General features: G+C 55.3%; 203 protein-coding genes, 7 tRNA genes and 1 pseudogene (2 of these 211 running past the window's edge). 138 read left to right on the top strand and 73 right to left on the bottom strand.

Annotated features, from left to right (window positions below; translation table 11 throughout):
* The 3 genes in view from tehB to ppk1 are tightly spaced (at most 6 nt apart) and all read right to left on the bottom strand, a layout consistent with a single transcriptional unit that may run on beyond the window.
* Positions 1-345: the 5' portion of a tellurite resistance methyltransferase TehB gene (gene tehB / locus EA20_RS0102670; protein ID WP_024965358.1), read on the bottom strand. The gene continues 264 nt to the left of window position 1, outside the view; the window shows 345 of its 609 coding nt (coding positions 1-345); its start codon is at positions 343-345; its stop codon lies beyond the left edge, outside the window.
* Between the two features lie 2 nt (positions 346-347).
* Positions 348-1,880 (bottom strand): exopolyphosphatase, encoded by a 1,533-nt coding sequence (ppx, locus tag EA20_RS0102665; protein WP_024965357.1) that lies wholly within the window; start codon positions 1,878-1,880, stop codon positions 348-350.
* Between the two features lie 6 nt (positions 1,881-1,886).
* Positions 1,887-3,947, bottom strand: coding sequence for a polyphosphate kinase 1 (gene ppk1 / locus EA20_RS0102660; protein WP_024965356.1), 2,061 nt, complete (start codon positions 3,945-3,947; stop codon positions 1,887-1,889).
* Between the two features lie 168 nt (positions 3,948-4,115).
* Between ppk1 and EA20_RS0102655 the strand changes: the two genes are divergently transcribed.
* From EA20_RS0102655 to pstB, 3 genes are read left to right on the top strand one after another with little or no spacing between them, the layout of a single operon-like run.
* Entirely contained in the window at positions 4,116-6,245 is a 2,130-nt protein-coding gene (locus EA20_RS0102655; protein ID WP_024965355.1) for an ABC transporter permease subunit, read from the top strand.
* On the top strand, positions 6,242-7,888 hold the full coding sequence (pstA, locus tag EA20_RS0102650) for a phosphate ABC transporter permease PstA (RefSeq protein WP_024965354.1): 1,647 nt from the start codon (positions 6,242-6,244) through the stop codon (positions 7,886-7,888). The genes EA20_RS0102655 and pstA overlap by 4 nt, the downstream gene beginning before the upstream one ends.
* A gap of 22 nt (positions 7,889-7,910) precedes the next feature.
* Positions 7,911-8,678: a phosphate ABC transporter ATP-binding protein PstB gene (gene pstB / locus EA20_RS0102645; protein ID WP_024965353.1), complete on the top strand. Its 768-nt coding sequence runs from the start codon at positions 7,911-7,913 to the stop codon at positions 8,676-8,678.
* A gap of 85 nt (positions 8,679-8,763) precedes the next feature.
* Here the strand turns inward: pstB and purN are convergent, their stop codons facing one another.
* Together purN and purM are read right to left on the bottom strand one after the other, a co-directional pair.
* Positions 8,764-9,402 (bottom strand): phosphoribosylglycinamide formyltransferase, encoded by a 639-nt coding sequence (gene purN / locus EA20_RS0102640; protein ID WP_024965352.1) that lies wholly within the window; start codon positions 9,400-9,402, stop codon positions 8,764-8,766.
* Positions 9,399-10,439, bottom strand: a complete 1,041-nt coding sequence (gene purM / locus EA20_RS0102635; RefSeq protein WP_024965351.1) for a phosphoribosylformylglycinamidine cyclo-ligase — start codon at positions 10,437-10,439, stop codon at positions 9,399-9,401. The genes purN and purM overlap by 4 nt, the downstream gene beginning before the upstream one ends.
* A gap of 243 nt (positions 10,440-10,682) precedes the next feature.
* On the opposite strand from purM, the gene upp reads away from it, so the two are divergent.
* From upp to hda, 3 genes are all read left to right on the top strand, one after another.
* Positions 10,683-11,309, top strand: coding sequence for a uracil phosphoribosyltransferase (upp, locus tag EA20_RS0102630; RefSeq protein WP_024965350.1), 627 nt, complete (start codon positions 10,683-10,685; stop codon positions 11,307-11,309).
* Positions 11,310-11,528: 219 nt separating this feature from the next.
* Complete coding sequence (gene uraA / locus EA20_RS0102625; protein WP_024965349.1) at positions 11,529-12,806, top strand: uracil permease; 1,278 nt, start codon at positions 11,529-11,531, stop codon at positions 12,804-12,806.
* 89 nt (positions 12,807-12,895) lie between these two features.
* Positions 12,896-13,597 (top strand): DnaA inactivator Hda, encoded by a 702-nt coding sequence (gene hda, locus EA20_RS0102620; protein WP_235192631.1) that lies wholly within the window; start codon positions 12,896-12,898, stop codon positions 13,595-13,597.
* 23 nt (positions 13,598-13,620) lie between these two features.
* Here the strand turns inward: hda and arsC are convergent, their stop codons facing one another.
* Together arsC and EA20_RS0102610 are read right to left on the bottom strand one after the other, a co-directional pair.
* Entirely contained in the window at positions 13,621-13,977 is a 357-nt protein-coding gene (gene arsC / locus EA20_RS0102615; protein WP_024965347.1) for an arsenate reductase (glutaredoxin), read from the bottom strand.
* A gap of 14 nt (positions 13,978-13,991) precedes the next feature.
* Positions 13,992-15,452: a M48 family metallopeptidase gene (locus EA20_RS0102610; protein ID WP_024965346.1), complete on the bottom strand. Its 1,461-nt coding sequence runs from the start codon at positions 15,450-15,452 to the stop codon at positions 13,992-13,994.
* Positions 15,453-15,790: 338 nt separating this feature from the next.
* Between EA20_RS0102610 and EA20_RS0102605 the strand changes: the two genes are divergently transcribed.
* The 8 genes from EA20_RS0102605 (at position 15,791) to EA20_RS0102570 (ending at position 24,316) form a co-directional block, all read left to right on the top strand.
* Positions 15,791-16,801 (top strand): LacI family DNA-binding transcriptional regulator, encoded by a 1,011-nt coding sequence (locus EA20_RS0102605; RefSeq protein WP_024965345.1) that lies wholly within the window; start codon positions 15,791-15,793, stop codon positions 16,799-16,801.
* 27 nt (positions 16,802-16,828) lie between these two features.
* Positions 16,829-17,848, top strand: a complete 1,020-nt coding sequence (locus EA20_RS0102600) for an ABC transporter substrate-binding protein (RefSeq protein ID WP_024965344.1) — start codon at positions 16,829-16,831, stop codon at positions 17,846-17,848.
* Positions 17,848-18,726, top strand: a complete 879-nt coding sequence (locus EA20_RS0102595; RefSeq protein WP_024965343.1) for an iron ABC transporter permease — start codon at positions 17,848-17,850, stop codon at positions 18,724-18,726. The genes EA20_RS0102600 and EA20_RS0102595 overlap by 1 nt, the downstream gene beginning before the upstream one ends.
* The gene (locus tag EA20_RS0102590) at positions 18,726-19,547 is read left to right on the top strand and encodes an ABC transporter permease (protein WP_024965342.1); all 822 of its coding nucleotides are present in this window, start codon (positions 18,726-18,728) and stop codon (positions 19,545-19,547) included. The genes EA20_RS0102595 and EA20_RS0102590 overlap by 1 nt, the downstream gene beginning before the upstream one ends.
* Positions 19,547-20,527, top strand: a complete 981-nt coding sequence (locus tag EA20_RS0102585; RefSeq protein ID WP_024965341.1) for an ABC transporter ATP-binding protein — start codon at positions 19,547-19,549, stop codon at positions 20,525-20,527. Before EA20_RS0102590 ends, EA20_RS0102585 begins: the two co-directional genes overlap by 1 nt.
* 16 nt (positions 20,528-20,543) lie before the next feature.
* The gene (locus EA20_RS0102580; protein WP_024965340.1) at positions 20,544-21,377 is read left to right on the top strand and encodes a phosphodiesterase; all 834 of its coding nucleotides are present in this window, start codon (positions 20,544-20,546) and stop codon (positions 21,375-21,377) included.
* A gap of 184 nt (positions 21,378-21,561) precedes the next feature.
* Complete coding sequence (locus EA20_RS0102575) at positions 21,562-23,142, top strand: diguanylate cyclase (protein ID WP_369699778.1); 1,581 nt, start codon at positions 21,562-21,564, stop codon at positions 23,140-23,142.
* A 100-nt stretch (positions 23,143-23,242) separates the two neighbouring features.
* Positions 23,243-24,316 (top strand): AI-2E family transporter, encoded by a 1,074-nt coding sequence (locus EA20_RS0102570; protein ID WP_024965338.1) that lies wholly within the window; start codon positions 23,243-23,245, stop codon positions 24,314-24,316.
* 35 nt (positions 24,317-24,351) lie between these two features.
* Here EA20_RS0102570 and bcp read toward each other — a convergent pair whose 3' ends face one another.
* Positions 24,352-24,819: a thioredoxin-dependent thiol peroxidase gene (bcp, locus tag EA20_RS0102565; RefSeq protein ID WP_024965337.1), complete on the bottom strand. Its 468-nt coding sequence runs from the start codon at positions 24,817-24,819 to the stop codon at positions 24,352-24,354.
* A complete protein-coding gene (locus EA20_RS0102560) occupies positions 24,797-25,390 on the bottom strand; it encodes a glycine cleavage system transcriptional repressor (RefSeq protein WP_024965336.1) in 594 nt (197 codons plus the stop codon). The genes bcp and EA20_RS0102560 overlap by 23 nt, the downstream gene beginning before the upstream one ends.
* A gap of 158 nt (positions 25,391-25,548) precedes the next feature.
* Between EA20_RS0102560 and dapA the strand changes: the two genes are divergently transcribed.
* From dapA to EA20_RS0102535, 5 genes are all read left to right on the top strand, one after another.
* Positions 25,549-26,427, top strand: coding sequence for a 4-hydroxy-tetrahydrodipicolinate synthase (gene dapA, locus EA20_RS0102555; protein ID WP_024965335.1), 879 nt, complete (start codon positions 25,549-25,551; stop codon positions 26,425-26,427).
* Positions 26,428-26,442: 15 nt separating this feature from the next.
* Positions 26,443-27,477 carry an outer membrane protein assembly factor BamC gene (gene bamC, locus EA20_RS0102550; protein ID WP_024965334.1) on the top strand — a complete coding sequence of 345 codons (1,035 nt, stop codon included), beginning with the start codon at positions 26,443-26,445 and terminating at the stop codon, positions 27,475-27,477.
* A gap of 141 nt (positions 27,478-27,618) precedes the next feature.
* Positions 27,619-28,332, top strand: coding sequence for a phosphoribosylaminoimidazolesuccinocarboxamide synthase (gene purC / locus EA20_RS0102545; protein ID WP_024965333.1), 714 nt, complete (start codon positions 27,619-27,621; stop codon positions 28,330-28,332).
* 178 nt (positions 28,333-28,510) lie between these two features.
* Complete coding sequence (locus EA20_RS0102540) at positions 28,511-29,374, top strand: neutral zinc metallopeptidase (RefSeq protein ID WP_024965332.1); 864 nt, start codon at positions 28,511-28,513, stop codon at positions 29,372-29,374.
* An 8-nt stretch (positions 29,375-29,382) separates the two neighbouring features.
* Positions 29,383-31,437 carry a tRNA(Met) cytidine acetyltransferase TmcA gene (locus EA20_RS0102535; protein WP_024965331.1) on the top strand — a complete coding sequence of 685 codons (2,055 nt, stop codon included), beginning with the start codon at positions 29,383-29,385 and terminating at the stop codon, positions 31,435-31,437.
* A 10-nt stretch (positions 31,438-31,447) separates the two neighbouring features.
* Here EA20_RS0102535 and EA20_RS0102530 read toward each other — a convergent pair whose 3' ends face one another.
* The 3 genes from EA20_RS0102530 to EA20_RS0102520 are packed head-to-tail and all read right to left on the bottom strand — an operon-like array spanning position 31,448 to position 33,136.
* A complete protein-coding gene (locus tag EA20_RS0102530) occupies positions 31,448-31,636 on the bottom strand; it encodes a YpfN family protein (RefSeq protein ID WP_024965330.1) in 189 nt (62 codons plus the stop codon).
* A gap of 10 nt (positions 31,637-31,646) precedes the next feature.
* On the bottom strand, positions 31,647-32,774 hold the full coding sequence (gene dapE, locus EA20_RS0102525; RefSeq protein WP_024965329.1) for a succinyl-diaminopimelate desuccinylase: 1,128 nt from the start codon (positions 32,772-32,774) through the stop codon (positions 31,647-31,649).
* Positions 32,775-32,776: 2 nt separating this feature from the next.
* Positions 32,777-33,136: an ArsC family reductase gene (locus EA20_RS0102520; RefSeq protein ID WP_038381473.1), complete on the bottom strand. Its 360-nt coding sequence runs from the start codon at positions 33,134-33,136 to the stop codon at positions 32,777-32,779.
* Positions 33,137-33,273: 137 nt separating this feature from the next.
* Between EA20_RS0102520 and EA20_RS0102515 the strand changes: the two genes are divergently transcribed.
* Both EA20_RS0102515 and ypfM read left to right on the top strand, forming a co-directional pair.
* Positions 33,274-33,468, top strand: coding sequence for a hypothetical protein (locus tag EA20_RS0102515; RefSeq protein ID WP_024965327.1), 195 nt, complete (start codon positions 33,274-33,276; stop codon positions 33,466-33,468).
* Positions 33,469-33,756: 288 nt separating this feature from the next.
* Entirely contained in the window at positions 33,757-33,819 is a 63-nt protein-coding gene (ypfM, locus tag EA20_RS21260; RefSeq protein ID WP_152540207.1) for a protein YpfM, read from the top strand.
* A 93-nt stretch (positions 33,820-33,912) separates the two neighbouring features.
* On the opposite strand, the gene acrD is transcribed toward ypfM, so the two are convergent.
* Positions 33,913-37,032 (bottom strand): multidrug efflux RND transporter permease AcrD, encoded by a 3,120-nt coding sequence (gene acrD / locus EA20_RS0102505; protein ID WP_024965326.1) that lies wholly within the window; start codon positions 37,030-37,032, stop codon positions 33,913-33,915.
* Positions 37,033-37,279: 247 nt separating this feature from the next.
* The gene (gene narQ, locus EA20_RS0102500; RefSeq protein ID WP_024965325.1) at positions 37,280-38,953 is read right to left on the bottom strand and encodes a nitrate/nitrite two-component system sensor histidine kinase NarQ; all 1,674 of its coding nucleotides are present in this window, start codon (positions 38,951-38,953) and stop codon (positions 37,280-37,282) included.
* A 528-nt stretch (positions 38,954-39,481) separates the two neighbouring features.
* Here narQ and ansP point away from each other — a divergent pair.
* The 3 genes from ansP to EA20_RS0102485 all read left to right on the top strand — a co-directional run bounded on the left by ansP (position 39,482) and on the right by EA20_RS0102485 (position 43,597).
* Positions 39,482-40,957, top strand: a complete 1,476-nt coding sequence (ansP, locus tag EA20_RS0102495; RefSeq protein WP_024965324.1) for an L-asparagine permease — start codon at positions 39,482-39,484, stop codon at positions 40,955-40,957.
* A 148-nt stretch (positions 40,958-41,105) separates the two neighbouring features.
* Entirely contained in the window at positions 41,106-41,687 is a 582-nt protein-coding gene (nudK, locus tag EA20_RS0102490; protein ID WP_024965323.1) for a GDP-mannose pyrophosphatase NudK, read from the top strand.
* Between the two features lie 818 nt (positions 41,688-42,505).
* Positions 42,506-43,597, top strand: a complete 1,092-nt coding sequence (locus EA20_RS0102485; protein WP_024965322.1) for a DUF1176 domain-containing protein — start codon at positions 42,506-42,508, stop codon at positions 43,595-43,597.
* A 55-nt stretch (positions 43,598-43,652) separates the two neighbouring features.
* On the opposite strand, the gene tkt is transcribed toward EA20_RS0102485, so the two are convergent.
* Both tkt and tal read right to left on the bottom strand, forming a co-directional pair.
* Positions 43,653-45,653 (bottom strand): transketolase, encoded by a 2,001-nt coding sequence (tkt, locus tag EA20_RS0102480; protein WP_024965321.1) that lies wholly within the window; start codon positions 45,651-45,653, stop codon positions 43,653-43,655.
* 107 nt (positions 45,654-45,760) lie between these two features.
* Positions 45,761-46,711: a transaldolase gene (tal, locus tag EA20_RS0102475; protein ID WP_024965320.1), complete on the bottom strand. Its 951-nt coding sequence runs from the start codon at positions 46,709-46,711 to the stop codon at positions 45,761-45,763.
* A gap of 592 nt (positions 46,712-47,303) precedes the next feature.
* Between tal and maeB the strand changes: the two genes are divergently transcribed.
* On the top strand, positions 47,304-49,583 hold the full coding sequence (maeB, locus tag EA20_RS0102470) for an NADP-dependent oxaloacetate-decarboxylating malate dehydrogenase (RefSeq protein WP_024965319.1): 2,280 nt from the start codon (positions 47,304-47,306) through the stop codon (positions 49,581-49,583).
* A 34-nt stretch (positions 49,584-49,617) separates the two neighbouring features.
* On the opposite strand, the gene hemF is transcribed toward maeB, so the two are convergent.
* Together hemF and amiA are read right to left on the bottom strand one after the other, a co-directional pair.
* Complete coding sequence (hemF, locus tag EA20_RS0102465; protein ID WP_024965318.1) at positions 49,618-50,526, bottom strand: oxygen-dependent coproporphyrinogen oxidase; 909 nt, start codon at positions 50,524-50,526, stop codon at positions 49,618-49,620.
* A 47-nt stretch (positions 50,527-50,573) separates the two neighbouring features.
* Entirely contained in the window at positions 50,574-51,440 is an 867-nt protein-coding gene (gene amiA, locus EA20_RS0102460) for an N-acetylmuramoyl-L-alanine amidase AmiA (RefSeq protein WP_024965317.1), read from the bottom strand.
* Positions 51,441-51,648: 208 nt separating this feature from the next.
* Here amiA and EA20_RS0102455 point away from each other — a divergent pair, with 208 nt between their 5' ends.
* The 16 genes from EA20_RS0102455 (at position 51,649) to EA20_RS0102375 (ending at position 68,862) form a co-directional block, all read left to right on the top strand.
* Entirely contained in the window at positions 51,649-52,074 is a 426-nt protein-coding gene (locus tag EA20_RS0102455; RefSeq protein WP_024965316.1) for a GNAT family acetyltransferase, read from the top strand.
* Positions 52,075-52,124: 50 nt separating this feature from the next.
* Positions 52,125-52,580, top strand: coding sequence for a DUF2919 domain-containing protein (locus EA20_RS0102450; RefSeq protein ID WP_024965315.1), 456 nt, complete (start codon positions 52,125-52,127; stop codon positions 52,578-52,580).
* Positions 52,581-52,640: 60 nt separating this feature from the next.
* Positions 52,641-53,255, top strand: coding sequence for an RpoE-regulated lipoprotein (locus tag EA20_RS0102445; RefSeq protein ID WP_024965314.1), 615 nt, complete (start codon positions 52,641-52,643; stop codon positions 53,253-53,255).
* A 612-nt stretch (positions 53,256-53,867) separates the two neighbouring features.
* Positions 53,868-54,452: a DUF2913 family protein gene (locus tag EA20_RS19950; protein WP_024965313.1), complete on the top strand. Its 585-nt coding sequence runs from the start codon at positions 53,868-53,870 to the stop codon at positions 54,450-54,452.
* Positions 54,453-54,956: 504 nt separating this feature from the next.
* Positions 54,957-57,929 carry a formate dehydrogenase subunit alpha gene (gene fdhF, locus EA20_RS0102435; protein WP_024965312.1) on the top strand — a complete coding sequence of 991 codons (2,973 nt, stop codon included), beginning with the start codon at positions 54,957-54,959 and terminating at the stop codon, positions 57,927-57,929.
* Positions 57,929-58,411, top strand: a complete 483-nt coding sequence (locus EA20_RS0102430) for a DUF1641 domain-containing protein (protein ID WP_024965311.1) — start codon at positions 57,929-57,931, stop codon at positions 58,409-58,411. The genes fdhF and EA20_RS0102430 overlap by 1 nt, the downstream gene beginning before the upstream one ends.
* The gene (locus EA20_RS0102425) at positions 58,404-59,750 is read left to right on the top strand and encodes a cytochrome ubiquinol oxidase subunit I (RefSeq protein WP_024965310.1); all 1,347 of its coding nucleotides are present in this window, start codon (positions 58,404-58,406) and stop codon (positions 59,748-59,750) included. Before EA20_RS0102430 ends, EA20_RS0102425 begins: the two co-directional genes overlap by 8 nt.
* 1 nt (position 59,751) lies before the next feature.
* On the top strand, positions 59,752-60,699 hold the full coding sequence (locus EA20_RS19500) for a cytochrome d ubiquinol oxidase subunit II (protein WP_038381472.1): 948 nt from the start codon (positions 59,752-59,754) through the stop codon (positions 60,697-60,699).
* A gap of 130 nt (positions 60,700-60,829) precedes the next feature.
* The gene (locus EA20_RS0102415; protein WP_024965309.1) at positions 60,830-61,846 is read left to right on the top strand and encodes a sulfate ABC transporter substrate-binding protein; all 1,017 of its coding nucleotides are present in this window, start codon (positions 60,830-60,832) and stop codon (positions 61,844-61,846) included.
* Positions 61,846-62,679: a sulfate/thiosulfate ABC transporter permease CysT gene (gene cysT / locus EA20_RS0102410; protein WP_024965308.1), complete on the top strand. Its 834-nt coding sequence runs from the start codon at positions 61,846-61,848 to the stop codon at positions 62,677-62,679. Before EA20_RS0102415 ends, cysT begins: the two co-directional genes overlap by 1 nt.
* Positions 62,679-63,554, top strand: coding sequence for a sulfate/thiosulfate ABC transporter permease CysW (cysW, locus tag EA20_RS0102405; RefSeq protein WP_024965307.1), 876 nt, complete (start codon positions 62,679-62,681; stop codon positions 63,552-63,554). The genes cysT and cysW overlap by 1 nt, the downstream gene beginning before the upstream one ends.
* On the top strand, positions 63,544-64,632 hold the full coding sequence (cysA, locus tag EA20_RS0102400; protein WP_024965306.1) for a sulfate/thiosulfate ABC transporter ATP-binding protein CysA: 1,089 nt from the start codon (positions 63,544-63,546) through the stop codon (positions 64,630-64,632). Before cysW ends, cysA begins: the two co-directional genes overlap by 11 nt.
* Before the next feature lie 345 nt (positions 64,633-64,977).
* The gene (cysM, locus tag EA20_RS0102390) at positions 64,978-65,853 is read left to right on the top strand and encodes a cysteine synthase CysM (RefSeq protein WP_024965305.1); all 876 of its coding nucleotides are present in this window, start codon (positions 64,978-64,980) and stop codon (positions 65,851-65,853) included.
* 232 nt (positions 65,854-66,085) lie between these two features.
* Positions 66,086-66,766, top strand: coding sequence for a response regulator transcription factor (locus EA20_RS0102385; RefSeq protein ID WP_024965304.1), 681 nt, complete (start codon positions 66,086-66,088; stop codon positions 66,764-66,766).
* Positions 66,763-68,109, top strand: coding sequence for an ATP-binding protein (locus EA20_RS0102380; protein WP_024965303.1), 1,347 nt, complete (start codon positions 66,763-66,765; stop codon positions 68,107-68,109). The genes EA20_RS0102385 and EA20_RS0102380 overlap by 4 nt, the downstream gene beginning before the upstream one ends.
* Before the next feature lie 60 nt (positions 68,110-68,169).
* Positions 68,170-68,862 (top strand): GntR family transcriptional regulator, encoded by a 693-nt coding sequence (locus tag EA20_RS0102375; RefSeq protein WP_024965302.1) that lies wholly within the window; start codon positions 68,170-68,172, stop codon positions 68,860-68,862.
* 61 nt (positions 68,863-68,923) lie between these two features.
* On the opposite strand, the gene crr is transcribed toward EA20_RS0102375, so the two are convergent.
* From crr to cysZ, 5 genes are all read right to left on the bottom strand, one after another.
* Entirely contained in the window at positions 68,924-69,427 is a 504-nt protein-coding gene (crr, locus tag EA20_RS0102370; protein WP_024965301.1) for a PTS glucose transporter subunit IIA, read from the bottom strand.
* A gap of 43 nt (positions 69,428-69,470) precedes the next feature.
* Positions 69,471-71,198: a phosphoenolpyruvate-protein phosphotransferase PtsI gene (gene ptsI / locus EA20_RS0102365; protein ID WP_024965300.1), complete on the bottom strand. Its 1,728-nt coding sequence runs from the start codon at positions 71,196-71,198 to the stop codon at positions 69,471-69,473.
* Positions 71,199-71,420: 222 nt separating this feature from the next.
* Entirely contained in the window at positions 71,421-71,678 is a 258-nt protein-coding gene (ptsH, locus tag EA20_RS0102360) for a phosphocarrier protein Hpr (RefSeq protein WP_004158914.1), read from the bottom strand.
* Positions 71,679-72,069: 391 nt separating this feature from the next.
* Positions 72,070-73,041 (bottom strand): cysteine synthase A, encoded by a 972-nt coding sequence (gene cysK, locus EA20_RS0102355; RefSeq protein WP_024965299.1) that lies wholly within the window; start codon positions 73,039-73,041, stop codon positions 72,070-72,072.
* Between the two features lie 169 nt (positions 73,042-73,210).
* Positions 73,211-73,957 (bottom strand): sulfate transporter CysZ, encoded by a 747-nt coding sequence (gene cysZ, locus EA20_RS19495; RefSeq protein WP_038381471.1) that lies wholly within the window; start codon positions 73,955-73,957, stop codon positions 73,211-73,213.
* A gap of 219 nt (positions 73,958-74,176) precedes the next feature.
* On the opposite strand from cysZ, the gene zipA reads away from it, so the two are divergent.
* From zipA to EA20_RS0102335, 3 genes are all read left to right on the top strand, one after another.
* Positions 74,177-75,175, top strand: coding sequence for a cell division protein ZipA (zipA, locus tag EA20_RS0102345; protein WP_024965298.1), 999 nt, complete (start codon positions 74,177-74,179; stop codon positions 75,173-75,175).
* Positions 75,176-75,261: 86 nt separating this feature from the next.
* Positions 75,262-77,280 (top strand): NAD-dependent DNA ligase LigA, encoded by a 2,019-nt coding sequence (gene ligA, locus EA20_RS0102340; protein ID WP_024965297.1) that lies wholly within the window; start codon positions 75,262-75,264, stop codon positions 77,278-77,280.
* A 1-nt stretch (position 77,281) separates the two neighbouring features.
* Positions 77,282-77,497, top strand: a complete 216-nt coding sequence (locus EA20_RS0102335; protein ID WP_024965296.1) for a DUF3820 family protein — start codon at positions 77,282-77,284, stop codon at positions 77,495-77,497.
* Positions 77,498-77,499: 2 nt separating this feature from the next.
* Here EA20_RS0102335 and EA20_RS0102330 read toward each other — a convergent pair whose 3' ends face one another.
* Positions 77,500-78,522 (bottom strand): bile acid:sodium symporter family protein, encoded by a 1,023-nt coding sequence (locus tag EA20_RS0102330; protein ID WP_024965295.1) that lies wholly within the window; start codon positions 78,520-78,522, stop codon positions 77,500-77,502.
* A gap of 96 nt (positions 78,523-78,618) precedes the next feature.
* On the opposite strand from EA20_RS0102330, the gene EA20_RS0102325 reads away from it, so the two are divergent.
* Complete coding sequence (locus EA20_RS0102325) at positions 78,619-79,539, top strand: LysR family transcriptional regulator (protein ID WP_024965294.1); 921 nt, start codon at positions 78,619-78,621, stop codon at positions 79,537-79,539.
* Here EA20_RS0102325 and EA20_RS0102320 read toward each other — a convergent pair.
* The 5 genes from EA20_RS0102320 to EA20_RS0102300 all read right to left on the bottom strand — a co-directional run bounded on the left by EA20_RS0102320 (position 79,536) and on the right by EA20_RS0102300 (position 80,415).
* A complete protein-coding gene (locus tag EA20_RS0102320; protein ID WP_024965293.1) occupies positions 79,536-79,874 on the bottom strand; it encodes a FlxA-like family protein in 339 nt (112 codons plus the stop codon). The genes EA20_RS0102325 and EA20_RS0102320 overlap by 4 nt on opposite strands.
* A 148-nt stretch (positions 79,875-80,022) precedes the next feature.
* Positions 80,023-80,098, bottom strand: a tRNA-Lys gene (locus EA20_RS0102315).
* A 4-nt stretch (positions 80,099-80,102) separates the two neighbouring features.
* A tRNA-Val gene (locus EA20_RS0102310) sits at positions 80,103-80,178 on the bottom strand.
* A 35-nt stretch (positions 80,179-80,213) separates the two neighbouring features.
* Positions 80,214-80,289: transfer RNA gene (locus EA20_RS0102305), tRNA-Val, on the bottom strand.
* A gap of 50 nt (positions 80,290-80,339) precedes the next feature.
* Positions 80,340-80,415: transfer RNA gene (locus EA20_RS0102300), tRNA-Val, on the bottom strand.
* Positions 80,416-80,689: 274 nt separating this feature from the next.
* Here EA20_RS0102300 and gltX point away from each other — a divergent pair.
* Positions 80,690-82,105: a glutamate--tRNA ligase gene (gene gltX, locus EA20_RS0102295; RefSeq protein ID WP_024965292.1), complete on the top strand. Its 1,416-nt coding sequence runs from the start codon at positions 80,690-80,692 to the stop codon at positions 82,103-82,105.
* Between the two features lie 48 nt (positions 82,106-82,153).
* Here gltX and EA20_RS0102290 read toward each other — a convergent pair whose 3' ends face one another.
* Positions 82,154-82,513, bottom strand: a complete 360-nt coding sequence (locus EA20_RS0102290; protein ID WP_024965291.1) for a YfeC-like transcriptional regulator — start codon at positions 82,511-82,513, stop codon at positions 82,154-82,156.
* A gap of 154 nt (positions 82,514-82,667) precedes the next feature.
* Positions 82,668-83,456 carry a formate/nitrite transporter family protein gene (locus EA20_RS0102285; RefSeq protein WP_024965290.1) on the bottom strand — a complete coding sequence of 263 codons (789 nt, stop codon included), beginning with the start codon at positions 83,454-83,456 and terminating at the stop codon, positions 82,668-82,670.
* A gap of 418 nt (positions 83,457-83,874) precedes the next feature.
* Here EA20_RS0102285 and EA20_RS0102280 point away from each other — a divergent pair.
* Together EA20_RS0102280 and EA20_RS0102275 are read left to right on the top strand one after the other, a co-directional pair.
* Positions 83,875-83,950, top strand: a tRNA-Ala gene (locus EA20_RS0102280).
* 45 nt (positions 83,951-83,995) lie between these two features.
* A tRNA-Ala gene (locus EA20_RS0102275) sits at positions 83,996-84,071 on the top strand.
* 234 nt (positions 84,072-84,305) lie between these two features.
* Here the strand turns inward: EA20_RS0102275 and EA20_RS0102270 are convergent.
* Positions 84,306-85,493, bottom strand: coding sequence for a NupC/NupG family nucleoside CNT transporter (locus EA20_RS0102270; RefSeq protein WP_024965289.1), 1,188 nt, complete (start codon positions 85,491-85,493; stop codon positions 84,306-84,308).
* 363 nt (positions 85,494-85,856) lie between these two features.
* Here EA20_RS0102270 and EA20_RS0102265 point away from each other — a divergent pair, with 363 nt between their 5' ends.
* On the top strand, positions 85,857-87,101 hold the full coding sequence (locus EA20_RS0102265) for an Nramp family divalent metal transporter (protein WP_024965288.1): 1,245 nt from the start codon (positions 85,857-85,859) through the stop codon (positions 87,099-87,101).
* A gap of 49 nt (positions 87,102-87,150) precedes the next feature.
* On the opposite strand, the gene EA20_RS0102260 is transcribed toward EA20_RS0102265, so the two are convergent.
* Together EA20_RS0102260 and mgrA are read right to left on the bottom strand one after the other, a co-directional pair.
* Positions 87,151-87,537 carry a DUF2502 domain-containing protein gene (locus tag EA20_RS0102260; protein WP_024965287.1) on the bottom strand — a complete coding sequence of 129 codons (387 nt, stop codon included), beginning with the start codon at positions 87,535-87,537 and terminating at the stop codon, positions 87,151-87,153.
* Positions 87,538-87,699: 162 nt separating this feature from the next.
* Entirely contained in the window at positions 87,700-88,689 is a 990-nt protein-coding gene (gene mgrA, locus EA20_RS0102255) for an L-glyceraldehyde 3-phosphate reductase (protein ID WP_024965286.1), read from the bottom strand.
* Positions 88,690-88,895: 206 nt separating this feature from the next.
* On the opposite strand from mgrA, the gene EA20_RS0102250 reads away from it, so the two are divergent.
* Together EA20_RS0102250 and glk are read left to right on the top strand one after the other, a co-directional pair.
* Complete coding sequence (locus EA20_RS0102250) at positions 88,896-90,566, top strand: alpha-keto acid decarboxylase family protein (protein ID WP_024965285.1); 1,671 nt, start codon at positions 88,896-88,898, stop codon at positions 90,564-90,566.
* Between the two features lie 140 nt (positions 90,567-90,706).
* The gene (glk, locus tag EA20_RS0102245) at positions 90,707-91,672 is read left to right on the top strand and encodes a glucokinase (protein ID WP_024965284.1); all 966 of its coding nucleotides are present in this window, start codon (positions 90,707-90,709) and stop codon (positions 91,670-91,672) included.
* A gap of 33 nt (positions 91,673-91,705) precedes the next feature.
* Here the strand turns inward: glk and EA20_RS0102240 are convergent, their stop codons facing one another.
* From EA20_RS0102240 to EA20_RS0102230, 3 genes are all read right to left on the bottom strand, one after another.
* Positions 91,706-92,437: a LytTR family DNA-binding domain-containing protein gene (locus tag EA20_RS0102240; RefSeq protein ID WP_024965283.1), complete on the bottom strand. Its 732-nt coding sequence runs from the start codon at positions 92,435-92,437 to the stop codon at positions 91,706-91,708.
* Complete coding sequence (locus EA20_RS0102235) at positions 92,418-94,148, bottom strand: sensor histidine kinase (RefSeq protein ID WP_024965282.1); 1,731 nt, start codon at positions 94,146-94,148, stop codon at positions 92,418-92,420. The genes EA20_RS0102240 and EA20_RS0102235 overlap by 20 nt, the downstream gene beginning before the upstream one ends.
* Before the next feature lie 185 nt (positions 94,149-94,333).
* Positions 94,334-95,572, bottom strand: a complete 1,239-nt coding sequence (locus EA20_RS0102230) for a DUF1479 domain-containing protein (protein WP_024965281.1) — start codon at positions 95,570-95,572, stop codon at positions 94,334-94,336.
* 120 nt (positions 95,573-95,692) lie between these two features.
* On the opposite strand from EA20_RS0102230, the gene EA20_RS0102225 reads away from it, so the two are divergent.
* Positions 95,693-96,220, top strand: coding sequence for a GNAT family N-acetyltransferase (locus tag EA20_RS0102225; protein ID WP_024965280.1), 528 nt, complete (start codon positions 95,693-95,695; stop codon positions 96,218-96,220).
* A 120-nt stretch (positions 96,221-96,340) separates the two neighbouring features.
* Positions 96,341-97,576 carry an alanine transaminase gene (gene alaC / locus EA20_RS0102220; RefSeq protein ID WP_024965279.1) on the top strand — a complete coding sequence of 412 codons (1,236 nt, stop codon included), beginning with the start codon at positions 96,341-96,343 and terminating at the stop codon, positions 97,574-97,576.
* A gap of 48 nt (positions 97,577-97,624) precedes the next feature.
* Here alaC and ypdK read toward each other — a convergent pair whose 3' ends face one another.
* From ypdK to EA20_RS0102205, 3 genes are all read right to left on the bottom strand, one after another.
* Positions 97,625-97,696, bottom strand: coding sequence for a membrane protein YpdK (ypdK, locus tag EA20_RS20720; protein WP_152540206.1), 72 nt, complete (start codon positions 97,694-97,696; stop codon positions 97,625-97,627).
* A 186-nt stretch (positions 97,697-97,882) separates the two neighbouring features.
* The gene (locus EA20_RS0102210) at positions 97,883-98,905 is read right to left on the bottom strand and encodes an HlyD family secretion protein (protein WP_024965278.1); all 1,023 of its coding nucleotides are present in this window, start codon (positions 98,903-98,905) and stop codon (positions 97,883-97,885) included.
* A 4-nt stretch (positions 98,906-98,909) separates the two neighbouring features.
* Positions 98,910-100,511 carry an MFS transporter gene (locus tag EA20_RS0102205; RefSeq protein WP_024965277.1) on the bottom strand — a complete coding sequence of 534 codons (1,602 nt, stop codon included), beginning with the start codon at positions 100,509-100,511 and terminating at the stop codon, positions 98,910-98,912.
* A gap of 167 nt (positions 100,512-100,678) precedes the next feature.
* Here EA20_RS0102205 and EA20_RS0102200 point away from each other — a divergent pair, with 167 nt between their 5' ends.
* The 3 genes from EA20_RS0102200 to EA20_RS0102190 all read left to right on the top strand — a co-directional run bounded on the left by EA20_RS0102200 (position 100,679) and on the right by EA20_RS0102190 (position 102,625).
* Positions 100,679-101,461, top strand: a complete 783-nt coding sequence (locus EA20_RS0102200; protein ID WP_024965276.1) for an IclR family transcriptional regulator — start codon at positions 100,679-100,681, stop codon at positions 101,459-101,461.
* A gap of 12 nt (positions 101,462-101,473) precedes the next feature.
* Positions 101,474-101,944 carry a universal stress protein gene (locus EA20_RS0102195; RefSeq protein ID WP_024965275.1) on the top strand — a complete coding sequence of 157 codons (471 nt, stop codon included), beginning with the start codon at positions 101,474-101,476 and terminating at the stop codon, positions 101,942-101,944.
* Positions 101,945-102,337: 393 nt separating this feature from the next.
* A complete protein-coding gene (locus EA20_RS0102190; protein WP_024965274.1) occupies positions 102,338-102,625 on the top strand; it encodes a hypothetical protein in 288 nt (95 codons plus the stop codon).
* Between the two features lie 223 nt (positions 102,626-102,848).
* Here EA20_RS0102190 and EA20_RS20955 read toward each other — a convergent pair whose 3' ends face one another.
* A complete protein-coding gene (locus tag EA20_RS20955) occupies positions 102,849-103,004 on the bottom strand; it encodes a hypothetical protein (RefSeq protein ID WP_200868302.1) in 156 nt (51 codons plus the stop codon).
* 297 nt (positions 103,005-103,301) lie between these two features.
* Here EA20_RS20955 and EA20_RS0102180 point away from each other — a divergent pair, with 297 nt between their 5' ends.
* On the top strand, positions 103,302-104,204 hold the full coding sequence (locus EA20_RS0102180; RefSeq protein WP_024965272.1) for an SMP-30/gluconolactonase/LRE family protein: 903 nt from the start codon (positions 103,302-103,304) through the stop codon (positions 104,202-104,204).
* Positions 104,205-104,381: 177 nt separating this feature from the next.
* Here EA20_RS0102180 and EA20_RS0102175 read toward each other — a convergent pair whose 3' ends face one another.
* From EA20_RS0102175 to EA20_RS0102155, 4 genes are all read right to left on the bottom strand, one after another.
* Positions 104,382-105,608: an MFS transporter gene (locus tag EA20_RS0102175; protein ID WP_024965271.1), complete on the bottom strand. Its 1,227-nt coding sequence runs from the start codon at positions 105,606-105,608 to the stop codon at positions 104,382-104,384.
* Positions 105,609-105,894: 286 nt separating this feature from the next.
* Entirely contained in the window at positions 105,895-107,148 is a 1,254-nt protein-coding gene (locus EA20_RS0102165) for a mechanosensitive ion channel family protein (RefSeq protein ID WP_024965270.1), read from the bottom strand.
* A 257-nt stretch (positions 107,149-107,405) separates the two neighbouring features.
* A complete protein-coding gene (locus EA20_RS0102160; RefSeq protein ID WP_024965269.1) occupies positions 107,406-107,618 on the bottom strand; it encodes a hypothetical protein in 213 nt (70 codons plus the stop codon).
* 268 nt (positions 107,619-107,886) lie between these two features.
* Positions 107,887-108,579 carry a DUF421 domain-containing protein gene (locus tag EA20_RS0102155; RefSeq protein ID WP_024965268.1) on the bottom strand — a complete coding sequence of 231 codons (693 nt, stop codon included), beginning with the start codon at positions 108,577-108,579 and terminating at the stop codon, positions 107,887-107,889.
* A gap of 1,020 nt (positions 108,580-109,599) precedes the next feature.
* On the opposite strand from EA20_RS0102155, the gene tssB reads away from it, so the two are divergent.
* From tssB to EA20_RS21040, 26 genes and pseudogenes are all read left to right on the top strand, one after another.
* Positions 109,600-110,097: a type VI secretion system contractile sheath small subunit gene (tssB, locus tag EA20_RS0102145; protein WP_024965267.1), complete on the top strand. Its 498-nt coding sequence runs from the start codon at positions 109,600-109,602 to the stop codon at positions 110,095-110,097.
* 34 nt (positions 110,098-110,131) lie between these two features.
* Complete coding sequence (gene tssC, locus EA20_RS0102140; protein WP_024965266.1) at positions 110,132-111,679, top strand: type VI secretion system contractile sheath large subunit; 1,548 nt, start codon at positions 110,132-110,134, stop codon at positions 111,677-111,679.
* 17 nt (positions 111,680-111,696) lie between these two features.
* The gene (tssK, locus tag EA20_RS0102135; protein WP_024965265.1) at positions 111,697-113,037 is read left to right on the top strand and encodes a type VI secretion system baseplate subunit TssK; all 1,341 of its coding nucleotides are present in this window, start codon (positions 111,697-111,699) and stop codon (positions 113,035-113,037) included.
* A complete protein-coding gene (tssL, locus tag EA20_RS0102130) occupies positions 113,034-113,723 on the top strand; it encodes a type VI secretion system protein TssL, short form (protein ID WP_024965264.1) in 690 nt (229 codons plus the stop codon). The genes tssK and tssL overlap by 4 nt, the downstream gene beginning before the upstream one ends.
* Positions 113,720-115,432: an OmpA family protein gene (locus EA20_RS0102125; protein WP_024965263.1), complete on the top strand. Its 1,713-nt coding sequence runs from the start codon at positions 113,720-113,722 to the stop codon at positions 115,430-115,432. The genes tssL and EA20_RS0102125 overlap by 4 nt, the downstream gene beginning before the upstream one ends.
* A 3-nt stretch (positions 115,433-115,435) precedes the next feature.
* Positions 115,436-115,927: a type VI secretion system effector Hcp gene (gene hcp, locus EA20_RS0102120; protein WP_024965262.1), complete on the top strand. Its 492-nt coding sequence runs from the start codon at positions 115,436-115,438 to the stop codon at positions 115,925-115,927.
* Positions 115,928-116,100: 173 nt separating this feature from the next.
* Positions 116,101-118,755, top strand: coding sequence for a type VI secretion system ATPase TssH (gene tssH / locus EA20_RS0102115; protein WP_024965261.1), 2,655 nt, complete (start codon positions 116,101-116,103; stop codon positions 118,753-118,755).
* Positions 118,752-121,103: a type VI secretion system Vgr family protein gene (locus EA20_RS0102110; RefSeq protein ID WP_024965260.1), complete on the top strand. Its 2,352-nt coding sequence runs from the start codon at positions 118,752-118,754 to the stop codon at positions 121,101-121,103. Before tssH ends, EA20_RS0102110 begins: the two co-directional genes overlap by 4 nt.
* Positions 121,104-121,117: 14 nt before the next feature.
* A complete protein-coding gene (locus EA20_RS0102105) occupies positions 121,118-123,310 on the top strand; it encodes a M23 family metallopeptidase (protein WP_024965259.1) in 2,193 nt (730 codons plus the stop codon).
* A gap of 10 nt (positions 123,311-123,320) precedes the next feature.
* Positions 123,321-123,776: a hypothetical protein gene (locus tag EA20_RS21050; RefSeq protein WP_024965258.1), complete on the top strand. Its 456-nt coding sequence runs from the start codon at positions 123,321-123,323 to the stop codon at positions 123,774-123,776.
* 329 nt (positions 123,777-124,105) lie between these two features.
* A complete protein-coding gene (locus EA20_RS21045; RefSeq protein WP_235192622.1) occupies positions 124,106-124,549 on the top strand; it encodes a hypothetical protein in 444 nt (147 codons plus the stop codon).
* Between the two features lie 434 nt (positions 124,550-124,983).
* A complete protein-coding gene (locus tag EA20_RS0102085; protein ID WP_024965255.1) occupies positions 124,984-127,197 on the top strand; it encodes a M23 family metallopeptidase in 2,214 nt (737 codons plus the stop codon).
* Between the two features lie 14 nt (positions 127,198-127,211).
* The gene (locus tag EA20_RS0102080) at positions 127,212-127,814 is read left to right on the top strand and encodes a hypothetical protein (RefSeq protein ID WP_024965254.1); all 603 of its coding nucleotides are present in this window, start codon (positions 127,212-127,214) and stop codon (positions 127,812-127,814) included.
* 121 nt (positions 127,815-127,935) lie between these two features.
* Positions 127,936-128,682, top strand: a complete 747-nt coding sequence (locus EA20_RS20710; protein ID WP_152540198.1) for a hypothetical protein — start codon at positions 127,936-127,938, stop codon at positions 128,680-128,682.
* Between the two features lie 31 nt (positions 128,683-128,713).
* Positions 128,714-129,922 (top strand): hypothetical protein, encoded by a 1,209-nt coding sequence (locus EA20_RS0102070; RefSeq protein ID WP_024965252.1) that lies wholly within the window; start codon positions 128,714-128,716, stop codon positions 129,920-129,922.
* Positions 129,919-133,401 (top strand): ImcF-related family protein, encoded by a 3,483-nt coding sequence (locus EA20_RS0102065; protein WP_024965251.1) that lies wholly within the window; start codon positions 129,919-129,921, stop codon positions 133,399-133,401. The genes EA20_RS0102070 and EA20_RS0102065 overlap by 4 nt, the downstream gene beginning before the upstream one ends.
* The gene (locus tag EA20_RS0102060; RefSeq protein ID WP_024965250.1) at positions 133,401-134,750 is read left to right on the top strand and encodes a TssA family type VI secretion system protein; all 1,350 of its coding nucleotides are present in this window, start codon (positions 133,401-133,403) and stop codon (positions 134,748-134,750) included. Before EA20_RS0102065 ends, EA20_RS0102060 begins: the two co-directional genes overlap by 1 nt.
* A 33-nt stretch (positions 134,751-134,783) precedes the next feature.
* Positions 134,784-136,055 (top strand): PAAR domain-containing protein, encoded by a 1,272-nt coding sequence (locus tag EA20_RS0102055; protein ID WP_024965249.1) that lies wholly within the window; start codon positions 134,784-134,786, stop codon positions 136,053-136,055.
* A gap of 2 nt (positions 136,056-136,057) precedes the next feature.
* Positions 136,058-136,486: a hypothetical protein gene (locus tag EA20_RS0102050; RefSeq protein WP_024965248.1), complete on the top strand. Its 429-nt coding sequence runs from the start codon at positions 136,058-136,060 to the stop codon at positions 136,484-136,486.
* Between the two features lie 89 nt (positions 136,487-136,575).
* Entirely contained in the window at positions 136,576-138,330 is a 1,755-nt protein-coding gene (gene tssF / locus EA20_RS0102045) for a type VI secretion system baseplate subunit TssF (RefSeq protein WP_024965247.1), read from the top strand.
* Positions 138,294-139,379, top strand: a complete 1,086-nt coding sequence (gene tssG / locus EA20_RS0102040) for a type VI secretion system baseplate subunit TssG (protein ID WP_024965246.1) — start codon at positions 138,294-138,296, stop codon at positions 139,377-139,379. The genes tssF and tssG overlap by 37 nt, the downstream gene beginning before the upstream one ends.
* A complete protein-coding gene (gene tssJ, locus EA20_RS0102035; protein WP_024965245.1) occupies positions 139,357-139,902 on the top strand; it encodes a type VI secretion system lipoprotein TssJ in 546 nt (181 codons plus the stop codon). The genes tssG and tssJ overlap by 23 nt, the downstream gene beginning before the upstream one ends.
* Positions 139,902-140,357 (top strand): type VI secretion system baseplate subunit TssE, encoded by a 456-nt coding sequence (tssE, locus tag EA20_RS0102030; protein ID WP_024965244.1) that lies wholly within the window; start codon positions 139,902-139,904, stop codon positions 140,355-140,357. The genes tssJ and tssE overlap by 1 nt, the downstream gene beginning before the upstream one ends.
* Before the next feature lie 14 nt (positions 140,358-140,371).
* Positions 140,372-140,803: a hypothetical protein gene (locus tag EA20_RS19490; RefSeq protein WP_051516327.1), complete on the top strand. Its 432-nt coding sequence runs from the start codon at positions 140,372-140,374 to the stop codon at positions 140,801-140,803.
* A gap of 160 nt (positions 140,804-140,963) precedes the next feature.
* Positions 140,964-141,362: a hypothetical protein gene (locus tag EA20_RS20930; RefSeq protein ID WP_071995369.1), complete on the top strand. Its 399-nt coding sequence runs from the start codon at positions 140,964-140,966 to the stop codon at positions 141,360-141,362.
* 83 nt (positions 141,363-141,445) lie between these two features.
* Positions 141,446-141,941 (top strand): annotated as a pseudogene (locus tag EA20_RS21040) (hypothetical protein); the annotation flags it as partial.
* A 24-nt stretch (positions 141,942-141,965) separates the two neighbouring features.
* On the opposite strand, the gene EA20_RS0102005 reads toward EA20_RS21040, so the two are convergent.
* From EA20_RS0102005 to EA20_RS0101975, 6 genes are all read right to left on the bottom strand, one after another.
* Positions 141,966-142,040 (bottom strand) — tRNA-Arg (locus tag EA20_RS0102005).
* A 215-nt stretch (positions 142,041-142,255) separates the two neighbouring features.
* Positions 142,256-143,332 (bottom strand): fimbrial protein, encoded by a 1,077-nt coding sequence (locus EA20_RS0102000; RefSeq protein WP_024965242.1) that lies wholly within the window; start codon positions 143,330-143,332, stop codon positions 142,256-142,258.
* Entirely contained in the window at positions 143,317-145,710 is a 2,394-nt protein-coding gene (locus EA20_RS0101995; RefSeq protein ID WP_024965241.1) for a fimbria/pilus outer membrane usher protein, read from the bottom strand. The genes EA20_RS0102000 and EA20_RS0101995 overlap by 16 nt, the downstream gene beginning before the upstream one ends.
* Before the next feature lie 32 nt (positions 145,711-145,742).
* Entirely contained in the window at positions 145,743-146,447 is a 705-nt protein-coding gene (locus EA20_RS0101990; RefSeq protein ID WP_024965240.1) for a molecular chaperone, read from the bottom strand.
* Positions 146,448-146,500: 53 nt separating this feature from the next.
* A complete protein-coding gene (locus tag EA20_RS0101985; protein WP_024965239.1) occupies positions 146,501-147,100 on the bottom strand; it encodes a fimbrial protein in 600 nt (199 codons plus the stop codon).
* An 892-nt stretch (positions 147,101-147,992) separates the two neighbouring features.
* Positions 147,993-148,925 carry a formate/nitrite transporter family protein gene (locus EA20_RS0101975; RefSeq protein ID WP_024965238.1) on the bottom strand — a complete coding sequence of 311 codons (933 nt, stop codon included), beginning with the start codon at positions 148,923-148,925 and terminating at the stop codon, positions 147,993-147,995.
* Positions 148,926-149,176: 251 nt separating this feature from the next.
* On the opposite strand from EA20_RS0101975, the gene ccmA reads away from it, so the two are divergent.
* The 10 genes from ccmA to mlaA are packed head-to-tail and all read left to right on the top strand — an operon-like array spanning position 149,177 to position 156,926.
* The gene (gene ccmA, locus EA20_RS0101965) at positions 149,177-149,794 is read left to right on the top strand and encodes a cytochrome c biogenesis heme-transporting ATPase CcmA (protein WP_024965237.1); all 618 of its coding nucleotides are present in this window, start codon (positions 149,177-149,179) and stop codon (positions 149,792-149,794) included.
* Positions 149,794-150,453, top strand: a complete 660-nt coding sequence (gene ccmB / locus EA20_RS0101960) for a heme exporter protein CcmB (protein WP_024965236.1) — start codon at positions 149,794-149,796, stop codon at positions 150,451-150,453. Before ccmA ends, ccmB begins: the two co-directional genes overlap by 1 nt.
* A gap of 56 nt (positions 150,454-150,509) precedes the next feature.
* The gene (locus EA20_RS0101955; RefSeq protein ID WP_024965235.1) at positions 150,510-151,253 is read left to right on the top strand and encodes a heme ABC transporter permease; all 744 of its coding nucleotides are present in this window, start codon (positions 150,510-150,512) and stop codon (positions 151,251-151,253) included.
* On the top strand, positions 151,250-151,483 hold the full coding sequence (ccmD, locus tag EA20_RS0101950; protein ID WP_024965234.1) for a heme exporter protein CcmD: 234 nt from the start codon (positions 151,250-151,252) through the stop codon (positions 151,481-151,483). Before EA20_RS0101955 ends, ccmD begins: the two co-directional genes overlap by 4 nt.
* A complete protein-coding gene (gene ccmE, locus EA20_RS0101945; protein ID WP_024965233.1) occupies positions 151,480-151,959 on the top strand; it encodes a cytochrome c maturation protein CcmE in 480 nt (159 codons plus the stop codon). The genes ccmD and ccmE overlap by 4 nt, the downstream gene beginning before the upstream one ends.
* Entirely contained in the window at positions 151,956-153,911 is a 1,956-nt protein-coding gene (locus EA20_RS0101940; RefSeq protein WP_024965232.1) for a heme lyase CcmF/NrfE family subunit, read from the top strand. Before ccmE ends, EA20_RS0101940 begins: the two co-directional genes overlap by 4 nt.
* Positions 153,908-154,465, top strand: a complete 558-nt coding sequence (locus EA20_RS0101935; protein WP_024965231.1) for a DsbE family thiol:disulfide interchange protein — start codon at positions 153,908-153,910, stop codon at positions 154,463-154,465. The genes EA20_RS0101940 and EA20_RS0101935 overlap by 4 nt, the downstream gene beginning before the upstream one ends.
* Positions 154,462-154,923, top strand: coding sequence for a cytochrome c-type biogenesis protein (locus EA20_RS0101930; protein WP_024965230.1), 462 nt, complete (start codon positions 154,462-154,464; stop codon positions 154,921-154,923). The genes EA20_RS0101935 and EA20_RS0101930 overlap by 4 nt, the downstream gene beginning before the upstream one ends.
* On the top strand, positions 154,920-156,131 hold the full coding sequence (gene ccmI / locus EA20_RS0101925; protein ID WP_024965229.1) for a c-type cytochrome biogenesis protein CcmI: 1,212 nt from the start codon (positions 154,920-154,922) through the stop codon (positions 156,129-156,131). The genes EA20_RS0101930 and ccmI overlap by 4 nt, the downstream gene beginning before the upstream one ends.
* A 33-nt stretch (positions 156,132-156,164) precedes the next feature.
* Complete coding sequence (mlaA, locus tag EA20_RS0101920; RefSeq protein ID WP_024965228.1) at positions 156,165-156,926, top strand: phospholipid-binding lipoprotein MlaA; 762 nt, start codon at positions 156,165-156,167, stop codon at positions 156,924-156,926.
* A 110-nt stretch (positions 156,927-157,036) separates the two neighbouring features.
* On the opposite strand, the gene fadL is transcribed toward mlaA, so the two are convergent.
* Positions 157,037-158,320 (bottom strand): long-chain fatty acid transporter FadL, encoded by a 1,284-nt coding sequence (gene fadL / locus EA20_RS0101915; protein ID WP_024965227.1) that lies wholly within the window; start codon positions 158,318-158,320, stop codon positions 157,037-157,039.
* Between the two features lie 371 nt (positions 158,321-158,691).
* On the opposite strand from fadL, the gene EA20_RS0101910 reads away from it, so the two are divergent.
* From EA20_RS0101910 to sixA, 4 genes are all read left to right on the top strand, one after another.
* Positions 158,692-158,988 (top strand): YfcZ/YiiS family protein, encoded by a 297-nt coding sequence (locus EA20_RS0101910; protein WP_081772545.1) that lies wholly within the window; start codon positions 158,692-158,694, stop codon positions 158,986-158,988.
* Positions 158,989-159,148: 160 nt separating this feature from the next.
* Positions 159,149-160,459 (top strand): acetyl-CoA C-acyltransferase FadI, encoded by a 1,311-nt coding sequence (gene fadI, locus EA20_RS0101905; protein WP_024965225.1) that lies wholly within the window; start codon positions 159,149-159,151, stop codon positions 160,457-160,459.
* Positions 160,459-162,576, top strand: coding sequence for a fatty acid oxidation complex subunit alpha FadJ (fadJ, locus tag EA20_RS19485; RefSeq protein WP_038381470.1), 2,118 nt, complete (start codon positions 160,459-160,461; stop codon positions 162,574-162,576). The genes fadI and fadJ overlap by 1 nt, the downstream gene beginning before the upstream one ends.
* Before the next feature lie 210 nt (positions 162,577-162,786).
* A complete protein-coding gene (gene sixA, locus EA20_RS0101895) occupies positions 162,787-163,269 on the top strand; it encodes a phosphohistidine phosphatase SixA (RefSeq protein WP_024965224.1) in 483 nt (160 codons plus the stop codon).
* 60 nt (positions 163,270-163,329) lie between these two features.
* Here the strand turns inward: sixA and smrB are convergent, their stop codons facing one another.
* The gene (gene smrB / locus EA20_RS0101890; protein ID WP_024965223.1) at positions 163,330-163,881 is read right to left on the bottom strand and encodes an endonuclease SmrB; all 552 of its coding nucleotides are present in this window, start codon (positions 163,879-163,881) and stop codon (positions 163,330-163,332) included.
* 182 nt (positions 163,882-164,063) lie between these two features.
* On the opposite strand from smrB, the gene prmB reads away from it, so the two are divergent.
* From prmB to EA20_RS0101860, 6 genes are all read left to right on the top strand, one after another.
* Complete coding sequence (gene prmB, locus EA20_RS0101885) at positions 164,064-164,996, top strand: 50S ribosomal protein L3 N(5)-glutamine methyltransferase (protein ID WP_024965222.1); 933 nt, start codon at positions 164,064-164,066, stop codon at positions 164,994-164,996.
* 86 nt (positions 164,997-165,082) lie between these two features.
* Positions 165,083-166,168 (top strand): chorismate synthase, encoded by a 1,086-nt coding sequence (gene aroC / locus EA20_RS0101880; RefSeq protein WP_024965221.1) that lies wholly within the window; start codon positions 165,083-165,085, stop codon positions 166,166-166,168.
* Positions 166,169-166,170: 2 nt separating this feature from the next.
* The gene (mepA, locus tag EA20_RS0101875; RefSeq protein ID WP_024965220.1) at positions 166,171-166,995 is read left to right on the top strand and encodes a penicillin-insensitive murein endopeptidase; all 825 of its coding nucleotides are present in this window, start codon (positions 166,171-166,173) and stop codon (positions 166,993-166,995) included.
* A gap of 9 nt (positions 166,996-167,004) precedes the next feature.
* The gene (locus EA20_RS0101870) at positions 167,005-167,811 is read left to right on the top strand and encodes a sulfite exporter TauE/SafE family protein (protein WP_024965219.1); all 807 of its coding nucleotides are present in this window, start codon (positions 167,005-167,007) and stop codon (positions 167,809-167,811) included.
* A gap of 77 nt (positions 167,812-167,888) precedes the next feature.
* On the top strand, positions 167,889-168,434 hold the full coding sequence (locus EA20_RS0101865) for an elongation factor P hydroxylase (protein WP_024965218.1): 546 nt from the start codon (positions 167,889-167,891) through the stop codon (positions 168,432-168,434).
* Positions 168,435-168,460: 26 nt separating this feature from the next.
* Positions 168,461-168,742: a YfcL family protein gene (locus tag EA20_RS0101860; protein WP_024965217.1), complete on the top strand. Its 282-nt coding sequence runs from the start codon at positions 168,461-168,463 to the stop codon at positions 168,740-168,742.
* A 63-nt stretch (positions 168,743-168,805) separates the two neighbouring features.
* Here EA20_RS0101860 and mnmC read toward each other — a convergent pair whose 3' ends face one another.
* On the bottom strand, positions 168,806-170,806 hold the full coding sequence (gene mnmC, locus EA20_RS0101855; protein ID WP_024965216.1) for a bifunctional tRNA (5-methylaminomethyl-2-thiouridine)(34)-methyltransferase MnmD/FAD-dependent 5-carboxymethylaminomethyl-2-thiouridine(34) oxidoreductase MnmC: 2,001 nt from the start codon (positions 170,804-170,806) through the stop codon (positions 168,806-168,808).
* 155 nt (positions 170,807-170,961) lie between these two features.
* On the opposite strand from mnmC, the gene fabB reads away from it, so the two are divergent.
* Entirely contained in the window at positions 170,962-172,182 is a 1,221-nt protein-coding gene (fabB, locus tag EA20_RS0101850; protein ID WP_024965215.1) for a beta-ketoacyl-ACP synthase I, read from the top strand.
* A gap of 219 nt (positions 172,183-172,401) precedes the next feature.
* Here the strand turns inward: fabB and EA20_RS0101845 are convergent, their stop codons facing one another.
* From EA20_RS0101845 to EA20_RS0101815, 7 genes are all read right to left on the bottom strand, one after another.
* Positions 172,402-173,004, bottom strand: coding sequence for an SIS domain-containing protein (locus tag EA20_RS0101845; protein ID WP_024965214.1), 603 nt, complete (start codon positions 173,002-173,004; stop codon positions 172,402-172,404).
* The gene (locus EA20_RS0101840; RefSeq protein ID WP_024965213.1) at positions 173,004-174,638 is read right to left on the bottom strand and encodes an FGGY-family carbohydrate kinase; all 1,635 of its coding nucleotides are present in this window, start codon (positions 174,636-174,638) and stop codon (positions 173,004-173,006) included. The genes EA20_RS0101845 and EA20_RS0101840 overlap by 1 nt, the downstream gene beginning before the upstream one ends.
* Before the next feature lie 16 nt (positions 174,639-174,654).
* Positions 174,655-175,605, bottom strand: a complete 951-nt coding sequence (locus tag EA20_RS0101835; RefSeq protein ID WP_024965212.1) for an ABC transporter permease — start codon at positions 175,603-175,605, stop codon at positions 174,655-174,657.
* A gap of 1 nt (position 175,606) precedes the next feature.
* Positions 175,607-176,593, bottom strand: a complete 987-nt coding sequence (locus EA20_RS0101830; RefSeq protein WP_024965211.1) for an ABC transporter permease — start codon at positions 176,591-176,593, stop codon at positions 175,607-175,609.
* On the bottom strand, positions 176,586-178,079 hold the full coding sequence (locus tag EA20_RS0101825) for a sugar ABC transporter ATP-binding protein (RefSeq protein WP_024965210.1): 1,494 nt from the start codon (positions 178,077-178,079) through the stop codon (positions 176,586-176,588). The genes EA20_RS0101830 and EA20_RS0101825 overlap by 8 nt, the downstream gene beginning before the upstream one ends.
* A 79-nt stretch (positions 178,080-178,158) precedes the next feature.
* A complete protein-coding gene (locus tag EA20_RS0101820) occupies positions 178,159-179,145 on the bottom strand; it encodes an autoinducer 2 ABC transporter substrate-binding protein (protein ID WP_024965209.1) in 987 nt (328 codons plus the stop codon).
* Between the two features lie 714 nt (positions 179,146-179,859).
* Positions 179,860-181,293 carry a PLP-dependent aminotransferase family protein gene (locus tag EA20_RS0101815; protein ID WP_024965208.1) on the bottom strand — a complete coding sequence of 478 codons (1,434 nt, stop codon included), beginning with the start codon at positions 181,291-181,293 and terminating at the stop codon, positions 179,860-179,862.
* Between the two features lie 88 nt (positions 181,294-181,381).
* Between EA20_RS0101815 and EA20_RS0101810 the strand changes: the two genes are divergently transcribed.
* Entirely contained in the window at positions 181,382-181,834 is a 453-nt protein-coding gene (locus EA20_RS0101810; protein ID WP_024965207.1) for a rhodanese-like domain-containing protein, read from the top strand.
* A 6-nt stretch (positions 181,835-181,840) separates the two neighbouring features.
* Here the strand turns inward: EA20_RS0101810 and flk are convergent, their stop codons facing one another.
* From flk to EA20_RS0101790, 4 genes are all read right to left on the bottom strand, one after another.
* Entirely contained in the window at positions 181,841-182,878 is a 1,038-nt protein-coding gene (flk, locus tag EA20_RS0101805; protein ID WP_024965206.1) for a flagella biosynthesis regulator Flk, read from the bottom strand.
* Positions 182,879-183,193: 315 nt separating this feature from the next.
* The gene (locus EA20_RS0101800; RefSeq protein ID WP_024965205.1) at positions 183,194-184,699 is read right to left on the bottom strand and encodes a tripartite tricarboxylate transporter permease; all 1,506 of its coding nucleotides are present in this window, start codon (positions 184,697-184,699) and stop codon (positions 183,194-183,196) included.
* An 11-nt stretch (positions 184,700-184,710) separates the two neighbouring features.
* Positions 184,711-185,142, bottom strand: coding sequence for a tripartite tricarboxylate transporter TctB family protein (locus EA20_RS0101795; RefSeq protein ID WP_024965204.1), 432 nt, complete (start codon positions 185,140-185,142; stop codon positions 184,711-184,713).
* Positions 185,143-185,154: 12 nt separating this feature from the next.
* Positions 185,155-186,138, bottom strand: coding sequence for a tripartite tricarboxylate transporter substrate binding protein (locus EA20_RS0101790; protein WP_024965203.1), 984 nt, complete (start codon positions 186,136-186,138; stop codon positions 185,155-185,157).
* Between the two features lie 118 nt (positions 186,139-186,256).
* Here EA20_RS0101790 and tctD point away from each other — a divergent pair, with 118 nt between their 5' ends.
* Together tctD and EA20_RS0101780 are read left to right on the top strand one after the other, a co-directional pair.
* Positions 186,257-186,922, top strand: a complete 666-nt coding sequence (gene tctD / locus EA20_RS0101785) for a transcriptional regulator TctD (RefSeq protein ID WP_024965202.1) — start codon at positions 186,257-186,259, stop codon at positions 186,920-186,922.
* A complete protein-coding gene (locus EA20_RS0101780) occupies positions 186,919-188,325 on the top strand; it encodes a sensor histidine kinase (RefSeq protein ID WP_024965201.1) in 1,407 nt (468 codons plus the stop codon). Before tctD ends, EA20_RS0101780 begins: the two co-directional genes overlap by 4 nt.
* Here EA20_RS0101780 and EA20_RS0101775 read toward each other — a convergent pair.
* Positions 188,282-189,193: a DMT family transporter gene (locus EA20_RS0101775; RefSeq protein WP_024965200.1), complete on the bottom strand. Its 912-nt coding sequence runs from the start codon at positions 189,191-189,193 to the stop codon at positions 188,282-188,284. The genes EA20_RS0101780 and EA20_RS0101775 overlap by 44 nt on opposite strands.
* A gap of 101 nt (positions 189,194-189,294) precedes the next feature.
* Here EA20_RS0101775 and EA20_RS0101770 point away from each other — a divergent pair, with 101 nt between their 5' ends.
* From EA20_RS0101770 to hisP, 15 genes are all read left to right on the top strand, one after another.
* Positions 189,295-190,080: a helix-turn-helix domain-containing protein gene (locus EA20_RS0101770; protein WP_024965199.1), complete on the top strand. Its 786-nt coding sequence runs from the start codon at positions 189,295-189,297 to the stop codon at positions 190,078-190,080.
* A 78-nt stretch (positions 190,081-190,158) separates the two neighbouring features.
* Positions 190,159-191,295 (top strand): 4-phosphoerythronate dehydrogenase PdxB, encoded by a 1,137-nt coding sequence (pdxB, locus tag EA20_RS0101765; protein WP_024965198.1) that lies wholly within the window; start codon positions 190,159-190,161, stop codon positions 191,293-191,295.
* A 41-nt stretch (positions 191,296-191,336) separates the two neighbouring features.
* Complete coding sequence (locus EA20_RS0101760) at positions 191,337-192,347, top strand: aspartate-semialdehyde dehydrogenase (RefSeq protein WP_024965197.1); 1,011 nt, start codon at positions 191,337-191,339, stop codon at positions 192,345-192,347.
* Positions 192,347-193,165 (top strand): tRNA pseudouridine(38-40) synthase TruA, encoded by an 819-nt coding sequence (truA, locus tag EA20_RS0101755; RefSeq protein ID WP_024965196.1) that lies wholly within the window; start codon positions 192,347-192,349, stop codon positions 193,163-193,165. Before EA20_RS0101760 ends, truA begins: the two co-directional genes overlap by 1 nt.
* Positions 193,166-193,193: 28 nt before the next feature.
* Entirely contained in the window at positions 193,194-193,856 is a 663-nt protein-coding gene (locus tag EA20_RS0101750; RefSeq protein WP_024965195.1) for a DedA family protein, read from the top strand.
* Positions 193,857-194,006: 150 nt separating this feature from the next.
* Positions 194,007-194,918, top strand: coding sequence for an acetyl-CoA carboxylase, carboxyltransferase subunit beta (gene accD, locus EA20_RS0101740; RefSeq protein WP_024965194.1), 912 nt, complete (start codon positions 194,007-194,009; stop codon positions 194,916-194,918).
* A gap of 61 nt (positions 194,919-194,979) precedes the next feature.
* Positions 194,980-196,242, top strand: coding sequence for a bifunctional tetrahydrofolate synthase/dihydrofolate synthase (folC, locus tag EA20_RS0101735; protein ID WP_024965193.1), 1,263 nt, complete (start codon positions 194,980-194,982; stop codon positions 196,240-196,242).
* Positions 196,232-196,948 (top strand): cell division protein DedD, encoded by a 717-nt coding sequence (gene dedD / locus EA20_RS0101730; RefSeq protein WP_024965192.1) that lies wholly within the window; start codon positions 196,232-196,234, stop codon positions 196,946-196,948. Before folC ends, dedD begins: the two co-directional genes overlap by 11 nt.
* Positions 196,949-197,259: 311 nt before the next feature.
* Entirely contained in the window at positions 197,260-197,745 is a 486-nt protein-coding gene (cvpA, locus tag EA20_RS0101725) for a colicin V production protein (RefSeq protein WP_024965191.1), read from the top strand.
* A 35-nt stretch (positions 197,746-197,780) separates the two neighbouring features.
* The gene (purF, locus tag EA20_RS0101720) at positions 197,781-199,298 is read left to right on the top strand and encodes an amidophosphoribosyltransferase (RefSeq protein ID WP_024965190.1); all 1,518 of its coding nucleotides are present in this window, start codon (positions 197,781-197,783) and stop codon (positions 199,296-199,298) included.
* Positions 199,299-199,404: 106 nt separating this feature from the next.
* Positions 199,405-199,986, top strand: coding sequence for a UbiX family flavin prenyltransferase (locus EA20_RS0101715; protein WP_024965189.1), 582 nt, complete (start codon positions 199,405-199,407; stop codon positions 199,984-199,986).
* Positions 199,987-200,258: 272 nt separating this feature from the next.
* Positions 200,259-201,041, top strand: coding sequence for a lysine/arginine/ornithine ABC transporter substrate-binding protein ArgT (argT, locus tag EA20_RS0101710; protein ID WP_024965188.1), 783 nt, complete (start codon positions 200,259-200,261; stop codon positions 201,039-201,041).
* A gap of 242 nt (positions 201,042-201,283) precedes the next feature.
* Positions 201,284-201,970, top strand: coding sequence for a histidine ABC transporter permease HisQ (locus tag EA20_RS0101705; protein ID WP_024965187.1), 687 nt, complete (start codon positions 201,284-201,286; stop codon positions 201,968-201,970).
* Complete coding sequence (locus tag EA20_RS0101700) at positions 201,967-202,680, top strand: ABC transporter permease (protein ID WP_024965186.1); 714 nt, start codon at positions 201,967-201,969, stop codon at positions 202,678-202,680. The genes EA20_RS0101705 and EA20_RS0101700 overlap by 4 nt, the downstream gene beginning before the upstream one ends.
* 5 nt (positions 202,681-202,685) lie before the next feature.
* Positions 202,686-203,459, top strand: coding sequence for a histidine ABC transporter ATP-binding protein HisP (gene hisP, locus EA20_RS0101695; RefSeq protein WP_024965185.1), 774 nt, complete (start codon positions 202,686-202,688; stop codon positions 203,457-203,459).
* Positions 203,460-203,492: 33 nt separating this feature from the next.
* On the opposite strand, the gene EA20_RS0101690 is transcribed toward hisP, so the two are convergent.
* The gene (locus tag EA20_RS0101690) at positions 203,493-204,443 is read right to left on the bottom strand and encodes a sugar-binding transcriptional regulator (protein ID WP_024965184.1); all 951 of its coding nucleotides are present in this window, start codon (positions 204,441-204,443) and stop codon (positions 203,493-203,495) included.
* Positions 204,444-204,637: 194 nt separating this feature from the next.
* Here EA20_RS0101690 and dalD point away from each other — a divergent pair, with 194 nt between their 5' ends.
* The 3 genes from dalD to EA20_RS0101675 are packed head-to-tail and all read left to right on the top strand — an operon-like array spanning position 204,638 to position 208,821.
* Positions 204,638-206,029 carry a D-arabinitol 4-dehydrogenase gene (gene dalD / locus EA20_RS0101685; protein WP_024965183.1) on the top strand — a complete coding sequence of 464 codons (1,392 nt, stop codon included), beginning with the start codon at positions 204,638-204,640 and terminating at the stop codon, positions 206,027-206,029.
* Between the two features lie 11 nt (positions 206,030-206,040).
* Positions 206,041-207,507, top strand: coding sequence for a xylulokinase (gene xylB / locus EA20_RS0101680; protein WP_024965182.1), 1,467 nt, complete (start codon positions 206,041-206,043; stop codon positions 207,505-207,507).
* 33 nt (positions 207,508-207,540) lie between these two features.
* The gene (locus tag EA20_RS0101675) at positions 207,541-208,821 is read left to right on the top strand and encodes an MFS transporter (protein WP_024965181.1); all 1,281 of its coding nucleotides are present in this window, start codon (positions 207,541-207,543) and stop codon (positions 208,819-208,821) included.
* 30 nt (positions 208,822-208,851) lie between these two features.
* On the opposite strand, the gene EA20_RS0101670 is transcribed toward EA20_RS0101675, so the two are convergent.
* Positions 208,852-209,751, bottom strand: coding sequence for a TIGR01777 family oxidoreductase (locus EA20_RS0101670; RefSeq protein ID WP_024965180.1), 900 nt, complete (start codon positions 209,749-209,751; stop codon positions 208,852-208,854).
* Positions 209,752-209,949: 198 nt separating this feature from the next.
* Between EA20_RS0101670 and yfcF the strand changes: the two genes are divergently transcribed.
* Together yfcF and yfcD are read left to right on the top strand one after the other, a co-directional pair.
* Positions 209,950-210,588 carry a glutathione transferase gene (gene yfcF, locus EA20_RS0101665; RefSeq protein ID WP_024965179.1) on the top strand — a complete coding sequence of 213 codons (639 nt, stop codon included), beginning with the start codon at positions 209,950-209,952 and terminating at the stop codon, positions 210,586-210,588.
* Positions 210,589-210,689: 101 nt separating this feature from the next.
* The gene (gene yfcD, locus EA20_RS0101660; protein ID WP_024965178.1) at positions 210,690-211,229 is read left to right on the top strand and encodes an NUDIX hydrolase YfcD; all 540 of its coding nucleotides are present in this window, start codon (positions 210,690-210,692) and stop codon (positions 211,227-211,229) included.
* A 191-nt stretch (positions 211,230-211,420) separates the two neighbouring features.
* Here yfcD and EA20_RS0101655 read toward each other — a convergent pair whose 3' ends face one another.
* The 3 genes from EA20_RS0101655 to ackA form a co-directional block, all read right to left on the bottom strand.
* Positions 211,421-212,425, bottom strand: a complete 1,005-nt coding sequence (locus EA20_RS0101655; protein ID WP_024965177.1) for a TIGR04086 family membrane protein — start codon at positions 212,423-212,425, stop codon at positions 211,421-211,423.
* Positions 212,426-212,722: 297 nt separating this feature from the next.
* Complete coding sequence (pta, locus tag EA20_RS0101650; protein ID WP_024965176.1) at positions 212,723-214,867, bottom strand: phosphate acetyltransferase; 2,145 nt, start codon at positions 214,865-214,867, stop codon at positions 212,723-212,725.
* Positions 214,868-214,937: 70 nt separating this feature from the next.
* Positions 214,938-216,143 carry an acetate kinase gene (ackA, locus tag EA20_RS0101645; RefSeq protein WP_024965175.1) on the bottom strand — a complete coding sequence of 402 codons (1,206 nt, stop codon included), beginning with the start codon at positions 216,141-216,143 and terminating at the stop codon, positions 214,938-214,940.
* 333 nt (positions 216,144-216,476) lie between these two features.
* Here ackA and yfbV point away from each other — a divergent pair, with 333 nt between their 5' ends.
* From yfbV to EA20_RS0101625, 4 genes are all read left to right on the top strand, one after another.
* On the top strand, positions 216,477-216,929 hold the full coding sequence (yfbV, locus tag EA20_RS0101640) for a terminus macrodomain insulation protein YfbV (RefSeq protein ID WP_024965174.1): 453 nt from the start codon (positions 216,477-216,479) through the stop codon (positions 216,927-216,929).
* A 155-nt stretch (positions 216,930-217,084) separates the two neighbouring features.
* Positions 217,085-217,579, top strand: a complete 495-nt coding sequence (locus tag EA20_RS0101635) for a YfbU family protein (protein ID WP_038381468.1) — start codon at positions 217,085-217,087, stop codon at positions 217,577-217,579.
* Positions 217,580-217,593: 14 nt separating this feature from the next.
* Positions 217,594-218,253 (top strand): sugar phosphatase, encoded by a 660-nt coding sequence (locus EA20_RS0101630; protein ID WP_024965172.1) that lies wholly within the window; start codon positions 217,594-217,596, stop codon positions 218,251-218,253.
* Between the two features lie 36 nt (positions 218,254-218,289).
* Entirely contained in the window at positions 218,290-220,167 is a 1,878-nt protein-coding gene (locus tag EA20_RS0101625; RefSeq protein ID WP_200868301.1) for an SLC13 family permease, read from the top strand.
* 76 nt (positions 220,168-220,243) lie between these two features.
* On the opposite strand, the gene yfbR is transcribed toward EA20_RS0101625, so the two are convergent.
* Positions 220,244-220,840 carry a 5'-deoxynucleotidase gene (yfbR, locus tag EA20_RS0101620; RefSeq protein WP_024965170.1) on the bottom strand — a complete coding sequence of 199 codons (597 nt, stop codon included), beginning with the start codon at positions 220,838-220,840 and terminating at the stop codon, positions 220,244-220,246.
* A gap of 123 nt (positions 220,841-220,963) precedes the next feature.
* Positions 220,964-222,178, bottom strand: coding sequence for a pyridoxal phosphate-dependent aminotransferase (locus EA20_RS0101615; protein WP_024965169.1), 1,215 nt, complete (start codon positions 222,176-222,178; stop codon positions 220,964-220,966).
* A gap of 982 nt (positions 222,179-223,160) precedes the next feature.
* Here EA20_RS0101615 and lrhA point away from each other — a divergent pair.
* The 7 genes from lrhA to nuoG form a co-directional block, all read left to right on the top strand.
* Entirely contained in the window at positions 223,161-224,087 is a 927-nt protein-coding gene (gene lrhA / locus EA20_RS0101610) for a transcriptional regulator LrhA (protein WP_024965168.1), read from the top strand.
* A 663-nt stretch (positions 224,088-224,750) separates the two neighbouring features.
* Positions 224,751-225,188, top strand: coding sequence for an NADH-quinone oxidoreductase subunit A (locus tag EA20_RS0101605; protein WP_024965167.1), 438 nt, complete (start codon positions 224,751-224,753; stop codon positions 225,186-225,188).
* Between the two features lie 15 nt (positions 225,189-225,203).
* A complete protein-coding gene (locus EA20_RS0101600; RefSeq protein WP_024965166.1) occupies positions 225,204-225,878 on the top strand; it encodes an NADH-quinone oxidoreductase subunit B family protein in 675 nt (224 codons plus the stop codon).
* A gap of 234 nt (positions 225,879-226,112) precedes the next feature.
* A complete protein-coding gene (nuoC, locus tag EA20_RS0101595) occupies positions 226,113-227,912 on the top strand; it encodes an NADH-quinone oxidoreductase subunit C/D (protein ID WP_024965165.1) in 1,800 nt (599 codons plus the stop codon).
* A gap of 2 nt (positions 227,913-227,914) precedes the next feature.
* Positions 227,915-228,430, top strand: coding sequence for an NADH-quinone oxidoreductase subunit NuoE (gene nuoE, locus EA20_RS0101590; protein WP_024965164.1), 516 nt, complete (start codon positions 227,915-227,917; stop codon positions 228,428-228,430).
* A gap of 2 nt (positions 228,431-228,432) precedes the next feature.
* Complete coding sequence (gene nuoF / locus EA20_RS0101585; RefSeq protein WP_024965163.1) at positions 228,433-229,773, top strand: NADH-quinone oxidoreductase subunit NuoF; 1,341 nt, start codon at positions 228,433-228,435, stop codon at positions 229,771-229,773.
* A gap of 191 nt (positions 229,774-229,964) precedes the next feature.
* Positions 229,965-230,686 carry the beginning of an NADH-quinone oxidoreductase subunit NuoG gene (gene nuoG / locus EA20_RS0101580; RefSeq protein ID WP_024965162.1) on the top strand. 2,005 nt of this gene lie beyond the right edge of the window, so 722 of the gene's 2,727 nt are visible here — the first part of the coding sequence; its start codon is at positions 229,965-229,967; the stop codon falls past the right edge of the window.

Here is a 230,686-nt window from a genome sequence, read left to right as displayed (position 1 = left end):
CGGGATCGTTTCCGGCTGCAGGAACATCATCACTACCGTTGAGAGCACAAAATCCCAGGCACCGTTAAAGCGCAACGTATTGAGATCCTTCTGCGCCGTCGCGATCCGGGTGAGCTTTTCCGCCGCCACGATCTGATCCAGACGCGCCAGGCTTGCGGGATTCAGATCCCATGCCGTCACGTCAAACCCCTTCAGATTGAGGTAGAGCGAGTTGCGGCCATTGCCACAGCCTAAATCGAGCGCGCGGCCTGGCGGGATCAGCTTCACCGCGTCAACCACTTCGGAGTGCGTGGCGGTAAGCTGATACTTTTCGGTGTAATAGTTATCGGGGAGTAAAGCGGTCATAGTTATCCGTTAGGTTCTTCCTGAATCATCAGTTGCCAGCCGGTCACCTCTTTCCAGTAGTGCTGTTCGCGCTCAAGATCGAGCTGCACCAGCGTGTTCTGGCTGAAGTAATCCTGCGGAAAAGTCAGCGTCCAGTGACCATCATCCGTTTCCAGCCGCAGCGATTCAGGGCGGGACGTGGCCTGACGCTGATTATTCAACAGCGCGCCCAGCCGGAGGAGGAAGATCAGCGGCAGGAACTGTTTTTTCTTAAACAGCGTCAGCCGTGGCATATCATCGGGCTTCACGCCTTTGCGGTGATAACGTACCAGCGTGGCGAGCAGCGTTTGTTGATCCTGATTAAAACCGGGCATATTGGTGTTTTGCAGGATGTAAGATGAATGGCGCTGCAGGCCACTGTGGTTGATGGTCAGGCCCACCTCGTGCAGCATCGCGGCCCATTTCAGCAGGGCAGCCAGCTGTGGATTAGCCTGTTTGGGATTCTGATCCCGCCACTGCAGATAGAGCCGCTCGGTCGTGTCCAGCACGCGCTTAGCCTGATCGCTGTCGATGGCGTAATGGTTCGCCAGGCTCTGTGCGGTCCGGCTGCGGATATCCTGATGGCGGAAACGGCCTTCCATTTCATAGAGCACCCCCTCCCGCAGGGCGCCATCGGAAAGGCGCAGTTCACGGATGGCGAGCGCGTCAAACACGCCGCAGAGGATCGCGAGGCCAGGCACAAAGACCGCCTTACGTTCATCCGAAAGACCCGGCAGGCTGAGCGTATCGAAGGATTTAAAGCGGATCACCTCATCAAAGAGCTTTTCCAGCCGCTCCGGGGTAATCAGCTTCTCTTTTTCACCCATTGCCTGCAGCACTTCGCAGGCCGCCTTGATGGTGCCAGAGGCGCCCAGCGCATACTGCCAGCCCTGCAGGCGGTACTGCCAGGCGAGCGTTTCCAGCTTCTGCGTCGCCGCCAGGCGCGCCCGCCGGAAATTGTCTTTAGTGATCACGCCCGCCGGAAAGTAAATATTGGCGAAGCTGACGCAGCCCATCCGGCGGCTTTCCACCAGTTTGGGATCGAAATCCTCACCAATCACCAGCTCGGTCGATCCTCCGCCGATGTCGATAACCAGCTTGCGCCCTTTTTCCGGCTGGGTATGCGCCACGCCCATAAAAATCAGACGCGCTTCCTCATGGCCGGAAATCACCTCAATCGGGTAGGGGATGACTTCTGCCGCCCGCTGAAGAAAGTCTTCGGCATTCACCGCCTGGCGCAGCGTATGGGTGCCGACGATAGTCACGTTGGCCGGACTGAACCCCTGCAAACGTTCCGCAAAAAGCGCCAGGCAGCTCAGCCCGCGCTGGATGGCTTCTTCGCCCAGCACGTTATTATGATCCAGGCCATCGGCCAGCTGGACCCGCTGTTTTAATCTGCCGAGCACCTGCATAGCGCCGTCCACCACGCGGGCAATCACCATATGGAAACTGTTCGAGCCTAAATCAATGGCGGCGAACTCCTGCGGTTTAGGCGTATTTTTCTGGGTTATTGGCATAATGAGTTAGTCAGGTTGTTCCAGCGTTTTAATGTAATCGTAAATAGCCAGCTGCGCGCGCACCTTGCGGCGATTGCCGCGCGGAACATACCGGTTACTGAGCTCTTTGTCTACGAAGCGGGCCTTAAGCGTATCACTGAAGAGGATGGCAATAATATCCAGCACGCGCTGTTTCAGAATCGGGTCAAGTACCGAGACGGCCACTTCAATGCGGTAATCGATATTGCGCGTCATCCAGTCCGCGGAGGAGAGAAAGACTTTTTTATCGCCACCGTTCTCAAAAATATAAACGCGATCGTGTTCAAGATAGCGATCCACAATGCTGATCACGCGAATATTGTCGCTGATGCCTACCAGATTGGGGATAAGCGAACACATACCCCGGACCAGCAGATTCACCTTCACGCCCACGCTGGAGGCGGTATAGAGGCGGTCAACCAGGCCCTTGTCGACCAGGTTGTTTATCTTGAGCGTAATGGCCGCGGGAATACCGTTCTGGGCATTGGCGATCTCATTATCAATAAACTGATAGAGCATCTGGCGTGAATTCTGTGGCGACACCATCAGATGTTCAAAGCTGACCGGGCGATAAGGGTTCTCAATAAAATTAAACACGCGGCGAACTTCATTGGTGATGCGCGCGTCGGCGGTCAGCAACGAGTAGTCGGTGTAAATGCGCGCGGTTTTTTCGTTGAAATTCCCGGTACCGATATGGGCATAGCGCGCCACCTCGCCGTTCTCACGGCGGGAAATCAGGAACAGCTTGGCGTGGATCTTAAGGCCAGGCGCCGAGAAAATCACATGAACGCCCGCTTCGGTCAGCCGTTTTGCCCAGTGAATGTTGGCTTCTTCATCAAAACGCGCCTGTAGCTCCACCACCACGGTCACTTTTTTGCCGTTATAGGCCGCGTGGATCATCGCATCAATAATACGGGAGTTCTTGGCCACGCGGTAAATATTGATCTTGATGGCCAGCACAGAAGGATCGAAAGAGGCCTGGCGCAGCAGCTCCAGAACGTGTTCAAACGTGTGATAAGGATAATAGAGCAGCACGTCGCGGTTACGGATGGCATCAAAGCCGTTGCGGAAGCGATCGAACCAGATGTGGCGCAGCTGCGGCAGCGGTTTGTTCACCAGATTGGCTTTGCCGACATTCGGGAAAGTGATGAAGTCTTTAAAATTATGGTAGCGCCCACCGGGAACGATGGAGTCGTAATTGGAGATATTCAGCTTCTTACGCAGCATCTCAACCATCGCATCCGGCATATCACGCTGATAAACGAAGCGGACCGGTTCCGCCGTCAGACGCTGCTTCAGGCTGGAGGACATCAGTTCGAGCAGACTCGACTCCATCTCCGTCACCAGATCGTACTCTGCGTCGCGCGTCATCTTCATCGAATAGGCATTCAGCGCGTCGTAGTCAAAGAAGCCGCGAAAGATATCACCCAGGCAGTAGCGCAGGATGTTATCAAGCAAAATCATCGGCTTACGGCGGCGAGGCGTTTCCGGCGGCAGATTAACGAAGCGGGGTACCTTATCTGAAGGGATCTCAAGCAGCGCGTAATCGATCGCTTCACCCCGAATGATCTCGACCGCCAGATAGGTGTAATCATCCTTAAGGAACTCGATCAGGTCGGTGTCATGGTTAATCAGGATAGGCGTAATATGCTGGCGGAGTTCATGTTTGAAATAGTGCCGCAGCCAGCTCTGCTGATTTGGTGACAGCTGGCGTTCGTTAATCAAAAAGATCTGATTGCGCGCCATTTCCAGCAGGAGATCGTTATAAAGCCCGTCAAACTCCTGGTCCGCTTTCAGCACCCGCGCCTGAATTTTATTGAGCAGGTGGCGGGGAGGGGAGGAGGTCCCTTGTTCCTCACCGATGATAATGCGGCGTTTCAGATCGGCGAAGCGGACTTTATAAAACTCTTCCAGGTTATTGGAGTAAATTCCCAGAAAACGCATGCGCTCAATCAGCGGATTGGTTTTGTCTGCCGCTTCCTGTAAAACGCGTTCGTTAAAGGACAACCAGCTTAACTCTTTTTCTATATACAGCTTTTCCTGACCCATTTTTACTCCGTATGCTGATTCAGGACCTGATTTGCCTGTGACCGGTCATTGTCTCACCTCATTATGGCGAGAGTATGGCAGCAAAGTCCAACGGACATTGTGGATTGTCTTATTAACCACATACGGGCAACATAGCGGCTTCTGGCATAAAGGAAAGCGACCTGAAGCATGAGTTCAACCCCCATTCCCGCACAGTTTAACGATGGCCGCCGCCGGTTTATCGATCGGCTGACCCGGCGCGTCGTCATGGCGTGTGGGCTGGCGATCCTGCTGGTAATGCTGCTGCTGTTTGTCTGGCTGATCTGGGTCGTGGTACCGCTGTTTGTCTCGCCTTCTGTCAGCGGCAGCCAGACCATTGCGCTGGCTCAGACGCGACCTGCGATTGCCATGGGCATGGATGACGCACAGCAGTGGGGATGGCGCATTGACGAGCGCGGCGAGGCGCATTTTATTCCGCTGGCCGGACAATCTTCTTCCGCGCCGTTAACGCTGGTTGGCAGCAGCACGGTTGCTGCTGTTAGCGCCGATAACCGTAGCGTCCTGCTGAACAGCGCAGCGGGTATGTTGCTGGTGGAGCCCGATTTTCACGGGAGCGAACCGCGCTGGAAGTTCCCGCTGGGAGACAGGCCGCTGGCCGCGCCAGCCTTACGTACGGCACCGCTAAGCCTGGCGCATCCCGACCCGCAAAAATGGCTGGTGGCGCAGGCAAACCCTGAGCGCATTACCGTTCAGCAGTTTCAGACTTCCCAGCCGCCCTTAAGCTTCAGTGTGGACAGCCGTGGGGTGAAACAGCTTCTGCTGACACCAGACGGTAAGCTTTTGTTCGCCCTGTCCGGAGAGACATTGCGCGTGTGGCGGATAACGCCGGACGGTCTGTCACTGCGGGACAGCCATACGCTGACGCCCTCACCGCAAGCGATGATCCTGCTCAGCAGCGGCAGTTCACTGCTGATCGCGGATGAAAAGGGGATCGCTCAGTGGTTTGATATCGCCACCGGAACCGGCCCGCGCCTGCGGCAGATCCGCTATTTCGCCGGTTCATCCGCCAGCGCCAGGCTGTTCAGCGAAGCGCATCGCCGCGTTTTTGCCACGCTGGGCGAAGGGGGAGAACTCACGCTGTTTGCCAGTAAACAGCAAGGGCCGATATTTTCGCACCGGCTGGCACCTGGCATACAAAATGCGGTCTTTGCGCCGCGTGGCGACGGTCTGCTGATTGAACGGCAGAATGGCTGGGAACATATCAAGCTCACCAATCCCTGGCCGGATATCAGCTGGAAAAGCCTGTGGCAGAAAGTCTGGTACGAACACTACCCTGCACCAGATTATGTCTGGCAGTCCACCTCGGCCAACGACGATTACCAGGGAAAATTCAGCCTGGTGCCTGTGGTGGTTGGTACCCTGAAAGCGGCGGCGCTGGCGATGTTGTTTGCCACGCCGCTGGCGCTGGCCGCGGCGATGTATACCGCCTGGTTTATGGCGCCGGGTCTGCGGCGCTGGGTTAAGCCCGCCATTGAGATGATGGGCGCGCTACCCAGCGTAGTCATCGGTCTGATCGCCGGATTGTGGCTGGCACCGCAGCTTGCGGATCGGCTGCTGGGTGTGCTTCTTCTGCCGCTGGCGCTGGCTGGCGTCCTGCTGCTATGTGGCTGGACATCGCAGCGGCTGCCGCCGGTCTGGCGCAGGCGTCTTTGCGCGGAAGGCCGGGAAATCTGGCTGTTGCTGCCGCTTCTGCTGCTGACCACCATTTCCTGCCTGTGGCTGCTGCCGCAGGTGGAGCAACTGCTTTTCGGTGAACGGCTGGCTGAGCGGCTGGGGGACTACCAGCAGCGCAACCTGCTGATTGCTGGCGTGGCGATGGGCTTTGCGCTGGTGCCGTTGATTTTCACCCTCGCAGAAGATGCCATTTTCAGCGTACCCGCGTCGCTGGGACAGGGATCGCTGGCGCTCGGCGCGACGCCCTGGCAGACGCTGACGCGGGTGGTCCTGCCCGGCGCGTCTGCCGGCATTTTTGCCGCACTGATGATCGGTTTTGGCCGGGCGCTGGGCGAAACCATGATTGTGCTGATGGCAACCGGCAACACGCCCGTCACCGACGGCGGCCTGTTAGAAGGCGTACGTAGCCTCGCCGCTAACGTGGCGATTGAGATGCCGGAGGCGGCTGCCGGTAGCGGGCATTACCGTATTCTGTTTTTAAGCGCCTTGGTGCTGCTGATATTCACACTTATCGTCAATACGCTGGCCGAGCTGATCCGCCAGCGGCTGCGCAGACGATACGGACAGCTGGAGGGGCAGGGATGAGTGCGGCCCGTCAAAACGATCGCTGGCGCTGGCTGACGGGCGGCGCTGTCGCGGTCAGCCTGCTCGCTTTTATGCTGTTGATTGCGCTGCTGGGCTGGCAGGGACTGCGCTATTTCTGGCCACATCCGGTAACGCTTTTCACTCTCCAGCAGAAGGTGGGAACAACCCAGCTTCTGGGGGAAATTGCCCAGTCGCAAACGGTCTCCCGGCAGCGGCTCGTCTCCAGCGGCATGCCCGGCGCGGAGGCGCTGCCAGAGGAAGTGACCCGCTACCTGATTAAAACCGGCAACCGGGATTTTGCCGACGCCGATTTTCACAGCGTACTCAGCAGCAATATTCTTCAGCGAGAACAGCCTGCGGGCGCGATTGTTCTGCAAAGACGCGTGGGCGGCATGGCCTATGGCTGGTTTGATGGCCTGCTGGAGAAGGGGCAGCCGCTGGTGGCGAAAAATCTGGCGCTGACGTTACAGGAGCGTATCCGGCAAACCCGCGAGCGGCAGGCGGAAGCGGATACGCTGCGCCAGGTCAGCATGGCACGCCTCAACGGCGAAATGCGCAAGCTTGCCTTACGCCGGCAGCAGCTCCAGGAGACAGACGCCTACAATGCCCAGGCGGAATCGATCTATCAGGCCGATAACGCGGAGCTACAGCGACAGTTCACCCTGCGCGCCGAACGGTTGCAGGAACTGAGTAGTGAAAGCGAACATACGGTGCTGGTGCTGCGCGATGTTTCAGGTCGGCAACACCATATTCCCCTGACCCAGATCCTGGCAGCCTGGTCACCCAATACCATGAGCTACGCTGAAAAGTTTCAGCATTTTGCGCATCAAATCTGGCATTTTGTCAGCAACTCGCCGGGAGAGAGCCTGGGTAACAATGGCGTATTTCCCGCCATCTTCGGCACCGTGCTGATGGTATTACTGATGTCGGTGGTGGTGATGCCGCTTGGCGTGATCGCGGCGATCTGGCTGCATGAGTATGCCGGCAACAGCCTGATGACCCGGCTGGTCCGCATTGCCGTGGTGAATCTGGCGGGCGTGCCGTCAATCGTTTACGGTGTATTTGGCCTGGGCTTTTTCGTCTGGCTGATCGGCGGCAGTCTGGACAAGCTCTTCTTTTCTTCTGCGCTTCCCGCGCCGACATTTGGCACACCAGGGCTGCTGTGGGCCTCACTGACGCTGGCGTTGTTGACGCTGCCGGTAGTGATTGTCGCCACCGAAGAAGGGCTGTCACGCATTCCCCCGTCGCTGCGACAGGGCTCACTGGCGCTGGGCGCGACGCGGGCTGAAACGCTCTGGCACGTCACGCTGCCGCTGGCAGTGCCGGCGATGCTGACGGGCCTGATCCTCGCCGTCGCTCGAGCAGCGGGCGAAACCGCGCCGCTGATGCTGGTGGGCGTGGTGAAAATGGTACCGGAACTGCCGGTTGATGCCGTTTTCCCCTATCTGCATCTCGATCGCAAATTTATGCATCTTGGATTCCAGATCTACGATCTGGCCTTTCAGAGTCCCGATGCCCAGGCAGACAGGCCGCTGGTGTTCGCCACAGCGCTGCTGCTGGTGCTTATTATTCTGTCGCTTAACCTGCTGGCGATGGGGCTACGTCACCGCCTGCGCGAGCGTTATCGCGCGCTGATGAACTGAACCTGACTGTGAGAGAACTGTAATGCCTGAGGAGCTGGATAATGCCCTGGTGCTGGAAAATGTGTCGCTCTGGTATGGCGATAAGCAGGCGCTGAACGGGATCACCATGGCGGTGCCGAAAAACCGCATCACCGCGCTGATTGGCCCTTCCGGCTGCGGAAAATCAACGCTGTTACGATCTGTTAACCGCATGAACGATTTGATCGATAACTGCCGGACCGAAGGCAGCATTCTGCTTAATGGGGAATGCGTGCTGAACCCACGGCAGGATCTCTCCGCGCTCCGCCGCCGGGTAGGCATGGTTTTCCAGCGTCCCAATCCCTTTCCTAAAACCATCTACGAAAATGTGGTCTACGGACTGCGCTTGCAGGGCGTTCGCGACCGCCGCGTGCTGGATGAGACGGTCGAGCGGGCGCTGCGGGCGGCAGCGCTGTGGAGCGAAGTGAAAGATAATCTCTGGCAGAATGCGCTGACGCTTTCCAGCGGGCAACAGCAGCGGCTGGTGATCGCCAGAGCGATCGCCATCGAGCCTGAAGTGTTGCTCCTCGACGAACCCACTTCGGCGCTGGACCCCATCTCTACGCTGGTGATTGAAGAGCTGATGAGCACGCTGAAGCAGCACTTCACCCTGATTCTGGTGACGCATAATATGCAGCAGGCGGCGCGTGTATCGGATTACACGGCGTTTATGCATCAGGGCAGCCTGGTGGAGTTTGACGAAACGGATGCGATCTTTACCGCGCCGAAGCAGCGGCGGACGGAGGATTATATTACCGGGCGCTACGGCTGAAGAAAGGGAGAACCGGAGATTCTCCCGATCATGTTGGCTAAATCAGGGAAGACCTGGAAATGATTTTACGTGCGGCGATGCCGGGTTACTCCCCGGCATAGCCTTCAGGCGGCAGTTTTACGCCATCAAGCCAGGCGGCATCATCACGCATGGCCAGCCGTCCTTCCAGGAACCAGCTCACCACCAGCGGATAGATCGCATGTTCCTGATGCTGGACGCGCGCATGAACATCCTCTTCCGTATCCTCAGCAAATACCGGCACCTTTGCCTGAAGGATCACCGGGCCGCCATCAAGCTGGTCGGTGACGAAATGCACCGATGTGCCGTGCTCTTCGTCACCGTTCTCCATCGCCTGTCGGTGCGTGTGCAGACCCGGATATTTCGGCAGCAGGGAAGGATGAATATTCAGCATCCGGCCCGCGTAGTGCGCCACAAAGGCGGGGCTGAGAATACGCATATAACCCGCCAGCACCACCAGATCGGGCGCATACGCGTCGATTTCCTGCATCAGCTGACGATCGAAGGCTTCACGATCGGCAAACTGTGATGCGGCCAGCGCATGGGCAGGGACCCCGGCTTCTCGCGCCCGCGTCAGGCCCAGGGCCTCCGCCTTATTGCTGAACACGGCGGCGACGCCGCCGGGGATACGCCCTTGCTGACAGGCATTCAGGATCGCTGCAAGGTTGCTTCCCTGACCGGATATCAGCACGACCAGCCGCTTCATGCGTTGATAACCACACGTTCTTCAGCGCTGGAGGCTTTGATCACACCGATTTTCCAGGCCGTTTCACCCGCGTCCTGCATCAGCTGGATCGCTTTATCCGCTTCGCTGGCGGCAAGCGCAATCACCATGCCGACGCCACAGTTGAAAGTACGGTACATTTCAAAACGGCTGACGTTACCGGCCTGCTGCAGCCAGCTGAACACTGCGGGCCACTGCCAGCTTGACTCGGAGAGCACGGCCTGGGTGTTATCCGGCAGCACGCGGGGGATATTTTCCCAGAAGCCGCCGCCGGTCAGGTGAGATATGGCATGCACGTCGACCTGCTCAATCAGGCTGAGGATATTTTTGACGTAAATACGGGTAGGGGCGAGCAGATGGTCCGCCAGCGGCTTGCCTTCCAGCTGGGTGGTTTCCGGATCGGTCTGGCTGACTTCCAGAATTTTGCGCACCAGCGAATAGCCGTTTGAGTGCGGGCCGCTGGAGCCAAGCGCAATCAGCACATCACCATCCTGCACTTTGCTGCCGTCAATAATCTCTGATTTTTCCACCACGCCGACGCAAAAACCTGCCACGTCATAATCTTCGCCGTGATACATCCCCGGCATTTCCGCAGTCTCGCCACCCACCAGCGCACAGCCGGACTGGGAACAGCCTTCAGCGATGCCGGTAATCACGCTGGCGGCGATCTCCACATCCAGCTTGCCGGTGGCGTAGTAGTCGAGGAAGAAGAGCGGCTCAGCACCCTGTACCACCAGGTCGTTGACGCACATGGCCACCAGATCGATACCAATGGTGTCGTGACGTTTTAAATCCATCGCCAGACGCAGCTTGGTGCCAACGCCGTCAGTGCCGGAAACCAGCACGGGTTCGCGGTATTTTTGCGGCAGCGCACAAAGGGCGCCGAAACCGCCCAGTCCGCCCATCACTTCCGGACGACGGGTCTTTTTCACCACGCCTTTAATACGATCGACTAACGCATTACCCGCGTCGATGTCTACGCCGGCGTCTTTATAGCTGAGAGAGGTTTTGTCGGTCACTGCGAAATCCCCACGCGGTTTGCGGTTGGTGGTATGGAAAATGAAGCGCGGCAATTCTACCAGTCGGGGCAAACGTTTGCGAGCGCCATGTGCTGATGTATTGCGTATGGCCGGGTTTTAGCCAATCCTTATCAAATCGCGGCAGATTTTGCAGAAGTTGCATTAAGTAATATGGCGTAGCGCAGAAAGGGCGCTATAATCTCGCGATTTTTTTTTGCAGCTTAACACTCCGGGAGTAAAAGAATGAAGATCGTGGAAGTCAAACACCCGCTGGTCAAACATAAACTGGGTTTGATGCGTGAACATGACGTAAGCACCAAGCGTTTTCGTGAACTTGCCTCTGAAGTGGGAAGCCTGCTGACTTATGAAGCGACCTCCGATCTGGAAACCGAAACGGTGACCATTGAGGGCTGGAACGGCCCTGTCGTCATTGAGCAGATCAAGGGTAAAAAGATCACCGTTGTGCCAATCCTGCGTGCCGGTCTGGGCATGATGGAAGGCGTACTGGAGCATGTTCCCAGTGCCCGTATCAGCGTCGTGGGTGTTTACCGTGATGAAGAGACGCTGGAGCCTGTCCCTTATTTTCAGAAGCTGGTTTCCAATATTGATGAGCGTATGGCGCTGGTCGTGGATCCCATGCTGGCCACCGGCGGCTCGATGATCGCTACCATCGATCTGCTGAAAAAAGCGGGCTGTACCAGCATTAAAGTACTGGTGCTTGTCGCTGCGCCGGAAGGCATTGCCGCGCTGGAGAAAGCGCACCCGGACGTGGAGCTTTACACTGCCTCGGTCGATCAGGGTCTGGATGAGAAAGGTTATATCATTCCAGGACTCGGCGATGCGGGCGACAAGATTTTCGGAACCAAATAGTCAATGCATCAGGCGGGCGTCGCAGTCAGGTTTCATCCGGCAGCCAGAGCGGCGGGCCGGGTTCGCTGTGTCTCCGGCTTGCAGGCCGGGGCCATCCTGCCTGCGACCCGTGCGGGCCTGCCGCATTGCACCCGTGAATGCGGGTTATTCAAATTGCTTCATTGTTCATTAAGCCGACCGCAGAGTCGGCTTTTTATTGGGTAAAATAAAGGGGATATTATGACGCGTCGCGCTATTGGTGTCAGCGAGCGGCCACCGCTGCTGCAAACCATTCCACTCAGCTTCCAGCATCTGTTCGCCATGTTTGGCGCGACGGTGCTGGTGCCTATTCTGTTTCATATCAATCCGGCGACCGTGCTGCTGTTTAACGGCATCGGCACGCTGCTTTACCTTTTTATCTGTAAAGGGAAAATCCCGGCCTATCTCGGCTCCAGCTTCGCCTTTATTTCGCCCGTGTTGCTGCTGCTGCCGCTGGGTTATGAGGTGGCGCTGGGCGGCTTTATCCTTTGCGGCGTGCTGTTCTGCCTGGTGGCGCTGATCGTGAAAAAAGCCGGGACGGGCTGGCTGGATGTGCTGTTTCCGCCTGCGGCGATGGGCGCCATCGTGGCGGTGATCGGTCTGGAGCTGGCGGGCGTGGCGGCCAATATGGCCGGATTGTTACCGGCAAACGGTGCTGCGGTGGACAGTAAAACAATTACCATCTCCATGGTGACGCTGGCGGTGACGGTGTTTGGTTCCGTCCTGTTCCGCGGCTTTCTGGCCATTATCCCGATTCTGGTCGGCGTGCTGGCGGGCTATGCGCTCTCCTGGCTGATGGGCATCGTCGACTGGGCGCCGGTCGCGGCGGCTCCCTGGTTCGCCTTACCGACCTTTTATACACCACGCTTTGAATGGTATGCGATGCTGACGATCCTGCCGGCGGCGCTGGTGGTGATTGCCGAGCATGTCGGACACCTGGTGGTTACGGCCAATATCGTCAAAAAGGACCTGCTGAAAGATCCGGGACTGCACCGGTCAATGTTTGCCAACGGTATCTCCACCATCTTTTCCGGCTTTTTCGGCTCAACGCCCAACACCACTTATGGTGAGAATATCGGCGTGATGGCGATAACCCGGGTTTACAGCACCTGGGTCATTGGCGGCGCGGCGATTCTGGCGATCCTGCTTTCCTGTGTTGGCAAGCTTGCCGCCGCCATCCAGGCCGTACCCGTGCCGGTGATGGGCGGTGTATCGCTGCTGCTTTACGGGGTAATTGGCGCTTCCGGCATCCGGGTGCTGATCGAGTCGAAAGTGGATTATAACAAGGCGCAAAACCTGATCCTCACCTCGGTGATCCTGATTATCGGCGTCAGCGGCGCGACGGTGCATATTGGCGCGGCAGAGCTGAAAGGCATGGCGCTGGCGACACTTGTCGGGATTTCACTCAGCCTGATCTTTAAGTTGATCAGCCTGATACGACCGGAAGAAACCATTCTCGATCCAGAGGATCGCGACTGACCATGGGAGAGATCCGGCCTTCGTTTATTAACCTAATCAAGGTGTGATAAACTTCTGCCGGATTTTGCCCGATCACTACTGAGGTGCTTCTGAACACTCCGGCACAGCTGTCGCTGCCACTCTATCTGCCCGATGATGAAACCTTCGCCAGTTTCTGGTCGGGAGAAAATCCGTCGCTGGTCGCGGCGCTGAGAAATGCGCTGCTTCAGGAACAGGGCAGCTATTTTTATATCTGGTCACGTGAGGGGGGAGGCCGCAGTCATCTGCTGCACGCCGCCTGTGCTGAACTCTCCGCGATCGGCGAAGCGGTGGGCTATGTGCCGCTCGATAAGCGAACCTGGTTTGTACCGGAAGTGCTTGATGGTATGGAGCAGCTGGCGCTGATCTGCATCGATAATATTGAGTGCATTGCCGGCGATGAGATGTGGGAAATGGCGATCTTCGATCTTTATAACCGCATTCTCGAAACGGGCAAAACCCGCCTGCTGATCACCGGCGATCGTCCTCCCCGCCAGCTAAATCTGAAGCTGGCCGATCTCGCCTCCCGGCTTGACTGGGGCCAGATTTACCGGCTACAGCCGCTGTCAGACGATGACAAACTTCAGGCGCTGCAGCTGCGCGCCCGGCTGCGGGGATTCGAATTGCCGGAAGATGTGGGCCGCTTCCTGCTGAAAAGGCTCGATCGTGAGATGCGCACGCTATTTGAAACGCTGGATAAACTCGATCGCGCTTCCATCAGCGCTCAGCGCAAGCTGACCATTCCCTTTGTCAAAGAAGCGCTGAGTCTGTAGTCAGACGAAAGCGCCCTGGCGCTTCAGGCAACGATTTCCAGCACCTGCTCCGGTGTACGACCAAGCCGTGCCTGGTCTCCGGCGATAACGATCGGGCGTTCAATCAGTGCGGGATGGGCAGCCATGGCCGCCAGCAGCTTTTCTTCGCTGATGCTGGTGTTGCCTAACTCCAGCGAGCGGTAGAGCGGCTCTTTAGTGCGCATCAGCGCTCTTGCTGAGGTGAATCCCAGTTTTTCCAGCACGCCTTTCAGCGCTGTCGCATCGGGCGGCGTTTCCAGATAGAGCACTATCTCCGGCTCCACACCGTTCTCCCTCAGTAAGGCAAGCGTCTCACGGCTTTTAGAACAGCGTGGGTTGTGATAGATCGTGACGGTGGTCATAAATTTCCTTCTCATCAGGATTTCTGATACTGGCGGAAGCGCTGCTGAAGCTGGCGCAGCTGATCGATACGCGCATCGTAGCGCGCCTGCTTGAGGCTGCGCAGCGGGACGGCGGCGCTGGCGCTGATCAAACTGCGGATCGCCTGATCCAGCTGACCGTTAAGCGCAAGGCCTTCGGCTCTGGCGGCCTGTTCCTCATCGGTCAGTCCCAGGGCGGCGGAAGCCTGTGCCAGCAGATCCCAGCCGTTCGCATCCTCTTTATGGTTCCAGGTGTAGCGGTTAAGCAACCTGCTCGCCTCGGCAGGCTGCTTCGCCACCAGATACGCGTTAGCCAGGTTAAGCTGCACAACCGGGCTGGCAGCTGCCCCGCGAGCGCCTTTCAGCATGGCAATGGCACGCTGAGGCTGGTTCAGGCCGATCTCAATATCGGTCATGATATCGAGATACCAGACGTTGTCAGGCTGGCTGGCCAGCAGGGGAGCGATGATTTTTCTGGCGTTGGCGAAGCTTTTAGCCTCAAGGAACTGCACCGCTTTGCCGTACTGCGCCGCGGCCTGTTCGCGGGTGTTGCCTTTGCTTAACTGGTTAAGCAGATCGTCGGTCAGCTGATTCTGGCCGGTAGCATACATGCCCAGCGCACGCACTTTCGCCATATAAAAATCCTGGGAAGACTGCACCACCACCGGCTTCATCTGATTGGCGCGGTTACGGGCGTCGGCGAGGCGGCTGTCAGGCAGCGGGTGCGTCAGCAGAATTTCCGGCGGTTTGGACGAGAAACGCGACTGATCGGCCAGCTTTTGCAGGAAGTTGGGCATCGCTTCGGGATCGAAACCGGCGCGTTGCAGCACCTGAATACCGATGCGGTCAGCCTCCTGCTCGTTCTGCTGCGTAAAGCTGATAATGCCCTGTTGTGTGCCTGCCAGCGTGCCGCTCAGCGCCGCCATACCGGCCTGCGGGCTGGCCATCGCCAGCAGGATTGAGCCAAGCGCGCCGACCCAGGTTAACGGCGCATTGCGCTGCTGCGCTTCCATCGCGCGGGCCAGGTGCCGCTGGGTGACGTGGGAAATTTCGTGCGCGACGACCGAGGCGAGCTGGCTTTCATTATCGGCGTAGCGAAACAGGGCGGAATGGAGCACCACGTTGCCGCCGAAGAAGGCGAAAGCGTTGATCTGATCGTTGCGGATCAGGAAAAAGTGGAAGGGCGTTTTTACCGACCAGGCGTGATTCACCAGCCGCATACCCAGCTGATTGATGTAGTCATTCAGCAGCGGATCGTTAATAAGCGGGGCGCTGCCGCGCAGCTGGCGCACGTAAAAATCGCCCATCGCCAGTTCCTGATTGACCGACAGCGTGCTGCCCGCCGTGGTGCCGATATCGGGCAGATTATCACTGATATCGGCGGCGGCGGGCAGAGAAGGGAGCGAAAGCGTGACAATCAGCGAGGCCAGCGCGCATCGCTTTAATCGGTTTAGCATACTGAATCCCATCCTGATGAACTCCTCGTTTGACCCGCAATCCGGCTGATTGTTCGCTACAGGGAGCTTAACCCGTCGCCTGAGCAAGGTATCTTAACCAGTGGCGGAGAGGAAGGAAACGGGCCACGGTGACTATAAGGCGGCAAAAGTGACGGGCGACACGCCTGATAAAGCGATAAAGGCGCTGGCGTGACCGCTAACCCGCGTCCGGCACATAGTTAACCTGTAAAAAGAGCCACATTCTTTTTTAAAAGCGCCATCTGCGGTTCATGTCGCTGTCATAAAGCATTGTTACCTTGCCTGCCATGAGAACGATCTCATGGTGAAAAGGTGAGCAGATGACCGATTTACTCCAGGTGGCGAAACTGGCTGGCGTCTCCAGGGCGACAGCGGCGAGAGCTTTCTCTGCCCCCGAGCTGGTGCGTGAAGAGACCCGGAACAAAGTGCTTGCCGCTTCTGAACAGCTTAGCTTCCGGCCAAACCATATTGCGCGTCAGCTACGCACGCAATCCTCCCGGACGCTGGGCGTGCTTTTACCGTCTTTAAGCAATCCCGTGTTTGCGGAGCAGTTGCAGGCGATGGAAGTCGCCTCGCAGCAGAGTGGCTATGCGCTGCTGATCGCAACCAGTGATTATCAGACCCAGCGTGAGGCCGATATCGTCGAGAACATGCTGCGCCAGCGCGTGGATGGGCTGGTACTCACCGTAGCGAATGCAGACAGCAGCCGGCTCCTGGTGAGTCTTCGCCGGGAGGCCGTGCCGGTGGTACTGGTCCACAATGCGCCGGCCTCCCTTACGCTCCCGTCAGTCTGCGTCGATAACCGGCAGGCGGTACGCCAGGCCACCGATCGTCTGCTCGCTCTTGGGCACCGGCGTATTGGCATGATTGCCGGGCCTGTTGTGCAGTCCGATCGCGCCTTGCTGCGCTACCAGGGCTATTGCGATGCCATGGCAAATGCCGGACTCAACCCCGCCCCCATGCTGGAAATGCCCAGCCATACCCGTTCAGATTTTCAGACCCTGCAACCTGCTTTAAAAGGCAGCCAGGCAATGACGGCGCTGATTTGTACTAACGATCTGCTGGCGATCAGCGTGATGGGGGAATTGCAGCGCGCGGGATATCAGGTGCCTCAGCAAATTTCCATTATTGGCTTCGACGGCATCGACATTGGACGCCTTGTTTATCCTTCGCTGACCTCGGTCGTGCAACCGCTCCAGCAAATGGGAACCGCTGCGATTGCGCACCTGCTGGCTTTAATCGACGAGCAGAAGCCCGAACCGGTTCAGCCGCTACAGACAGCACTGCGGCTGGGGGAGAGCATCGCGCCACCGCCTGCGTTTTTGTTTTAATTTTATAACCAACATCCGGGAAAACTTATGTTACAGCCTAAACAGTTCAGCAAGATTGCCGCCGCCGCGCTGCTGGCGGGAGGAACTCTGTTCAGCCAGGTGGCTTCAGCCGCCGATGCTATTTGTTACAACTGCCCGCCAGAATGGGCAGACTGGGGGACACAACTGAAGGCGATTGCCAGCGACACCGGCATCAATGTGCCTCAGGACAACAAAAATTCCGGTCAGGCGCTGGCACAGCTGGTGGCGGAGAAAGCCGCTCCGGTAGCGGATGTTGCCTATCTGGGCGTGACCTTTGGGATTCAGGCTGCCAAATCCGATGTGGTAGCCGCTTATAAGCCCGCGAAATGGAACGCCATCCCGGACGGCATGAAAGATCCGGCTGGCAAATGGGTGGCGCTGCACTCCGGCACCCTGGGATTTATGGTGAATGTCGATGCGCTGGGCGGTTTACCTGTCCCTCAATCATGGCAGGATCTGTTAAAACCAGAATATAAAGGCATGATCGGCTTCCTCGATCCTTCCAGCGCCTTTGTCGGCTACGTTGGCGCGGTGGCGGCAAACCTTGCGATGGGCGGCAGCCTGCAGGATTTCAGCCCTGGCCTGGCCTACTTCAAAAAACTGTCAGCCAATGAGCCAGTCGTGCCGAAGCAGACTGCCTATGCGCGCCTCCTCTCAGGTGAGATCCCCATTCTGCTGGATTACGATTTCAACGCCTACCGGGCGAAGTATACCGACCATGCCAATGTCGCATTTGTGATTCCAGAAGAGGGGACTCTGACCGTTCCCTATGTCATCAGCCTGGTCAAAAATGCCCCTCATGCTGATAACGGTAAAAAGGTGATCGACTATGTGCTTTCTGACAAAGGGCAGGCCATCTGGGCCAACGCTTACCTGCGTCCGGTTCGCACAGAATCCATGTCCGCTGACGCGAAGAAACGTTTCCTGCCGGACAGTGATTATGCCCGTGCCAGAACGGTTAACTATCAGGACATGGCGGATGCGCAGAAAAGTTTTTCCGCCCGTTACCTGAGTGAGATTCGGTAATGTCGGTGCCGTCTCTCAGCACGCGTGACCGCGCCTTCCCCAGGGCGCCCACTTCACGGCTGCTACGCCAGCGGAGAATAGAATGGATGATGGTGCCGGCATTGCTCTTTTTTGCCGCTTTCTGGCTGTTACCTTTTGCTTCGCTGGTGCTGATGGGCAGCCAGCCGGATAACAGTACTGGCGTCAACGCCTACTGGACTATCCTCACCCAGCCTCACTATTTACGTAGCCTCGGTGTGACAGTGCTGCTCTCACTGCTGGTCTCCCTGACGGCGGTGGCGCTTTCCGCTGTTGTCGGCTGTTTTCTGGCCCGTCATCGCTTTGCGGGCCGCTCACTTCTGCTGGCTATCCTCACTTTTCCGCTCGCTTTTCCGGGCGTGGTGGTGGGATTTCTGGTGGTGATGCTGGCCGGGCGGCAGGGATTGCTGGCGCAGATCGGGCTGGCGCTGTTCGGTGAGCGCTGGATGTTTGCCTACTCGCTGACGGGGTTGTTTGTGGGGTATCTCTATTTTTCCATTCCACGCGTGGTGATGACGCTGGTGGCTGCCTGTGAAAAGCTCGATCCTTCACTGGAGGAAGCGGCGCGCTCTCTTGGTGCCAGCCAGTGGCGGGTGATATGGGATGTGATTGTGCCGGGTATGGCGCCTGCGCTTTTCTCCAGCGGCGCGATCTGTTTCGCGACAAGTATGGGCGCGTTCGGCACCGCGTTTACCCTTGGCACCAATCTGAACGTCCTGCCACTGACGATTTATGGTGAGTTTACGAACTACGCCAATTTTGCCACGGCGGCGGCCCTGTCGGTGGCGATGGGCGGTGTGGCATGGCTGGCGTTGATTCTGGCGCGCTGGCTTGCGGGTGAACATAAAGGGGTAGCCTGATGAAACGTACCGGACTTTTCTGGGTCCAGCTCACTGTTACGCTCAGCCTGAGCCTGTTTATGGTAGTACCCATCCTGCTATCGCTGCTGGCTGGCGTAACCGAAAACTACTTTATCGGGCTGAAAAGCGGTCTGACGCTACGCTGGGTCGAACAGGTATGGGAAATGTACGCCGGTACGCTCTGGCTGTCGTTGCTGATCGCCGTCAGCTGTCTGGGCTGCGTCCTGATGATCGGCGTGCCGGCGGCGTGGGGACTGCTGAAAACGCCGCCCCGCTGGGCCAGCCGCATCGAAGAGCTGCTGCTGTTGCCGGTGGCGCTTCCGGGACTGGCGACCGCGCTGGGGTTGATTATCGTCTATGGCGGATTTCACGATCTGCGTCTGAGCTGGCTGTTTATCCTGATAGGCCATGTGCTCTTCACGCTGCCCTTTATGGTGCGGCCTGTACTTTCAGTCATGCGCGCAAGCCACCTTTTACAACTGGATGAAGCGGCTGCCAGCCTGGGGGCCGGTTTCTGGCAACGCTTTTTCAGCGTGATCGTTCCCAACTGCCGTAACGGGATCCTGGCCGGGGCTTTTATGGTGCTGACGCTCTCCATTGGCGAGTTCAATATCACCTGGATGTTGCACACGCCGCTAACCAAAACCTTACCGGTAGGGCTGGCGGACAGCTATGCCTCGATGCGGCTGGAAGTAGGCTCTGCCTATACCCTGATATTTCTGGCAATTATTCTGCCGCTACTGCTGGCACTGAGCGGGATCACCCATTACGCACAGCGTCGGGCAGAAAGGCGGATTTTATCTGTTAAGGAGACAGTCTGATGGCAGACTCCCTGAGTATTCATTTACGTCGCTGTTCCCGCACCTTTACCGGAAACGCGCCAGCCCTGTATCCGCTGGACCTGGATATCGTTGCCGGCGAAACGCTGGTACTGCTTGGTCCCTCAGGCTGCGGAAAGACCACAACGCTCCGCATTATCAGCGGCCTGGAAACGCCTGATGAGGGCGGAGAAGTCTGGTTCGGCGATCGGAATGTGACGGCGCTGCCGATTGAAAAACGTAATGTGGGAATGGTGTTTCAGAACTACGCGCTGTTTCCGAATATGAACGTGGCGGATAACGTCGGTTATGGCCTTCGCATTCAGGGCATCCCGAAAGAGGAGCGTCGGGAAAGAGTCGATGAGCTGTTAGCAATGGTGGATCTGCTGCCTTTCGCGCTACGTCCGGTTGATGCTCTTTCGGGCGGACAGAAGCAGCGTGTTTCGCTGGCCCGCGCGCTGGCCGCCCGGCCTAAAGTGCTGCTGTTTGATGAACCCCTGGCCGCGCTTGACGTCAAGCTTCGGGAGCGGCTGCGCGAGGATATCGCGATGCTGCTGCGTAAGCTCAATATAACCGCAGTCTATGTGACGCACGATCAGCAGGAAGCGATGGCGCTTGGCGACCGGATCGCCATCCTTGAGCAGGGACGAATCGCCCAGATTGGCACACCACGAGAGATCTATCAGCAGCCCGCGACCCGCTTTGTGGCTGATTTTGTCGGGGCTATTAACGGCCTTCAGCCTGTCGGTCCCGGCACCGCGATGCGTTATTGCCGGCCTGAAGATATCCAGCTCGTTGCGCCGGCAGCGGGGATCTGCAACGGACGTATCTGCGGGCAGCTGTTTCTTGGCGCCACCCAGCGGTTGCTGATTGATATTGGCGGCGAAACGCCCATCCAGGTGGACTGTTCTGCCCGCGAGCAGTGGCAGACTGGCCAGAAGGTCGGCATCTCTATTGCCGACGAAAGAATATTGGCGCTTTAAATAAGGGAGATCGGTTATGAATCAGCAGCCTGTTTTACTTGCCCAGATCAGCGATCTGCATATCAAAACCCAGGGGAAACTCTCTTACAGGAAGGTGGATACCCTGGGCGCGCTGCGCCAGGTTATCCGCAGGCTGAACGCGCTGGATCCCCGCCCTGATGCGGTGGTGATCACCGGGGATTTAGTCGATTTTGGCTATGAAGAGGAGTACCTCACGCTGAAGGAGGCCTTACAGCGTCTGGAGCTGCCTTACTGGCTGATGGCAGGGAATCATGACGATCGGCAGATGCTGCGTAAGGTATTTGCCGATCAAGCTTATCTTTTTCAGCATCCTGAATTTATTCAGTGGGAAGGGGAGTGTGGCCCGCTACGCCTGCTGGCGCTCGATTCAACGATTCCGCAGCAGTCGCCGGGAGAGCTCTGCGAAGCGCGTCTCGACTGGCTGGCGGCGCGGCTTGAGGCGCAGCCTGAACGGCCCACGCTGGTTATGCTTCATCATCCTCCTTTTATCAGCGGCATCGCCCATATGGATCGCCAGAGGCTGAAGCAACCAGAGCGACTGGCTGCGGTCATTGCAAGACATCCGCAGACAGAACGCGTGCTGTGCGGTCATATTCATCGCAGTATGCAGATTGCCTTTGCTGGCACGATAGCCTGTAGCGCGCCAGGCGCGTCACACCAGGTGGCTTTTGATCTTAGCCCGGATGGACCGGCGAACTTCTGCCTGGAGCCTGCGGGCTTCCTGTTGCATCGCTGGACACCTGACCAGGGCGTCATTACTCATCAGTGTGTGGTCGATCGCTTTGACGGGCCTTATCCCTTTTACGATGTGAACGGCCTCATCGATTAATTCAAATTATTATTGGCCTTACTTCACGCAAATTATTCCCAAAATGACAGGGACGTGTACAATCCAGCTCGTTCTGACCAGGAGCACTGCACAGTTAAATTAAACGCGCATAAAAAATAATAAGGCGCTTCATAATGAAAAAACGCACCGGAGTAGGTCTGTGCTGAGGCTAGAACGCCCCAGGATGGATTTGCGTTCACTTATTACCCTGTTGGCCGTGGCCAGCATTGTCATCACGCTGGCTAACTCTCTCTACGCCACCTGGCGGGTGCAGCGTGAGGTGCTGATCGGCAACACGCTTGAGGCTAACCGCGTTTATGCGACCAAGCTGGCGTCCACGGCGGAGATGTTCTTCCAGCTGGCACAGCCCCAGCTCGCCTACAGCGCCAGGCTGCTTCAGGATGGGCTGGACGACGACGCGGTCATCGTGGGGGAAGTGGAGCGGCTGCGTGAACAAACCAACAGTTTTAATTCGGTTGTTGTCGTCGATGCCGGAGGATGGGTGAAGGCCGTTTCGCCAGAATCGCTGAAGCTGAAAGGCCGTCATCTTGCCACCAGCAGTACCCAGGAGGCGCTGAAAGCCCGCAAGCCGCTGATCGGCAAGCCCGCGATGTCCGCGGCGAATAATCTGGTGGTCTTTGTCTCCACGCCCGTCTGGTCGAAAACGGGCCGCTACCTTGGCTTTGTCGGGGGCACCATTTACCTGAAGAAAAAAAGCATCCTGAACGAACTTCTGGGCGAGCAGTTCTACCGTGACGGCTCGTCGCTCTTCGTGGTGGATGGCGATAACCGGGTGCTTTATCATCAGAACAGCGCGCTGATCGGGCAAAAACTGCCGCCCGTTATCCCCGATCCGGTAAAGCAGAAGAACCAGAATGGTTACCTGCAGGTTGGCGAGGCGAGTCGTGAGCCTATGCTGGCAGGCTTTGCGGTCGTGCCTACGCCGGACTGGACAATCGTGGCGCTGAAACCGACCAGAACGACCCTGGCGCCGCTCACCAATCTGCTGATGAAAGTGTTACAGCACTCCGTGCCTTTTGCCCTGCTGACGCTGCTCTGCGCCTGGATCCTGGCGCGGCTGATTGCGCTGCCGCTCTGGCAGCTGGCACGTAAGGCGAGCCGGATGGACGCGGCTGGCGTGTCGAAAGAAATTACGATCATTCGCGCCTGGTACTATGAGGCTTTGCAGATAAAGCGAACGATGCTTGCGGGGATCGGGCTGCTGCAGGACAAAATAGGCCAGTTAAAATTTGAAGTGCAAACCGATCCGTTAACCTCATTACTGAACCGCCGGGGGCTCAGCGCGGTGCTGGAGTACTTCCTCGCCACGCGACAGCCTTTTGCCGTGCTGGCGCTTGATATCGACCACTTTAAGCGTGTGAATGATACCTGGGGACATAATGTGGGCGATGAGGTGATCAAAAGCGTCGCCCGGCAGTTAAGCGCCAGTTCCCGACAAACGGATGTGGTCTGCCGCAACGGTGGGGAAGAGTTCCTGATGATCCTGCCTGGTGCCCAGCGGGATATCGCCGTGGCTATTGCTGAGCGCGTCCGGCAGCAAGTGGCGCAGCAGACGCTGGAAACCGTGGGCCATATTACGCTTTCCGTCGGCGTGGCGTTCTGGGATGCCAAAGGCGAGGCGATGGAGCAGGCGTTTAAGCAGGCTGACGATGCGCTTTACCAGGCTAAACATGCTGGTCGTAACCGGGTGGTCATCTCTCCGGCAACGGACGATGGCAGCGTTACGCCGCCGCAATCCGGCTGAATCCAAAACCAGCTTCATTCAGGATACAGCAGGTGGTCAGGAGACAGCCCGTCCCGCTTTCAGGTAAACTCTTCAACCTTCGTACGCAAGGGTGATTCAGATGCTCGAACTCTTATTACAGTGGTATCGCCGGCGTTTCAGCGATCCTCAGGCTATTGCACTGCTGGCGATCCTGCTGGCCGCATTCACGATTCTGTTTTTCTTTAACGGCCTGCTGGCGCCGCTGCTGGTGGCGCTGGTCGTTGCCTATTTACTGGAGTGGCCGACCGTCAGACTGGAGCGGTTTGGCTGTTCCCGTACCTGGGCGACCGCCATTGTGCTGACCCTTTTTGCCTCAGTGCTGTTGGTGATGGTGCTGATCGTGGCGCCCGTCGCCTGGCAGCAGGGGATCAGCCTGACCCATGAACTGCCTTCCATGCTGACGCGGCTTTATAATACCGCGATGCGGCTGCCGGAGCGTTTCCCGACCCTGGTCGACGTCGGTATCGTGGATATCGTGATTGAAAACCTGCGCAGCCGCCTGAGCGGTATTGGCGATCAGCTGGTGAAATACTCCCTTGCGTCTCTGGTGGGACTGCTGACGTTGGCGATCTACCTGGTTCTGGTGCCGCTGATGGTCTTTTTCCTGCTGAAGGATAAAGCGCAGATGCTGGCCGCAATCAGTCGTCTGCTACCGCGCGATCGCGGCCTGGCAGGCGAAGTCTGGCTGGAAATGAATCAACAGGTTTCCAACTATATTCGCGGTAAGGTGCTGGAGATGATCGTGGTGGGTGTTATCACCTGGATAAGCTTTCTGGCGATCGGCATGAATTATGCGCTGCTGCTGGCTGTGCTGGTGGGCTTCTCGGTGCTGATCCCCTACGTGGGCGCGCTGGCGGTAACGCTGCCGGTTATCGGCGTGGGGCTGGCGCAGTGGGGGTTGGGCGGCGATTTCTGGACGATGATAATTATCTATCTGATCATTCAGGCACTGGATGGTAACGTGCTGGTGCCGGTGCTCTTTTCTGAGGCGGTCAATCTGCATCCGCTGGTGATTATTCTGTCAGTGGTGATCTTTGGCGGACTGTGGGGATTCTGGGGCGTCTTTTTTGCGATTCCGCTGGCCACGCTGATCAAAGCGGTTGTGCACGCCTGGCCTGATGAGCTTTATACGGAAAAAACGCCGAAAGAATAAGAAAAGGCGGAGGTGGCTCCGCCTGACAGGATGATTCAGAGCGCTTTCAGGTACGCCATCACGATATCGTGATGGTTCGCGGTTTTGAAATCGTCGAAGACCTTTTCAATTTTGCCATCCGTACCAATCAGAAAGCTGATGCGGTGGATACCATCATAGGTTTTACCCATAAAGGATTTTTCGCCCCAGATGCCAAACTGCTCGCAGACTTGATGATCTTCATCTGAGAGTAAGGTGAAGTTGAGCAGCTCTTTTTCAACGAAGCGGGACAGCTTTTCGGGTTTGTCGGTGCTGACGCCTAACACTTCAACGCCCGCTTTTTTCAGCTCGTCCATGTTGTCACGCAGACCGCACGCCTGAACGGTGCAGCCTGGCGTCATCGCTTTTGGATAGAAGTACACCAAAACGCGCTGTCCCTGGAAGTCGGTTAAATTAACCTGTTCGCCATCCTGGTCGGGCAAGCTAAATTTCGGTGCAACATCACCGGCTTTCAGTGGATTCATTACTACTCTCCGTTTTCTCATCATGCTGTGGATATGTCACCACGCTAATAGTGCCTTGCGCATGGAGTTCTGTACATAGCCTGTTAAACGCCTGTTCGATCGAGGAGGCATCGTGACTGGCCGGACTGTGGGCAGTGATCTGAATATAGAGCAGAGATGGCTGATTTTCTTGCGCAGGCTGGGTACGTGAGACCAGCTCGGCGATATTCATCTGGTGAGAATCGAACAGGTCGGTGAAACGTTCAATGATATGGGCCGAGTCGGTGACTTCCACCTGTACCCATACCGTGGCAGGCATCGGCGGGCGTTCACGGAAGGTGGTGCGTTTCATCACGATCAGCAATTCAAGCTCCGCCCCTTTCAGCGGCAGCGTGGATTCGATTAAGGTGATGGCGTTCCAGCTGCCGGAGAGCAGCATAATGAAGCTGAATTCTTCACCGAGCATGGCAAGGCGGCTATCTTCAATATTACAGCCGCAGCTGCTGACATGACGGGTGATGGTATTGACAATCCCCGGGCGATCGACGCCGAGCGCGGTGATAACAAGATGATGTTGCTCTGACTGCGGCAAAATAATGCTTCCTGTATGTCTCAGTGATTAGCAATTGTGATAACCCTAAGGTAAACATAAAAAATACCCCATGCCAAGGGGGCTTAGGGCCTTGTCTGCTTGCTTTTCACCAGGCGTAAACCTTACCATGAAGAACTTGTTTGGGGAGGGGATGGCTAATGTTTACGGGAAGTATTGTTGCGCTCGTCACGCCGATGGATGACAAAGGGTATGTCTGCCGGGCGAGTTTAAAAAAACTGATTGATTATCATGTTGCCAGCGGAACGGCAGCAATCGTCTCGGTAGGGACCACCGGAGAATCGGCCACCTTAAGCCATGAAGAGCATGGTGACGTGGTGATGCTGACGCTGGAACTGGCTGATGGCCGCATTCCCGTGATCGCCGGTACCGGCGCGAACGCCACCGCCGAGGGGATCTCCCTGACGAAACGCTTTGAAAACAGCGGCGTGGTGGGTTGTCTTACCGTCACCCCTTACTATAATCGCCCGACGCAGGAAGGCCTCTATCAGCACTTCAAGGCAATTGCTGAAAGTACCGCGCTGCCGCAAATGCTCTATAACGTCCCGTCCCGTACCGGTTGTGATATGCTGCCGGAAACCGTGGGCCGTCTGGCGAAGATTGAAAATATTATTGGAATTAAAGAGGCCACCGGGAACTTATCGCGGGTTAGCCAGATCCAAGAGCTGGTTGATGAAGACTTTGTGCTGGTCAGCGGCGACGACGCGACGGCGCTGGACTTTATGCAACTGGGCGGCCAGGGCGTTATCTCCGTGACGGCAAACATCGCCGCACGGGAAATGGCTGAACTGTGCCAGCTTGCCCAACAGGGCAACTTCGTGGAAGCGCGACGCCTGAACCAGCGTTTGATGCATCTGCATCAGAAGCTATTTATCGAGCCTAATCCTGTCCCGGTTAAATGGGCGGCTAAAAAGTTAGGATTAATTGCAACCGATACGCTGCGTCTACCCATGACGCCGATGACTGATGCCGGTCGTCCGGTTGTTGAGCAGGCACTGAAACACGCAGGCCTGCTTTAAATTTAGGGAGAAGTAATGGCTTACTCAGTACAAAAGTCCACGGTAGCAAAAGCGGTGGGGCTTTCTTTGGTGATGCTGCTGGCGGCATGCTCCAGCGATCAGCGCTACAAGCGTCAGGTTAGCGGTGATGAATCCTACCTGGAAGCGGCTGATATAAGCGATTTGCGCGCGCCGGCGGGGATGATTCTGCCGCTGGAAAACGGCGAATATGACGTGCCTGCCGTGAGCAGCAAGGGTGCCACCGGTAAGCAGCTGGACATTCGTCCACCGGCGCAGCCTCTGGCGCTGGTAAACGGTGCCCGCACGCAGTTTGCCGGTAACTCTGGCGTGCTGCTGCTAGATAGCAGCCGCAGTGCGGGACTCTGGGCGCAGGTCGTTGATGTGGTGCAGGCGCAGAAATATCCGATTGCCAGCAAAGCAGACGCGAACCAGACCCTGACCACCGACTGGGTCGAGTGGCAGCGTGCTGATGAAGATTATCAGTATCGCGGCCGCTATCAGATCAGCGTGCAGCAGCAGGGCTATCAGCAGGCGCTGACGGTTAAGCTGCTGGAGCTTGAGCAGCAGAACAAAGCGGTAACCTCGCCGGTGCAGCAGCAACGCTATACCGCGGAGATGCTGAACGCGCTGAGCGCAGGTCTGGATAAGATCGAAACCAGCCGTCAGGCAGCCGCCGCGCAGCGCAGCACCTCGCAGATGGACGTTCAGAGCGGCGCCGATGAAACCGGTCTGCCTAACCTGATTGTTCGCGCGCCCTTCAATACCGTCTGGGAACGCCTCCCGGCGGCGCTGAAGCGTGTGGGTATGGAAGTGTCTGACCGTAACCGTTCACAGGGCAGCCTGAGCGTGACCTATAAAGCACCGGGCGACAGTACCTGGAATACCCTCGGTGCGAAAGATCCTGAGCTGCCCAACGGCGATTATAAGCTCCAGGTCGGCGATCTTGAGAACCGCAGCAGCCTGCAGTTCCTCGATCCGAAAGGACATTCGCTGACCCAGTCGCAAAACGATGCGCTGGTGGCGGTGTTCCAGGCCGCTTTCAGCCAGTAAGTTTCAGGGCCGGACTTGTCCGGCCTTTTTTATTTCCCTGCGCGTAAACGATTGCTTCGTTTTTTTCGCCGCAAAGAATAGACTATTGCACGATAAGTTTGGGTTGATGACCCGCTGGATTTCACGTTTGGAGTGTAACAGATGAAAAAGCAAGCTGAGTTGTATCGCGGCAAAGCGAAAACCGTTTACAGTACCGATAACCCGGATCTGTTGGTGCTCGAGTTCCGCAATGATACGTCAGCACTGGACGGTGAACGCATCGAACAGTTTGATCGGAAAGGAATGATTAATAATAAATTTAATTATTTCATCATGACCAGGTTGCAGGAAGCGGGTATCCCGACCCAGATGGAGGCGCTGCTCTCCGATAACGAAGCGCTGGTGAAGAAGCTGGAGATGGTGCCGGTGGAGTGCGTCGTGCGTAACCGGGCGGCAGGATCGCTGGTGAAGCGTCTAGGCGTGGAAGAAGGGATGGTGCTGAATCCGCCGCTGTTCGATCTTTTCCTGAAAGATGACGCCAGACACGATCCGATGATCAACGAATCCTACTGTGAAACCTTTGGCTGGGTGAGCAAAGCGCATCTGGCGCGGATGCGTGAGCTGACCTTCAAGGCCAATGAGGTCCTCTGCAAGCTGTTTGCGGATGCCGGACTGATCCTGGTGGACTTCAAGCTGGAGTTTGGCCTGTTCAACGGCGAAGTGGTGCTGGGCGATGAGTTCTCCCCTGATGGCGCCCGCCTGTGGGATAAAACCACGCTCGAAAAAATGGATAAGGACCGCTATCGTCAGAGCCTTGGCGGCCTGATTGAAGCCTATGAAGAGGTGGCCAACCGTCTCGGCGTCAAGCTCGACTGATCGCTGCGGCTGCGGCGCGCTGCCGCAGCCTTCTTCTGCCCGATACTCTTCTGCCCGATTTTCCCCGCCACTGCGTCATTATCAACATGTCTCCCCCAGCTTTCAGGCTGGTGTTCGCCCCGCCGCACGACTAGAATCAATGCATTAATCAGCAGGTGATAATAACAAGGAGTAATTTATGCGTTGGCAAGGGCGCCGTGAGAGCGATAACGTGGACGATCGCCGTAATCAATCCGGCCCAACTATGGGCGGTGGTCGTATGCGGATACCGCGCGGAAAAGGGGGGATAATCCTGCTGATTATCGTCATGATTGCTGGCTACTACGGCTATGACTTATCGCCGTTGCTGACCGGTGATACGCGTTCTGTCACGCAGTCGCAGCCGCGTCAGGGCATCGATCCCAAAGAGGATGAAGCGGCCCAGTTCACGTCGGTGATTCTGGCTACCACGGAAGATACCTGGCAGAAAATTTTCCAGCAGATGGGAAAAACCTATGAGCCGCCGAAGCTGGTGATGTATCGCGGTGCGACCCGCACAGGCTGTGGCACCGGCCAGTCGGTGATGGGTCCCTTCTACTGCCCGGCTGACAGCACGGTCTATATCGATCTCTCTTTTTATGACGAGATGAAAACCAACCTGGGTGCAGGAGGCGACTTTGCCCAGGGATACGTTATTGCGCATGAAGTAGGACACCACGTGCAGCGCCTGCTCGGGATCGAACCGAAAGTTCGCCAGATGCAGCAGCAGGGAAGCCAGACCCAGGCTAACCAGCTTTCGGTGAAAATGGAACTGCAGGCGGACTGCTTCGCGGGCGTATGGGGACACTATATGGAGCAGGAAAAGGTGCTGGAAGTGGGCGACCTGCAGGAAGCCCTGAACGCTGCACAGGCTATCGGTGACGATCGGCTGCAGCAAAAAAGTCAGGGACATGTGGTGCCGGACAGCTTTACCCATGGCACCTCTGAGCAGCGTTATAGCTGGTTTAAAAAGGGATATGACAGCGGCAATCCCGGCCAGTGTGACACGTTCGCAGGCCGCTGATGACGGACATCACCAGGCTGCTGGAACAGACTGAAGCCCTGAAACAGCAGGGTATGCGGCGTCTGGTGGTGGTGAGCGGCGACGCAGAGTGGTGCCTGACGCAGGCGCGGCAGTTTATGTCATGGTTGCCAGGCGACTGGCTCTGGCTGGGTGACGCGCCGCAAAGTCCGCTGAATTGCGCGCCCCAGGCAGCCGCCACGCTGCTGGGGCGCGAATTTCTTCACGCGGTATTTGACGCCCGTGACGGTTTTCACGCCGAGGCGCTGGCCGCGCTTACCGGAACGCTTAAGGCCGGCAGCTGGCTGCTGCTACTGGTTCCCCGCTGGGAGACGTGGGCGATGCAGCCCGATACCGACTCTCTGCGCTGGAGCGGGCAGCCAGTCGCAATAGCCACGCCGCATTTTACCCGCCGGTTGCAGCAGCTGATCCTGCAGGATGATGATGTCGCGCTGCTGCAACAGCAGCAGCCATTCAGCCTGCCTGCCATCGCCGGTAACGCTGACTGGCAACCTGACGATACCACCCAACAGCAGGCACTGCTGGATCAGCTGCTGGAAAGCGAGCCCGGAATTTATGTTCTCATCGCGCCAAGAGGGCGAGGTAAATCAGCGCTCGCCGGATTGCTGGCGTCCCGCTGGCCGGGAGAGGTGCTGATTACCGCGCCCGCGAAAGTCTCCACGGAAGTCCTGGCGTGCTTTGCTGGCGATAAGTTTATGTTTATCGCGCCAGACCGCCTGTTAAGTTTGTCACCTGAGCAACGTCCGCAGCATATCGACTGGCTGCTGATTGATGAAGCCGCGGCCATACCGGCTCCGCTGCTGCATAAGATGGTGGCGCTTTTCCCCCGTGTCCTGCTGACCACCACGCTTCAGGGCTATGAAGGCACCGGGCGCGGCTTTCTGCTTAAATTTATTGCCAGCCTGCCTGGCGCTATCCCGCTCAGGCTTGACCGGCCGCTGCGCTGGTCAGCCGGGGATCCGCTGGAGCGTTTTGTCGGTACCGCGCTCCTGTTTGAGGATGCTGAGCCCGGGATTTCGGAGGCGCCGGTCCGCTATGACACGCCCGGCCAGCAGGCGTGGCAAACGCAGCCTGCGCGACTTGAGGCGATTTATCAACTCCTGACCAGCGCGCATTACCGCACCTCGCCGCTGGATCTGCGGCGCATGATGGATGCGCCCGGCATGCATTTCAGCGCCGCGCTGCAGGATGAAAACGTGGTGGGAGCGATGTGGCTGGTGGAGGAAGGCGGCCTGAGTGACGCGGTTTCTGACGCGGTGTGGGCCGGCGTGCGGCGACCTCGTGGCAATCTGCTGGCGCAGTCGCTTGCCGCCCACGGCGGTTTTCCGGAGGCGCCGCGTCTGCTTTCCCGCCGGATTAGCCGCATCGCGGTAGCGCCCGGGTTACGCCGGCGGGGCACTGGCCGTGAACTGGTGCGGCAAAGCCAGCAGGCCGCTGCCGGGCTGGATTTTCTTTCGGTGAGCTTTGGTTTTACGGCAGCGCTCTGGCAGTTCTGGCGAGCGTGCGGTTTTCAGCTGGTGCGGCTTGGCAGTAAAACGGAAGCAAGCAGCGGTTGTCACGCCGCGATGGCGATACTTCCCCTCAGTGTACCGGGAGAAGCGCTGGCTGACCGGGCATCACGACGGCTGGCCCGCGACTGGCCCTGGTTGCGTATGCTGATTGGTGATGAAGAGGTGCGGTCGGTAATGGATCTGCTGCCGCAGCAAGTTGGCGTGATGCACGATGATCCTGATAAGGCGCTGGATGAAGATGACTGGCGTGAGCTGGCAGGCTTCGCCTGGGCGCACCGGCCATTTGAGGCGAGCATCGGCGCGCTGGGACGTCTGATGATGCAAGGTGATGGGGAAATACCCCTGCTGCAGGCGGCGCTATCGGAGCAGCTCCCGCCCACGGCGATCTGTCAGCGTTTTGCGCTCTCGGGTCGTAAGGCATTGTTAGCAGGATGGCGACTGGAGGCGCAGCGGGCACTGGCAGCGCTGGATGTGCCACGCAGTGAAGCGTGGCGGGAGTCTGTTACCGCTTTAGCCTCAGCGGGCAGTCGCTGAGGCTGCAACGCTATTTCTTTTTCGGCCAGTCGTCCTCATCATCCCATTTATCGTTGAAATCACGGTGTGGCGGCAGTTCCGGTTTGTTCTCCAGGAACTTTTTATGGTCGATGCGTTTCAGATCTTTATAAACGTTTATCAGCACGCCAACCATGACGACGATAATCAGTATCCACCAGTACTCTTTGAACCATTCCATACGTTCACCCTTAAGCGATCAGCTGTTCCATAATACGCTGGTACATGCGGCTGAGCAGCTGTAAGTCAGCCGCCTTAACGCACTCATTGATTTTATGAATGGTGGCGTTAACCGGCCCCAGCTCCACGACCTGCGCCCCCATGCGTGCGATGAAGCGCCCGTCTGAAGTGCCGCCGGTTGTCTGCAGCTGCGGCTTGATTTCATTATAGTGCTGAACCGCATTCACCACCGCATCCACCAGCTTACCCGTTGAGGTCAGGAAAGGCTGGCCGGAGACCTGCCATTCCAGAGTGTAACGTAGCTGATGGCGTTCAAGCAGGGCCTGCACGCGCTGCTTAATCATCTCATCCGTCAGCTCGGTGCTGAAGCGGAAGTTAAACTGCACGAAAAAATCACCGGGAATAACGTTATTGCTGCCCGTTCCCGCCTGTACGTTGGCGATCTGCATACTGGTCGGCGGGAAAAAGGCGTTTCCCCGATCCCATTCGGTTTCCACCAGCTCATTCAGCGCGGGCATGGCGCGATGCACAGGGTTATCCGCCAGATGCGGATAGGCCACATGGCCCTGAACGCCATGCAGCGTCAGGTTGGCTGTCATTGAGCCACGACGGCCATTTTTTACCACATCGCCCACATTCTCCGTGCTCGAGGGTTCGCCGACCAGGCAGTAATCCAGCCGCTCATTGCGTGCCATCAGCGCATCAACCACTTTCACCGTACCGTTGGTTGCGCTGGCCTCTTCATCAGAGGTGATCAGAAACGCCAGCCGGCCACGGTGATCGGGATGCGCCGCCACAAAGCGCTCAGCCGCCACGAGCATCGCCGCCAGCGACCCTTTCATGTCCGCCGCGCCCCGGCCATAGAGCATCCCGTCGCGGATGGTGGGTTCAAAAGGGGGATTGATCCAGCGGCTGGCGTCGCCGGTCGGCACAACATCCGTGTGGCCGGCAAAGGCCAGCGTTTCACCCTGGCCGCGCCAGGCCCAGAAGTTCTGGGTGTCGCCAATATGCATAGGTTCAATGGTGAAGCCGAGCGCCCGGAGCCGCTCGATCAAAATGGCCTGACAACCGGCATCATCCGGGCTGAGGGAAGGGCGACGAATAAGCTGCTGCGTCAGCTCAATGACCGGACAGAACATAATCAGGACTTCTCCATAATAAAGGACGCGTAACTGGCTTCATTAAAACCCAGCAGCATAGAGCCGTCGGCGCGGCAGAGCAATGGGCGTTTGATGATGGCGGGCTGCGCGAGCATCAGTTCCGCCGCACTTGCCGCATCCTTTACCGCGCTCCGTGTCTCTTCGCTCAGCTTGCGCCATGTCGTACCCCGGGTGTTAAGAAGCGGCTCCCAGCCGAGGTTGTCGATAAATTTCTGCAGCAGCGCCGCATCCAGCCCGTCGGCACGGTAATCATGAAACTGATAAGCAACATCGTTAGCTTCCAGATAGTTGCGCGCCTTCCTGATGGTGTCGCAGTTTTTGATGCCGTACATCGTCAGCATAACGGGTTCCCTTCTGTTTTTTATGGGTTTCAACTATATTCGATACTGTTCAGGCGGTTAGTCTACAACGGATGCGCCTGTGAGGCAGCAGGGAAGGCGAGGATATCACCCAGAGAAAACGATATAAGGAGAACCCCGTGAACTATATGCAACCATCTGCCGCACACACGGTAGATGAGACACAGTCGACCATTGTGATTGCCAGAAAAAAAGAGAGCCGCTGTGATGCGTTTAACCGTATCGTCGAGGCGGTACTGAGAGACCATCCCGACGCCAAAACGCATATTGACAGTGAAAGTGGCGGCTACGATAAAGTGATCGTCCTGAAATAGCGCGCATATCAGGGGGACAGACACCCCCTGAGACTCCCTTCCTTTTCATCTAAAGCCACGCACTAACTCCCCATCAGCAAAAAGCCAGGCTCTGCGCTGTGCGCCCTGTAAACGCACTTCTGTATCCCTTTTCTGCTCGCTTATCAGACGCTGAACCAGCCTGAAATTGTGGCCTGCCACACAGATCCACATTTTGCGGGTCATTTGATACGTCTGAGATGAGCGAAAGATATTCACTTTGCATTAGGATTAATCCTATAATAGCGACACAGCAAAGCGAGGTGTACCATGATTGATACAGAACTGGGGAACTGGAAGGACTTTATTGAAGCGATGTTAGCCCGTAAGTAACACATTCAAAAAAAGAAAAGCTCGACGACACAATCAACAAGCTTGACCTACCGCAGACCAAATTAGTGAAGGCAGCCATCCGGCTGCCTTTTTTTATTTTGTGATCGGCTTCACCTCTAACGGGAAGCGCTGGCGCACCAGCACAAAAAAGAGCGGGACGAAGAAAATGGCCAGTATCGTGGCGGAAATCATCCCACCCATCACGCCGGTGCCGACGGCGTGCTGGCTGCCCGAACCCGCGCCGCTGCTGGTTGCCATAGGCAATACGCCGAAAATAAAAGCCAGCGACGTCATCAGGATTGGTCGTAAGCGCTGGCGGGACGCCTCCAGCGTCGCTTCACCCAGATCGCGGCCCTGACGGTTGAGATCGTTGGCAAATTCAACAATCAGAATGGCGTTTTTGGCCGCTAATCCGATAACCGTCAGCAGCCCTACCTGGAAATAGACATCGTTTTCAAGGCCACGCAGCCAGGTTGCAGTCAGCGCCCCAATGACGCCCAGCGGCACCACCAGCATCACCGAGAAAGGGATCGGCCAGCTTTCATACAGCGCGGCCAGACAGAGGAAAACCACCAGCAGCGAAATTGCATAGAGCGCCGGCGCCTGATCGCCCGACATCCGCTCCTGATAGGATGCGCCGGTCCATTGCAGGCCAAATCCGGTTGGCAGTTTACTGACCAGATTTTCCATTATCGCCATAGCCGTGCCGGTACTGACGCCCGCAGCGGACTCGCCAACGATCTCGACGGATGAGTAGCCGTTGTAGCGTTCCAGACGGGGAGAGCCAGTCTCCCACGAGGTGGTAGCAAAAGCGGTAAAGGGCACCATGCCGCCGCTGTTATTGCGCACATACCACTTACTGATGTCATCGGGCAGCATGCGATACTTCGCGGCCGCCTGCACATAAACCTTTTTTACGCGTCCCTGATCGAGAAAGTCATTAACGTAAGTCGAACCCCAGCCGGTTTGCAGCGTGTTATTGATATCGTCAATCGACACGCCCAGCGCCTGCGCTTTACGCTGATCGACGTTAATCCGCAGCTGCGGCGTATCATCCAGGCCGTTATGGCGAACCCGCGTCAGCGACGGTTCCTGCGCCACAGCGGTCAGCAGCTGGTCCCTTGCTCCCATCAGCGCATCGTGGCCCAGTCCGGCATGGTCCTCCAGCTGAAAATTAAACCCTGATGAGTTACCCATTCCCGAGATGGCGGGCGGGCTGCTGGCAATAACGCGCGCTTCTATAATGCGGCTGAACGCTTTCGTTGCGCGTTCAATAATGGCGAAAGCGCTGTTCTCCGCTTCCTTACGCGCCTGCCAGGGCTGAAGGCGGATAAACATCCTGGCGACGTTCTGTCCGTTACCGCCAGGACCGGCGCCGATAGTGGAAAAAACGGAAAGCACGTTCGCTTTCTCCTGCGTCAGATAATAGCGCTCCACTTCGTTGACCACTTTCGCTGTCTGCTGCAGGGTGGAACCGGGTGGCAGCTGGATCTGGGTGGTGAAGACGCCGCGATCTTCCAGCGGCAGAAAGGAGGTCGGCAGATGTAAAAACAGCAGCGCCATGCCGCCAATGATCGCCACGTAGAGCAGCAGCCAGCGTCCCGCCTTCGCCAGGATTCGCCCTACGCCGCGCTCATAGCGCTCAGCGTTACGGTTAAACATGCGGTTAAACCAGCCAAAGAACCCTCGTCTGCCGTGATGCTGGCCCTTCGCCAGCGGTTTAAGCAGCGTGGCGCAAAGGGCCGGCGTGAGGATAACGGCAACCAGCACTGACAGCACCATTGCCGAGACAATCGTAATGGAGAACTGCCGGTAGATGGCGCCCGTTGTGCCGCCGAAGAACGCCATGGGGATAAAGACGGCAGAGAGCACCAGCGCGATCCCTACCAGCGCGCCCTGAATCTGCCCCATCGACTTGCGCGTCGCTTCCCTCGGCGAGAGCCCTTCCTCGCTCATGATGCGTTCGACGTTCTCCACCACGACGATGGCATCATCCACCAGCAAACCGATTGCCAGCACCATGGCGAACATCGTCAGGGTATTAATGCTGAAGCCGCAGAGCGAGAGGACCGTAAAAGTGCCAAGCAGCACCACCGGAACGGCAATGGTCGGGATCAGCGTGGCGCGGAAGTTTTGCAGGAACAGATACATCACCACAAACACCAGAACCACCGCTTCGATCAGCGTCTTGACGACGTCCTCAATCGAGGCTTTAACGAAAGGCGTGGTCTCGTATGCAATCTCCGCTTTCAGCCCAGGCGGAAAATAGGCGGCTAACTCCTTAATTCGCGCCCGCACCAGTTCGTCGGTCCGCAGTTCATTGGCGCCGGATGCCAGTTTGACGCCCAACCCGGAGGCAGGCTGACCGTTATACTGGCTGAGGTAATCATATTGCTCCGCGCCAAGCTCGACGCGCGCCACCTGTCCAAGCGTCACTTCTGAACCGTCCTGATTCACTCTGAGCGTGATATTGCTGAAGGCTTCTGGCGTAGTCAGTAAAGACTGGGAGTTAATCGTGGCGTTGAGTGCCTGTCGATCGAGGGCCGGCAGCCCACCAAGCTGACCCACCGCCACCTGGCTGTTCTGGGAACGGATGGCGGCCACGATATCGGACGTGGTCAGCGCATAGTTAATCATCTTGTTGGGATCGAGCCAGATACGCATGGCGTACTGAGAACCGTAAGCATCAACCTGGCCCACGCCATCAATCCGGCTTAACGGGTCCTGAACGTGACTGGCGACGTAATCGGCAATATCCTGTTTATCCATACTACCGTCTGTCGACACGAAGGCCACCATCAGGATATTGGTATCCCCGGTTTTGGTGACGGTCACGCCCTGTGACTGGACATCCTGAGGCAGCTTACGCAGCGCGGTTTGCAGCTGATTTTGCACCTGCTGACGCGCCTCATCCGGATCGGTGCCCGCCACAAAGGTCAGCGTGATGGTTGCCCGCCCGGTGTTGCTGCTCTGGGAGGACATATACATCAGGTTGTCGATCCCGGTCATATTCTGTTCAATGATCTGGGTGACCGTGTTTTCCAGCGTTTCGGCAGAGGCGCCGGGATAATTCGCGCTGATACGCACGTTAGGCGGTGCGAGATCGGGATATTGTTCGACGGGAAGGGAAAAAATAGCCAGCATGCCGGTCAGACAAAGTAAAATCGCGATCACCCAGGCAAAAACAGGACGATCGATAAAGAAGTTTGCCATTGACGCTATGCTCCCGGCTCAGTCACTCTGAAAGAAATCAACGCTTGCCGCTGCCCGGCGCGCCAGAAATACTCGGTTCACTCTCATTTTTAGTCGTTTATTGACGCCGTGTTGTCAGCTCTCCACTCTACCCGCTGCACTGTGAAGAATCGTGGAGGAAATAAGGAGAAAATGTAAATTATCCTGCAAGATTAACCCGCAGGGTTAATCACTGTTTTCCCTATTTCCCGGCGACGGCGCAGCGCTTTCAGTTGCCGGGAAAGAAAAGCGACACCCTTGTCCCGCCCGTTTCCGGCGCGCTGACCACAAGTCGTCCGTTAAGGCTGGCTGCACGTTCATGCATAATCATCAGGCCGTAGTGGCCAGGCGGGCTTTCAGGATCGGCGAGCCCTTTGCCATCGTCGCTTATCTCAATGCAGTTTTCTCCCTGCGCATTGAGGCCACAATGAACGACAATTTGGGTTGCTTCGGCATGCCGTATGGCGTTAAGCAGCGCTTCGCGCACGATTTGCAGGACGTGTACCTGTTTTTGCGCCTCCAGATGCTGTCCGGCTGGCTGACCTTGCAGCAGGATAGCGGCGCGAGTCTGCTGACGGAGCGGGGCGATCACCTGCTCCAGCGCGGTGGGTAAATCTGCCGGTTCGATAGAGAGACGGAAGGTTGTCAGTAACTCTCTGAGCTGACGATTTGCCTCACTGAGCGCCCGATCGATTTCACTGACGATGGCGCGGGCGGGCGCCGCATCTTCACTCACCACCCGTTTCAGTCGGGCCAGCTGGATACGCAGGTAGGCCAGCGACTGCGCCAGAGAGTCGTGCAGTTCGCGGGCGATGGTGGCGCGCTCCTCCATTAACAGCAGATGCTGCACCTTATGCTGGGCGCGCTCAAGCTGAAGCGAGCGTGCCAGCAAAGTGGCGAACCCCTGCATAAGCTGAGGTTCACTGCGCGTTGCCTGCCAGCGTAGCTCGCCAGCCTGAGCGCCTGCCGCAGGATCAAGCTGAAGGCGCTGCCAGGGAAGCTGGTCATCCGGCTCACCAACCGTCACTTCCCATTGCGGAGGCGCAGTCAGGGAGATAGCGTGCAGCGCTTCGTGCTGAAGCATGCGCTCAAGCACCTGAGGATAGGCTTGCGCACTGTTGATATGACTGCTGAGCATTTCAGAACAGCGGTAGAGCAACGCCAGCCGCCGGTTAGCCTGCCGGAGATCCTGCGTTTTCTCTTTAACGGCATCTTCAAGGTGGTGGTAATGCCTTTCCAGCTCGGATGACATTCGGGTAAAGGCGCGGGCCAGCACCCCCAGTTCGTTTTCCAGCCCGACATCCAGCGGTCCGGGGTGGAAATTGGCCTGTTCGATTTCGTGACTGGCCCTCACCAGTTTATTGAGCGGGAGCACCACCTGCCGTCTGACCGAGCGTAGCGTCCAGAAGACCAGCGCGGCGATGGCGATAAACCCCAGCACGCTCGTACCGGCAACCAGCAGCATTTTCAGTTCAGCCCAGTGCTGGAGTGCCAGCACAAAGCGATCGATCTGCGCCACGTATTGAGAAACATGTTGCCGGTAATAAAGGGTATTGCCCGCCGCCAGATCGGGGCGAAGCTTTTGCCAGGAACTCAGCAGCTCATGGTAGCGTTCGCGGACGCTGGAGGGGACGTAGCGGCGATCGAGCGCGCGCAGCGCAGGCGCATCAAGCGACTGGTGGTAGATCTGGATATTCTTCGTCAGCTCGGCTGAACCGGTGCTGGCATCCCAGGCCAGACGATAGCTCTGCATGCGCAGCGAGCCGGCGATATTGACCGCTTCAGCATCGCGCAGGCTGGCCGAAAGCGTCAGCATCGCCAGGCCGGTAGAGAGAACGGAAAGCAGTGCAATTGCAAACAGGGCGCGGGCCAGACTGCTGGTCACAGAGCGCTTCATCATCATTTATCCCTCAGGCAACAGGCTGCCGAGTATAGCGCTAAAGCGCGCATAAAATACTGACCCAGACCAGGATCACCTTTTGTCGGCGGATGAATACGGCAAGTCAGGGGCTTAGTCCCTGACGGTTTCGGTGGCGGTGCCTGGCGGTATCGCACGACACGCTGGAACGGGCAGGGGAGATAACGTTTCCTCAGGCCGGCAAACGGCCCCAAAATGCGGCTTGTGGTGAACGTCTGCATCATTTTCCTGTTTAGCCTGAAACCGTTACTCCCCGGACGCTCATAACCTGCCCGCGCATTCTCTTTTTGTAAGCAAAACCTTGCCTGTTTCGCGTAACAGTTTTTGCGTCAGAAAGGGGAAACGGGTAGGATGCATCGCCGCGATTTTTCCCTTTTCACAAGAATATAATGACAGAAAGGGGAGTGTTGCCCGGACGTTTGTGCTGAAGCGCAATCGTTTGGTTGGCTATCTGACTCCGGCTGCCCTGGCGGGGCGACCGTACCACTTTGGACAGGATAAACAGGACAGAAAATGAAAGCTGATAAAACAGCGGCGAGCGACAAGCGCGCGGCAAGAAGACGTTGGTTAAATTCTCATGATTCCGGCTATCAAAAAGCGATGGATAATCGTCACGTTCAGATGATTGCTATCGGCGGCGCAATCGGAACAGGGCTGTTTCTCGGCGCGGGCGGACGCCTGCAGATGGCAGGCCCCGCGCTGGCCATCGTCTATTTAGTGTGTGGCATCTTCTCCTTTTTTATCCTCCGCGCGCTGGGCGAACTGGTACTGCATCGTCCTTCCAGCGGCAGTTTTGTCTCCTACGCCCGTGAGTTCCTTGGCGAGAAGGCCTCCTACGTGGCGGGCTGGATGTACTTCGTCAACTGGGCGATGACCGGCATTGTCGACATCACCGCGGTGGCGCTCTACATGCACTACTGGGGCGCGTTTGGCGACGTACCGCAATGGGTCTTTGCGCTTGGCGCGCTGGCGATTGTCGGTACGATGAACATGATTGGCGTAAAATGGTTCGCTGAAATGGAGTTCTGGTTTGCGCTGATTAAAGTGCTGGCCATCGTCGTTTTCCTGGTGGTGGGCGTGGTTTTTCTCGGCAGCGGCAAGCCGCTCGACGGCAATACCACCGGTTTTCATCTGATCAGCGATAACGGCGGCTTCTTCCCGCATGGACTGCTACCGGCGCTGGTGCTGGTTCAGGGCGTGGTGTTCGCTTTTGCCTCCATCGAGCTGGTGGGAACGGCGGCGGGCGAATGCAAGGATCCAAAAACCATGTTGCCAAAGGCGATCAACAGCGTGATCTGGCGTATTGGCCTCTTCTATGTGGGATCGGTGGTGCTGCTGGTGCTGCTGCTGCCATGGAATGCCTATCAGGCTGGCGAAAGTCCGTTTGTGACCTTCTTCTCTAAGCTCGGTGTGCCTTATGCGGGCAGCATTATGAATATCGTGGTGCTGAGCGCCGCGCTTTCCAGCCTTAACTCCGGGCTTTACTGCACGGGCCGCATTCTTCGCTCGATGTCGATGGGCGGCTCGGCGCCGAAGTTTATGTCAAAAATGAGCGGGCAGCAGGTGCCTTATATGGGCATTCTGGTCACCGTCGGCGTCTACGTGATCGGCGTCTGGCTTAACTATATTGTTCCCTCACGCGTCTTCGAAATTGTCCTTAACATGGCTTCGCTCGGCATCATCACTTCGTGGGCCTTTATCATGATCTGTCAGATGCGTCTGCGTAAGGCGATCAAAGAAGGCCGGGCGGAAGATGTCAGCTTCAAGCTGCCAGGGGCACCCTTTACTTCCTGGCTGACGTTGCTGTTTCTGGCCAGCGTCATCGTGCTGATGGCCTTTGACTACCCGAACGGCACCTATACCATAGCGTCCGTTCCGCTGATCGCTTTGCTCCTGTTTCTGGGCTGGTTCGGCGTACGTAAGCGCGTCAATGCCGTGGCGCAGACGGAGCATGACGAGGCACCTTCGCTGGAACCCCGTTCTGAGTAAAGAAACAGTCATACGCTGAGGCGGCCCGTTGGCCGCCTTTTTCTTGCCAGGAGTGCAGTAAACCGGCCGATGTTTCGCCAGTTTCGGATAGTTTTCCCCTCACGTGCACTTTATGATGACAGGCTCCTGAAAACGCAACGGAGCCTGTATGTCAGCCAAAATCGAAGTCATTAAAAATAAAATCCTGTCGGAAAACTGGTTCGTTCTGCGTAATTTCACCTACGATCTCACCACCAAAGATGGCACCACTCTCCGTCACCGGCGAGAGGTGTACGATCGTGGCAATGGGGCAACGATTCTGCTCTATAACCGTGAAAAGAACAGCATCATCCTTACCCGTCAGTTCCGCATCGCCACCTGGGTTAACGGCAACGAAAATGGCATGTTAATCGAAGCCTGCGCGGGACTGCTTGATGATGACTCCCCGGAAGAATGTATCCGCAAGGAAGCGATAGAGGAAACGGGATATGCGGTAGGCGACGTTGAAAAGCTCTACGAGATGTATATGTCACCGGGTGGCGTGACTGAGCTTATTCACTTTTTCGCTGCCGAATATAATGACACGCTGCGTGCTAACGCTGGCGGCGGCGTTGAGGATGAGGATATTGACGTAATGGAAATTCCCTTTCCTCAGGCCTGGGCGATGATAAAAACGGGCCAGATCAAAGACGGCAAAACCGTTATGCTGATGCAGCACGCCTTAATTGAAGGCTGGCTGAGCCTGACCTGACAGGGCGCGTTACGGGATCTGGCTCCCGCCAGATCTCTTCTTCCCCAGCGCAGGTACTGATTACCGGCTTCGGTGCAGGCAGACACACCGTTATTTTATACTCTCTGTCAGGCCAGCATGCGTTAATGGCATTAACAAAATTTATTCTTTAATACCTGAAATAAAATGACTAATAGCGCTGCACTGCTTAATGGCGATAGCACGCAACTTTTAGCCAGAAAGAATAGGCGCGCTCATTTGGGAATGATAATGCTGCATGTTAATAAAATAGTGTCGCCATGCGTGTTGATAATAAGATCAATAAATGAATATTAATAATCTCTGTTCAGCAATGATTTTATCTTACCGGCGTTCAACCTCATAAGTAGTATGGTTTTAATGGCATTCTGGCTGCAAAAATGCGCTAATTTAATGAGAAAATAGCGCCATTTTCACTCTCTGGGAGAAGTAATGCAGTCTATGACGTCTATCAATGATATGTTTCATAATAATAGTGATCGCTGTCACACTATCGCCGGTGTAACGCTATTTTATGGTCGATTTTCGCTTATCCGGTTGTATTAACACCAAGGGGAAGATAAGGGGCAACCGGCATGCATTAAATAAATTTTGCCGTAGGTATGTCCGATTAATCTTATTGAGTCAACCTGAGAGAGGCAAGAAGATGGCTCACAGAAGGCCGGCCCTCACTCGCCATCGCCAGGCTTTTTTACCTCAGCCATGCCCTGTCCATGTGGTCTTTATTGATAAATTCCTCCTTATGCGAGACCATTGCGTTATTATTATTACTCTATGCCATTCGGGGAATCAGGTTAGCAATGTCTTACTGGAATAAATTGGCCCCTCTTTTTCTGTTGTTATTCTCCGCGTGTTTGTACGCTGAACCCTTACAGAAAACGTTTTCTGACTGGCAGGTTACCTGTAACAATCAGAACTACTGCGTCGCGCGTAATTTTCCCGGCGATAATAGCCTGGTGATGACCATCAGCCGCCATGCGGGCATCGACGATCGTTCCCAACTGCGTATCGACTACGGCAATCGCTATACCGGCGAGCTGAAAGGCGCACCTCTGAAAGACAACCTGCTGCTGGACGGGCAGCGGCTTAAGCTGGATCTCAAACACTGGGAGGTCAAACCGCATCATCTGACCACCAGCCATGCCATCTCCATTGATGAGTTTCTGATGCAGGTGATGGAAGCCGATAATATTCAGCTCCTTTACCGGCCAGCCGCGGTCATCTCCCTTGAGGGAATGAAAGCTGCGTTGCTGCTGATGGATGATGTTCAGGGAAGGGTTAACAGCATCAGTGCCTGGGTGAAACGCGGTGAACGCGGCGCCTATGATGTGCCGCCGGAACCTGCTGTTCCGCTTATCACTTCGCCGCGCCGTCCGCCGCTGGCGCTGACGCGCGATGAAACCACGGGCCTGATCGATTATGGCACCTGGCGCATCAATACCGATGAATGTTCGCTGGATCCCCAGCGTCGGGTCGTCAGCGTCGCCCCTCTGACGGATGAGAAGGCGCTGCTGCTGGTCAGTTGTGAAATGGGCGCGTATAACGTTATCGATCTGGCGTTTGAAGTAACCCGCACCCTGCCTTACGTTGCGAAAGGCATTACGCTAACGCTCCCCTTTGTGCCGCCCGGCCGGACGGAAAAACTGCTTGAACTGGTGAACGCGGAGTATGATGTCAGCCAGAGCCAGCTGCTGACCTACAGCAAAGGCAGAGGGATTGGAGATTGTGGCCTGGCGACGCGCTGGCAATATACCGGACGGGAATTCGTGCTGGCAGAATATGTGGAGGAAAGCACCTGCGATGCGTGGCACGGCAGCGATGACTGGCCCATGCTCTGGACCAGCAAAAAAGCGCCTGTGGCACCCACGGCAAGTGTGGAAATCGCGCCATAAAAAAACGCCCCTGAGGGCGTTTTTTTTGCCCGGAGATGACCGGGCTTTACTGCAATCAGTGAGGCTTAAGCAGCTTCTCAGCGTGGCTGGCAATGTTCTCGACCGTAAAGCCGAACTCATTAAACAGTTTTCCTGCCGGCGCGGATTCACCGAAGGTGGTCATCCCGACGATGGCACCGTTCAGACCGACATACTTATACCAGTAGTCGGCAATCCCGGCTTCCACTGCCACACGGGCGGTGACGGTGGAGGGCAGGACCGACTCGCGGTAGCCCACATCCTGCTTATCAAACAGATCGGTTGACGGCATGGAAACAACGCGAACTTTATGGCCGTTGGCTGAAAGTTTATCCGCCGCACCCAGAGTGATTTCCACTTCTGAACCGGTTGCAATCAGGATCACTTCAGGCGTGCCCTCACAATCTTTCAGCACGTAAGCACCGCGGGAAATGTTTTCCAGCTGCGCTTTGGTGCGCTCAGGCTGCGCCAGATTCTGACGGGAGAGGATCAGGGCCGTTGGACCGTGATGACGCTCAATGGCATGTTTCCAGGCCACAGCCGTCTCCACCTGATCGCAAGGACGCCAGACGCTCATATTTGGCGTCACGCGCAGGCTGGCAATCTGCTCGACCGGCTGGTGCGTAGGACCATCTTCGCCCAGACCGATGGAGTCATGGGTGTAGACCATAATCTGACGCGCTTTCATCAGCGCGGCCATACGCACGGCGTTACGCGCATATTCCACAAACATCAGGAAGGTGGCCGTATAAGGCACAAACCCGCCGTGGTGGGCGATGCCGTTGGCAATGGCCGTCATCCCGAACTCGCGCACGCCGTAATGGATATAGTTACCGGCTTGATCTTCGTTAAGCGGTTTGGAGCCAGACCAGATGGTCAGGTTGCTTGGCGCGAGGTCGGCGGAACCGCCCAGCAGTTCAGGCAGGAGTTTACCCCAGGCCTCCAGCGTATTCTGGGAAGATTTACGGCTGGCAATTTTCTGCGGATTAGCCTGCAGCTCTTCAATGAATTTCTGCGTTTCCTGCTCCCAGTTTTCCGGCATACCGCCATTCATACGGCGGGCGTATTCGTTTGCCAGCTCCGGGTGAGCCGTTTTATACGCCGCAAACTTCTCGTTCCAGGCCTGTTCGTACTTCTGGCCCGCTTCTTTCGCATCCCACTGGTCATAAATGTCCTGTGGAATTTCGAATGGCGGGTAATTCCAGCCCAGCTGCTTGCGGGTCAGCGCGATCTCTTCTTCACCCAGCGGCGCACCGTGTGCTTCTTCTTTACCCGCTTTATTCGGCGAACCGAAACCAATGGTGGTACGGCAGATGATCAGGGAAGGTTTATCCGTCACGCTCTGCGCTTCTTTAATCGCGTTCGCGATCGCATCGGCGTCATGGCCGTCTACTTCGCTGATCACGTGCCAGTTATAGGCTTCAAAACGCTTCGCGGTATCGTCGCTGAACCAGCCTTCGACTTCGCCATCGATCGAGATACCGTTGTGATCGTAGAAGCCGATCAGCTTACCGAGGCCCAGCGTACCGGCCAGCGAACAGACTTCATGCGAAATCCCTTCCATCAGGCAGCCATCACCCATAAAGACGTAGGTATGGTGATCGATGATGTCATGGTCGGGGCGGTTGAACTGCGCCGCCAGCGTACGTTCCGCAATTGCCAGGCCGACGGCATTAGCCAGACCCTGGCCCAGCGGACCGGTGGTGGTTTCCACGCCGGGGGTATAGCCGATTTCCGGATGGCCTGGCGTTTTAGAGTGTAGCTGACGGAAGTTTTTCAGCTCTTCGATCGGCAGATCGTAGCCGGTGAGGTGCAGAAGGCTGTACAGCAGCATCGATCCATGACCGTTGGAAAGAATAAAGCGGTCGCGATCGGCCCAGGCGGGGTTGGTCGGGTTGTGATGCATAAAATCGCGCCACAGCACTTCAGCGATATCGGCCATGCCCATCGGGGCGCCCGGGTGGCCGGAATTTGCTTTCTGGACGGCGTCCATGCTGAGCGCACGGATGGCGTTAGCCAGTTCTCTACGTGAAGACATCTATTTCTCCCTGAGTTTGGTGGGATAAAACGGGCGGTTAATCACGCCATGAGCCGCTTTTGGTTTAACACGCAAAAGCGGATTGGCTCCGCCCGTTCAGGAATGGGCTACAGTCGGGCGGCCAGCACGTTTTCCAGGTTCTGCTGGTCAACGGCGAACTGACGGATACCTTCGGCCAGTTTCTCTACCGCCATTGGATCCTGATTATGTTCCCAGCGGAACTCAGGTTCAGACATAGGGGCTGGCTGGTGGAAGCCCTGCGTGGACGGCGTAAGTTTACGTTCTACCGGCGCGTCGCTGGCCTGCAGCTGTTTTAACAGGTCAGGCGAAATAGTCAGACGGTCACAGCCAGCCAGCGCGATGATCTGTTCCGTTTTACGGAAGCTGGCGCCCATAATTACCGTGTTATAGCGATGCTGCTTGTAGTACTCATAGATGTTACGCACGGAAACCACACCTGGATCTTCATCCACGTTGTAAGGGTCAAGCGGCTTACGGGTGTTATACCAGTCGTAGATGCGTCCCACGAACGGAGAGATGAGGAAGACGCCCGCTTCGGCACAGGCGCGGGCCTGGGCGAAGGAAAAGAGCAGCGTCAGGTTACAGTTGATACCGTTTTTCTCCAGCTCTTCCGCTGCGCGGATGCCTTCCCAGGTGGAAGCGAGCTTGATCAGGATACGCGAACGGTCAATGCCGTTATCTTCATACATTCTCACCAGCTTTTCAGCTTTGGTGACGCACATGCCGCGGTCAAAGGAGAGGCGGGCATCCACTTCGGTAGAGACGCGGCCCGGAATGCTTTTCAGAATTTCCATGCCCAGATTGACGGCAACTTTGTCGCTGGCGTTAATAATCTGCGTTTCTTTGCTGCCACCCTGCTTTTTCGCGTAGTCGATGGCGTCGGTGATCAGGTGCTTGTAGGAATCGAGGCCGGAGGCTTTCAGGATCAGAGACGGGTTGGTGGTGGCGTCTTCGGGGTTGTAGTTACGAATGGATTCGATATCGCCACTGTCAGCCACCACGGTGGTGTATTGTTTCAGTGCTTCTAGCTGGTTCATCTCATGGCTCCTTGATATGCAATCTGCAAAGCAAATATAACCGTGGCGGTCACTCTGGCCCTGAGGCTGTCATGAATGGCGTAACTCTCGCCCGGTGCGCTGGGGCTGAAAGCCGGCAACAACAACCGCCCGACATCTGCCGGGAAAGGTTCAGAAGTGACGTCAAAGCTGGCCGACACGGTAGTCTGTTCTCAGGCCAAACATTGCATCAGACGTCCTGTAATGGGAATGCGTTTTCTCTGATTGTTGCAATGGGTTCGCCCAATGAGTGGATCGCGCAACGCAAAATTTGCGGCACCTGAAAGTGTAGCAGTTCTTGAGCATTACGGGATGGAACCCCCTAAAGCAAGATAACTCACACCACTTTTACCTCTTTTCCTCTTTTGATCTTTGCCGTTTAGCGCCTTTATTTTGTTAAGGCATGTGGAAAGTGGCTTTGCAAATGCCTTAACCGCGTCATTTTTATCATCAGTGAATTACTGCGCAGCAGCGCGTTAACTCTCAATTCTTTGGACCGCTTCAAGTTTTTGTCGCACGGCAGGCTCCTATACTGACCTGCTTTATTCTGAAAAAAAACGAAAGGACCCTGACAATGGACGAACAGCTTAAGCAGAGCGCGCTCGATTTTCATCAGTACCCCGTTCCCGGCAAAATTCAGGTTTCACCGACCAAACCTCTGGCAACCCAGCGCGATCTGGCGCTCGCTTATTCTCCCGGCGTGGCGGCGCCCTGTCTTGAAATCGCCGCCGATCCACTGGCCGCGCATAAATATACCGCTCGCGGAAATCTGGTTGCGGTGATCTCTAACGGAACGGCAGTGCTGGGCCTGGGTAATATCGGCGCGCTGGCCGGTAAACCGGTTATGGAAGGGAAAGGGGTTTTATTTAAAAAGTTTGCGGGCATTGACGTCTTTGATATTGAAGTCAACGAGATGGACCCGGACAAACTTATCGATATCATCGCCGCGCTGGAGCCAACCTTTGGCGGCATCAACCTCGAAGATATCAAGGCGCCGGAGTGCTTTTACATCGAGCAGGCGCTGCGGGAGCGCATGAATATTCCCGTTTTCCATGACGATCAGCACGGTACCGCGATTATCTGTACCGCCGCCGTCCTGAATGGACTGCGCGTCGTGGGGAAAAATATTGCGGATGTGCGCCTTGTGGTTTCCGGCGCGGGCGCCTCGGCCATCGCCTGTATGAATCTGCTGGTGGCGTCAGGGATGCAGAAGCACAACATTACCGTCTGTGATTCTAAAGGCGTTATCTATCAGGGCCGCGATGAGAATATGGCGACAACCAAAGCGGCCTATGCCATCAAAGATAACGGTAAGCGCACGCTGGATGCGGTTATTGCAGAGGCCGATATTTTCCTCGGCTGTTCGGGGCCGAAGGTGATGACGCCTGAGATGGTCAAAAAAATGGCCCGCGATCCGCTGATCCTGGCGCTGGCGAATCCGGAGCCTGAAATTCTGCCGCCGCTGGCGAAGGAAGTCCGTCCGGATGCGATTATCTGTACCGGACGCTCTGACTATCCAAACCAGGTCAACAATGTGCTCTGCTTTCCGTTTATCTTTCGCGGGGCGCTTGATGTGGGGGCCACGGCGATTAATGAAGAGATGAAGCTGGCTGCCGTTCACGCCATTGCCGAGCTGGCGCTGGCAGAGCAGAACGATGTGGTGGCCACGGCCTATGGTGACGAGGAGCTTGCCTTCGGCCCTGACTACCTTATTCCGAAGCCTTTCGATCCCCGGCTGATTGTGCAGATCGCGCCCGCCGTGGCAAAAGCGGCGATGGACTCCGGCGTGGCAACGCGACCCATTGAGGATATGGCGGCCTATCGCGAAAAACTGAGCGAATTTGTCTATAAAACTAACCTGTTTATGAAGCCGATCTTTTCCCAGGCGCGTAAAGAACCGAAGCGTGTGGTGCTGGCGGAAGGGGAAGAAGCGCGGGTGCTGCACGCCACGCAGGAGCTGGTCAGTCTTGGTCTGGCGAAGCCGGTGCTGATTGGCCGCCCCGGCGTCATTGATATGCGGCTGAAGAAACTGGGGCTTAAGATCGAGGCCGGACGCGATTTTGAAGTCGTTAATAATGAATCCGATCCGCGTTTCAAAGCCTACTGGAACGACTATTACCAGATCATGAAGCGGCGTGGCGTCACCCCGGCTCAGGCGCAGCGGGCGGTGATTGGTAACCCGACGCTGATTGGCGCGATTATGGTTCAGCGCGGCGAGGCTGACGCCCTGATCTGCGGCACCATTGGTGACTATAAAGAGCATTATGACGTGGTGGAAAAAGTGTTCGGTTTTCGCCGTGATGTCACGGTCGCCGGGGCGATGAATGCGCTGCTGCTACCGAGCGGCAACACCTTTATCGCCGACACCTACGTCAATGAGGATCCCTCACCGGAGGCGCTGGCGGAACTGACCATCATGGCGGCGGAAACCGTTCGCCGCTTTGGCATTGAGCCGAAGGTGGCGCTGCTGTCCCATTCCAGCTTTGGCAGTTCTGACGCCCCCGCCGCTGCTAAAATGCGCGAGGTACTTGCGCTGGTGAAAACGCGGGCGCCGGAGCTGGAAATAGACGGGGAAATGCACGGTGATGCGGCGCTGGTGGAAAGCATTCGTCAGGATCTGATGCCGGACAGTCCGCTGAAAGGGGCGGCTAACGTGCTGATTATGCCGAACGTTGAAGCCGCGAGGATAAGCTATAACCTGCTGCGCGTCTCCTGCTCAGAAGGTGTGACGGTAGGCCCGGTACTGATGGGGATCGCCAAACCGGTTCACGTGCTCACGCCGATCGCGTCGGTCAGACGCATTGTGAATATGGTGGCGCTGGCGGTGGTTGAGGCTCAGACCGCACCGCTGTGAAGCCGGGGCCGGGTTGGGCAACCCGGCCTGCCGCTTAGATCCACGCTTTGACCGGCAGAAAATCGCTGTAGAGCGCGGCTTCTGCCGTGCCCGGCTCGGGCTGGTAATCATATTCCCAGCGCACCAGCGGCGGCATGGACATCAGAATCGATTCGGTACGCCCGCCGGTTTGCAGGCCGAACAGCGTGCCGCGATCCCATACCAGATTAAACTCCACGTAGCGGCCCCGGCGGTAAAGCTGGAATTCCCGTTCGCGCTCCCCCCAGGGCAGCGTTTTGCGGCGCGCCACGATCGGCAGATAGGCAGCAAGGAAGCCGTCGCCAACAGCCTGCATAAAGCGGAAACAGGTCGCAAAATCAGGCGTATTGAGATCGTCGAAGAACAGCCCGCCAATGCCGCGCTGCTCGTTGCGGTGCCGGATAAAAAAGTAGTCGTCACACCATTTCTTATAGGTGGGATAAACCTCATCACCGAACGGCTGGCAGAGATTGGAAGCGGTGCGGTGCCAGTGAACCGCGTCCTCTTCAAAGCCATAATAGGGCGTCATATCAAAGCCGCCGCCGAACCACCAGACCGGTTCAGCACCGGGCTTTTCGGCAATAAAAAAGCGCACGTTAGCGTGGCTGGTTGGCACATAGGGATTTTCAGGATGGATCACCAGCGAGACGCCCAGCGCTTCAAAACTGCGGCCTGCCAGTTCAGGACGATGAGCGGTGGCCGAGGCGGGCAGGGTGTCGCCATGCACATGAGAAAAGTTAACGCCGGCCTGCTCAAAAATGGTCCCCTTACGCAGAACCCTGCTGCGCCCGCCGCCGCCGCCTTCACGTTTCCAGCTATCTTCTTCAAACGTGCCGCCGCCGTCAGCGTCCGCCAGCTGCTGGCAAATGCGATCCTGTAATGCCAGCAGATAGTGCTTAACCTGGGCGATGTTGGGTGCGTTCATATCTCAACCTGACTGTAAAAAATGACGCGCGAAGTATACGTCATATTTCAGCCTCCCGGGCGGCGGTTGTGCGCATCAAACGCATTAAAATAGCTGACGATGCCCTCCACGATGGCGCTGGCAATTTTCTGTCGAAAGGCGGTAGTGCCCAGCAGCCGCTCCTCAGACGGATTAGTAATAAACGACGTTTCCACCAGCACCGACGGGACGGTGGGGGATTTCAGCACGGCAAAAGCGGCCTGCTCCGTCTGCTGGCTGTGAAGGTGATGCACCGGGCGGATCTGGTTAATAACGTGCTTCCCCAGCGTCAGGCTGTTTTTAATGGTGTCTGTCTGAACGAGATCGAACAGCACCTGCTGCAGATAGTGATCCTTTTGCGCCACTTTTACCCCGCCAATATCGTCAGCTGCGTTTTCCCGCTTTGAGAGATAACGCGCCATGCTGCTACTGGCGCCACGGTTTGAGAGCGCGAATACCGATGCGCCATTCGCCTGGGGGCTGGTGAAGCCATCGGCATGAATCGACATAAACAGATCGGCATCGTGCCGGTGAGCGATTTCAACCCGTTCACCCAGCGGGATAAAATGATCGCTTTCACGCGTCAGGCGGGCTTCGATATGAGGATGAGAACTGAGCAGCGCACGGATATGGTTCGCAATCTCAAGCACCACATGCTTCTCTTCCGATCCTTTTTCCCCAATCGCGCCCGGATCTATGCCACCGTGACCCGGATCGATCATCACGATTTTTTTACCCTTTGCCGCAGGCGCTTTACGCTGAGGCTTTTTGATCCTTAATTCGGCCTGTTCCGGTTTGGCTCTGGCAGGCCCGGCGGTTATCAGCGCCAGCGCCACGCCGGAAAGTAACAGACGACGGCGCGCGGTAAGCGGGGTCATGGAACCAACCTTTTTCATTACAACATCCTGAACAACCTGTGAAGCTAGTGTTATATAGTAACAACATGCCAGTGGCGAGCAGGGAACTATTTCAGCGTTTTACTTTTTATTTCAGCAGACTAATGCGGTTTCACGATTTTTTTTGCCATTAATCCCCGCAGAGGGTTGCGCCGGCGAAAGAAAGCGTAATAATCAGCAAATTGTGGTTAACATCCGGGACAACGCCGTGGAAATTCGCGTATTCAGCCAGGAAGATTTAGAAGAAGTCATTACCCTTTGGGAGCGTTGCGATTTGCTCCGCCCCTGGAACGATCCTGAACTCGACATAGAGCGGAAGCTCAGTCACGACCCCGATCTTTTTCTGGTCGCGGTGGTGGGGGGCGAAATTGTGGGCACGCTGATGGGCGGCTACGACGGGCATCGCGGCTCGGCTTATTATCTGGGCATCCATCCCGATTATCAGGGACGCGGCTTTGCCAACGCGCTGATTAACCGGCTGGAGAAAAAGCTGATCGCCCGGGGCTGTCCCAAACTCAACGTTATGTTGCGTGAAGATAATGATGCTGTTCTGGGCTTTTATGAAAAGCTGGATTATGAAATCCAGGACAGCATGCTGCTGGGCAAACGCCTGATTGAAGATCGCGAGTATTAATCCACAGGACGGTGCAGGCCGTCCACCAGCCCCTGTCCGAAGCCGATACCATGAACCTGATCTACTCTCCTGACGATTATGATGCCAGCGGCCAGTTGAGGCTTCCGCTGGGCTTCTGGGCCGTTTTGCTGCTCCAGGCGCGCACCTGGGTGTTGTTTGTGGCAGCGGGAGCATCAAGAGAGCAGGGTTCCGCGCTGCTTGAGCTGTTTTATCCCGATGCCCACGCGTTCTGGTTCGGTCTGGTAATGGGTGTACCCGCGGCGGCAGGTCTGCTGCTGACCGGCTACCGCCAGCGGCTGCCCCGGCTCTGGCAGGCCTGGCGCCAGGTGCTCTGCCTGTCGCTGCTCCTTGTGTTACTCCTGCAGGGTGTCATGCTCTGGCACGGCGAGGCGGAACTCTCACTGCCCGTCATTATCTTTACCGGTTTTGACCTGCTGGCACTGTGCTATCTCAATTTCAATACGCATTTACGTCACTGTTTTGATCCGCAACTGAACGGCGGGTAAACTTTTCGGCATTCTGGCACTCCAACCGGATTGAATGTCTTTATGTTGACAGGAGTTGCAATGAAAACTGTTCGCCCGGCGCTGATCGCCGCTGCGTTACTGCTGACCGGCTGTGCAAGTTCCACTACGGCGCCCCAGGCCAGTAGCGGAGCGACCTGGTGGAATCCGCTGACCTATTCCTGGTCGAGCCTCTCTCCGCTGAACTGGTTTGGTGCCGATCTTGAGGTAAGCGAGCAAGGCGTGGGAGAGGTTAACGGCGCTACGCCAATGGATCTGGACGCGCTCAGCGACGGTTTACAGGGGGAGTACCGGCTGCGTAAAGGCATGCGCGGTGAAAACGGTGAAGTCGTCAATTTCTTCCAGGCGATGAAGGATGGGCAGGTGAAAATGGAAATCACCGGTGACGCGACCGTCAGCCGTATTGATGTGATGGATGGCGACGTTAAATCGGGCGACAGCAAAATCGGCACATCCTTTAGCGAGCTTTACCAAAAGGCGTATGGGGCCTGCCGCAAGGGCACCGGTAGCGATCGCAACGGACTGGAGTGCAAAGCGCCCGGCAGTCAGCATATCAGTTATCTGTTTAGCGGTGAATGGCACGGCCCGGATGGCCTGATCCCGCCTGACGATACGCTGAAAAGCTGGACCATCAGTAAAATTATCTGGCGGCGCTAAACACAATCAAAGACGCCAGCCTGTGCGCATACCTCTCCCGGCTTTTCTGAACTTCAAGCCGGGAGAGGAGGGCGCTCAGAACATTTTAACTGCTTCCCGTAATGCAGGAACAAACTTTGTTCCTGTTCTTGTTTATTACCCGATAATTTCAATTCTGGTCTCTGGCTTCTGAACACTATTATTCGCAGCCTGGCGAAAGGCAATTTTTCGTCAGAAGAGAGCGAATTTTATCAGAGAGAAGCACGGTGAGGGCCATTCTGTGGCGCTGAATCCGACAGAAACGCCAGTATCTGTACAGGCATTAAGGCGTTGTACAAATATAAGCATAACCAGGTTAACTGATTAATAAAAATAACAATATCTATATTTTATGGCGGTTTTAGTAGATCCTGGTCCAATAGGAATATTCTCAATAATATAATCAGGCCGATCTTTTAATTTGAATGAATCCTGTTTGCGTTATTCTACGACTTAACACAAATCTGCATCCGGAAAAGCGCATTTTAATTAAAAATGAGCCGCATTCCTGCGGGATTTAAGAATAAAGAATGCCTCCGGGCGCCCCTGATTACAGTGAAGCGTTTCCGGAACGGTATACAGAGTGCTGTTTAAATGACGCAAACCCGTATTAGCCCTGATATTCGCAATTTCTCCTGGTCGCTGCTGATCGCGTTAGCGTTATATGAGCAGAATGGAAAGAAATCCCCGCTTCAGCAGCATATATTTATTATGCGCTGGCTTGAAACGGCGCTAAAGAAAAAGCTGTTGCCAAAATCAGTTGCCACTGAACTGAACTGGTTTATTGCCGAAGGGCGGCGTCTTGGCTATCGTGCCGGGCTGCACACCAAAGCGGAATACCTCTGGCACACCGGCACTCACGCTCAGGAGAGCCTGAGCGATCGCCGTCGCGTGACCCATTTTTTTGAGGCGATGAAAATGCTTGGCTGGCGGGATATGCTGGTCAGCGATCGGGAGTGGGATTTACTGACGGCGACCTACAGCTCCACGCCCACCGTCTGGCTGCGTAATAGCGCGCTGTACGCTTCGTTTGATACTGACGAAAATATGACGACGCCCATTGAGATAAAACTAAATAAGATTTTTGAGGGAGTCTTCCTGCTCGCAGAAGACGCCAGCCTGAATCTGAAGATGACAGGGGCTGAAAACAATCTGATCGTGATGCTTATTTCATGCTGAGGGCGGCGATCGCGCTTCCCCATTCAAGGTAGAATTAGCGCCGCCCTCCAGATTCAGTAGATCTCCAGTCGGGTTTGCTATTCTCAAACGCGTTATCTCCGGCCTTTACTTCCCTTATCAGTTCACTTTTCCTCAGCATGTATACCGGCCGGTGCGTACCTGTTCGGGCATGCCTGCGATAAATTGTGAGGCTGATAAGGTTGCCCATCTTTATTATCCGTTTTTAGTTATCGCCCGGCGCCTGAATGGTCGGTTCATCGGCGTCATCAACGCAAATACCTGCCAGACGACGGCCTTCGTCAGTACTCCCCGGTTAACAGCGCAAGGGAACTGATTCGACAGCCGCAGACAGAGAAAACCTGGCTGAGCGACACGCATCTCCCTTTACAACGTGACAATCCGGCAAACAGCGTCCAGGCTGAAAGACGTAACTTTACAAAAATAACAGGGACAGGCCTTTCAGCCAGGACGCTTTTTTTGCAATGTCGTCGCAGAGAGAACGTAATGACCAGAGAAAGATGTACGCTGCTTTATAACGGCGAGTCCCTGACGGGCAGCGCTGGCCAGCCTCTTATTGATTTTCTGACCGCGCAGGGGAAAATCCTGCCGCATGTCTGCTATCACCCCTCGCTTCCGCCGCTGCAGACCTGCGACGTTTGCTGGGTGACAGTGAATGGCGAACTGGTGCGTGGCTGTACGCTGAAAGCGGAAGAGGGCATGGCGATATCCAGCCTGGGGACGACTGAGAAGGCCGCGCAGCAGGAAGGAATGGATCGCGTGCTGAACCGTCATGAGCTTTATTGCACGGTATGCGAACATAACACTGGCGACTGTACGCTGCACAATACCGTAGCCGATATGCATATCCCTATTCAGTACTATCCCTACGAGCGTAAACCGGCAGAGAAAGATCACAGCAACCCCTTCTATACTTACGATCCTGACCAGTGCATTCTTTGTGGCCGCTGCGTGGAGGCGTGCCAGAGCGTGGAGGTGAACGAAACGCTTTCCATCGACTATCGCAGCGAACACCCGCGTGTGCTCTGGGACGGCGGTGAAGAGATCGCCGGGTCCAGCTGCGTCAGCTGTGGACATTGCGTCACCGTCTGCCCCTGTAATGCCCTGCTGGAAAAGACCATGCAGCCTGATGCTGGTCCTCTGACCGCTATGCCCGCCGATCTGAAAAGGCCGCTGATCGACTTCGTAAAATCGCTGGAAAACAGCATTGGCGCAGAACCCATTACCGCTGTTTCGATGATGGATATGGCGATACGTCAGCATGAAATTAAAAAGACCAAAACGGTATGCACTTACTGTGGTGTAGGGTGCAGTTTCGAAATGTGGACGCGCGACCGGCATATTCTTAAGGTTCAGCCCGTCGCCGACGCGCCTGCTAACGGTATTTCAACCTGCGTGAAAGGCAAATTTGGCTGGGATTTTGTCAACAGCCCGCAGCGGCTGACCACGCCGCTGATCAGGGAAAATGGCCGCTTCCGCCCGGCCAGCTGGGACGAAGCGCTCAATCTTGTCGCTACGCGTTTACGGGCTGTCAGTGAGCAGCACGGCGGAGACAGCATCGGCTTTATCGGCTCCAGCAAAGCCAGCAATGAAGAGGCTTACCTGACGCAGAAAATTGCCCGGCTGATCTTTGGCACCAACAACGTCGATAACTCCTCCCGCTACTGCCAGAATCCGGCGACGGAAGGGCTTTTCCGGACCGTTGGCTACGGCGGCGATGCGGGCAGCATTGAGGATCTACAGAAGGCCGCGCTGATTATCGTTGTCGGCAGCAATATTGCTGAAAACCATCCGGTAATCGCCTCACGTATCAAACATGCACATAAATATCAGGGGCAGAAACTGCTGGTTGTCGATCCCCGGCGTAACGAAATGGCGGAGCGGGCGGATCGCTATCTGCGTATCAAACCCGGTAGCGATCTGGTCTGGGCCTCGGCAATGTCCCGCTATATGTTCGATCACGGCTATGCCGATGAGGCTTTCCTGGCGGAGAAAGTGAACGGACTTGAGGCGTACCGGGAATCCCTGACGCCGTTTACCCTGGAATATGCCAGTGAGCTGACCGGCCTCAGCGTGGATGAACTGACAGAGGCGGGCGAAATGATTGGCCGCGCGACCAGCATCTGCCTGCTCTGGGCGATGGGGATCACCCAGCACAGCCACGGGGCGGATACCAGTACCGCGCTCTCTAATCTGCTGCTGGTAACCGGCAACTATGGCCGTCCCGGCACCGGCGGCTATCCGATGCGCGGTCATAATAATGTGCAGGGTGCCAGCGATTTTGGCTGTCTGAGTAATGTCTATCCCGGCTATGAAAAGGTGACCGAACCGGCCGTGCGCGAGAAGTGGGCCAGCGCCTGGGGCGTGGATGCGCAGGCGCTTTCCGGCCAGGCCGGTGCGGACAATTTCAAAATGGTACAGGATGCCTGGGCCGGTAAGCTGAAGGCGATGTTTGTGATTGGCGAGGAGACGGCGTTTTCTGATGCGGACTCCACCAAAGTGCATCAGGCTTTTACCGGTCTGGAGTTTATGGTGGTGCAGGATATCTTTATGAGCCGCACCGCCGAATTTGCCGATGTGGTTTTGCCAGGCTGCCCCAGCGTGGAAAAAGAGGGGACCTTCGTTAACACTGAACGGCGCATTCAGCGCTTCTATGAGGTTATGCCGCCGCTGGGTGACAGCAGGCCGGACTGGGCCATCCTCACCGATCTCGCCTCCCGCCTCGGGCATCCCTGGTACTATACCCACCCCAGCCAGATCATGGCGGAAGCCGCCAGCATTGCCACCATTTTTGCGGGCGTCAGCTATGACCGGCTCAGCGGGTGGCAATCACAGCAGTGGCCCGTCAACGCCGATGGCCGCGACACGCCACTGCTCTATACCGACCGGTTTACCTTCCCGGACGGCAAAGCGAACCTCTATCCGCTGCACTGGCGGGCGCCTGACGAAGAAGCCGATGCGGAATTCGATCTGCTGCTGAATAACGGACGAATGCTGGAACATTTCCAGTCCACCAATCAGAGCGGGCGGGGCGGCAGGTTACTCTCCCTTTCGCCTGACTGGTTCGTGGAAGTTGGGCCGGACCTGGCCGCAGAACGCGATCTTCATGAGGGCGACTGGGTTTCTCTCACCTCACGCCGGGGAACGCTGGAGGTACCCGTTGTGGTGACGGAAAGAGCGCAGGGGAACATCCTGTTTATCCCCATTCACCATGGCAAACCGGGTGTCAACGGGCTGACCGGCGATCATCACGATCCCGATGTCAATACGCCCGCCTATAAAGAGATCGCCGTTTCGATGAAGAAGCTGGATCGCTCGCTGAAGCGCAGCCCGCTGCCGCCACATAACTTCCGCAACGGCAGCCGTACGCCGCTCTCCCATCTTCCCGTTGAGGAAAAATGGCAGCAGCAGGGCTATACCCTGCCGCCTGAACACACCGACCATCCGGAGAAATTTTGATGGCTGAACGTATGAAATATGATGTGCCGCCTGCCCGAACCGAACCTGACGCGGGCGAGGCGCTGAACACGCTGCTGGAGAATCTGCACAAGCATGGTTTTCTCCGGCTGGCTAACGATCTGGTATGCGCCAACACCGATATTGCGAAAATTCTGGTCAGTGGATTAAACCGGCCCGCATCGCAGTCCGCCATCCAGAATATTTCGCTGCTGATGATGGCGCTGTCACGTATCCCGCCAGAGCGGTTTAATCAGCTGTTGATGGCGTTAACCGACGGCGTCAATGCGCTAAGCCAGGCGACCCAGGAGGAAAAGAAAAAAGGCGCGCCGGGGATCACCGGCATTATCAGACTGCTCAGGGATGAAGAGTTCTGGCAGGGCGTTTCCCCGCTGCTGGCGGGGCTGCGCGCCTTTAGCAGCTCAATGGAAAAAAGTCCTGAGAAACCCATAACGCGCTACAGCGGTAAGAAAAGCCATGCCTGATGCAGAACTGGCACTGCTGCTGTCGCGCTGGCAGTTTGCCGTTACCGTCGGACTGCATATTGTGCTCGCCGCCTTCGCGCTGGGGCTGGCCCAGTTCCTTGCCTTTCTGGAGGGAGCCTGGCTGTTGCGCAAAGAGAGGCGCTATCTGGATCTCTATCGCTTCTGGCTGAAGGTGTTCTCCCTGACCATCGCCGTCGGGGCGGTGAGCGGCGTGGTGATGGAGTTCCAGTTTGGTACCAACTGGGGACCCTTTTCTCATAAAGCGGGCGGTATTATCGGCCCGCTAATGCTCTATGAAGTGCTGGTCGCTTTCTTTATGGAAGCCGCGCTGGGCGGCGTGATGATATTTGGTATGGATCGCATTAACCCTAAAGTCCATTTTGCGGTGACCTGTCTGGTGGCGGTGGGTGCGCTGATCAGCGCATTCTGGATCCTGGCGGCGAATTCATGGATGCAGACGCCCGTGGGTTTTTTCCGGGATGAGGCCGGGAATTTCCACCCTGAAAGCTGGCTGACTATTCTGCGTTCACCCTCTTTTCCGTGGCGGCTGGCCCATATGGTGATCGCCGCCCTGCTGGCGACGGTTTTTATTGTGGCGGGCGTCGGTGCCTGGCGCCTGCGTAAAAACCGGCAGCCAGCGGACGCCAGACTGATGGTTTCACTCGCCATGTGGGCGGCTGTTATCCTGATGCCGCTGCAGGTTGTTGTCGGCGATCTGCATGGTCAAAACACGCTCAGGTATCAGCCACAAAAACTGGCGGCGATGGAGGGAAGCTGGCACAGACCGCCTTCAGGAGAAGGCGAGCCAATGCGGCTGTTTGCGATTCCCGATCAGACAGCGCAACGAAACTTTGCGGAACTGGCGATCCCACAGATCGGCTCGCTCTATCTACGGCATAACCTTCATGGGCAGATTAAACCGCTCAGTGAATTTCCGCCGGATGAGATCCCGAACGTACTGATTGTCTTTTTCGCCTTCAGGGTGATGGTCGGGCTGGGCGTGCTGATGCTGGCAACAAGCGCAATAGCATTGGTGATGCGGCTGCGTAAAAAACTCTACAGCTCAGATAACCTGCTAAAACTGCTGATAATCATGGCTCCGGCGGGCTTTATTGCCATGCTTGCTGGCTGGGTGGTGACGGAAACGGGCCGTCAGCCCTGGACGGTCTGGGGATTATTACGCACCGAAGAGAGCGTCTCCTCGCTGTCTGCCGCCTGGGTTATCGCCTCGGGAACGGGGATATTAGTGGTTTATCTCATCGCTTTCGCGGCCGGCTTACGTTATTTCATGCGTTATGTGGCGAAGGATCATCACTTCGCTGCGAAAGAGGAAGAATGATATGCCGGATCTCATCAACCTCTCCGCTGCGGTACTGGCCTTTTCGCTGGTGATGTATGTGCTGCTCGACGGCACCGATCTGGGCGTCGGCATGCTTTTCGCCTGGTTTCCCGCCGGGCAGGATCGCCATCACCTCGCCGCGACAATATTGCCGGTCTGGGATGCTAATGAAACCTGGCTGGTCCTGCTGGCGGGAGGGCTGCTTGCGCTTTTTCCGGCGGCTTATGCGCAGTTGCTTACCGGGCTCTACCTGCCGCTTTTTACGATGCTGCTGGCGTTGATCGCCCGCGCCGTTGCGCTGGAGTATCGCAGCCAGGCCTCAACGCGCACGCAGCGGCGGCTGGATGTACTTTTTATTATCAGCTCCGCCCTTGTCAGTTTTCTGCAGGGCGCGCTGGCAGGCACTATTCTGAGCGGTACCACCACCGGCAGCGCTTTTTCCTGGCTCACGCCCTTCACTGTGTTGAGCGGGATTGCGACCGTCGCGGCCTATCTGCTGGCAGGCTGTTGCTGGATACACTGGCGGCTCAGAGGCGACGTAGCAGAAAGATGCCGGCTGCTGGCCACGCTTTTTCTGGTGCTGATGATGGTGCTGGTGATCGGCCTCTGCCTGCTGCTGCCGTCACGCTTTCTGCAGGCATGGGAGCAACCGATCGGCAAAGTCCTGCTGCTGCTGGTGGCCATACTGATAGTGGCAGTGCCGCTTTTGCTGCGCGCCGAAAGACTTATCCTGCCGCTGCTGGCGGTTCTGTTACTGCTTATCTCGCTTTCTGGCCTGGCCTTGCTCGCCATCTATCCCTGGCTTATTCCGGAGGTGCTCAGCCTGGAAGAGGCGGCGGCTCTGCCTGCCACGCAATATTTTGTGCTGGTGGGCTTAGGGGTAATGATCCCGCTGACGCTGTTTTATAACAGCTGGGCATTTTGGGTGCTGCGGGGAAAAATGAAGTAACGGGCAGCCTTATAGCGTTTTAAACTTCCAAATCACCAAACGGTATATAAAACCGTTACAGGTTTTTGCAGCCTTATCCATAAACTGAACACTCTTCAGGCGTGAGCCGGTTCGGATTTCAGGGTGCAAAATGACGTTACCAACGGTGAAAAAAAAGTTAAGTGGATTCGCTTTCCTGCTGATGCTGGCCGGGTCCGCACAGGCCACCGAGCTGCTTAACAGCTCCTACGACGTCTCGCGGGAGCTTTTTGTCGCCCTCAACGCCCCGTTCATCAAACAGTGGGATGCCCAACACGACGGCGACAAGCTGACGATCAAACAGTCTCATGCCGGTTCATCGCGTCAGGCGCTGGCTATTTTGCAGGGCCTTAAGGCCGACGTGGTGACCTATAACCAGGTGACCGACGTGCAAATTCTCCACGATCGCGGACAGCTTATTCCCGCCGACTGGCAGCAGCGCCTGGCTAACAACAGCTCTCCTTTCTACTCCACCATGGCGTTTCTGGTGCGCAAGGGTAACCCCAAAAATATTCAGGACTGGCAGGATCTGGTCAAAGGCGACGTTAAGCTGGTTTTCCCTAATCCGAAAACCTCAGGCAATGGCCGTTACACCTATCTCGCCGCCTGGGGCGCTGCGGAAAAAGCTACGGGTAAAGATAACGCCAAAACTGAACAGTTCATGATGCAGTTTCTGAAGAACGTACAGGTATTTGACACCGGTGGCCGCGGTGCCACCACCAGCTTCGTTGAACGTGGACTGGGGGATGTGCTGATAAGCTTTGAGTCGGAAGTGAATAACATCCGCAATCAGTATGCCAAAGAGGGATACGAGGTCGTCGTACCCAAGACCAATATTCTCGCGGAGTTCCCCGTGGCCTGGGTCGATAAAAACGTGAAGGCCAACGGCACGGAAAAAGCGGCAAAAGAGTATCTGAACTATCTCTACAGCCCGGCCGCGCAAAATATCATTACCAGCTACTACTACAGGGTCAATAATCCTGAGCTGATGGCGCAACAGCAGGCGCGATTCCCGCAGACTTCGCTGTTCCGCGTTGAGGATGTTTTTGGTGGCTGGCCACAGGCGATGAAAACCCACTTCGCCAGCGGTGGTGAGCTGGACAAACTGCTCGCGGCCGGACGTCAGTAATGTTGTTGCGCAAAACGAAACGAGTCCTGCCCGGTTTTGGCCTGAGCCTCGGCAGCAGCCTGTTTTTCACCTGTCTGATCCTGCTGCTGCCGATCAGCGCGCTGTTAATGCAGCTTTCACAGATGACGCTGGCTCAGTACTGGGAAGTGGTGACCGCGCCGCAGATGAGAGCGGCGTATGAAGTGACGCTGCTGGCTGCCGGCGTGGCTTCGCTGTTTAACGCTTTCTTCGGCATGCTGATGGCGTGGATCCTCACGCGTTACCGCTTTCCAGGCCGCGCTCTGCTGGATGGCCTGATGGATCTGCCTTTCGCGCTGCCAACCGCGGTAGCCGGACTGACGCTGGCCGGGCTGTTTTCGGTGAACGGCTGGTACGGTCAGTGGCTGGCACAGTTTGATATCAAGGTCTCTTATACCTGGCTCGGCATTGCGGTGGCGATGGCCTTTACCAGCATTCCGTTTGTGGTGCGCACCGTTCAGCCGGTTCTGGAAGAGTTGGGACCGGAGTATGAAGAAGCCGCCGAGACGCTGGGCGCCACGCCATGGCAAAGCTTTCGCCGCGTTGTGTTGCCTGAGGTGGCGCCAGCCCTGCTGGCAGGTACGGCACTTTCCTTTACCCGCAGCCTCGGAGAATTTGGCGCCGTGATTTTTATCGCGGGGAATATCGCCTGGAAAACCGAAGTCACCTCGCTGATGATCTTTGTGAAGCTGCAGGAATTTGATTATCCGGCAGCCAGTGCGATTGCCTCGGTGATCCTGGCCGCTTCGCTGCTGCTGCTGTTTGCAATTAATACGTTACAGAGCCGCTTTGGCCGTCGTATTGGAGGTCACTAATGGCTGATGTAACCGCGTTTAACGGCGCCCGACGCCAGCCGGTTAACTGGGGTAAGTGGATCCTGATAACCCTGGGCATGGTGATCTCGCTCGGCCTGCTGGTGGTGCCGCTTATTGCCATCTTTGCCAGCGCCTTTTCAGAAGGGCTGCTCGCCAGCCTCAGCAACATTAAAGATGGCGATATGCTGCACGCTATCTGGCTGACGGTGCTGATGGCGCTGATTACCGTACCGGTTAACCTGGTCTTCGGTACGCTGCTCGCCTGGCTGGTGACGCGTTTCGACTTTCCTGGCCGTCAGCTGCTGCTGACGCTGTTTGATATTCCTTTTGCCGTTTCGCCGGTCGTGGCGGGGCTGATGTATCTGCTGTTCTGGGGCGTGAATGGCCCTGCGGGCAGCTGGCTGGATGCGCAGAGCATACAGTTGATGTTTTCCTGGCCCGGCATGGCGCTGGTCACCATTTTTGTGACCTGCCCCTTCGTGGTACGTGAGCTGGTGCCGGTGATGCTGAGCCAGGGCAGTAATGAAGATGAAGCGGCGGTGCTGCTTGGCGCCTCTGGCTGGAAAATGTTCTGGCGCGTCACGCTGCCGAATATTCGCTGGGCGCTGCTTTATGGTCTGGTGCTGACTAACGCCCGGGCCATCGGTGAGTTTGGTGCGGTCTCGGTCGTGTCGGGCTCGATACGCGGCGAAACCTACACGCTGCCGCTACAGGTTGAATTACTCCACCAGGATTACAACACCGTTGGCGCCTTTACCGCCGCTGCGCTGTTAACCCTGATGGCAATCGTTACGCTGTTTGTGAAAAGCGCAGTGCAATGGCGGTTAGAACACCAGCACAAGCGTCTGGAACAGGAGGGAAATCATGAGCATTGAAATCAGTAATATCAATAAATCTTTTGGCCGGACTAAGGTACTGAACGATATTGCCCTGGATATTCCTTCCGGTCAGATGGTGGCGCTGCTTGGCCCGTCAGGATCGGGGAAAACCACGCTGCTGCGCATCATTGCGGGGCTGGAAAATCAGAACAGTGGCCGGCTCAGCTTTCACGGTAAAGACGTGACGCAGCTCCATGCCCGCGATCGCCAGGTCGGTTTTGTGTTCCAGCACTATGCGCTGTTTCGTCATATGACCGTTTTTGACAATATCGCCTTCGGCCTCTCCGTGCTGCCGCGCCGTGAACGTCCGTCGGCGGCCGTTATTAAACAGAAAGTGACCCAGCTGCTGGAAATGGTACAGCTGGGGCATCTGGCTAACCGCTTCCCGGCACAGTTGTCTGGCGGGCAGAAGCAGCGCGTGGCGCTGGCGCGTGCGCTGGCCGTCGAGCCGCAGATATTGCTGCTCGACGAACCTTTCGGCGCACTGGATGCTCAAGTCCGTAAAGAGCTGCGCCGCTGGCTGCGTCAGCTGCACGAGGAGCTGAAGTTCACCAGCGTATTCGTTACGCACGACCAGGAAGAAGCGATGGAAGTTGCCGATCGCGTCGTGGTCATGAGCCAGGGGAATATTGAGCAGGTTGGCACGCCGGACGAAGTATTCCGCGAACCTGCAACCCGCTTTGTGCTGGAGTTCCTGGGAGAAGTTAACCGCTTTGATGCAGAAGTTCATGGCTCCCAGTTCCACGTTGGTGCCCACCACTGGCCGCTGGGATATACGCCAGCGCATCAGGGGGCCGTTGAACTCTTCCTTCGCCCCTGGGAAATCGACGTGAGCCGGCAGAACAGCCTTGAAACGCCATTGCCGGTAGACGTGCTGGAAGTCAGCCCTCGCGGGCACTACTGGCAGATTGTCGTACAGCCGACAGGCTGGGGCAGGGAGCCTGTCACGGCCGTCGTGGAGGGTACCAAAACGGCACCCGTTCGCGGCGAATCGTTGTTCCTCGGGCTGCAACAGGCGCGGCTTTATAAAGGTGAAACGCCATTACGTCAGCTTGCCTTTGCGCAGAGCGCCTGATATTTGCGCGTGGCGCTGACAAACACAAGGCGCGTAAAACAGGGATTGGGAATACGTGGCGGGAAGGATGCGGGGCAGACTATCACAGACGATGCTGTTTGACGTTTTATCACCAGGTCTGTTCCCCGACACCGTCACTTCGCCGGTAATCCCGGCCTGGCCCCGCCTTTTTAGTGAAGATAAAGCCTGAACGGGGCGAATGTTGAGCAACCGCCGGGCAAATATTATGCGAAGGCTTTTCAGCGGATGCTATTATCACGCTGACTGGCAGCCTGTTCAGATGTATAAACCCTGTCGTTAAACTGATCTTTTGGCCAGTTATTCTGGCCTTTCTGGGAAAAAATCGTGACTACGCTTGAAGATACCATCGGTAATACTCCGCTGATTAAATTGCAGCGCCTCGCGCCAGAAGGCAGTGAGGTCTGGCTAAAGCTTGAAGGAAATAATCCGGCTGGATCGGTTAAAGATCGCGCGGCGCTGTCGATGATCCAGCAGGCGGAAGGGCGCGGCGAAATCCGGCCAGGCGATCGGTTAATTGAGGCGACCAGCGGTAATACCGGGATCGCGCTGGCGATGATCGCGGCGATGAAAGGTTACAGGCTCAGATTGCTGATGCCGGAAAATATGAGCCAGGAACGTCAGGCGGCGATGCGCGCCTACGGAGCGGAGCTGATTCTGGTCAGCCGAGAACAGGGAATGGAAGGCGCGCGCGATATGGCGCTGGAAATGGCCGTCCGGGGTGAAGGTAAGGTACTGGATCAGTTTAATAACCCCGACAATCCCCTTGGTCACTATATGACAACCGGGCCGGAAATCTGGCAGCAGACGGCAGGACGGCTGACCCATTTCGTTTCCAGTATGGGAACTACCGGCACCATTACCGGCGTTGGCCGGTTTCTGAAAGAGCAGGGCAGCGGCGTTGAAGTTATCGGACTTCAGCCCAGTGAAGGCAGCAGCATTCCAGGGATTCGGCGCTGGCCCAGCGCCTATCTTCCCGGCATCTACCGGCCTGAACTGGTCGATCGGGTGATTGAAATGTCGCAGCAGGAAGCGGAAGAAACCATGCGCAGCCTGGCGCAGCGTGAAGGGATTTTCTGCGGTGTCAGCTCTGGCGGCGCCGTGGCGGGTGCGCTGCAAATTGCGCGTATGCAGCCAGGCAGCCTGGTTGTTGCCATTGTTTGCGATCGCGGCGACCGCTACCTCTCGACCGGCGTCTTCTGAGCCTGTGTCGGCACAGCCCGGCACATAATTTTCATCTCACTTTTGTGATGCGCTTTTCCGTTGAGGCGCATCAAGCCCTTTCATATTCATCCCTGTGACGAACCTCTGTCCGTTCCGTCATCCTGTATGCCTTCGCTATAGCCGAGTGTGACTCTGTAAGGATTGGGTAAAATTAGCTGCTATTGTGCCGCTGACGGGCGAAAATAGCCCCTGAATTACTGAGAGAGCCCGCATGAAAATTTTACTGGTCGATGACGATTTTGAACTGGGTACCATGCTCAGCCAGTATTTGATCACGGAAGGTTTTGAAACCTCCCTGGTATTGAGTGGTAAAGCTGGGATTGAAGGCGCCATGTCCGGTGATTACAGCGCGATGATTCTGGATATTATGCTGCCTGATATGAGCGGCATTGACGTGCTGCGTCACGTTCGTCAGCAGGGCAGGTTGCCGGTCATTATGCTGACCGCGAAAGGAGATAATATCGATCGGGTGATTGGGCTGGAGATGGGCGCTGATGACTACGTGCCAAAGCCCTGCTATCCCAGGGAATTGGTCGCCAGACTCCGCGCCGTACTGCGTCGGGTGGAAGCGTTGCCGCCACCGGTGGACAGCACCAAGCTGGTCCGGTGGGGTGAGCTGACGCTCAATCCGGCCACGCGGATCAGCGAATGGCGGCAACAGCCCTTTGTTCTGACGGCATCTGAATTCAACCTGCTCGATTTGCTGCTGCGTTCACCCGATCGCGTAGTCTCCAAGGATGAACTGTCCGAAAAAGGACTGGGTCGTCCGCGCGAGGCTTACGATCGCAGCGTAGACGTGCATATCAGCAATATTCGTCAGAAGCTGGCTGCCCTCACCGGTGATACCATCACTATCGAGACGGTGCGCAGCATCGGCTACCGCATCCGATGACGGCTGGCTTTCGCGGATTACTGTTCTGGAAGATTTTGCTGGGTTTCTGGCTGACTTTTCTGCTGATGAGCCAGCTTCTGTGGCTCGGCTTTTCTCTCTACGGCAAGCATCACGAACCCCCTGAAAACCAGTCCACAAGACGTATTGTTCATCTTCAGATGAGCTCGGCGGGCTCGGTACTTAAGCATGGTGGTCTGCCTGCGCTCAATGCGATGCTGGCAGACTGGCCCGCCAGCGAGCGACGTTATATCACCGTTGAGCCTGTGGATGCGCCCGTCCAGGAGCGGCTTCGCAGCATTCCTGAGTTGGATTCGGACGAGCTTCCCGAAGCGGTAGTGGCCTGGGTGAACGGCGCTGACGGCAGAGAGTACCGGTTGCGCTACGATGTTCGCCGTTTACTGCAGGAGAGCAAAAAGGGGCGAGGCCCGCAGCGACATTTTCTTAATGTGCCCGAACCGCTGTTAGTCATGGCCGGTTTTGGTGGTCTGTTATTCAGCTTTTTGCTCGCCTGGAATCTGACCCGGCCGATGCGTCTGCTGCGTAACGGATTTGATCGGATAGCGAAAGGCGATCTCTCCGTGCGGCTTTTCCCGCAGATGCGCCGCCGTCACGATGAGCTCTCCGCCATGGCCCGGGATTTTGATGCGATGGTGGAACGCCTTTCGGTACTGGTACGCGCTCGCGAAGAGTTGCTGCATGACGTTTCGCACGAGCTGCGTTCCCCGCTGGCGCGGCTACAGCTCGCCACCGGCCTGGCCCGGCAGACGCCGGCGTCGATAAGCCAGTCGCTGGATCGCATTGATGAAGAGGCGCGCAGGCTGGATAAAATGATCGGAGAACTGCTGACGCTCTCACGGGCCGGACAGGAAATTATGCCCGGGGAGCACTATTTCGATCTGCTTGGCCTGCTGGAAGCGGTCGTGAACGATGCGCGTTATGAAGCGCAAATTCCCGGCGTCGATATTTTGCTTGATACCGATATGAGCGCTGACTATACGGTCAAAGGGGATGCCGGGCTGATCCGTTCAGCGGTCGAGAACGTGATCCGCAACGCGCTGCGTTTTTCGGCACATGGCAAGCAGGTCAAAATCAGCCTGTGGCAGGAAAACGGCTGGCTGATCCTGACCGTCAGCGATCGTGGGCCGGGCGTCGATCCCGACAAACTGTCGAGTATTTTCGATCCTTTTGTGCGCGTTAACTCTCCGCTTTCCGGTAAGGGATACGGCCTGGGTCTCTCAATTGTGCGTAAAGTTGTGCTGGCCCATCACGGTGAAGTCACTGCGCAGAATGGCCGGAAAGGCGGTCTGGTACTGACGATGCGTCTGCCTCACTGGGTAGTTTAGTGACCCTGCTGGGTGATATGATGCGACCGGTAATCGTTTGCAGCGACGTTGAGGTAAGGAATGAAAGTTGCTACTACTAAGCAACAGGAAGTACAGCGTATCGTTGAGGCACTCTCCATTGCTATTGCGCAGCATCGCCTGAAGCCCGGTGTACGTCTGATTGAGGCGCAAATTGTTGAGGTGCTCAACGCGAACCGTAACCACGTGCAGGCGGCCCTTCAGCGCATGGCCCTTCAGCATATCGTTACCATTGAACCCAACCGCGGTGCGATGGTTGCTCAGCCGGAAGCGCGCGAGGCCCGCGAGATCTTTTCCGCCCGTCGTGCGATTGAAAGCGAAATTATCAGTGCCATTACCGCCGGGAAAATGGCTGCGCATGCTGAAGCCATCACCCAGCATCATCAGCGTGAAAAAGCCGCCCTGGAGCGCAACGACCGCCGTGAGATCGTTCCTCTTTTCAGCCAGTTTCACCGGTTACTGGCGGAGATTGCCGATAACAGAGTGCTGAGTGAAATCCTGGCCAATCTGCTGGTGCGCAGCTCGCTGATTGTAGCGCTATATCAACGCAATGATGGCCACTCCTGTCAGTGCAGGGAGCACAGCACCATTGTTGAGGCGCTGAAAGCGGGGGAAAACGAGCGGGCGAAAACGCTAATGGTCGCCCATCTGGATGCGCTGGAGCAGCAGCTCGATCTCAGCGATGCCTCGGCAGAATCAATGAGCCTGAACCAGGCCCTTCATTTCTCTGACTGACTGTCCGGCGTGCATAAAAAAAGCCTCCTGAATCAGGAGGCTTTTTGCCTGGTACGTGCAGTTACTTCCTGATGCGGATAACCGGCGTTTCGCCTACGGTTACGCTACCCGTCAGCTTAACCAGCTCTTTGATCTCATCCATATTGGAGATGACCACAGGCGTCAGCGTTGATTTTGCTTTTTCTTCCAGCAGCGGCAGATCGAATTCGATGACGACGTCACCTTTTTTCACTTTCTGCCCTTCTTCAGCAATACGCTTGAAGCCTTCGCCTTTCAGTTCAACCGTATCAATTCCGAAGTGGACAAACAGCTCAATGCCGTTGTCAGACTCGATGGAAAATGCATGATTGGTCTCGAAAATTTTACCGATGGTGCCATCGACCGGCGCAACCATTTTATTGCCAGTAGGTTTGATGGCGATACCATCGCCAACAATTTTCTCCGCAAACACCACATCCGGCACGTCTTCGATATTGACGATTTCACCGGACAGCGGCGCTATGATTTCGATGGCGCCAGTAGTGCTATCTGACTTATCGCCAAAAAGTTTTGAAAACAAACCCATGATCTTCTCCTAAGCAGTAATATCGGGCCAGCGACTCCAGGCCTCAGCAGAGTGTTTTTTCTTCAATGAACTTGTTGACCAGGTTCATCAACTCGTCCGCTGTCGGTTGAGCCAGAGCCTGCTCTGCTAACGCCTTCGCATCTTCGAAATTCGTATTACGAATAATCTTCTTAATGCGCGGGATAGAAATGGCACTCATGCTGAATTCATCCAGCCCCATTCCCAATAACAGTAGTGTAGCACGTTCATCGCCTGCCAGCTCACCACACATGCCGGTCCATTTGCCTTCAGCATGAGATGCATCAATGACCTGCTTAATAAGCGTCAGCACGGAAGGGGTCATTGGGTTGTACAGATGGGAAATCAAATCGTTACCGCGATCGACGGCCAGCGTGTATTGCGTCAGGTCGTTAGTCCCGATACTGAAGAAATCCACTTCTTTTGCCAGATGGTGTGCAATCGCTGCTGAAGCAGGTGTTTCCACCATAATGCCCACTTCGATGCTTTCGTCGAAGGCTTTGCCTTCTTCACGCAGCTGCGCTTTCAGCGTCTCCAGCTCCGCTTTCAGCGTCCGCACTTCTTCCACGGAAATGATCATCGGGAACATGATACGTAGCTTGCCGAAAGCGGAAGCGCGCAGAATAGCACGCAACTGGGCATGCAGGATTTCAGGACGATCCATGGCGATACGGATGGCGCGCCAGCCCAGGAAGGGGTTCTCTTCCTTTGGCAGGTTCATATAAGGCAGATCTTTATCGCCGCCGATATCCATCGTACGCACGATCACCGCCTGAGAACCGACGGCTTCCGCGACGGCTTTGTAAGCCTGGAACTGCTCTTCTTCAGAGGGCAGAGAGTCGCGGTCCATAAAGAGGAATTCGGTACGGTAAAGGCCAACGCCCTCAGCGCCGTTACGCTCGCCGCCCGCAACGTCACGCACGGTGCCGATGTTGGCACAGACTTCTACCTGGTGGCCGTCAAGCGTGATAGCAGGAAGATCCTTCAGCTTGGCGAGATCGTTTTTCTCGGTCACGTACTGATGATGAATCGCCTTAAGCTCTTCAATCTCTTCCGGCGTCGGGTTGACGTAAATTTTGTTATTTACACCATCCAGAATCAGGTAGTCGCCGTTTTTAACCACCGAAGTAACGTTACCGGTGCCGACGATGGCCGGCAGCTCAAGCGAACGCGCCATGATGGAGGTGTGCGAGGTGCGGCCGCCCAGATCGGTGATAAAGCCCAGCACTTTATCCAGGTTCAGCTGAGCAGTTTCTGACGGGGTCAGATCCTTGGCCACCAGCAGCACTTCATCTGCAATCGCGCTAAGATCGACGATATGCAGACCAAGAATGTTTTGCAGTAAACGCTTGCCGATGTCGCGAACGTCGGCAGCACGTTCTTTCAGGTATTCATCGTCCAGCTCTTCAAGCGCCTTGGCCTGGCCTTCGATGACGGAGAAGGCGGCGGCGTCTGCGGAAGCCAGATCCTCTTTAATCAGGGCTATGATTTCCTGCTCAAGCTCTTCATCTTCCAGCAGCATGATATGCCCTTCGAAGATGGCTTCTTTCTCTTCACCGAAGGTTTCTCCGGCTTTGATTTTGATCGCTTCCAGCTGCGCGGCAGCCTTGCTACGACCATCAAGAAAGCGCTGAACTTCCTGCTCTACCTGGTCGGCAGAAATTTTCTTCCGGTTAATGACTATCTCATCTTCTTTCAGCAAAAGCGCTTTGCCAAAAGCGATACCCGGTGATGCTAAAATTCCTGAAATCATAACCCTACCTTTTTAATAACTGATCATCACCTGAGGCGATCGATCCGGAAACTGTCGGCTCATCTATGCCGCGAGCCGGTAGATCAGGCCTGCATATCGACGTTTATTGCTAATGTCTGTGAGCGGTGAGGTACTTTACGAAAGCAACAACGCGGACATGCTGTCCGCGATCAATATGTTTGCACTAATTTGCCGGATACTCCGACATGCACCAAGGCTGGCTTACTCGAGCTCAGCCATCAGCTTAACCAGGTGCTCAACGGCTTTCTGCTCGTCTTCACCTTCAGCAGACAGCGTTACCACAGTCCCCTGGGTCAGGCCAAGCGTCTGCAGCTTGAACAGGCTTTTGGCGCTGGCGGATTTACCGTTAGAGGTCACGGTGATGTCAGAGGCGAACGCTTTAGCTTCTTTAACGAACTGAGCTGCAGGGCGAGTGTGAAGACCGTTTGGCGCTGTGATGGTAACTTCTTGCTGGAACATTCTGTTTCCCCAACTTAAATTGATGTGGTGTTATCGACCTAAAGTCTAGCCTGGAGGCGTGACTTTAGCCTGGATGTGTCGCGCTGGCCTGCGTACAAGGACGCGCCAAAAAATGCGCTGGTAAGGGCCGGACGTCGGCGATGCTGAACTGACGCTAGCTCCCGCCATCCCTTTTCCATTATGCCGCGAATCTGGCCGCTTCGCCAAACCAGTAAATCGATTCAGCTTGATCCAGTTCACGCAGCTATTAATTTCGCGGATCGAAATAATTGATTGCTTAGATACCAGACACGCATGGGTAAAATCAATCTACTGAACGACAAAACTTTGATGTACTCCACAAAAAAGCACCCATTTGGGTGCTTTTTTAGACTATTCCGCACTCATAGCTTCACTGTTGCAGTTCTTTCTCGGTAAAGAGGTCAGCAAACAGTGCGGTACTCAGATAACGTTCACCAGAAGAAGGCAGGATGACCACAATGTTCTTATTGGCAAAGCTTTCTTCTTCCTGAAGCTTAAGGGCGGCCGCAACGGCGGCACCAGAAGAGATACCGGCCAGAATACCTTCTTCTTCCATCAAACGGCGCGCGGTTGAAATCGCCTCTTCGTTGGTGATCGCCACCACACGGTCAATCAGGCTCAGCTCTAAGTTGTCCGGAATAAAACCGGCACCGATACCCTGAATTTTATGCGGGCCAGGTTTGATTTCTTCCCCTGCCAGCGCCTGAGCGATAACCGGCGAGTCGGTCGGTTCTACCGCAACGGTAATCAGATCTTTCTTACCTTTGCCGTTTTTGATATAGCGGCTGACGCCGGTCAGCGTGCCACCCGTGCCGACGCCGGAGATGAATACATCGACGTCGCCGTCGGTATCTTCCCAGATTTCCGGACCGGTAGTTTTTTCATGGATTTCCGGGTTCGCAGGATTGCTGAACTGCTGTAACAGCACAGCATTGTCAGGATTAGCGGCCACGAGCTCTTCCGCTTTAGCAATGGCACCTTTCATGCCTTTCGGACCTTCGGTCAGCACCAGGTTTGCCCCCAGCGCTTTTAACAGTTTACGGCGCTCCACGCTCATGGTTTCAGGCATGGTCAGCGTCAGTTTGTAGCCTCGTGCGGCAGCCACATAGGCCAGCGCGATGCCGGTATTTCCGCTGGTTGGCTCGACCAGTTCCATACCGGGTTTCAGAATACCGCGCTTCTCAGCGTCCCAAATCATATTGGCACCGATACGGCATTTAACGCTGAAGCTGGGATTGCGGGACTCCACTTTTGCCAGAATGCGCCCGTTACCGATGCGGTTCAGTCGAACCAGCGGCGTATGACCGATTGTTAACGAGTTGTCTTCATAAATCTTACTCATAGCCCGTCCTTAACTGTATGAAATTTGGGAAACCCTGAGAGCATACCCGGTTCATTTTCTCAAGGAAGTGAAGAAATCGTATATAGATATGTTATGCAGCAATAAGAGTGATGTAAAAGGCATAAGCCCCGGCACGGGCTTATGGCTTTGTACGGTAACTCACGCGCGCTTAGGGCTGACGATAACGGTCAACCCACATTGCCGTTGCGCCGCAAACGGCGACCGGCATGATGACAAGATTCAGTACCGGCACCAGGGTGAAGAGGCTGACTAATGCACCAAACTGCAAATTATCCGCTTTATTCCGCTTCAGCGCCGTGCGCATCTGCGCAAAGCTGATCTTATGATTGTCGAAGGGGTAATCACAGTACTGGATTGAGAGCATCCAGGCGCTGAACAGGAACCAGAGGATCGGTGCCACCGTCTGGCCAAAGCCGGGAATAAAATAGAGCAGCAGGAGTACCAGCGCGCGGGGCAGATACCAGGCAAACTTTTGCCATTCGCGCTTCATAATGCGGGGAATGTCTTTCACCATACCTGCCCAACCACTGTCTGGCAGGGGCACGCCGGTCAGTTTAGCTTCAAGCTGCTCCGACAGAAGCCCGCAAAAGGGTGCGGCTATCCAGTTGGCGAGCGTTGAAAAGAAATAGCTGAAGACCAGCAGGATTGAGAGGACCGTCAGCGGCCACAGCAAATAGCTCAGCCATTGCAGCCACTCAGGCACATGAGACATCAGCGCGGGCAGCCACTGCCCCAGCTGCCAGAATAGCCAGATAAAAGCGCCGCCCATCAGCAGGATGTTAATCAGCAGTGGCATAATAACGAAACGGCGGATACCTGGCAGGGTAACCAGCTTCCACCCCTGGGAAAAATAGTGAATGCCGCTGCCAGAAGCCTCAGAATTTGGTGTCGCCATGAACAGATACTCTCCTTTGTGTCACTGCGTAACGCGGGGTTTACCTGACTTTTAACCTAAACCGGACGCGTTTTGAATGAAAAAACAGCAAAAAACCGTGTTGCCATACGCTTATTTGTCAGAAAATAGTGCATGGACTTGCACTTGTTATCCAGGGCAAATACAGTTAGAGGATAAAGTTTGCCGCGGTGGCAAGGTATTGGAACAACAGAGAATACAATGATGCAGGATTTGCGTCTGATATTAATCGTTGTTGGCGCGATCGCCATAATAGCGCTTCTCCTTCACGGCTTGTGGACCAGCCGTAAAGAGCGCTCATCCGTTTTTCGCGATCGCCCCCACAAGCGTTTAAAACAGGATAGAGAAGAGCCCTTTGACCCTGCCGATGACGGTGTGGGGGAAGTGCGCGTGCAGCCCTCGCGTACGGATGTGGAAGAGGATGACGGTCCCGCCTTTGGTGCCGCTCAGCCTGAAGAAGCCCCGCCGCGTCCACCTAAACCTCGCGCTCAGCCGGAGCCGGTTCGCCACCAGGCGCCGCTGGATGAGCAGCCTGAACTCGATCCGCTTTTCGGTGACGAGCTGCCGCATGCGCCGGCACCCGAGCCTGAGCTTGCCCCTGAGCCGGTCCGGCAGCCTCAGACTCAGCCACAGCCCGCAAGGCAGGCAGAACGCCCACCGCAGCCGGACGTCACACCGCCGCGCAGCGAGCCCGGTTTTGTACAGAATGTGCGAAGTGAACCTGAAGCGCCAGCGGTGAAACCTGCTGCGGAAGCGGCGCCAGCACCTCAGGAACGGCCAAAAGAGACCGTTCTGGTGCTGCATGTTGGCGCTCATGCTGGCGGCGTACTTAATGGTGAAGCGCTGCTTCAGGGCGTGCTCCAGGCGGGCTTCCAGTTTGGTGAGATGAATATTTTCCATCGCCATCTCAGCCCGGCGGGTAGCGGCCCGGTCCTCTTCAGTCTGGCCAATATGGTGAAACCGGGCTCATTCAATCCGGATGATATGGCGGATTTCTCTACGCCAGGCGTCTCGATTTTCATGATGGTGCCCTCCTACGGGGATCCCAATCAGAACTTCAAGCTGATGCTGCAATCTGCCCAGCGTATTGCTGATGACGTCGGTGGCGTGGTGCTTGACGATGAGCGCCGCATGATGACGCCTCAGAAGCTCGAAACGTACAAAAACCGCATTCGTGACGTGATGGAGGCTAACGCCTGAGTCAGCCGGAAGGCGGGCAGAAAGCCTGAATTATCCGTATTCTGAACCCCCGCTCGTCGGGGGTTTTTTATCGCTATGGTGCCGCTATGCAATCCTTACAAGACAAAATTACCTCACTGCAAACCACGCTTCGCCATCATGAGTATCAGTATCACGTACTGGACGCACCTGAAGTGCCGGATGCGGAATACGATCGTCTGATGCAGGAACTGAAGGCCCTGGAAGCTGCACACCCGGAGCTGATTACCCCCGATTCTCCGACGCAACGTGTCGGCGCCGCGCCGCTGAGCGCCTTTGAGCAGGTGCGCCATGAAGTACCGATGCTCTCGCTGGATAATGCGTTTGATGAAGAGAGCTATCTGGCCTTTAACAAACGCATCCAGGATCGTCTGAAAAGTACGGATGAGATCACTTTCTGCTGTGAGCTGAAGCTGGATGGGCTGGCCGTCAGCCTTCTTTATGAGAACGGCCTGCTGGTGAGAGCGGCGACGCGGGGAGATGGCACAACAGGCGAAAACATCACGGCCAATGTGCGCACCATACGTGCTATTCCTCTTCGCCTGCAGGGCGACAACATTCCAGCCCGTGTGGAAGTTCGCGGTGAAGTCTTTATGCCTCAGGCTGGATTTGAAAAGCTCAACGAAGAGGCACGCCGCACCGGCAGTAAAGTTTTCGCCAATCCCCGCAACGCGGCAGCGGGGTCGCTGAGGCAGCTCGATCCCCGTATTACCGCAAAGCGTCCGCTCACTTTCTTCTGTTACGGCTTTGGGCTGCTTGAAGGGGGCGAAATGCCGCGCACTCACCACGCGCGTCTTCAGCAGTTTAAAGCCTGGGGATTGCCCGTCAGCGACCGTATCCGGCTCTGCCACACGCCGGAAGAGGTGCTGGCCTTTTATCGCCAGATAGAAGCCGAACGCGCCACTCTGGGGTTTGATATCGACGGCGTGGTAATCAAGGTTGATTCCCAGGATTTGCAGGATCGGCTTGGCTTTGTGGCCCGCGCACCCCGCTGGGCAGTTGCCTTTAAATTCCCAGCCCAGGAGCAGATGACCTGGGTGCGCGACGTAGAATTCCAGGTCGGGCGTACCGGTGCGATTACCCCGGTAGCAAGGCTGGAACCGGTACAGGTTGCGGGGGTAATGGTGAGTAACGCCACGCTGCATAATGCCGATGAGATCGACCGGCTCGGGCTTCGTATTGGCGATCGCGTTATTATCCGGCGGGCCGGAGATGTTATTCCACAGGTGGTTGGCGTGGTCGAATCTGAGCGCCCGGCGGACGCGCGGCAGGTTAATTTCCCGACGGCTTGTCCGGTGTGTGGTTCAGATGTGGAAAGGGTGGAAGGCGAAGTGGTCGCACGCTGCACCGGCGGCCTGATTTGCGGCGCACAGCGCAAAGGCGCTCTGAAGCATTTTGTCTCGCGACGTGCGATGGATATCGACGGTCTTGGCGACAAGATTATCGATCAGCTGGTGGAAAAAGAGTATGTCAAAACGCCCGCCGATCTTTTCGGACTGACCGCCGGAAAGCTGACCGGCCTTGACCGTATGGGGCCAAAGTCGGGTCAGAATATCGTCAACGCGCTGGAAAAGGCAAAACAGACCACGCTGGCGCGCTTTCTCTATGCGCTGGGGATCAGTGAGGTCGGCGAAGCCACGGCGGCAAACCTTGCTGCGCATTTCGGGTCACTGGATAAGATTATCGCCGCCGATCTGGATGCGCTGATAGCGGTGCAAGATGTTGGTAAGGTGGTTGCCAGCCATATCCGCAATTTTATGGATGAAGAGAGTAATCTTGAGGTCATCCGTCAGCTGATTGAGGTAGCAGGCGTACACTGGCCGGTAGTGGAAGCGATCAACGCAGATGAGATCGACAGCCCCTTTGCCGGTAAAACGGTGGTACTGACCGGCTCGCTGACGATCCTGTCGCGGGATGAGGCCAAAGATCGCCTGACGGCGCTGGGTGCTAAGGTTAGCGGCAGCGTATCGAAAAAAACCGATCTGGTCATTGCGGGAGAAGCTGCAGGCTCCAAGCTGGTGAAGGCGCAGGCGCTCGGCATTGAGGTGATTGATGAAGCAGAGATGATCCGTCTGCTGGGAGAGTGAAATGGAAAAGGAAAACCTGATTGAGATCGCCAATACCGTTATGCCCTTCGGCAAGTACAAAGGGTGTCGGCTTATCGATCTGCCTGAGCCTTATCTGCTCTGGTTTGCCCGCAAGGATGAGTTTCCCAAAGGGCATCTTGGCGATCTGATGCAAATTACTCTGGCGATCAAGGTTGAGGGACTTGAGGGGCTGGTCAGGCCCCTCATTAAAGCGTGATATTACTTCTGTGAGTGCGTAACGCTGGCGACTTTCTCTTTCTCAGACGCTTCTGCGGCAAGCTTTTCGCCCGCTTTTTTATAGCGCTGGGCCAGTAACGAACAGACCATCAGCTGCACCTGATGGAAGATCATCAGCGGCAGAACGATAATACCCACAGCCGCTGAGGGAAAAAGAATATTCGCCATCGGCACGCCATTTGCCAGACTTTTCTTGGAACCGCAGAAAAGCACGGTAATCTCATCAGCACGGTTAAAGCCAAACAGGCGTACAGCCAGCAGGTTAACCAGCAGCACGATGAAGAGAATGCCTAAGCTCACCACCACGATATAGAGCAGCGTTACCGCGCCCACCCGGCTCCAGATACCATTCACCACCGCTTCGCTGAAGGCAGAATAGACCACCAGCAGGATGGAAGCCTGGTCCGTTTTGCCAATCAGCCCACGGTGCCGCTCTACCCAGTTGGCAATCCAGCGGCGGGAGAGATGACCGAGTACAAAAGGCAGCAGCAGCTGCAACATTATTTTCCCGATCTGCTCAAATCCACCATTAGCGGCATCGCTGTGGATATCCATGACCAGTCCGACCAGCAGCGGAGAAATAAACACGCCTAACAGGCTTGATGCAGAAGCGCTGCAGACGGCAGCGGCGACGTTACCTCCCGCCAGCGAGGTCAGCGCAATGGCCGATTGCACCGTTGCGGGCAGAATGCACAGATAGAGAAAACCGGTGTAGATCTCCGCGCTGAGCGGCACAGGATGCCACCAGGCAAACAACAGTCCAACCGCAGGGAAAAGCACAAAGGTGCTGAACATGACCCAGAGATGCAGCCGCCAGTGGCCGCCGCCAGCAATAATTTTTTCGCGGGACAGCTTGGCGCCATGCATGAAAAAGAGCAGGGCGATAGCCGCCGTGGTCAGCCATTCGAAAAATTCCACAAAATGGCCGCGGGCGGGCAGAAATGTTGCCAGCAAAACGACCAGTATCAGTTTCACCATCATGGGATCGAGACGGAAAAATCGCATTGTTAATATCCGGTTAATAAAATCGATGGGTCTATTGTGCGTCGGGTGTGTTTAGAAATAAAATCGATTTATTGAATTTATATATGAATGGTTTCGATGAATTATACGCTTCGTCAACTTCGCGTGTTTGTTGCCGTGGCCCGGCAGGGCAGTTTCAGTCAGGCAGGGCAACTGATCGGGCTTAGTCAGTCCGCAGTCAGCCACAGTATTAAAGAGCTGGAGGGCGAAATGGGGATCCGCCTGCTCGACCGCACCACGCGGGAAGTATTGCTTACCGAAGCCGGCGAACAGCTGGCAAGCAGGCTGGAACGGATGCTGGAAGAGCTGAATACCACATTACTTGATGTGCGCAGCTACGGGCAGCAGCGTAGCGGAACGGTAAGAGTGGCCGCCAGCCAGACTATCTCCGCTCACCTGATGCCACAGTGCCTTGCCGCCAGCCAGCATCACTTTCCGGATATCAAAGTCCTGCTGCGCGATCGTCCACAGCAGTGGGTACTTCAGAGCATCCGTAATGCGGAAGTCGATTTTGGTATCGTCATTGGGCCGCTGGCGGCGGAGGATTTAGAGTGCGAGGCGATTCTGGATGAGCCATTTTTACTCCTTTGCCGTCAGGACGATCCGCTGGCCTCGGTGCGTACCGTCCGCTGGCAGATGCTGAATCATCGCCTCCTTGTCTTGCAGGATTACGCCTCGGGTAGCCGGGTGCTGATCGATGAGGCGCTGCGATTGCAGCAGGTGCAGGCGGAAATCGTGCAGGAGATTGGGCATCCGGCAACGCTTTTTCCGATGGTGGAAGCGGGGATAGGTATCAGCATTCTTCCCGCTCTGGCGTTACCGTTACCGCAGGGCCGACCGCTACTGGTGAGACGGATGGAGCCGGAAATCAACCGCACCATTATGCTGGTGCGGCGTAAAAACCGCTCTCTCACGCCAGCGGCGGAGGTGATCTGGCAGGAAGTCCGTCAGCAGGCAACCCTGCTGACGAAGCAGCGTCAGATCAGACCCGCTTTTTAAATATAAAGATCCAGCGCGTTAATGGCGGTCGGACGGTTAACGCCGTCGGCCACTTTATGCTGAGAGGCCTCTTTCTGCGCGTTGTGCTGTTCCTGAGCTTTTTCTGCCTGCTGTTGTTGAATCTGCGCAATCTGCGCCTGAATCATCTGAATCTGACCTTCAATCAGCTGCTGCTGTTCCGATTTCTGTTCAGCCGTCAGGGTATCGTCCTGGCCCAGTTTTTTAAGCTGGCTCTGAAGCTGGGTAATCTGTTTATAGAGGGCGCTTACCTGTGAGTCTGCTCCACCACCTGAGCTTCCGCTACCGATGGACGCTGTGCTGCCGATAGTTGTCATGATTTTCTCCGTGAGAATAGTCCTGTAGGGTTATCGGACGGAGGGCGGGGTAGCTTGATAAATAAAAGGAAAAAAGAAGTAAAAGCAGGTTCGAACTCTGCCCGGATTGTGCATAGCAGAAAGGCGCCTTTAGGGCGCCTTTCTACATTGGTGGGTCGTGCAGGATTCGAACCTGCGACCAATTGATTAAAAGTCAACTGCTCTACCAACTGAGCTAACGACCCGAAGTGGTGGGTGATGACGGGCTCGAACCGCCGACCCCCTCCGTGTAAAGGAGATGCTCTACCAACTGAGCTAATCACCCACTTCGGTACTTCAAACAAGCATTATTGTGCAGAATGGTGGGTGATGACGGGCTCGAACCGCCGACCCCCTCCGTGTAAAGGAGATGCTCTACCAACTGAGCTAATCACCCATTCTGTACACGCCTGAGACTGCTAACACTGCGGAGCCACCGGTTTAGAGTGGTGGGTGATGACGGGCTCGAACCGCCGACCCCCTCCGTGTAAAGGAGATGCTCTACCAACTGAGCTAATCACCCCCGCTGTGTGGAGTCGCATTATAGGGATCGCTGGAAATGAGTCAACGCTTTTTAAAACGAAAACGATCGTTCGTCTTAATTTTAAACAAGATGTTGGGCTTTTGCGCAAAAACCTGGAAGGCGTGCCGGGTTTTCAGCCGAAGACAACAGGGGAGCGGGGGAATGCCGTTGAGGATTCGTCTCCAGGTGATAGAATGTTGCCCACTTTGTTCAGGTCTTTATCAGACCTCCCCCGGCGATGGCCGAATCTGATAGCGTAATAAGGCAGCTGTTAATGAAAATCAAAACCCGCTTTGCACCCAGCCCGACAGGTTACCTGCACGTTGGTGGCGCCCGTACCGCGCTTTACTCCTGGCTGTTTGCCCGCCATCAAGGCGGCGAGTTTGTGCTGCGTATAGAAGATACCGATCTGGAGCGCTCAACGCAGCAGGCTATCGACGCCATCATGGACGGTATGAACTGGCTGAGCCTGGACTGGGATGAAGGCCCCTGGTATCAGACGAAGCGTTTCGATCGCTACAATGCGGTCATTGATGAGATGCTGGAAGCAGGCACCGCTTATAAGTGCTACTGCTCAAAGGAGCGTCTGGAAACGCTGCGCGAAACCCAGATGGCCAACAACGAAAAACCCCGTTATGACGGCCACTGCCGTGACAGCCATGAACATCATGCTGCCGATGAGCCTTGCGTGGTGCGTTTCCGTAACCCGCAGGAAGGATCGGTTATTTTTGACGATCAGATCCGCGGGCCGATCGAGTTCAGCAACCAGGAGCTTGACGATCTGATCATCCGTCGTACGGATGGTTCACCGACCTATAACTTCTGTGTGGTCATTGATGACTGGGATATGGAGATTACTCATGTTATCCGCGGTGAAGACCACATCAATAACACGCCTCGTCAGATCAATATTCTGAAAGCGATCGGCGCCCAGGTACCTGTTTATGCACACGTATCGATGATTCTGGGTGACGATGGCAAGAAACTCTCTAAGCGCCACGGCGCCGTCGGTGTGATGCAGTACCGTGACGATGGCTATCTGCCGGAAGCGCTGCTGAATTATCTGGTTCGTCTGGGCTGGTCACATGGCGACCAGGAGATTTTCAGCATTGATGAGATGAAAAAACTGTTCGATCTCAATGCGGTCAGCAAATCTGCCAGCGCGTTCAATACTGAAAAATTGCAATGGCTGAACCATCACTACATTAATAGCCTGGCGCCGGAATATGTGGCGACGCACCTGCAATGGCATATTGAGCAGGAAAAGATTGATACCCGGACGGGGCCTGAACTGGCGCAGCTGGTCAGCCTGTTAGGCGAGCGCTGTAAGACGCTGAAAGAGATGGCGGCTTCGTGTCGTTATTTCTATGAAGAGTTTGACGAGTTTGATGCTGATGCGGCGAAAAAGCATCTGCGTCCTGTTGCCCGTCAGCCGCTGGAAGTGGTGCGTGATAAACTCAACGGCATCACTGCGTGGACGGCGGAAAACGTTCACGCTGCCATCCAGGCGGCAGCAGATGAGCTGGAAGTAGGGATGGGGAAAGTCGGTATGCCGCTGCGCGTGGCGGTCACCGGCGCGGGGCAGTCGCCCGCGCTGGATGTAACTGTACATGCGATTGGAAAAAGCCGCTCGGTATCCCGCATTGAGAAAGCGCTGGCGTATATCGCAGCGCGTGAAGCACAGCAGTAAGCAGAAGTTTTATTTCACCAGTAAATGCCGGCCTTCAGGCCGGCATTTTTACTTTTCGCTACGGGTAATATCCAGTCGCGTCAGCAACCCTTGTATGCCTTCACGTAACAACAGCGAGTATAATTTCTCCTGTTCGTCGGCGCTCATCTGCTGAATGGAGGTCATCAGCAGAGCGGGAAGTGAGTTTTGTGTTACCCGATAGGTTGCGATCGGCTCGGCGGCATGCCGTGTAGACTTGAGAAAGGCTTTCACGCGTTCATCAATAAAAATCATTCGCGCTTTTCCACCTTGAACGCCGGGTTTCGGCGCGGTAGTCCACTGCTCTTTCTTGACCCATTTGTTAATAGTCTGGCGACTGAAACCCGTTTCCTGCGCCAGTTCTTCTGGCGTTAACCATTCCTTTTTCATCATGCAATCCCTTTTTGCCGTTTTACGTAACACGAACATATTACAGGAAATTGTTGACTGAACAACTAACAGGAACCAGTAACAGGTTGAGAAGGGAAGGGGATGTTGTGCGAAAGAGAGTAACCCTCTGTCTGAACGACAGAGGGTGAAGAGGTTAGCGTGTTACAGGAGCTGGCTGTACCTGTGGACGGTAAGCCATATAGTAAGCCAGGCCGACAAACACCGCGCCGCCAACGGTATTGCCTAAGAAAACGGCAACAAAGTTAGGCAGGTATTGCATCCAGGTCAGCTCGCCAGCGAAGATTGCCGCAGGGATAATGAACATATTCGCCACCACGTGCTGGAAACCGATCGCCACAAACGCCATGACCGGAAACCACATACCAAAAATCTTGCCCACCACATCTTTACTGGCGAAGGCCAGCCAGACCGCAAGGCAGACCAGCCAGTTACAGCCGATGCCGGAAATAAACGCGTGCAGGAAATCAGCGTTTATCTTGGCCGTGGCGATAGCAACGGTTTTCTTCAGATAATCCCCTTCGGTCATGCCCAGCATATGACCGAAAAACCAGGCGACAGCGATACTGCCAAGGAAGTTAGCGATGGTGACCCAAAACCAGTTGCGCAGTACGCTAAAGCCGCTAACCTGGCGGGCAAACCAGGCGACAGGCATCGTCATCATATTGCCGGTCAGCAGCTCGCCGCCCGCCAGTACCGTCAGTATCAGCCCCACAGGGAACACGGCCGCGCCCAGAAAGCCGCCGAAGGAGCCCCAGTCTGCTGGCAGCTTATTGATGACATGCAGATCCAACAGGAAACCCGTGGCGATGAAAGCACCGGCCATAAAACCGAGGATCAGGAGAGTGGAAATAGAATGTAGACTTTTTGCGACGCCGGACTGAATAGCGATCGCTGCGATTTCTTTAGGTGAATGCAAGGACATAATAGCTCTGTTTCTGGTGTAGTTATTGTTAAAATTATTGGCCGACTCACCGCGCTGAACTGAGACGCATCCAGCGCTGGCAGGGTGCGGCCTTCAAAAGCGCGGGCAGTTTTGCACGGGAAATTAACAAAAACAAGTATAATTAGCGCACTAATTAACTGCCTGTTTACAAGATTGGCCGACCCATATTGTGGATGCAGCAACTTCGTTGTTAAATTTATGCCACCACACCATTTTATCGTTCTTCTCTGCCCGTCACAGGACTATCCTGCTGTCAGAAATTTCCTGTAACCTGCTATTTTTCCAGCGTGCTGGCGGCTTTTTCAGCGATTGGCCGCAGATTGGCAATTTGCCGTTGACACCAACCGCGCCGTTTCATATTATCCCCGCCGTCAAGACGACAAAGGTTTTTCGGCTCGGGGGTATAGCTCAGCTGGGAGAGCGCTTGCATGGCATGCAAGAGGTCAGCGGTTCGATCCCGCTTATCTCCACCAAATCTTCACCAGACGATTTGGCGCGAAAAACCGGTTTTTTGTAGTGGGGGTATAGCTCAGCTGGGAGAGCGCTTGCATGGCATGCAAGAGGTCAGCGGTTCGATCCCGCTTATCTCCACCAATCACTTCTTCTGTTCCGCCGTCCGGCACCTTATCTCTTATCGCTTACTTTTCCGTTTTCTTTTCTGCATTGCATTCCCTGATTTTTCCGTGCGCGTTGAGTAATCTCTGCGGGCAAGTTCGTGGTGTGAGATCGCCAGGCGCATTCACTTTTTAATGCCCGACTTTCTGCGGACGTAAAAAAGGCGAACCTCAAAGGGTTCGCCTTAATCATTTACAGGAACCGGGAAGGGGATTAGCCCAGCACCAGGCCTGCAATTGAAGCGGAGAGTACACTGACCAGCGTGGCACCGTACAGCAGCTTGAGGCCGAAACGGGAAACCACATTACCCTGTTCTTCGTGCACGCCTTTAATCGCACCGGCAACAATACCGATTGAAGAGAAGTTAGCGAAGGATACCAGGAAGACAGAGAGAATGCCTTCCGCGCGCGGTGAGAGCGTGCCGGCAATTTTCTGCAGGTCCATCATGGCCACAAACTCATTCGAAACCAGTTTTGTGGCCATGATGCTGCCGACCTGCAGCGCTTCACTGGAGGGGACGCCCATCATCCAGGCAAACGGATAGAACACGTAACCCAGCACGCCCTGGAAGCTGATCCCAAAGAGGGTATCAAACAGCGCGTTTACCGCAGAAATTATTGCGATAAAGCCAATCAGCATGGCGGCCACGATCACAGCGACCTTGAAGCCGGCCAGGATATATTCACCCAGCATTTCAAAAAAGCTCTGACCTTTTTTGAGATTATCCAGCTTCAGATCGTCCTCTTGCTCAATGCGGTAGGGGTTGAGCAGCGACAGAACGATAAAGGTGCTGAACATATTCAGAACCAGCGCGGCAACCACGTATTTCGGCTGCAGCATCGTCATGTAAGCACCGACGATCGACATCGACACGGTGGACATGGCGGTTGCGGCCATGGTGTACATCCGGCGTTCCGACATTTTGCCAAGAATATCTTTATAAGCGATGAAGTTTTCTGACTGTCCCAAAATCAGCGAGCTTACCGCATTAAAAGATTCCAGCTTGCCCATACCGTTGACTTTTGACAGCACGGTGCCGATGGCGCGAATGATGATCGGCAGAATACGGAAGTGCTGCAAAATACCAATCAGCGCAGAGATAAATACGATGGGGCAGAGGACGTTGAGCCAGAAGAAGGCCAGTCCTTGCTCACTCATATTACCGAAGACGAAGTTGGTTCCCTGAGCGGCGAAGCCAAGCAGCTTGTCAAACAGACCCGCAAATCCCTGTACGAATCCCAGTCCGACTTCCGAGTTCAGGAAGAACCAGGCGAGAAGAACCTCGATAACCAGCAGCTGTATGATAAAACGTACGCGGATGTTTTTTCGATCCTTGCTAACCAGTAAGGCCAACAGGGTGATCACCACCAGCGCTAAAGCAAAATGCAAAATGCGGGACATGATTGCTCCAAATTTGAAGGCTGTTATATTTCGCTGCACATTCTATGTAACAAGGCGCGGAAAAACGAGAGCCAGGCCTCAATATAACAATTACCTATCGCTAAAGGCCGCAGTTTTCGCAATTTGGTCACAACCCGATTGAGTGTAATGGTCGCTGGCAACTTGTGAGCGCTTACTTTATCACCTAAAGTGAAAAAGGTTGCAGGCGTCATGCGAGTGACGTACCGTACTTTTAGGTATAGCCATTGCTATACTTTTTAGCTTCAGCTATCAAATCGATAATTATAATCTATTATTTTGCACTTGATAATAATTCTCATTTGCATGAGGATGATTCAGACAGGAATAATCAGGGGTACTAGTATGTTTGAAAGCCGTGCCACGGAAGCAAGAATCCGCGGCTCACGTAAAATTAAGCTCGCGTTGATGGGGCCAGCCTTTATTGCGGCTATCGGCTATATCGATCCTGGCAACTTCGCCACCAATATTCAGGCTGGTGCTTCCTATGGCTATAAGCTGCTGTGGGTGGTGGTCTGGGCGAACATCATGGCGATGGTTATCCAGCTTATGTCCGCTAAGCTTGGTATCGCCACCGGCAAAAATCTGGCTGAGCATATTCGTGACCGCTTCCCTCGTCCCGCCGTCTGGTTTTACTGGGTACAGGCCGAAATTATCGCCATGGCAACCGATCTGGCGGAGTTTATTGGCGCGGCGATCGGCTTTAAGCTGATTTTCGGCGTGAGCCTGCTTCAGGGCGCGGTCCTGACCGGGGTGGTAACGTTCCTGATCCTGATGCTGCAAAGCCGGGGACAGAAACCGCTGGAGCTGGTGATTGGCGGCCTGCTGCTGTTTGTGGCCGCCGCCTACGTCATAGAGCTCTTCTTTTCGCAGCCAAAAGTGATCGACCTGCTGCAGGGGATGGCTGTGCCTTCTCTGCCCGGACCGGATGCCGTCTTGCTGGCCGCGGGCGTACTGGGCGCGACAATTATGCCTCATGTCATTTATCTGCACTCCTCGCTGACCCAGAGCTCAGCCGTTGGGAGCCGTGCGGAGCGCTACTCCTCGACCAAACTGGATGTGGCGATTGCCATGACCATTGCCGGTTTTGTCAATCTGGCGATGATGGCGACGGCGGCGGCAGCCTTTCATTTCAGTGGACACAGCGGCATCGCGGATCTGAATGAAGCCTGGATAACGCTGGATCCGCTGCTGGGCCGGGCGGCGGCGCTGGTCTTCGGACTCAGTCTGCTGGCGGCGGGGCTCTCTTCAACGGTGGTGGGGACCATGGCAGGGCAGGTGGTGATGCAGGGCTTTATCCATTTTCATATCCCGCTTCTGGTCCGCCGGGTCATTACCATGCTGCCTTCCTTTATTGTGATTATGGCTGGCTGGGAGCCGACCCGCATTCTGGTCATGAGCCAGGTCCTGCTCAGTTTTGGTATTGCGCTGGCGCTGGTGCCCCTGCTGGTCTTTACCGGCAATCGTGAACTGATGGGGGATATGGTCAACTCAAGGCTGATGCAAACGACAGGCAAAGTCATTGTGGTGGTCGTCGTCGCGCTTAACTTCTATCTGTTGGTCGCTATGGCGATGGGCATGGCGGTTTAACTCAGTACTGACCTAAAAAAAGCCGACTTTATGTCGGCTTTTTCGCTTATCAGTGGTGGTGACCGCGAGAATGATGATGTTCACGCTCACGATGGTGCCGCTCCCGCTGGCGTTCATGATGGCGCCATTCCCGCTGACGTTCACGTTGATGCCATTTGCGCTCGCGCTCCCATTCATGCTGGCGGCGCATCTCCTGGTGGCGACGCCACTGTTCATGACGCCACCAGCGGCCCTGATTGTAACGGTAATGATTGTGCCAGTAGTGGCCATCGCGCCAGTTGCCACCATCCCAGTAGCGCCCATGATGGTCACGGTCGCCCAGATGCAACGTAATGTTCGGACCCAGAGTGATTCTTGCGCCCTCGGCCTGAGCTGTGTGCATCGCCAGGGGCATTAAGTTTGCCAGCAAAGCGGCAATAAGTAATAAAGCTTTCATTGGATCTCCTTATCAACGGCGCTACAGCGCCGTTGTGGGATCGAGATTATAAAGAGATCGCGGTCGTTTCGCCTGGGAAAGTCTGAAAAAAGGAGGGAGGAGAAGCGCGGAGCGATATTTGAGATTTATCTCTGCCCGCCACCTGATGCGGCGGGCGGAGGGTCAGGCAAGAATAGCGTCGATGCGATCCAGCTCAGCCTGGCTGAATTCACGGTTTACCAGCATACCGACGGCATCGTCGATCTGACTGGTTTTACTGGCCCCAATCAGAACCGACGTCACGCGATCGCCGCGCAGGATCCAGGCCAGCGCCATCTGGGAAAGCTTCTGACCGCGCTGCTGCGCCAGTTCATTGAGCAGGCGGACCTTCTCCATTTTGTCTGTGGTGAGCTGGTCGCTGCTGAGGAACCGGCTGCCGCTGGCCGCACGGGAATCCTCCGGGATGCCGTTCAGATAGCGATCGGTCAGCATGCCGCCCGCCAGCGGTGAAAAGCCGATGCAGCCGACGCCTTCCTCTTTCAGCACCTCCAGCAGACCTTGCTCAGGCGTACGCTCGAACATCGAATATTTCGGCTGGTGTATCAGGCAGGGCGTGCCAAGGGCTTTCAGAATCGTAATTGCTTCCTGCGCCCGCTGTGCCGGATAGTTCGACAGCGCAACGTAAAGCGCTTTTCCCTGACGAACGATATGATCCAGCGCCATCATGGTCTCTTCCAGCGGCGTTTCCGGATCGGGGCGATGGTGGTAAAAAATATCCACGTAATCCAGGTTCATGCGCTTCAGGCTCTGGTTCAGGCTGGCAATCAGATATTTACGCGATCCCCAGTCGCCATAGGGTCCGTCCCACATGGTATAGCCTGCTTTTGAGGAGATAATCAGTTCATCACGATAGGGCAGAAAATCTTCGCGCAGGATACGGCCAAAATTTTCCTCGGCCGAGCCTGGCGGCGGACCATAATTGTTGGCCAGATCGAAATGGGTGATACCGTTATCAAAGGCGTGGCGCAGCAGGTCACGGCTGGTATCCACCCGGGTGCTGTCGCCAAAGTTATGCCATAGGCCGAGCGAAATGGCGGGGAGCTTCAGTCCGCTCCGCCCGCATCTCCGGTAGGGCATATGTTGATAACGTTTACTATCTGCCTGATAAATCATAGATAAATCCTGTGCAGTGGAAGAGGCTGAGGAAGAAAGCTTACCAGTGTATACGGTTACACTAAACGGATTCGGGCGACGGATCTCAACTTGTAGAAAATTCTGACGCGTAACGCAGTGTTGCCAGCGGAGCAGGCAGCGGGTCGCTAACGCTGTGAACAATATCAGCAATACTTTACTCACTATTGCCGAGTGAGGAACAAGTCATGCCGCTTATTACCGTTGGGGACTATCTGTTGTCGCGTCTGGAAGAGGCCGGGATCGGCCATTTGTTCGGCGTACCCGGCGACTACAATTTGCAGTTTCTTGACCGGGTTATCGGGCGTGCCGATATCGGCTGGGTGGGCTGCGCGAACGAACTGAATGCCGCCTATGCTGCCGATGGCTATGCCCGCTGTAATGGCGCGGCGGCGCTGCTGACCACCTTTGGCGTGGGGGAGCTGAGCGCGCTGAATGGGGTCGCCGGTAGCTTCGCGGAATACCTTCCCGTTATTCATATTGTCGGCGCACCGCCTTCTGCGGCGGCTGATGAAGGGCTCTTGCTGCATCATACGCTGGGCGATGGCGATTATAACCATTTCATCCGGATGTATCAGGCAGTCACGGTGACGCAGGCGACCCTCACCGTTGACAATGCCGCGCGCGAGATTGACCGGCTGTTGCAAGCCGCGCTGCGCTTACGGCGACCTGTCTATCTCTTGCTGCCCAGCGATGTTGCCGAAGCAAAAATCCCGCCACCGGTTGCGCCGCTTTCGGCTGAACTACAGGTAAATAGCGCTTCAGCAGACGCTTTTGCGGCTGCCGTTGAACAGCGACTCTCTGCGGCCCGTAGCGTTTCACTGCTGGCAGATTTTCTTGCCGATCGGGCCGGTCAGAAGGCAGCGCTTCGCCAGCTGCTTACCGAGGTACCGATGCCATTCGCCACGCTGCTGATGGGAAAAAGCGTTCTCTGTGAGCAGCTGCCGGGATTCGCCGGAACATACTCCGGTACCGCCAGCGCGGGTGCCACCCGGGAAATTATCGAAAATGCGCAACTCATTATCTGCGTTGGCGTGCTGTATACCGACACTATTACTGCTGGTTTCACGCAGCAGATCGCAGAAGATAAAAGTATCGATATAGGGTTACACAGCAGTCGGATCGGCGATAAGCAATTCGACGATCTGCCGATGGCGGAAGCACTGAAGATCCTGCTGCCGCTGGCGAAGCGTTATCTCAGTCAGCATCCTCAGGTGCTGCCCGAGCCGCCGCCGCTGAACCATGAGGTTTCCGATACGCTGACGCAAAACACCTTCTGGGAAGCGATACAGGATTTTCTGCGGCCCGGTGATATTGTTCTGGCCGATCAGGGTACGGCCGCGTTTGGCGCGGCGGCCCTGTGTCTGCCCGAACAGGCCACTTTTATCAGTCAACCGCTGTGGGGCTCGATCGGGTACACCCTGCCTGCCGCCTATGGCGCAATGATCGCGGCGCCGGAGCGGCGGGTAATATTGCTGACCGGAGACGGTTCTGCCCAGCTGACGATACAGGAAATGGGGTCGATGCTGCGTGACGAGCTGAAACCGGTCATATTTGTGCTGAATAATGGCGGTTACACCGTCGAACGGGCTATTCACGGTGAGCATCAACGCTACAATGATATAGCCGAATGGGATTGGGTGCGGCTGCCGCAGGCCTTTAGCCTGAACGCGCAGGCGCAGAGCTGGCGCGTGACGCAGGGCGTTCAGCTGGTTGAGGTGATGAAGGTGATCGGGCAGACTTCCCGCTTCTCTCTGGTCGAAGTGGTGCTGCCGCAGCTTGATCTCCCTCCGTTGCTGACTGCCGTCACTCGGGCGCTTAGCCAGCGTAACGGTGATCATCAGGAGAAATCAGATTGATGCCCGTGTGCAAGGCGTCTTCAGGCAGGTAAGGTAAGCGGCTGGCGTGATCGTCTTAATCCTGCTGGAGGATTGGCGTTGTCGTTTGAGTGGAGGAAATTTATAGTGTGTTTAAATGACGTAAGCGGAGCAAAACAATAATGACTACGTATGCTTTGGTAGGTGATGTCGGCGGCACTAATGCGCGCCTGGCACTGTGTGATGTTGAGAACGGTGCCATTTCACAAGCCAAAACGTTCTCCACAGCAGATTACGACAGCCTTGAAGCGGTTATCCGTTGCTATCTGGATGAGCAAAAACAGCCGATTACCGATGGCTGCATCGCTATCGCCTGCCCGATTACCGAAGACTGGGTAGAGATGACCAACCATGACTGGGCATTTTCCGCCAGTAAAATGAAGGCGAACCTGGGCTTCGATCATCTGGAGATCATCAATGACTTCACCGCCGTATCGATGGCGATCCCGATGCTTTCTGAACATGACGTCATGCAGTTTGGCGGTTCTGAGCCGGTAAAAGATAAACCTGTTGCCGTTTACGGCGCAGGAACCGGGCTGGGCGTGGCGCATCTCGTCCACGTCGATCGGCGCTGGGTGAGCCTGCCGGGTGAAGGTGGGCACGTTGACTTCGCCGCCAACAGTGACGAAGAGGATATGATCCTGGAAGTGCTGCGGGCAGAACTGGGCCATGTTTCAGCCGAGCGCGTCCTTTCGGGTGCCGGCCTGGTCAATTTGTACCGTGCTATCGTGAAGTCGGACAACCGCGTACCGGAAAACCTGAAGCCGAAAGATGTGTCGCAGCGTGCGCTGGATGACAGCTGTACTGACTGCCGTCGCGCGCTGGCGATGTTCTGCGTCATCATGGGGCGCTTTGGCGGCAATCTTGCGTTAACCATGGCGACGTTCGGCGGCGTTTATATCGCAGGCGGTATTGTGCCGCGCTTCCTGGAGTTCTTTAAGGCGTCCGGCTTTCGTGCAGCGTTCGAAGATAAAGGACGCTTCAGGGATTATGTGCAGAACATTCCTGTTTATCTGATCACCCACGATCAGCCCGGCCTGTTAGGTGCCGGCGCCCATCTGCGTCAGACGCTGGGCAGCGTACTCTGAGCCTGTAGCTTTAGGGCCGTAAAGGCCCTGAAGCTACAGCCGCATCAGCTGCCGGAAGGCTTTGACCTTACTGCGGCTGACCGGCACCTGAAAGGTCAGATCGCGCAGCTTAAGCATATAGGTATTGTTGAACCAAGGTTCAATCTCCCGGATTTTGCTGAGGTTCACACAGTAAGAGCGGTGACAGCGAAAGAAGCTCTCTTCGGGCAACCGGCTGCAAAACTCCGTGATAGTCATCGACATCACATACTCTTCCCGACGCGTATAGACAAACGTCATCTTCTCGTGCGCTTCAACGTAGTAAATATCGTCAATGTCGGTCACGATAATCCGCTCGTCTTTCACCAGATTGACGGTATGCGTGGCAGGACGCGGTGCTTCCGGATTGCTGAGTATTTGCGCCTGATGCAGCGTATTTTCCAGCTTGCGTAGCATGGTGACGATACGCATCTCGTGATAGGGCTTGAGAATATAGTCGAACGCTTCCAGTTCAAACGCCTCAATAGCGTGCTCTTTACAGGCGGTAATAAAGACAATCAGCGGTTTGTGTGAAAATTTACTGATGTTTTGCGCCAGCAGCACGCCATCCAGCGAGGGGATATTGATATCCAGAAAGATCACATCCACCTCATGGGTTTGCAGATACTTCAGCACGTCCAGACCGTCATCAAAGGTCGCCTCAATAGCGATCTGACTGTGCTGCCGGATAAGCCAGCTCAGCTCCTGCTGCGCCAGAAATTCATCCTCAACGATAATGGCTTTCATGCTGATTTTCCTGATGAGTGGCGTGGCGGGGGAGTAACGCTACGCGCTGATTTTCGGGCAGCAGCGTACCGTTTTTACTGATAAAGAAGGTGATTTCCGTTCCCGGCTTCAGGCGCTGAATATGCAGTCCTTCTCCATAGCGCAGCTTAACGCGGTGGTGAACGTTAAGTAATCCAATCTTGTTGCCCGGCATTTCATTGTTTTTCACCCTCGCCATCACCTCGTCACTGATACCGTTGCCCGTATCCCTTACCGAGATCCTTACCCGATCCCCCCGATCTTTCAGGCTCAGTGTCACCACACCTTTACCCCGGCAGGGATGAATACCGTGGACGATAGCATTTTCAATCAGCGGCTGGATCAGCAGGCTTGGCAGGTGGCAGTTAATCTCTTCATCAATATCATAGATAACCGTCAGCTTATCGCCGAAGCGCGCCTGTTCGATGGCGATATAATCTTTAATCTGATAAAGCTCTTTCTTGATATCGATAATCTCATCATCGTTCAGCTCAAGGTTATAGCGCAGGTAACGTGACAGATTCGTAATCAGCTGCCGCGCGGTGTCCGGATTAATGCGGATAGAAGAGGAGATGGCGTTCAGTGCGTTGAACAGAAAATGCGGGTTAATTTTGCTCTGCAGCGCCCGCAGCTCGGCTTTATTGGCCATTTCCCGCAGCTGCTCGGCGCGTGAAACCTCAAGCTGCGTCGAGATGATCTGTGACAGACCGACCGCCATCTCTTTCAGGGACCAGGTGATGCGGTGAGCATGGCGGTAATAGATTTTCAGCGTGCCGGTCACTTCCCCTTTTTCCCACAGTGGAATCACAATCATTGAATGGATTTCCGGCGTACGGTGAGCCTCGTCATTATTTTTAATGATGATCTCTCCATTAGCGATCGCCTTCGCGGTGGTGGGGCTGATGCCATCGTCGCCGTAAAGATAGTTCTCCTCACCGACGCCAACGTAGGCGAGGATCTGATTCTTATTGGTCATCGCGACCGCGTCGGCGTTGATATCATGGCGGATGATGGCGCATATCTTACGCAGCGATTCACCGTTAACCTGGCGAAACAGCGGCAGGGTTTTATTGGCTATCTCCAGCGCCAGTTTGGCCTGCCGCGCAGCGACCGCCTCTTTCTCCCCCTCAACGCTCTGCACCAGAAGAACGATCAGGCCGATACTGGCCGCTCCCAGGATCATCGGCAGCGCAATCTCACTGATGATCTCAACGCCCAGCGCGGTTGGCTCTGCAAAGAGCAGAATCAGCACCATGGTCAGCGTTTCGCACAACATGCCGCCGATGATGCCCATGCTCCAGCGCTTCTCTTTTATCACCCTGAGGTTGATCCAGCCGGAAACGCAGCCCGCCGTTATGCTGGTAATCAGGCAGGGAATCGAAGTAACGCCATGGATATCAATCAAAAACCGGTGTACGCCGGCGATAATGCCAGTGGCAATCCCGACCCAGGGGCCAAAGAGAATGCCGCCGGAAATGATGGCGATGGTACGGACGTTAACCAGCGACCCTTCAACGTTGATGCCGCTCCAGGTGCCGAACAGGGCGAACAGCGAAAAAATGGCTGTCACCACCATCAGTTCCTGACGGGAGTGTTCATCCTTTTGCAGGAGCTGCCGGAAGTGGCGGGTGCGGGTCAGAAAGAACAGACAGATTAGCATTAGCGCTGCGCGGTCTAGTACGGCTAGCAGCATTTCGAACATGGAGTGCACGGGCGCCTCAGCGACGGTAAACAAGAGGGACATCATAAGGAAACCGCGTGCGATGTGCCAGGCGTGCTGGCAGCGAACGGACCAGAATCCCTGTCTGGATCAATTTTGCCTTTATTATTCCGTAAGAGACGGCGCCAGGATAATGAAGGCGCCGTCATAATCAGGGTTCAGCGCATTTGCGATTTGCCCAGCGGCGTCAGCATCGCCTCAGTAGCGCGGCCCACAAAATCCACCTCAAAATCGTCGGCGGCGAAATCCGGCGGAGAGCGTCCCTCAATAAAAGCGGGCCACTGCCGCTGAAGATAGGCGGCGTTTTTCTCACACCAGGGGGCGCTGGCTATATACATAACGTTGCTGTCCGCTTCGCCGCGATGCTCATTTTCCACCGCATGAACCACATCACAGTGCCAGAACACCGCATCTCCCGCTTCCATATCGGGAATTGGGGAAATCCCACTGAGCAAAAGGGGATGCCACTCTTCACTGATGGAGAGCGCACGGCCTGGCGCCGCGCCGCAGAGATCGTCTTCCGGCACATCATCCTGCAGCGCACGCAGCAGAATCCAGGCCATGGCGTCAGCCACAGGCAGCAGATTCAGCGTGCCGCCATGCCTGCGCTGCGGCGTGAGCGCGGTCCAGCCCTGGAAAGTGCGGAACATCGAGCAGACGGCGGGGGAAGCAAATTCACGGACTTCCGTGCGCATCTCCCCGTCAAAGGGGTTGTAGCGCTGCCATTCACCGCTGAAAACGTGACGATAGACGTGGCGGAAATGCTCATCCAGCCAGCGTTCAAGCGAACCGCCATCGACGTGCGGGGAGAGGCCCAGCGAGCCGGCACCCGGCTGGCGACGGCGAATGCGATCGGCATAGCTGACAATCCGCGTCGGATCGAAATGCTGTTTGCCCTGGCTTTCGGTCTGCCACAGAGAATTAAGAAACACCTGCACCGCGTTCATACGCTCATGCTGACGGGCAGCAACCTGAGGACGGGACCAGTAAACGCCGTAGATCTGCGGTTTACCCTGCTTCAGGTCGCCAAAATAGTTATCTTTGGCAGCGCCTTTAAGGCGTCCTGCAAAATCGTTGCGTTCAAGGTATTCGCCAATCTCCTGATTCCAGGCTGCCGCTTCATGCTGCGGAAAGAGGCCGTGAACCGTACAGCATCCACGCTGGCGTATGCGTGATTTCTGCTCCTCTGTTATCCGCTGCTGAAGAATATCCTCAGCCTGAATTTGCGGGACAGGGTTGTTTCCCTGCTGCTGCTCCAGGTGAATTTGCTCGATTTGCTGCCGGATATGCGCATCCACCTGAAGAAAAACGTCGCGATAGTGCGGCAGGTTTTCCCGCAACTGACGTTTGATATCGCGGATCTTTTGCGGAATATTTTCATTTTTGAGGGCGGGCATTGTGGTTCTCCTGTAACAACATCGTTATGGTTATGTTGGTTCCAGAAGGATTAGAGCGCGTAAAAGCGGTAATAAAAAGGGGCGTAAATTTTAATCACATTCCCCTTTTGTGAGGAGACTATGCAACTCGTAACAGAACGACTGAGCCTGACCCGCTTAAAGCCTGAAGACTGGCAGTTATTTCATCGGGTACATACCGATGAAACCACTATGCGCTATATCAGCGCCGTACCGCAGCTTGCCGATATCCGTCAGCGCTTTTCTGACCGGCTGGCACCCTGGCAGCCCACCAGTTTCCATATGCTCTGTATGGCCATCCGGCTGAAAGAGAGCGGGGAGGATATCGGCATGATTGGCGCTAATGCCGAGTGGGCACCCTACCGCCAGGCAGAAGTGGGCTATACGCTGCTGAAAACCCATTTCGGCAAGGGATACGGCAGCGAGGCGCTGGCCGTTTTCGCCGATTACCTCCAGAACGAGTGTGAATTTCACAAACTCAAGGCCCAGGTTGTGGAAGGTAACTGGGCCTCAAGACGTGTGCTGGAAAAGAATGGTTTTCAACTTGAAGGGACGCTACGGGATAATTATCTGCTACGTGGCGAATGGGTGAACGACTGGGTGTTTGGCCGGCTGAAATCTGACCGATAACATTTATTTTATGCTGTCCTCTCGACAGCAGACTGACGCGTAAGTTATGTTCGTTATTCGACCAGTTTCTGGTCAGCGTCGCTCGGACGGTCCGGGCGCTAACGTACATCTGAGGAATCTATGGCTGACTCCAGCGCTTCACGTCGTTTTTCCCGTATAGAACGTCTTCCACCCTATGTGTTTAATATCACTGCCGAACTGAAAATGGCTGCCCGTCGGCGTGGTGAAGACATTATCGATTTCAGTATGGGTAACCCTGATGGCCCGACGCCACCCCATATCGTCGAAAAGCTCTGTGCCGTCGCCCAGCGCGAGGATACCCACGGCTACTCGACCTCACGCGGCATACCGCGCCTGCGTCGCGCCATATCCCGCTGGTATGCTGACCGCTATCAGGTGGAGATCGATCCCGATTCGGAAGCGATCGTCACTATCGGGTCGAAAGAGGGGCTGGCTCACCTGATGCTGGCCACGCTGGATCATGGCGATACGGTACTGGTCCCTAATCCCAGCTACCCGATCCATATCTACGGCGCGGTTATCGCCGGCGCGCAGGTGCGTTCCGTGCCGCTGGTGGAAGGCGTGGATTTTTTCAACGAGCTGGAGCGGGCGATCCGCGAAAGTTACCCCAAGCCGAAGATGATGGTGCTGGGCTTTCCCTCTAACCCGACGTCGCAGTGCGTGGAGCTGGACTTCTTTGAACGCGTCATCGCGCTGGCAAAACAGTATAACGTGCTGGTTATCCACGATCTCGCCTATGCCGATATCGTTTATGACGGCTGGAAAGCGCCTTCCATTATGCAGGTACCGGGCGCACGCGACGTGGCCGTTGAGTTTTTCACTCTCTCTAAAAGCTATAACATGGCCGGCTGGCGCATCGGCTTTATGGTGGGAAACAAAGAACTGGTGGCTGCGCTGGCCAGAATCAAAAGCTATCACGACTATGGCACCTTCACGCCATTACAGGTCGCGGCTATTGCCGCCCTGGAAGGGGATCAGCAGTGCGTGCGGGATATTGCGGAGCAGTACAAGCGCCGCCGTGATGTGCTGGTGAAGGGGCTGCATGAGGCGGGCTGGATGGTAGATATTCCTAAAGCTTCAATGTATGTCTGGGCCAAAATTCCTGCCCGTTATGCTGGTATGGGATCGCTGGAGTTTGCCAAGCATTTGCTTCAGGAAGCGAAGGTGTGCGTCTCTCCGGGTATCGGGTTCGGTGATTATGGCGACACGCATGTGCGTTTTGCGCTGATTGAGAACAGCGATCGTATCCGACAAGCAATCAGAGGGATTAAAGCGATGTTTCGCGCCGACGGTATCTTACCGGGGACGGTGAAAGCGGGCGAAGAAGCGGTCTGATTTAACAGGACAGGTCGCCAGACCTGCCCTGAAAGTGGCTCTCTGGTTCTACAGCATCAGATAAAAGGTGCCGGCCCAGAGCAGCAGAATAAAAGAAATTCCCATCAAAGCATATTTCACAAGCAACGCTCCTGAGCGAACGCAACCGGCCCCTGCCAGGGCTGCGTAACGCAGACAGATTAACCGCAAGCACGATCTCCTGCGGTCAGGTGGCCATGGAGTCGCCATGGCAGAATCGGTCGCTAATTTACCTGCTATTATCGCTAAAATAAAGGCGATTCTTCTGGTCGTGCCGCCATTTCCGCGTTATTCAATCGTGGGTACCACAGACATGCCGACCCGCAGACGCGCCAGTTCGGGCTGACCCGGTTCCAGCATAATTTTCACCGGCAAACGCTGAGTGACTTTTGTGTAATTGCCCGTTGCGTTATCGGCGGTGATGGCGGCGAACGTGGAACCGGTGGCGGGAGCAATACTGTCCACATGACCCCGCAGGGTTACACCCGGCAGCGCATCAACCTCGACGGAAACCTTCTGACCCGATTTGACCTGAGCCAGCTGCGTCTCCAGAAAGTTCGCAACGATGTAAGTTTGCTGTAGCGGCACCACGGCCAGCAGGCGTGTTCCGGCGGCAACCCAGGCGCCCTGGCGCACCGAGCGTTGCCCAACTGCACCGTCGATCGGTGCGGTAATAGTGGTATAGGAAAGATTCAGGCGCGCCTGATCGACGCTTGCGCTTGAGGCCGCGATATCCGCTCTGGCCTGTTTAAGGCTCGCCTGAAGAATCCCAACCTCTTTGCGGGCAACCAGCGCGGCCGCCTGATTCTGACGTAACTGGGCGGCAGCTTCCTGCATCGACGCCAGGGTTCTTTGCTGCTCATCGGCGGTGGCGGTGCCCGACTTAAGCAGGCGGCGATAACGTCCGGCGTTCTGCTCCGCATAGCGCAGTGTCGCTTCGCTGGCGCTGACGGCGGCATCGCTCTGGGCAATAGTCGCCTGCTGCTGTTCAAGCTGCGCCTGGATGCTGCTGAGTTTGGCCTGGCTGATTTGCAGGTTCGCCTCGGCTGTTTCCAGCGCCACGCGATAGTCGCGATCGTCAATGGTTGCCAGCGTATCGCCAGCCTTAACGGTCTGATTATCGCCGACGTTGACGGTATTGATATAGCCGGACACTTTTGGTGCCACCAGCGTGTAGTCGGCAGCCACGACGGCATCATTGGTACGTGCCTGGTTACGTATCATCGCTGACCAGATGATAAAGGCGATCCCAAGCAGGATCGCTAAAAGTAAAGCCAGCGTGAAGGTTCTTTTTGCAGGTGTGAAGCTCATATTATTATCTCGTTGCTTGCGTAACGGGTTGAAGAAGCGTTTGTGGTGGATAAACACGTTTCGGTAGCCAGACGGTCAACAAAATGACCAGCAGGGCAAAACCAATAATGGCCATGTAAGCGTCGCTGATGCTCAGGATCATCGCCTGCTCTTTTACCAGGCTGGCGAAGCGATGAAGATTTTCAGCCGAGCTGATCGTGCCATCCGGTAGCAGCGGCGTCAGCGGGCTGGCCTGGGTACTGCTTTCCGCTGTCATCAACCATGGCCGGTTACCGAGCTGATCGACCAGCGTATGGGAGTGAAACTGCTCACGATGCGTCAGGAAATTTTCCACCAGGGTTCCCGCCGCCACGCTGGAGAAGCCACGCACGGTATTGAACATCGCTGAAGCCCAGGGACCTTCCGGCGGCAGCACCACGCTGGTTGCACTCATCAGCACAGGCAGGATCATCATTGGCTGTCCCCACGCCTGAAGCGCCTGGATCAGCCAGAAATTCTGGCGGGCCCACTCGCCGGTCAGCTGCATCCCCAGCAGGCAGGAAAGGCTCAACAACAGCGCGCCCACCGTCAGCATCCAGCGGGCATCAATCCAGCGCCGGTTAAGCAGCGCGGCGAGAAAAGGCGCGATGATCAGCTGGGGCAGGCCTATCGCCAGCGCCAGCGGTGCAAACTGGACGGTGCGAAACCCCTCGACCTGACCAAACCAGGCGGCGGGAAGCGCCGAGCCGGAAAGGCCGATCAGCAAGACGCCAGCCAGCACCAGCAGGCCATGCAGCAGGTTCCGCCGCGCCAGCATTTGCAGTTTGAACAGCGGCAGCGGGTGGAACCATTCATTAATAAAGAAAACGATCAGCAGCGCCGCGGCAGACAGCAGCATGGCGACGATCAGCGGCGACTGAAGCCAGTCGTGCCGTTCGCCCTGGGTCAGCGCCAGTATCAGCAGCGCCATACCGCTACATCCTGTCAGCATGCCGAAAAGATCGATCTGACGGAAACGCTCAAAGCGCGTTGGATCCTGCGGAATACCCCAACTAATCAGCCCAATGGCGAGCAGGCAGGGTGGAATCACTTGCCAGAAAACGAACTGCCAGCCGACCAGGTCTGTCCAGAAGGCCGCCAGCGAAGCGGCCATGTTGGGACCAAAGGTGGCGGTAAGCGCATAGGTAGCCAGGCCATAAAGTTTCACGCCGGGCGGCAGGAAACGAAGCGCGACGGTCATCAGCAACGGCGGCAGCGCCCCGCCGAACAGCCCCTGTACCACTCTCAGAGCAATAAAAAGTCCGGGCGTGGGCGCGAAAGGTTGAAGCAGACCAATCAGCGCAAAGCCCGAGGCGACGACCAGCGCAAAGCGGCGTAATGAAAAAGTGACGGCGAACCACGGCGATAGCATCATCGCGGCCACTTCAGCCGCCTGATAGGTCGAGGTAATCCAGCTCGCCTGGTCGTAATCAAAGCCAATAGCGGCGCGAACATCCGCCAGAGCAAGATCGGTCACGCGGTCGTTTAATCCTGAAGTCAGCGCCGCAATCAGTACCCCCACCAGCCCGAGCGCCAGACGCAGGGTAAAAGGGTGGAGTACCGGAGCGGGAGCCGGTTGAACATTCATAGCAGGGGTTCCAGACTGGGAGAGTATTTAATTCGATGCACTGTACTGCATTGTGGTACATTTGCCGCGAATACTACCCTGTGGCTGGCCGCATTGCAATCTGCTACAGCCTGCCAGACGGGGTAAAAAGTGCTAAAGTAGCGGCATCTAACAAGGAAGGAGCGCCTATGTCCGATCCCTCAGCGCTGCGTGACGATGAACGTTCTGGTGGCATCCAGGTGATCGCACGGGCAGCGAAGATACTTAATGCGCTTGGCGAATGTCCAAACGGGATGAGTCTGGGCGAGATTGCTCAGGCGGTTGCCTTACCGCGTTCTACCGTGCAGCGTATCGTTAGCGCGCTGGATTCGGTCCAGCTGGTGCGGGTTCAGGGCGCTGGCGGCGTACGCCTTGGGCCGGCGCTGCTTCGTCTGATCGCGACGGTGCACACCGATGTGGTCGCGATTGCTCAGCCCTGGCTGCAATCCCTGTGCGATGCTACCGGGGAAACCGTATCGCTGGCCCGCGCCAGCGGGCTTCAACTGGCGATTGTCCACTGCGTCGTTGCCGATCGGGAACTTCGTGTGGTGCCCCGTATCGGCATGAATTTACCGCTTTACAGCACCTCGGGCGGTAAAGCGCTGATGGCGCTGGACAGCGATGAGGCCGCCAGGGCGCTGGTGGGCGACGCCTATGAAGCGATGACCGATCTGACCATCAAAACATTTCCGGAACTGCTGGCAAGCCTGAAGGCGATCAGACGTACCGGGATTTCATACGATCGGGGAGAAACGCTGGAAGGGATCTCTACCATGGCGGTAGCGATTGATACCATTCTGGGACGTTATTCCATCAGTCTTCTTGTGCCCTCAACCCGTTTTCAGAAGCATGAAGCGCGCTTCCGGGATGCGATTCTGAAATGCAAAGAGGGGCTGGTTGACGAGATTGGTAAGGCGGCCCTTCGTGACTGAGAGGAGAGGGAAATGAGTACGCTTTTAGTGGCGGTGGACAACTCACTGATTGCCCGTAAGGTAACCCAGCTCGCCAGCGAGCAGGCTCTGGCGCAGAATGCCGATGTGGTGGTCTTATGCTGCGTTGACGCCAGCTATGCCGGGCCGGGCAGTACGTTGATCATCGAGGCGGGGGAGGATCCCGGCGACTTTGGCGCCGCGCTGGATGAGCAGAACACGGCAGAGGCCGCAGTGCGTATGGCTCTCTCGGTGCTCCATGCGCATGGCGTCCGGGCAACAGGCCGCGTAGTGGCTGGCGAGTCTGCGCAAACGATCGTCGCTCAGGCTAACGAGGTAAACGCGACAATGATCGTGATGGGGCGCCGCCATCTCTCTTCCTTTAACCGTCTTCTGAAAGGATCGGTCAGCGCCGCCGTTATTGAACGGGCCAGCTGTCCGGTTCTGGTGGATGTAAGAGACGTAAAGCAGGTGAAAACGGCGTAATGAGCGAGCTTAGCGGCTGATGAGCATCGCGCCCGCTTGATCCTGTCAGGCAAAGCCTGACGCACATTCTGCGTCGGGCTGGCACTTCCGGCTAATTATTCATCGGAGCAGGTGGGTATGATCGCCGCGTCGCAGCAACACAATGCAAAAAAAAGCCCGCTCGCCGCGGGCATAACATATTGTTATTTTAAATTAAATCCTGGTGTGGTGCAGACAAATCGCTTTGCCTGACCGCATAGTCGCACTCCTGTTCTGCTATTGCCAGACGGCATTCTGAATTGAATCAATCGGTAAAAAGATGCAATAACGACGTAAAGTCTGTGCAAATCGTTTTTTTCCGATAGTGTGGCGCGCCTGAATTGATATTATCCTGCACCGGAGGAGACGTTGAATATGAAAAAAAGAAAGACCGGCCTTATGGCGCTGGCCGTACTATTAATTGCTGGTTGCACGTCAGGTAAGCCTGGCGCCTTTGAAAAGGTGGATGAAGATCCAGCAGTAAATACCGTTCAGTATCGTTTTAATCCCGACACCGTAAATAAAACGGCGATGGAAAATGAGGCGGAGCGCTACTGTGCGGAACGGGGATTTGACAAAGCAGAGCTTATTAGCCCACATGAAAGCCGGCTGCCCGGGTTGATGAAGGTCTGGTATCAGTGTAATTACGCGATTAAAAGCTAGAAATAAAAAGGCGGGAGTTATCCCGCCTGAAGAGTAGTGCTTATTTATTTTTATATTGCTGTGTGCAGGCTTTGCCCGCCAGAAGCTGACTTTAGGTCCGCTTCCTGTCTACCCCTCAACGGTGACAACGCTGGCGTTTTACGTATTCTTCAGCCGTGAAATTAAGCTTCACCGAAATCCTACGCTTTCGCCGGTTGCGGCCCATATTATCGGGGTAAATTTCTTACCGGTGCCCGTGATGCCAGCCCGCACCGTGATGATGTCCGCTGTGGTGCCCGCCGCCGTGGTAGCCGTTGCCACGATGACCATCGTGAACGATACAGCCGCTCAGTAGCAGCATTACGCCGAGAACTGAAACATATTTTACGGTTTTTTTCATAGCCACAACTCCTTCACTTTCTTAATGGGGTCAACCTTACAAAACAAAAGTGGAGGAATAATGCGTGTTATGTAGAGATATTCGCGAAGTCATTTCAAAATAATTCTGCACGCACAACCTGACTGCACGTGGGCGCTATCATAAATAAGATAATGATGAAAAAAAAGCTATATCCTGAAGAATCTTCTTAAAGAGGAGGTTGGGACAACGAACGCTAATACGAATCACTTGCACTTTACGACGGCAGAACGGCAATTATGTCGTAAACTAAGCGTACGTTTTATTTAAGGAGATATTATGCGCTATCAGGTAGAAAACGTTCTGGCTGCCCAGGCGGAACTGGGAGAATGCCCGGTCTGGTCGGTCAGCGAACAGGTACTCTGGTTTGTTGATATCCTCGCACCAGCGCTGCATCGTTTCGATCCCAAAACGGGCGAGCACCGGGTGTTGCCGGTGGCTGAACATATAGGCTGTTTTGGGCTTAATGAAGAGGGCGGCTTCGTGGCGGCATTGCGCAGCGGCGTCTGTATGCTCGATGCCACAGGCCAGATCGCGCAGCGCATAGCACCCAACCCAGGCGATGCGCCCCGCAGCCGGTTTAATGATGGGCGTGTGGATCGTCGTGGCCGCTTCTGGTGCGGCAGCCTCTGGGAACCGCAGGATCGTAATGGTGCCGTGCTATGCAGGCTGGATGCGGCACTGAACCTGACAGTGCAGGAACGGGACATCATGATCTCCAACGGGCTGGCTTTCTCACCCGATGACCGCTGGATGTATCACTCTGACACGCCGAATGGCGTACTGTATCGCTATCCTGTCGACGACAACGGTGAGATCGGTCAACGGGAAGTGGTGCGCCGCTTTGTACAGGCCGAAGGTGGCCTGCCGGACGGTGCGGCGGTAGACAGTGAGGGATACTACTGGTCAGCGATGTTCGACGGTTCGCGCGTGATCCGCCTTGATCCCTCAAACGGTGAAATCGTTGACGAAATTCCTCTTCCGGTTCGCTGGCCCACCATGGTGGCGTTCGGCGGCGACGATCTCAAAACGCTCTACATTACCAGTTCCCGTGAGGATCGTAGCGCTGAAGAGTTGGCGGCCTACCCTCAGTCTGGCGATGTTTTTGCGGTCCGCGTTGCGGTAGCCGGATTGCCTGAGCCTGTTTTCAGCGCCAGAAAGGCTGACCACAACCAGCGGTAAACAGAAGCGACCTGCGGCGGCCAGGCATAATCACATGCTATCCGGCCACGACATCTCAGGCCTGTGGCCTGGCCGCAAAAAAATCGTCCCGCGCCATTAAGGTTGCGGGACGATTTATTTACTCTGGCGTGATCCGCCGATTGTGCTGTCGATGTGCCTTCTGGCTGGCCGCTTAACTCAGGCGTGCTGCAGCGTTTTTTTACCTTCCCGCAGCGCATTCGGCAGGCGGATAGTGGCAGACATAATCAGTGAGATGACCAGCAGGGCGGTAATCAGGCTGAATGTGACGGTAAAGCCGCCGAACAGTGAAGCGATCAGGGAACCCATTACGCTGCCAATCCCGAAGCCCAGATAAATCAAGCCGTAATTTTTCGTCAGGTTATTCAGGCCAAAAAAGTCGCTGACCAGTGAAGGATAAACGGTGATGGTGCCGCCGAAGCTGAAGGCCACGCAGGCGATAGAGATAAAGAAAGTGGTTTCGTTCATCTGGGTGAAGAGCAGAATGCCCATCCCTACCAGCGAAACGCTCTGCGCCAGCGTAATCACCCGGATGCGGGCGATTTTATCAGAGAGCACGCCAAGGATAAGGCGGCCGCTGAGATTGGCTATCGCAATAATGGTGACGGCATTCGCGGCGGTCTGCGCGGAAAGATGCACCAGGCCTTCCCCGATATCCTTGGCGACGCCTATCACGTAAAGACCACTCATACAGGCAGTCAGAAACATCAGCGCCAGCATCCAGTACTGAGGCAGACGAACGGCTTCCGTCAGGGAAAAATCGCGGGCCTGGCTAACTGAATCAGTCCGGGTTGGCTGCTGCTGTGGCGCATCTTTCATCAGAAGCGCACCGGCGATAATCATAATCATTGCCAGTCCACCCCAGATCATAAAGGTGGTTTCGAGACTGTTCTCGCTAAGCAGGTAGCTGCAGATAAATTTGAAGCCCAGGCTGCCGAGGCCGTAGGCGCCAATCGCGCAGGCGGAAATGACGCCTTTGCGCTCAGGAAACCATTTCACGCAGTTGGAAAGCGTCATCAGATAGCCTGCGCCGTCCGCCAGCCCAACCAGTACGCCCGCGCTGAGATAAAGCATAAACAGGTTTTCTGAATGGGCGGTGAGGAAAAATCCCACGGCCATCAGTACGCCTGCGCCGATAGTCACATTACGCACGCCGAACCGTTCCTGAAGTTTGCCCGCCAGCGAAGAGGCAATCGCCAGCCCCAGGCTGAGCAGCCCAAACGAAAACGCAACCTCGCTCACCGAGGCCGCCAGCTTATGGGAAAGCTGCCCGTTAAACAGACTCCAGGTATAAACAGAGCCAAGGGCAAACTGCGTAATGATAGTCCCGACCAGGGTTAGCCAGCGGGTACGGTTGACGCTGGGGCTGAGAGGTTGTGTGCTCATTGGGATGCTCCCGGAGAAGGTTTAAGTGATTGAGCACATCATAGGGGCAGGCTTTATCGCGCGGGGGGATTAAGGCATGAACTGCCGCCAGTACGGAATGAACTGCCGTCAGGGAGGTATGAATGACCGGACAAAAGGTGCAAAAGCCCTTTATGCGGGCGTGTCACGCGTCCGGATTACATGAAAGAAGAGAACAGAAAAAGAAGGCGGTGAAGGGGAGGTTGAAGACCAGCCAGGAAGTAAAGGTTAACATAAGAGGCCGCCAGCGCTGACGGCCTTCTGTCTGTTACTTATCGGAAACGGCGATGCGCATATTGCGCATATCATTTCCGGTTGGCGTCTGATGAACACGCAGACCAAATTCTGGCAGGACGGCAAAGATATGGTCGAAAATATCCGCCTGAATTTTTTCATACTCCAGCCAGGCGGTCGTCGTGGTAAAGGCGTAAATCTCGATCGGCAAGCCGTCCGGACCCGGTGCCAGTTGACGAACCATCAGCGTCATCCCTTTATGGATCTGAGGATGTGACTGCAGCCAGGCGTCGAGCCAGGCGCGAAAAGTGCCGATATTGGTCATATGTCGGCCATTCAGCGGCGTGCTCGTATCGCACTGAAGCTGCGCATTATAGGCGGTCACTTCCTGCGTTTTACCTTCAAGATAAGGTGTCAGGAAATGCGCACGTTTCAGCGCGGCGATCTCCTCGTCAGAAAGAAAATGGATGCTGGTGGTATCAATATTAATGCTGCGCTTGATGCGCCGCCCGCCAGACTCAGACATCCCACGCCAGTTTTTAAACGAGTCGGAAATCAGCGCGTAGGTGGGAATGGTGGTAATAGTTTTATCCCAGTTGCGGACTTTAACGGTCGTCAGACCAATGTCGATAACGTCGCCGTCCGCACCATATTTCGGCATATCCAGCCAGTCGCCCAGCTTCAGCATGTCATTGGCCGAAAGCTGTATGCCGGCAACAAGGCCGAGGATAGGATCTTTAAACACCAGCATCAGCACCGCCGTCATGGCGCCCAGACCGGTGAGCAGCACCAGCGGTGACTTGCCGATCAGCACCGAGATAATCATCAGCGTGACCAGCAGTGCAGCGATCAGCTTCAGGCTCTGCAATATGCCCCGCAGCGGAAGCTGGTGGGCCAGCGCGCTTTTATCGGAGAGTTCCAGGAAGACATCCAGCAGAGAAAAGAACATCAGCAGGCTGAAGATCATCATCCACACCTGGCTGAATACCATCATCACAGCATAGAGCGGCTCAATGCCGGTCAGAAACAGTTCAATCTGTAACTGCAGCAAAATGCCCTGGACCAGCAGCGCGAAGCGGCTGAAAAGATTTCTGTCGATAATCGACTTCGGCCACTGACGCGACGACTTATTGGCATAGCGGCGCAAAAAAGGCAGCACGGCATGATGCAGCAGGGCGTGTACGATCAGGGAGATAACCAGGATTATGCCGATAAGGGCAAACTTGGCAATGAGTGGCGCATAGGGAAGGTTGAAGGCGGTAAACCATTCAATAAGCAGCTGGTGCATCAGAAAGTATTCCATTTTATTTACGCTAATCCGATGTACGCTTCTCATCCTGAGAAGAGACGCACATCATTATCCACTTATCCCTGTTCAGGCTGGCAGGGATACAGGGCAGGAGAAGCATACGTGCAGCGGCATGGCAGATCAAATCGGTGATAACACTCTTTACGCGTCATCCCGCAAAAAAAGAAGCGCGACGCATTGAGAAACCCGATTCCGCCTGATGCAAAATGCGCTTTCAGCGCCGGACCGGGTTTTGGTTACTTCTGGATATAACTGCGGATAGCTTCCGCCACGGCTTTATTACCGTGACGTTCGTCACGATGTTCCGTATCGTCAGCCACTTTTTCAAGATATTTATTCAGCTTGCCGCCGGTTGGCACGTTGCCATAGGCAATCAGCATTTGCACGATATGCCTGAGCGCGAGTAATTCCACAGTGAGGCGTTCAACGATAGGGTCTTTGTCTGGCATGGGGGCTTCACTCCTTAAATGATAACTGCCTGCCAGCTTAGGCGAACGGTCAGAAAGCAATCCGCGGAATACAGCAAAATTAGTAGGGTAATTTAGGATATTTTATGCGGGCATCTACGCAGTAAAGGCCTGGCTGTCAGAGGACGGGACCGGATGCCCTGCCGCGAGTTAACCGGCATGGGCGCGCGTTGACGAATCTATCGTTCCGGTAAAATATCAGGCGGCGGTAATTTTATGCTGGATAATCGTTACGCCGCCTGCGTTCGCATTACCGTGGCCGGGTGGTAGAGAGCGCAACTGACCAGGTTTCTCCCTGACAGCGCGGGCAGGTATGCGTGCAGTCGTGGGTAATCTCCTGCGTCTGCCCACAATGGTTACAGGCATAGGTGCCGGTCAGGGGGACGCGGGAAAAGTCTGCCCGGTGGGGCGGCGGCAGTACGGAAAGACCAGGCCGGACATCGGCATGATCGTAGAGAAAGGTACTTATCTGTCCATCAAGTTCGACCAGCGCCAGCCGGACCTGACCGAGATGCTCAATACCGTCCTGACGAAGCTCCATAAAAAACTCATCTTCTGAAATGTTGAGGCCGCGCAGGCTCTCCAGTTCATACAATCCGTCTTTGATTAGCGTAATCACCTCGCCTTCCACCCAGTTTGAAAAACGCGGACTCCGGGCCATAACATAAGTGGTGAACCGGTAAAGCAGCAGCAAAACGACAAATACCATCGCGACCGGCAGCACCGGCACGTCGTCGTAAAAAGTAACATCGCCGGAAGCGGAGCCCAGCGTAAGAATAATGACCAGTTCAAACAGCGAAAGCTGCCTGATACCGCGCCTGCCGGATATTTTCAGAAACGAAAAAACGATGATATAAGCGAAAAGGACGCGTACGGCAACTTCACCCAGAAACGAAATGGGGAGGTCGTTCAGAAAAAAACGCTGCCAGTCAACGTTGACCATGGGGAAAGCTCCAGTTTGCGACCTGAATACGTCAGAAAAGAAGCGCAGAATAAAATCAGGCCTGAGAACTGTCAACGAGGTCACAAGAGGAAAGCGGAGAAATCATGAGCGATCATGACGTCAGGTCGTGATGGAAGCGCATCTTTTTAATGCGCGACCCTGTTTTTTGTGGCTAAGGGGAGCCTGTCACTCGGGCTGCGGTTGTCGCGATCGGCAGGTAATATGCTTGAGCGCTTCCCTGAGCCTGAATGCTATGTACTGAGGCTGGGCTTTTACCGCACGCCTTATGACCCGATCAGCCGGGAGCCTGTTCTGCTACTGAGAAAAATCTGGCCGCTACTTTCCGTTACATTCCCGTTTTTTATTCCTCAGCCTCACATCGCATAAAAGATGGATGCTGTGCATAAAAAGACTTTGCTCCGTCCGGATAACGGAAAATATCAGAACTTCAGTTGTCAGTTATTGGCTTTTTTTAGCAAAAACAGATTAAGTAAATTTATAATGGTTAAAAGATTTTTTCGCTGCGAAGGAACGCTGTATATAAATATTTTTGATTAATAATCGGCTGTAAAATCACTGCAAAAATAAAAAATATAGATTTTTCACCTCGATGATAATAATTTGTTTAATTCAACACCTTTAATGGATTTGATCGTTTTATGTGCGCCCTTGTTTTGTAAGACTTTTCGGTTAAATTAAGAAAATTCTTTTTAATCAAGGGGGTGATCTCATTTTGTTAAATAAATCCATCATCATATTTTGTTACATATTTTAATTTCCCCTTACGCCAGAAAGGTTTTTACACTCCTTCCACAGGTGCCTGTCTGATTGCATATGGTTCAGTTCAGGGCCAAAAAAATAACGTGTCAAATTTGCCAGTGAATGGAATGCGCTCGCTTTTGAACCCGGTTTTGCTTTACGTCTGATGACCACAGCAGGGATGTTGTCTGGGCAGGATAAGCCTTTCTTATTAATTTACTGGCAGTGACCTTTTTCTTTTCCTCAAGAACAGGGACAGCCATGTCTACTTCCTATCAGTCCGAAATCCCCAAAGCGCGCGTTAATATTCAGCTCAATCTGCACACCGGCGGTGCGCAGAAAAAAGTTGAACTGCCCCTCAAGTTACTGGTGGTGGGGGATTACAGCAACGGCGCCGAACAGCGTCCGCTCTCAGAGCGCGAGCCGGTTAACGTTAATAAAAACAATTTTAACAGCGTGCTGTCCGGCTTCTCTCCCGCGCTTAACCTTTCCGTTGAAAATACCCTGGCCGGTGACGGCAGCGAAGAAAACGTCAGCCTCACTTTCCGTGAAATGAAGGACTTTGAGCCGGAACAGGTGGCGCGTCAGTTACCCCAGCTGAAAGCGATGCTGGCGATGCGCAATCTGCTTCGCGACCTGAAGGCCAATCTGCTGGATAACGCCACCTTCCGTAAGGGGCTTGAAAAAATTCTGCTTGATCCGGCGCTCAGCGCTGAACTCAGGGCCGAGCTGTCGGCGCTGGCGGCAAAACAGGACTGACGTCCCTGACGTTTAATGGATTAACCCGGAGAAAATGCTGATGTCTGTACAAAGTGAACACGCCGTTGCCGGTGAACATGCCGTAACGGAACGCCCGGCGGCAGGAAGTGTGTATGCCTCGCTGTTTGAAAAAATTAACCTCAGCCCGGTCTCTGAACTCAGCGCGCTGGAGAGCTGGCAGGACAGCCAGGCGATGGCTGACGCCACCGCCGGTGAACGTCTGACGGCGGGTATGCAGGTGTTTCTGGAGTGCCTGGCGAAATCGGGCTCAGAAGTCGGTCGGCTGGACAAGACGCTGATCGATCACCATATCGCGGAGCTTGACTACGAGATTGGCCGCCAGCTGGATGCGGTGATGCATCATGAGCAGTTTCAGCAGGTTGAGTCTTTATGGCGCGGGCTGAAGTCGCTGGTGGATAAAACCGACTTCCGTCAGAACGTCAAAATCGAACTGCTTGACCTCTCCAAAGAGGATTTGCGTCAGGATTTTGAGGACGTTCCGGAGATTATTCAGAGTGGGTTATACCAGCACACCTACACGGCGGAATACGACAGCCCCGGCGGCGAGCCGATCGCCGCGCTGATTTCTGCTTACGAGTTTGACGCCTCGGCGCAGGATGTGGCGCTGCTGCGCAATATCTCCCGGGTTTCTGCCGCCGCGCATATGCCGTTTATCGGCTCGGCGGGCCCGCAGTTTTTCCTGAAGGAGTCGATGGAGGAGGTCGCTGCCATTAAGGATATCGGCAGCTACTTTGACCGCGCGGAATACATCAAATGGAAGGCCTTCCGGGAAACCGACGATTCCCGTTACATCGGCCTGGTGATGCCGCGCGTGCTGGGTCGTCTGCCCTATGGGCCGGACACCGTGCCGGTGCGCAGCTTCAACTACGTAGAAGAAGTGAAAGGCCCCGACCACGATAAATACCTGTGGACCAACGCCTCTTTTGCCTTTGCCGCCAACATGGTGAAAAGCTTCATCAACAACGGCTGGTGCGTGCAAATCCGTGGCCCGCAGGCCGGCGGGGCGGTGCAGGATCTGCCGATCCATCTGTACGATCTCGGCACCGGCAATCAGGTGAAAATCCCGTCAGAGGTGATGATCCCGGAAACCCGCGAGTTTGAGTTCGCCAGCCTCGGCTTCATTCCGCTGTCCTATTACAAAAACCGCGACTACGCCTGTTTCTTCTCGGCGAACTCCACGCAAAAACCCGCGCAGTATGAGACGGCGGATGCCACGGCTAACAGCCGCATCAACGCCCGCCTGCCGTACATCTTCCTGCTGTCGCGTATCGCGCACTACCTGAAGCTGATCCAGCGTGAAAACATCGGTACCACCAAAGACCGTCGTCTGCTGGAGTTAGAACTCAACACCTGGGTACGCAGCCTGGTGACGGAAATGACCGATCCGGGAGACGATCTGCAGGCATCACATCCGCTGCGTGATGCGAAAGTGGTGGTGGAGGATATTGAAGACAATCCCGGTTTCTTCCGCGTGAAGCTCTTTGCCGTCCCGCATTTCCAGGTGGAAGGGATGGACGTCAACCTGTCACTGGTTTCCCAGATGCCGAAAGCAAAATCGTAACCTGAGGCAGGAAGCCGATGAAAACGGAACAACCGTTATGGGGCAGGGGCATTATGGTCTCTCCCCAGCACTTCCAGCAACAGGCCGCATATGCGGCCTGGTCTGCGGAATGTATTGCCCGACTGGGCCTCTCCCATCCCTGGGGGATGATTGAGGCCACTTTCGAACCGGATGCTCTGAAGCTGGGTCGCCTGCAGGCCCGTCATCTGCACATCCGTTTCCCCGACGGCACGCTTATCGACACGGATAATGCCGATGACCTGCCGCCGGTGCTGGCACTTGAGAGTGAATCACAGCAAGTGGTGGTGGTTCTGGCGCTTCCGCTGCTGCGGGCGAATGGCGGCAACTGCCTTAAATCCGATGAAGTGGCTGAGCGACCTGTTCGCTATCGCCAGCGCTGGCGGGATGTCCGCAACGCCTTTGGAGAAGACACCCGTCAGATTGCGGTGATGCAGCCAGAGCTGACGCTGCGTTTTTCCCATCAGAACAACAGCGATTATCTGACCTGTCCGGTCGCCCGTCTGCAGCAGGATTCGCAAGGCAACTGGGCACTGGATGAAACGTTTCTCCCGCCGCTGCTCACCATTCAGGGCAGCCGCTGGCTGGCAACCCAGCTGGAACAGTTGATGACGCAGCTTCGCGCCCGTCTGAGCCGCCTGATGGCGATGCGCCGGGAAAGTAACGAGCGCATGGCCGATTTTGCCGTGGCCGACGTCTCCCTGTTCTGGCTGCTCAATGCCCTGAACAGCGCCGAGCCGGTGCTGGGACAGTTTCAGCGCAATCTGCAAAGTCCACCGGAGCGTCTGTATCCGGAACTGGCACGACTTGCGGGCAGTCTGCTGACCTTCTCGCTGGAACACCAGGTGAGTGCTATTCCGGTCTGGCAGCATGAGCAGTTGAACAACGTCTTCCCGCCGCTGTTTGATTTACTGGGTGATCTGCTGGAAGCCAGCCTGCCGTCGCGCGTGGTGTCAATCGAGCTTGAAAATGATCCCCGTCTCCACTTCTGGCAGGCCCGTCTGCATGATCCGCGCCTGCGTGAAGGAGCCGATTACTATCTCTCCGTACGTTCCCCCATGCCGGTAGCCCAGCTGCAGGAGCAGTTCCCGCGTCAGTGCAAGGTGGGCAGCCCGGATCATGTCCGGGGCATCGTCAACTCTTCACGGGTAGGGGTGCCACTGACGCCGCTGCGTCATGTCCCAGCCGCCATTCCGCTACGTCTGGAAAATCAATATTTCAGCCTCGATGTCTCCCATCCTCTGGCGACGGAAATGCTCCAGAGCGGCACCTGCATGTTCTACGTGCCGGGCATGCTCGGCGAGCCCGAACTTGAACTCTTTGCGGTACTGAGAACATGAGTGAATGTAAACGCGGCGCGGCCGCATCCATTGATATTGATGCCCTGTTACAGGACACCTGGCTGCAGGTGATCAGCCTGCGTCACGGCCCGACTTTTCAGGAGGGGGAGGGGCGCACGCTGTGGGAGCGCTGCATCGCTGATGTCGAACGTGTGCAGCGTGAGCTGAAAGCGAGCGAACTCGATGAAACCAGCTGCCAGCATATCCTCACTGCGCAGTGTGCACTGCTGGATGAGGCGGTCAAAGGTCGCGGCGTGGAGGATGATGCCTGCCTGCAGTGGTATGACATTCCCCTGCAGGGACATTTCCTCGGCACCATGGATGCCGGTGACACCTTGTGTGACCGGATGCGTGACGTGCTGCGTGAACCGGCGCCTGACCACGCTGTCATGACCTGCTTCCAGCGGGTGATGATGCTGGGATTCCTCGGCAGTTTCCGCTCTCTGAACGATCCGGCGCGTCAGAAACTCGTCAATGCGCTGAATGAACATGTCACACCGTTCAGCTACCCCCAGACCCAACCGGTGCTGGCGGAAAGCCCTGCCGGCTGGCGGATAGGCGGCTGGCTGTCATCATGGCCGGTGCGTACAGGACTGAGTGTAATTGTGCTCATCGCCCTGTGGTGGGGGCTGAACAACTGGCTCGATCAGATGCTGCTGACCCTGCTGCCGGGAGCCGTGCAATGAGTCCTGCACAACAGCGCGGCCTTGCGCTGTGGGCCGCCCTGCTCAGTGCGGTTGTCTGTCTGGGCTTTCTGCCGGTCTCCCGGTTGGCTGCCGTGCTGATTTTGCTGGCGGTTATCGGGCTGATCGCGGCGTTCGGATTCATCGCACGCCGTCGTGTTCAGGATGAGGTCATCCTGCCTCTGGATAACCTCCCGGAGGCGACATACCGCCAGCCCGTGGTGCTGGTCTGTGGCGACCTTCCGCTGGCGTGGCCACAACAGTCACCGGTTCTGAATGTTTCGCAGGGCTGCTGGATCCGGGTTGAAGACGATCAGACGCTGGAGCAGGTTGCCCGCCAGCTCCTGTGGCAGCGCCCGGAATGGGGGCGTCAGTTATCGGTAATGGTCACTGTCTGTCCGCAGAAGCACGCTGACAGCGAGCGGCTTACCAGCCGCCTGCTGGCTCTGCGCTGGCAAATCAGCCTGTTACGTAAGGAGAGTGGTCATCCTGTGCCGCTGATACTGAATGGACAGGCAGGCAGCGCAATGATGAGCAATATGTTGTGGCAGGCGGCGATCCCCGGCGAGGGGGTAAGAATCTGGCGTGAGTCCACTGCGCCCGGCTCAATTGCCGCATGGGTCAGCACCGGTGGTGCGCCTGCGATGCAGCAACAGGTGCTGATGAACAGCCTGATGCGCTGGTTCCATCAGCACGTCAAAGCGGTGTTTATGGATGAGAACCCCGATGTTCCGGTCATTGCACCTGGCGCGTTGCTCTGGGGGATGGGACCGATCCTGGCCGGAAGCCTGGCCTCTTCTGTCTGGACAGCATGGCTGTCTCGCTGCACCGGCATGCAACAGGTAGCTGGCTGGCAGCCGGTGGGAACGGACAGTACGGTTATTTCTCCGTTCCCGGATTTTATCCTGCCGCTACTGCCGGAAGGGCGAGGTCTGACGCCGCGTGAGCGAACCTGGCGTTGTGCGTTCGGGATCTTCACGCTGGCGGCCATTGCTGCGCTGCTCAGCAGTGGCTGGAACAATCGCCAGCTGCTGCATCGTGTGAGCTTCGATATTGCCCGTTATGGCCGCATCGGGATGGATGATTACGGCCCGAAAGCCGATGCCGTCACGGTTCTGCGTGAGGATGCCGCGCAGCTGGATAACTGGGCACGTAATGGTGTGCCCATCCGGATGAGCCTGGGCCTTTATCAGGGCGAACGCCTGCGTATGCCGTTGCTGGATGCCATTCGCTCGTATGTTCCGCCGCCACCGCCGCCCAAACCACAGCCGAAACCCAAACCGGTAGCGAAAATTGTCCGCCTCGACAGCATGTCGCTGTTCGATTCCGGCAAATCCGTGCTGAAGGCCGGTTCCACCAAAATGCTGGTTAACTCCCTTGTTGATATCAAAGCCAGACCCGGCTGGCTGATTGTGATCGCCGGTCATACCGACAACACCGGCAATCCACGGCTGAACCAGACGCTCTCTCTTGAGCGTGCCGGTGCAGTACGTGACTGGATGCGTGACACCGGCGATGTGCCGGAAAGCTGTTTTGCGGTGCAGGGCTATGGCGAGAGCCGTCCGATCGCAACTAATGACACCCCGGAGGGACGTGCGCTAAACCGGCGTGTCGAAATCAGTCTGGTACCCCAGGCAGACGCCTGTCAGATACCCGATACCAAAGCGTCACAGGATAAAAGTGACGCATTCACTCAAGAAATGGAGAAGTAAATCATGGCAATTCCTGTTTATCTCTGGCTGAAAGACGACGGCGGCGCGGACATCAAAGGGGCGGTGGACGTTCAGGATCGTGAAGGCAGCATTGAGGTGGTGGCCCAGCAGCACAAGCTGTACATCCCGACCGACAACAACACCGGCAAGCTGACCGGCACCCGTATCCACACGCCGTTCCAGTTTACCAAGGAAATCGACTCTTCCAGCCCCTACCTCTACAAAGCGGTGACCACCGGTCAGACCCTGAAGTCTGCTGAATTCAAATGGTACAGGATCAACGATGCCGGCCAGGAAGTGGAGTATTTCAATACGAAACTGGAAAACGTGAAGGTGGTGAAGGTGAATCCGGTGATGCATGACGTCAAGGATCCGGCCTACGAGAAGCACAACCACCTTGAGCAGATCGAGCTGCGTTACGAAAAAATCACCTGGACCTATAAAGACGGCAACATCATTCATTCCGATTCGTGGAACGAACGCGCCACCGCGTAAGCCCGATGCGGACGGGGTTTCCTGTCCGCAGTTTTTTGCTGAGAGCCTGTCTGAAGCGGGCTTTCAGCAAAGAAAACCACAAACTGCCTGCCCGGCCGTATGCGCTTTGGTCCCCTTCACGGGAAACAGCGAGGGGCGGTAGCGTGTCCAGGAACCGACAAAGAGAGAGATTTATGGAAAATCCAGCCATCCTGTTACGCCGTCTGAACCCTTACTGTGCCCGTGCGATGGAAGGCGCGGCTTCGCTCTGCCAGACCCGCGCCCATGCGGAAATCCTGCCGGAGCACTGGCTGCTGAAGCTGCTCGAACAGGGGGAAGGTGACCTGACGGTGCTGGCACGCCGTTACGAGTGGGATATGGATGCGCTGTGGCAGGATTTGATTGGCTGGCTGGATAAACAACCGCGTTCGGTGCGCAGCCGCCCGCAGTTATCCGCCAATATCCAGAAACTGATGCAGGAAGCCTGGATGCTGGCTTCGCTGGCAGGAGAAGAGTACATCCGCAGTGTTCATCTGCTCATGGCGCTGACGGAAAACCAGCGACTTGCTCACTGTGACGGGCTTTGGCCACTGCTGACGCCCGGGCTGAGCCAGCTTGAACGTCTTCGCCCGCTGCTGGACGCGCAGTCGGACGAACGTCCCGAAGTACAGCAGCAAGCAAAACTGACTCAAAGCCATGGCGGGGATGTGGAGTTTGTCGGCCGTCCTGTCGGCGCGGAAATAAAAGAGGGCGAACTGAACCCGGCGCTGCAGAACGCACTGGATAAATTCACCCTCGACGTCACCGCCAAAGCGAAAGAGGGCAGGATCGATCCGGTGTTCGGCCGGGACACCGAAATACGCCAGATGGTGGACATTCTCTCAAGACGTCGCAAGAACAACCCGATCCTGGTCGGTGAACCGGGCGTCGGTAAAACTGCGCTGGTCGAAGGTCTGGCGCTGCGTATTGCTGAAGGCAACGTACCGGAATCTCTCAAGCCGGTGATTCTGCGCACCCTTGACCTCGGCCTGCTGCAGGCGGGCGCAGGCGTGAAAGGCGAGTTTGAGCAGCGCCTGAAAAACGTCATCGATGCGGTGCAGCAGTCACCGGTGCCGGTTTTGCTGTTTATTGACGAAGCCCACACCATTATCGGCGCGGGCAATCAGGCGGGTGGCGCGGATGCGGCTAACCTGCTGAAACCGGCACTCGCCCGCGGTGAACTGCGCACCATCGCCGCCACCACCTGGTCGGAATACAAGCAGTACTTCGAACGTGATGCCGCGCTGGAGCGCCGTTTCCAGATGGTAAAAGTCGACGAGCCTGACGACGAGACCGCCTGCCTGATGCTCAGGGGGCTGAAATCCCGCTATGCAGAACATCATGGTGTTCATATCACCGACGGTGCGGTGCGTGCCGCCGTCACTCTTTCCCGTCGTTATCTGACCGGCCGTCAGCTGCCGGATAAGGCCGTTGACCTGCTGGATACCGCAAGCGCCCGTGTGCGTATGAGCCTCGACACCTTGCCGGAACCGCTGACCCGCATGCGCTCGCAGATTACCTCGCTTGAAATGGAGAAGCAGGCGCTGCTGGAAGATATTGCTGTCGGCAATCAGTCTCACGGTGAACGCCTGGCCGCGATTGAACAGGAAGAAGTACGCCTGATAGTCGAACTGGATGAACTGGAAACCCAGTACGGTCAGGAGCTGAAACTCACCGGACAACTGCTGGAAAGCCGCCGGGACATATCCCGGCAGCGTGAGACGCACAGGCTGCAACAGGAGCTGAACGGCATGCAGCACAGCAACCCGCTGCTTTCCGTTGATGTGGACGTGCGTACCGTGGCTACTGTGATTGCCGACTGGACCGGCGTGCCGCTCTCCAGCCTGATGAAGGACGAACAGACTGAACTGCTGACGCTCGAAAATGAAATTGGCAGACGGGTGGTGGGCCAGGACGTGGCGCTGAACGCCATCGCCCAGCGCCTGCGCGCGGCGAAAACAGGCCTCACCTCAGAAAATGGTCCGCAGGGTGTCTTCCTGCTGGTGGGCCCGAGCGGTGTGGGTAAAACCGAAACCGCGCTGGCGCTGGCCGATGTGCTGTACGGCGGCGAAAAGTCCCTCATCACCATCAACCTGTCGGAATACCAGGAGCCGCACACGGTGTCGCAGCTGAAAGGCTCACCGCCGGGCTACGTCGGCTACGGCCAGGGCGGCATTCTCACCGAAGCGGTACGCAAGCGTCCGTACAGCGTGGTGCTGCTCGATGAAGTGGAAAAGGCGCACCGTGATGTCATGAACCTGTTCTACCAGGTGTTCGACCGGGGCTTTATGCGCGACGGCGAAGGGCGTGAAATCGACTTCCGTAACACCGTTATCCTGATGACCTCGAACCTCGGCAGCGACCACCTGATGCAGCTGCTGGACGAACAACCAGAATCCACTGAAGCAGACCTGCACGAACTGCTGCGCCCGATATTGCGCGACCACTTCCAGCCGGCACTGCTGGCCCGCTTCCAGACCGTGATTTACCGCCCGCTGGCGGAAGTTGCCATGCGTACCATCGTGCAGATAAAGCTGGACCAGGTAAGCCAGCGGCTGCACCGTCACTACGGCCTGACCACGCATATCGAAGAAAGTCTGTACGACGCACTGACCGCCGCCTGCCTGCTGCCGGACACCGGTGCACGCAACGTCGACAGCCTGCTGAATCAACAAATTCTGCCGGTGCTGAGTCAGCAATTGCTCACGCATATGGCAGCGAAGCAGAAACCACAGGCGCTATGCCTTAGCTGGAGTGAGGAAGAGGGTATCGGGCTGGAGTTTGACCGTACACAAGGAGTGCATGCATGAGCAGTAATCCCCCGATCAGATTCAGCCACAACCATCACCAGTTGTCGGTGAAGGGATGTGAAGCAGAACTCGATGTACTGGCGTTTGAAGGCGATGAAGCTCTGAGCACTCCGTTCAGTTACCGTATTGAATTCACAAGCGCTGATCATGCCATCACCAAAGAAATGATGCTGATGAAAGCGGCTTCCCTGACGCTGCAGGCCCCGGTAGACCAGGGTTACGGCATCAAAATGCAACAGGCCGTGCGCACCCTTCAGGGCGTGGTGAGCGGCTTTGAACGCCTCAACACCTCAAAGGATGAAACCCACTATGCCCTGACGCTCCAGCCACGCCTGGCGCTGCTTGACCGTTCGCATCAGAACGCCATTTATCAGGATATGTCGGTCCCACAAATCGTGGAAAAAATTCTGCGCGAGCGTCACAACATGCGCGGTCAGGATTTTTTGTTCTCACTCTCAAAAGAGTACCCGCGCCGTGAGCAGGTGATGCAGTACGGCGAGGACGACCTGCGCTTTATCACCCGCCTGCTGGGCGAGGTGGGTATCTGGTTCCGCTTTACCACTGATACGCGCCTGAACATCGACGTGGTGGAATTTTACGACAGCCAGCAGGGTTACAAGAGAGGCCTGACGCTGCCGTCGGTGCCGCCGTCGGGACAGCATTCAGAAGGTGTGGATTCGGTCTGGGGGATGGAGAGCCATCATAACGTGGTGCAGAAGCAGGTCACGACCCGCGATTACAACTATCGCCAGGCCACGGAGGAGATGAACGCACAGGTGGATGTGACCCGCGGGGATGTCACCACTTACGGTGAAGCCTATCATTACGCCGGTAACTATCTGACGCCGGGAAGTCAGTATGACCGCAATCCGGCCCCGGAGTCCGGCGCGTTTTATGCCCGCATACACCATGAGCGCTACCTGAATGGTCAGACGCAGATCAGTGCCATCACCAGCTGTCCGGTGCTCTCCCCCGGTCAGGTGCTGAAAGTCACCGGCGGATATGAAGTGACGGAGGTATTTACTCATGGCGTGGTCATCACCGCCCTGCACAGCCATGCCCGTCGTGATGAAGACTTTGGTGTCAACTTCGACGGCATCCCGGACAGCACCGACTTTGGTTTCCGTCCTGAGCCCGGCAAACGCCCGGTGATGGCTGGCACCTTGCCTGCCCGCGTCACCAGCACCACTGAAAACGATACCTACGGCCATATCGATAAAGACGGGCGCTACCGCGTCAGTATGCTGTTCGACCGCGATAACTGGGAAACCGGGTTTGAAAGTCTGTGGGTGCGTCAGTCACGGCCGTATGCCGGGGACACTTATGGCCTGCACCTGCCGCTGCTGGCGGGCACCGAAGTGGCGATTGGCTTTGAGGATGGCAACCCGGACCGGCCGTACATCTCCGGCGTGCTGCACGATTCGGCCCACGGCGACCACGTCACTATCCGCAACTACAAACGTAACGTGCTGCGAACGCCGGCGAACAACAAAATCCGCCTCGATGACGAGCGTGGGAAAGAGCATATCAAGGTCAGCACCGAGTACGGCGGCAAAAGTCAGCTGAATCTCGGTCATTTAGTGGATGCTGAAAAGCAGAAGCGCGGTGAGGGTTTTGAGCTCAGAACCGACAGCTGGGGAGCTATCCGGGCGCAGAAAGGGCTGTTTATCAGTGCTGATGGCCAGACGAAAGCGCAGGGCCAGGTGCTGGAGATGCAGCCAGCGGTCAGCAATCTGGGTAATGCCCGGGAGCAGATGACATCCATCTCCGGTGACGCACAGAAGGCGACCGCAAACCCGGCCGATCTCCAGGCGCAGATCAAACTGCTGGAACAGCAGCTGACAGACCTCAAAAAATCAGTGCTGCTGCTCAGCGCGCCGGATGGAATGGCACTGACCAGCGGACAACATCTGCAGGTATCTGCCGGGCAGAACCTGATAGCTACGGCCGGTAAAAATGCCGACGTCAGCGTGGTGAAAAATCTGTTCATCGGGGTGGGTAATGCCCTGAGCGTGTTTGTTCGTAAGCTGGGGATCAAGCTCATCGCGAACCAAGGGCCGGTGAGAATCCAGGCACAGAATGACCTGATGGAACTGGTGGCACGTGGGGAACTCAGTATTACCAGCACTGAGGATGAGATCCACATTACGGCAAATAAGCGTGTGGTGATCAATGGCGGCGGAAGTTATATCAACCTGGATGCCAACGGCATCGAATCTGCCACGTTGGGTGAGTACCGGACAAAAGCCGGGTTCTACGGGCGCAAAGGGAAGGCAAATAACCCCGAACAATTCCCGAGCATTGCCCTGGAAACGACCGAGCCTTCCCGCAAATTCAGCTTTTCCTGACATGGAGTCATAACATGATTATCAGCCCACCATTCCTGAAAGCGAAAAATGCCCATGAAACCGATGCGGCATGGATTGAAAGAGTGATGACCGTAGTTGACCGCCGCGATTACCCGGTTAATGGCCATGGCTCATGGCATGGCGGGGTCCACATAGCCCATACTGATGGCGGCAGGCCTTTTGAGAGTGTAAGAGCTGTTGCGGATGGGATCGCGGTTTCCGTGCGTAAAAGTTCAGGCATCGGTAAACGAGATAAGGCACCGCTGAACCTCAATGCGGATCAACCAAATGTCAAAGGCAGTGACGATGGCTACGTGCTGCTAAAGCACGAAACGGAGATCGGCAGTGGTGAGGGCGCTAAAGTGGTCTTTTATTCGCTTTACATGCACCTGAAGTCGCTTGAATCAACAGTGAAAGTCGGTGAGAAGGTGTACCGGAAAGATCCGCTTGGAACCTCCGGGATGGTCGATGCGGTCAATGCCTTCCATTTCCAGATTTTCTGTGATGACGACAACATCAGCAAGCTGACGGGCAGGAAGAGCCGCGAACTGGACGTGTCGAAAGATGGCCGGACCGATGCCGTATATGGGGATATTCATTTTTATCTTCCGGCCGGGACGAAGTTTTATGATAAGGCACCCGCAAATAACAGTACCGCCATAACCGGGCTTTCTGAGCTGTATACCAGCAGTGCGCCTCTGTATGCCAGCATGACTCTGGCGCAAGGCAGCTGCACGATGCTGACCCGACAGAAAAATACGCAGGTTGACGGGAAATATGATCTGCTGGGCGAACCACTGGTTAATGCTGATGGCAAAGACTACGAATACAATCTCTATAAAACCGCGATGCGGAATTATAAGGAAAGCCCGAGTGCCGGATTCGAATTACTTCGCTTTGGGCGGGTAATCAATACTGAGCATGAAACACTGGTGCCGGCAGATGCGCCATTATGGATGACGGTCAATTATCCTGGCGGAAAGGGAGTGGTAAATCTTGCGGATCCTAGCATCAAAAAATTTAGTGACGCTGATTTCCCTCACTGGGCGGGCTGGCAGCTGGTAGATGACGATAGTGACAGCGACAGTCAGTGTAATTCAGCCGCTATCAAGAAACTTCAGGAGGATGGTGAGTTCGATAACCAGTGTGGGAAGCTGATTTGTCATTTCCCGTTTGAATGGGAAAAAAGTACGATCGACACCCGTTTTTCATGGCTGAAAACGGGTAGTGACGAGCATGCTCCGATGATGGAAGAAGATTATGCAAAGTTTAAAGCTCATGCAGAAGCGTTATGCTTTGATTCTGGAGCATTCAGTAGTGGAAGGTTAGGGCATTTTGAACCAAAGGCATTTATTGAACATTTGAGGAATTGTAGTTGGATGAGTCTTGATGAGTTAGCTTCTACATTTCCGAAGTATTTATTTTACTCATCAAGCGGTAACCCAAGAACTGCTCAAAAGCAGCCTGCAAGCGTGTATTCAATAAATCATGCCCATGCTAAAAGTAGAATTGAGTCACATTATGACTCTTTGAATTTAAGTATTAGAAAATATATTGGAGGGGATAAGAAAAGAATGTCATTCTTCTTACCCCAGACATTACTAGAAACTGCGCAGTGGAGAGATTTAGGTGGCAGGAGAAGGTTATTACATGAGTGGGGGTTTGGTCTTTATAACTCAGTGAATCCAGTCACAGAGTATTATACTGTTTTTTATGGTAGAGGGATCATGCAACTTACATGGGCTGGACTGTATAAAACCTACGGTGAATACCGAAGTTTTCCAAATCACTCAGGCTCATATACTGATAGATTACACCCTGATGCCCCTCGGCTTACTGCAGTCTCAACTCATTATACAGCCCATCCCGATGATGGTGGTACTTTGTTCCGATGGTCTCCAAGATTTGATCCCGATATTGTGGCTGAAGATTCATACAACGCTTGTGATTCTGGTGGCTTTTATTGGGCTTCAAAAGTCTATAAACACAAAACGTCAATGAATAGAGTCGCAGATGAAGATTTTACTGCGGACAATGTTGGATTAATTAATCGTTTGGTTAATGGAGGGTCAAATGGATACTATGAAAGGCAAGCGTACTCAAAATTTATAGGGCTTTATTTGATGGATGAAGTAAATACTAACACCACGGTCAGCGTAAGTCCTACTGGAAAGTCCCGTATTGTTGTGGACTTAACAAAATCATAAAGGTATTACTATGAAATATGCTTTTTTCTTTTTGTTCATTTTTACCAAAATTGCATTTGGTTGTGATAATAATATTTTAGAGGTTAATAGTGCAAAAAATATTTCTGCAAAGGTTTTTCTGAAAGATAATGATTCGTTGGAAGTGTCAGTTTTAGAAGCCGACAAACAGGTTAATCTAGAAAATTTTGATGTGTCATCCGAGAAAAAAAATCACATTACATTTGAAGATTACAATCGTGACGGCTATAAAGATTTTAGTATTTGGCATCTGGATGAGGGAATGGGCACTTATAAAATCTATAGGTTATTTGTCTTTTCCCCTGCTGACAAAAAGTTCAAAGAGATAAAGCCTACATGTGGTGATAACTTTGTTAACGTAAGGGTTGAAGGTTATGATCTGATTAATATGATTTATGACGATAACACGCCAAAGTCATGCTCTATCCCCCTCAAAACTCTTAAATGACTGCATTCGATATGTAAGCGTGAGAGATGGAGTTAAAGAAATATTTAATTGAAAAATTGTATCAATGGCCGAAGTCTGGGGAAAAGTGAAATTCATAGTCATTAGGACATCCCTGAAAGGATGTACGCACAGGGCGTAATGTTATGAAAAAAGTTTACATGCCATTCATTATCGGTTTCAGTTCTTTCTCTATTGCTTCTGTTCTTGCTGCTAACGCAGGATTTGTATCTGTAACCAGAGCCCTGTCATCTGATTCAAGTGCCAACATTTCTTCGTCATCCAGTTTTGAAGCATGCAATATGCATTTTAGTGATTTTAAATAGCCTGCATTGTCTGATGATGAGTACTTCCAAAAAAAATCACCAATATCGGAGTGGACTTGCCTGTATTTTGGTGAAGCATTTGAAGCAGGATATGATGTACAGCAAGTTAACAACATGGGTGCAAGTGTTAGTGTCGCTGATAATAAAATTGTTTATGACTACAAAAATAAGGTATGGAAATCAATTCCGGATGCTACATATGTGAAAAATGGGAAGGCAAATCATCTATCTCTATTTAAGGTTAAAAGCAAAGATGCATCTGGTTTTATGGCTGTTAATGCCATGGCGAAACTTAAAGGTGGAGCGCTAGGCCAGAGCGTTTATTTTTGTTTGATACATAAAAATAATGCCCTATGTGGTTCTGGTGTTAATTCTTCAGATGATAAAAGTGAAGATCTATCTAAAGAAACATTGAAATTGCTTGAGAGCATTTCATTTGATGGTGACTAGCCTTAGTTAACATTTGGAAATTTTAAAGCATGAGAGTGTGAATGTCGTATTCCCTTAAACATCTTCCTGAATGTTATCCACGGCCGGATTCACCAAGAACATCGCGCTGGATTGCTGTCCTGGTTGCGATGCTGGTCATCAGCGTGATCCTTATGCGGATATTCGGACGATACATCCATAACAGTCACTTCTGGATGGTGGCTATTGGCACACCATTAGTTGTGTGGATTGTGAGTTTCACTATTCGCATGTGGGCCTGGTCATTACAGGACAGTAAAGCGAATGGTTTTGACCGGCGTCGGGAGCAATGGACCTTGGATGAGACCCAAAGAGCACGCCGAGTGCTTCAGAAACTAAGAAGACTTCCTGAACGTGGCACCTGAAACGACCGAGCCTTCCCGCAAATTCAGCTTTTCCTGACATGGAGTCATAACATGATTATCAGCCCACCATTCCTGAAAGCGAAAAATGCCCATGAAACCGATGCGGCATGGATTGAAAGAGTGATGACCGTAGTTGACCGCCGCGATTACCCGGTTAATGGCCATGGCTCATGGCATGGCGGGATCCACATAGCCCATACTGATGGCGGCAGGCCTTTTGAGAGTGTAAGAGCTGTTGCGGATGGGATCGTGGTTTCCGTGCGTAAAAGTTCAGGCATCGGTAAACGAGATAAGGCACCGCTGAACCTCAATGCGGATCAACCAAATGTCAAAGGCAGTGACGATGGCTACGTGCTGCTAAAGCACGAAACGGAGATCGGCAGTGGTGAGGGTGCTAAAGTGGTCTTTTATTCGCTTTACATGCACCTGAAGTCGCTTGAATCAACAGTGAAAGTCGGTGAGAAGGTGTACCGGAAAGATCCGCTTGGAACCTCCGGGATAGTCGATGCGGTCAATACCTTCCATTTCCAGATTTTCTGTGATGACGACAATATCAGCAAACTGACGGGCAGGAAGAGCCGCGAACTGGACGTGTCGAAAGATGGCCGGACCGATGCGGTGTACGGTGATATCCATTTTTATCTTCCGACCGGAACGAAGTTCTATGATAAGGCACCCGCAAATAACAGTACCGCCATAACCGGGCTTTCTGAGCTGTATACCAGCAGTGCGCCTCTGTATGCCAGCATGACTCTGGCCCAGGGCAACTGCACGATGGTAACGCGGCAGAAAAATACGCAGGTTGACGGGAAATATGATCTGCTGGGAGAACCACTGGTTAATGCTGATGGCAAAGACTACGAATACAATCTCTATAAAACCGCGATGCGGAATTATAAGGAAAGCCCGAGTGCCGGATTCGAATTACTTCGCTTTGGGCGGGTAATCAATACTGAGCATGAAACACTGGTGCCGGCAGATGCGCCACTATGGATGACGGTCAATTATCCGGGCGGAAAGGGAGTGGTAAATCTTGCGGATCCTAGCATCAAAAAGTTTAGCGACGCTGATTTCCCTCACTGGATGGGCTGGCAGTTTGTCGATGACGATAGTGACAGCGACAGCCAGTGTAATTCAGCCGTTATTAAGAAACTTCAGGAAGATGGTGAGTTCGATAACCAGTGTGGGAAGCTAATCTGCCATTTCCCGTTTGAATGGGAAAAAAGTACGATCGACACCCGTTTTTCATGGCTGAAAACGGGAAGTGAAGAGCATGATCCGATGACGGATGAAGATTACGCAAAATTTAAAGCTCATGCAGAAGCGCTGTGCTTTGAATCAGTATTCAGTAGCGGAAGCCTTTGGCACTTCAATCCTACTAAACTTATAAATAATTTGAGAACGTGCGGCTGGCTTAGTTATGAGGAAATTTCCTCCATGATTCCAAGGAAATATTCTGAAGGTTACCCCAGTAAGCCAGTTAATGTGACAATCCCATGGGCTACTTCGTTTGGCCGGTGGGAAAAGTATGTAAAAGACTTCAATAACACGTGTAATAAGTACAATATAATATCCCCGCCAAGGCGTTCTGCTTTTTTAGGGCAGATTTATATTGAGACTGGGATGCTCAGGACAATGACTGAAGGCGGAAAGGGGCAGAAAAATAGCAAAGGTAAGTTTTTATCCCCAGCGGCTGAGTATTATCAGCCATTTTATGGCAGAGGCTTCATGCAGCTAACTTGGCCGCAAAATTTTGATGGCTATAAAAAATTTAGAACGAAAGAGAAGTTACCTGATGAAACTTCAGTGTATGCTTACGATGATAGTCGAATAACAAATGTAAGTGAACATTATTGGGCGGATCCAAGAAAAACGGTTATAGATAAGAAAACCCATGAAAAGCTTACTGTTATTGATGGTACACTTTTAAAAAAATGGCACCCACGATATGACCCTAAAATTATTGCTGAAGATTCATTCTGTGCAACTGATAGCGCTGGTTTTTACTGGGTTTCAAAACATCATAGTCATGAAATTAATATTAATCGAGTTCCAGATAATGGTATCACGTCAGCATCAATTGGTAGATGTTCCGTTCTGGTTAATAGTGGTGGGTATGGATATTTTGAAAGGCAAACCTATACACGATATGCATTCTACTATTTAAATGATGCTGTAATGAAAGATACCAAAGAAACAGTTGACGTGCAAAAAGGTCGTAGTACTGTGAAAATTACTGTTGATTATACGAAGCAGTGTAAGTGAGGTCTGGAGTAACGATGAAAAATACATTTTTATTTTTGAGCTTAGTTAGTGTTATTAATTTTTATTCATCAGGTGTACTTGCGAATACCGCGGATGTTTCATCTGCAGTCAAAAATTATACTTTCAAAGAAGGGGAGCCTTACGGTCTCTCTCAGGTATATCAGGTTAATGCCCCTGGCTCAGGATTTCCCCCTTACTATGTTTTTCTTAAATTAGGTGTTGAAAATGCGTATCCCTTTGTTTTTAACCGTGAGGGTGTGCCAGGAAAAGATGAGCCTTATAGTCGATGTAATTTAGTACTCAAAAATAATGAACAATATCTTATACCAGATAGAACATATAAGTCAGGATATGCAGAAGATTCTGAACAATGTCTCGGCATAGAAAAACTGAGGATCGTTCATGGTAGTAAAGATATTAAATGGTTTGTGAGTGATGCTATATATCAATCAGAAAATGACACACCAGAAAAAACAGAAGAGATTTACTTTTATTCAGGTGGCTTTTTTTGTTTCTCAGAAGGTACGAGTGTAAAGCTAGCAGCGAATAAAATTTCAATCAAAGATCTGAAAAAACTTACGTTAGATAAGAGAGACTTCAAAGAATGCGCAAAGTAAATTGCTGAAGGAGACTCTATCTATTTTTTTTCACCAACTAAAGTGGGATGCTTACAATTAACTATTGTTAATAATGGTTGAATGCGAAAACGTTATTCATTGTTCTTCTGAGTGGGTGGGTATGAATTTTAAAAACTTGGGTTTATGTTTATTCTTGATTATTTCTTTGCCAGCTTATGCAGGAAACAATTTGAAAAAATCATGTGGGGTGCTGATCAACTCTGGAGGCGATTCGTTTTTATTTTATGATAGGAGTGGTGTTAAAGAATTCGAAACAGAAAAGAAAGGCAAGCGCTTAATGTCAAAAAAATACTCATGTGCATGTATGTCTTATAAATCTGAGAGTGAAGAATACATTCGTGGGATAACAAAAATTGAATTTGTAAAAGAAAAAACTTGCTTAGAGCAGAAAGAAATAGGCAAGATTTATGTTTCAGAAGTTGACAGCACTGGTCAAGGTATACCTCCGGAAAATATAGATAGTGATAAAGGCAATAAATTATATTTGGGTTATGATAATGCTCCACGTTTAGAAAATAGATTTTTCTTCTATAAAGGCGATGTAACCACTATTTATACATTTGAAAAGTATGGATCTACATTTGCTAAATTTGGAGTGTGCTCGCTTGATGGAAAGACTATGAAATGCCGAAGATACTATGAATCAGGTATTGAGAAAGGCCGCCTTAGTGAAGAAATTAATTATACTTATGTTAAAGGACGTTATGTCGAGGAAGGTCTTCATGCTCTTTATGATCAAAATGGTGATGTTGCATTTATTGAGGTTAAAAATAGAGATTATAAAAAAGATAAGGTGCTTTTTGATAGATATCCTGAGAGAACCAAACGATCTTTCTATTTTAGTTAATTTTTAGAAATTTTAAAGCATGAGAGTGTGAATGTCGTATTCCCTTAAACATCTTCCTGAATGCTATCCACGGCCGGATTCACCAAGAACATCGCGCTGGATTGCTGTACTGGTTGCGATGCTGGTCATCAGCGTGATCCTTATGCGGATATTCGGACGATACATCGATAACAGTCACTTCTGGATGGTGGCTATTGGCACACCATTAGTTGTGTGGATTGTGAGTTTCACTATTCGCATGTGGGCCTGGTCATTACAGGACAGTAAAGCGAATGGTTTTGACCGGCGTCGGGAGCAATGGATCTTAAGTGAGACCCGTAGGGCTCGTCGTGCGCTTCAGGTGTTGAATACGACATTTATTACAGCCCATCAGGAAGACGAACAGCGTTCTGTCGCTGATGATATGCTCAATAATCACAGCATTATCATTTCGCAGTCGGACTGGAAAGGCGAAAAAAGCAGGAGGCTGAGCCGTATTACGGCAGAACCAGAAGATACTCCTGGATTGGTTATCTCACGTTTGTTCTCTGAGCTTATTGCCGATCTTCCAGTTCACCAGTTTCCTGAGAACGCTTCGCTTGTTGTCATCCTCGATGTCTCGTCATCTCAGCCATTCCCTGCTGTCAGAAATATCTGGCATGAAGCCTGGCAGGAGAGTGGCATAACCTGCGCGCTTGAGTACAGAGACAGCAATGGACCGGGGGTAGTCAACCACTGGCTGGATCACCGCATCAAAGATGATGCGATGTTATTGATTGTTGGCCTCCAGATTGATCCGTTTGTTTCAAACAATACTGCTGAAGCAGCCGTTGCTCTGCTTCTTGGCAACCGCCTGACCCAGGAGGCACTCGAACCTCTCGCGTTGCTGCACCGGCCAGATGCTGCGCCATCAGGCGAACTGAGCGAGGGGATGAACATGGCCGTCTATAACGTCCCGCTCAAAGAAAATATCGTGAAAAATTTATGGCTTGCCGGGCTGACGGGTGAGCAGCGTGCAGAAGTTATCGAGTGCCAGAATGCGCATCCTGCGCAGTCTGTAGAGGACGAAGCCATCATTTCGCTCGATACATCCATGGGACATGCCGGTGCCGCGGCCCCCTGGCTGGCTATCGCTGCCGCCACCGAAATCGCCCGACAAACTCAGTTACCACAGATGATTATCTGCGGTGATACCACACAGAATGTGCTGTGGAGCACGCTCATTACCCCGATTGCTTCCCGACAGGAGATGGATCCGTGAAGCTACCTTTAGCACCGAAGACTACGGAAGGCCGCTATCTTGCTGTCGCATTGATTTTCTTTTTGCTGTTAGCCGTTATGACGTTCATGGTCTGGAAGCATCCGGATATAGCCGGGATTGAAGACGGAAGTCAGCAGCAAATTTACTGGCTTATCGCTGGCGGATGTATTTCAGGCTGTGCCCTTATCGTATCCGTGGTGCTTCTGGCGGCGGTACGCAATGCAGGTAAGCAGGAGTTTAATGGGCTTGTCGACAATACCAACGGTGATGATGAGAAAAAGAAACGGGAAAATGATAAAGCGCCTGTTCACCCTGCGGTGGCCATGTGTAACAAGATTCGGGGACATCTCCGCTCCCGTATTGGCCTTTACTGGCGTCGTAAAACCCGTCTGTTGTTAATCACTGGCGATGAGGCGGCAATCGAACAGCTGGTACCTGGCCTGCAGGAAAACCAGTGGCTGGAAGGTAACCGTACCGTTCTGATTTACGGCGGCAGTCTGACTGCTGAGCCCGATAAGGAGAAATACACTGCGCTGCGTAAACTGCGTCGCGGGCGCCCACTGGACGGCATTGTTCGCGTCATGCCACAGTTGCTTAATCTGACCCCACAAATCAGCGACAACGATTTACGCGGTCTGGAAAAAATCAGCGAACTGCTGCGCTATTCCGCACCGGTCTGGCTTTGGCAGCTGTGCGACAGCGCCTGGTCGCAGGCAAAACGCACTGAACAGACGGTAGGGGCTACTTTCCCGCTGCGCGCCAAAGCAGACGATGTTATCCGCCAGCTTGAACTGATGCTGCCGGCCCTGCGGTTGCAAGGCGTGAGTCAGGTCGCTGAGAACAACAGCCACGACTTCCTGCTGCGCCTGGGCCAGCACCTCAAAGACGGCGGTATTGCCCGCTGGGCTCAGCAACTGCTGCCATGGCTCTCTGTCTCCCAGCAGCGTGTTCCGCTGCGTGGCCTGATGTTCAGCCTGCCGGAGAATAAATCCGCTGATACCTTAGAGGGAACAGCTGGTGCTGCACCTACCGACACTGAGAAATATTTTCCGGAATCACAACGCCATGCGCTGACCCTGCCGGTGACCTGGCAGGGGATCGTTGAGGACTGTACCCGCGTGCGTGGCCGCCGTGTCGGCATGGCATGGGAACAGACGCTGGCCTGGACGCTGATGGCTATTATCGGTGCCTGGGGGGCGGGGACGCTGCTGTCGTTTGCGGTCAACCGCCTGCAGATTGTCTCTGTGGCGCAACAGGCGCATGCTCTGGTGGAGCATCCTTCCGTATCGGATTACCAGCTGACAGCGCTGCATGAACTGCGTAATGACGCCGGCCGCCTGCAACACCATATTCAGGAAGGCGCGCCATGGTATCAGCGCTTCGGTCTGGACCATAATCAGCAGCTGCTCGACGCGATGCTGCCCTGGTACGGCGTGGCAAACAACCGTCTTATTCGTGACCCGGCAAATGAGGCGCTTAAGCAGAAGCTCAGCGTGCTGGCAAACTCTGCGCCCAATAGCGATCAGCGTGCGGCACTTGCGAAACCGGGTTATGACCAGTTGAAAGCCTGGCTGATGATGGCCCGCCCGGATAAAGTGGATGGTGCGTTTTACGCACAGACCATGAAGGATGTTGAACCGTCCCGGACAGGTATCTCAACCGGCCTGTGGCAGAGCCTGTCGCCCGATTTATGGGCCTTCTACATCAACGAATTGCCTAAGCAACCGCAGTGGAAAATCACCCCGGACATGCAGCTGGTCAGCCAGAGCCGCCAGGTGCTGTTGCAGCAAATCGGGCGTCGTAACGCTGAAAGCTCGCTCTATCAAAACATGCTCAAATCGGTACGTCGTAACTTTGCCGATGTGTCTCTGGAAGACATGACCAGCGGCACCGATGCGCGGCGACTGTTTACCACAGAAGAGGTGGTGCCGGGCATGTTCACCCGCCAGGCCTGGGAAGGGGGTATTCAGCAGGCTATCGAAAAGGCCGCAAATTCCCGCCGGGATGAAATTGACTGGGTGCTGAGTGACAGCCGCAAAGCTGTCTCCTCAGACCTGTCGCCGGAAGCCCTGAAAGCACGGCTGACGCAGCGTTACTTCACCGATTTTGCCGGCAGCTGGCTGGGTTTCCTCAACAGCCTGCGACTTAACCCGGCGCACAACATTGCCGATGTCACCGACCAGCTGACGCTGATGAGTGACGTCCGGCAGTCGCCGCTGATTGCCCTGATGAATACCATTGCCTGGCAGGGGCAGACTGGCCAGCAAAGCGAAGGGCTTTCAGATTCCATCATCAAATCGGCTAAAGACCTCATAGGCAGACAGGACAAACCCGCGATTGACCAGTCTGCGTCAGGCCCACAGGGGCCGCTCGATGAAACCTTTGGCCCGCTCCTTCAGCTTCTGGGTAAAAACAAAGGCAGCAACGTGATGTCGGCTGACACTTCACTGAGCCTGCAGACGTATCTGACCCGCATCACCCGGGTGCGTTTGCGTCTGCAACAGGTAGCCAGCGCTTCGGACCCGCAGGAAATGATGCAGGCCCTGGCGCAGACCGTGTTCCAGGGCAAAAGCGTGGACCTTACCGACACGCAGCAGTACGGCAGTCTGATTTCGGCAAGCCTTGGCGAAGAGTGGAGCGGATTCGGCAACACCCTGTTTGTGCAGCCGCTGACCCAGGCCTGGGAGACCGTGCTTCAGCCATCGGCAGCCAGCCTGAATGATAAATGGCGCCGTTCGGTGGTGGCGAACTGGCACACCGCCTTTGACGGGCGCTTCCCGTTTGTCGCGAGCAAAAGTGATGCCTCTTTGCCGATGCTGGCTGAGTTTGTGCGTAAGGACAGCGGGCGTATTGAACGCTTTCTGACGACAGAGCTCAGCGGTGTGCTGCACAAAGAGGGCAGCCAGTGGGTGCCGGATAAGGTCAACAGCCAGGGGCTGAGCTTTAACCCGGCTTTCCTGCGGGCGATTAACCAGCTGAGCCAGCTGTCAGACATTCTGTTCACCGATGGCAGCCAGGGCATCAGCTTTGAGCTGCAGGCACGCCCTGCACCACAGGTAGTGGAAACGCAGCTGACCATCGACGGTCAGAAGCTGCATTACTTCAACCAGATGGCCGACTGGCAGAGCTTCCGCTGGCCGGGAGACACTTACAAACCGGGGACGATGCTGACCTGGACTACGGTCAACGCCGGTGCGCGTCTGTTCGGGGATTACAGCGGGACCTGGGGCTTTATTCGCTGGCTGGAGCAGGGTAAACGTCAGCAGCTTGACCGCAGCCAGTGGATGATGAGCTTTACCGCCCAGGACGGTCGCACATTGCAGTGGGTGCTGCGCTCACAACTCGGAAAAGGTCCGCTGGCGCTGCTGGATCTGCGCGGATTCACGCTGCCGGATCAGATATTCAGTGTCGACAGCGCGGCCACGGCTCAGGCGCCGATGGCCAGTGCCGGAAACAGTGACATGGATGGAGTCGAATAATGAGTACACTGCAGAGTCTGATCGTGGCCTGTCAGGCTGACGACACGCAGCTGCGGCAACAGGCGCAGACACGCACGCAAAACTGGCAACCCTGGCTTGCGCCGGTAAGTGACGCCCGTCCGACGGGAGAAGACCCCGGCTATGACGATGATTTTCAGCGTATCCGCGAAGAGGTCAATAAGCTTTCCGGCATTGATACCGGGTTGATTTGCACGCTTGCCGAAAAACTGCTGACCACCACGGCAAAAGATATCCGGATTGCCACTTATTACTGTTGGGCGCGTCTGCACCAGGACGGGGAAACCGGCTTTGCAGAAGGGCTTGAACTGCTGGCGGGATTGCTACAGCGCTATGGAGTACTGCTTCATCCTCAGCGTGAGCGGAGCCGTAAACCGGCGCTGGAGTGGCTCGCAGGCTCCCGCGTTCTGGACAGCCTGTCACTTTGGCCGGAAGTGGTACGCGACGATGCACTGCGCACTGCCGGTGCGCTGCTGCTCATCCACGACAGTCTGGAGTCAGAGCCAGAAGCATCACGCCCAGAGCTGAATGCCCTGCTGGAATCTCGCCTGATGAAGGCGGGTGGTGTGGATGCTGTGGTACCGCAGAACGCAGGTAACAAGACACAGACACAGACCCCCACACATATGACAGAGTCTGACGCTCCAGTCATGAGCCGCATTACCTCCGGCCAGGATTTACTGGCTCAGGCCCGTACACTGACGGAATATCTTCGTGAGCAACCTGATGGCTGGCTTGCTGCTCACCTGCTGATGAAAAGCCTGCGTCATGACACGCTGCACAGTATTCCTGCTCCGGATGCACAAGGGAAAACCCGAATCGAACCGCCGCGTGCAGACCAGCGGGCCATGCTTAAGCGCCTGTATCTGCAGCAGAGCTGGTCCGAAATTATGGAGCAGGCCGACAGCGCCTTTTCGCATGGTGCCAACCACCTCTGGCTGGATTTGCAGTGGTATATCCATCAGGCCCTGGAGAAAGCGGACATTGACAGTCTGGATGCCACACTACACTGGCTGCAGACCCGTCCGGGCTCCGACTCGGCAAAAGACAAATGGCTGTTGCGTCTGGTGATGGCCCGCGTGGCTGAGCAGAAGGGCAAGAATGAACTGGCCCTGCATCTGCTGGGTGAGCTCGACAGTGCCGCACAGTCGATCACCCTCACGCAGTGGACACCGGCACTGTTGTTTGAAGTGAAATCACGTCGCCTCAGACTGCTGCGCATGAAAGCCACACGCAATGAAACTGATAAATCACGGCTTCAGCCCGAGATGGATTTGTTTCTGTCCGGTCTGATTGCGCTCGATCCGGCAAGCAGTGCTGTGCTTTGCTGATAATCCGGACAGAATTCAGCTAAAGGGAAACATATGGCAGCAGAAGGCTTTTACCTGGTACAGGGCGACAAGACGACCTGCGGCGGGAAAATCACCACGGGCGCAGAGGATCACACTTTGTTTGATAAACCCGTTGCCCGGGAGCAGGACAGTGTGACCTGCGGGAAGCATGCCGGATTATTCAAGATAGCCGGTGGCATCGACAACGATACCATTCATGACCGGCGAATGGCCGGAACCCTCGACAGCTACAGCACCTGCCCCTGTAAGGCGAAGTTTATTCCGTCGATGATGGATGATACGTACGAGAAGAGCAGTGGAGCTTCCGCTGGAGAATCGGCAGCAGGCTTTACAGCGGCTCCGACGCAAACTTCTCCTGAATTGCCTGGTTATCTGACCGGTGAGCAAAAACCATCTGGTTTTGTGCCTGATTACCCGGCATTACGTAATACACGTAACTTCCCGGATAGTAAGTTTAGGGCCATGCTGCAGGCCAATAGCCAGGAAGTTATGCTACTTACCCTCGGCGAAGTATATGAAATACTGTCGTCATGGGGGTTTTACAAAAATGGTTGGGTGGACCTGACACAAAGTCAGCCGGGACAGATTGCAGTAAATTATGGCCTGGGTATTAAAGATGCCATTACAACAACCATGCTTATTGCCGATCTAAAACTGTATGACATTAAATCTACGGTGTACGTAAATAAAAATGGAACTGAGCTCATAAAGCTTACTGGATATGCAGGGATACGAAAAATATTAAACGCACCTGTATATGCGCTTAAAAATCCCAAGGTCGTCAGCCTGGGGGTTGGGAAGTTTGGTGTTAAGAGTGCCATTGTCGAAGGCACTGTTATAACGTTTTATTTCGCTCTCGCGTATCGTACTATTGATTTCATAATGAATGATGATACCAGTCTGGCTGAATTTATAGGCTCGCTGGCAACAGATGTCGTAAAAATTGGTATAGCGTCTGCTGTCAGTTGGGGGGCCGGTGCCTTATTGACAATGACTCCATTTGTTATTGGCCCGATCGTGGCTGTCGTACTTGTTGGTCTTGGGGCGAGCATCGCATTGAACGTACTTGACGATCACTTTAAAATCACTGATAAACTTGTTGAATTTATTGAAAATGCACAGCAGGAGTTTGTTGATAAAGCTCGCGAAATAGATGACGGATTCTGGGATCTTGGAGCTATGTATCTGGATGGGATGCTACGGACCGGGAGAGAGTTTGTGATTGCAGAAACCAGGAAATACCTGCGTGAAACGCTACAAGAAATTATTCCAATGGATTATTAATAATGTATCCTCTTAAACAACGTGTAATTGCATTTTTCGGGGTGGTATTCTTCCTGGTGATTTCTATCGGGATTTCATATCTCGGTATTTTTAAGTTGCGTGAATACCTTTCTTACCCCGATGTCGTTAACTTCTCTTTTTGGGTGACTTTTGCTGCCGCATTTTTCTTTTTTTTCTCACCGTTATTGGTGATGATTTTTCCTGTTATTTTTACCGGGAAGCAGATAACCATTGCATCAGGTAAAAAATTACTGAAAACCACGTTTATCATCTTAGGGTTAACTGTCCTGGGAATGTTTATCTTTCAAGAAAAATACACAACATCTTTAATGCATAAAGGTTACACAGAATGCCAGGGGATCCCTTCGGGTTGGATGCCTGGCATGGCAAAAAAATATGCCATAGAACCATCCCTTTGTATTCAGCATTGATGGTTCTCTTAACTCTATGATTACCCGTGCCAGACTCCCGGAGTCTGCTTCAGTGTTTAACACGCAGCAATTTACTAAGCAGAATAATTATGGACGATTTAACCCTACGTTACTACGACGCCGAGATGCGCTACCTGCTGGAAGCCGGAGAAGAATTTGCCCGTGCTCATCCGGAGCAGGCGGCGATGCTCAACCTTGATAAAGCGGGCGCGCGCGACCCGTACGTGGAGCGCCTGTTCGAAGGCTTTGCCTTTCTGATGGGCAGGCTGCGTGAGAAGCTTGACGATGACCTGCCAGAACTGACCGAAGGGCTGGTAAGCCTGCTGTGGCCGCATTATCTGCGCACTATTCCGTCAATGTCGGTAGTTGAGTTCACGCCAGACTGGCGCGAAATGAAAGAGCCGATGCGCATCGTCAAAGGTTTTGAGGTGAACTCGAGGCCGATCGGGGAGAAGGGCACGCGTTGCCGGTACACCACCACCAAAGAGATTACCCTTCAGCCGTTGTCACTGGAGCATGCCCGCCTGTCGACCGACCCTGACGGGCGTTCGGTCATTAGCCTGCGGTTTAACTGCAGCCATCTTGCCGACTGGAGCCGCGTCGATCTCAGCCAAATCCCGTTCTACTTCAATGCTGACGCACCGCTGGCCTGCGCCATGCATGAAGCCTTTACCATGAATGTGGCCAGGATATGGCTGCGGATGCCGGGGGAGCCGGACAGAAGGGCGCTGGATGGGCATTTCACCGCACCCGGATTTGACGATGACGACACCCTCTGGCCAAGGGGCAACAGCAGCTTCAGTGGCTATCAGCTGCTGCTGGAGTACTTTACCTTTCGTGAGAAATTCATGTTCACCGGGCTGCGTGGGCTGGAGACCGCAGCATTCCCGTCTGATCTCTCCTGGTTTGAAATCGACGTGGTGCTGGCTGAACGCTGGGAACACGACTTCAGCTTTAGCGAAAAGCACCTGCGCCTTAACTGCGTACCGGTAATTAACCTGTTCCCGCTGGAGTCCGACCCACTGACGCTGAACTCGCTGCAGACGGAATACATGCTGCGCCCGATGCGCGTACAGGATGGTCATACGGAAATTTACGCCGTCGATTCAGTGACGTCATCCAGTCAGCACACCTATGTGCCGTTCTCCAGCTTTCGCCATAAAGGCGGAATGATGCGCCACGAAGCGCCTGAATATTACTACCATACTCGCGTTCGCCGTGGTCCATCCGGGTTGCATAACACCTGGCTGATTGTCGGTGGCGAAGCTTTTGACAATCATAGCGTACCGGAAGACGAAAGCCTGTCGCTGACGCTTACCGGCACCAATGGTCAGCTACCCCGGCGCGCGCTGCAAAGCACCGTACTCGATACTGTGATGAAAACTACCTCGGCCAGCATCGCCGTGCGTAACCTGTGTGCGCCGACGCTGCCCTGTTATCCACCGGCGCAGGATCGTTTTCACTGGCGCGTGCTGAGCCACCTCGGCAGCGGATTCCTGTCGATGATGGATAATGCCGACGTGCTGCGCGGTACCCTGGCGCTGTATGAATGGACCGACAGCGAGATGAACCGGCGTCGCCTGGAAGCGATTATCGATGTGAAGCACAGCGAAACAGGGCGCTTTGAACAGGGTTACCTGGTCCGTGGCGTACAGATAGAGGTGACGCTCGACAGCCACGGCTTTGCCGGACGCGGTGATATCTGCCTGTTTGGTGAAATGCTGAGCCGCTTCTTCGCGCTTTACACCGATATCTATCTGTTTAACCGCCTGATTATTATCCTGCAACCGACCGGAGAGCGCCTGGAATGGGAAGAGAAGCACAACCGCCGCATTCCCGGCTGACTCTGCGGCTGGAAGCCGACCTTCACCGGATTAATTTTTATCGTTTCTGCCAGCTTCTGGAGAAAAACAATCCGGGCAAACCGCTGCTGGGCTCAACCAGTCATCCCGCTGATGACCCGGTGCGGTTTGCGCCACATCCGGGGATGGGCTTCCCGGCCAGCGAACTTAAGGCCGTCGAATATGACGAGGATGATGACAGCAAGCCACCGCTCATCCGTACAACCTTTATGGGGATGTACGGCGTTGATTCTCCCTTGCCGACGACGTATCTCGACGACATCACCCAGCGCCGGGAAGGGCATGAAGCGCTGCAGGGCTTTCTGGATATCTTCAGCCACCGCATCCTGACGCAGTTTTACCGTATCTGGCGGAAGTACTCATACCCGGCGACCTTCGAGCCCGGCGGCACCGACAGCATCTCGCAGTCGCTGTTGGGCCTGGTGGGGCTGGGCATTCCGGGTACCGCAGAGCATATCGCCACGCCGGTGTCGCGCTTTCTGGCGCTGCTTGGCGTACTGCGTCAGCCGGGCAAAACCCAGGAGGGTATGCAGGCACTGGTGAGCCTGCTGGCACCCGATACCAGGGTACAGGTGAGTCCGTATTGCCTGCGGCCCGTAGAAATCAGTCAGCCACTGGGCTTCTACGGTGATGACGACTTTCTGCTGGATGGTAATACGCCGCTTGGCGATGAGGCGATGGATGCCAATAGCCAGCTGCTGATTGCGCTGTTCACGGACAACGAGCGGGAATTGCAGGGTTGGAAGCCAGACGGCCTGCTGTATCAGGATTTTCTGGTCATGCTGCGGGTCTATCTGGGCTGGCGCTTTAAGGCAAAAATTACCCTTAACACGCAGACCCCTCTGCTGGCCGTCCCGCCGCTTGGCGAGGGGCCTTTCTGGCTTGGGATGAACGGCGTGCTGGGTGCCGATCAGGCAGAATTGACTGACGATATCCCGCAGACTTTTACCACGGAGCTGGGCTATTACACCGGCCTGCAGCCCGCAACACTACAACAAGGAAACCGACGTGTTAAGTACAAGTTTGATTAAACCCGCGTGCTGGCTACCTGCACTGCTGGCATTCAGCCTGGCGGGCTGCGGGGTGACGCAGGGCATCACCGATGGCACCAAATCGGCATTTAACGCCGTGTTCTATAAAAAGATTAAGGTGCTGCACCTGGATTTCACCGCCCGTGAGGCGCTTAACACCGATTCCCGCGAGAGTAACTCGCTGTCCGAGCCGGTGGTTATCCGTGTCTGGCAGCTGAAAGACCGTAAAACCTTCGACAAAACGGTCTACCAGCAGTTGCTGAAAGACGGGGAGACCATTCTGAAAGCTGACCTGCTGGCGAGCCGTGATGTGGTGGTGAAGCCGGGCGGTGATGCGAACCTGAATATGCCGATGGAGGCCGATGCACAGTTTGTAGCGGTGGTGGGACTGTTCCGCCACCCGGATATGGTCAACAACACCTGGAAGCAAGTTATTCAGCGCGAAGACCTTGATCCGGATAAGCCACGCATTCTGGAAGCGAGTAATAACTACCTGACGCTGCAGCCGCTCAAGGACGAATGATGCCTAAGGGACACAACACTCCTTCGCTCTATGAAATGCTCACCGGTCATTTTACTGGTGGCCTCGATCTCCACCAGGTCAGTGAAGAAAACCAGATTATCCTGTCGGTACTGGACAACATGCAGCGCGTCCTGAACTGCCGTGCCGGCACGCTGGCACATCTGCCGGACTATGGTCTGCCGGATATGACTAAAATTCTGCAGGGGATGCCGGGTACGGCGCATGAACTGATGGGAACGTTGTCGGCGGTGTTGCTCAAATATGAGCCACGTCTGAAAAGCATTAAGGTCGTGCTGCTCGACCAGGTTATTCCAGGAGAGCTACGTTATGCCATTGATGCGGAATTGAAAGGTATTGGGCTGGTTCGCTACGGTACCGAGTTTATGCCGGAAGGACGGGTACTCTTGCGACATCTTAAGCAACAGCAGTATCTTGACACGTCAACCCGTCTCTAAGGCCAAATAACACCATGTCAGTAAAATCACAGTTTCTCGAAAAATTGCAGACCAGACAGCATGCTCCAGCTTCATCTGTCAGCAAGACTCAGAATGATATTGCAGAATTTCGCCTGCGAATGACGCAACTTCAGGAGCAGATGGACGCATGGTTGGTGGATACCGGACTGAATGTGGAACCGTTCACAGCATCCGTCACGAACCTGCTGGTGAAAGGCGGGCCTTTTGAGAATGCCGGTATCCTCCTGCGTTACGACGACCGGGTCGTAAAATTTGTGCCGGTATTCCTGTATGGTCAGGGTGTGACCGGATGTGTTGAGGTAACCTTCCATAATGGAAGACTCGTGACGCCTCTGGGGCGTTTATTTATGCGGTCAGGTATGGTGAAAAACTGGACATTTACTCCGCCCGGTGCTTTATCCCGCCTTGGGCAGAGTTTTGATTAAAGCACTTTCTTTAACCTGATTTTTGCGCTGCTGCCATAGCGAGTGCTGAAGAATTTATCATTATTTTTGCTTTGAATCATTGCAAGTTTTCCTGACGAAACGGTTAATAGCTTTCGGATTACTTAGCCCCAAAGTAACGAAATAAATAACGGATATGGAAATGAGAAAATTAATTTTCCTTCTGGTCTCAGGAATTCTTTTTACGGCACAAGCTGATGCTGCGCGTGGCAGGCAGCCCTGTTCCGGTTCAAAGGGTGGTATTGCACACTGCACATCGGATGGACGTTTTGTCTGTAATGACGGGAGCCTGAGCCAGTCGAAGCGATTCTGTTCCGGGTATGGCTCCTCAGAAGTCCGCAGCCCGGCAAAATCTTCCACCTCCACCCGCAAAATGCAGACGAAAAAAGTGACAACTGCGAAAAAGCAGGAACCGCAACGCATTACAGAAAACGACGAACCGGTCAGCACACAACCCCGACAGCCCACATGTGCTCCCCTCTATATGGCCAGCAAGCCCGGATACACCCATTTACCGATTTGCTCAGGGAACCAATATTAATCGGCTGTAGCAAAGGTCCCTTGCCCGTTATTCAGGCTAAATAATCAGGACCGGAATAAGAAAGGAAAGAAATAAAACATGGCATAAAGAAAAAAGATGACAATGCTGCAGGTATTATCCTGGTTATTATTGGTGTAATTGTCTGGGTGTTTATGTCGCGGCAGCGCTTTAATCAACCATAGTGAGCGATTTAATGAGTTCGGATCGAATCCGGCTGATATCATCGGTCTGTGCCGTGGAATGAATTTCACAGTGCCAGAAATAAAGCCTCCCGGGCACTGCAGCGCACAGTGGACTGAAAGTATAAGTTCAATCGGGCACCGTGGTGAATCAGTGGCAAAGTAAGTACGACCAGTTCAGAAAGGAAAGAGAGATTTATGCTGCCCTCAGCGAGAAAATCACCTTTCGGGACATGAAGATAGCGCCGACTGAGAGGTCTTAAAACAGCAGTTTCTGGATAAGCGAGCCCTGCTGGAAAAGGCGCAGGAAGAAAAAGAGTATCAGGCTGAATTCAGGCGTCAGATGCGTGAAGAAAAGGAGCGTCAGGATCAACTGGACCAGCAGCAGACCGAGACGGAATACAACGCTTGGCTGAGAGGTAAATGGTGTCCCCTGCAGGAATCGAACCTACAACTAGCCCTTAGGAGGGGCTCGTTATATCCATTTAACTAAGGGGACAGCGGCACGCACTATAGCACAGTCAGAGGCAGGGATTCACTACGTTGCCGTGCGTTTGCTCATTCCGCCAGCAATTCAACTTTTCTGCTCTTCCTTCACCCTGTCCGGCGCTTATCAGGACAGCTACTTTGGGAATAGAAGCCAGGTGGCGACAACACAAAGGCCGCCTGCCGCGTCGGCCTGATCTTTTGGCGGGTGACTCTCTTATCAAACAGCTATTGATACTCCATATAAATGATTATCGTGCCTACCACCGTTCCCGGTGAAACGCGGGCAGGATCGTAAATTTTATATCTTGCGCCGATATCTAACGCGGTGAGCGAGCCAACCAGATCCTTGCCCTGAGTTAAGGAACCAAGCGACGTGGAGGAGGCGTCATATCCCGCACTGAATCTCAGTGGATCGGCAGCTACGTTAAATAACTGGACGCCAATTCCCGAAGAAGTCGACGCGGCGTTCCTGATGATATAGTTGGCGTTATCAACGATATCATTGCTGTAGGCCCGCAGATTGAAGGTCTTTGTCGCTTTACTGTTGATACTGCCGCTACAGGAAACGGGGACAGCAAAGCGCGTGTCGGAAAAATCACCGGATTTAAGCGTGTAGAGCGTGGTTGAGGGCAATGAGAACTGCTGATTCTGAATAACGCACGTCGTATTAACCGGTGAAAAGCTGATGTTAAATGAGGCAAAGCCTTTTAGATCGCTATAGGAGCTTGACGCTGCAACTGATTTTGAGGGGGCCAGCCCGCGTAGCGCAGCGGCAGTCGGGTAGGCGCTACTGCCGTTATTTGAAATAAAATATAAAACCGGGATTTCAATATTCCCTGTTGTGGTGGCAACATCGTAATGGGGGCCATCGACTACCTCAGCGGTAAAGGTAATTTCGCTATCGAATTCCGGTGATGCATAATCCTGAGTGATAAAGGCACCAAAATTTTTACTTGCAACAGGTAGCGATGCGGTGAATTTGATAAAGGTATCCTGATCGCCAGTGGCAAATTTTACTGTGTAGCCTCCTTCAATACCGTTACGATAATTCAGCGTTTCCCCGCCGGTGACACAGGTGAGTTTGAATCCTGAGAAGTTCGAACTACTGGTAACCGAATAGCTGTTAGTGAGTGAAAGCAGGCTGGCAAGTTCAATATTGCTGATAGCCGAGGTTGCAACAGCACTTTTGCCTGTCGCGATATTGGAGGCATCACAGTAGGCAAAAGCCTGAGTTAAAAGAGCAACATTTAATCCTGCTAATAAGGCGAGAGTAGAGAGAAATCTTTTTATAAACGTTTGCATAAATTTTCTCCGGTGAGCGTAGCATTTTGGATGACGCAGGATGTCGCTTTATCTGTCCGGACCAGGATATAGTCGGGCAAAAAATCAGCTCTGACATAAATCAGCCCACCCTGTGCTACATAGCCTAACTCGACGCCTTTTCGGTCAAACAATGAGGCGCCAAATGCCAGCGGCGTTCCATCCACATAACGGGCCTGCAAGGAAAAGGTTTGCCGGGTATCAGTGACATATTTCACGTAAGAAATACTGCCTTTCCACGGGGCGACTTTTTTAATATTTCCCTCAATATCGCCGGCAGATTCTGAAGTGAGATAAAACGTATTTTTGCGCCAGGGCGTGGCGTAGGGGATTAAGGCTTTCCCTCTGCTGTTGGTTGTTATATTCGCATTGCCGTTCACTTTCGCATCGGCGACGCCCGGCGCATCGATGATGACAAAATGGTTGCCCATTAACGGTGATGAGAGCAAACCGTGGCGGGATAACAGCAGCGAGCCTGAGGCGCCAAGATCGTACTGGGTATAATTTTCACCCTGCGTCAGGTTGCCATTAAGGGCGGACCATGGCGACATGTAGGAAAACCAGGTGCTGGATGATGCACCTTCCTGACTTCTTCTGTTAGCTGAAAGGGAGTATCTGAAGGCGTCGGACACCTTTTCATTCCAGCCTGTTGAGGCGGTGTATTGATTTCCCTGCATGCTGGAAGCGGCGCTTATCGTGCCGTTACGACCAAACAGGCTGAGGGGAATACTCAGGTTGAGGCTGGCATATTTTTCGTCGCGGTAAACCGCCGTCCGATAGAGGCGCTGGACGTTATCAACGTTGGTGTAAATCCTTTTCCCGCCGTTAACTGACCAGGAAATATGATGGTAAGTATTGCTCCACCCCAGGCTGATCTGGCGGGAAACCTTCGATGTATTCCAGTATTCCGTGGCGAAAAGGCCGGCGTTCAGATTGCCATAACCCGCCGGCAGTCGTTGGTCAATCGCCAGGCTCAGCGTATTCTTCTCCTGGGCGCGATAACCTATCTGGTCGCTGATATAGTCAGCGGCAGTATCAGACTGGCTCAGCGTGAGATAATTTCTTTCACTGTGTGATGCTGCAAGCGTGACGGAGGTCCGGGTGGCAAAATGCCTGTTCAGCGAGAGCCGTGTTTTGCCTCCCTGAAGATTGTCATCTGTCAGGCCGGCGCGGGTATACTGATGGCTGGCTGACAGCGTTCCGAGGCGGGGAATTAATAGTCCTGCGCCCATCAGGCCAGACTGATAATCCTCACCCAGGATAGTGCCAGCTACCAGCGTCAGGTAATTATTTATCCCTCTGGAGTACTCCGCCTGGAAAAAATCATTATTTCTGAGCAGAGAATCACTCTTGAATTGCCCCGCGTAAAGCATCCAGTCAGAGGAACCGCTTCTGAGCAGATTTCCCGAAGAAGAATAGGGTATTACTGTGGTGCTTTTACGGCCATCGGTATTTTCAATGACGAGATAGAGATCTGACCTTGAGCCCGTCGGCATCAGATCGGAAAATTCAAACGGGCCGGCCGGCACGCTTTGCTGAAAAACGATCTTATCGTCCTGAAGCACTTTTATTATCGCATTCGTTTCTGCGATGCCGCTGACAACGGGCATATAGGTCCGGTAGCTGTCAGGCAGCATCGCCAGATCTTTACTCAGGCTGACGCCCCGGTATCGGACGCTATCAAACCAGACCGAACTGGTATTATCATCACCCGCTCTGAAAGTCGCATTCATCGCGGGGAAAGATTTCTCTAAGTAACGGGAGCGGTTAATCCATCCTGAATGGAACGTATTGCGATAATAGTAAGAGTTATCACGGACATGCCAGTCAGCAAGATTAAATCCGCTGTTCAATGTCAGGTAGAGATTTGACGTATTTTGATTATTTTTATAGTTCCCGTCGGAATAGATAACGTTATAGTTGGTGAATAAACCTGCGATTCCCTTATCCCACAGCGCCGGTGGCATCCAGTTACGATCGTGCGCAATAATCTGAGCCTGAGGCACAGTAATATCGAGCTGAAAAATATCCTGACGGAAACGGATCTCATTACCCTGAATGATATCGTGCAAATAAATCCACTGTCCGGGAGCGTTCGGAACGTTATCTGAGTCGCTTTTCAAATCCAGCGAGGGGAAATCCTCTCGTTGAATAAGAAAGCGATCTTTACCTTCTACCTTTAACTGATATTTACCTTTCCACTCTTTATTGACATAGATGTCAACGCTGTAAGTGCCGGGAGAAATAGTGTTTTTTTCCTCAGACCAGTTCTCTTTTGACACGCTGCCCATCATAAAGCCCTGATTGAATTCTTCACCGGCATAACTGCGCAGACAGCTAACCGTGCCGAAAAAAATCACTATTATTCTGAAAAGCGAAAATGACGTTTTCATTAGCTACGAATGTCAACCGTTCTGAGTGTGCCAAAGTCATCGATATAAGTCAGATAAACCCGATCGGAGGATTGCAGATGACGACTATTTACTGCGGCGCAGCTAAAGGGAGAAATCATTAGCGTTTCATCCAGCAGATTGTCTTTTTTACTGCCATTTTTTATTTTGCTTAATCCGGCAACCGTAACGTAGTAAGGCGAGCTGTTTTTTATGCATAAGCCATCATGTTCACTGGCCAACGTAAGGTAGGTTTGCAGGTTATTGAGATCGGCTTTCAGATTTGCAGGGCGATAAAAGACCTTGACGCGGTTGCGCACGGCGAACTGAATGTAACTGCCACTTTTGTCTTTGGGGTTAGGCGGAATATCAATAAAGTTCAGCCAGAACAGCGATTCGCGATCTCCCGGCAGCGTGGCAGCCAGATTATTTTTCATCACGTTAAGGATCTGACCATCGTTGGCGCCAATGCGTGCTACCGAGGGTACGACAGCCAGAGGCAATCTGAGATTTTCTGGTTTTTCATTGGGGTTGCCGTTATCTATCCACGACTGAATCAGGTGCGCTTCAGCGGATTTATTGACGAGCTGGACATTAACGGTTTTTTTGTCACTGTCATAAACGACGCGCGTATTATTCATCACGACGCTGGCATTTGTGCCGAATGAAAGAATACACAGCAATGTTGCGGTAGAGACGAATTTCATTTTCAGTCCTCATTTAATGACATCCTTGTCTGTTAATGCTCCCGAATAAATGCTTACTCGTAGGTAAAGGTATAAGTGGCGGTAGTCACTACCGAGCCTGGCGTAACTGCCGCGCCGCCGTAGTTGTAATAATTGGCGTAGTAGTTAAGGGCACCGGCGGGTGACGTGTCATAGACAGTACCGTCAGAGGATGACGTTTTCAGACCGGTATCAAGCGCCTGGTTCAGCGCAATCAACTGGCTGCCATCGCTGGTGAGACCGATGCCGACACCGCTGGCGGTGCCTGTGCTGTTTTTCAGATAAGTGTTATCTTCAGAAACGTTGCCGCCTGAGAATGTCACTTTCAGCGTTTGTGCCGCACTGCTGCTGCTGTTGAAACCGGCACAGCCATCAACATTCAGCGTAAACTGTTTGGCGTTGGTACTGATTACGCCTACGCTGTCGCCCATGTCGCTACGGGTTACCGGGTTCAAATCAACCGCAAAATCACTGCCGCTATTGGTAGTGACGTTACAGGTCGCATCTGTTACCGCACCGTAAAAAGTGATTGTTCCGCCGCCAACATCTGCGGTGGTGGTGGCAGCGAACGCTGCATTGCAGGCCGTTAACAGAAAAATACCTGAGGTAATACGATTTAAAGCTGTTTTTTTCATGTCTCTTATAATCCTTTATTGCTAACACATTAAATGAGAACTGTTTTCTGACATTTAGTGTTGCTTATTATGACGACAGGAATTAATTTTCCTGTCCGTATCTGTTGTGTGAGGCAATAACGGAAAGCCTTGATAAGGTTGAGGTATTCTTTTTTTCATGACCTGATAAGAAATCAGGCTTGCCGAGTGTCATGAATGGCGGAATATAAATAATAAAGCGTGACTTCCAGGGTGATAATAAAATTCAGGCTTCCCGTTGAGGATTAATTTAACAAAAGGTGCGCATGATGAATATATGCCAGAGTGAATATAGATATATTCAAATGACTTGTGGGGTTAAAAAATAGCGAGCGTTAACAATGATTATCTTCATTCTATTAACAGTTAATTCATAACTAAGGTAAAGACAACTGCCAGAATAGAATAAGTTTACAGTCGGGCGCTTATCTTTACTTTGGTGACGTGATAAAAGCAAACAAAAGTGCACTTTTTGACAAAGTAAACTCCTGCACAACAACGCATGAAGTAGTTATGTATGCGATATCACGCAGAAGTCGATTAACGCCTGTAGGCGCATAATGTGCGCCTGTGAACGCCCCTGACGGGTTACCGCAGCGTTAATTGCGCTGGATCAAGATCTGCGGTTTCGCCTGACACTACTGTAACGCCACCTGAATCAATTTGTTTTGTCAGACAGGAGCAGGACTATGTCACCGAAACTCTTTATCGGCCTTATTTTACTGGCCTGGTTAGCCTGGGTGGGATTTGCGGGGTCGTTTTACGCGCATACTTACGCCCTGTTCAGCTGAGCTTTCTTCCGGCAAAAGGCGATATCGCAATGGCTGTCCACAGAACGGAACGGACAGCCATTTCAGACTTTACCCGCTAAACGCTAGCTTTCGGCCGACTCCTCTCTTTTCAGCCGCTCTTTTTCTTTCTCCTTCGCTTTTGCTTTCGCTTCAGCTTTGGCTTTGGTGCTCATATCGTTGCGGATCTGTGCATGACTGATTAATGCGAAAATAAATGTTCCACCGATAATGTTGCCCGCAAGCGTGGGGAGGGCGAATGGCCAGAAAAATTCCTGCCAGCTGATGAGGCCTCTGAAGACCAGATAGAGGATCTCAACGGAGCCTACAACGATATGTGTCAAATCCCCCAACGCCACCAGCCAGGTCATCAGCACAATTACCCAGATTTTTGCGGCACCTGCGGAAGGAAACATCCAGACCATCGTGGCGATAATCCATCCCGATACGATGGCGTTAGTAAACATCTCCAGCGGCGTCTTCTCCATCACTTTTTCGCTGATTGTCACAAAAGCTTCCTGCGTGGCAGCATCAAAGACAGGCATATGGGTGAAGGCAAGCGAGGCCATGCCCGTGCCGATAAGGTTCCCCAGCAGCACAAGTCCCCACAGACGAAACAGCAGCAAAAAGTTGCTTCCGGTAGGCTTATGCATGATCGGCAGCACGGCGGTGACGGTATTTTCAGTAAACAGCTGCTGTCTGGCCATGATGACAATAATAAAGCCGAAGGTGTAACCCAGATTCTCCAGCAAAAATGCGCCCGGAACGCCTTCGAGATTTGCCAAAAAGATGCCTTTTGCCATCAGCGACGCACCCATTGAGAGGCCGGCGGCTATCGCGGAAAAAAGCAATGCCAGGCCATCACGTTCTAGCTCTTTCTCGCCATCCTGACGGATATGTTCGTGAATAGCCGCCGCGCGTGAAGGGAGAACCTCCTCATCTACCTCAATTTCCTCGTCCTGTTCACTCTCTTCACTGTCCACTTCTTCCTTTTCTTCTTTATTGTCAGTTTCGTTCATTATTTCAGTCCTTTTCCCAAGTTTGTGACCATCACGCTTAAAGCGTAGCGGATTTCCGCTTTTAAGAAATACCCGCCATGTTCAGGTGAAAAGTAACAAAGTTTTAACGAGACGGAATTTTTCACCGAAACCTTGATCGTAACGGGCATAATGCTGGCCGGCAAAAGCGTTACCCGGCGTCACCGGGCTGCGAAGAGATAATTTCCTGTGGTACTATTTCACCCACTATTAACAAGCGCGACCTTAAGCAGATGCTGGTAGTTAACAACCTGAGCTGCGTACGCGACGAGCGTACGCTCTTCAGCGATCTCAGTTTTACCGTTGCGGCTGGCGATATTGTGCAGATTGAAGGGGCTAACGGCGCGGGGAAAACCTCGCTGCTGCGCATTCTTTGCGGGCTGAGCCGGGCTGAGCAGGGCGAAGTCAGCTGGCAAGCTCAGCCTGTGAGTCAGCAGCGTGAGCGTTATCAGTCCGACATGCTTTATCTTGGACACCAACCTGGTGTGAAAGCGGTGCTGAGTGCGCTGGAAAATCTGCAGTTTTATCATCCTTCGCACTCCACTGAGGCGCTTTTTGAGGCGCTGGATGAAGTGGATCTGGCGGGCTATGAAGAGGGGGCGGTCGCGCAGCTTTCGGCGGGCCAGCAGCGACGCGTGGCGCTGGCCCGGCTCTGGTTAAGTGACGCCCCGTTATGGATCCTGGATGAACCTCTTACCGCTATCGACATCTCCGGCGTGGACAAACTGATGGCATTATTTTCGCGACATGCACTGCGCGGTGGTTCCGTCATTCTGACAACTCATCAGCCGCTGCCAGCTTCACAGAGCCAGATCCGCAAGCTGCGTCTTACCGCTCCGGAGGTTGTCTGATGTTCTGGCGGGTGCTGAAGCGGGAACTGCGCATCGCCTTCAGAAGTGGCTCAGAGATCATCAATCCGCTGTGGTTTTTTCTGATCGTCATAACGCTTTTTCCCCTGGGCGTCGGGCCGGAGCCAGCCCTGCTGGCCCGGATCGCCCCCGGCGTCGTCTGGGTCGCCGCGCTGCTTTCGTCGCTGCTGGCGCTGGAGCGATTGTTCCGTGACGATTTCCTTGATGGTTCGCTTGAACAACTGCTGCTATTGCCCACCCCTTTACCGCTCACGGTTTTGGGGAAAGTAGGCGCTCACTGGGTGATTACCGGTCTGCCGCTGCTGTTACTTTCTCCGCTGGCGGCGCTGCTGCTCTCTCTGGATTTCAACAGCTGGCGTGCCGTCGCGCTGACGCTGTTGCTTGGCACGCCGACGCTCAGCTTTCTCGGCGCTATTGGCGTGGGGCTAACCGTGGGACTGCGGCGCGGCGGCGTGTTGCTGAGTTTGCTGGTGCTGCCGCTGGCGGTACCTGTGCTGATATTTGCCAGTGCGGCGATTGAGGCGGCGGGCCAGGGCCTGCCAATTGATGGCTATCTGGCCATCCTGGGCGCGATGCTGGCAGGCAGCGCGACGCTGGCACCTTTCGCTACTGCGGCGGCATTGCGAGTTAGCGTGCACTAATAAAAAGTCTGTAACAGACAACGGATGTTTTCTTTTTGACTGCGAGCAATATAACAATGTGGAAATGGTTACATCAGATGGCCCGGCCGGATCGGCTTTACCGGTTATGTGGTCGCCTGGTGCCCTGGTTTGGGGTATCCGGCATCGCCACGCTCTCTCTTGGCTGGATTTGGGGCTTTGGTTTTGCCCCGGCTGATTATCAGCAGGGCGACAGCTACCGTATCATCTATATTCATGTTCCTGCGGCGATGTGGTCGATGGGAATTTACGCGTCGATGGCCATTGCCGCCTTTACTGGCCTGGTCTGGCAGTGGAAAACCGCTGATTTAGCCGCCGCGGCGATGGCACCCGTTGGGGCGGTCTTCACCTTCATTGCGCTGGTGACGGGAGCCGCCTGGGGCAAGCCGATGTGGGGTACCTGGTGGATTTGGGATGCGCGGCTCACCTCCGAGCTGGTTTTGCTGTTTCTCTATATGGGATCTATTGCGCTCTATAACGCCTTTGATGACCGCCGGATGGCGGGCAGGGCAGCCGGCATACTTATTCTGGTCGGCGTCGTTAACCTGCCAGTCATTCACTATTCAGTACAGTGGTGGAACACGCTGCATCAGGGCTCCTCCGGTATGCTTCAGCAGGCCATTGCACCCAGCATGCGCACGCCGCTGCGCTGGTCGATTCTGGGCTATTTGCTGGTATTTATCGCCCTGACGCTAATGCGGCTGCGTAACCTGCTGCTTTTCACCGAGCGCAATCGTCCCTGGGTCGCGGATGTCGTGACCAAAGGAGGCCGTACATCATGATGCCCGCATTTGTTTCCTGGCACGCCTTCTTCGCGATGGGCGGCTATGCCTTCTATGTCTGGCTGGCGGTAGTCTGTACCCTGATTTCACTCGGCGGGCTGGTGATGCATACGCTGTTGCAGCGGCGCCGTCTGCTGGCCGATATTCGTCAGCGTCAGGCCCGAGAACGTCGGATACGGGCAGCGAAAAGTAAAAAAATAGCCGCCGAAGCGGCAGGAGAAGCGCAGTGAACCCCCGCCGTAAAAAACGCCTCATCGTGGCGATTACTATCCTGGCCGGCCTCGGCCTGGCTACTGCACTGGTGATGTATGCGTTGCGTGCAAACATCGATCTTTTCTATACGCCAGGTGAAATCATCCACGGTAAAGGAGATGCGCAGATTAAACCCGAACCGGGTCAGCGTCTGCGTGTGGGAGGCCTGGTAATGCCGGGAAGCGTCAGACGCGATCCGGCGACGCTCCAGGTTTCCTTCAAGCTCTACGATCTTAATGGCGTGGTGAGCGTGACCTATCAGGGTATCCTTCCCGATCTGTTCCGCGAAGGGCAGGGCGTGGTGGCGCAGGGCGTGCTGGAGGATGGGAATCTTATCCGGGCGAAAGAAGTGCTGGCTAAGCACGATGAAAAATACACGCCGCCCGAAATCGAGGATGCGATGAAGAAAAAGGTTAACGAAGCGCCTGACGGCGCGCCGGGAGCGCGCCCATGATGCCGGAAATTGGCAGTTTCCTGCTCTGTCTTGCGCTGGCGGTGTCGCTGTTGTTAAGCATCTATCCGCTCTGGGGCGCGGCGCGGCAGGATGCCAGGCTGATGGGGCTGGCGCGCCCGCTCAGCTACGTCCTGTTTGCCTGCGTGGCCGGTGCATTTGCGCTGCTGGTGCAGGCGTTTGTGGTCAATGATTTCAGCGTGGCCTATGTAGCGGCTAACTCGAATACCCTGCTGCCGGTGTATTATCGTATCGCCGCCACATGGGGCGCACATGAAGGATCGCTACTGCTCTGGCTGTTGCTGCTCAGCACCTGGACAATGGCCGTTTCGCTGTTCAGCCGCAGCATGCCAGCCGATGCCATCGCCCGCGTGCTGGCGGTAATGGGGATGATTAATCTCGGCTTTCTGCTGTTTATCACGCTTACCTCGAACCCCTTTATCCGCACGCTGCCTGATTTTCCCATCGACGGCAGCGATCTGAATCCGATGCTGCAGGACATTGGGCTGATTTTCCACCCGCCGCTGCTTTATATGGGCTATGTAGGTTTCTCGGTCGCTTTTGCTTTTGCGATCGCCTCGCTAATGGCCGGACGGCTGGATACGGCCTGGGCGCGCTGGTCACGTCCCTGGACGACCGCCGCCTGGATTTTCCTGACGATCGGTATTGTTCTTGGCTCAGCTTGGGCCTACTACGAGCTGGGCTGGGGCGGCTGGTGGTTCTGGGATCCGGTTGAGAACGCCTCGCTGATGCCATGGCTCGCCGGGACCGCGCTGATCCACTCGCTGGCGGTCACCGAAAAGCGCGGCAGCTTTAAGGCCTGGACCGTCTTACTGGCGATAGCGGCCTTTTCGCTCAGCCTGCTGGGCACTTTCCTGGTGCGTTCCGGCGTGCTGGTTTCGGTACACGCGTTCGCTTCCGATCCCGCTCGCGGCATGTTTATTCTCGCCTTCCTGGTGATTGTGATTGGCAGCTCGCTACTGCTTTACGCCATTAAAGGCGGCAAAGTGCGTGGCCGGGTACAGAATGAGGTCTGGTCACGCGAATCTTTTTTACTGGGCAATAACGTATTGCTGATCGCCGCCATGCTGGTGGTGCTGTTGGGAACGCTGCTGCCGTTGGTGCATAAGCAGCTCGGTCTGGGCACCATTTCAATCGGCGAGCCGTTCTTTAATACGCTCTTTACCTGGCTGATGGCGCCGCTGGCGCTGATGTTAGGCGTGGGGCCGCTGGTGCGCTGGCGGCGTGACGAGCCGCAAAAATTGTGGAAGCGCCTCGCGCTGGCATTGGTCGGCACGCTGATCCTGTCGGTCAGCCTGCCGTGGCTGATGCAGGATCGTATTGAAGCGATGGCAGTGGTGGGCCTGCTGATGGCGATCTGGGTTATTTTTCTGACGCTGATGGAGCTGCACGAGCGGGCGACGCATCGCCACCCTTTCTTTACCGGACTGAGGCATCTTTCCCGCAGCCACTGGGGAATGGTACTGGGCCATCTCGGCGTGGCGGTGACCGTTATCGGTATCGCGTTTAGCCAGAACTACAGCGTCGAGCGCGACGTACGTATGCAGGCTGGCGATACGCTCGATATCCATAGTTATCATTTCACTTTCCGTGACGTGCAGAATCTTGAGGGGCCGAACTTTGCCGGTGCGGTCGGGATCATTGACGTCACCCGTAACGGCAAACATGAAGCAACGCTCCACGCGGAGAAACGCTATTACAGCGTGGCGCATACCATGATGACGGAGGCCGCCATCAGCGGGGGTATTACCCGCGATCTCTACGCCGCGCTGGGTGAGGAACTTGACGATAACGCCTGGGCCGTACGGATTTACTATAAACCTTTCGTTCGCTGGATCTGGTTTGGTGGCCTCTTTATGGCGATTGGCGGGGTTTTCTGCCTGCTCGATCCGCGTTACCGCTCACGCAAAAAAGCCCAGAGGGAGCAGGCATGAACCGGAAAATACTTTATATCCCGCTGGTGCTTTTTCTGCTGCTGGCGGCCGCGCTGATGTGGCAGCTGACGCGAAACGCGCAGGGTGACGATCCCACCAGGCTGGAGTCAGCGTTGATCGGTAAGCCGGTGCCTGTTTTCAGGCTGGAATCGCTTGAGCAGCCCGGTAAAACTTACGATCGCAGCGTGCTGGTTAGCGGTAAGCCAGTTTTACTCAACGTCTGGGCCACCTGGTGTCCGACCTGCCGGGCGGAGCATCAGTACCTGAATACGCTGGCGATAAAAGGCATCCGGGTCGTGGGCCTGAACTATAAAGACGACCGCACCAAGGCGATTGCCTGGCTCAATACCCTGGGCAATCCTTATGCCCTGAGCCTGTACGACGGTAACGGGATGCTGGGGCTGGATCTGGGGGTTTATGGCGCACCAGAAACCTTCCTGATCGATGGTAAAGGCATTATCCGCTATCGCCACGCGGGGGATATGAACGACGAGGTCTGGAATCAGGAAGTGAAGCCGCTATGGGAGAAATACAGCAGGGAGGCGGGGGCATGACGCGTTTTATCATTATGCTGATAACGCTGGTTAGCTTTAGCGTACTGGCCGATAACATAGATACCCGACAATTTAGTTCCGCCGATCAGGAGCAGCAGTACCGGCATTTAACGCAGTCCCTGCGCTGTCCGAAATGTCAGAACAACAGTATTGCCGACTCCAATTCGATGATCGCCGCCGATATGCGCCTGAAAGTCTACGAACTGTTGCAGACCGGCCAGACGCCGGAGCAGGTGAAGCAATACATGGTGGCGCGCTATGGCAACTTTGTGACGTACGATCCGCCGGTGATGGCGTCGACGCTGATCCTCTGGGCCGGACCGGTGCTGTTTGTTATTGCCGGTGCGCTGGTCATTATCCTCAGAAGCCGCCGCCGTCAGCTTACCAGCAACGTGCTGGATGAGGATGAGCAGCAGCGTTTAGAGGCGCTGTTAAAATCTGACAGGAAGCAATTATGAGCGGTTTATGGCTAACCCTTCTGGTACTCCTTATTGCTGCCAGCGCCGTACTGCTGCTGGCCGGTGGCCGCAGACAGCGCTCAGTTGCAGAAGATCGGGATAAACTTAATACCACTTTCTATCATCAGCGTCTGTGGGAGCTGGAAGAAGATGAAGCGCAGGGCGTTGTTGGCGAACGGGCTGAGATGATCCGCGAATTACAGCAGACCCTGCTGATGGATATTCCCGCCGGTGTGAAGCGTGACGGACGCAGTATCGGAGGTTGGGTGCTGATCCCCGGCGTGGTTATTCTTTTCGCCCTCAGTATCGGACTCTATTTTAAGACAGGTAGCTATAACAAAGTCGTGGACTGGCAGCGGGCCACCAGTGAGCTTCCCGCCCTGCGCGCGCAGGTTATGAACCCCAGGGCAAAGCCGCTGACGATGGAGCAGTTAGCGCGCCTTGGCCTGGGGCTGCGTACCTCACTGCAACGGGATCCGGACAACATCAGTGACTGGCTGATGCTGGGGCGGATCGGCATGGTGCTGAACAATGGCGCTACCGCCATGCAGGCCTTCCGGCATGCTTTACTGCTTGCGCCCGGCAATGAGGAGATCAAGCTGAGCTATGCGGACGTGATGTCCCGATCTCAGGATCCAGAAGATGTTCGTGAAGCTGGCGTGATGCTGGCGGAAATGAGCCAGCAGGACAGCGGCAATTTGCACATACTTAGCCTGCAGGCGTTTAACGCGTATGCGCAGCAGCACTACGATCGGGCCATTTATGTCTGGCAAAAAATGTTAACGTTATTACCCGCTGACGACAGACGTCGTGAGATGATTGAGCGCAGTATCGGTCAGGCGGAAGCGCAATCCGGTAAGTTAACGAGCCGCCTGGCGTTGACGGTATCGATCGTTCCGGAAGCCGAAAAAATGTTACAAAACGGCGGAGTGTTGTATATTTCCGTTTCCGATGGTGTTTCTCCCGTCCCGGTGGCGGTGAAGAAAATGCCGTTGAGCCATTTTCCACTGTCGCTGACGCTGGATGACAGCAACGCCATGATGCCTGAGCGTCTACTTTCCGCGCAGCGCCAGGTACAGGTCAGGGTTCGGATTTCACGCGATGGCAGCGCCAGTCCGCAGTCGGGAGACTGGTTTGGCAGCAGTGCGGTGATGCCTTTTGACGGACATCAGCAGCTTGCCGTTGAGACCGATCGCCAGCAGCCTTAGCCGCAGCAATTATTTGACTACAGGGAGACAGCTATGAGCTACCGTGTTACCGGCATTGCGCTGGCAAGCGTACTGTTGATGGGGTGTGCCAGCTCGAACACGGCGGATCAGCCGCAGGGACGATCGGATCCGTTCGAAGGGTTTAACCGGACGATGTTCAACTTTAACTATAACGTCCTCGATCCGTACGTCGTGCGGCCGGTAGCCGTTGCCTGGCGGGATTACGTTCCGGCCCCGGCGCGTACCGGTCTGGGTAACTTCCTCAGCAACCTTGATGAGCCTTCGACGATGGTCAACTACTTCATCGAAGGCAAACCTTATAAGGCGATGATTCACTTTAACCGCTTTTTCCTCAATACCCTGTTGGGGATGGGGGGTTTTATTGACGTCGCCACCATGGCGAACCCGAAACTGGCGAAGGAAGAGCCGCGGGAGTTCGGCAGCACGCTGGGGCATTACGGCGTCGGCTATGGTCCCTATGTCGAGGTACCTGCTTATGGTGGATTTACGCCGCGTGAGGATATCGGCGGGCTTGTCGATAACCTCTATGTCCCGCTCAGCTGGCTGACCTGGTGGATGTCCGCCGGGAAATGGGCGGTGGAAGGGATTGAAACCCGCGCGCAGCTGCTGGATTCCGATGCGATCCTGCGCAACAGCCAGGATCCTTACGCGTTTGCCCGTGCGGCTTATTTCCAGCGTCACGATTTCCTGGCCAGCGACGGCAAGCTGGTTCCGCAGGAAAATCCAAACGCCTCGGCGATCCAGGGCGATCTTGAGGATATTGATGCGGAATAGCACTTATCCGCAAAAGGGTTAGCAGAACAGTAAAAAAGCCTGTCGGAAGACAGGCTTTTTTATGGATAAGAACCAGCCGATGAAGTTTCAGATTCAGGCTGATTTGTTAATCAAAACTTATAGTTGAAGTTGGCACCGTAGAGCCAGGCTTTGCCGGAGGAGTTAAAGGTGTAATCGCCTTCTTTCACCGTCACGCTCTGACCATGCATCCAGGCGATGCCCACATCCACGGAAGCGTCCTCGTTGAAGGCATAGGATGTGCCTGCGCTCAGCCAGAAGCGGTCCTGATCGGGAATGGAGATCGAGCGTTTGTCGGCAGGAACCGGGCTGTCATCAAAGGCGATACCGGTGCGGAACGTCCAGTTAGCATCATAGAAGTAGGAGGTACCCAGCGCGATGCGGTAGGCATCTTTAAAGCCTTCTTCTTTTTCAAACAGGGTCTGGCCGTTGGTGCCTGTCGCCTTCAGCTCCTGGAACTGACTCCAGCTGGTATACGCCATGCTGTAGTGGACCGCCCACTGCGGCGCCACTTTATGATAGCCGGACACTTCCCACATCTCAGGGAGGTTCAGCGTCAGCGAACCCGGAATGGTGCTGCCGCTGGTGCCAAATGGCAGACCAAGGTTCAGCGCATCGTTGACCGGGTTGAAAGCGCCGGGGATATTACTTTTGTAATCGCCGTCAAAGTCGATTTTGACTTCAGAGCGGTAGGTAAAACCAAAGCGATTGTTTTCATCCACCTCATAAAGGATGCCGGCGTTCCAGCCGTATCCCCACTCATCACCTTTCAGATGCGCAACTTGCGTGTCACGGGCCAGCCCGAGTGCCGGGCCAGACTCACCCGCATAGCGCTCGATTTTGGCTCTCGCATAGACGGCGTCAAAACCGACCCCAAACGTAAAGTGCTCATTAAGGCGATAGGCGGTACTTAAATTCAGATTAGCGGTTTCCAGATCCGTTTTGCCGCCATACAAGCCTGCGGTGTAGTCATTATTAAATTCCGTTGCCAGGCCATAGTTAGAAGTGACGGAGGCGCCCAGCCACCACTGATCGTTCAGCGGCTGAACATAATGAATATTAGGTACCCATGCGGTTGGCGCGATATTTTTCGCGTATAAGCTCTGGCCGCTTGGGCTGTCACCGTCAATATGTACATCGGGATTGATAAATACGGCGCCGATGGAAAACATCGGGCGGTCCATCAGCGCCATGGTGGCAGGGTTGCGGCTGGCGGAAGCGGCCGTATCCCCCATGGCTCCCTCACCAGAATAGGCGCGGCCCAGTCCGATTGAGGAGAACTCATTGAGCTGAAAACCGGCGGCGTAAACGTTGGAAGAGATAAGTGCCACTGCTGCTGCGAGTGCAGACTTTGCAAACAGGGATTTATGGTTCATGACCACAACCTCATTAATCTGATTTTTATTAAACTTTGTTACATAACGTAACAAGGGGGCGCAAATTGTAGGGGCTGATATACCGCTAACAAATCAGACCAGTGGCCCCAGTATAGGTCCGACCTCTACGTAAGTTGCAATATTGTTTTAGGAATATTTCCGTTTTGATCGATAAAAAGCGATCTGCTTAACAAAAATATGACATACCTAAAAGAGGAAAGAGAGGCTGGATTGTTACAGATCAATCTTAACCGTGATTTCCGTCACTTAATGGACTGGCGGCGCGAGTTGACCGGACATTAAAGTCAAGCGGAGGTAAACTATAGGCTGATTTGTTTTGCGCCCTGCGGGGCGGCTAACTGGAGATCTCTATGACTCACGCGATTAATAAATGCAGCGCCAATGAAACCGCTGCCTGCTGCTGTGTAGATGTCGGCACCATTATGGATAACACCGACTGTACCGCGAGCTGGAGCCAGCTTTATGCTTCCCGCGAAGAGGCGGAAGCCATGCTGGCCACGCTGACGGAAAAAGCCCGCCAGGTAGAATCCGAGCCTTGCCTTATTCAGAGTGAATTTACTGAACAGCCAGAGGGCGTGCGCCTGGACGCCAGCTTTACCTTTAGCTGTCAGGCAGAAACAATGATTTTCCAGCTCGGCCTGCGTTAATCCCCTCGTGATCCTGAGCGGGCTTGCCCGCTCTCACAAAAAGCGTGTCTTCTCTCCCATTTTCCTCGCGATCCTGATGCAGAATGTAAGATAGTTGTTAATCTTACAGGTCAGACCTCTTTGGCAATGACGCCGGTTCTCTCTTTTACAGGTAACAAGTATGAGCAAAGCCTCACCCTTGCTGACGCGTCAGGGCGAACGTATCGCCATCACTCACGGACTGCGAACCCCTTTCGCTCGTCAGGCGACCGCGCTGCATGGGATCCCGGCGGTTGAACTTGGCCGGATGGTGGTCAGCGAACTGCTGGCCCGCAGCGACATTCCTCCGGACATTATTGAGCAGCTGGTATTCGGCCAGGTCGTGCAGATGCCTGAAGCACCCAATATCGCCCGTGAAATCGTTCTCGGCAGCGGTCTGAGCGTCCATACCGATGCCTGGAGCGTAAGCCGTGCCTGTGCCACAAGCTTTCAGGCAGTGGCTAACGTGGCCGAAAGCCTGATGGTGGGGCATATTCAGGCAGGAATCGCAGGTGGCGCGGACTCCTCCTCGGTACTGCCGATTGGCGTCAGCAAAAAGCTGGGACGCGTGCTGGTGGATCTCAGCAAGGCGCGCAGTTTTTCACAGAAAATGAAACTGTTCAGCCAGCTGCGACCGCGTGACTTACTGCCTGTACCGCCAGCAGTCGCCGAGTACTCAACCGGCTTGCGCATGGGGGATACGGCTGAGCAGATGGCAAAAAGTCACGCCATCAGCCGTGAAAGTCAGGATGCGCTGGCCCACCGATCTCATCAGAAGGCCGCCAAAGCCTGGCAGGAAGGTAAGCTTGCGGAAGAGGTGATGACGGCATTTGTCCCGCCGTGGCGCGCGCCTTTTGAACAGGACAATAATGTGCGGGCAAACTCCTCACTCGCTGACTATACAAAACTTCGTCCTGCCTTTGACCGCCGGCACGGTAGCGTAACCGCCGCGAACAGCACGCCGCTGACAGATGGCGCGGCCGCAGTAATCCTGATGACCGAATCGCGCGCCCGTTCGCTCGGGATTACGCCGCTGGGCTATTTACGCAGCTACGCTTTTACCGCGATCGATGTCCGCCACGATATGCTGCTGGGGCCATCATGGGCTTCGCCGCTGGCGCTGGATCGTGCCGGCATCACGCTTCAGGATCTGACGCTGATTGATATGCACGAAGCGTTTGCTGCCCAGACGCTGGCGAACCTGAAGATGTTTGCTGATGAACGGTTCGCGCGGGAAGTACTGAACCGGCCTCATGCGCTGGGCGAGGTGGATGAAGAGAAATTTAACGTGCTGGGCGGTTCTATCGCCTATGGTCATCCTTTTGCCGCCACCGGCGCGAGGATGATTACTCAGACCCTCAATGAGTTGCGGCGACGCGGCGGTGGGTTGGGCCTGGTGACGGCCTGTGCGGCGGGTGGTCTGGGTGCAGCGATGGTTCTGGAGGCCGAATAATGGAGAAGCAATCTGCATTTACCCTGACGATGCGTGCCGACAACGTAGGGGTGATTACCCTGGACGTCCCTGGGGAAAAAATGAACACCCTTAAGGCGGCCTTCGCTGAGCAAATCCGGGAGGTTATTGCGCAGGCGCGGCAAAACGCCAGCCTTGCTGGCCTTGTTCTGATCTCCGGCAAACCGGACTCTTTTATCGCCGGTGCTGATATTTCGATGATCGCCCGGTGTGAAACCGCCAGAGATGCGGAAGCACTGGCGCTGGAAGGACAAAAAGTGATGGCGGAAATCGCCGCGCTGCCATTGCCTGTCGTTGCTGCGATCCACGGTCCCTGTCTCGGCGGCGGTCTGGAACTGGCGCTGGCCTGCAATCAGCGCGTCTGTACGCTGGATGATAAAACCCGGCTCGGGCTGCCGGAAGTACAGCTGGGGCTGTTACCGGGATCGGGCGGCACGCAGCGGCTGCCTGAACTGATCGGCGCTTCGGGCGCACTCGATATGATGCTTACCGGCAAAACGCTGCGCGCCAGGCAGGCGCTGAAGCTCGGGCTGGTTGATGACGCGGTCCCGCACGCTATTCTGCTGGAGACAGCGGTAAAAATGGTATTAAAAGGGCGTCAGCTGAAAAAAACGCTGCCGCTGCGCGAACGCCTGCTGAACGGACCTGCGGGCAGGGCACTGCTATTTACGCTGGCGGGCAGACGGGCACAGGCTAAAACGCGTGGCAACTATCCAGCCGTTGAGAAGATCCTGACCGTGGTACGTACCGGTTTGCAACAGGGCAGAAGCAGCGGCTATGCCGCTGAGGCGAAAGCTTTTGGCCAACTGGTAATGACACCAGAATCGGCTGCGCTGAGAAGCCTCTTTTTTGCCACGACGGAAATGAAAAAAGAGACGGGCGCGCCCGCTGAACCGCGTCCGCTGAAAAAGATTGGCGTGCTGGGCGGCGGATTAATGGGCGGAGGGATTGCATATGTCACCGCTACCCGCGGCAAGCTGCCGGTACGAATAAAGGATGTGACGCCAGAAGGCATTAACCATGCGATGAAGTACAGCTGGGATCTGCTGAGTAAGCAGGTGAAGCGGCGGCGCATGACGCCAGCGGAACGGCAGCAGCAGATGGCGCTGCTTACCGGCACTATCCGCTACCAGGGATTTCAGCACCGCGATGTGGTTATCGAGGCCGTGTTCGAAAAGCTTTCTCTCAAGCAGCAGATGGTGGCGGAAGTGGAGGCCTGTACATCGCCGCACACCATTTTTGCCTCCAATACCTCTTCATTGCCTATCAGTGATATTGCGGCAAACGCGCAGCGTCCTGAAAAAGTGATTGGTCTGCACTTCTTCAGTCCGGTAGATAAGATGCCGCTGGTTGAGGTGATCCCGCATGCTGGCACCGATGCCGAAACGATTGCCACCACGGTTGCACTGGCCAAAAAGCAGGGCAAAACGCCGATTGTGGTCGCCGACCGGGCCGGCTTTTACGTCAACCGCATTCTGGCACCTTATATTAATGAGGCGATGCGCTGCATGCTGGAAGGCGAGCCGGTTGAGGAGATTGACGAAGCGCTGGTACAGTTTGGTTTTCCGGTAGGCCCGGTACAGTTACTGGATGAAGTGGGCATCGACGTCGGCACGCATATTTTACCTGTGCTGGAACAGGCATGGGGTGAGCGTTTCCGGGCGCCGGAAGCGTTCAGCGCGGTATTAAACGATAATCGTAAAGGACGCAAAAACGGGCGCGGTTTCTATTTATATGGCACGAAAGGACTGGGACGTAAAAAACGTGTCGATCGGTCGATCTATTCGTTGCTGAATGTGACGCCGAAGTCACATCTGAGTAGGGAAAATATTGCGCAGCGGTGCGTCATGCTGATGCTGAATGAAGCGGTCAGAACGCTTGATGAAGGTGTGATCCGCAGCGCCCGCGATGGCGATATCGGCGCGGTATTTGGCATCGGTTTTCCGCCATTCTTAGGCGGACCTTTCCGTTATATGGATCATCTGGGCCTGGCGCAGGTTGTCTCACTGTCAGAGAGACTGACGAATATGCACGGGGAGCGATTCGCCCCTTGCGAGCGCCTCAGACAGATGGCGCAGGCGGGAGAACGCTTTTATTAACAGGCCTTTGGTGAATAGCCATGAGGATTCAGGGGGTTAGATTTCGCACCAGCCAAAAGGTGGGCTGGCCACATTCTGTAATGTGCTCATTAAGTAAACAATCGGTTGACTTGTCTTCCGGCATTAGGGTAAAACACAGCGTTCATTCGCAGAATGAAGAGTCGGTGAACGCGGTTTTCCGGCGTTAATGTTTAACAACAGCGGTGCATTATGCAAGTTTTCATTATGCGTCACGGCGATGCGGCATTGGATGCGGCTAGTGATTCGGTAAGACCTCTGACTCATTGCGGCTGCGATGAGTCCCGCCAGATGGCGGACTGGCTCAATGGACAGACGGTGGATATTGAACGTGTGCTGGTCAGCCCTTATTTACGCGCTGAACAGACGTTGAGCACGGTACGTGAAGGGCTTAACCTGCCTGAACAGCAGGAGGTGCTGCCGGAACTGACGCCGGGTGGCGATCCCGCCCAGGTGGCGGCCTATCTCCAGGTACTGGCAAACGAGGGCGTCAAGGCCGTGCTGGTCATCTCGCATCTGCCTCTGGTGGGCTATCTGGTTTCTGAGCTTTGCCCACAGGAAGCGCCGCCGATGTTTGCGACTTCCGCCATCGCCTGCATCGCCTATGATGCTGAAAGCGGCAGCGGCAAGCTGGAATGGCAGGTTAGCCCCGCCAAGCTTGCCCGGGCCATCTGAGGCCCCGCGGGCCGGTCCCTTCCGGCCCGTTCTCTTCGTTTCTGAGGCTTCTTACCGGCGCTACGGCAGTTCGGGCGGAAGCCACTCCTCCACTTCGATCAGCACCAGCAGGGCCGCATCTCCCCCAAACAGCTTCGGCGCCTGATGAAAAGCCATCACCATCGGGTGCTGGGCCAGCCAGAGCGGCGTCTGCTGTTTCAGCACATGCTTGCCATGCCCGTGCATCACGCTGGCGCAAAAAATATGTTCACGGCGGCAGGCGGCAATCAGCGCGCCGAGCTCTTCCTTAGCCTGCTTTTGCGTCAGGCCGTGCAGATCCAGAAAGATCTCCGGTGTATAGTCCCCGCGACGCAGTTTTTTCAGCTCATAATGGCTGACGTCGCTGCGGACGTATCGTACCGGGCCTTCCTCCGCCAGCAGCGGCTGAAATTCATCTGAAAAATAGTGACTGTTATCCATCTGCTCTGAAAGCAGGCGTTTCTGGGGAACTTCCGACGTTTTTTTTCGCTGAGGCTTATGGACGATAGTGTCCTGCGTCAGCTTACGGGTGCCGCTCATCAGTCCGCGAAACAGCGCCTGATCTTCCGGACTGAGATTCTGTTTTTTACTCATTGAATTATCTTTTTCCGCTCTTCCGGCGCGCGACGGCTCAGTGCCGCTTACATTTTTTCCAGTTTACCCTGACTTTCGCCGATGAAAAACAAATGTCAGCTTTTTCACCCCGCTGCGCTGAATTTAATGGCACTTCATGGCAAACTAGCTGCCGAGTTTCTGCAAGGCCTGTGGAGGGCACATTGGACAAAATTTTCGTTGATGAGGCAGTCAGTGAGCTGCATACCATTCAGGATATGCTGCGCTGGTCGGTCAGCCGTTTTTCCGCAGCCGGACTCTGGTACGGTCATGGCACCGATAATCCCTGGGATGAAGCCGTTCAGCTGGTGCTTCCGACGCTCTATCTGCCGCTTGATATCCCGGAAGATATGCGTAATGCCCGCCTGACCTCCAGCGAGCGCCACCGTATTGTCGAGCGTGTAATCCGCCGCATTAACGAGCGCATTCCGGTTGCCTACCTCACGCATAAAGCCTGGTTCTGCGGTCATGAGTTCTACGTTGATGAACGCGTACTGGTGCCTCGCTCGCCGATTGGTGAGCTGATCAACGAACGTTTTGCCGGCCTGCTTCCCCATGAGCCCCGCTACATTCTCGATATGTGTACCGGCAGCGGCTGCATCGCCATCGCCTGCGCCTATGCGTTTCCGGAAGCGGAAGTGGATGCGGTGGATATCTCAACGGACGCGCTGGCCGTCACCGAGCAAAATATCGACGCGCACGGTCTTCAGCATAACGTCACCCCGATTCGCGCCGATCTTTTCCGCGAACTGCCTCAAACGCCTTACGATCTTATCGTGACTAACCCTCCTTATGTGGATGGCGACGATATGGACGACCTGCCCGATGAGTATCGTCACGAGCCGGAGCTGGGTCTGGCGGCGGGCAGCGATGGCCTGAAGCTGGCACGCCGGATTCTGGCTAATGCGCCTGACTATCTGAGCGAAGAGGGTGTACTGATTTGCGAAGTGGGTAACAGCATGGTGCATATGATGGAACAGTATCCCGACGTGCCCTTTACCTGGCTGGAATTTGCCAACGGCGGCGACGGTGTATTTATGCTGACCCGCCAGCAGATTGTTGACGCGCAGCACCATTTCAGCATTTATAAAGATTAAAATCCTTTTCAGGGCGTCAGGATTGCCGCCGGGCTGTGGTCTGTCGGCAGGCGCAGCGCCTTTTTCAGAATCACTCAGGAGTTCAGATGGCTGGTAATACGATTGGGCAGGTCTTTCGCGTCACTACCTTTGGGGAATCCCACGGGGTGGCGCTTGGCTGTATTGTTGATGGTGTGCCGCCAGGTATTCCTCTGACCGAGGCCGATCTCCAGCACGATCTGGATCGCCGTCGTCCCGGCACTTCACGTTACACCACCCAGCGTCGTGAACCCGATCGGGTCAAAATTCTGTCCGGCGTCTTTGAAGGCGTCACCACCGGAACCAGCATCGGCCTGCTGATTGAGAATACCGACCAGCGCTCTCAGGATTATGGCGAGATCAAGGATGTGTTTCGTCCCGGCCATGCAGACTATACCTATGAGCAGAAATATGGCCTGCGTGATTACCGGGGCGGTGGGCGTTCTTCAGCCCGCGAAACGGCAATGCGCGTTGCCGCTGGCGCTATCGCCAAAAAATATCTGGACATGAAGCACGGTATTAAAGTTCGCGGTTATCTGGCGCAGATTGGCGACGTGAGCTGTGAACTTAAAGCGTGGGATCAGGTGGAGCAAAACCCGTTTTTCTGTCCCGATCCGGATAAACTCCCGGCGCTGGATGCGCTGATGCGTGCGCTGAAAAAAGAGGGTGACTCCATCGGTGCCAAAGTGGCGGTGATGGCGGAAAACGTGCCGGTCGGCCTCGGGGAACCGGTATTTGACCGGCTGGATGCCGATCTGGCCCATGCCCTGATGAGCATCAATGCGGTGAAAGGGGTGGAGATTGGCGACGGCTTTGCGGTGGTTAATCAGCGCGGCAGCGAACACCGGGATGAAATCCGGGCTGACGGCTTCCAGAGCAATCACGCGGGCGGCATTCTGGGCGGTATCAGCAGCGGGCAGCCGATTCTGGCCACCCTGGCGATGAAACCCACGTCCAGCATTACCGTGCCGGGCAAAACCCTCAATCGCTTTGGTGAAGAGGTGGAGATGATCACCAAAGGGCGACACGATCCCTGCGTCGGCATTCGTGCCGTGCCGATCGCGGAAGCGATGATGGCGATTGTGTTAATGGACCATCTGCTACGCCAGCGCGCTCAAAACGCTGACGTGCAAACGACGATCCCGCGCTGGTAACCATGAAAAGAGCCTGTTTTCTGCTGAGTGCGCTGCTGTTCACCACGGCTTCGCTGGCCGCCACGCCCTGGCAGTCAATTGAACGGCCTGTCAGCGGTCAGCCCCAGTCGATCGGTGCTTTTTCTAACGGCTGTATTATTGGCGCGCAGGCGCTGCCGCTGGATGCGCCGGGTTATCAGGTGATGCGCCAGGATCAGCGTCGCTATTTTGGCCATCCCGATCTGATCCTGTTTATTCAGCGGCTCAGCACCCAGGTACATAACCTCCAGCTGGGTCAGGTCATGATCGGCGATATGGGGATGCCTGCTGGCGGACGTTTCAGCAGTGGACATGCCAGCCATCAGTCGGGGCTGGATGTGGATATCTGGCTGCAGCTGCCAAAAACCCGCTGGACGCCGCAGAGGCTGCTGAAACCTCAGCCGCTGGATCTGGTTGCGGCCAGTGGAAAAAACGTGGTGGCACGTCACTGGCAGCCTGAAATTGACAGCCTGATCAAGCTGGCGGCGAAGGATGAAGCGGTTACGCGCATCTTCGTCAATCCGGCAATAAAAAAACAGCTCTGCGCCGATGCCGGTGCGGATCGTGACTGGCTGCGTAAAGTACGGCCATGGTTTGGGCATCGCGCGCATATGCATGTGCGTCTCCGCTGCCCGGCAGGAAGCCTGGAGTGTGAAGAGCAGACGCCGCCGCCGCCGGGCGATGGTTGCGGTGCCGAGTTGCAAAGCTGGTTTGCGCCACCTGCACCCGGCAGCGGTGCGCCGGTGAAGCGCGAGCCGCCGCCGCTGCCGCCATCCTGTCAGGCGCTACTGGATAAACACCTTCTTTAGGAAAATAACATGGATTGGTTTGTCGTCAGCCCGCTGCTGGTCGGGCTGCTGTTTTTAGTGGCCATGCTGGCGGGCTTTATCGATTCCATCGCCGGTGGCGGTGGCCTGCTTACCGTCCCGGCGCTGATGTCCGCCGGGCTTTCCCCGGCGCAGGCGCTGGCGACCAATAAGGTGCAGTCCGTTGGCGGCTCGTTCTCTGCCAGCCTCTATTTTGTCCGGCGTAAAGCGGTGGATTTGCGCGAGCAGAAGCTCAACATCGCGATGACCTTTATCGGATCGGTGGCTGGTGCCATTTTAATCCAGCATATCCAGGCAGATCTGCTCAGGCAGGTTTTGCCGCTGCTGCTGATTGCCATCGGCCTCTACTTTTTGCTGATGCCAAAAGTGGGCGAAGAAGATCGTCATCGCCGCCTGCACGGACTGCCTTTTGCGCTGGTGGCGGGGGGCTGCGTCGGTTTTTACGATGGATTCTTCGGACCCGGCGCTGGCTCCTTCTACGCGCTGGCGTTTGTCACGCTCTGTGGCTACAACCTGGCGAAATCGACCGCCCACGCTAAGGTCCTTAACTTCACCTCAAACCTCGGCGGTCTGCTCTTCTTTATGCTGGGTGGCAAAGTGGTCTGGGGAACCGGGTTAATCATGCTGGTAGGCGCTTTTTGCGGCGCCAGGCTCGGCGCGCGCATGGTGCTGAGTCGTGGGCAGACGCTGGTCAGGCCGATGGTGGTCATCGTCTCGGCGATCATGAGCGCCAAGCTGCTCTGGGACAGTCATGGCGTGGCGATCGCGCTCTGGTTCCACCAGCTCTTTGCCAGATGATTCAGCCCGGAAAAGTGGATACGTCAGACGCTTAGTGTCACAATTGCGCAGTTTTTTTATTTTGCAGAACAACAATGATGAACGCTTCACACCATTATTCGCAGCTGACTGATATTTTCGATCGCTGCTTTTTTCATGATTTTCAGACCCGCCTGATTAAAGGCGAGGATGAACCGATCTATCTTCCCGCAGATGAAGAGGTGGATTACCACCGCGTCATTTTCGCCCACGGCTATTACGCCAGCGCGCTGCATGAAATATCGCACTGGTGCATTGCCGGTGAGGCACGCCGTAAGCTGGTCGATTTTGGCTACTGGTACTGTCCTGATGGCCGTGACGCGGCGACGCAGAGTCAGTTTGAGTCGGTGGAGGTGAAGCCTCAGGCGCTGGAGTGGCTCTTTTGTGTTGCCGCAGGCTTTCCCTTCAACGTAAGTTGTGACAATCTCAGCGGAGATTGTGAGCCCGATCGCGTCGCATTTCAGCGAAAGGTTCACGCTCAGGTCATGACCTACCTGGAACAGGGGATACCCGCCCGGCCTGCGCGCTTTATTGCAGAACTCTGCACTTTTTACTCAACTCCCCCGCTGACGCCAGCACAGTTTCCCTGGCCGGAAGATCTGTGATGAACGGGGGAACAATGGAGAACGATATGATCGATGAATTTGAAGCGCGAATCCTGGCACTGATTGACGATATGGTCGAGCACGCCAGCGACGATGAACTCTTTGCCAGCGGCTATCTGCGCGGGCATCTCACGCTGGCGGTGGCGGAGATTGAGCAGTCGGGTGAACATACTCCGGAGGCGTTGCAGATCCAGGTACAGCGAAGCCTGCAGAACGCCATCCAGGCGGGCGAGCTATCTCCCCGCGATCAGGCGCTGGTTATCGGCATGTGGGACAATCTTTTCCTTCAGGCACGCCAGTCCGCCTGAAAGACGCGGCGGGGTATGCTCCGCCGCCGTCAGTTTTGTGGCTCAGCAGAGGCTGACCACTCGCTAATTGACCGCTTTCCCTTTCAGTAATCGTCTTACCCAGTAGCGGTTAGGGTGAAGGGCCGCCAGCGTCTCCCGATCCAGCGGTACCGGTTCACCGCAAAGCCCGGCAGCCAGTATTTCCGCCGCCAGCGGCCCGCTGCATAATCCTCTGGAACCCAGCGTTCCCAGCACAAACAATCCCGGATGGACCGGCGCGGCTTCGGCTTGTTCCTGGTTGTCCTTCAGACTGGCATACTGCGACAGCGTGCGATCGTAATCGGGCAGTGGGCCGACCGTCGGCAGATGGTCGCGGGTCGCGCAGCGTACGCCGCAGCGGGCCTCGCCGCCGCTGACGTCCACGTCATTTACCCACTCCGCCTCCGGCAGGCAGCGGCGAAGCCTGTCGAGGTTTTCCTGCTGATCTTCTTCACGGTAAACGGCGGTGCTCTCACCACGATGGTAGCTTGCCCCCAGGCAGTGCGCCTGGTTAGCGGGATTGGCCGGTGTCATATAGCCTTCGTAGCAGATTACCTGTCTCAGCTGACGCAATACTGGCGTGGTTGGTACATGACTGACCTGCCCGCTGACGGCATAGGCGGGAAGCTTTTCGCTTTGCGCCAGCGAGGCGAGTTCGTGGCCGGTGGCCAGCACCACGTTAGCATGCCTGGCGTCGGGCCGATCGCAGAAACTTAGCTGCCAGCCTTCCTCAGCAGATGTAAGCGAGGTCAGCCGATGCTGCCAGTGCGTCCTGAGTCCCTGCGCTTCGGCCAGCTGGAAGAGGGCGGTGGTAAGCTGAGCCGGGGAAAGCCAGCCGCCAAGCGGGTAAGTAATGCCGCCACAGCCAGTGGTCACGCCGCAAAGTGCTTCGGCTTCCGCCTGGCTGACACCGCGTGCAATACTTTCCGGCAGGCCCATCGCCAGCATCTTGCTGATTTTCGCCGCGCTTGACTCATTCCAGCCTAACTGGGTGACGCCGCACCACTCATGATCGTAGGTGACCTCCAACTGATCTAACAGGCGGCGGGCAAAGGTGAACGCTGTCGGAAAAAAGGCGGCCAGCGCCGGATCGTGCTGGTTCAGCAGCGGGTAGAGCGCCCCCTGACGGTTACCGGATGCATTGGCTGCCGGCCCGGCATCGGCGCAGTAGAGGGTTACCTGCTTACCGCGACGCAGCAGCGCCAGCGAGAGCAGAGCGCTGGCGATACCGCCACCGATAATTGCCATCTCATCGCCTGTCGCTGCTGGCCGCGCGTACCAGGGCGCCTGCGGTTTTACGTTAACCGGATGATGCATCACGCCGCTCAGCATATGCCGTTTAGGGCCGAAACCACCGCGCTTTTCCACGCTAAAGCCCGCCTCAATCAGCCCGCGACGGACGAAGCCTGCGGCGGTGAAGGTCGCCAGCGTACAGTCCTGGCGCGCCATTTTCGCCATGCGGACAAAAAGGTCAGCCGTCCACATATCAGGATTTTTTGACGGCGCGAAGCCATCAAGGAACCAGGCATCGACCTGCTGGTTCAGACTGTCATCAAAATCATCAATAAGCTGATTAATATCCCCAAACCAGAGATCGAGCGTAATGCGCCCACCCGCCAGCAGCAGACGGTGACAGCCGGGCAGCGCCTCTGGCCATTGCGCCTGGAGCGCGGCAGCATAGCTGGCCAGCGCTGGCCAGCGGGCATGAGTGCTGATTAAATCGTTCAGATTAAGCGGATATTTCTCACAGCTGATAAAATGTAAACGTTGTAACTTTGCGCCGGGCTGCTGCTGGTGGAAGCGATCGAACGCCTGCCAGAGCACCAGAAAATTAAGACCAGTCCCAAAACCGGTCTCCGCTACAATAAAAAGATCGCGCGTATGGTCAGCGAAACGGTCAGGAAGTTGATTGCCGCCGAGGAAAACATGCCGCGTCTCCTCCAGGCCGCTTTCGTCAGAGAAATAGACGTCGCCAAAGGCTCGGGATACAGGTGTACCCTGTTCGTTCCAGCTCAGTTCAGCATGCGTAATGGGGGAGGTTTTCACAGCAAATGCTCGGTTATCAGGCGGTGCAGCGATTGTAACGGTGTGAGCCAGAGCACGCAAATTTACAAAAGTATCCCGCTGATCGGACTTGTTCGGCGTACAACTGTAAGCTAAAGTGTCCCCGAATCCTAATATAAGAAGTGATGAGGTATTGAATGAAACGTGCAGTGATTACTGGCCTGGGTATCGTTTCCAGCATCGGTAATAACCAGGAGGAAGTTCTTGCGTCATTACGCGAAGGCCGCTCCGGTATTACCTTCTCTCAGGAACTGAAAGATTCCGGCATGCGTAGTCACGTCTGGGGTAACGTCAAACTGTCTAAAGACGAAATCTCCAGCCTCATCGACCGCAAAGTACTGCGTTTTATGAGTGATGCGTCCATTTATGCGTACATCTCTATGCTGGAAGCAGTAAAAGATTCCGGCCTGACCGACGAACAGTATCAGAACAACCCGCGCGTTGGTCTGGTGGCGGGTTCCGGCGGCGGTTCGCCGTTCTATCAGGCAGCCAGCGTTGACGGCATGCGGGCGAAAGGCCTGCGCGGCGTGGGGCCTTATATGGTGACCAAAGCGATGGCTTCCGGCGTTTCTGCCTGCCTGGCGACCCCGTTTAAGATCCATGGCGTGAACTACTCTATCAGCTCCGCCTGCGCCACTTCAGCGCACTGCATCGGCAACGCTGTAGAGCAGATCCAGCTGGGCAAACAGGATGTGGTGTTTGCAGGCGGCGGTGAAGAACTGTGCTGGGAAATGTCCTGTGAGTTCGACGCCATGGGCGCGCTCTCCACCAAGTACAATGAAACGCCAGAAAAGGCGTCCCGTACTTACGATACCAACCGTGACGGCTTCGTCATTGCTGGCGGCGGCGGTATGGTCGTGGTGGAAGAGCTGGAGCACGCGCTGGCGCGCGGCGCGCATATCTACGCTGAAGTGGTCGGCTACGGCGCGACTTCTGACGGTGCGGATATGGTTGCTCCTTCAGGTGAAGGTGCGATGCGCTGTATGCGTCTGGCGATGCAGGGTGTTGATACGCCAATCGACTACCTGAACACCCACGGCACCTCCACACCGGTGGGCGACGTGAAAGAGCTGGGCGCTATTCGTGAAGTGTTCAGCGACAGCACGCCGGCTATGTCAGCCACTAAAGCGATGACCGGCCACTCGCTGGGCGCCGCAGGTGTGCAGGAAGCGATCTACTCGCTGCTGATGCTGGAGCATGGCTTCATCGCGCCAAGCATCAACATTGACGAGCTGGACCCGGCGGCGGAAGGCCTGAATATCGTCACCAAACCGACCGAACAGAAGCTGAAGACCGTCATGTCCAACAGCTTCGGCTTCGGCGGCACCAACGCCACGCTGGTTATGCGCAAGCTGTAATCACCGCGCGGATAAAAAAGGGATGGCTTATGGCCATCCCTTTTTGCTTACTGGTTAGCTGAAGGATAATCCGGGCCTGGCCATAAAGATGCAAAAAGCCTCATCCGGCAAACGCCGGCCCGCGCTCTTCATGGCATGAGATGCCTCGCTTTCAGTACCAGTTCCCCCCACGTTGCCTGGACACCAGCCTGACGGAAAACCCATACACAGCCGTGTACGCTATTCATCGCGTAGCTGTTTGCCCACATTACCGCCCGGATGCACGGTCAGTAAACGTTCTTTGCCGAAACCGCTGCGGGTCATCAGATCGGGAAGCATTCCGTCAAAGAGCGCCAGCACCACCATAATCGACGTTGTCGCCAGCATATTGAGCGGATCGATCTCCCTGACGGGCGGGGTAATCAGCCGCAGCTCTGCCGCCTGGGCCAGTGCGGAGGCCGGGTTTTCCGTGACGCAGATAAGCGGCGTCCCTTTCGCCTTAATGGCGGGCAGCAGACGCGCCAGTTCGTCTGAATTGCCGCCTCTTGAGATCATAATTAACAGATCCTCGCCACGTAAAAAGCCTATATCACCGTGGGCCGCATCAGCCGGATTCAGCCAGACAGCCGGTTGCTCAATACAGGCCAGCATATGGGCGATTTTACGCGCCGCAACACCGGACGTGCCAACACCGGTAACGGCGATTTTGCCTCTGCAGCTGGCGATCCGATCGCAGATGGCATGCCACTGCTGGCGATCGATACTGTGCGCCAGCGCGGCCAGGGTACGACTGTAAACCTGCCAGCTTGTGCAGGCCTGTTGCCAGGCTCGATCCTCTTTCATCACGCCTCCTGCATCATCTGCCGGTACTTCATATAATCATGATACATCTCGCGGAACACCCGATACTTGCGATCGTAGTAGCGCTTGATTTCGTTGGTCTGCGGCGTGACGGTTTTGCCCGCCCGGCTCATGGCATTCATCGCCTCCGGCAGCGTTTCATACAGGCCGGCGGCAACGGTGCCCAGCATCGCGCTTCCCAGCAGCATCGCCTCGCTCTCCTCCGGCAGCAGCATGGCGCAGCCGGTCGCGTTGGCATGTTCCTGCACAAAAACGGGGTTTTTGGTGCCGCCGCCGCTGGCCATAATGGTGTCGATGCTGTAGCCGCTCTGGTTCATGGTCTCGATAATATGTCGGGTGCCCAGCGCGATAGCCTGAATCGTGGCGAGATAGTGCAGCGCCATATCTTCCGGCGTACGTGACAGCTTCAGGCCGGTCAGGATCCCCGTCAGATTGGGGTTGGCGCGCGGTGAACGGTTGCCATGAAAGTAGGGCAGCATATGGATATCGCGGGTCAGGAAAGCGATATTCTCCGGTTCACCGGCCATCCTTCGCAGCAGATCGTTCAGAACTTCATAGATCGTTTTGTCCTGGGATTTTCCCTGCTCGCGAAGCTGCGCATAGCAGGGATGTGACTGGATTATATGGTCAATCAGCGCGCCGGTCGCCGACTGCCCGCCTTCATTAAGCCAGAAATCGGGCAGCACCGCCGAAAAGTAAGGTCCCCAGACGCCTTTAATAAACCGGGGCGCACGGGAAATGGCCATATGGCCGGTTGAGGTGCCGCCAATCAGCGCGATGCGACGGTCAAAGTCGGCATGTTCACCAGATGCGCCCGACGCGCCCAGCGTCCCGAGGCTGCCGGCATGCGCATCTATTACCGAAACGCTGACCGCCGTGCCAGGCAGCAGGCCCATTTCTGAGGCGGCGCGCTGTGTCAGACCATGCCCCAGCGGTTCGCCCATCGTTTTCACCTCGCTGCCGATTTTTGCCGCATCGTGCGCCAGTAAATCCTCCAGGCCGATCTGGTGAAAATAGCTCTCATCCCAGCGTTTCTCATGGCCCATATAGGTCCATTTACAGACCAGCGAGCAGAGTGAGCGGGTGGCATCCTGGGTGGCCCGCCAGGTCAGAAAATCCGGCAGATCGAAAAGGTGGCCAATATTCTGCCAGCTGTTCGGCATATGTTGCTTCAGCCACAGCAGTTTCGGCGTCTGCATCTCAGGTGAAATCACGCCGCCGACATATTCCAGCACCGGGTGCTGCGTTGCATTGATCCGCTCAGCCTGCCCGATCGCCCGGTGATCCATCCAGACGATAATATTCTGCTCGCTACGGCCAGAAGGGCTCACCGTCAGCGGCTTGCCTTCTTTATCCAGCACCACCAGCGAGCAGGTGGCATCAAATCCGATCCCTTTGATCTGCACCGGATTTATATTGCTCTGATTAACGGCATCCCGTACTGACTGGCAGACCGCCTGCCAGATATCTTCAGAGGATTGCTCAACAAAATCAGCTTGCGGACGAAACAGCGCAATTTCACGACTGGCCTGGCCCATCATGCGTCCTTTGCAGTCGAAGATGCCTGCCCGTGCGCTGCCGGTTCCCACATCCACACCCAGATAATAACTCGTCATAGTTAAGCCTCGTCCATCAGGTTCTGCGATTTTGCAATGCGATAAACAGGATAAGCACACCGCCCCAGAGCGCCATCGTCAGATAACTGCTCACGCCCAGCAGGTTCAGTCCGCTTTCCAGCATCTGTAAAACGATCAGCGCCAGCACCAGGCCGATAACACGTCCAAAACCGCCGTCGGGATTGACGCCGCCCAGCACCGAAGCAAGGATGGTAATCAGCAGCCAGGATTCGCCGTAGCCCGCCTTGGCTGAGTTAAACATCGACATCATCAGCAGGGCCGCTCCCCAGCTCAGCAGCGCTGAGAGAATATAGACGGTGACGATAACTTTTACGGTGGAGACGCCGCTAAAGCGGGTTGCCTGCTCGTTCGAGCCGAGCAGATAGATAGTGCGCCCCAGCGTGGTCTGCTCCAGTACCACCCAGAGGCCAAAGGCGATCGCCAGAAACAGCAGTAGCGCGAAAGGAATGCCGAACAGGTCGCCATTACCAAGGAACTGGATCAGCGGGGGAAAGCCGGAGATCACCGCGCCGTTAGTCAGCAGAATATTCAGCCCGGTAATCAGCGTCATAGTGCCCAGCGTGGCGAGAATCGGCGAGACGCCAATTACCGCAATCAATAAGCCGTTTACCGTACCAATCAGCGCCGCCAGCAACGCGCCCGCCAGCAGGGCCAGCAGCAGATACTGAGGGCCGGGATAAGCGACGATAATGGCCGCCATCAGCAGCGAGCAGGCGTTGGCGCTGGCGATAATCGACAGGTTTATACCGCCGGTGAGCATGGTCAGTCCCATGCCAAGCGCCAGCAGGCCGAGCACCGGCAGCTGCGTGGCGATGGACTGAAAGTTTCCGGCACTGAAAAAGCGTCCTCCCAGCGTCAGGGAAAACAGCACCATCACCAGCACGATCATCAGTAACTGCAGCCGGATAATCCGGTCGCCAGGCAGGATTTTAGTCAGCGCGATCATGCTATATCCCCTTTACCAGTTTACGTTTTTCATTCCACGCGGTGGCGCTGACGCCGGCCAGAATGATCAACCCGCTCAACACCGTATGCCAGTAAGACGAAATCGCCATCAGCGTCAGGCCGTTTTGCAGAAATGCCAGCAGCAGCACGCCCAGCAGCGTACCCAGCAGCGATCCGCGTCCGCCGGTCATACTGGTGCCGCCCAGTACCACGGCCGCCAGCACGGTCAGCTCGTAGCCCACCAGCGAGTTTGGCGCAACGGACTGGGTGGTCTGCGCCTGTACAACCGCGGCCACGCCCGCCAGCAGGCCCATATAGCCATAGACATAAAAGTGCAGCCTCAGGAGATTCATGCCCAGCCGTGACGCGGATTCCCGGTTGCCGCCCATGGCGTAAATCTGCCTGCCCAGCCGGGTGTAACGCATCATTACGCCGGTAAAGATAAATACTGCCAGCAGGCTGAGAAGGGGCAGCGTCAGGCCATATTCGTAGCCGTCCGCGGCGGTGAAAGAGAACCCGTTCACGCCGGTCATAAACCAGTCGGGAAAACCGTATAGCCAGGTGCCGTTGGTCAGCCAGACCAGCAGACCATAAAACAGGTTCAGCGTGGCGATGGTGATAATAATGGCGGGTACCCGTAGGAAGTAAACCAGCGCACCGTTGATCAGTCCGAGCGCCAGACCGCAGCCCATCGCGACGGCGAACACCATCAGGAAGCTGCCGCCGTGCGCCAGCATGACGCTGGCCATCACATATTGCGCAATCGCCGTCATTGCCGGAAAGGAGATATCGATACCGCCCGCAATCAGCACCACAAACAGCCCGCAGGCGAGAATGCCCAGGATAGCGTAGCTGGTGGCGACATCGGTCAGATTGCCCAGCGTCAGAAATTCACCGGTACGCAGGCTCAGCCCGAGCCCCAGCAGCAGGAGCAGCATGCCGAGCCAGAATTCGTGATGGCCAGTCAGATGACGTAATTTCTTATTCATTCACCACCTCTGCAATTTCTTCTTCCCGGCACTGATGTGGCGCAAAGCTGGCCACCAGTTCGCCTTTACGCATCACCAGCACGCGGTGGCTGTTGTACCAGGCTTCGGGGATCTCATCGCAAATCATCAGCACCGCCATGCCAGAATCGGCCAGATCGCGGGCAATACGGTAAATCCCCTCTTTATTAGCGATATCGACCCCAACGGTGGGCGAATCCAGTATCAGCACCCGTGGCTGCGTGGCGACCCATTTACCAATCGCCACGCGCTGGGCATTGCCGCCGGAGAGCGTCTGCACGGGAAGCTGACTGTCTGAGACTTTGATATTCAGTTGACGAATCAGCGTCGCGACCTGATGGCGGGCTTTGTGGCGATCGAGCAGACCAAAGCGGTTATGCAGGCGGTTAAATACCGGCACCAGCAGGTTGTCAAAAATGGGCTGCGCCATAATTAATCCGTGCGTCTGCCGATCTTCAGAAACGTAGGCGATACCGTGACGTATCGCATCACGGTTGCTGCGTAGCGTAACCGGTTTGCCCGCAATCCGAATCTCGCCGCTGTCGGGTTGGGTCATGCCGAACAGCGACAGACAGAGTTCGGTACGGCCCGCGCCCAGCAAGCCGACGACAGAAACGATCTCACCACCACGCAGGCTGAGATTTACCGACTGATATTCCCCTTTGCGCGTCAGATTTTTGATCTCCAGCAGCGGTGTTTCGCTACTGTCGGCGCGGTGGGGAAGATGACTGAAGGCAAAACGCTGCCCGGTCATCAGGAACGCGAGCTCGTCGCTGTTCAGTTCGCTGGCGGGCCAGGTACCGACCAGCTTGCCGTCGCGTATCACGCTGATGCGATCGGCCACTTCCATCACTTCATCCAGCTTATGGCTGACAAAGACCACGCAGATACCGGCCGCTTTCAGCTCGCTGACCACCCGCAGTAGTCCGTTGACCTCGTTTCTGGTCAGTGAGGCGGTTGGCTCATCCATGATCACCAGGCTGGCATCGGCAGCCAGCGCCCGGCAGATCGCGACCAGCTGCCGGTCAGCGATTGACAGTTTTTCCACCTTACGATCGGGATCGATCGCCACGCCGATGCGCTGCATGGTGCTGACAGCCAGCTCACGCATCTTGCTGCGTCTGACCCAGAAGCCGCCGCCGGGCAGATAGCGGTGCACCGCTATATTTTCCGCCACGGTCAGATTAGGGAACAAAGAGAGATCCTGGTAGATCACCTGTATGCCGTAAAATGCTGAAAGCGAGGGCGAAAGGTGGGGGAAAAGCTTGCCGTGAATACCAATATGCGCGCCCTTATCAGGCTGATAGACGCCGGAAATCACCTTAATCAGCGTGCTTTTGCCGCAGCCATTCTGACCGGCCAGACAGTGTACTTCTCCTTTATTTAACATCAGGTTGATGTCGTCCAGCGCCAGCACGCCCGGAAAGGATTTGCTGATATGCTCAAGCGAGAGAAAAGGTTGTGACATGCGTTCGCTCCTCAGAAGTGGCGTTGCCGCAGACCGCAGGCAGGCCGTTCAGCCTGCGGCGTAGCCTTTGTTCAGGTCATCAGAAGCCGAGCGTTTTGGCGTTATCGTTGGTCACTTCCAGAATCCGGTTAAAGCGGATCACATGGTTCTCCATATCCACATCGGCTTTGCCCAGCCCTTCAATGGTCAGGTCGCTGTCAACCTCTTTGCCGTCGAGAAGCTGGTCGGCGAGACTTACCAGGGCGAAGCCCGCATCTTTTGGATCCCACAGCAGCACTTTTTTGATATCGCCACTGGCGAGATAAGGCGCTGCCTGGGCAGGCATGGCGATGCCGACGACGGCGATCTTGTTCTTCGCTCTTTTACTTTTCACCGCCTGTCCGGCACCAATCGGGCCCAGCGAGCCGAAGCCAATAATGCCCTTCAGGTCAGGCCAGGTACGCATCAGATCGAGCGTGGTGGCGTAGGATTTATCAATGCTTTCAGCGACCGGCAGGCGGGAGGTCACCTCGTGCATATCGGGGTATTTCTTTTTCTGCCAGGCGATTGCGGCATCTGCCCAGGCGTTATGCAACGGAACGGTCAGGGAGCCGACATAAATCGCGTAACCGCCTTTGCCGCCCATCGCCGCGGCGAGCTCATCCATATTTTTTTCGGCATATTTCTGGCTGTCGATGGTTTCCACATCCCACTGGCCGACAGGCTGATCGGGTGATTCATGCGTCAGCACCACGATGCCCCGATCGCGCGCTTTTTTGAGTACAGGCTCCAGCACCTTCGCATCATTGGGAACCACGATGATTGCATCTACTTTTTTGGCGATCAGGTCCTCAATGACTTTAACCTGCTGAGCCGGATCGGGCGTGGAACCGCCGACCTGATAAGCGTTAACGTCAAGTTTGGTTGCCGCCTCTTTCACGCCAACCTCCATACGAGTGAACCAGGGGATGCCGGTCACTTTCGCCACAACGGCGATATCATGTTTTTCTGCCGCAAAAGAAGGTGTCGTAAAGACCATGCATGCAGAAACCACACATGCATTCAGTAATGCGAGGTTAAATTTCATAGCAATACCTTTATTATCAGGTGCGGGAAGTCCGCAGTGTTACCCGCTGGTGTCGGCTGTTCGGGTCTGAGAGCACATGGCCGGAGCCACAGAGGCAAGATAGCAAGCGGCCGGCTTACCGGAAGCTGTCAGGTTAATGAAATGTGACTTGTGATTATAAATGTTAACTTAAGTGGTATATTAGGTTAATAATTTGTTTAATTTGACCCATTAGGCGGAAGTTTACGCCATGATTTGAGGTGAGTGTGTTAAAAAAAGGCCTTTTTGATAACATTAATGTAACAACTAGCGTGCACGTGGATTTGTCCGGCCAGTTGCGCGGTGCGGGGACGCCAAAAGCGGTGATTTTGTTGTCGAAAAGGTGAACTGCATCCTTTTAACTTTCGTTACCGGGCAGCGGAGGAGGACGGTTTGCTGAAATCCATTTTCGTTATTAAGTTACACGACCGTCTTCCTGAACCCATAGGAAGCGATCTGTCCGTTTGAGGAATTATTTTCCGTCGTCGGGACAACGTCTCACAAATCGGAACTGGCGCAGGTAGCAGGCGGTTAATGCGATGATAAATGATGCTGCAAAACGCGGCTTTGCCTGCTGCACTCCCGGACTTTTCACTTAAACGTTAAGTTTAATCATCGGCTGAAACATTCGGGGAGCATACGCAGGGCGAAACGCTTTTCATGAGAATTGCGGGTCAGCTTGGAAGATGTACAGGCTCAGTAGCCAAGGCGCGCCAGCTTACTCACTGCCTGCACGATCTCCGTACGCTGCAGGGAGGAGAACCCCAGAAGCCAGCCTTCATGCTGCGGCTTTCCGGCATAAAGCGGCGAGAGGCGGGGTAAAATCAGTCCGGCTGCACGGGCTTCTTCAGTCAGCCGTTGCTCACCGCCTTTTGGCAGCGTCACTGTCAGCTGTAGTCCGCTTCCCTGGCCGAAAGGGACGACGTGCTCACCTAACTTGGTTGTCAGTTCAGCCAGTAACAGCTCGCGTCGGCTGGCGTACAGTTTACGCATCAGCCGCAGGTGAGCCTGAAAATAGCCGTTATTGATAAAATCTGCCGTCACGGCCTGCATCAATTGTGCGCTGTGCCCATCCATCATGCTGCGTAACTGACAGAGCGGTGCCACCAGCGACGGGGGAACGACCAGGTAAGCCAGCCGGAGTGAGGGAAAGAGCACTTTAGAGAAGGTGCCCAGATAGAGCGTGCGCCCACTTTTATCCAGCCCCTGCATGGCGGGCATCGGCTGGAGATCGTAGTAAAACTCGCTGTCGTAATCGTCTTCAATCAGCCAGCAAGCCCGGCGGCGGGCATAGTCCAGCCAGGCTAAGCGGCGCTGGAGGCTCATTGTCACGCCGACAGGATACTGATGTGAAGGTGTCAGATAAGCCAGCCTGGGCGGCGGAGCATCGGGCAGAATAGCGCCCTCACCGTCGATAGCGATACTTTTCAGCGCGGCGCCAGCGCTGATAAAAGCATTACGGGCACCGGGATATCCCGGCTCCTCCATCCAGACCTCATCGTTGTCATCGCACAAAAGCAGCGCGATCATCTGCAACGCCTGCTGGGAGCTGGTCAGAATCATCACTTGTTCCGCGCTGCACTGGACGCCGCGGGACTGCGCCAGATAGCCAGCCACCGCTTCGCGGAGCGCAGGCAATCCCTGGGGATCGCCATAGCGCATCAGCGCTTCAGAGTAATGCCGCAGTCGCTGAGCGGTCAGCCGCCGCCAGATATCGTGAGGAAAGGCCCGGAGATCGGGCGAACCGGAGGCAAAAGCCTGTGGAAAAAGCGGATCGCGGCAGCCACCCGTTGCGACAATCTGCTTTCCTCTGGCTGAGAGCGGAATCTCCACGGAGGAGTGCGGCTTTCTGGTGCGCGGCGGCTCCGGCAGCGAAATGGCGACAAAAGTGCCTTTGCCGCTTTTTCTTATCAGATAGCCTTCGCTTTCAAGCTGGGCATAGGCTGCCTCAACCGTCACCCGTGACAGGCTGAGGTCAGCGGCCATCAGTCGGGATGAAGGCAGACGCTCGCCCATCCGTAGCGCGCCGCTGCCGATAAGCTGGCGCAGCGTGACGCAGAGTTTTTCCCGTAGCGTCTGGGCCTGCAGAGAAGTAAATAAAGCAATGATCGGGGCTGCGACAGGTGACATAGTGGTCTTATCAATACTCTTAAATGGGTCTTATCGCTAAGGCCAGTTAACCTTATTATGGCGACACTGACAACCTGAAGGAGTATTTATGACTATCTCATCTGCCGTCTTACAGTTTCCTCCCCACAGCGCGCCGCAAAGTGAAGCCCTGCTGCGCGATAAGCTGGCCCATTATGCAGATGCCTGGGACGTGGCCCAGGATCTGGCGAACGGGATTACCGAAATCGTGGTGATTGATACGCGTTCGGTGGCGCAGTACCAGGCCGGGCATATCTGCGGCGCGGTCAGCTTCCCGCACCGGACCATGAACACAGAAACGCTCAGCGTCCTGGCGAGCGATAAAGTCTATATCACCTACTGCGATGGCATTGGCTGCAACGGCTCGACCAAAGGCGCCTGGAAACTGGCTGCCGCTGGCTTTCGCGTTAAGGAGTTGATTGGCGGGCTGGACTTCTGGCTACGCGACCATCATCCGGTCACGCAGGGTGACGCGCAAGGTGAGTGGCCGCCCGTTTCTGCATTAGCCGGGTGCGGTTGCTGACCGCGCTCAGAGGAAAATCCACAGCAGGAAAATCACCAGCACCACCACCGCAAACACGGTAAAGGCTGGACGGTTGACGATTGGCTGTAGCACCTGCGGGACGTAGCCAAACAGCGGGGCGGCGATCGGATGAGGATTGATCTCGCTTGCCGCCAGCGGTAGCTCCCGGACTCTTTCGGCACGGCGGGCAAACAGCAGATTGAGCAGATCCTGCGCCTGTGCCGAGGTCAGCGGAGCCTGCGGCGGCAGCTGGAAGCGCTGCTGGCTGGCTTCCTCCAGCATCTGCTGTTCGGCATGATCCGGCGGTACTTTCAGCGATGAGAGCAGCAGGGGCAGCGTCGGTGCAGGATGCTGGTTAAGCGTCTGGCTGACCTGGAGATACTGAGTCAGCAGCGGGAAAAAGCGAGAGGGGATCGGATCGCCGCTGTGCAGATTTACCACTTTCAGCACCACGGACCAGAGTTTAACCGGCTGCTCGCCGGTGGTGGCGGCCAGCCGGGCGATCTGCTGGTTAAGCGTATGATGTTCCGCAGGCAGCAGGGTACGATCGGTGATACGGTTCTGCTGAGGCTGAGGAATGGCCATCTGTCCGTTTTGCAGCATCGTCAGCACCTGACGCATCTGGTCGGGATTCAGGGAGCTGAGCACCGTATGCCCAAACTGCTGACGAATAAAGTCACTGACCGCCTGACGATTATTACCCGCCGGCAGCAGGTCGCTAAGCTGTTGAAAAAGCTGGCGTGTGGCGTGGGAATTCTGCACCTGTGTCAGGCGGCTGTTAAGGAACTGCTCGGCGGCCGGATAGTGGCGGGAAAGCAGGCCAGCATCATTTTTGACACCCACCTCGTGGCGAAGCCCCGCCCATAGCTCCGGTGCTTTCAGATTGCTCAGCGACATGATTTTAACAATCAGCCTTTCAAGCGTGGTGCGCTGTGCTGGCGTCAGCGGCTGATCGCCCGGTGCGGAGCGGGCGACGCCGGGCGGCAAATCAACCGTAGGACGATCGCCGGGGAGAGGCGTGCCGGGGCCACTGAGAGGTTGCATGGCAAAGATCCTTAACAAAAGGGCAAATCCGGGGCCGCCGGAACTAAGATGATTCTCTATGATAACAATCCCGCCCTGCGATAGGTAGTGGCGGCGGGGCTGGTGGGGGAATTATTTTATGCGTTCAAAAAGTGCGAGGCCGGGAAACCCGACCTGCGTCTGTTAATAAAGTGAGCATGCAAAAACCGCATTGCGGGGAGCGTCTTCCATAACCTTTGGCTGAAGATGCCGGGTCAGATAGAGTCTGGCTGGATTTTAGCTTGCAGAGCCGAAACCGGCCTGGCAGCGTCCTGCGACTGCCAGGCCTGTAACTTTTTAATCGGCGACAGTAGGAACCGGCCTGCGCTGGCAGCGTTTCCAGATAAACGGCACCACCAGAATGGCGACCGCCAGGAGCAGTAACACCTTACTGATTGGACTTTCCCACAAAATTGGCAGGTTGCCGTTACTGATGGAAAGGGCACGGCGAAGGTTTTGCTCAAGCATTTCTCCCAGCACGAAGCCCAGGATCAGTGGCGACATAGGAAACTCCATCTTGCGCAGGATATAACCGAAGACGCCAAGCCCGACCATCAGCAGCAGATCGAAGGTTGTGCTGTGTACCGCATAGACGCCGACGGCGGAGATAGCCGCGATGGTCGGTACCAGAAACCAGAGCGGAATGGTCAGCATTCTGGCGAAGATATTGATCATCGGGATATTCATGATCAGCAACATAACGTTGCCGATCAGTAGCGCAGCAATCAGTCCCCAGACGATATCCGGTTGTTCAGTAAACATGGCCGGGCCTGGCGTAATGTTGTAGAGCGTCAGCGCGCCCACCATCACCGCCGTTGTCCCGGAGCCGGGAATACCGAGCGTCAGCATAGGGATAAATGAACCGCAGGCGGAGGCATTGTTAGCCGCTTCCGGCGCGGCCACGCCGCGAATATCGCCTTTACCGAAGGTTTCGCCGCCGCTGATTTTTTTCTCGCTCATATAGGCGATTGCGCTGGCAATGGTGGCACCAGCGCCCGGCAGAATACCGACGAAGAAGCCGATAAAGGCGCTGCGGAAAGTGGCGCCAGTACACATGGCCGCTTCTTTCAGGTTAAACATCATGCGTCCGCTGGCCCGCACCGCTTTCTGTCCGCTGCGGGTCGATTCCAGCATCAGCAGGATTTCACTGACCGAGAAAAGACCAATCACCACTACCACGAACTGAATGCCGTCTGACAGATGGACGCTGTCAAAGGTGAAGCGGTAAACGCCGGTATTGGCATCCACGCCGACCGTCGCCATGCCAAGCCCAATCAGCGCGGCGAGGAAAGATTTCAACGGGTTCTGGCTCATCATGCTGCCCAGACAGGCAATGGCGAAGACCATCAGCGCGAAATATTCCGCCGGCCCAAAGGCCAGTGACCAGTTCGCCAGAATAGGGGCGAACAGAATGATGCCGAGAATCGCGATGGTAGAGCCGATAAACGAGCTGACCGCAGAGATGGAAAGCGCCACGCCCGCCTGGCCTTTTTGCGCCATCGGATAGCCGTCCAGCGCCGTCATAATGGCACCCGCATCGCCCGGTACGTTAAGCAGTATTGAGGAGATACGGCCGCCATACTCGCAGCCGATATAGACGGTTGCCAGCAAAATCAGCGCAGATTCCGCAGGCAGATGTAAAGCAAAGGCGAGCGGCATCAGAATCGCCACGCCGTTAATCGGCCCCAGCCCCGGCAGCAGGCCGACAATGGTGCCGATAAAGCAGCCGATCAGGGCAATCATCAGGTTGGTTGGCGTCAACGCGACCGCAAACCCCTGCATCAGAAACGACCAGGTTTCCATGATGTTCTCCGTTAGCTCAGCCAGCGGCCGAGTGGTAAAGTCACTTCAAGCAGGCGGTCAAAGGCGTAAAACAGCGCCACGCCCATAATCACGCCAGAGATTGCCGCCGCCCACCAGCGTGCGCCGAACAGCATACCGACGCCGAAGGTCAGTAAAATCGTGGCCAGTGGAAAGCCGAGGCTCTCGAACAGGACACCGTAGGCGAAAAGAATGACGATCAGAGCCAGCAGGCGCCAGAGCGTATTGCGGGTCGGCCAGTGGATGCTGTCCGGTTTACGCAGCAGCAGGCAGAGCGCGCATAACGCCATCAGGCCGAGAATGATCATCGGAAAGGGTCTCGGCCCGACCGGCTCATAGCTGTAATCGCTCTGGATCCCCCAGCCGATAACCATCCCGGCCACGCAAAGCCCGAGCCAGACGGCTGCAAAAATACGATCGCTCATGGCGCGCTCCTCTTATTTAGCCAGACCGAAAGATTTCGCTTTTTCGCGGTAATCCACTACCTGCTTTTTCACGTAGGTATCCAGCTCTTTGCCGAACATATTGAATTCAAACAGGCCGCGAAGATCGCGCTGACGTTTGAAATCCTCGGTGGCAACCAGCTTTTTAAACGCATCTTCCCACCACTGATATTCCGCGTCGGTAACTTTGGGGCCAAGGTAGAAGCCACGAATAACAGGCCATTCAATATCAAAGCCCTGTTCCTTCGCGGTGGGAACTTCGCTCAGTACGCCTTCAAGACGTTTCGGAGCCATAACGGCCAGCACGCGAATTTTGCCGCCCTGCAGATGCGGCACCATCTCACTCATATCGCCTGATACCACCTGAATATGGTTGCCGAGCAGCGCGGTAACCGGTTCACCGCCGCCCTCAAACGCGACGTAGCGCATCTTGCGCGGATCGATTTCAGCTTCCCGCGCCAGCAGAGCCGTTTTCATCCAGTCCTGGCTGCCGATAGAGGCGCCAGCGCCGACCACCACCTTATTGGGATCCTCTTTCATCGCCGCCATCAGCTCTTTCAGGTTTTTGTAAGGCGAATCCGCACGCACGGCGATCATGCCGTAGTCAGTGCCGACGGCGGCCAGCCACCTCACGTCATCCACGGAGTAGCGGCCAAACTTGCCCTGAGAAAGGTTAAGCAGTGAACCGCCAGAGAAGGCGACAACGGTGCCCGCTTCAGCCGGACGCTGTGCCACGATGGCGTTATAGGCGACCGCGCCCACGCCGCCCGGCATATAGGTGACGCGCATCGGGGAGTCGATCTGCTTCGTTTCCTGAAGCGAGACCTGCAGCAGTTTGCAGGTTAAGTCGAAGCCGCCGCCGGGTTTCGCCGGCGCGATACATTCCGTGCGGGAGGGCGCTTCAACGGCCACAGCCGGGTGAGAAATCAGGGCCAGCAACAGGCTTGCCAGCGCGGTACGGGTGATTGTTTTCATCATTTGCTCCGTTATTTTCTTCCAGAGTGTGAACCTCCCCGTAATATGGGGGTTATGAAATTGTTAAAACATAAAGCTTTCATTTACCTTTCACCTCACGGATAAAGTGACAGGATGTGATATGCGTCTCTTACTGGTAGAAGATACGGCTGATTTGGCCTGCTGGTTGCAAAAAGCGCTGACCCAGGCGGGCTTTGCCGTGGACTGGATAGCGGATGGCCTGGCGGCGGATCAGGTTTTGCAAACGGAGCAGTATGGGCTGGTGCTGCTGGATATCTCCTTACCCAGGCTGGATGGACTGGCGCTGCTGGCCAGAATACGTAAGCGAGGCCAGGGCGTACCGGTTCTGCTGCTGACCGCCCGAACGGAGGTCGCCGACCGGGTCCGTGGGCTTAACCTCGGGGCGGATGATTACCTCTCCAAGCCCTTCGAACTGGAAGAACTTGAAGCGAGGATCCGGGCGCTGCTCAGGCGTAGCCAGGGGCAGTCGCAGGGGATACAGGCTTTTGGCGAGCTGATTTTTCATGACGAAGGCTATTTTGAACTCCAGCAAAAGCCGCTGCCGCTAACGCCGCGTGAAGCGAGCGTTCTTTCCACGCTCATGCAGCGTCGTGGCCGACCAGTATCCCGCCAGCAGCTTTATGAGCAGACATTTACCCTGGCAGACGAGGCCAGTCCGGAAAGTATCGAGCTCTATATTCATCGCGTCCGCAAAAAACTGCTGGGCAGTAACGTCTCTATCGTCACGCTGCGCGGCCTCGGCTACAGCCTGGAGTGTCTTTCTTGAAACGCGTTCTGCTGCGCCGCCAGCTGCTGCTCTGGCTGGGGCTGCCGCTGGCGCTGTTATGGGGACTTTCCGTCTATACGCACTACGCCAGCGCGCTTCATGCCGCCACCCAGGCTTACGATCGTTCATTACTCGCCTCAGCCCGGATCGTGGCGGAGCGGCTGCGCGTCAGCCACGGAAAGCTTGAGGTCGATGTTCCCTGGGTGGTGCTGGACAGCTTTGAGCGCAATATGAACGATCGCCTTTTTTATCAGGTGCTTTCGCCCGAAGGAAAAACCCTGTCCGGCTATGACGATCTGCCGTCCATACCGGACAATGCGCCACGGTCGAAACTCTATCCGGCGCTGGTGCATTTTTACGATGCGACTTACAACAAGCTGCCTATCCGGGTTGCCGCGCTCTGGCAACCGGTGAACGAAGAGAACGTGGAGGGCATGGCGCTTATTCTGGTGGCTGAAACCCTGACCTCGCGGGAAGCCTTTGCCAGACAGTTGCTGCATACCGCGCTGCTGAGCCAGGGCGGGCTGGTGCTGATCACGCTGTTGCTGGCCAGCGGGATGTTGCGGAAGATCTTGCGCCCCCTGCGCCAGCTCTCACGACTGATGCTGAAACGCGATCCGGCGGATTTAACGCCGCTGCCGATGGTGCTGCCCTGGTATGAGATGCAGCCGCTGATGCTGGCGGTTAACCGCTATATTGAACGACTCAATGCCATGATCGCGCGTCAGCAGCGCTTCAGCGCGGACGCCTCCCACCAGTTGCGCACGCCGCTGACCGTGCTGAAAACCCAGGTGGCGGTGGCACTGAAAAGCGACCAGCCTGAACACTGGCGGGAAAGTCTGGTGGCGATGCGCACCACCGTGGAGGATATGATCCTCCTGACCGACAGGCTACTGCATCTCTCACGGCTGCGCGCCATGCTGCCACATGAAGCGCCACAGCTGGTTGATCTGGCTGCACTGGCTCGCGAGTCCTGCCTCTCGCTCTATGCTCAGGCCCGGACAAAACAGATCGATCTGGGCTATGAAGGCGAGGAAAGCGCACAGGTGAAAGGCGACGGGAAACTGCTCAGCGAGCTGTGCGCCAATCTGATCGATAACGCCATCAAATACACGCCCGCTGGCGGTACTGTCACCGTCAGCGTGCGCGAAGGCGTTTTAAGGGTGGAGGACAGCGGACCGGGCATCGCCACCGCCGATCGTCAGCAGGCGATGCAGCCCTTTAACCGGCTGGACGGCGCAGGCACCGCCGGGGCGGGGCTGGGGCTGGCGCTGGTCAGGGATATCGCCCAGTGGCACGGCACCCAGGCGGAACTGCATGACAGTCCGACGCTGCACGGGCTGATGGTGCGCGTCGCCTTTACGTCCCGGTATCCTCTTTCAGAGACCGAGACGCGCGGCTGAAGCGCAGCGGCGTACGCAGTTGCTGCGCCAGAATTACCCCAAGCAGCGTCACGCCGCCGCCAATATAGTGATAGCTCTGTAACGCTTCATGCAGAAACAGTACCGCGATGATCGCGGTAAAAATTGGCGCAAGGTTCATAAAGATGGAGGCCGTATTGGCACCCAGCCGCATCACACCCTGAATCCAGAGGTAGGGCGCAATAATGGAGGCGGGAATGCCAGCGAACAACACCAAAGGCAGATTGTTCAGGTTAAGCGAAACGTCCTTCGCCATAAGAAAGTTCGGGGTCAGCAAAATGACGCCAAAAACCACCTGCACGTAAAGGCTCTGCCAGTTGGGCAGGGGAAGCGCCCAGCGTTTCGTGAGCACGCCATAAAGCGCATAAGAAGTGGACGCAGCCAGCATCATCAATTCTCCTTTACCCAGCCCGTGCGCCAGCAGCTGCTGGGGATTGCCCTGGCTGACCAGCCAGGTCAGGCCGCAGAATGAGAGCAGGCTACCTGCCACCACGCCAACCGTCGGCGCCATACGCAGCACCAGGATACCGAGCAATACCGTCAGCAGCGGGATTAGCGCGTTAAGAATGCCCATAAACAGCGCGGTGACGCTGTGCGCCGCGTAGTAGGCCAGACTCTGATAAAGCACCATTCCCAGCAGGCCCAGGATCAGCAACTGCCACCAGGATTTCCGGATTTGCCGGCGATTGTGCCAGACGCCGGGCAGCACAAAGGGGGTCAGGGTGAGCAGCGCCAGCAGCCAGCGGTAAAAAGAGATCGCCGCCGGATCGATAGCGCCAGCCGAGATTTTGCTGACAATGGCGTTGACTGACCAGATCAGGACGGCCAGCAGGGGAAACAGAGAATTCATACGGTGACTCAGCGTTGATTAATGATGCCGGTAGTGTACGCTTGTCTACTTTCAGACAGATAACGATAACCCGACAATATCGGAAAGAGACCGGACAGGTTATGTTTGAGCAAAAAACCTACTCTTCGCCTTACGACGCGAACGACCTGCGTTTCTTCTTTCGCTATGAGCAGGCCAATGCCCGTACCGAATACCTGCCTCATACACACGCCTGGGGCCAGGTCATTTTTGTGCGCTGTAATGTACTGCATATGCAGGTTGCCGGGGAACGGCTGCTGACGCCAACGGCGATGCCTATCTGGATCCCGCCGCAAGTTGAGCACGCCAGCTATAACCATCAGCAGGCGCATTTTCATACGCTGAATATTGCCGCGTCGCTCTGTCAGGGATTGCCGGAACGGGCCTGTCTGCTGAAAGTCAGCCCAATCGTGCAGGCGATTATCGAAGAGTGCGCGGATCGTATGCTGCTGCATCCCTTATCCGCTGCCGACTGGCGGCTGTGTGAAGTTCTGCTCGATCAGCTTCGCCTGGCGGAGGTGCAGCAAAGCTACTTGCCGACCTCCCGGGATAAATATCTGGCACCGGTACTGGAAGCACTGGAACAGGATCCTGCCGACAACCGCTCCCTTGCCGAGTGGGCGCGGCACGTCTACACCACCGAACGCACTTTGTCCCGACGCTGCCGCAGTGAGCTGGGGATGGCGTTCAGCGAATGGCGGCAGCGCCTGCGTTTTTTACATGCGATCTCTCTGCTGGAACAGGGAAAGCCGGTGCAGGAGGTGGCGCTGGAACTTGGCTACAGTTCCGCCTCGGCACTGATCGCGATGTTTCAGCAGCAGTCGGGCACCACGCCGGAGCGTTACCGCCAGCGCTCCCTGGCCCGGTGAGGGCATCACGAGGCTTATCCCTCTGGCGGGTTTATGGCAGAATACGCCCCCTCACTGTGATCAGACAGGAACTGAGTTATGAAAATCCTTGTTGATGAAAATATGCCCTACGCCCGCGAGCTGTTCAGCCGCACCGGGACTGTGGTGGCGGTGCCCGGCCGCCCCATTCCGCAAGCGGAGCTGGACGAGGCGGATGGGCTGATGGTGCGATCCGTCACCCACGTGAACGCGGCGCTTCTTACAGGAAAACCGGTGAAATTTGTCGGTACTGCCACCGCCGGGACCGATCATATCGATGAGGATTTTCTGAAAGCGCAGGGGATCGGTTTTTCTGCCGCCCCCGGCTGCAATGCCATTGCGGTGGTGGAGTACGTTTTCTCATCGCTTTTGCTGCTGGCGGAGCGTGATGGATTTGCCCTGAAAGAGCGCACAGTCGGTATTATTGGCGTGGGAAATGTGGGCAGCAGATTGCAGGCGCGTCTGGAAGCGCTGGGCATCCGCACGTTACTGTGCGATCCGCCCCGCGCCGATCGTGGTGATGAGGGCGATTTCCTGCCGCTGGCCAGCCTGGTGGCGGAAGCGGACATTCTGACTTTCCACACGCCGCTCTTTAAGCAGGGCGAATACAAAACGCTGCATCTGGCGGATGAGGCGCTGCTGATGGCGCTGAAACCGGGCACCATCCTGATCAACGCCTGTCGTGGCCCGGTGGTCGATAACGCCGCGCTGCTGAAGGTCCTGGGCCAGCGCCAGGATCTGAGCGTGGTACTGGATGTGTGGGAGCCGGAGCCGGACTTGTCTCTGCCGCTGCTTGAGAAGGTCGATATCGCGACAGCGCACATCGCAGGCTATACGCTGGAAGGCAAAGCGCGTGGTACGACCCAGGTGTTTGAAGCCTGGACCCGCTTTCTCGGTCAGCCGCAGCAGATCGCGCTCGACACGCTGCTGCCCGCGCCGGAATTTGGCCGGATCACGCTGCACGGCGAGTTGGATCAGCCAACGCTAAAAAGACTGGTGCATCTGGTGTATGATGTGCGCCGCGACGATGCGCTGCTGCGCAAAGCGGCGGCGATTCCGGGCGAATTTGACCGCCTGCGCAAAAATTATCTTGAGCGTCGCGAATGGTCTTCCCTGCTTGTGCAGTGTGATTCTGAGCAGGCCTCCGCGCTGCTGTTGAAGCTGGGCTTCAACGCAACTTTTCATCCGGCATCTTAATGAAGGGCTGGTCGCTTTCTTTTTTTCTGGAGTAAACCAACATGTCTGACGGCTGGAACATTGCGCTACTGGGCGCGACAGGCGCCGTAGGGGGAGCTGTACTGGAGTTACTGGCTGAACGCCAGTTCCCGGTTGGTGAGCTGCATTTGCTGGCGAGCGAACGCAGCGCGGGTGAAACCCTGCGTTTTAATCATCATTCACATCTGGTGACCGACGCCAGTGAGTTCGACTGGACGCAGGTTCAGCTGGCCTTTTTTGTGGCGGGCCGCGACGCCTCTGCGCGCTACGCCGAAGAGGCCGCTAATGCGGGCTGTCTGGTCATCGATTCCAGCGATCTGTTTGCGCTGGAGCCGGATGTGCCGCTGGTGGTGCCGGACGTTAACCCACAGGTGCTAAGCGACTACCGCAACCGCAATATCATCAGCGTGGCGGACAGCGTAACCAGCCAACTTCTCAGCGCGATCAAACCGCTTGTCGAACACGCAGGTCTGGGCCGCTTACAGGTGACCAGCCTGATCGCCGCTTCTTCCCATGGAAAAGCCGCCGTGGATTCGCTGGCGGGCGAAAGTGCCCGTCTGCTGAATGGATTACCGCCGGAAGAGACCTTTTTTGCCCGCCAACTCGCGTTCAACATGTTGCCGCTGCTGCCGGATGCTGAGGGTAGCGTCGTGCAGGAGCGCCGTCTGGTGGATCAGGTACGCAAGGTTTTGCAGGATGAAGGTCTGCCGATTGCCGTCTCCACCGTGCAGTCGCCGGTGTTTTACGGTAATGCGCAAATTGTTCACATTGAGAACCTGCGTCCGATGTCTGCGGAAGAAGCGCGTGAAGCCTTGCAGCAGGCGGAAGATATCGTCCTGTCAGAAGAAGATGATTATCCGACTCAGGTGGGCGACGCTTCCGGCAGCGCGCATCTCAGCCTGGGCTGCCTGCGTAACGATTACGGTATTCCTGAACTGCTTCAGTTCTGGTCAGTGGCCGATAACGTCCGTTACGGCGGCGCGCTGATGGCGGTAAAAACGGCTGAGAAGCTGGTGCAGGAGTATTTTTACTGATGTCAGCCACAGATTTGCCTGAGCAGCCGGTAACGAAACTGGCGCTCGGCATTGAATATGATGGCAGCCGTTATTATGGCTGGCAGCGCCAGCAGGAAGTGCGCAGTGTCCAGGAAAAGCTGGAAAAAGCGCTGTCGAAGGTCGCAAACCATCCGGTTGTTGTCTTTTGCGCTGGCCGGACGGATGCGGGCGTACACGGTACGGGGCAGGTGGTGCATTTTGAAACCACCTCTGTGCGCAAGGAGGCGGCCTGGACGCTCGGGGTCAATGCTAATCTGCCGGACGATATCGCCGTGCGCTGGGTCAAACCGGTGGCACAGGACTTTCACGCCCGCTTCAGCGCAACGGCGCGACGCTACCGTTATGTGATCTATAACCGTCGTCTGCGTCCGGCGATCCTGCACGGTGGCGTCACGCATTTTTACCATCCTCTGGATGCGGAAAAAATGCAGCGTGCCGGGCAGTGTCTGCTGGGTGAAAATGACTTTACCTCTTTTCGTGCGGTGCAGTGTCAGTCGCGTACGCCGTGGCGTAATGTCATGCACCTTGAGGTAGGTCGTTTCGGCGCTTATGTCGTCGTGGATATAAAGGCGAATGCTTTTGTGCACCATATGGTGCGAAATATTGTGGGCAGCCTGATGGAAATAGGCTGTGGGAATAAGCCGGAGGGCTGGATGGCTGAACTGCTGGCGGCAAAAGATCGCACGCTGGCTGCCGCGACCGCGAGGGCCGAAGGGCTTTATCTGGTGGCGGTAGATTATCCTGAACACTATGACTTACCACGTCCACCGATGGGACCGCTATTCCTCGGGGATTAATCCTGGCTGAAGTACGAAGGAAAGAAGTATGGAAATGATTCACACCGTGATCGATTTTATCCTGCACATTGATGTTCATTTACAGGCAATGGTTGCGCAGTACGGCGTCTGGATTTATGCCATTCTGTTCCTTATCTTGTTTTGTGAAACGGGTCTGGTGGTCACGCCTTTCCTGCCGGGTGACTCCCTGCTGTTTGTCGCGGGCGCGCTGGCAGCGATCCCGGATAGTGCGCTGAACGTGCATGTGATGGTGGTGTTATTGTGTATCGCCGCCATCATCGGCGATGCGGTGAACTACACCATCGGCCGGCTGTTTGGCGATAAGCTGTTCAGTAATCCCGATTCCAAAATCTTCCGCCGCAGCTATCTTGAGAAAACCCACCAATTTTACGAGCGTCACGGTGGGAAAACGATTATTCTTGCGCGTTTCGTGCCAATCGTCCGCACTTTTGCGCCGTTTGTCGCCGGGATGGGCAAAATGTCCTATCGCCACTTCGCCTTCTATAACGTGACGGGTGCGCTGATTTGGGTGCTGCTGTTTTCCTACGCCGGTTATTTCTTTGGTAATCTGCCGGCGATCCAGGAAAATCTTCACTACCTGATCGTAGGGATAATCCTGGTGTCAGTGCTGCCTGGGGTGATAGAAGTTCTGCGCCACCGGCGTGCGGCGAAGCGGCAGAAAATACAATAAAACCTCACTGAACTGGCGACCGGCCACCAGATTTTTATCCAAAGTCCCGGGCGGTTATGGTTTAATGAGCGACATTTATGGTCCGTGCCGCTGCAGGCGGCGCGGAAAAAGAAAAACTGGTTTCACCAGGTTCAAACAGAAAGGTCATCAATGAGCTGGATTGAACGAATTCTCAATAAGAGCACAATTACCCCATCGCGCAAAGCCAGCATTCCGGAAGGGGTCTGGACCAAGTGTGACAGCTGTGGTCAGGTCCTGTACCGCGCCGAGCTGGAGCGTAATCTGGAAGTCTGCCCGAAATGCGATCACCACATGCGCATGCACGGGCGCGATCGCCTGCACAGCTTGCTGGACGAAGGTTCGATGGTTGAACTGGGCAGCGAGCTGGAGCCAAAAGATCTGCTCAAATTCCGGGATTCCAAAAAGTATAAAGATCGTCTGGTCGCCGCACAGAAAGAGACCGGCGAGAAAGATGCGCTGATTGTGATGAAAGGCACGCTGCACGGCATGCCTGTCGTGGCGGCAGCCTTTGAATTCGCTTTTATGGGCGGCTCGATGGGCTCTGTGGTAGGCGCGCGTTTCGTTCGCGCCGTTGAGCAGGCGCTGGAAGACAACTGTCCGATGATCTGCTTTTCCGCCTCCGGCGGCGCCCGTATGCAGGAAGCGCTGCAGTCGCTGATGCAGATGGCGAAGACCAGCGCGGCCCTGGCCAAGATGCAGGAACGCGGTCTGCCCTATATCTCCGTGCTGACTGACCCGACCATGGGCGGCGTCTCGGCGAGTTTCGCGATGCTGGGCGACCTGAATATTGCTGAACCCAAAGCGCTGATCGGTTTTGCCGGCCCGCGCGTGATTGAGCAGACCGTGCGTGAGAAGCTGCCACCGGGCTTCCAGCGCAGCGAATTTCTGATCGAAAAAGGTGCCATCGATATGATCGTGCGCCGTCCGGTCATGCGCTTCAAGCTGGCCAGCATTCTGTCGAAGATGATGAATCTGCCTGCGCCGCAGGAAGAGATCCTGAACGAGACCGTTGAGGACCCTTCCCAGAGCCATGAGGCCTGACTGATGATCGAAAGGGCGCAAGCCCTTTCACCAATGCACCGTAACGCAGTGAACGGGACACATGGATAATCTTCCTCAAGCCACGTCGCCTCTGGTCACGTGGCTTCATTATCTTGAGAATCTGCATTCTCAGGCTATCGAGCTCGGGCTGGCACGCGTTCAGCGTGTGGCTGAGTCGCTGGATCTGCTGACGCCAGCCCCTTTCGTTTTCACCGTTGCCGGGACTAACGGCAAAGGCACTACCTGTCGCACTCTTGAGACGCTGTTGCTGGCGGCGGGTTATCGCGTCGGCGTTTTCAGCTCTCCTCATCTTCTGCGCTATACCGAACGCGTACGCATTCAGGACGAGGAGCTGCCCGAAGCCGATCACACCGCCTCATTTGCAGAGATAGAAGCCGGGCGGGGAGAGACCTCACTCACCTATTTCGAATATGGCATGCTCTCCGCGCTCTGGTTATTTAAGCGGGCGAAGCTGGATGTGGTGATTCTCGAAGTGGGGCTGGGTGGGCGTCTGGACGCGACCAATATTGTGGATGCGGATGTCGCTGTCGTCACCAGCATCGCTCTCGACCATACCGACTGGCTGGGGCCGGATCGCGAAAGTATTGGCCGTGAGAAGGCGGGCATTTTCCGCCGCGGTAAACCTGCGGTAGTGGGTGAACCGGATATGCCGTCAACAATTGCCGAAGTGGCCGACGCGCTGGGCGCGCAGCTGCAAAAGCGTGGCCGCGACTGGTCCTGTAGCGTCAGCGACGACAGCTGGACCTTCAGCGATTCGCACGGCTCGCTCAGCGGGCTGCCGCTGCCGCAGGTTCCGCTTCCCAATGCGGCCACCGCGCTGGCCGCGCTGCGGGCATCTTCCCTGAAGGTAGATGAAGATATCATTCGGGGCTGGCTGGATAAAGCGATCCTGCCGGGACGCTTTCAGACCCTCTCATATTCGCCACGGGTAATCCTCGATGTGGCGCATAATCCACATGCGGCCGCTTACCTGGCCGGGCGCCTCAGCGCGCTGCCGAAAAGCGGTCAGGTGCATGCGGTTGTGGGCATGCTGCACGATAAAGATATCGCCGGAACGCTCGCCTGTCTGATGCCGGAGATTGACCGGTGGTATTGTGCGCCACTGGAAGGCCCGCGTGGCGCGACCGCTGAGGAGCTGTTAACGCACCTGCCGGACGCGCAGGCCTTTACCAGCGTGACTGCCGCTTATCACCACGCGCTTTCGCAGGCGGGAGAGCAGGACGTGGTACTGGTGTGCGGTTCATTCCACACGGTGGCGCAGGTAATGGAAACGATGGAAACGGAGAAGGGCAGTGGCAAGTAAGTTTCAAAACCGTTTAGTCGGCACCATCATTATTGTGGCGCTGGGCGTGATTATTCTGCCCGGCCTGCTGGATGGTAAGAAAAAACATTATAAAGAAGAATTTGCGGCTATTCCGCTGGTGCCAAAACCGGGCGATCAGCAGGAGACCGATATGGTGCCGCCGGTAACCCAGTCGCTGCCTGCGCAGCCGCCGGCCAGCCTGGTACCGGAGGGCAGCGGTAACGACAACCCGTCGCGGGCAGAGAGCGGATCGAATGCGCCACAATCCTCTAACCAGCCGACGGTGATCACGCCACCGCCGGTACAGCAGTCCCGTCCGGAACCCGAACCGGTTAAGAAGCCAACGCCTGCGCCACAGCCTAAGCCGCAGCCGAAACCGGTGGAAAAACCGGCGCCGGTAGAAAAGCCGAAGCCGCAGCCTAAGCCGGAAGCGACACCAGCGCCGCGTGAGAGCGCACCGACGGGACAAGCCTGGGTTGTGCAGCTTGGCGCGCTGAAAAACGCCGCCAAAGTTGATGAGATCGTGGCGAAGCTGCGTCTCTCTGGCTACCGGGCCTTTACCGTACCCGCGTCACCGGTGCAGGGGCAGATTACCCGTATCTACGTGGGACCCGATGCGTCAAAGGCGAAGCTACAGGGCGCGATCGGTGAGCTTAAAGGGATTTCCGGACTGAGCGGTGTTATTAAGCCTTACAGCGTTCGCTAGCTACAGAAAGGATGCGGTACGCACCTGTGAGCGCGAACTGCATTGTCTGAAAGGCTGAGCCTGTTGTTGTAAAAGCGACAGCCTTTCAGGCATGGCTTACGCCAGCTAACATAGCGGCGCAGGCGCGTATCAATTTACGATAAATCAGGCGGTTGTTACCCAGGGATGTCTGGTGCACTTTACCAGGCTGGCAGGGAAGCAAACGCCGTTTTTTTAAGCAAGGCGGTTTATTAAAACGGTAAAAGGAAAACCCTACGCAAACGTTTTCTTTTTCTGTTAGAATTCGCCCCGAACTGGATGCAGAAGAGTTCATGGTCTGGATAGATTACGTCATTATTGCGGTTGTTGCTTTTTCGGCTCTTGTCAGCCTGATCCGTGGGTTTGTCCGGGAAGCACTCTCTCTCGTCACCTGGGGTTGCGCATTTTTTGTCGCCAGTCATTACTACACCTTCCTTGCCGTCTGGTTTACAGGTTTTGAAGACGAACTGGTTCGAAGTGGCATCGCCATTGCGGTGCTGTTTATTGCCACGCTGTTAGTCGGGGCAATCGTTAACTACGTGATAGGATCGCTGGTTGAAAAAACCGGCCTGTCGGGCACCGACAGAGTACTGGGAGTCTGTTTCGGGGCATTACGCGGCGTACTGATTGTATCAGCCATCCTGTTCTTCCTCGACACATTCACCGGCTTTTCCAAAAGTCCGGACTGGCAGCAGTCCCAGCTGGTTCCCCAGTTCAGTTATGTTATCAGGTGGTTTTTTGACTACCTGCAAAGCACGTCGAGTTTTTTACCCCGGTAATTGAGCCGGGGTTGCGGCTTATGAGGAAATGACACATGTGCGGTATTGTCGGGATCGCCGGTTTTATGCCGGTCAACCAGTCGATTTATGACGCGTTAACGGTGCTTCAGCACCGTGGGCAGGATGCCGCAGGTATCGTGACCATTGATGCCTTAAATTGCTTTCGCCTGCGTAAAGCAAATGGCCTGGTCAGCGATGTTTTTGAAGCCCGCCATATGCAGCGTTTACAGGGCAATATGGGCATCGGGCATGTGCGCTATCCGACGGCGGGCAGCTCCAGCGCTTCAGAAGCGCAGCCGTTTTACGTCAACTCGCCTTACGGCATTACGCTTGCACATAACGGCAACCTGACCAACGCGCATGAACTGCGTAAGCAGCTCTTTGAAAGCGGCCGCCGTCACGTCAACACCACCTCAGATTCTGAGATCCTGCTGAATATCTTTGCGGTAGAGCTGGATCGCTTTCAGCATCATCCGCTGGAAGCAGAGAACATTTTTGCCGCCGTAGCAGCGGTGCACCAGCAGGTTCGCGGCGCTTACGCCTGCGTGGCGATGATCATCGGGCATGGCCTGGTGGCTTTCCGCGATCCTAACGGCATTCGTCCGCTGGTGATCGGCAAGCGTGGTATGCAGGACGGACGCAGTGAATATATGGTGGCCTCCGAAAGCGTGGCGCTGGATACGCTCGGCTTCGAATTCCTGCGCGACGTTGCGCCAGGCGAAGCGGTATACGTGACCGAGAAAGGGCAGCTATTTACGCGCCAGTGCGCGGAAAACCCGAAATGCAATCCCTGCCTGTTCGAGTACGTCTATTTCTCCCGTCCCGACTCATTCCTCGACAAAATCTCCGTTTACAGCGCTCGCGTCCGCATGGGCACCAAGCTGGGCGAGAAAATTGCCCGTGAGTGGGAAGATCTGGACATTGATGTGGTTATTCCGATCCCGGAAACCTCCTGCGATATCGCGCTGGAGATGGCACGGATTCTGGATAAGCCTTACCGTCAGGGGTTTGTTAAAAACCGCTACGTGGGCCGCACCTTTATCATGCCGGGCCAGCATCAGCGCCGCAGCGCCGTCAGGCGTAAGCTGAACGCTAACCGTGCGGAATTCCGTGATAAAAATGTGCTGCTGGTGGACGATTCCATCGTGCGTGGCACCACTTCTGAGCAGATCATTGAGATGGCCCGGGAAGCCGGTGCGAAAAAAGTCTACCTCGCTTCTGCCGCACCGGAAATTCGCTTCCCGAACGTCTATGGCATTGATATGCCTAGCGCCACGGAGCTGATTGCCCACGGTCGCGAAGTGGAGGAGATCCGCCAGCTGATTGGCGCAGATGCGCTGATCTTCCAGGATCTGAGCGACCTCATTGATGCCGTCCGGGAAGAAAACCCCGATATTGCGCAGTTCGAATGCTCGGTATTCAACGGCGTTTACGTCACGAAGGATGTCGATCAGCAGTATCTGGAATACTTGCAGTCGCTGCGTAATGACGATGCAAAAGCGATGGCGCGTCAGAATGAAGTGGAAAATCTGGAAATGCACAACGAAGGTTAATACCCTTAAAGGTGTGACAGCAGGTATGATGGGCTGGAAGCGATTCCGGCCCATTTTTTTTGCCCATTGTGTCGCCCTTTTTTGCCTTTTACAGCGCAGGTTTATTATGAAAAGACTCATTATCGGTATCTCAGGCGCCAGCGGCGTGATTTATGGCGTACGCGCGTTACAGATCCTGCAACAGGTGAGCGGGGTGGAAACCCATCTGGTAATGAGTCAGGCTGCCCGACAGACCCTGGCGCTGGAGAGCGACTATTCCGTCCGGGACGTTCAGATGCTGGCTGATGTGGTGCATGACGTGCGTGATATCGCAGCCAGCATCTCTTCTGGCTCATTTAAAACGGAAGGCATGATGATTCTTCCGTGCTCCATGAAAACCCTTTCCGGCATTGTGCACAGCTATACCGACGGGTTACTGACCCGCGCCGCCGATGTGGTGCTGAAAGAGCGCCGCCGCCTGGTACTTTGCGTGCGTGAAACGCCGCTGCATCTCGGACACCTGCGGATGATGACCACCGCAGCGGAGCTTGGAGCGATTATTATGCCGCCGGTGCCTGCCTTTTATCATCGTCCTGAAAATATTATGGCTATCGTCGATCAGACCGTAAACCGCGTGCTGGACCAGTTTGATATCACTCTTGAGGACGATCTTTTTACGCGCTGGGAAGGTGCAGAACCGCGCCGGTAATGCACCTCGTTAGTGCATTAACGGGCGCTGGATCGCTTTTCGTGCATGTCGTGCACCAAAATGCAACATTGTTGCCGCTTCGGTGGAACAAAACTGCTATAAATTTCTCACCTTTCCGGCGGAATTCTCCCTTGTGAAGCGTTCCGCCCGGAATGCGCAGTAATGGGGCAGCCATCGGTTAAAAGTGGCATGAAACCTGCAAAGCTTCACTGTACGTACTGCGCTCTGAACAACACGACATCCATAATAAAAACCATCTTCGAGGGGAATTTATGAAAAAGCAGATCCTGGCACTCTCTCTACTGCTGGCCGTCGCGGGCAGCAGCGTCGCTTATGCTGCCGTGCCGAAAACGCTGCGCATCGGCACCGATCCTACCTACGCACCCTTTGAGTCTAAAAATGCCCAGGGCGAGCTGGTCGGTTTTGATATCGATCTGGCTAATGAGATCTGTAAGCGAATCGAGGCCAAATGCAGCTATGTCGAAAGCGATTTCGATGCGCTGATCCCCTCGCTGAAAGCCAAAAAAATTGACGCCATCATCTCTTCACTCTCTATTACCGAAAAGCGTCAGCAGGAGATCGCCTTCTCTGAGAAACTGTTTGCCGCCAATGCCCGCCTGATCGCACCCAAAGGGTCGAAAATCGAGCCGACGCTGGCCTCGCTGAAAGGCAAAACTATCGGGCTGCTGCAGGGCACAACGCAGGAAACCTATGCCAACCAGCACTGGCGTCCTGAAGGCGTCACCGTCACGCCTTACGCCAACCAGGATTTGGTTTATCAGGATCTGACCGCAGGCCGTATTGATGCCGCGTTCCAGGATGAAGTGGCCGCCAGCGAAGGCTTTCTCAAGCAGCCAGTCGGCAAAGACTATGCTTTCGCCGGTCCTGCGGTGAAAGATGAACAGATCTTCGGCGTGGGCACCGGCATGGGCATGCGTAAAGGTGACACCGAGCTGAAGGCTGCGATCGACAAGGCGTTTGACGAGATGCGCAAAGATGGCACCTACGACAAGTTAGCGAAGAAGTATTTCGATTTTGACGTCTACGGCGGTTAAGAATACCTGTCATGGGGGCTGGCCGGCTGCGGTCGGCAGCTCCCGTTTTATCCCACCGTTTGCGGATAAAACGCGGAATCCCAGAAAAAATTTGCGAAAAGCGGCTGCATGGTACGGGCAGGCTGAACGTTGTTGCAACATAAAGCGCATCGGCAGCCGGTCCGGACGCGTAAACGCTTACGGTTTTCGCCCGTAAATTCCGCGGTCTGGGGTTATCAGCAGTCTGAAGACAGGATATTTCTATGCTGTTTGGATATTCAGAAGTGATTTTTAAAGGCGCCATCGTCACACTTGAACTGGCGCTCAGCTCCGTCTTGCTTGCCGTTGTGCTGGGATTGATCGGTGCCGGGGCCAAACTCTCCGCCAGCCGTTTACTCAGGATTATCTTTAATGGCTACACCACTCTGATTCGTGGCGTACCGGATTTGGTGCTGATGCTGCTGATTTTTTATGGACTGCAAATCGCGCTGAACCAGGTTACCGAGATGCTGGGCGTTGAGCAGTTTAATATCGACCCGATGGCTGCCGGTATCATTACGCTGGGCTTTATCTATGGTGCCTACTTTACGGAAACCTTCCGTGGCGCCTATATGGCGGTGCCAAAAGGCCAGATCGAGGCGGCCACAGCGTTCGGTTTTACCTCTTCGCAAACCTTCAGGCGGATCCTGTTTCCCGGCATGATGCGCTATGCGCTGCCGGGTATCGGTAACAACTGGCAGGTCATCCTTAAATCCACGGCGCTGGTTTCGCTGCTGGGTCTGGAAGATGTGGTAAAAGCGACGCAGCTGGCAGGAAAAAGCACCTGGCAGCCGTTCTACTTTGCGCTTGTCGCGGGCGTTATTTACCTCGTTTTCACCACGCTCTCTAACGGCGTGCTGTGGTGGCTGGAACGTCGTTACTCCGTGGGCGTGAGAAGGGCAGATTTATGATCGATATTATTCAGGAATACTGGAAAGCGCTGCTGTGGAGTGACGGCTACCGTTTTACCGGCGCTGCCATCACGCTCTGGCTGCTGATTATCTCCGTCGTCCTGGGCGGTTGCCTCGCGGTCCTGCTGGCGGTAGCCCGCGTCTCGCCCATCCGTGCGGTACGCTTTCCGGTCTGGCTCTTTACCTATATTTTCCGCGGTACGCCGCTTTATGTGCAGCTGCTGGTCTTTTATTCCGGCATGTACACGCTGGAAGTGGTGAAGGGGAATGACCTGCTTAACGCCTTTTTCCGCAGTGGCCTGAACTGTACGCTGCTTGCGCTGACGCTCAATACCTGTGCCTACACGACCGAGATTTTTGCTGGCGCTATCCGCAGCGTGCCACACGGTGAGATTGAGGCGGCGCGGGCTTACGGCTTCTCCACGTTCAAGCTCTATCGCTGCATTATTCTGCCGTCGGCGCTGCGCACGGCGCTGCCCGCTTACAGTAACGAAGTGATCCTGATGCTGCACTCCACGGCGCTGGCCTTCACCGCCACGGTGCCGGATTTACTGAAAGTGGCGCGCGATATTAACTCCGCCACCTACCAACCTTTTATCGCCTTCAGCCTTGCTGCAGTGCTTTATCTGATTATCTCGTATGTGCTGATCAGTCTGTTTCGCCTGGCGGAAAAACGCTGGCTGGCGCACGTTAAACCCGGGACTCACTGAAAACTATGGACGAAATTAAATTAAGCGTCACCGAACTGCATAAACGTTACGGTGAACATGAAGTACTTAAGGGCGTCTCGCTTCGGGCAGCGGCTGGCGACGTGATCAGCATTATCGGCTCGTCCGGCTCGGGGAAAAGCACCTTTCTGCGCTGCATTAATTTTCTGGAAAAGCCCAGCGAGGGCGCGATTTCGGTCAACAATCACACTATCCAGCTGGTGCGTGACAATGACGGCCAGCTGAAGGTGGCGGATAAGGAGCAGCTTCGCGTTTTGCGTACCAGCCTGACCATGGTCTTCCAGCACTTCAATCTCTGGAGTCATATGACGGTGCTGCAAAACGTGATGGAAGCGCCGATGCAGGTGCTGGGGCTGAGCAAAAGCGAGGCGCGCGAACGTGCGGTACGCTATCTGGACAAAGTCGGGATTGATGAGCGCGCCCGGGGAAAATATCCGGTGAACCTTTCAGGCGGGCAGCAGCAGCGCGTCTCCATCGCCCGTGCGCTGGCGATGGAGCCTGAGGTGCTGCTGTTCGATGAGCCTACTTCAGCGCTCGATCCCGAACTGGTGGGCGAGGTGCTACGCATTATGCAGAAGCTGGCCGAAGAGGGGAAAACCATGGTGGTGGTGACGCACGAGATGGAGTTTGCGCGCCACGTTTCCAGCCACGTGATTTTCCTGCATCAGGGAAAAATTGAAGAGCAGGGGCCGCCCGCTGAGCTGTTCGGCAATCCCAAAAGCCCGCGCCTGCAGCAGTTCCTGAAAGGCTCTCTGAAGTGAGGCTGCGCCCGCGTCGCGACTGACGTGGGCGGATTATAATGCATTAAGTAAACGCAGCGCGCTGGCCTCATCGGTCACCAGCCCGTTTACCCAGCCGCCCCGTAGCGCGGCATGGATCGCCGGATATTTGCGTTCGCCGCCGGCAAAACCAATGATCTGGCGTGCCGTCTGGCTCTCCAGCGTCACGCTGGTCAGCAGCGCATCGGTCTCGCCATAAACCCGTTCGCCCTGCTGATTGAAAAAATGCCCGAGCATCTCACCCACCACGCCGCGCTGATTCAGCGCCTCGACCTGAGCGTCGGTAATAAAGCCCTCCGCGTTCAGCGGGCAGCCGGGCGTCACTTCCCCAATACCGAGAAACGTCACGTCCGCCTGTAGCGCGCGGTTTGCCACACGCTGATAAACCTGGTGCTGACACCACATCACTTTATCGTCCGGGCTGTCGGCGTAGAGCGGGGCGGGAATAAAGTAATATTTACCCTGCATTTTCTCTGCCATTTTCAGCGGCACGTCGTAGCGGGTGCCGGAATCGTCGCGGGCAATGGCACCAATCATTGAGACGCACTGATGCTGTGGCCGGTCAGTCCATGGCAGCGCGTCGATCATGGCACGCAATGTTTTACCAGAACCGATGCCGAACACCTGCGGCGCTTCCTCACTGATAAACTGCGACATCACCTCTGCGCCTTCCACCGCCAGCATCTGCTGAATCGCCTCATCATCAAGGTTGGCGGAAGGCACTACGCGACAGAGTTTCAGATCAAACTTCGCCTGCACTTCACGTGCCAGCCGCAGACAGTGGGTGACGGGATGCTCAATCTTAACGCTGACCATGCCCATTTCCCGTGCGCTGGAGACCAGACGCTGCGCCACCTGACGCGATAAACCCAGGGCGCGCGCAATCTCCTGCTGCGTCAGCCCGGCGACGTAATACATCCAGGCCGCTCGCGCCGCCAGTTCCTGTTTTTTTTCTTCTTTATTCATTGCAGCATCCCGCAGTCAGTGAGGCGTTATTTTATCCCGAAACCGGCGAAAACCCCTAACAGGGCAAAAGCCCATAATAAGAGCAAAAGCTTGATTTGTGATAGGTGTCGCAGAAGCCCGGGATGATCGATGACTAAGATAACCACATCTGGGCAAAAGCCCTTATCTATGACAAATGTTTATCGAGGCACTTCATGACCAAATCAGTATGGATGCACATTGGAGCAGGTTCGTTTCATCGCGCGCATCAGGCGTGGTATCTGCATCAGCTGCGGCAACAGGGTGACGATCGCTGGAGCATCGCGCTGGGCAACGTACGTGATGACGCCACGCCGCTGCTGGAACAGCTCGCGGCGCAAAATGGCGAATACGTGCTCGAAACCGTAACGCCAGAAGGCAAGCGTGCCTATGAAACCGTGACCTCAATTCGTCAGGTTCTGCCCTGGGACAGTGAAATTAGCGCGCTGGTGGAGCAGGGCGCGGCTGAAGAGACCCGCGTTATCGCTTTTACCGTCACCGAAGCGGGCTATTACCTGACGCCGGAGTATGAGCTGGATCTGCAGCAGAGCGATATCAAAGCCGATCTTAACGGCGAGATTCGCACAATCTATGGTGCCCTGAGTCGCACTCTGGCCCGGCGCGTAGCGAACGGCGGCGCACCCGTTACCCTGCTTAACTGCGATAACCTGCGCCACAACGGCGAGCGCTTCCGCCAGGGTTTTCTGGCGTTTCTGGCGGCGAAAGGGGAGCAGGCGCTGGCCGACTGGGTTCGCGATAAGACGACATCGCCCAACACAATGGTGGATCGCATCACGCCACGGCCAACGCCGGATATTGCTGAGCGCGTTAAGGCAGCAACGGGGAAAGAGGATGCAGTGCCGGTGATGGCCGAATCCTTTATTCAGTGGGTGATTGAAGATGATTTTATCGCCGGACGTCCGGCGCTGGAAAAGGTGGGCGTTGAGCTGGTGGCGTCGGTACTGCCGTGGGAAGAAGCCAAAATCCGCATCCTCAACGCGACCCACAGCGGCATTGCCTGGGCCGGCACGTTAATCGGCTTACAGCATATTGACGAAAGTACGCGGCAAAAAGCGATTTATCAGCTTGCATGGGACTATGTCTCGCAGGATGTGATCCCTTCGCTATTACCCAGCCCGCTCAATCTTGCCGCCTATCGCGACATGGTACTGGCGCGTTTCAGCAACCCCTATATCAAAGATACCAATCAGCGTGTGGCGGCCGATGGCCTGTCAAAAATACCGGGCATGGTGACGCCGACGCTATGTGAATGCTATCAGCGTGGTGCCACGCCAGCCGCCAGTGCGGTGCTTCCGGCACTCTTTTTCCTGTTTTTGCAGCGCTGGGCGCAGGACGATCTGCCTTACCCGTATCAGGATGGCGTGATGCAGCCGGACGCGCTGCGTGCGCTTTTCGCCGGTAGCGATCCGCTCAGCGCTTATCTGCATGATGAAGCGCTCTTTGGTGAACTGGCTACCAGCGGTGAATTTCATACCCTGATGGTCCGCACCGTTGCCGGTCTGGAAACCTGGCTCAGGCAGCCTGAACGCCAGCTGGCGACGGTATAAGGAGACGCATGATGTATCTCGGTATTGATATCGGTACGTCTGAACTGAAGGCGTTGATCCTGAACGATCGGGGCGAGATTGTGGCCTCGGAACACGCCGCGCTCCAGGTGCAGCGTCCCCATCCTCACTGGGCCGAACAGCATCCTGATGCCTGGTGGCAGGCCTGTAATGCTGTGGTTGCCAGCCTGCGGCAGCAGGCGCCGGAAGCCTGGGCTGCCATCACGGCCCTCGGCCTGTCGGGGCAGATGCATGGCGCGGTTCTGCTGGATGCGCAGGGTGAGGTGTTGCGTCCCTGTATCCTCTGGAATGACACGCGCAGTGCTGCGGAATGTGACTGGTTAAGCGAGCATCATCCGGAAATCATGCAGATAAGCGCCAATATGATCATGCCTGGTTTCACCGCGCCTAAGCTTCGCTGGGTGGCTCAGCATGAGCCGGAGATCTTCCGGCGCATCGCGAAGGTTCTGCTGCCGAAAGATTATCTGCGCTGGCGGCTCTGTGGCCGCTATGTCAGCGATCCTTCGGACGCGGCGGGCACGCTCTGGCTGGATGTGGCCAGTCGCGACTGGTCTGAAGCGCTGCTCGCCGCCACCCAGCTCACCCGCGGGCAGATGCCTGAGTTGGTGGAAGGCAATGCCGTCAGCGGCACGCTGTTACCGGAACTGGCCGGGGCCTGGGGGCTTTCGCCGTCGGTAATCGTCGCCGGCGGCGGCGGCGATAACGCCACCTCGGCTGTGGGTGTCGGCGCTGTTAATCCCGGCGACGCTTTTATTTCTCTTGGCACATCCGGGGTGATTTTTGTCGTTAACGATCGTCTTCAGGCCGACCCGCACTCCGGCGTTCACGCTTTTTGTCACGCCCTGCCGGGACGCTGGCACCAGATGAGCGTGATGCTCAGCGCAGCCAGCTGCCTGCGCTGGCTATGCCAGCTGTTATCCGTGACCGAAAGCGAACTGATGGCCGAGATGGCGGCGCTTAGCGATGAGCAAAAACGTCAGGCGCCGCTGTTCCTGCCTTACCTTTCCGGAGAACGCACGCCGCATAACGATCCTCACGCCGCAGGCGCATTCTTCCATCTGCGACACGAAACGCAGCGGGCGCTGCTGGGCTATGCGGTGATTGAAGGCGTCGCCTTTGGTCTGGCTGATGGCTTTGCGGTACTGGGCGAGGCGCGCCAGCAGATTAATCAGTGCAGCCTGACCGGCGGCGGCGCACGCAGCAGTTTATGGGCGCAGTTGATCGCTGATGTGCTGGCGCTGCCGATTGTCACGCATCCCGCCAGCGCCTCTGGCGCGTTAGGGGCGGCGCGCCTCGCCTGGCTGGCTGCTGGCGGTGAGGAAGCACAAGTTTGTCGCAAACCGCCGGTACAGGCGCGTTTTCAACCCGATTCTGCTCGTCATGCATTATTGCAAAAACGGTTAGCGCTTTTCCGTGAACTCTATCTGCAACAGCAGCAGGTTCGCTCGCTGCTGCCCTGAAACACGCTGTTAACGACTATGAGGACGATTCTGATGCAATCGAACGCGTACTGGTTTGGCTTGCCCAAACATCTGATTTGGGGCTTTGTCGCCATAGCGATTTTTATGGCGGGTGACGGCTTCGAAATGGCCTTTCTGTCACGCCATATTACCGATATGGGGTTTACGGCCTCACAGTCGGCGGTGGTATTTACCTGCTACGGCCTGGCCGCCGCGCTGGCGGCCTGGGCTTCGGGCGTAGTGGCTGAGTTGATCACGCCACAGCGGGCGATGATGATCGGTTTTGTGCTGTGGATAGTAATGCATGCGCTGTTTATGAGTCTGGGCCTCGGCATGCGTAACTATCCGTTAATGGTGCTGTTTTACGGCATACGCGGGCTGGCTTACCCGCTGTTTATTTACTCATTTATGTTAATGCTGGTGCAGGTGCTGCCGCGCGAACGGCTGGCGGCAGCGACCGGCTGGTTCTGGGCGATGTACTCTGTGGGTATTGGCGTGGTGGGAAGTTATTTGCCGAGCCTGATCATCCCGTCAATGGGTGAAACCGGGACTTTATGGCTGGCGATCGCCTGGGTAGCCTGCGGCGGAATACTGGCCTTTTTCAGCCTGCGGAATGTGCCGGTTGACCGGTCACGCGTGAATTTGCCGCTGCGCGACAAGATGAGTGAGATGTCGCGGGCGGTGACTATTCTGTTTACCAACCAGCATGTGTTTTACGCCTGCTTGATCCGCATTATCAATACACTGTCGCTGTTCGGGTTTGCCATTATCATGCCGCTGCTGTTTGTGGACAGGCTGGGCTTCACCATTTCGGAATGGCTGCAGATTTGGGCGGTGTTCTTTTTCGTCACCATTTTCACCAATATTTTTTGGGGAATTACGGGAGAACGCATCGGCTGGATCCGGCAGGTGCGCTGGTTTGGCTGCCTTGGCATGGCAATCTCCAGCCTGGCCTTTTACTACCTGCCGGTCTACGCCGGACACAATTTCTGGGTGGCGATGATTCCGGCGGTAATGCTGGGAATATTTGTCGCCGCTTTTGTGCCGATGACCGCGGTATTCCCTACGCTGGAACCACAGCATAAAGGGGCGGCGATCTCGATCTATAACCTGTCGGCGGGAATGAGTAACTTTGTGGCGCCCGCGATCGCGTCGGTGTTGCTGCCTTTCTTCGATATTGTGGGCGTGGTCTGGGCGTATACCGGTTTATATCTGTTTGCCGGGGTACTGACCTTTATTATTCGTGTTCCTCAGCCCAATCATGGCGCGCTACGCAGCGCATCCGGCGCGGCACCGGTGATAAATTCTCAGTGAGGCAGGAGGGGAGCCTGCTGCTCCCCTTTTTCAGTTTTCAATAACGTCCCACAAGGCCGCCTGAAGATCGTACCAGCGGAAGCGAAAACCTGACGCCTCAAGCCGTTTCGGCAGTACGTGCTGCCCGCCCAGCACCAGAACTGCCGATTCGCCCATCATCAGCTTGATGGCGCTGGCCGGGGTGCGCATAAAAGCCGGGCGATGCATAACCTGGCCCAGAGTGGCGGCGAACTGTTCGTTGCGAACGGCATAAGGCGCGACCATATTAAACGGCCCGCGCAGGCTATTATTGTCGAGCAACCAGAGGATCCCATCGACCATATCATCAAGATGAATCCAGGGCATATACTGTTTGCCGCTGCCGAGCGGTCCGCCAATACCCAGCTTGAAGGGCAACTTCATTTTACTTAGCGCCCCACCGGATTTCGCCAGCACCACACCGGTGCGCAGCAGGCAGACGCGGGTGCGTTCACTCTCTGCGGCGACCGCCAGCGCTTCCCAGTGCGCGCAAAGATGATGGGTAAATTCGTCATGGCCCGGATCCTCCTCGGTCACGACCAACTCTCCCGTATCGCCATAGTAGCCAGTCGCTGAACCAGAGATAAATAGTGAAGGCGGCGTAGTGCTGGCGTGAATAAGGGTGGTGATCTGCTCGGTGATTTGCCAGCGGCTCTCACAAAGCAGACGTTTCTGCGGCTCACTCCAGCGTTTATCGGCAATTGGTTCGCCGGCGAGGTTGATGACGGCATCAATTCCGTTAAGATCGCGCTGCTGATCCAGTCCTGACCAGAGCGTCACTTTCTCATCAAACTTGCTGCGGGCTTCTGCCACATTGCGCGTGACAACGCTGACGCTGTCGCCGCGCTGAAGCAGTCGGGGAATAAGATGGCTGCCAATCAGGCCCGTGCCGCCTGTCAGTAAAATGTGCATAGCGAATATCCTCAGGAGAAGTAAAAAAACCAACAGCCTGCATTCAGCTTAGGTGAAAAAAAGGAGAAACGTCGCGATGTCATTCTCACACCAGCGCGCCAGAATCTGACAACTTTGCACTTTCCCGGCATGCCCCATTGCCTTCCAGTCAGAAAATCGGTAAACAAGATGCAGACGCTGGATTGCGAGGAACTGTGGATGAATCACCCCAATATAACGCTGTGGTCAGATGCCTGCTTTTTCAGTCCCTATGTGATGTCCGTTTTTGTTGCGCTCAGTGAAAAAGGGGTTCCCTTTTCACTACAGCCTGTCGATCTGGCACGGCACGAGCAGCGTGAGGCTCGCTACGGCGAAATTTCCCTATCCCAACGTGTTCCGACGCTGCAAATAGCGGATTTCTTCCTTTCCGAGTCCTCAGTCATATCGGAATACCTCGAAGAGCGCTTCCCTGCGCCAGCGTATGAGCGCCTTTATCCCAGAGAAGCAGAGCAACGGGCCAGAGCACGCGAAATTCAGGCCTGGCTGCGCAGTGATTTTCTCTCTCTGCGACAGGAACGGCCTACGGAAGTGCTGTTTGCGGGCGCGACTTTCCCGCCGCTGAGCGACAGCGCGCAGCGGGACGCCGGTAAGCTGATTGCGGGCGTAGAGCGGCTTCTGCCGGAGAACCAGCAAAACCTGTTCGGGGAGTGGTCTGTGGCCGATACGGATTTGGCGGTGATGATTAACCGGCTGGTGCTGCATGGCGATGCCGTTCCTGAGCGGGTAGCCCGTTACGCCTGGTTTCAGTGGCAGCGAGCCTCGGTCCAGCTTTGGCTGACCGAGGCTCATCGTACCTGAACCGACCACACTGAGTGATTATAATTACTGACCGGCCCGTGGCACACTGTGCGGGCATAAATAAACAAGCGCCTGGGCGCCAATACTAATAAGGGTTACGGATGGTGGAGCAAGATCGCGGCACGGAATGGGTGGACATCGTTAACGAAGATAACGAGGTCATTGCACAGGCCAGTCGCGCGCAAATGCGGGCAGAGTGTTTGCGTCATCGCGCAACTTATATCGTGGTACATGACGGTATGGGCAAAATTCTGGTTCAGCGCCGTACCGGCAGTAAAGATTTTATGCCGGGTATGCTTGATGCGACCGCTGGCGGGGTGGTGCAGAGCGGAGAAGAGATGCTGGAATCGGCGCGCCGTGAAGCGGAAGAGGAGCTTGGTATTGCCGATGTGCCCTTTGCCGAACATGGGCTGTTCTACTTCGAGGATCGCCACTGTCGCGTCTGGGGTGGGCTGTTCAGCTGCGTGTCGCACGGCCCCTTCGCCATGCAGGAAGAGGAAGTGGATGAGATATTCTGGCTCACGCCCGAAGAGATCACCGCTCGCTGCGATGAATTCACCGATGACTCTCTGAAAGCGCTGTCGCTTTGGCTGAGCCGCAATAGCGAGCAGGGGCGCTCAGTTGCCGCGGCGCAGGCCTAGTTCTGGCGCGATGCACTCTGCCGCCCCGTGCCCTGCGTTAGCGGGCGCTGAAAGCAGGCCGAGTCCGGCTTCAATACACCCTTGCACTATTGCGCTATGATCGCTGGCCTGCGCTAACCGACAAAGCAAAAAAACGCCCTTACCATCAGGTAAGGGCGTCTGTAACACAAGCGCCGGTTAAGTCGGTTTACTTAGCGCGTTTCATGGCGAACGTTAACCTGTACGGGCTGCGTTTTACGGCCCAGTTTACCCATAAAGCCTGCAAGCACGGCCTCGACCAGCAGCACAATCAGGGCATACCAGCTGGCTTTTGCTGTTGCAGCAGCAGCAGCATCCGCCGCTTCACGTGCCTTCTGCTCAGCTTCTTTCTTCATTTCTTCATATTGCTGATAAGCCTGCTGATAGCTTTGCTGGGTCTGAGCAACGATCTGATCGACTTCCTGATCGCTTTTACCGGTACGGGCCTTAATGATATTTTTCAGCGCTTCAAGGTCTGCAGCCTGCAGCGTGGATTCATTACGCTGAACGACCCCTTTAAACCAGCTGGCTAAATCAGTGTCTGCTGATTGCTGATCCATGGCGGTATCTTCAGCCTGATTCTGAGCTACATCCGTTTCACGATTAGCATCCTGCTGCAGGTTCTCAGGCTGAAGTTCCGGTTTGCCGGTCTGACGGAGTGTCGTCTCCAGCTCATTCTGGATATTGCCCAGATCGATATTATTTTCCTGAAGTTTTTCCTTTGCTGCCTGAGTCACGGAAGGTGCCATGGCGGAGATGCCATTACCCAGCAGGTTAAAGCCGGAACCGATGACGTTTGCCGTACCGTTGACTGCGGCGCTGAGCATGCTAAAGGCCAGCCAGACGCAAATCAGGGTATTGACCGCCCACATCAACAGGCCATGCAGGGCACCTTCCCGCTGTGCCAGACGGCCGGTGACAAAGGCACCGACTGCGACGGAAATTAACATACTTAAACCGGTCCAGATAATGGCACCCGTGCCCATACCTTCCACGGGATTTTGCTCTTTAAGTGGATCGATAGCTGTTGCACCTATCGCGGTGCCGAGAATCGACAACAGAAGGTAAATAACGGTTGAAATGATAACGCCGGCAAATACGGCACTCCATGAAATACGCTTTAACGGCGTGCCGCTATTTAATTCGTTATAGGCTGGATGAATATGATTTTCGCTCATCGCACAGACTCCCTTACTGATAGTTATTCATAATATTATTAATGACTTTGACTGCCATCTCCTGCTGATAATAAGCCTAGTTCTGGTGAGTTATTTCCACCAGGAAATAAACCAAATTATCATTACTTTTTGAAAAATAAGGAGTTACTAACAGTTAAAAACCAGGAGGGGAGACTGTAAGCTTTATTCGACGGTCAGGAAGTCGTCAGAGCTGCCATTTTTTAACCGGCATAGGGAAATAGTTAATGTAAAAAAAGCGGACCTTGCGATCCGCTTTTTTGCACTCAACGACAGGCGTTAGGCATCAGCCTGTTTGGACTGAATGGCCGTCAGGGCGATGGTATAGACGATATCGTCAACCAGGGCACCACGTGACAGGTCATTAACCGGTTTACGCATACCCTGAAGCATCGGTCCGATAGAGATCAGGTCCGCAGAACGCTGTACCGCTTTGTAGGTGGTGTTACCGGTGTTCAAATCCGGGAAGATGAACACGGTGGCGCGGCCGGCGACCGGTGAGTCTGGCGCCTTGGATTTCGCCACGTCGGCCATAATGGCGGCGTCGTACTGCAGCGGACCATCGATCACGAGGTCGGGACGTTTTTCTTTGGCAATGCGGGTCGCTTCACGCACTTTTTCCACGTCGCTACCAGCACCGGAGTTGCCGGTGGAGTAGGAGATCATCGCCACGCGCGGTTCGATACCGAAAGCCGTTGCGGAGTCGGCGGACTGAATTGCGATTTCAGCCAGCTGTTCCGGGTTAGGGTCCGGATTGATCGCGCAGTCGCCGTAGACCAGCACCTGCTCAGGCAGCAGCATAAAGAAGATCGAGGAGACCAGCGAGCTGTTCGGTGCGGTCTTGATCAGCTGCAGCGGAGGACGAATGGTGTTCGCCGTGGTGTGTACCGCGCCGGAAACCAGCCCATCCACTTCACTGCGCTCCAGCATCATGGTGCCGAGCATCACATTGTCTTCCAGCTGCTCGCGGGCAACCACTTCGGTCATCCCTTTGTTTTTACGCAGCTCGACCAGGCGGGCAACATAGTTCTCGCGCACCACTTCCGGATCCACAATCTCAATACCGGCTCCCAGCTCGACGCCCTGAACGGCCGCCACACGCTGTATTTCATCCGGATTGCCCAGCAGCACGCAGGTAGCGATGCCGCGCTCAGCACAGATCGCGGCCGCTTTTACCGTACGAGGCTCGTCGCCTTCCGGCAGAACGATGCGTTTACCTGCCTGACGCGCCAGCTCGGTCAGCTGATAGCGGAAGGCTGGCGGCGAGAGACGGCGGCTGCGTTCTGAGGTGGCGGTGAGTGACTCCACCCAGTCGGAGTCGATGTGGCTGGCCACATACTCCTGCACACGTTCTACGCGCTGGGTATCATCGCTTGGCACTTCCAGATTAAAGCTCTGCAGGCTCAGTGAGGTCTGCCAGGTGTTCGTTTTCACCATAAATACCGGCAGGCCGGTGGCAAAGGCGCGTTCACACAGTTTACGAATCGGCTCATCAATCTGATAACCGCCGGTCAGCAGAATGGCGCCAATTTCCACGCCGTTCATGGCCGCCAGGCAGGCGGCAACCAGCACATCAGGACGATCTGCGGAGGTGACGAGCAGAGAGCCGGGGCGGAAATGCTCCAGCATATGCGGCAGGCTGCGGGCACAGAAGGTAACCGATTTCACGCGGCGTGTGGCGATATCGCCCTCGTTGATCACCTCAGCGTTGAGATGGCGGCACATATCAATGGCGCGTGTGGCAATCAGCTCAAAGCTCCATGGCACGCAGCCGAGGACCGGCAGCGGGCTGTTGGCGAACAGCTGCTTAGGATCGATGTTGGCGACGCTCGCTTTGTTGGAATCATCAAAGATTTCAGAAAGATCGGGACGGGTGCGTCCCTGTTCATCAACGGGCGCGTTCAGCTTGTTGATAATCACGCCGGTGATGTTTTTATTTTTGCTGCCACCGAAGCTGCTCTGCGTCACTTCGATACGCTCTTTCAACTGCGCAGGCGAATCGTTACCCAGCGCGGTGACGAAGACGATTTCCGCATTCAGCGTTTTGGCGATTTCATAGTTCAGCGACGAGGCGAACTGGTGCTTACGGGTCGGCACCAGGCCTTCAACCAGCACCACTTCCGCATCTTTGGTATTTTCGTGGTAGCGCTTGATGATCTCTTCCATCAGCACATCCTGCTGGTTTGAACCCAGCAGCGACTCAACGCGGCTCATCGGCAGCGGCTCGGCCGCCGGGATCGAGGAGTTCTTACGGATGATGTTGGTGGTTTGATCGGGCGTATCGCCACCCGCGCGCGGCTGGGCGATGGGTTTAAAGACGCTGAGACGAACGCCTTTGCGTTCCATGGCGCGGATCACGCCGAGGCTGATACTGGTGAGACCGACGCTGGTGCCGGTCGGGATTAACATAATGGTACGGGACACGGTTAACCTCAATAAAGTTGCGTGGTGTCAGAAACGACTCCGCCAGCCTGAGCTGACGGAGAAGACCGGATTAGGCGGTGGTCAGACGGCTTGCGTCCCGGGCGATGACCAACTCTTCATTGGTCGGAATAATGACCGCCGGGCGGGTGCCTTCTTTATTGATAAATCCGGCTTTGCCGAAGCGCGCGGCCAGATTGCGTTCGTGATCGACCTCAAAGCCGAGCAGGCTCAGTTTGGCCAGCGTCAGTTCACGCACCATCGCCGCATTTTCACCGATACCGCCGGTGAAAACGACCGCATCGAGACGGCCTTCCATCAGGGCGGTATAAGATCCGATGTACTTCGCCAGACGGTGACAGAACACATCCATCGCACGTTTAGCGTCTTCTTTGGTGGTGTAGTTCTCTTCCACATAGCGGCAGTCGCTGGTCACGCCCGTCAGGCCCAGCAGGCCAGATTCTTTGGTCAGCAGCTTGTTGATCGCATCCACGCTCATACCCAGCGTGTCGTGCAGGAAGAAGATGATCGCGGGGTCGATATCGCCGGAGCGGGTCCCCATCACCAGGCCTTCCAGCGGCGTCAGGCCCATAGAGGTATCCACGCACTCACCGTTACGGATAGCCGAAACGGAACCGCCGTTACCCAGGTGACAGGTAATAATATTGAGTTCGGCCAGCGGCTTGTTCAGCATTTTGGCCGCTTCATGAGTCACATAGTAGTGACTGGTGCCGTGCGCGCCGTAGCGGCGGACACCATGCTCTTTATAAAGCGAGTAGGGCAGCGCATAAAGATAGGATTCTTCTGGCATGGTCTGATGGAACGCGGTATCAAACACGGCCACGTTTTTATCGGAGAGGTGCGGGAAGTTTTTCATCGCTTCCTCAATACCGATCAGGTGGGCTGGGTTATGCAGCGGCGCAAAAGATGAGGCATCTTTAATACCCTGAATAACGTCGCGATCGATAATCACGGACTGCGTCAGTTTTTCGCCGCCGTGCACGATGCGGTGGCCGATCGCCGTAATTTGTGCTGACAGCTCGGTTTTTTGTGCCAGAATAGTTTTAACGATAAAGTTAAGGGCTTCACTGTGCGCAGCGCCTGCACCCAGAGCGGCTTCCTGTTTACCGCCTTCCATTTTCCATTTAATGCGGGCTTCGGGCAGGTGGAAACATTCGGCTAAACCGGAGAGGAATTCTTCACCGTTTGCCGGATCGATGATGGCGAACTTAAGGGAAGAACTGCCGCAGTTCAGAACCAGTATTAACTTACTCGACATGGAAGGTCCTATTGATTAAAAAGTGGCGAAAAAAAACTCAATCAGACTATCAGCGTAGCGCATGAAAGCTGGTACATTAATGATGAAGGTCATGCAGACGAAGAAATTTGTCCGAAAGCAAAAAAAATTTAGAAATTTTGCATAAATTTTTGAAATTTGCGGTAAAAGCGGTTTCTCTCATTAGCGCCGATAGCAACCTCTTAACAGCCAGACAACAAACGCGCACAGGATAACCAGAGCGCCGCATAAAGACAAAATATTTTGAATTTTGTCAGGTAAAGTTGTTCGATTATCTTTTTTGTTTAAAAATTATCTATGAAGTTGAGGTCAGCCATGGCGAATGAATCCGGCTCGGTCGGTTGGTTTAAATTGTTCCAGCGCGGACAGCACTATATGAAGACGTGGCCCGTCGACAAGCGCCTGGCACCGATGTTCCCTGAAAACCGGGTCAGCCGTGCCACACGTTTTGCCATTCGCTTTATGCCGCCGCTCGCCGTTTTCACGCTCACCTGGCAGATCGCGCTTGGCGGTCAGCTTGGCCCGGCCATTGCCACGGCGCTGTTTGCCTGCAGCCTGCCGCTGCAGGGGCTGTGGTGGCTCGGCAAACGTTCGGTGACGCCACTTCCGCCGACGCTGCTGAGCTGGTTTCATGAAGTTCGGGTGAAGCTCCAGGAAGCCGGACAGGCCATCGCGCCTGTTGAAGGCACGCCAACCTATCAGGCGCTGGCCGACGTGCTGAAACGCGCCTTCAAGCAGCTGGATAAATCCTTCCTCGATAAGCTGTAAGCCGCCAGTCTGAACCGGGTTTTCACTTTGATCAGAAGAAAACCCGGTTTGCATCAAAGAAGCATCAGCTTGCCATTCCGCCTTCTCGCGGGTTGTGCAATTCTTGCGTCATCCCCTCAGATTTCAAATTGTCCACTGCGACACAGGAGTTAATGATGGAAATGACCCATGCTCAGCGTTTAATCCTCTCCAATCAGTACCGGATAATGAGCCTGCTCGACCCCGATAATGCTGAGCGCTACCATCGTCAGCAGACGATCGTTGAGCGCGGTTACGGCCTGCAGATGCGTGAGTTTGACCACGAGATGGGCGCGCTGCCAGAAGCAGTTTGTCGCACCATTATCGATATAATGGAGATGCATCACGCGCTGCATGTCTCCTGGTCAAACCTCAAGGATCCCACCGTTCTGGAAGAACGTCGCCTTAAATTCCCTGGCTTTGATGCCGCCACCGAGGCGCAGTATCTCGGCTATGTGCGGTTTATGGTGCATGTTGAAGGCCGTTATACGCAGTTCGATGCCGGGATTCACGGCTTCAATGCGCAGACGCCGATGTGGGAAAAGTATCAACGGATGCTCACCGTGTGGCACACTTGTCCAAGACAGTATCATCTGAGTGCGAATGAAATCGCACAAGTTATCAACGCCTGAGAAGGAAAAACGTCGTGAAGTGTAAAGGTTTTCTGTTTGATCTGGACGGCACGCTGGTGGATTCGTTACCGGTTGTCGAACGCGCCTGGAGCAACTGGGCATCTCAGCATGGCATCGCCACCAGTGAGGTGCTGAACTTTATTCACGGCAAGCAGGCCATTACCTCATTGCGCCATTTTATGGCAGGGGCGTCAGAAGAGGCGATACAGCAGGAGTTTGTTGCGCTGGAGAAGATTGAAGCGGAAGACACCGATGGCATCACCGCGCTGCCCGGCGCGCTTCAGCTGCTCGCTACCCTGGATGAGCTTGGCATTCCCTGGCTGATTGTGACCTCGGGATCGTTGCCGGTTGCTTCCGCGCGCCGCAAGGCTGCCGGTCTGCCTGAGCCGGAAGAGATGGTGACGGCAGAGCGGATACAGAACGGCAAACCTGAGCCAGATGCCTACCTGCTTGGCGCACAGCTGCTGGCGCTGGAGCCGGAAGAGTGTGTGGTAGTGGAAGATGCCGCAGCGGGGATTCTTTCCGGCCTGGCGGCAGGTGCCCACGTTGTTGCCGTTAATCCGCCAGCCGGTTCGCCGCGGCTGGAAGATGTGGACATGGTTCTTCACTCGCTGGAGGAGTTAATCATCAATAAAAACCCGGATGGCACGATTGATGTGCATCGCAAACACTAAGGCATGATTTAACCCCGCTATTGCGGGGTTAATTTTATGGCAAGCTCTGTACTGCACTCTCCCTCCGTACAGAGAATCATTGTGAACAACGATCTTATCTGGGTACTCACACTGCTGCTGGTGACCATTCTGCTGTTTATCAACGGCAAGCTACGCATGGATGTCGTGGCGCTACTGGTCATTGTCGTTTTTGTCCTGAGCGGCACGCTCAGCCTTGAAGAAGCCACGCGTGGCTTCAGCGATCCTAACGTTATTCTTATCGCCGCGCTCTTCGTGATCGGCGAAGGGCTGGTGCGTACCGGCGTGGCGCTGAAGCTGGGTGAATGGTTGATCAAAATGGCCGGTGACAGCGAAAGTAAAATGCTGGTACTGCTGATGCTCACCGTGGCCGGCCTGGGAGCTTTTATGAGCTCAACCGGCGTGGTGGCAATCTTTATCCCGGTTGTTCTCAGCGTCTCCGCCCGAATGAAAAGTTCGCCAGGCCGGCTGATGATGCCGCTGAGCTTCGCGGGCTTAATCAGCGGCATGCTGACGTTGGTCGCCACACCGCCTAATCTGGTGGTGAACAGTGAGCTGGTTCGTGAAGGGCTGAGCGGATTTGGCTTCTTCGATGTCACGCCCGTGGGGTTGGTCGCGCTGCTGCTGGGCATCGGCTATATGCTGATAGCCCGCTTCTGGCTGGTGACGCCCGCCGACGAAACCGGGGCGATTAAAAATAGCCGTCGCACTATACGCGACTTGATCCGCGACTATCGGCTCAGCGGCCGCGCCCGGCGTCTGGCGATACGTCAGGGATCGCCGCTGATTGGTCACCGACTGGATGACTTGCAGCTTCGTGAACGCTACAGCGTCAATGTGGTTGGGCTTGAACGCTGGCGCAAATTCCGTCGGGTTATGGTGCCGGTAACGGGAACGACCGAATTTCGCGCGCGCGACATTCTGTTGATCGATATGTCAGCGGCGGAAATCGATCTGCGGGAATTTTGCAGCGAGCAGAGGCTGGAGCCGATGATCCTGCGCGGCGAATATTTTTCCGAACGGGCTCAGGACGTCGGGATGGCCGAAGCGCTGGTGCTGCCGGAATCTGAACTCTCAGGGAAAACCTTACGCGAGGTGGCCTTTCGCTCCCGCTATGGCCTCAGCGTGGTGGGACTCCGGCGGCGCGGGGAACTCGTCGAGGGCGCTCTGACCGATCTGGCGCTGGAACTGGGCGACAGCCTGCTGGTCATTGGCGACTGGAAGAAAATCCGCCAGCTTCAGCAGCAAAAGCGCGATCTGATTATCCTGAATCTGCCAGCGGAAGTGGATGAAGTTGTGCCCGCGCACAGTCAGGCACCGCATGCGCTGTTCTGTCTTGCTCTGATGGTGGCGATGATGCTGACAAAAGAAATTCCAAACCCGATCGCGGCGCTGATCGCCTGCCTGTTAATGGGTAAATTTCGCTGTATTGATATGGAGAGCGCCTGGAAGGCGATTCACTGGCCCAGTATCATCCTGATCGTCGGTATGATGCCCTTTGCGCTGGCGCTACAAAAAACGGGCGGGATCGCCTTGATTGTTGAGGGGTTAATGAGCGTGGCGGGGGATCGCAGCCCACGCGTTATGCTGCTGTGCCTGTTTGCGCTCTGCGCCATCATCGGGTTATTTATCTCCAATACCGCGACGGCTGTACTGATGGCTCCCGTTGGCGTCGCGGCAGCGCAGCAGATGGGCGTCTCACCCTATCCCTTTACGCTGATTATCGCCGTGGCCGCTTCCGCCGCCTTTATGACACCGGTCTCATCGCCGGTAAACACGCTGGTGCTGGGGCCTGGCGGCTATAAATTCAGTGATTATGTAAAAATCGGGGTGCCCTTTACCCTGCTGATCATGCTAGTCAGCGTGCTGCTGGTACCGTTGCTGTTTCCCTTTTAAGCCGCCGGATAATCTCTCTGTCGCTGCAAAGAAAGCCGGAGTGGACTGGCCGGCAATCACGCTGACGTAGCCGACGTCACAGCGATTCCTGGCTGATTTCATCCAGTGAAAGGCTGAAGCTTGGTACAAACACCTCGACGAAATAGTCCATTTCAGGGCTGTGACGTAGCGTCAGCGTCTTCTCCAGACGGGCTTTAGCCAGCTGAAATTCATGATTACCCGCGGCGAGTTCTTCCAGGCACTTCAGATAAGCGCAAAGCGCGTCGGCCTGCTTGACGATAGCGGTTTCCGCTTCGCTATGCTGCTGCTCATCCAGCAGGGGACGGTAGGCGGAGCGTAGCTCCTCAGGCAGCATGTCGATAAGCTTCAACTGGGCGATTTTCTCGATTTTTTTATACTCGCGGGCGATCTCTGCGTTGTAATACTTCACCGGCGTAGGCAGATCCCCGGTCAGCACTTCACTTGCATCATGATACATCGCCATCAGCGCAATGCGCTCGGCGTTGAGATTGCCGTTGAATTTCTGGTTTTTAATCACCGCCAGCGCGTGAGCAACCATCGCCACTTGCAAACTGTGTTCGGAGACATTCTCAGTGCGCACATTGCGCATCAGCGGCCAGCGGTTGATCAGTTTCAGGCGGGAGAGATGGGCAAAAAAATGGCTCTGTTTCATCTGATACGTTTTCCTGTGCGTTGGCAGCGGGAGCCGGAAACGGACCGGCTCCCCAAAGACCTTATTCCATTCAGTATCGCTTAACGTCTGCAACGTTAGCGATGTTCAGGAAATAAATGGCCGTTACTGTCGGTAACCACTTAAAAAACGGTCAAACTTGCCGATCGCCATTTCCAGATCGTTGACATGGGGCAGGGTGACAATACGCACATGATCCGGCCATGGCCAGTTAAATGCCGATCCCTGTACCAGCAGGACTTTCTCCTGTAAAAGGAAGTCGAGCACCATTTTCTGATCGTCATGCAGATTGAATTTTTTGGCGTCGATTTTTGGAAACATATAGAGCGCGCCGTCGGGTTTCACGCAGCTGACGCCGGGAATATCATTGATCAGTTCCCAGGCGCGCTGACGCTGCTCATACAGCCTGCCGCCAGGCACAATAAACTCACTGATACTCTGATAGCCCCCCAGCGCGGTCTGAATCGCATGCTGGGCCGGGACATTGGCACACAGACGCATCGAGGCGAGCATCTCCAGCCCCTCGATATAGCCTTTCGCATGCTTTTTCGGGCCGTGCAGGACCATCCATCCCTGACGGAAACCGGCCACGCGGTAGGTTTTTGACAGGCCGTTAAACGTGATGGTAAGCAGATCGGGCGCTAACGCGGCAATCGAGTGATGCTGGGCCGCGTCATACAAAATTTTGTCGTAGATCTCGTCTGCAAAAATGATCAAGTTATGCTGGCGGGCCAGTTCAACCACTTCCAGCAGAAGCGCTTTGCTGTAAACGGCACCTGTTGGGTTATTCGGGTTGATGATCACGATGCCGCGCGTACGGGGCGTAATTTTACTGCGAATGTCGTCCAGGTCCGGGAACCAACCTGCGGACTCATCGCACAGGTAATGCACCGCTTTGCCGCTGGAGAGAGAAACCGCTGCCGTCCAGAGCGGATAATCCGGCGCGGGTACCAGCATTTCATCGCCGCTGTTAAGCAGTGCCTGCATCGACTGTACGATCAGCTCAGAGACGCCGTTGCCTATGTAAACATCCTCAACCGTCATCTCCCGCATTTCCCGTGCCTGATAATGCTGCACGATAGCTTTGCGGGCGGAGTAGAGCCCTTTAGAATCGCAGTAACCCTGCGAGCTGGGCAGGTTGCGGATGACATCGACAAGAATTTCATCGGGGGCTTCAAAGCCAAAGGGGGCAGGGTTTCCGATATTCAGCTTAAGGACTTTATTCCCTTCTTCCTCAAGCCGTTTTGCTTCTTTCAGTACCGGACCGCGAATATCGTAGCAGACATTATCCAGCTTGCCGGATTTATCAATTGGGGTCATTTCTCTCGCCTTAACTGGCAGAACTGCGTTCCTGCCGTGGAATCTAAACCTGCACAATGTACTCCTCCCATCATCGCTTTTGAAGCACAGGCTTCGTGTTTGGTGTGATAGCTGTGCTTTTACGGAAGGAAACGGAGGGCATGCGGAATAATATTTATTAACTGGAAATAAATACTGAATATATGACTTTAGTAAGTATTAACCACTGAAATTATGCCTGGAACTGTAAAGGTGTTTTTCTGTATAGGCGATTTTACGAGACAATATTCAGTTAAAACTGATGGATTGATGCATTTTGTAATTATGAAATAATCCTTCACTGGTTGGTTGTTTTTTGAGCGGGTGGTTTTCGGGCATGCGTTAGCGTAAAAAAGGGATGCTATGTAAGCAAAAATTAACACTGCTGCGCTCAGGGGTATGTAAAGATAAATTTTTTCTTAACAACCCTTTTGTGACGGGCTTTCGTGGATAAAATCTTATTTTACTGATAAGAATAAGCGCTTTTAGGCTTAAAAAATAAGCGACAGTATGTCAGGATAATGTTCAGACGTATCTGTAGCCGATACCCCCCGCAAAGTGATAATATAATCGGCGATTTGACCCCCTTGATTGGTTAGTAAAATTTAATATTAATCGGCGGTCACCACCGCGTCCGGTTGTTTCGTTATAAAAAATAGTTTCTCGTTTATGGGCTGTCATTCGACTTTTTACCGCCACAGGTGGTAGCGATCGATCAGTACATAGCGTTGCTTCTGGCTTATGGGCCAGTTAAGCATGCATCAGTAATGTATCAGATGCGTCATCCTGTTTCCCGCTTCCGGTCTTCAGCCGTGGGCATATGGGGCTTTCGCATCTGTCAGAGTAATGCAACGGGCGACGTCATACCCGACCATTACGCATTGATTATCGTTATATCCTTTTGATATGGCAGGTAATAACACCAGGGTAGTAGTTTTTAAAAATCTTATAAAGTGAAGAAAACATGACTAGTGCAAATCGTCCGATCCTGAATCTTGACCTCGATCTGCTAAGAACGTTTGTTGCCGTTGCGGATCTGAACACCTTTGCGGCTGCGGCTGCAGCGGTATGCAGAACCCAGTCGGCGGTAAGCCAGCAGATGCAGCGCCTGGAGCAATTGGTAGGCAAAGAGCTGTTTGCAAGACATGGACGCAATAAATTACTGACAGAGCATGGGATTCAGCTGCTGGGTTATGCGCGTAAAATTTTACGCTTCAATGACGAAGCCTGTACCTCTCTGATGTATAGCAATATCCAGGGCGTGCTGACCATCGGCGCTTCTGACGATACCTCAGATACCATTCTGCCTTTCCTGTTAAATCGTGTGACCTCGGTTTATCCTAAGCTGGCCATCGATGTCAGGGTTAAGCGCAACCCTTTCATGATGGAAATGCTCAACCAGGGAGAAGTCGATCTGGTTGTGACCACTTCAAGCCCGATGAACTTTACCTGGCAGGTGCTCCGCACTTCCCCAACGTTGTGGTACTGCGCGGCGGACTATATCTTCCAGCGTGGAGAGGCGATTCCATTGGTGCTGCTGGATGAACCGAGCCCGTATCGTGATATGGCCATTGACCATCTCAACGAAGCGGGCATCCCATGGCGTATCTCTTATGTCGCCTCTACGCTTGCTGCCGTTCGCGCAGCGGTGAAAGCGGGACTGGGCGTCACCGCACGACCTGTTGAAATGATGAGCCCGGAGCTGCGTGTTATGGGTGCGGCTGAAGGTCTGCCGATGCTGCCTGACACCGAATATCTGCTTTGCCGCAATCCTGAAAGCGATAACGAGCTGGCGCTGGCGATCTTCAACGCTATGGAGTCAAGCAACGATCCTTATAACCTGACTGCTGCTGACCAGAACGGCGCGTCGTTTCCCGACGAAGAGGAATAAGCCAGCACGCGCAATCGTTAGCGTACCCTGCTGAGATGCGCTGCGTTATTCTAAACTTGTAAAACAGGCCTTCTGATTGCTCTGTCGATCGGAAGGCTTTTTTATGCCTGTTTTTTCCCTTTTTTTCGCGATAATTATGGCACTTTGCTGTCGCACTGCTGCTTATGCATACACAATTTTTAACATCGCTGAGGCGGAGTTTTGTCCATCTGCTAATCTTAGGATGAATTGATTTTGCACAGATTGCAGCGGTTGTTTTTGCTTCATAAAAGCCAAAAGTGTGCTCTGGATCAAAAAAATAACCCTGATAAGGGGCAGGAAAAGCGCGGGTTTCCTGCGAGAATAGAAGGGTTAACTCCAGCATCCACGCAACGCATGACCCGCCAGGCTGACTAACGAATGGGTAAACTGACACGATTTAGCTCAATTAACATGCGATGGATGTTAAATAAATGCTATTGGTGTAAATTAACGTGTGGATACTTTTGTCCAAGTTGACAAAAGGTTATAGAAAGGAGTAAAAAACCCCATAAAATTGCTGCTTAATCATTAAAGACGGCAAAGTTTATAAGGTTTTTCATCTTTCCCTTGAAACAATGTGGTGCGTAAACTGCCGTTACAGAGCAGGACGCCAAGCGCCACCTTTTAAGTTAAGCAGAGAGTATGTCAACGACCACTGAAGTTATCGCTCATCACTGGGCATTTGCTGTATTTCTGATCGTCTCCGTTGGTTTATGCTGCGCAATGCTCGCCGGCGCCTGGTTCCTGGGCGGTAAAGCTCGCGGCCGCTACACCAATACGCCTTTCGAATCCGGCGCTGCGCCGGTCGGCACCGCTAAACTACGCATGTCCGCCAAGTTTTATCTTGTCGCGATGTTCTTCGTCATCTTTGACGTTGAAGCCCTCTATTTATACGCATGGTCGACCGCTATTCGCGAAAGCGGATGGGTCGGCTTTGTGGAAGCCGCAATCTTCATTTTGGTACTGCTTGCTGGTCTGGTTTATCTGGCGCGTATCCGTGCGCTGGATTGGGCTCCTGCTCCACGTCGCATCGTGGTCAAGCCAACCACCATTTCGCATTCCAAACGTCATACGCAGTAATAGCGAGGCATTAAGATGGACTATACGCTCACCCGCGCGGACCCGAACGGTGAGAATGACCGTTATCCCCTTCAGAAACAGGAGATTGTGAGCGATCCCCTGGAGAAGCACGTTCACCAGAGCGTCTACATGGGCAAGCTGGAACACGCCCTGCACGACATGGTGAACTGGGGACGTAAAAATTCTCTCTGGCCGTTTAACTTCGGTCTTTCGTGTTGTTACGTTGAAATGACCACGTCATTCACCTCGGTGCATGACGTGGCGCGTTTTGGTTCCGAAGTCATTCGTGCCTCGCCGCGTCAGGCTGACTTTATGGTGGTTGCCGGTACGCCCTTTACCAAGATGGCACCGGTGATCCAGCGTCTCTACGATCAGATGCTGGAGCCAAAGTGGGTGATCTCTATGGGGGCCTGCGCAAACTCAGGCGGCATGTACGATATCTACTCCGTGGTGCAGGGCGTAGACAAATTCCTGCCTGTTGATGTGTACATCCCTGGCTGCCCGCCGCGCCCTGAAGCTTATATGCAGGCGCTTTTACTGCTCCAGGAATCGATTGGCAAAGAGCGCCGTCCGCTTTCCTGGGTCGTGGGTGACCAGGGCGTCTACCGCGCCAATATGCAGTCTGAGCGTGAAAGAAAGCAGGGTGAACGCATCGCGGTCACCACGCTGCGTACGCCAGACGAAATTTAAGCGATATCCCCGCCGTGGACGTTGCAGTAAGCCGGTGAAACTTTCCCTCCTGATGTGCAGAATTTGTATCAGCGGGCGGGGAGAAAACGACGCTGAACCCACAACGTCCCGACAGAGGGATAAAGTAGTTTATGGATCGGGCCTGCTGCGGCGGACAAAAATCAAAACACGCGCGCGGCCCCTCCTGACGCCAATACTGAGTGCCTGCACGCAGGCCCACATGGTGAACGACTTATGACAGATTTAACCACGCAAGACCTCGCTCAGCCGGAATGGCAAACACGCGATCATCTGGACGACCCGGTGATTGGCGAGCTGCGTAACCGTTTTGGGCCAGAGGCCTTTACCGTTCAGCCAACCCGTACCGGCGTGCCGGTGGTTTGGGTGAAGCGTGAACAGTTACTGGAAGTGATTACGTTTCTGCGCAAGCTGCCGAAACCTTATGTGATGCTTTATGACCTTCACGGGATGGATGAGCGTCTTCGTACCCACCGTGCGGGATTACCTGCTGCGGATTTTTCCGTTTTCTACCATCTGTTATCCATTGAACGTAATCGCGACATTATGCTCAAGGTGGCGTTGTCCGAAAACGATCTGCATCTGCCGACGCTGACCAGCATTTTCGCTAACGCCAACTGGTACGAGCGCGAAACCTGGGAAATGTTTGGTGTGACCTTTGACGGGCATCCACACCTGACACGCATCATGATGCCGCAGGACTGGGAAGGGCATCCGCTGCGTAAAGATTATCCGGCTCGCGCCACTGAATTCGATCCGTTCCAGCTGACTAAGCAGACGGAAGATCTGGCGATGGAGCAGATGACCTTCAAACCCGAAGAGTGGGGAATGAAGCGCGGAACGGATACCGAGGACTTTATGTTCCTCAACCTCGGCCCTAACCACCCCTCTGCGCACGGTGCTTTCCGCATAGTCCTCCAGCTTGACGGTGAAGAGATCGTCGACTGTGTACCGGACATCGGCTATCACCATCGCGGTGCGGAAAAAATGGGCGAGCGCCAGTCGTGGCACAGCTACATTCCTTACACGGACCGTATCGAATACCTTGGCGGCTGCGTCAATGAAATGCCTTACGTGCTGGCCGTTGAAAAACTGGCCGGAATTAAGGTGCCGGAGCGCGTGGAAGTGATCCGCGTGATGCTCTCAGAGCTTTTCCGCATCAACAGCCACCTGCTCTACATTTCGACATTTATTCAGGACGTCGGGGCGATGTCTCCGGTCTTCTTTGCCTTTACCGACCGTCAGAAAATTTATGACGTGGTCGAAGCAATTACCGGTTTTCGTATGCATCCGGCCTGGTTCCGTATCGGCGGTGTGGCGCACGATCTGCCGAAAGGCTGGGAGCGTCTGCTGCGTGAATTCCTCGACTGGATGCCGAAGCGTCTGAAGGCTTACGAGCAGACCGCGCTGAAAAACAGCGTGCTGATTGGCCGTTCTAAAGGCGTCGCGGCCTACGGTCTGGATGAAGCGCTGGCATGGGGCACCACCGGTGCTGGCCTGCGCGCTACCGGACTGGACTTCGACGTGCGTAAATGGCGTCCTTATTCGGGCTATGAGCATTTCGATTTTGAAGTGCCGATCGGCGATGGCGTCAGCTGCGCCTACAGCCGCGTGATGCTGAAAATGGAAGAGATGCGTCAGAGCATGCGCATTCTTGAGCAGTGTCTGAAAAATATGCCAGCCGGTCCGTTTAAGGCGGATCATCCGCTGACCACGCCGCCGCCGAAGGAGCGCACGCTGCAGCATATCGAAACCCTGATTACGCACTTCCTGCAGGTTTCATGGGGTCCGGTGATGCCGGCCAATGAGTCCTTCCAGATGATTGAAGCGACGAAAGGGATTAACAGCTACTACCTGACCAGCGACGGCAGCACCATGAGCTACCGCACCCGGGTGCGCACGCCTAGCTTCCCGCACCTGCAGCAGATCCCTTCGGTGATCAACGGCAGCCTGGTATCCGACCTTGTCGTGTACCTCGGTAGTATCGATTTTGTTATGTCAGACGTGGACCGCTAATTATGCACGATCAAAGAATTGCGATCGAAACGATCGAGGATAACGACGCTTTTGTGCTGAGCGCGGCAGAGCATGACGCGATTGAGCATGAAAAGCACCACTACGAAGATGCCCGCGCGGCCTCTATTGAAGCGCTGAAAATCGTTCAGAAACAGCGCGGCTGGGTACCGGATGGTGCCATTAACGCCATCGCTGAGGTGTTAGGGATACCGGCCAGCGATGTTGAAGGCGTCGCGACATTCTACAGCCAGATCTTCCGTCAGCCGGTAGGCCGCCACGTGATCCGCTACTGCGACAGCGTGGTCTGTCACATTACCGGTTTTCAGGGCATTCAGGCCGCGCTGGAAGAGAATTTGAAGATCAAGCCAGGTCAGACCACGGCGGATGGACGCTTCACGCTGCTGCCAACCTGCTGCCTCGGCAACTGCGACAAAGGCCCGACGATGATGGTGGATGAAGATACCCATGTTCACCTGACGCCGGAAAATATCGTCAACCTGCTGGAGCAGTATCAATGACAGTGAAACAGATTGTCCGGACTGCGGAAACGCATCCGCTAACCTGGCGCCTGCGCGACGACAAGCAGCCGGTATTTTTCGATGAGTACCGCAGCAAGAATGGCTATGCAGGTGCTGAAAAAGCGCTGAAGACGATGTCGCAGGATGAGATTGTTGCAGCCGTCAAAGATTCCGGGCTGAAAGGGCGCGGTGGTGCGGGGTTCTCCACCGGGCTGAAGTGGAGCCTGATGCCGAAAGATGAATCCATGAACATCCGCTACCTGCTTTGCAACGCGGACGAAATGGAGCCGGGCACCTATAAGGATCGCCTGCTGATGGAGCAATTGCCGCACCAGCTGGTGGAAGGCATGCTGATCAGCGCCTTTGCGCTTAAGGCGTACCGGGGCTACATCTTCCTGCGCGGCGAATATATTGAGGCCGCGGTAAATCTCCGCCGCGCCATTGCCGAAGCGACCGAAGCCGGTTATCTCGGTAAAAATATTCTGGGTACCGGTTTCGACTTCGAGCTGATCGTGCATACCGGCGCAGGACGTTATATCTGCGGAGAAGAAACCGCACTGATTAACTCGCTGGAAGGCCGCCGCGCTAATCCGCGTTCCAAGCCACCATTCCCGGCGACAGCAGGTGCCTGGGGCAAGCCGACCTGCGTTAATAACGTGGAAACGCTGTCTAACGTGCCGGCTATTCTGGCGAACGGCGTCGAATGGTACAAAAACATCTCCAAAAGTGACGATACCGGCACCAAGATGATGGGCTTCTCTGGCCGGGTGAAAAACCCGGGCCTCTGGGAGCTGCCGTTCGGCACGACCGCACGTGAAATCCTCGAAGACTATGCCGGCGGCATGCGTGACGGGCTGAAATTCAAAGCCTGGCAGCCGGGTGGCGCGGGCACGGATTTCCTTACCGAGGCGCACCTCGACCTGCCGATGGAATTTGCCAGCATCGGCAAAGCCGGAAGCCGTCTGGGTACGGCGCTGGCGATGGCCGTTGACCACGAGATCAACATGGTATCGCTGGTACGTAATCTGGAAGAGTTCTTCGCCCGTGAATCCTGCGGCTGGTGTACGCCTTGCCGTGACGGACTGCCGTGGAGCGTGAAAATCCTGCGCGCGCTGGAGCGCAAAGAAGGGCAGCCCGGTGACATCGAGACGCTGTTGCAACTCTGCCGCCAGCTCGGTCCGGGCAAGACCTTTTGCGCCCACGCACCGGGCGCCGTAGAGCCACTGCAAAGCGCGATTAAATATTTCCGCGATGAGTTCGAAGCCGGTATTGCCCCGCAGGTATACAGCAACGCGCACGCGATCGCAGGCATCCAGGCAAACCTGCTGAAGGCGCGCTGGTAGACCAGAAGCGAAGAGAATTATCGCTGATTTTACCCAGTCGTTCTCAGGCTGCAAGGCAGCTTGAAAATGCGCACCCGGCAGCTGAATTGACCAGACTACCGGGATAAAAGCGCGCAGCAGCTAACACCGTTGCAGGGTAAAAAAGAATTGTGTTTAACGCTCGTTAAGAGCCTTACGGAAGCATGTTCACTATGGCTACAATACATGTAGACGGTAAAGAATATGATGTCGATGGTGCGGACAACCTGTTACAGGCTTGCCTCTCCCTCGGTCTGGATATTCCTTATTTTTGCTGGCACCCGGCGCTCGGTAGCGTTGGTGCCTGCCGCCAGTGCGCGGTAAAGCAATTTCAAAATGCCGAAGATACCCGCGGTCGCCTGGTGATGTCCTGTATGACACCGGCCACCGACGGCACCTTTATCTCCATTGATGATGGGGAAGCGAAAGAGTTTCGTCAGAGCGTCGTTGAGTGGCTGATGACCAACCACCCGCACGATTGTCCGGTCTGTGAGGAAGGCGGTAACTGCCATCTTCAGGATATGACCGTGATGACCGGCCACAGCTTCCGCCGCTACCGCTTCACTAAACGTACACACCGCAATCAGGATCTCGGACCGTTTATTTCACACGAAATGAACCGCTGTATCGCCTGCTACCGCTGTGTGCGTTACTACAAAGATTACGCAGATGGCACCGATCTGGGCGTATACGGCGCGCACGATAATGTCTACTTCGGTCGTCCGGAAGACGGCACGCTGGAAAGTGAATTCTCCGGTAACCTGGTGGAAGTTTGCCCCACCGGCGTATTCACCGATAAAACCCACTCAGAACGCTATAACCGTAAGTGGGATATGCAGTATGCGCCCAGCATCTGCCAGCAGTGCAGCGTGGGCTGTAATACCAGCCCGGGCGA

This window comes from Pantoea sp. IMH (genome assembly GCF_000599885.1).
GTDB lineage: Bacteria > Pseudomonadota > Gammaproteobacteria > Enterobacterales > Enterobacteriaceae > Erwinia.
This window is presented reverse-complemented; position numbering and strand designations above follow the sequence as displayed.

What these genes read in the sequence shown, in the direction of transcription:
- EA20_RS0102335 (WP_024965296.1), top strand. Translation starts at nt 77,282, where the DNA reads ATGGAAAAGGAAAACCTGATTGAGATCGCCAATACCGTTATGCCCTTC.
- tkt (WP_024965321.1), bottom strand. Translation starts at nt 45,653, where the DNA reads ATGTCTTCACGTAGAGAACTGGCTAACGCCATCCGTGCGCTCAGCATG.
- lrhA (WP_024965168.1), top strand. Translation starts at nt 223,161, where the DNA reads ATGACTAGTGCAAATCGTCCGATCCTGAATCTTGACCTCGATCTGCTA.
- bamC (WP_024965334.1), top strand. Translation starts at nt 26,443, where the DNA reads ATGGCTTACTCAGTACAAAAGTCCACGGTAGCAAAAGCGGTGGGGCTT.
- EA20_RS0101910 (WP_081772545.1), top strand. Translation starts at nt 158,692, where the DNA reads ATGACTCACGCGATTAATAAATGCAGCGCCAATGAAACCGCTGCCTGC.
- EA20_RS0101825 (WP_024965210.1), bottom strand. Translation starts at nt 178,079, where the DNA reads ATGTCACAACCTTTTCTCTCGCTTGAGCATATCAGCAAATCCTTTCCG.
- EA20_RS0102270 (WP_024965289.1), bottom strand. Translation starts at nt 85,493, where the DNA reads ATGTCCCGCATTTTGCATTTTGCTTTAGCGCTGGTGGTGATCACCCTG.
- pstB (WP_024965353.1), top strand. Translation starts at nt 7,911, where the DNA reads ATGCCTGAGGAGCTGGATAATGCCCTGGTGCTGGAAAATGTGTCGCTC.
- alaC (WP_024965279.1), top strand. Translation starts at nt 96,341, where the DNA reads ATGGCTGACTCCAGCGCTTCACGTCGTTTTTCCCGTATAGAACGTCTT.
- EA20_RS0102175 (WP_024965271.1), bottom strand. Translation starts at nt 105,608, where the DNA reads ATGAGCACACAACCTCTCAGCCCCAGCGTCAACCGTACCCGCTGGCTA.
- ptsI (WP_024965300.1), bottom strand. Translation starts at nt 71,198, where the DNA reads ATGATTTCAGGAATTTTAGCATCACCGGGTATCGCTTTTGGCAAAGCG.
- fabB (WP_024965215.1), top strand. Translation starts at nt 170,962, where the DNA reads ATGAAACGTGCAGTGATTACTGGCCTGGGTATCGTTTCCAGCATCGGT.
- flk (WP_024965206.1), bottom strand. Translation starts at nt 182,878, where the DNA reads ATGCAACCTCTCAGTGGCCCCGGCACGCCTCTCCCCGGCGATCGTCCT.
- purC (WP_024965333.1), top strand. Translation starts at nt 27,619, where the DNA reads ATGAAAAAGCAAGCTGAGTTGTATCGCGGCAAAGCGAAAACCGTTTAC.
- smrB (WP_024965223.1), bottom strand. Translation starts at nt 163,881, where the DNA reads ATGAGTAAAAAACAGAATCTCAGTCCGGAAGATCAGGCGCTGTTTCGC.
- EA20_RS20955 (WP_200868302.1), bottom strand. Translation starts at nt 103,004, where the DNA reads ATGAAAAAAACCGTAAAATATGTTTCAGTTCTCGGCGTAATGCTGCTA.
- EA20_RS19490 (WP_051516327.1), top strand. Translation starts at nt 140,372, where the DNA reads ATGTCAGTAAAATCACAGTTTCTCGAAAAATTGCAGACCAGACAGCAT.
- EA20_RS0101810 (WP_024965207.1), top strand. Translation starts at nt 181,382, where the DNA reads ATGACTATCTCATCTGCCGTCTTACAGTTTCCTCCCCACAGCGCGCCG.
- EA20_RS0101670 (WP_024965180.1), bottom strand. Translation starts at nt 209,751, where the DNA reads ATGCACATTTTACTGACAGGCGGCACGGGCCTGATTGGCAGCCATCTT.
- EA20_RS0101860 (WP_024965217.1), top strand. Translation starts at nt 168,461, where the DNA reads ATGATCGATGAATTTGAAGCGCGAATCCTGGCACTGATTGACGATATG.
- yfbR (WP_024965170.1), bottom strand. Translation starts at nt 220,840, where the DNA reads ATGAAACAGAGCCATTTTTTTGCCCATCTCTCCCGCCTGAAACTGATC.
- EA20_RS0101870 (WP_024965219.1), top strand. Translation starts at nt 167,005, where the DNA reads ATGGATTGGTTTGTCGTCAGCCCGCTGCTGGTCGGGCTGCTGTTTTTA.
- nudK (WP_024965323.1), top strand. Translation starts at nt 41,106, where the DNA reads ATGTCAGCCAAAATCGAAGTCATTAAAAATAAAATCCTGTCGGAAAAC.
- EA20_RS0101690 (WP_024965184.1), bottom strand. Translation starts at nt 204,443, where the DNA reads ATGAATAAAGAAGAAAAAAAACAGGAACTGGCGGCGCGAGCGGCCTGG.
- ccmA (WP_024965237.1), top strand. Translation starts at nt 149,177, where the DNA reads ATGCTGGTAGTTAACAACCTGAGCTGCGTACGCGACGAGCGTACGCTC.
- EA20_RS0101930 (WP_024965230.1), top strand. Translation starts at nt 154,462, where the DNA reads ATGACGCGTTTTATCATTATGCTGATAACGCTGGTTAGCTTTAGCGTA.
- EA20_RS0102600 (WP_024965344.1), top strand. Translation starts at nt 16,829, where the DNA reads ATGTTACAGCCTAAACAGTTCAGCAAGATTGCCGCCGCCGCGCTGCTG.
- tssF (WP_024965247.1), top strand. Translation starts at nt 136,576, where the DNA reads ATGGACGATTTAACCCTACGTTACTACGACGCCGAGATGCGCTACCTG.
- EA20_RS0102205 (WP_024965277.1), bottom strand. Translation starts at nt 100,511, where the DNA reads ATGAATGTTCAACCGGCTCCCGCTCCGGTACTCCACCCTTTTACCCTG.
- nuoE (WP_024965164.1), top strand. Translation starts at nt 227,915, where the DNA reads ATGCACGATCAAAGAATTGCGATCGAAACGATCGAGGATAACGACGCT.
- EA20_RS0102430 (WP_024965311.1), top strand. Translation starts at nt 57,929, where the DNA reads ATGGCTGAACGTATGAAATATGATGTGCCGCCTGCCCGAACCGAACCT.
- tctD (WP_024965202.1), top strand. Translation starts at nt 186,257, where the DNA reads ATGCGTCTCTTACTGGTAGAAGATACGGCTGATTTGGCCTGCTGGTTG.
- ppk1 (WP_024965356.1), bottom strand. Translation starts at nt 3,947, where the DNA reads ATGGGTCAGGAAAAGCTGTATATAGAAAAAGAGTTAAGCTGGTTGTCC.
- ptsH (WP_004158914.1), bottom strand. Translation starts at nt 71,678, where the DNA reads ATGTTCCAGCAAGAAGTTACCATCACAGCGCCAAACGGTCTTCACACT.
- cysW (WP_024965307.1), top strand. Translation starts at nt 62,679, where the DNA reads ATGGCTGATGTAACCGCGTTTAACGGCGCCCGACGCCAGCCGGTTAAC.
- EA20_RS0101635 (WP_038381468.1), top strand. Translation starts at nt 217,085, where the DNA reads ATGGAAATGACCCATGCTCAGCGTTTAATCCTCTCCAATCAGTACCGG.
- EA20_RS0101840 (WP_024965213.1), bottom strand. Translation starts at nt 174,638, where the DNA reads ATGACGAGTTATTATCTGGGTGTGGATGTGGGAACCGGCAGCGCACGG.
- EA20_RS0101990 (WP_024965240.1), bottom strand. Translation starts at nt 146,447, where the DNA reads ATGAAATTCGTCTCTACCGCAACATTGCTGTGTATTCTTTCATTCGGC.
- EA20_RS0101955 (WP_024965235.1), top strand. Translation starts at nt 150,510, where the DNA reads ATGTGGAAATGGTTACATCAGATGGCCCGGCCGGATCGGCTTTACCGG.
- dapE (WP_024965329.1), bottom strand. Translation starts at nt 32,774, where the DNA reads ATGTTCTGTCCGGTCATTGAGCTGACGCAGCAGCTTATTCGTCGCCCT.
- ccmD (WP_024965234.1), top strand. Translation starts at nt 151,250, where the DNA reads ATGATGCCCGCATTTGTTTCCTGGCACGCCTTCTTCGCGATGGGCGGC.
- EA20_RS0101750 (WP_024965195.1), top strand. Translation starts at nt 193,194, where the DNA reads ATGGAAATGATTCACACCGTGATCGATTTTATCCTGCACATTGATGTT.
- EA20_RS20710 (WP_152540198.1), top strand. Translation starts at nt 127,936, where the DNA reads ATGAATTTTAAAAACTTGGGTTTATGTTTATTCTTGATTATTTCTTTG.
- EA20_RS0102375 (WP_024965302.1), top strand. Translation starts at nt 68,170, where the DNA reads ATGAAAGTTGCTACTACTAAGCAACAGGAAGTACAGCGTATCGTTGAG.
- tssH (WP_024965261.1), top strand. Translation starts at nt 116,101, where the DNA reads ATGGAAAATCCAGCCATCCTGTTACGCCGTCTGAACCCTTACTGTGCC.
- EA20_RS0102160 (WP_024965269.1), bottom strand. Translation starts at nt 107,618, where the DNA reads ATGCCAGACAAAGACCCTATCGTTGAACGCCTCACTGTGGAATTACTC.
- mepA (WP_024965220.1), top strand. Translation starts at nt 166,171, where the DNA reads ATGAAAAGAGCCTGTTTTCTGCTGAGTGCGCTGCTGTTCACCACGGCT.
- EA20_RS0102195 (WP_024965275.1), top strand. Translation starts at nt 101,474, where the DNA reads ATGAGTACGCTTTTAGTGGCGGTGGACAACTCACTGATTGCCCGTAAG.
- EA20_RS0101940 (WP_024965232.1), top strand. Translation starts at nt 151,956, where the DNA reads ATGATGCCGGAAATTGGCAGTTTCCTGCTCTGTCTTGCGCTGGCGGTG.
- EA20_RS0101985 (WP_024965239.1), bottom strand. Translation starts at nt 147,100, where the DNA reads ATGAAAAAAACAGCTTTAAATCGTATTACCTCAGGTATTTTTCTGTTA.
- acrD (WP_024965326.1), bottom strand. Translation starts at nt 37,032, where the DNA reads ATGGCAAACTTCTTTATCGATCGTCCTGTTTTTGCCTGGGTGATCGCG.
- uraA (WP_024965349.1), top strand. Translation starts at nt 11,529, where the DNA reads ATGACGCGTCGCGCTATTGGTGTCAGCGAGCGGCCACCGCTGCTGCAA.
- yfcF (WP_024965179.1), top strand. Translation starts at nt 209,950, where the DNA reads ATGAATCACCCCAATATAACGCTGTGGTCAGATGCCTGCTTTTTCAGT.
- EA20_RS0101655 (WP_024965177.1), bottom strand. Translation starts at nt 212,425, where the DNA reads ATGAGCGAAAATCATATTCATCCAGCCTATAACGAATTAAATAGCGGC.
- ackA (WP_024965175.1), bottom strand. Translation starts at nt 216,143, where the DNA reads ATGTCGAGTAAGTTAATACTGGTTCTGAACTGCGGCAGTTCTTCCCTT.
- EA20_RS0102165 (WP_024965270.1), bottom strand. Translation starts at nt 107,148, where the DNA reads ATGCACCAGCTGCTTATTGAATGGTTTACCGCCTTCAACCTTCCCTAT.
- EA20_RS0102080 (WP_024965254.1), top strand. Translation starts at nt 127,212, where the DNA reads ATGAAAAATACATTTTTATTTTTGAGCTTAGTTAGTGTTATTAATTTT.
- ccmI (WP_024965229.1), top strand. Translation starts at nt 154,920, where the DNA reads ATGAGCGGTTTATGGCTAACCCTTCTGGTACTCCTTATTGCTGCCAGC.
- EA20_RS0102230 (WP_024965281.1), bottom strand. Translation starts at nt 95,572, where the DNA reads ATGCCCGCCCTCAAAAATGAAAATATTCCGCAAAAGATCCGCGATATC.
- EA20_RS20930 (WP_071995369.1), top strand. Translation starts at nt 140,964, where the DNA reads ATGAGAAAATTAATTTTCCTTCTGGTCTCAGGAATTCTTTTTACGGCA.
- accD (WP_024965194.1), top strand. Translation starts at nt 194,007, where the DNA reads ATGAGCTGGATTGAACGAATTCTCAATAAGAGCACAATTACCCCATCG.
- EA20_RS0102380 (WP_024965303.1), top strand. Translation starts at nt 66,763, where the DNA reads ATGACGGCTGGCTTTCGCGGATTACTGTTCTGGAAGATTTTGCTGGGT.
- ligA (WP_024965297.1), top strand. Translation starts at nt 75,262, where the DNA reads ATGCAATCCTTACAAGACAAAATTACCTCACTGCAAACCACGCTTCGC.
- EA20_RS19950 (WP_024965313.1), top strand. Translation starts at nt 53,868, where the DNA reads ATGACGCAAACCCGTATTAGCCCTGATATTCGCAATTTCTCCTGGTCG.
- cvpA (WP_024965191.1), top strand. Translation starts at nt 197,260, where the DNA reads ATGGTCTGGATAGATTACGTCATTATTGCGGTTGTTGCTTTTTCGGCT.
- yfcD (WP_024965178.1), top strand. Translation starts at nt 210,690, where the DNA reads ATGGTGGAGCAAGATCGCGGCACGGAATGGGTGGACATCGTTAACGAA.
- EA20_RS21050 (WP_024965258.1), top strand. Translation starts at nt 123,321, where the DNA reads ATGAAATATGCTTTTTTCTTTTTGTTCATTTTTACCAAAATTGCATTT.
- EA20_RS0102060 (WP_024965250.1), top strand. Translation starts at nt 133,401, where the DNA reads ATGAGTACACTGCAGAGTCTGATCGTGGCCTGTCAGGCTGACGACACG.
- EA20_RS0101705 (WP_024965187.1), top strand. Translation starts at nt 201,284, where the DNA reads ATGCTGTTTGGATATTCAGAAGTGATTTTTAAAGGCGCCATCGTCACA.
- EA20_RS0102155 (WP_024965268.1), bottom strand. Translation starts at nt 108,579, where the DNA reads ATGGTCAACGTTGACTGGCAGCGTTTTTTTCTGAACGACCTCCCCATT.
- argT (WP_024965188.1), top strand. Translation starts at nt 200,259, where the DNA reads ATGAAAAAGCAGATCCTGGCACTCTCTCTACTGCTGGCCGTCGCGGGC.
- tssG (WP_024965246.1), top strand. Translation starts at nt 138,294, where the DNA reads ATGGGAAGAGAAGCACAACCGCCGCATTCCCGGCTGACTCTGCGGCTG.
- EA20_RS0101795 (WP_024965204.1), bottom strand. Translation starts at nt 185,142, where the DNA reads ATGAGCGATCGTATTTTTGCAGCCGTCTGGCTCGGGCTTTGCGTGGCC.
- EA20_RS0101625 (WP_200868301.1), top strand. Translation starts at nt 218,290, where the DNA reads ATGGCAAGCTCTGTACTGCACTCTCCCTCCGTACAGAGAATCATTGTG.
- bcp (WP_024965337.1), bottom strand. Translation starts at nt 24,819, where the DNA reads ATGAATCCACTGAAAGCCGGTGATGTTGCACCGAAATTTAGCTTGCCC.
- EA20_RS0102530 (WP_024965330.1), bottom strand. Translation starts at nt 31,636, where the DNA reads ATGGAATGGTTCAAAGAGTACTGGTGGATACTGATTATCGTCGTCATG.
- gltX (WP_024965292.1), top strand. Translation starts at nt 80,690, where the DNA reads ATGAAAATCAAAACCCGCTTTGCACCCAGCCCGACAGGTTACCTGCAC.
- EA20_RS0102200 (WP_024965276.1), top strand. Translation starts at nt 100,679, where the DNA reads ATGTCCGATCCCTCAGCGCTGCGTGACGATGAACGTTCTGGTGGCATC.
- EA20_RS0102540 (WP_024965332.1), top strand. Translation starts at nt 28,511, where the DNA reads ATGCGTTGGCAAGGGCGCCGTGAGAGCGATAACGTGGACGATCGCCGT.
- EA20_RS0102325 (WP_024965294.1), top strand. Translation starts at nt 78,619, where the DNA reads ATGAATTATACGCTTCGTCAACTTCGCGTGTTTGTTGCCGTGGCCCGG.
- EA20_RS0102610 (WP_024965346.1), bottom strand. Translation starts at nt 15,452, where the DNA reads ATGCTAAACCGATTAAAGCGATGCGCGCTGGCCTCGCTGATTGTCACG.
- EA20_RS0102570 (WP_024965338.1), top strand. Translation starts at nt 23,243, where the DNA reads ATGCTCGAACTCTTATTACAGTGGTATCGCCGGCGTTTCAGCGATCCT.
- EA20_RS0102260 (WP_024965287.1), bottom strand. Translation starts at nt 87,537, where the DNA reads ATGAAAGCTTTATTACTTATTGCCGCTTTGCTGGCAAACTTAATGCCC.
- EA20_RS0102110 (WP_024965260.1), top strand. Translation starts at nt 118,752, where the DNA reads ATGAGCAGTAATCCCCCGATCAGATTCAGCCACAACCATCACCAGTTG.
- dalD (WP_024965183.1), top strand. Translation starts at nt 204,638, where the DNA reads ATGACCAAATCAGTATGGATGCACATTGGAGCAGGTTCGTTTCATCGC.
- tssE (WP_024965244.1), top strand. Translation starts at nt 139,902, where the DNA reads ATGCCTAAGGGACACAACACTCCTTCGCTCTATGAAATGCTCACCGGT.
- EA20_RS0101700 (WP_024965186.1), top strand. Translation starts at nt 201,967, where the DNA reads ATGATCGATATTATTCAGGAATACTGGAAAGCGCTGCTGTGGAGTGAC.
- tssL (WP_024965264.1), top strand. Translation starts at nt 113,034, where the DNA reads ATGAGTGAATGTAAACGCGGCGCGGCCGCATCCATTGATATTGATGCC.
- tssK (WP_024965265.1), top strand. Translation starts at nt 111,697, where the DNA reads ATGAAAACGGAACAACCGTTATGGGGCAGGGGCATTATGGTCTCTCCC.
- cysA (WP_024965306.1), top strand. Translation starts at nt 63,544, where the DNA reads ATGAGCATTGAAATCAGTAATATCAATAAATCTTTTGGCCGGACTAAG.
- EA20_RS0102585 (WP_024965341.1), top strand. Translation starts at nt 19,547, where the DNA reads ATGGCAGACTCCCTGAGTATTCATTTACGTCGCTGTTCCCGCACCTTT.
- EA20_RS0102520 (WP_038381473.1), bottom strand. Translation starts at nt 33,136, where the DNA reads ATGCTGACGATGTACGGCATCAAAAACTGCGACACCATCAGGAAGGCG.
- tal (WP_024965320.1), bottom strand. Translation starts at nt 46,711, where the DNA reads ATGAACCAGCTAGAAGCACTGAAACAATACACCACCGTGGTGGCTGAC.
- EA20_RS0102450 (WP_024965315.1), top strand. Translation starts at nt 52,125, where the DNA reads ATGAACCTGATCTACTCTCCTGACGATTATGATGCCAGCGGCCAGTTG.
- EA20_RS0101820 (WP_024965209.1), bottom strand. Translation starts at nt 179,145, where the DNA reads ATGAAATTTAACCTCGCATTACTGAATGCATGTGTGGTTTCTGCATGC.
- yfbV (WP_024965174.1), top strand. Translation starts at nt 216,477, where the DNA reads ATGGCGAATGAATCCGGCTCGGTCGGTTGGTTTAAATTGTTCCAGCGC.
- EA20_RS0101775 (WP_024965200.1), bottom strand. Translation starts at nt 189,193, where the DNA reads ATGAATTCTCTGTTTCCCCTGCTGGCCGTCCTGATCTGGTCAGTCAAC.
- narQ (WP_024965325.1), bottom strand. Translation starts at nt 38,953, where the DNA reads ATGATGATGAAGCGCTCTGTGACCAGCAGTCTGGCCCGCGCCCTGTTT.
- truA (WP_024965196.1), top strand. Translation starts at nt 192,347, where the DNA reads ATGTCAGCCACAGATTTGCCTGAGCAGCCGGTAACGAAACTGGCGCTC.
- EA20_RS0102290 (WP_024965291.1), bottom strand. Translation starts at nt 82,513, where the DNA reads ATGAAAAAGGAATGGTTAACGCCAGAAGAACTGGCGCAGGAAACGGGT.
- zipA (WP_024965298.1), top strand. Translation starts at nt 74,177, where the DNA reads ATGATGCAGGATTTGCGTCTGATATTAATCGTTGTTGGCGCGATCGCC.
- tssB (WP_024965267.1), top strand. Translation starts at nt 109,600, where the DNA reads ATGTCTACTTCCTATCAGTCCGAAATCCCCAAAGCGCGCGTTAATATT.
- EA20_RS0101715 (WP_024965189.1), top strand. Translation starts at nt 199,405, where the DNA reads ATGAAAAGACTCATTATCGGTATCTCAGGCGCCAGCGGCGTGATTTAT.
- EA20_RS0101800 (WP_024965205.1), bottom strand. Translation starts at nt 184,699, where the DNA reads ATGGAAACCTGGTCGTTTCTGATGCAGGGGTTTGCGGTCGCGTTGACG.
- EA20_RS0102320 (WP_024965293.1), bottom strand. Translation starts at nt 79,874, where the DNA reads ATGACAACTATCGGCAGCACAGCGTCCATCGGTAGCGGAAGCTCAGGT.
- glk (WP_024965284.1), top strand. Translation starts at nt 90,707, where the DNA reads ATGACTACGTATGCTTTGGTAGGTGATGTCGGCGGCACTAATGCGCGC.
- EA20_RS0102050 (WP_024965248.1), top strand. Translation starts at nt 136,058, where the DNA reads ATGTATCCTCTTAAACAACGTGTAATTGCATTTTTCGGGGTGGTATTC.
- cysK (WP_024965299.1), bottom strand. Translation starts at nt 73,041, where the DNA reads ATGAGTAAGATTTATGAAGACAACTCGTTAACAATCGGTCATACGCCG.
- hisP (WP_024965185.1), top strand. Translation starts at nt 202,686, where the DNA reads ATGGACGAAATTAAATTAAGCGTCACCGAACTGCATAAACGTTACGGT.
- EA20_RS0101835 (WP_024965212.1), bottom strand. Translation starts at nt 175,605, where the DNA reads ATGATCGCGCTGACTAAAATCCTGCCTGGCGACCGGATTATCCGGCTG.
- EA20_RS0101770 (WP_024965199.1), top strand. Translation starts at nt 189,295, where the DNA reads ATGTTTGAGCAAAAAACCTACTCTTCGCCTTACGACGCGAACGACCTG.
- EA20_RS0102330 (WP_024965295.1), bottom strand. Translation starts at nt 78,522, where the DNA reads ATGCGATTTTTCCGTCTCGATCCCATGATGGTGAAACTGATACTGGTC.
- EA20_RS0101615 (WP_024965169.1), bottom strand. Translation starts at nt 222,178, where the DNA reads ATGACCCCAATTGATAAATCCGGCAAGCTGGATAATGTCTGCTACGAT.
- EA20_RS0102265 (WP_024965288.1), top strand. Translation starts at nt 85,857, where the DNA reads ATGTTTGAAAGCCGTGCCACGGAAGCAAGAATCCGCGGCTCACGTAAA.
- EA20_RS0102485 (WP_024965322.1), top strand. Translation starts at nt 42,506, where the DNA reads ATGTCTTACTGGAATAAATTGGCCCCTCTTTTTCTGTTGTTATTCTCC.
- EA20_RS0101760 (WP_024965197.1), top strand. Translation starts at nt 191,337, where the DNA reads ATGTCTGACGGCTGGAACATTGCGCTACTGGGCGCGACAGGCGCCGTA.
- EA20_RS0102655 (WP_024965355.1), top strand. Translation starts at nt 4,116, where the DNA reads ATGAGTTCAACCCCCATTCCCGCACAGTTTAACGATGGCCGCCGCCGG.
- EA20_RS0102575 (WP_369699778.1), top strand. Translation starts at nt 21,562, where the DNA reads ATGGATTTGCGTTCACTTATTACCCTGTTGGCCGTGGCCAGCATTGTC.
- EA20_RS0102085 (WP_024965255.1), top strand. Translation starts at nt 124,984, where the DNA reads ATGATTATCAGCCCACCATTCCTGAAAGCGAAAAATGCCCATGAAACC.
- EA20_RS0102225 (WP_024965280.1), top strand. Translation starts at nt 95,693, where the DNA reads ATGCAACTCGTAACAGAACGACTGAGCCTGACCCGCTTAAAGCCTGAA.
- aroC (WP_024965221.1), top strand. Translation starts at nt 165,083, where the DNA reads ATGGCTGGTAATACGATTGGGCAGGTCTTTCGCGTCACTACCTTTGGG.
- EA20_RS0102070 (WP_024965252.1), top strand. Translation starts at nt 128,714, where the DNA reads ATGTCGTATTCCCTTAAACATCTTCCTGAATGCTATCCACGGCCGGAT.
- maeB (WP_024965319.1), top strand. Translation starts at nt 47,304, where the DNA reads ATGGACGAACAGCTTAAGCAGAGCGCGCTCGATTTTCATCAGTACCCC.
- EA20_RS19500 (WP_038381472.1), top strand. Translation starts at nt 59,752, where the DNA reads ATGCCGGATCTCATCAACCTCTCCGCTGCGGTACTGGCCTTTTCGCTG.
- fdhF (WP_024965312.1), top strand. Translation starts at nt 54,957, where the DNA reads ATGACCAGAGAAAGATGTACGCTGCTTTATAACGGCGAGTCCCTGACG.
- EA20_RS0101935 (WP_024965231.1), top strand. Translation starts at nt 153,908, where the DNA reads ATGAACCGGAAAATACTTTATATCCCGCTGGTGCTTTTTCTGCTGCTG.
- cysZ (WP_038381471.1), bottom strand. Translation starts at nt 73,957, where the DNA reads ATGGCGACACCAAATTCTGAGGCTTCTGGCAGCGGCATTCACTATTTT.
- EA20_RS0102105 (WP_024965259.1), top strand. Translation starts at nt 121,118, where the DNA reads ATGATTATCAGCCCACCATTCCTGAAAGCGAAAAATGCCCATGAAACC.
- EA20_RS0102605 (WP_024965345.1), top strand. Translation starts at nt 15,791, where the DNA reads ATGACCGATTTACTCCAGGTGGCGAAACTGGCTGGCGTCTCCAGGGCG.
- EA20_RS0101605 (WP_024965167.1), top strand. Translation starts at nt 224,751, where the DNA reads ATGTCAACGACCACTGAAGTTATCGCTCATCACTGGGCATTTGCTGTA.
- EA20_RS0102055 (WP_024965249.1), top strand. Translation starts at nt 134,784, where the DNA reads ATGGCAGCAGAAGGCTTTTACCTGGTACAGGGCGACAAGACGACCTGC.
- EA20_RS0102590 (WP_024965342.1), top strand. Translation starts at nt 18,726, where the DNA reads ATGAAACGTACCGGACTTTTCTGGGTCCAGCTCACTGTTACGCTCAGC.
- EA20_RS0102235 (WP_024965282.1), bottom strand. Translation starts at nt 94,148, where the DNA reads ATGCTGCTAGCCGTACTAGACCGCGCAGCGCTAATGCTAATCTGTCTG.
- EA20_RS0102125 (WP_024965263.1), top strand. Translation starts at nt 113,720, where the DNA reads ATGAGTCCTGCACAACAGCGCGGCCTTGCGCTGTGGGCCGCCCTGCTC.
- arsC (WP_024965347.1), bottom strand. Translation starts at nt 13,977, where the DNA reads ATGACCACCGTCACGATCTATCACAACCCACGCTGTTCTAAAAGCCGT.
- purF (WP_024965190.1), top strand. Translation starts at nt 197,781, where the DNA reads ATGTGCGGTATTGTCGGGATCGCCGGTTTTATGCCGGTCAACCAGTCG.
- EA20_RS0102385 (WP_024965304.1), top strand. Translation starts at nt 66,086, where the DNA reads ATGAAAATTTTACTGGTCGATGACGATTTTGAACTGGGTACCATGCTC.
- upp (WP_024965350.1), top strand. Translation starts at nt 10,683, where the DNA reads ATGAAGATCGTGGAAGTCAAACACCCGCTGGTCAAACATAAACTGGGT.
- fadI (WP_024965225.1), top strand. Translation starts at nt 159,149, where the DNA reads ATGAGCAAAGCCTCACCCTTGCTGACGCGTCAGGGCGAACGTATCGCC.
- nuoC (WP_024965165.1), top strand. Translation starts at nt 226,113, where the DNA reads ATGACAGATTTAACCACGCAAGACCTCGCTCAGCCGGAATGGCAAACA.
- EA20_RS0102415 (WP_024965309.1), top strand. Translation starts at nt 60,830, where the DNA reads ATGACGTTACCAACGGTGAAAAAAAAGTTAAGTGGATTCGCTTTCCTG.
- EA20_RS0101830 (WP_024965211.1), bottom strand. Translation starts at nt 176,593, where the DNA reads ATGAATAAGAAATTACGTCATCTGACTGGCCATCACGAATTCTGGCTC.
- EA20_RS0102580 (WP_024965340.1), top strand. Translation starts at nt 20,544, where the DNA reads ATGAATCAGCAGCCTGTTTTACTTGCCCAGATCAGCGATCTGCATATC.
- ppx (WP_024965357.1), bottom strand. Translation starts at nt 1,880, where the DNA reads ATGCCAATAACCCAGAAAAATACGCCTAAACCGCAGGAGTTCGCCGCC.
- EA20_RS0102190 (WP_024965274.1), top strand. Translation starts at nt 102,338, where the DNA reads ATGAAAAAAAGAAAGACCGGCCTTATGGCGCTGGCCGTACTATTAATT.
- EA20_RS0101675 (WP_024965181.1), top strand. Translation starts at nt 207,541, where the DNA reads ATGCAATCGAACGCGTACTGGTTTGGCTTGCCCAAACATCTGATTTGG.
- EA20_RS0102445 (WP_024965314.1), top strand. Translation starts at nt 52,641, where the DNA reads ATGAAAACTGTTCGCCCGGCGCTGATCGCCGCTGCGTTACTGCTGACC.
- EA20_RS0101600 (WP_024965166.1), top strand. Translation starts at nt 225,204, where the DNA reads ATGGACTATACGCTCACCCGCGCGGACCCGAACGGTGAGAATGACCGT.
- mgrA (WP_024965286.1), bottom strand. Translation starts at nt 88,689, where the DNA reads ATGATTTATCAGGCAGATAGTAAACGTTATCAACATATGCCCTACCGG.
- sixA (WP_024965224.1), top strand. Translation starts at nt 162,787, where the DNA reads ATGCAAGTTTTCATTATGCGTCACGGCGATGCGGCATTGGATGCGGCT.
- EA20_RS0102000 (WP_024965242.1), bottom strand. Translation starts at nt 143,332, where the DNA reads ATGCAAACGTTTATAAAAAGATTTCTCTCTACTCTCGCCTTATTAGCA.
- ansP (WP_024965324.1), top strand. Translation starts at nt 39,482, where the DNA reads ATGAAAGCTGATAAAACAGCGGCGAGCGACAAGCGCGCGGCAAGAAGA.
- EA20_RS0101865 (WP_024965218.1), top strand. Translation starts at nt 167,889, where the DNA reads ATGAACGCTTCACACCATTATTCGCAGCTGACTGATATTTTCGATCGC.
- xylB (WP_024965182.1), top strand. Translation starts at nt 206,041, where the DNA reads ATGTATCTCGGTATTGATATCGGTACGTCTGAACTGAAGGCGTTGATC.
- dapA (WP_024965335.1), top strand. Translation starts at nt 25,549, where the DNA reads ATGTTTACGGGAAGTATTGTTGCGCTCGTCACGCCGATGGATGACAAA.
- EA20_RS0101975 (WP_024965238.1), bottom strand. Translation starts at nt 148,925, where the DNA reads ATGAACGAAACTGACAATAAAGAAGAAAAGGAAGAAGTGGACAGTGAA.
- pdxB (WP_024965198.1), top strand. Translation starts at nt 190,159, where the DNA reads ATGAAAATCCTTGTTGATGAAAATATGCCCTACGCCCGCGAGCTGTTC.
- fadL (WP_024965227.1), bottom strand. Translation starts at nt 158,320, where the DNA reads ATGAACCATAAATCCCTGTTTGCAAAGTCTGCACTCGCAGCAGCAGTG.
- EA20_RS0101790 (WP_024965203.1), bottom strand. Translation starts at nt 186,138, where the DNA reads ATGATGAAAACAATCACCCGTACCGCGCTGGCAAGCCTGTTGCTGGCC.
- hemF (WP_024965318.1), bottom strand. Translation starts at nt 50,526, where the DNA reads ATGAACGCACCCAACATCGCCCAGGTTAAGCACTATCTGCTGGCATTA.
- EA20_RS0102240 (WP_024965283.1), bottom strand. Translation starts at nt 92,437, where the DNA reads ATGAAAGCCATTATCGTTGAGGATGAATTTCTGGCGCAGCAGGAGCTG.
- EA20_RS0102285 (WP_024965290.1), bottom strand. Translation starts at nt 83,456, where the DNA reads ATGTCCTTGCATTCACCTAAAGAAATCGCAGCGATCGCTATTCAGTCC.
- EA20_RS0102250 (WP_024965285.1), top strand. Translation starts at nt 88,896, where the DNA reads ATGCCGCTTATTACCGTTGGGGACTATCTGTTGTCGCGTCTGGAAGAG.
- purN (WP_024965352.1), bottom strand. Translation starts at nt 9,402, where the DNA reads ATGAAGCGGCTGGTCGTGCTGATATCCGGTCAGGGAAGCAACCTTGCA.
- EA20_RS0101845 (WP_024965214.1), bottom strand. Translation starts at nt 173,004, where the DNA reads ATGAAAGAGGATCGAGCCTGGCAACAGGCCTGCACAAGCTGGCAGGTT.
- crr (WP_024965301.1), bottom strand. Translation starts at nt 69,427, where the DNA reads ATGGGTTTGTTTTCAAAACTTTTTGGCGATAAGTCAGATAGCACTACT.
- mlaA (WP_024965228.1), top strand. Translation starts at nt 156,165, where the DNA reads ATGAGCTACCGTGTTACCGGCATTGCGCTGGCAAGCGTACTGTTGATG.
- EA20_RS0101815 (WP_024965208.1), bottom strand. Translation starts at nt 181,293, where the DNA reads ATGTCACCTGTCGCAGCCCCGATCATTGCTTTATTTACTTCTCTGCAG.
- EA20_RS0102595 (WP_024965343.1), top strand. Translation starts at nt 17,848, where the DNA reads ATGTCGGTGCCGTCTCTCAGCACGCGTGACCGCGCCTTCCCCAGGGCG.
- amiA (WP_024965317.1), bottom strand. Translation starts at nt 51,440, where the DNA reads ATGAAAAAGGTTGGTTCCATGACCCCGCTTACCGCGCGCCGTCGTCTG.
- folC (WP_024965193.1), top strand. Translation starts at nt 194,980, where the DNA reads ATGGATAATCTTCCTCAAGCCACGTCGCCTCTGGTCACGTGGCTTCAT.
- ccmB (WP_024965236.1), top strand. Translation starts at nt 149,794, where the DNA reads ATGTTCTGGCGGGTGCTGAAGCGGGAACTGCGCATCGCCTTCAGAAGT.
- cysT (WP_024965308.1), top strand. Translation starts at nt 61,846, where the DNA reads ATGTTGTTGCGCAAAACGAAACGAGTCCTGCCCGGTTTTGGCCTGAGC.
- hcp (WP_024965262.1), top strand. Translation starts at nt 115,436, where the DNA reads ATGGCAATTCCTGTTTATCTCTGGCTGAAAGACGACGGCGGCGCGGAC.
- pstA (WP_024965354.1), top strand. Translation starts at nt 6,242, where the DNA reads ATGAGTGCGGCCCGTCAAAACGATCGCTGGCGCTGGCTGACGGGCGGC.
- fadJ (WP_038381470.1), top strand. Translation starts at nt 160,459, where the DNA reads ATGGAGAAGCAATCTGCATTTACCCTGACGATGCGTGCCGACAACGTA.
- tssC (WP_024965266.1), top strand. Translation starts at nt 110,132, where the DNA reads ATGCTGATGTCTGTACAAAGTGAACACGCCGTTGCCGGTGAACATGCC.
- EA20_RS0102180 (WP_024965272.1), top strand. Translation starts at nt 103,302, where the DNA reads ATGCGCTATCAGGTAGAAAACGTTCTGGCTGCCCAGGCGGAACTGGGA.
- EA20_RS0102425 (WP_024965310.1), top strand. Translation starts at nt 58,404, where the DNA reads ATGCCTGATGCAGAACTGGCACTGCTGCTGTCGCGCTGGCAGTTTGCC.
- EA20_RS0102210 (WP_024965278.1), bottom strand. Translation starts at nt 98,905, where the DNA reads ATGAGCTTCACACCTGCAAAAAGAACCTTCACGCTGGCTTTACTTTTA.